Source organism: Pseudomonas sp. AM4(2022) (assembly GCF_036346515.1).
GTDB classification, from domain to species: domain Bacteria; phylum Pseudomonadota; class Gammaproteobacteria; order Pseudomonadales; family Pseudomonadaceae; genus Aquipseudomonas; species Aquipseudomonas paracarnis.
In genome coordinates this window covers 1-222625 of the sequence record NZ_JAOTNW010000007.1, presented here as the reverse complement: position 1 = coordinate 222625, position 222625 = coordinate 1, and the positions used below count along the sequence as shown (strand labels likewise).

Genomic DNA, 222625 nt, shown 5'->3' with positions numbered 1-222625 from the left:
TTTGTGCCGGCCAGCGCGTTGCAGGACGTGGGCATGAAACTGCCGGGTGAGCCCGTCGGCAGTGTGGCCCTGGACCAAGTACCGGGCCTGCACAGCGACTACGACAGCAACGGCCAGCGCCTGCTGCTGGATGTGCCGCCCTCCTGGCTGCAGGAACAGTTCATCGGCAACCGCAATACCTATCCGCGTACCCAGGCCATGAGCAGCTTCGGCGCCTTGCTCAACTATGACGTGTATTTCAATGACACCGACGACGGCGGCAGTTACCTCGCGGCCTGGAACGAAGTGCGGCTGTTCGACACCTGGGGCACCTTGTCCAACACGGGGCAACTGCGCCAGACCCTGTCCGATGGCATCAGCGGCGGCACCCTCAACAATGGTTACCGACGTTACGACACCACTTGGCGTTTTTCCGATGATGAACGCCTGCTGACCTACGAGGCTGGCGACGTGATCAGCGGCTCGCTGCCTTGGAGCAGTTCGGTGCGCCTGGGCGGGGTGCAACTGTCCCGGGATTTTGCCGTGCGCCCCGACCTGGTCACGTACCCCTTGCCGCAGTTTGCCGGTGAGGCGGCGGTGCCCTCGTCGGTGGACCTGTTTATCAACGGCTACAAATCCGACAGCGCGCGACTGCAACCCGGCCCCTACACCCTGACCAACATCCCGTTCATCAACGGTGCCGGCGAGGCCGTGGTGGTCACCACCGATGCCCTGGGCCGCCAAGTGTCGACCACCGTACCGTTCTACGTCACCAGCACCTTGCTGCAACAAGGCTTGACGGATTTTTCGCTGGCCGCCGGTACCTTGCGCCGTGACTACACCCTGCGGGATTTCGGCTACGGGCCGGGCGTGGCCAGTGGCACGTTCCGCTATGGCTATTCCGATCACCTGACCTTGGAAAGCCACGCCGAAGCCTCCAGCGACCTGACCCTCGGCGGGCTCGGCGGCAACCTGCGCCTAGGCAACTTCGGTGTGCTCAATACCGCCCTCAGCCAGAGCCAGTTCGACAGCCGCACCGGCCAGCAACTGAGCCTCGGTTACCAGTACAACAGCACGCGCTACAGCTTTATGTACCAACGGGTGGAACGTCGCGACGACTATGCCGACCTGACCCTGGTCGACACCCCTTACGCCAGCCTCAGCAAGCGCAGCGAGCAGGTGACCCTGAGCCTTAACCTCCAGCGTTTCGGCAGCCTGGGCCTGGGTTATTTCGACGTGCAGGCGGCAGACGACTCGCGCACGCGCCTGCTCAACCTGAGCTGGAGCAAGCCGTTGTGGCGCAACACCAGTTTCTATCTGTCGGCCAACCGCGAAATCGGCGACAGCAACTGGGCCATGCAGGCGCAACTGGTCATCCCGTTTGACCTCAACGGCAGCCTGGCCTTGAGCGCCGAGCGCAGCAAGGACGGCGCCAGTCGCCAGCGCATCAACTACAGCCGTGCGGTGCCCAGCGAAGGCGGGGTGGGCTACAACCTCGGCTATGCCCAGGGCGATGCCCCCAGCTATCGCCAGGCCGACCTGACTTGGCGCTTGCAGTCGGTGCAGTTGCAGGCCGGCGTGTACGGCAGCAGCGAGGCCCTGACGCGCTGGGCCGATGCCAGCGGCTCGCTGGTGTGGATGGGCGGTGAAACCTTTGCCGCCAACCGCATCAATGACGCCTTTGTGGTAGTGAGCACCCAGGGTTTTGCCGGGATTCCGGTGCGCTACGAAAACCAGCTGGTGGGTCAGACCGATCGCAATGGCCATTTACTGGTGCCGTGGAGCAGTGCGTATTACCGCGGCAAATATGAGATCGACCCCTTGAACCTGCCGGCGAATGTGCAAAGCCCCAATGTGGAGCAGCGCGTGTCGGTACGCCGGGGCAGCGGTTACCTGCTGGAATTCCCCCTGCGCCGGGTGCTCGCCGCAAGCATCACGTTGGTGGACCGCCAGCACCAGGAATTGCCACTGGGCAGCCTGGTGGTGCATGAGCAAAGCAGCACCCAGGCGGTGGTCGGCTGGGATGGCCTGGTGTATCTGGAAAACCTCAGCGCCCACAACACCTTGCAGGTCACCCTGGGTGAAGGCCGCACCTGCCAGGCGACATTCGATATTGATGCGCAGCAACAGGACGTGCCCTTGATCGGGCCATTAGTCTGCCAATGAGGGCTTGAACAGGGAGTGTTCAGATGAGGGGCAGCGTAGGGTTATGTGGCGTAGGGTTGTTGTTTTGCGGGCAGGCCATGGCGGCGTGTTCGGTGGCGTCCACCGTGCCGGCCAGTTTTGGTTCGATCAGTTCGATGACGCTGCGCACCGCCGCGCAAACCAGCTCCACAACCAATTCAGGGTTGAGTTGCACTTCGGCGTTGATATCGCTGCTGGTGTCCACCGACCACTTTTACGCCACGATCACCTCGTCGCAAAGTGGCATGGTCGGGCCGACCGGTGATGTGATCAGCTACACGATTTATGGCAACAACAGCACCAGCTATCCCATCACCCGTGGCAGCCAATTCGATTTTGGCGGCGCTGGCGGCATCGCCCAGAGCATTGGCCTGATCGCAGGGCCCGGCGCCAAAACCGTGCCGTTGTACCTGAGCAGCATTACCGGCAGCAACGTCGCCGCTGGGGTGTACACCGAGACATTGAGCATCGCCTGGCAGTGGAATTATTGCTCGGGGATCGGCCTTGGCGGCATTTGCCTGGGACGTGACACCGGCAGTGGCACGGCGTCGCTGACCGTCAGCATGACCGTGACCAACGACTGCCAGATCACTGCCCCGAATATCAGCTTTGGCAGCGCGCCGGTGGTCAGTGGGTTTACTGCGGTGACCGGGCAGACCATCAACATCGCCTGCACCAAGGGCAGCGCCTATACCGTGGGCTTGAGCGATGGCCAGAACCCGGTGAGCGTCGGCGGCCGGCGGCGTATGGTTTCCGGCGGCAATTACCTGGCCTATGACATTTTCCAAAGCGCTGGCACCACGCGCTGGGGCAGTGTCGGCGCGGCGCGGCGGGCCAGTTCCACGGCCGAGGTCAACCCTGGCAACGGCTTGGGCGTCGGCAGCCAGGTGTACAACTACAACGCCAAGGTTTACACCGACCAGCCCACGCCACCGGCCGGCACCTACCTGGACAATGTGGTGCTGGACGTCGGTTTCTAGAATGGCGTCTGCAGCGCGGTGGCCTGGTCCACCGGGCTGACCATCGCATAGTTGTAGCCGCCGCCCGACCAGTAGTCGGCCTGCAAGCCATCGGCACTGCGGCTGCCGCGAGGCAGGAAACCGTTGTTCGGGCCCGGCGGGCGGATGTAGAAGCTGATGCGCCGGCCTTGCGCGTCCTGGTACAGCACCATGGCCGCCGCGCCTTGGTCGGTGGTGAGCAGGCGCCCGCTGACCGGCTTGAAACCGGCTTGGCTCAGGTCGGGCAGGCGATGGGCCTGGTTGAAATAACGGTCGAGCCAGGCCTGCATGGTGCCGCGGTCCTGGGCGTTGTAGTCGGCGGGCATGATGCCGTCCTGGGCAAACAGGCGGTAGGCCTGCATGGCGTCGGTCATCGGCAGCAGCGGGGGCTGGGTGGCTTCGCGGGCGTGCCAACCGCCAAACCCGCCGAGGCTCACGGCGATCAGCAGCAACGCCGCTGTGGCCAGGTGCCGACGGGACTGTTTCTTGATGCGCTGGCGAATCAGCGCCGGGTCCAATGCCGGGTTGTGCGGTTGTTGCAGGGCGCCGCTCAACGACGCACGCAGCAACTGTGCATCCTGTTGCCAGGCCTGTACTTGGGCCGCCACTTCGGGGTGGCTGGCCAGCCAGGTTTCAAGCACACGGCGATCAGTGTCCGGCAATTGGTGATCGACGTAGGCATGTAAATCGCGTTCGCTGGGGGGCAGGCTGATCATTTGAGTCTCCGCAGGGCAGGGCCGGTCACTTCGCCATCGCTGAGTTGACGCAGCGCTTGGCGTGCGCGAGACAGGCGTGACATCACGGTGCCGATGGGCACCTTGAGGATCTCGGCCACTTCCTTGTAGCTCAAGCCTTCGACAGACACCCACAGCAGCAGGGCGCGCTGTTCGGTGTTCAGCTGGTCGAAGGCTTGCAGGGTGGATTGGGCCAGCACCGTGCGTTCCACCGAAGGTTGCACGTCATCGCGGCCGATGAAGAATTCGAGCATGCGCGCATAGCGGCGGTTGCGGCGGTGGGCGTCGAGGAACTGCCGGTAGAGGATCGAAAACAGCCAGGCGCGCAGGTCGCCCTCGATACGTTTATCGGCCCAAGCGACTATCGCGCGCTCCAGGGTCGATTGCACCAGGTCATCGGCGCTGCTGCTGTTGCGCGTCAGGGACACGGCAAAACGCCGCAACCTGGGGATGAGTTCACGTAACTGTTCGTCGAGTTCATGCATGGGATGAGTCTACTCACTTGTGTTGAGGTAGACGTCGATCTGTGTAGCTTATTCCATGCACTGTGCAAAGAAACTTCCCCGGGTATGAGTGGGAAGCTTCTGCATAGCTTGAGAGTCTGTAATCTCGTGCGCAGCCCTCTATCCACCCTTGTATCTGTCGGTATTCAGCCGGCAGGCCAATAGTGAGAGGGTGCTCATGACGTATTCGCCGAGCGTTAAACAGTTTTTTTCCAACGCCTCGCTGGCTCATTTGCCTGCCGCGCAGCGAGTTCTATTTGAGCAATGGGGATGCGGGCCTTCAGCGCTGGCCGCCTACGCCAACGTACACCACGCCATCGAGGCACAAGCAAAGTCGGCGCCCCACGCCACAGCGGCCGTGTGCGCGGGCCAACGTATCAGCTATGAACAGCTCAACCGACAAGCCAACCGTTTGGCTGTGCACCTGCTTGCAAAGGGTGTGAAGCCGGGTGACACGGTGGGGTTGTTCGTCGAACGTTCGATCCCCATGCTGGTCGGGCTTCTGGCGGTGTTGAAGGTTGGTGCCGCGTATGTCCCCCAGGACGCCAGAATCGTGCCTACCCTGCAGTTGGGTATGGTTCTGGAGTCGTTGTCCAGTCCGGTCATTCTGACCTTGTCGAGCCTGTTGGAGCACATTCCGGCAGACGCGGCCTCCCGCTGCCTGTGTCTGGACACGTTCATTGCGCAAACCCCTTGGGTGGCTGAGAACAATGATGGCGTGTCCGCCGAGGTCAGTCCCGATGGCCTGTGCTTTGTGCTGTTTACTTCCGGAACCACTGGGCGTCCCAACGGCGTGTGTGTCAGCCACCGTAACGTGTGCAACATTCTGTTGACCCAACCTGGGCAGATGGGAATGGCGCCGGGTCGCACTGTTGGGCAGATTCTCAATATCGGCTTTGATATGGCTGCCTGGGAAATACTCGGTTGCCTGGCGCATGGCGCGACCTTGCTGATTCGCGGCAAAGATATCGCGCAGACAGCGGCCCAGTGCAACGTGTTGATCGCAACGCCATCGATACTGGCTACCCTTGACCCTTTGCAATGTCCCGACCTCAAGTACGTTGCGGTGGCCGGAGAGGCCTGCTCCCAGGCGCTTGCAGACCGTTGGGCCGGACACTGTATGTTCTACAACGGGTGCGGGCCCACCGAAACCACCATCGTGAACACGTTGCACCTGCACGTACCAGGAACACCATTGACTATCGGCAGGCCAACACCGAATAACACCGTCTATGTGCTCGATTACCAGGGGCGTGCCTGCGCAATAGGCGAGATGGGCGAGATGTGGGCCGGTGGTACGGGGGTAACGGCGGGCTATCTGAACAACAAGGCATTGACCTTGGACCGGTACCGCCCGGATCCCTTTCGCGGCGGCGATGCGGTGATGTTCCGTACGCGAGACCTTGGGCGCTGGGTAGCTGACGGCCGACTCGAACATTTAGGTCGCGTGGATGACCAGGTGAAGGTTCGCGGTTTCCGCGTAGAGCTGGACGCGGTGTCGGCAGCTTTGGAGGCCGGTGCGAACTGCATGCGCGCGGTCACGTTGAAGCTGGACAATCGTACGTTGGTGGCCTTTGTCTCCCCAGCCAACGCTGACATAGAGGCTTGCCGGTTGGCATGTCAACAGCGCTTGGCCTACTACTGCGTGCCGCAGTCCATCTACGCGGTGGAGGATTTTCCCCTGACCGCCAGGGGCAAGATCGACAAGGCACTGTTACTGCAAGTGGCCCGGGAGTCGCAGGTGGCGGCGCAAGCGGTTTTGACCCAGGGGCCTGGTCATGATTGATGCGCTGACCCGTACTGTTGTGCCGCCCAAGCCAGCGCTTTGGCGACGCTGGGCTTCACTGCCGATGTTTTCTTATTACAACCGCCTGGCTTCAGGGGTTTTGATTGGCAACGCTGTTTTTGTGCTGTTGGCTGTGGACCTGCAAGCCATTGCAGTGCAGACGCTGTCGGACATGGTGCTGATTAACCTGTCGATCGCCATCCTGATTCGCCAGCAATACCTGATCAATGGCCTGTTTTGGCTGGCGACGCGGATACCGCGTACATGGCCGCTCGGTGTGCGGCGAAGCGCAGCCAAGGTGTATCACTTCGGCGGGCTGCACAGCGGCGCAGCCTTGGCGGCCACGGGATGGTTTGCGGGCCTGGTCGGTGTGCAGGTCACGCATTATCTGCGGCAACCGGACAGTGTTTCGGCAGGCTCGTTGGGGATCAGCGTTTTGCTGCTCAGCGTGTTGCTGTTCATGGTGGTTATGGCTCAACCACGTATCCGAAGCCGCTTTCACAACGGGTTTGAACGGGTTCATCGGTTTGCCGGTTGGAGCGCGTTGCTATTGTTCTGGTGGCAAACGTTATCGACCACATCGAACCTGTCGCACAGCCTTTCGTTCTGGATGCTGGTCCTGCTGACCCTGAGCATCCTGCTGCCCTGGTTGCGGCTGCGCAAGGTTGCCGTTGAACACACGCGGCCTTCCACGCATGCCGTGATTACACGCTTGAGCCACACCTCACCATTCGCCGGTTCATCCAGCGCAATCAGCCGTAGCCCGCTGTTGGAATGGCACTCCTTTGCCAATATTTGCGCGCCAGGCGAGGCGGGTTTTCGCCTGATCATTTCCCGCGCAGGCGATTGGACCGGGGAGTTTATCGAGGACTTGCCCCGCTATGTATGGGTCAAGGGCATTACCACCGCCGGTGTTGCCAATGTAGAAACCCTGTTCAGGTCTGTGGTGTACATCGCCACAGGCAGCGGGATTGGGCCTGTCATGCCGCATTTGCTCGCAGCTAAGGTCCCTATTCAATTGATCTGGTCCACGCGTAGCCCGAGGAAGACCTACGGCGATGAACTGGTGGAGGAGATTCTGCGGGCCCAGCCACATGCAGTGATCTGGGACACCGATGAGCGCGGTAAGCCCGACCTGGTGCAGTTGGCCTATGGCGCGGTGCAAGCCTGCGGCGCCGAAGCGGTGATTTGTATTGCCAACCAGGCGTTGACTCAACGCGTGGTGCAAGAGTTGGAAGCGCGCGGGATACCCGCCCAGGGTGCCATCTGGGATTCCTGAGACAGCCTGAAGTGAGAGCGATATCAATCAAATCGTTGGAGATGCCGATGAATGTTTTAATGGAACGTCATGACCGCGTGGTCCTGATCAAGCTCAACCGCCCTGAAGCCAAGAATGCGCTGAGTTCGGCGATGATGAAGGAATTGATCGGCCATTTGGCTGCAGTGGACCAAGACCTTGGGGTCGGGTGTGTTGTGATTACGGGAACCCGCGAGTTTTTTGCGGCAGGGGCCGATATCAAAGAAATGAGCGGCAAATCCTATCTGGACATGCTCAACGAAGACTACTTCGCCGGCTGGGAAGGTTTTACCCGTTTGCGCACCCCCACGATTGCCGCAGTGACAGGCTATGCGTATGGCGGCGGCTGCGAACTGGCGATGATGTGCGACATGATTTTCGCCGCTGATACCGCCACTTTTGCCCAACCAGAAATCAAGCTGGGGGTTATTCCGGGGATGGGGGCGACCCAACGTTTGACAGGGTTGATTGGCAAGGCCAAGACGATGGATCTGGTATTGACGGGGCGGCCAATGACCGCCCAGGAAGCCGAGCAGGCGGGGTTGGTGTCTCGCGTTTACCCGGCCGCGAACTTACTGGATGAAGTACTGGCAGTGGCGGCACAAATTGCGTCCTTTTCTCGAACGGCCACCCGCGCAGCACGACAGGCGGTGGAACAATCCCTGGAGGTCGGCTTGCACGAAGGTGTGCGTCAGGAGCGTAGGTTGTTTCATGGCCTGTTCGCCACGCCTGATCAGCAAGAAGGCATGCAGGCGTTTCTTCGCAAACGACAGCCATTGTTTAACCAGCGCTAGAACGGAGTGGATCTACCAGCGCGTCTAGTACAAAAAAACTACAGTGAACGGGGAATAAGCCTACGTGAGATTCGTCTCATAACACTTTTCCCCTGCGGCCACTGGCCCTGGAGTTTTTTATGGTTGATCACTCTTTACCGCCGCGTCCGCCTCTTAGTACCGCCAGCCTGCTGGTCAGGCTGGCGTGTATTGGGGGCGTAGTGGCGGTGGTGGTAGGGGCATTTGCCTACGTCAATGGCACGCTCGACCCACAACGTCTGCGGCCAAAGACCTTAGTCAATGCCCTGGAAACCAATAACGGCGTGCATCCGGGCTTTCGCCGTAACCATGCCAAGGGCGTATGCGTGGCGGGGTATTTCGAGAGCAGTACCGAGGCCCGTGCCTATTCCAGTGCCCAGGTGTTCAGCGAGGCCAAGACCCCGATCATCGGCCGGTTTGCCTTGCCCAGCGGCAACCCCTACGCGCCGGACAGCAGTGTGCCGATTCGCAGTTTCGCCGTGCAGTTCAGCCAGGCCAACGGCCAGCAATGGCGTACGGGGATGAACAGCATGCCGGTGTTCCCGGTGGGCACGCCCGAGGCGTTCTACCAGTTGCTCAAGGCCGGCGCGCCAGACCCGGCCACCGGCAAGCCGAACCCGTCGAGCATGCCGGCGTTTTTTGCCGCACACCCCGAGACCGCGCCGTTCCTGGCCTGGGTCAAAACCGCCAAGCCATCGGCCAGTTACGCGACTGAAACCTATAACGGCATCAACGCGTTTTACCTGGTGGCTGCCGATGGCAAGCGCCAGGCCGTGCGTTGGGAGGTGGTGCCCCAGAGCCAGGACGCGGTGGGTGATACCGCACCTGCGGGCAGTGACTTCCTGGAGCAGGATTTGGTGCGACGTCTGGCTGTCGGGCCGTTGCGTTGGCAGTTGAACATGACCCTGGCCAACCCCGGCGACCCGCTGGACGATGCAAGCAAGACCTGGAGCGGCGCACACAAGGTGCTCAACGCTGGCACGCTTGTGCTGCAAAGCAGCCAGCCCCAGGCAGACGGCGATTGCCGCGATATCAACTTTGACCCGCTGATTCTGCCCAGTGGTATCCAAGCCTCCAATGACCCCTTGCTGGCCGCACGTTCGGCCGCCTATGCCAGCTCGTACCTGCGCCGGGCCGGTGAAGTCAGCCCGTTGCACAGCGCCCCTCAGGAGTCGAAGCCATGAATGCTCAACCACGGTTCTTTGCGCCCCTGGCGCGCGTGCTGCACTGGCTGATGGCGCTGATGATCATCGCCATGCTGTTTATCGGCGCGGGTTTGGCGGCGTCGGTGTCGGAGCGCCATGAGTGGCTGATCCACCTGCACAAGCCGCTGGGCATTGCGATTCTGGCACTGGTGATCGTGCGCCTGGCGGTACGTTTTTCCACGCGTCAACCGCCGTTGCCAGCGGATTTGCCGGTGTGGCAAAGGCTCGCAGCCAAGGCTTCCCATGTGCTGTTGTATGCCTTGATGCTGGTGTTGCCGCTGCTGGGCTGGGCGATGATTTCAGCGGCCGGTGACCCGGTGATGCTCAGCAGTAACCTGCAATTGCCCGCGCTGGTGGGGGCGAATGCGCCGTTGTTCGCGTTGCTGCGCAAGGCTCACGGCTATTTGGCCTATCTGCTGTTTCTCACCGTGCTGGTGCATCTGGCGGCCGCGTTGTTCCACGGTTTGATCCGCCGCGATGGTGTCTTGCAAAGCATGACCGGCAGCAAGGATTGACCGCTTCTGGTGGCGAGCGAGCTTGCTCGCGCTGGGCTGCGCAGCAGCCCCAAAACAGCCTGCTCGGTGTGTCAGGTGATCCGGCAGTGATCTTCATGGGGCCGCTACGCGGCCCAGCGCGAGCAAGCTCGCTCGCCACAAAGAGCTTGTCACAGGGCGTTAGCGCAAACGCCCGACGATATCTGCGACGCTGCTCAACACGTCCTTGCCCAACTGTTTCGAACGATCGCCTGACCAGCCAGTTCGCAGGTTGGGCGCGTCGTCGTTGTCCTTGAAGGGCATTTCCAGGGTCAGGGACAGGCAGTCGTATTTTTCTCCTACCGCGTTGCAGGCCAGGGTCATGTTGGCTTGGCCGGGCAGGTCGCGGGTGTAGCCGTGGGTGGTCTGGAAGTCTCGGGTCAGGTGGCTCAAATGGCTGCGAAAGTGTTTTTCCAGGGCTTCGATGCGCGGCGTGTAGCCGGGGTTGCCTTCGCAGCCGGCGGTGAACACGTAGGGGATTTCTTCATCGCCGTGGATGTCGAGGAACATATCCACGCCGTATTTTTCCATCTGTTGCTGGACGAACAGGACTTCCGGGCTGAGTTCCTGGCTGGCGCTTTGCCAGGCGCGGTTGAGGTCCTGGCCCATGGCGTTGGTGCGCAGGTGGCCATGGAAGGCGCCATCCGGGTTCATGTTCGGAACCAGGTACAGATCGGCGACGGCCAGCAGTTTTTTCAGTTCGTCGTCGCCGTCTTTTTGCAGGCGCTCAATCACGCCCTCCATAAACCATTCGGCCATGTGTTCGCCGGGGTGCTGCTGGGCGATGATCCACACCTTGCGCCGGCCTTCGATCCCTTTGCCTCGGCGCAGCAGTTGGATATCGCGGCCTTCTGCGCTCTTGCCGGTGGCCAGCAGGGTGATCCCGGCGTACTTCAGGGCTTGCTCGATCAGCCAATCATGGCGTTCACGGCTGTAGGGTTCGAAATAGGCAAACCAGACGTGCTTTTGCCGGGTCTGGAGGGTGATGTGCAGGATCTCGCCATCAAAGCGCGTCGGTACCCGGAACCAGTTGATATGGTCGTAGGATGCCACGGCGTTGTAGCCGCTCCAGGCATGTTTGTAGGACGAGCGCCCCGCGTTGCTCAGGCGAAAGGTATGGGTGTGCCCCACGTGCATGCCTTCGGCTTTGAAGTGGAACCATTGGTAGTGATCGCTGCGGGTGTCGGGTTTGATTGCCAGCAACAACTGATAAGCGTCGCTGGCATCCAGAACCTGGATGTTGCCGCTGTCGAAGTCGGTGCTGATCTTGATGGAGGTCAAGGCCACGGTCATAGTCTGGTTGCCTGAATATGAGTGATGTGGCGGCTATCTTACACAGGCGTTCGGTAAAACCTGGATGCAAAAATTGTTGCAGGGGGAGGGGGCGTCATCCGTGACGCCGCCGCAGCTTAGAGTCTATGAGATTGATTCTCAAGCGCTAATTCGCAGAGATACGCGCTAGAGCACTCGGGCGACTTTCTTTGGGCGATAGTCTTTTGCTACCATGCGTGCCTCAAGCAACACACAGTCTTCATTAGCCTGAAGCCACGCCAGGGAAACTGGCAAAAAAAAGACCCGGCCAAAGAGCCGGGTCAAAAACCGTGATTAGCCTGATGAGGAGATATTCCAAGAGTCCGACCTAAGGTCTCTTGGTCTATCGACTGATCTCGCGACCAGCTGAGTCCAATAATAATCATTATCATTTGCAAGTCAAATGTTTTTATCCGTGGGATAGAAATATTTTTCTTTCATGCCTGCTACGCGTTTGCCGCCGCTCTTGGCGCTTGCAACGACCGCTCCACCATCGCCTTCGCCATATCGATCAAATACACCACAGAAAATGCCAGGTCGCGCTGGTTGCCCTGATGGCTGCACGCCGACTCGTAGGCGGTAGCCGCTGCACTGCGCAACAGGTCCGAGGCATGTATCAGGGCTTCCTCCTGGCTGACTTCGGGTTTGATCGCGAACATGGTCCCGTCCGAATTCGGCGTCGACCGATTTTCTTTCAAGTAGTAGTCCAGTGCGCGCTGGGCCGCGCCACTGTTGCACATGTCGTTTACTTCAGTCAGTTCGGGTGTTTCGGGCGTTGGGTGCGTGCGGGTCGTCATAAGCGGCAGTACTCCGGTGGGTGTCGAAATCCTTGGGCTTGATGATAGTACGTATCGTATTCCTGTCGTTTTAAGGATTACTACAAACTGTTTATTGCCCGGAAAAATAAGCGCCGTATTGTGATGCGCCATGGATAACTGGATAGCGTTGGTTAAAGCCAACATGAAAGACCGCAAGGTCACGCAGGATGAATTGGCGCAGCGCCTGGGCATGTCCCAGGGCGGCATCGGCCATTGGCTCAACAAACGCCGCGTGCCGAGCCTGGCGGACATGAACCGCGTGCTGGCCGAACTGGGGTTGGGGTATTTGGAGGTGGCGCTGGAGATTCGTGAACGGGCCGCGCAAGTGCCTGAACGGGAAGCGCACTACAACCCGTATTTCCGCTACCCGGTCAGCGACTGGAAGCAGGCCTGCGAGCTGCGTGAAGAGCGTGCGCCTTATAGCACCGAGCGCTACGAATTGACCGATTACCGCGCCCGAGGCGAGGCATTCTGGCTGCCGGTGACGGGAGACGCCATGACCGCCCCCACGGGCATGAGCATTGCGGCTGGCATGATGATCCTGGTTGACCCGGCGATCGCGCCCGAGCCCGGTAAATTGGTGCTGGCCCAATGGGCTGGCAACCCCCAGGCCACCTTTCGCCAATTGCAGGAAGAAAGCGGCCAGCACTACCTGGTGCCGCTCAACCCTACTTACCCCAAGGTGCTGCTCACCGACGGCTGCCGCCTCCTGGGTGTGGTGGTGCAAGCCACGGCGAGGTTCTAGCCGGCCGATTCAAGCTCCACCAGCGCGCTGCCTTCGGCCACCATTTCACCTTCCTGGCAGAACAGCGCCTTGACCACCCCGGCGTGGGGCGCACGGATACTGTGCTCCATCTTCATGGCTTCGAGCACCACCAGCTGAGCGCCGGCTTCAACGGTTTGGCCCACCTCTACGAGCACTCGCACGATGCTGCCGTTCATCGGTGCGGTGAGGCCGCCCTGGTGAGATTGACTGGCCTCGACCGCCGCAATCGGGTCGAACAGGCTGACGGCATGCATCTCGCCGTCCCAGCGCAGGTACAGGCTGCCTTCACTGCGCACCGCCAGATGAGCACGGCGCACGCCCTGATGTTCAGTCAGCAACTGTTCGCCGCATAACTGTGCGGTGTGCCCCGCCAGCGTCACCAGCCGATCCTGCCCATTGCAACTCAGGTGCAGCGACACTTCGGCAGGCAGGCCCGCGCGAAAGCCCTGGTGACTTGCCCAAGGCCCGTCACCCACCGGCAAGCTCTGCATAAACGCCAAGCCCGCCGCCTGCCAGAACTCATCGCTCAAGGCCCCCGGCGTCGGCAACAGCTCATCCTGATAGCGCGGGATAAACCCGGTGTCCAACTCGGCCGCGGCAAACGCAGGGTGCCCGATGATGCGCCGCAAAAAGCCCAGGTTGGTCTTGAGCCCGCCGACGGCAAACTCATCCAGCATGCTCAATAAGCGCAGGCGCGCCTGTTCGCGGTCTTCGCCCCAGGCGATCAACTTGCCGAGCATCGGGTCGTAGAAGGGCGACACGCTGTCCCCTTGCTCGACGCCACTGTCCACGCGGCGCCCAGGGCCCGGGCTGGACTCGCGGTACAGCGCCAAGTGCCCGGTAGCGGGCAGGAAGTCATTGGCCGGGTCTTCGGCATACAGCCGCACTTCAATCGCATGACCGTTCAACGCGACCTGCTCTTGCGTGATTGGCAGCGCCTCGCCCTGGGCAACCCGGATCTGCCAGGCCACCAGGTCGAGGCCGGTAATCGCTTCGGTCACCGGATGCTCCACTTGCAACCGCGTGTTCATCTCCATAAAGAAAAACTCGCCACGGGCGTCCAGCAAAAACTCCACCGTACCTGCGCCCACATACCCGATGGCCTGGGCAGCGCGCACGGCTGCTTCGCCCATGGCCCGGCGTTGCTCAACACTCAGGCCCGGCGCCGGTGCTTCTTCGACAACTTTTTGATGGCGGCGCTGGATCGAGCAGTCGCGCTCATTGAGGTATAAGCAATGACCCTGTTGGTCGGCAAACACCTGGATCTCGACATGCCGCGGCTTGAGCAGGTATTTCTCCACCAGCATCTGCCCGTTGCCGAAAGACGACAGCGCTTCACGCTGGGCGGAAGCCAGGGCTTCGGCCAGTTGGCTGACGTCTTCAACCACCTTCATACCCTTGCCACCGCCCCCCGCCGTGGCCTTGAGCAGCACCGGGTAGCCGATACGTTCACAAGCGGCGCGAAAGGTCTCCAAGTCTTGGGCCTCACCGTGATAACCCGGCACCAGCGGTACGCCAGCCTTCTCCATCAGGGCCTTGGCCGCGGATTTACTGCCCATGGCGTCGATGGCCGAGGCCGGCGGGCCGAGGAAGATCAAGCCTGCCGCCTCGATGGCTCGGGCGAAGCCGGCATTCTCCGAGAGGAAGCCGTAGCCGGGGTGAATCGCCTGGGCGCCGCTGGCGTGGGCGGCGGCAATCAGCTTGTCGATTTGCAGGTAACTGTCGGTGGCTTTGCTGCCGCCCAGGTCGACGCGGATATCGGCTTCACGGCTATGGCGGGCATCGCGGTCGATGGCGCTGTGCACAGCCACGGTGGTCAATCCCATGGCCTTGGCGGTGCGCATGACCCGGCAGGCGATCTCGCCACGGTTGGCTACCAGAACGGTGGTGAGCGTGCTCATGAACGCGGCTCCTGGGTTTGCCAACTTGGCGCACGTTTTTGCAGAAACGCGCGCAAACCTTCCTGGCCCTCGGCGCTCACCCGAATACGCGCGATGGCATTTTCGCAATAGCGTCGCAAGGCGGGGGTGAGGGCACCGTTGCCCACTTCGCGCAGCAAATCCTTACTGGCACGCATGGCCGCCGGGCTGTTTTGCAACAGGTTGGTGACCCACTGATCGACCTGTTGATCCAGGCTCTGGGCCGGATAACTTTCCGCCAGCAAGCCGATCTCCCGTGCGCGCTGGCCGCCGAACCGCTCGGCTGTGAGTGCATAACGACGGGCAGCGCGTTCGCCGATGGCCTGCACCACGAACGGGCTGATCACCGCCGGCGCCAGGCCGATACGCACTTCCGACAGGCAGAACTGCGCGTCGTCGGCGCCGATGGCCATGTCACAGCAACTGATCAGGCCCAGCGCGCCCCCGTAGGCCGCGCCTTGCACCACCGCCAGCGTGGGGATTTTCAGCTTGGACAGGTTGTACATCAGCTCCGCCAGTTCCCGGGCGTCGTCCAAGTTGGTGTGGTAGTCCAGCTCGGCCGACTGTTGCATCCAGGCCAGGTCGGCGCCGGCACTGAAGTGCTTGCCGCGCCCGCGCAGCACCAGAAAGCGCAGGGACGGGTCGCCTTGTACGCGGTCAAGGGCCAGGATCAGTTCGCGGATCATCTCGGCGTTGAACGCGTTGTTCTTGGCTTCACGGCTGAGCCACAACGTGGCAAAACCACGGCGGTCGGTGATCAGTTCGAGGGTGTTGAAGTCGCTCATGCAAGGAGCTCCATGATAATGAGAGGCCTCCTGTAGGAGCGCGCCTGTTGTGGCGAGCAAGCTTGCTTGCGCTGGGGTGCGCAGCGCCCCCAAAAAAGCCGGGACTGCTGCGCAGTCAGCGGGAGCAAGCTCCCTCGCCACAACAGGCACGCTCCTACAGGTTACATGCGGAACACGCCGAAGCGGCTCGGCTCGATGGGGGCGTTAAGTGCGGCAGACAAGGCCAGGGCCAGCACGTCGCGGGTCTGCAGCGGGTCGATAACGCCGTCATCCCACAAGCGTGCGCTGGAGTAGTAGGGGTGGCCCTGGGTTTCATACTGGTCGAGAATCGGCTGTTTGATCGCGGCTTCCTCCTCGGCACTGAAACCGTTGCCGGCGCGCTCAGCCTGTTCGCGTTTGACCTGCACCAGTACCCCGGCGGCTTGTTCGGCCCCCATCACGCCAATGCGTGCGTTGGGCCACATCCACAAAAAGCGCGGGTCGTAGGCGCGGCCACACATCCCATAGTTACCCGCACCAAAGCTGCCACCGATGATCACGGTGAATTTCGGCACCTTGGCGCACGCCACGGCGGTGACCAGCTTGGCGCCGTGCTTGGCAATGCCGCCGGCTTCGTATTTCTGGCCGACCATAAAGCCGGTGATGTTTTGCAGGAACAACAGGGGGATCCCGCGCTGGCAGGCCAGTTCGATAAAGTGCGCGCCTTTCTGCGCGGCTTCGGCGAACAGGATGCCGTTGTTGGCCAGGATCGCAATCGGGTAGCCATGCAAGTGCGCGAAGCCGCACACCAGGGTCGTGCCGAACAAGGCCTTGAACTCATCGAACACCGAGCCGTCCACCAGCCGCGCGATGACTTCGCGCACATCAAAGGGTTGCTTGGCATCCGCCGGGATCACGCCATACAACTCTTCGCCGCTGTACAGCGGCGCCACCGGCGGGCGTTGCAGCAGCTCACCTTGCTTGCGCCAATTGAGGTTGGCCACGCTGCGCCGCGCCAGCGCCAGGGCGTGCTCATCGCTGTCGGCATAGTGGTCGGCCACGCCCGAGACCTTGCAGTGCACATCGGCACCGCCCAGGTCTTCGGCGCTCACCACTTCACCGGTGGCGGCCTTCACCAGCGGCGGGCCGGCGAGGAAGATGGTGGCTTGCTGGCGCACCATGATCGCTTCGTCGGCCATGGCCGGCACGTAGGCGCCGCCTGCGGTGCACGAGCCCATCACCACGGCAATCTGGGGAATGCCCTGGGCGCTCATATTGGCTTGGTTGAAGAAGATCCGCCCGAAGTGCTCGCGGTCGGGGAACACCTCGTCCTGGCGCGGCAAGTTGGCGCCGCCGGAGTCCACCAGGTAGATACACGGCAGGCGGTTCTGCTCGGCGATGGTCTGGGCGCGCAGGTGTTTTTTAACGGTCAGCGGGTAATAGGAGCCGCCTTTGACCGTGGCATCGTTGGCCACGATCATGCATTCGACGCCTTCCACCCGACCGATGCCGGCAATCACCCCGGCTGCCGGGACGTCTTCGCCATACACCTGGTGGGCGGCCAGTTGGCTCAGCTCGAGAAACGGCGAGCCCGGGTCGAGCAGACGGTTGATACGCTCGCGGGGCAACAGTTTGCCGCGTGAGGTGTGGCGCTGCTGGGCCTTGGCGCCGCCACCTTGGTGGACGTGGGCGAGCAGGCTGTGCAGGGCGTCGACCTGTTCAAGCATCGCCGCGCGGTTGGCGGAAAATTCCGCCGAGCGCGGGTTGAGCTGGGTGTGCAGGGTGGCCATGGGGCGCTCCTTCAGCGGGTTTCGTTGAACAGTTCGCGACCGATCAGCATCCGCCGAATCTCACTGGTGCCCGCACCAATTTCGTAGAGCTTGGCGTCACGCAGCAGGCGCCCGGCGGGGAATTCGTTGATATAGCCATTGCCGCCCAGAATCTGGATCGCATCCAGGGCCATTTGCGTGGCGCGCTCAGCGCTGTAGAGGATCACGCCCGCAGCGTCCTTGCGCGTGGTCTCGCCGCGCTCGCACGCCTGGGCCACCGCGTAGAGGTAGGCGCGGCTGGCGTTGAGTTGGGTGTACATGTCGGCGACCTTGCCCTGGATCAACTGGAATTCGCCGATGCTCTGGCCGAACTGCTTGCGGTCGTGGATGTAGGGCACGATCAGGTCCATGCATGCCTGCATGATCCCGGTAGGGCCACCAGAGAGCACCACACGTTCGTAGTCCAGGCCGCTCATCAACACTTTCACGCCGCCATTGAGCACGCCGAGGATGTTTTCTTCGGGCACCTCGACGTCGTCGAAAAACAGCTCGCAGGTGTTGGAGCCGCGCATGCCCAGCTTGTCGAATTTATTGCTGCGGCTGAAGCCTTTCCAGTCGCGTTCGACGATGAAGGCGGTGATGCCGTGGGGGCCTTTTTCCAGGTCGGTCTTGGCGTAGATCACATAGGTATTGGCGTCCGGGCCGTTGGTGATCCAGGTCTTGCTGCCATTGAGTACGTAATGGTCGCCGCGCTTGTCGGCGCGCAGTTTCATCGACACCACGTCAGAACCGGCATTCGGCTCGCTCATGGCCAGGGCGCCGATATGTTCGCCGCTGATCAGCTTGGGCAAGTACTTGAGTTTTTGCGCGTGGTTGCCGTTGCGGTTGATCTGGTTGACGCACAGGTTGGAGTGCGCCCCGTAGGACAACGCCACCGAAGCCGAGCCACGGCTGATTTCTTCCATGCTCACCACATGGGCCAGGTAACCCAGGCCGGCACCGCCGTACTCCTCGGGCACGGTGATGCCCAGCAGGCCCATGTCCCCAAACTTGCGCCACAGGTCGGCGGGGAACAGGTTGTCGATGTCGATCTGGGCCGCGCGCGGTGCGATCTCCTTGGCCACGAAGGACTGCACCTGGTCGCGCAGCATGTCGATGGTCTCGCCGAGGGCGAAGTTCAGGGACGGGTAACTCATGGACAGGCACCTTAATGTGAGCTTTGTTGTTGTGTGGGCGGGGCGCGGGAGGAGGGCGCTCACCTTTACGTTAACGTAAGCTTGCGTTACGGCGCTGTCAATCGTAGTTTACGTATACGTCAACCTACAAAAAAGATAACAGGGGTCGTTATGGATCAACCGCACCCGAGCTACAGCCGTGGCTCCCAAGACAAGACCTTGCTGGCCATGACCATTGGCCAGGCATTCGATCATACCGTTGCGCAGTATCCAGATGGCGAAGCCTTGGTGGTGCGCCACCAGCAACGGCGCTACACCTGGCGGCAGCTGGCCGAGACGGTTGAGCTGCACGCCCGCGCGTTCCTCGCCCTGGGCATGCAAACCGGTGACCGCCTGGGTATCTGGGCGCCTAACTGTGCCGAGTGGCTGATCTGCCAGGTGGCGAGCGCCAAGCTCGGGGTGATCCTGGTCAATATCAACCCGGCCTATCGCAGCAGTGAATTGGACTACGTGCTCAAGCAGTCCGGCTGCCAATGGCTGGTATGCGCCGGTTCGTTCAAGAGCTCCGATTACCACGCCATGCTCCACGCGCTGAAGCCCGAGCTGCGCGGCCTTATCAGCCTCGACCCCAGCCCGCCGCCTGAATTCATGCCCTGGTCGCACTTGGCAGCCCTTGGCGCAGGCGTGTCGCCCGAGCAACTGCACAGCCGCCAGGCCAGTCTGCATTTCGATCAACCTGTGAATATCCAATACACCTCCGGCACCACCGGCTTCCCCAAGGGCGCCACCCTCAGTCACCACAACATCCTCAACAACGGTTACATGGTCGGTGAAAGCCTGGGCCTGACGGCAGGGGACCGCCTGGTGATCCCGGTGCCGCTGTACCACTGCTTCGGCATGGTCATGGGCAACCTCGGTTGTATCACCCACGGCACCACCATGATCTACCCCAATGACGGCTTCGACCCGATGCTGACGTTGAGCGCCGTCGCCGAAGAAAAAGCCACCGGCTTATATGGCGTGCCGACCATGTTTATCGCGCTGCTCGATCACCCACGCCGAGCCGAGTTCGACGTGTCCAGCCTGCGCACCGGGATCATGGCCGGGGCGACATGCCCGATCGAGGTGATGCGTCGGGTCATCCATGAGCTGCACATGGGAGAGGTGCAGATTGCCTATGGCATGACCGAAACCAGCCCGGTGTCGCTGCAGACCGGCGCAGACGATGACATAGAGCGGCGTGTCACCACCGTGGGTCGCACCCAACCGCAACTGGAAACCAAGATTGTCGACGAGGCCGGTAACACCGTGGCGCGTGGTGTGATCGGTGAGCTGTGCACCCGAGGCTATAGCGTGATGCTCGGTTACTGGAATAACCCTGAAGGCACCCGTGAGGCCATCGACGATGCTGGCTGGATGCACACCGGCGACTTGGCGACCATGGATGATCAGGGGTACGTGTGCATTGCCGGGCGTAACAAAGACATGATCATTCGTGGGGGTGAAAACGTTTACCCGCGGGAGCTGGAAGAGTTTTTCTTTACCCATCCGGCCGTGGCGGACGTGCAGATCGTTGGCATCCCGGATGAGCGTTATGGCGAAGAGATTGTTGCCTGGATCAAGTTCCATCCCGGTCAGGTGGCCAACGAGCTGGAGTTGTTGAGCTGGTGCAAGGACCGCATCGCCCATTTCAAGACGCCCAGGTATTTCAAATTCGTGGATGAGTTTCCGATGACGGTAACGGGCAAGATCCAGAAATTTCGCATGCGCGAAATCTCGATCGAAGAGCTGCAGATGCAATCTTGATAGCGAAGCAGAACCATTGTGGGAGCGGGCTTGCTCGCGAATGCGGTGGTTCAGTCAATGATGTGTCGACGGTCACTCTGCGTTCGCGAGCAAGCCCGCTCCCACATTTTTGACCTGTGGCAGCTTTGCGAAAAGCACAAAGGGGACCCGAAGGTCCCCTTTAATTTGTCGTTGCCTGCTCTTTTCTTATTATTGAGGGGCGGCCTGTTGTTGTTTTTGGTAGCCGTGGCCCGTACCGCTTTTTTTGCGACCCCCATCCGGGGTCAAGAGCAAACGTATTTTTTTGAACGCTGACCTGCTTCTTCGTAAACGATCCAACCAGTGGGTAGCTACCTGAGGTAGTTTTATTTTTCTCTAGCCGGTTGCGGGTTGCGGCATGCCGTACCCTGGGAAGCACATCTTCTCCAAAAAAATCTGTTAGCTGCGTCTCTGCCGTGTTGTTTTTGTTATGTCAGAGTCGTTTCGTCTTATTTTTATTAGGTTTGGCGCTTTTTATTCTTGTTATGCCATAGAGATAGCAGAAGGCGTGCCAACTTTTTAAAACCCTTTAAAATCAATTGGTTGGGTTTTTTGTCATTATTTTTTTCCAGTCGGTGCGGCGGATTTTGTTCCCGCGTTACCCGTTATGGCGGTGTGCGGTAACACATTGTCACAGCTGTGCTACTCACCCGGCGTTACGCACCTTCGCCACACGGGAACCCGTAGGCCGCCCCAGCACCTGGCTGATCTGTTGGCCGGCGCCAATCAAGCGTTCCAGGTCGATGCCCGTGTCGATGCCCAGGCCGTTGAGCAGGTACAGCACGTCCTCGGTGGCCACGTTACCGCTGGCGCCTTTGGCGTAAGGGCAGCCGCCCAGGCCTGCGATAGAGCTGTCGAACACCGTGATGCCTTCCAGCAGGCTGGCGTAGATGTTAGCGATGGCCTGCCCGTAGGTGTCATGGAAATGCCCGGCCAGCTTGTCCCGTGGCACTTGCGCGCCGACCACCTCGAACAGGCGCCGGGTAGCGCCCGCCGTGCCGGTACCGATGGTGTCTCCCAAGGACACTTCATAGCAGCCCATGGCATACAGCTCGCGGGCGACGGCCGCCACTTGCTCCGGGGCGATATCGCCTTCATAGGGGCAACCCAGTACACAGGACACATAGCCGCGCACGCTGATGCCGTGCTGCTTGGCGGCGGCCAGGATCGGTGCGAAGCGCTCCAGGCTTTCGCTGATGGAACAATTGATATTGCGCTGGGAGAACGCCTCGGACGCCGCCGCAAACACCGCGACTTCCTTGACCCCGGCCGCCAGCGCATCCTCGAACCCGCGCAGGTTCGGTGCCAGTGCGCCATAGGTTACGCCGGGCTTGCGTTGGATCTGCGCAAACACTTCGGCGGAGCCGGCCATTTGCGGCACCCACTTGGGCGAGACAAAACTGCCGACTTCGATATAGCTCAAGCCGGCGGCGCTCAAGGCGTCTACCAATCGGACTTTATCCGCCACGCTGATGGGCTGGGCTTCGTTCTGCAAACCGTCGCGCGGGCCGACTTCAACCAGGCGTACGTGGGAGGGGAGGGACATGGCAGTTACCTTCTGGTCAATGGCCGGCTTGGCTGATGGTCTGCGCCAGGGCCTGGGTGCAACGCTCTTCAGCGGTGTCCAGTTCCAGCTTCATCTGTTCGATATCCAGCAGTTGCTGTTCCAGCTGTTCACGGCGTTCGGCGATCTTGGCCAGCATGCTGTTGAGTTGGATCTGGTTGCCGCCGGTGGGGTCGTAGAGTTCGATCAGTTCGCGGCATTCGGCCAGGGAGAAACCGATGCGCTTGCCGCGCAGGATCAGCTTGAGGCTGACCTTGTCCCGCGCCGAGTAAATGCGCTCCTGGCCCCGACGTTCGGGGGCCAGCAGGCCTTGTTCTTCATAGAAACGAATGGCGCGGGTGGTGATATCAAGCTCGCGGGCGAGGTCGGAGATGCTGTAGGTGGTGCTCATGGCGGTGCTCAAGGAAGTCTTGGCGCTAAGCTAATTGCAGGTTGACGTAAACGTCAAGGCTGCAGGACTTTCTTTTCCTGGGCCGTCACCTGCTGGCACAACTCGATCATCTGTTCACGCATCCAGCGGTTCGCCGGGTCCTGGTCGGTGCTTTCGTGCCAGTACAAATGGGTTTCCACCGGCGGCACACTGTTGACAGGCAGTTGGAACCAGTGCAGTTCATGACGACGGGCGAAACGCTCGGGCACGGTCATCACCATGTCGGTCTGTTGCAGCACCTGGGAGGCCATCAGGTAATGCTGGGAACGCAGGGCGATCTTGCGCTGAATGCCCATCTTGCCCAAGGCCAGGTCCACATAGCCCAAACCGTTGCGGCGGCTGGAAATATGGATATGGGTCAGCGACAGGTAATCATCCAGCGTGAATTTATCCTTGCCCGCCATCGGGTGGCCCTTGCGCATGGCACACACGTAGCGGTCTTCCATCAGCTTGACGTGACGCACCTGCGGGTCGGTGTTGAGCGGTGCATCCACGGCAAAATCCAGGCGCCCGGCCGCGAGTTCCTTGGTGGTTTCGCGGCGTTTGGACAGGAAACTCTCGATCACCACGGTCGGCGCCAGGCGACGCAAGCGCTGGAACAGCAGTGGCAGGATCACGGCCTCGGTCAGGTCGGTCATGCTGATGCGGTAGGTCTTGGCCGCCTGCTGCGGGTTGAAGATGCGGCTTTCCTGCACCGACACGCGCAGCAATGACAACGCATTGCGCACCGGGCCGATGATGTTCTGCGCCATGGGCGTGGGCACCATGCCTTGGGCGGTGCGCACGAACAGCGGGTCGTTGAAGGTCTCGCGCAACCGTGCCAGGGCGTTGGACACCGCCGGCTGGGTGATGCCGACGATCTGCCCGGCGCGGGTCAGGTTGGCTTCGGTGTAGATCGCATCAAAGACGATGAAGAGGTTGAGATCGACCTTGCTCAGATTCATTTCGTTGCGCTCTTATTGTTAGGTGCTCATACGCCGATCATATATCGTTGATGAATGTTAATACACGCCGAGAATAGGCTAGGTAAATTATCAACGCTGTTCTAGCATCGAATGCATGACCTAAACAACCTCTCAGAGAAGGGAGCTGCCCATGGATTTCGCCTATTCGCTCAAGGTTCAGGAACTGCGTGAACGCGTCACTGCGTTCATGGACGCTTATGTCTACCCGGCCGAACCAGTGTTTGAACGCCAGGTCAGCGAAGGTGATCGCTGGCAGCCCACGGCGATCATGGAAGAACTCAAAGCCAAGGCGAAGGCCGAGGGCTTGTGGAACCTGTTCCTGCCGGAATCCGAACTGGGCGCCGGCCTGACCAACCTGGAATACGCACCCTTGGCGGAAATCATGGGCCGCTCGTTGCTGGGCCCGGAGCCATTCAACTGCTCCGCTCCCGACACCGGCAATATGGAAGTGCTGGTGCGCTACGCCAACGAAGAACAGAAGCAGCGCTGGCTCGAACCCTTGCTGCGCGGCGAGATTCGTTCCGCCTTTGCCATGACCGAACCGGATGTGGCGTCCTCGGACGCCACCAACATGGCCGCCCGTGCCGAACGCCAGGGCGACGAGTGGGTGATCAACGGCAAAAAATGGTGGACCTCCGGCGCCTGCGACCCGCGCTGCAAGATCCTGATCTTCATGGGCCTGAGCAACCCCGATGCACCGCGTCACCAGCAGCACTCGATGATCCTGGTGCCGGTCGATACCCCAGGCGTGAAAATCCTGCGGCCGCTTCCGGTATTCGGCTACGACGATGCGCCCCACGGGCATGCCGAAGTGCTGTTCGACAATGTGCGCGTGCCCTATGAAAACGTGTTGCTAGGCGAAGGCCGTGGCTTCGAGATCGCCCAGGGCCGCCTTGGCCCAGGCCGTATCCACCACTGCATGCGTTCGATCGGCATGGCCGAACGTGCGTTGGAATTGATGTGTAAACGCTCGGTCAGCCGCACCGCCTTCGGCAAGCCCTTGGCGCGGTTGGGCGGCAATATCGACAAGATCGCCGACTCACGCATGGAAATTGACATGGCACGCCTGCTGACCTTGAAAGCGGCGTACATGATGGACACCGTAGGCAACAAAGTGGCGAAAAGCGAAATCGCCCAGATCAAGGTGGTGGCCCCGAACGTGGCCTTGAAGGTCATCGATCGCGCGATCCAGCTGCACGGCGGCGCCGGGGTGTCCAACGACTTCCCGCTGGCCTATATGTACGCCATGCAACGCACCCTGCGCCTGGCCGACGGCCCGGACGAAGTGCACCGCGCGGCGATTGGCAAGTTTGAGATTGGCAAATATGTGCCACGGGAATTGATGCGCGGCGGGCAGTAGCACTGATGATCGTTCCCACGCTCTGCGATCGTTCCCACGCGGAGCGTGGGAACGATCCTCAGTACACCCACACCTCCACCCGCCGATTCTTGATCCGCCCCTCATCCGCAGTATTGGCCGCCACCGGCATCTGCGCACCAAACCCGCGAATATCCTTGAGCACCACACCGCTCTTGACCAGCTCCCGGCGCACCGCCATCGCCCGCAATTTCGACAATAAGGCCGCACGTTGCGGGTCGTTCTTGGTATCGCCAAACCCTACCAGCGTCACCTGTTTATTAAGCTTGCCGTGGCTTCTGATATAGGCCACCACTCTCTGCACGTCCTGGCGCGCCTTGTTGTCGAGGCTGGCGCTGCCCTCGTCGAAGCGAAAATTTACCGTCAGGCGCTGAGCGTCACGGGCGATGGCCTGGTAATCGTCAGGCATCGACGGGCGCGGCGTCACGCCAATCGCCTGCACCTGCTGGGCGATAAAGCCATTGGCAGCCACAATCGCCTGGCCTTTGCTGCCTTGGGTAAACTCCACCAACGCCTTCGCCCACGGGTTGGGGGAGGAGGGTGGCAAGTAGAAGAACAGCCGGCGTGACAGCGGGTAATCTTCGGTGGCGATCAGGCTGGTCAGCGGCAACATGGGGTGCGAGTCACCGTCGACAATCGCCACCGCCTTGGCCTGGCGCACAGAGGGCAGGCCGATAAAACCGATGCCCTGGGGGTCTTGGCTCACCGCATCGGACAGCTGTTCGCTGGATTCAAAGCGCTTGGCCGACGGCGCGAGCGGTTGGCCGCGGCGGCTCAGCACCAGTTCCCTGAAAGTGTCGAAGGTGCCGGACTGATCATCCCTGGCATATAAATGGATGGTCCCGCCTGTACCTCCCAGTGCCTCCCAGGTGCTGACCTCGCCGTTGAAGATCTGCGCCAATTGCTCGGTGTTGAGGCTATTGAGCGGGTTGCGCGGGTTAACGATGATTGCCAGGCCATCAATGGCGATCACATGCTCGGCGCCTGGGCTTTTCAAGTCACCCAGGGGATCGAGGTCCACCAGCTCGCTGTCTTTGATCGGGCGGGACGCTGCGGCGAGGTCGGCGCGGTTGTTCTTCAGCGCCGCAAAGCCGGTGCTGGAACCGTGGGCCGCGACCTCGATGGTGACCGTCTTGCCTTGGCGCGTCGTGCCGACCACGCGCTGTTCATTCGCCCCGGCACCTGCTTCAGCGTGTACGTCCTGCAAGCCCTGATGCTCCATCAAACCCTTGACCAGCGCCGGGCCGAGGGCCGCGCCGATGGTGTTGGAGCCCTGGATGCGCAGGGCCGGGCCTTGGTCGGGAATGGACAGAGGGGCCGCCACGGCGGGGAGTGCGATTGCAAAACACAGGAACAGAACGCGCAGCATCATGCCGGCACCTTCTCAAGCCAAGGGAGTGCCGGGAGATTAAGTCAGTTGGATTGCAGTCATATGACCGACACGGGCGCTGGCAAACCCTGATGCCCTGTAGGAGCGAGCTTGCTCGCGAAAAGCGTCAACGATAACGCAGCGAATCTGTTTTAACGCGGCGCTTTCAAGTTCTTCGCGAGCAAGCTCGCTCCTACAATCCATTTTTGAGGTCAGCTCAGTTCCAGCCAGATCGGCGCATGGTCCGACGGTTTTTCCAACCCGCGCAGGTCGTAATCCACCCCTGCATCCTTGACCCGTGGCACCAAACCGGTGGATGCCATGATCACATCAATACGCAGCCCACGCTTGGGCTCGTCCTCAAACCCACGGCTACGGTAATCGAACCAGCTGAAGCGGTCGGTCACGTCCGGGTTGAGGTGGCGGAAGCTGTCCACCAGGCCCCAGTTCTTCAAACGTGCCATCCACTCGCGTTCTTCCGGCAGGAAGCTGCACTTGCCGGTTTTCAGCCAGCGCTTGGCGTTGTCGGCGCCGATGCCGATATCGCAGTCCTCTGGGGAAATGTTCACGTCGCCCATCACCACCAGTGCCTGGTCATTGCTGAACTGGCTTTCCAGCAATTGTTGCAAGTCTTCATAGAAGCGCTGCTTGGCCGGGAACTTGGTTGGGTGGTCGCGGCTTTCGCCCTGAGGGAAATAGCCGTTCATGATGGTCACCGGCTGGCCGTTTTCATCGGCGAAGGTGCCCCAGATAAACCGGCGTTGGGCGTCTTCTTCATCGCTGGCAAAACCTTTGTGCATGCTCAAGGCCGCCTGGCGCGAGAGCAGCGCCACGCCGTAATGGCCTTTCTGCCCGTGGTAGTACACGTGATAACCCAGGGCCTGCACTTCGGCCAACGGGAACTGATCATCGTGGACCTTGGTTTCCTGCAAGCCGATCACGTCCGGTTGATGCTTTTCAATCAGCGCCGCCAACTGATGAGGGCGAGCACGCAGCCCGTTGATATTGAAGGAGACGATTTTCATGGTCGGCAGTCCAGTCTGGCAAAAGGGCGATGCTAGCCGACAAGTCGGATGGGGGCCAGCGTGGCGGTAGGGTGAATGCGCTGCTAATGTCTGGGAACGACTGGAGCTGTGCAGGTTCGTACCCATAAGAACGCCATGTTTGAGTGGCGCCCAGGGAGATTGACTGTTATGCCAGACACTTCGACGGCCACTGCCGAAATCCGCCTGCTCAATAGCGGTTATTCCCGCGAGGCGCGTTCCCTGCTGTACCAGGCGTATCGCCATGAACCGACCTTCGCCTATATTTTCGAAGCCGAGCGAGCGGGCTATGAGCAGCGAGTACGTGCCACCGTGCGCGAACTGGTCAAGCAGCACTTCTTTCAGAAACTCCCTGCCATCGGCCTGTTCGTCAACGATCGGCTGATCGGCATCGCCCTGATTGCACCGCCGCAACGGCGCCTGGGCATCACCGAAAGCTGGGCCTGGCAAATCCGCATGTGGCTGAGCACGGGCGTGCGCGGTACGCGGCGTTACCTGGAATACCATCATGCCGTCATGGCGTGCCTGCCCAACGAGTCTGTGCATGTGCTGCCGTTGCTGGGCATTCACCCGCAGTTTCAGGGCAAGCACCATGGTGAGCAGTTGCTGGAAGCGGTACACAATTGGTGTGCCGACGACCCGCATTCATCCGGCGTGGTGCTCGACACCGGCAACTCCCGTTACCTGGATTTCTACAAGCGCCAGGGCTATGAGGAAATCGGCGAAGTCGCGGTGGGGCCGGTGCGCGAGCATGTGTTTTTCCATCCCAATCCCAAGGCGTTACATCCTGCAACGGCTTAGAACAGAATTATTCAGACTAATCTGAGTTCAAAGTTCCTCCCTCGCTCGTGTAGCATCCGCGCCTATGAAGTTTCCAGGAAGATTTACCAGCGGCTTGATTCTGCTGTTCACAAGCTGCGGCGCATTGGCGCAAAGCGAACTGGACGTGCGGATCAAACCCTCAAACGACGCGCTGAAAGCCAACATCGAAGGCTACATCGGCGGGGTCGGCGATCGTGATGAAGAAGCCTTGCTGCGGTTCAGCCGTGGCGCCGAGGAGCAGGCGCGCAAAGCCGCGCAGGCCTTGGGCTACTATCAGCCACAGATCGCCAGCGAGGTGAAGGGCGGCAAGAACCCGCGCCTGACCCTCACCATCGACCCCGGCGAACCGGTGCATTTGCGCGACGTGACCATAAGGGTCGATGGCCAGGCCGCGAGCCTCAAGGCTTTTCGCGTGCCCGCCAGCGACGACCTCAAGTCCGGCGCCGTGCTCAACCATGGCCATTACGAAGACGCCAAGCGCCTGATTCAGAACCAGGCCTCGCGCTATGGGTTTTTCAGTGGGCGCTTTACCAGCCAGAAACTTGCCGTAGACCCTCAAGCGGGCGTGGCCGACATCGAACTCATTTACGACAGCGGCACGCGCTACAGCATGGGCAAGGTCAGCTTTACCGGCGACACGCCCTTTGATGAAGAGCTGTTGCAGCGCATGGTGCCGTTCAAGCCCGGCACGCCCTATGACTCCGAACTGGTCGCCGAACTCAACCAGAACCTGCAAGCCAGTGGCTTCTTCGAAGGCGTACGCGTGGATGCCAGCCCTACCGCCGCCACCGATGACGTGATCCCGGTCGCGGTGCAACTGGACACCCGCAAACCGCGCACCATGGGCCTGGGCCTGGGTTATTCCACCGACGTCGGCCCACGGGGCAAAGCTAACTGGACGCGCCATTGGGTCAACCCCCAGGGCCACAGTTATGGCTGGGAAGCCGAACTGTCGGCGCCGCGGCAGAACGTCGGCCTGTGGTACGACATTCCCCTCGACCCGCCGCTCACCGACAAATTGCGCTTCGCCGGCGGCTACCAGAATGAAGAGATCGCCAACACCGACACCCTGAGCAAGTTGCTCACCATCGGCCCCGAATGGCACAGCAAGTTGCCCAGTGGCTGGACGCGGGTGATCTCTCTCAAGTACCAACGCGAAGAATACCGCCTGGGTAATGACTCAGGCCTGAGTAACCTGCTGATGCCGGGCGTGAGTTATTCCTACCTGCGCAGTGACAACCGCATCGACCCGCACCATGGCTACCGCCTGATGTTCGACACCAAGGTCGCCAAAGAGGGCCTGGGGTCCGACACCAACCTGCTTTACGGCACGGCCACCGTCAAAGGCCTGACCACCTTGTGGGACAATCACCGCTTTCTGGGCCGCGCGCAATTTGGCGGCAGTGCCACCAATGGCTACAAATCCGTGCCTCCTTCCTTGCGCTTCTTTGCCGGTGGCGACCAGAGCGTGCGCGGCTACGAGTACCAGACGCTGTCGCCCGAGAACGATCGCGGCGACCGCATCGGTGGCCGCTACATGGTGGCCTTGAGCGCGGAGTATCAATATTCCATCACCGATAAATGGCGTATCGCGACCTTCATCGACCAGGGCAACTCGTTCAACAACCTCGACTTGCCGAGCCTGAAAACCGGCGTGGGCGTCGGCGTGCGCTGGGTGTCTCCGGTGGGACCGATTCGCCTCGACCTGGCCCATGCCCTCGAAGATCCGGGCGGCATTCGCTTGCACTTTTCCATGGGGCCTGAGCTGTGATGCGTGGTTTGAAAATAGCGGGGCTGGTGCTGGTTGCCATCCTCGCCTTGCTGTTATTGGCGCTGTGGTCAGTGCTTGGCACCCAGGCGGGCAGTCGTTGGGCCTTGGGCCAGGTGCCAGGTTTGAGCGTGGAAAATTTCCAAGGCCGCCTGGGCGGGCAGTGGCGCGCCGATCATCTGCTATGGCAGCAGGATGGCAGCCGCGTCGAGTTGAATGCGCCGACGTTTGACTGGTCGCCCGGCTGCCTGCTGCGCATGACCCTGTGCATCAACCGACTGGATGTGGAGCAGGTCAGCCTGGAATTCGCCCCCAGTGCCGAAGAGAGCGACAGCGGGCCGATTCAACTGCCCGACCTGAAGCTGCCGGTTGCCCTGCAGTTGGGCGATGTGCGCATTGGCAGCCTGCTGTTCAACGGCAATGAAGAACTCAAGGGCCTGCAACTGGCGGCGCACTGGACTACCGCCGGCCTGCAGATCGACTCGGTGCATCTGCAGCGCGACGATCTGGTACTGGACCTCGCCGGCCTGCTGCAACCTACCGGCGACTGGCCGCTGAATGCTACCGGCAACCTGAGCTTGCCCTACGCCCCAGGCGGTGCCCCCTGGACGGTCGCGCTCAAGATCGACGGCGACCTGCTCAAAACCCTCAAGCTCGACGCCGACAGCAGCGGCTACCTGCCGGCCAAGCTCACTGGCGAGCTGCAGCCCCTGGTGGAAAACCTGCCGGCGCAGTTGCACATCACCTCCGAGTCGTTCAAACCCAGCGCAGACCTGCCCGATACCCTGCAACTCAACCAACTGGACTTGAGCGCCAAAGGCGATCTGAGCAATGGCTACCAGTTGCTGGGCAAGGCCGTGCTCCCGGCCGAAAAAGGCCCGGTGGATTTACTGCTCAAGGGCAAGGTTGACGCCAAGGGCGCGCAGATCGCCGGCCTGGACCTGACGGCCGGCGACAAGCAAAGCCTCAAGCTCAGTGCCAACCTAGACTGGCAGCAAGGCTTCAGTGCGGACGCCAAGATCGACTGGCTGGATTTTCCCTGGCACCGCCTCTATCCGGTCATCGACGAACCGCAAGTGGCCTTGCGCACCTTCAACGGTGAAATCTCCTATAAAGACGGCAACTACCTGGGCAATCTCAAGGCCGACCTCGACGGCCCGGCGGGCAAGTTCAATGTGGTCACCCCCTTCAGTGGCGACCTCAAGCAGGTCTTCCTGCCTGAGCTGAAACTGAGTGCCGGCCAAGGCAAGGCCGAAGGCCACCTGAACCTGCAATTTGCCGACGGCATTGCCTGGGACACCGCCCTGGATCTGTCGGCGCTGAACCCGGCCTACTGGGTCGCAGAGTTGCCCGGCACTCTGGCCGGGCCGCTGCGCAGCAAAGGCGAGTTCAAAAATGAACAGCTCAAGCTCAACGCCGACCTGGACCTCAAGGGTCGCCTGCGCGGCCAAACCGCCGTGCTCGCGGCCAAGGCCGAAGGCGCCGGCGAACAATGGACTCTCGCCAACCTGGACATCCGCCTGGGCGACAACCGCATCAACGGCAGCGGCAGCCTGCAACAGCGTCTGGCCGGGCAGATCGACATCAAGCTGGCGCGCCTGGCCCAGCTCTGGCCGCAACTGCGTGGGCAAGTCAACGGGCGTGTCGAAGTGGCCGGCACCTTGAAAGCCCCGCAAGGCAAACTCGACCTCAAGGGGCAGCAACTGGCCTTTGCCGACAACCGTCTGCAAAGCTTCAACCTGGACGCCAACCTCGATAGTGCCCAGCGCGCCAAGCTCGACCTCAAGGCCAGCGGTATTCAAAGCGGCGAGACGCAAGTCGGCAACCTCGCTGCCAGCGCCCAGGGCGATATCAAGAACCAGAAAGTCCAACTGGCTCTGACTGGCCCGCTGGTCAAACTAGCCCTGGCCCTGGACGGCAACCTCGACAAAGACAACTGGCGCGGGCGCCTCGCCAGTGGCGACGTGCAAGCCGGTGGCCAAGACTGGCGGCTGCAAGCCCCGGCGAAGATCGAACGCCTGGCCGATGGCAAGCTGACCTTCGGCGCACACTGCTGGGTCTCCGGCGGCGCCAGCCTGTGTGGTGAAGACCAGCGCCTGATGCCGGAGCCGAAGCTGCGTTACCACCTCAAGCAATTCCCCCTCGACAGCCTCGCGGCGTTTTTGCCCAAAGACTTCGCCTGGCAGGGCAAGCTCAACGCCGATGTGCAACTCGACCTGCCCCAGAGCGGCCCAAAGGGTGTGGTCGCGGTGGACGCCAGTGGCGGCACCTTGCGCGTGCGTGACAAGGGCCAGTGGTTGGATTTCCCCTACGACACCCTGAAGCTGGAAACCACCCTCAACCCCAAGCGCATCGACGCCCAACTGAATTTCCATGGTGGCAAGCTTGGCGAGTTGTTGCTACAGGCGCAGATTAACCCGCTGCCGAACAACAAGCCGATCACTGGCACGTTCAGCCTCACCGGCCTGGACCTCGCCGTCGCGCGGCCCTTTGTGCCGATGGTGGAAAAACTCAACGGCAAACTCAACGGCAATGGCCGTATCTCCGGCGGCTTGCTCGCGCCCCTGGTCAACGGCAACGTGAACCTAGTGGACGGCGAAGTCTCCGGGCCGGAACTGCCCATCAGCCTCGAGGGCTTGAACCTGCAGGCGCAGATCGCCGGCGAAAGTGTGCAGCTCAACGGCGGCTGGCACAGCGGCAAGGCCGGGCAGGGCAGCCTCAAGGGCCAGATCGACTGGGGCCGCGCCCTGGTGGTCGACCTCAGCCTCAAAGGCTCGCAACTGCCAGTCACCGTGGAGCCCTACGCCAAGCTGGAAGTGGCGCCAGACCTGAAGATCAGCCTCAAGGACGACAAACTGGCGATTGCCGGCAAAGTCCACATCCCCCGTGGCGATATCACCGTGCGCGAACTGCCGCCTTCGACGGTCAAGGTTTCCGACGATACCGTGATCATCGGCAGCCAGACCGAAGAGGGTAAACCGCCGATGGCCATGGCCATGGATATCGACGTAGAGGTGGGTGAAGACCAGCTTAACTTCGCCGGCTTCGGCCTCACCGCCAAGGTCCAGGGCCATGTGCATATCGGCGACAACATGGACACCCGCGGCGAGCTGTGGCTCAACGACGGCCGCTACCGCGCCTACGGCCAACGCCTCAACGTGCGTCGTGCACGGCTGTTGTTTGCCGGGCCGCTGGACCAACCGTTCCTGGATATCGAAGCCGTGCGCGTGGTGGTCGAATCGTCGCGCACCGTGACCGCCGGTATTCGCCTGAGCGGCAGCGCTGAACAACCGACCACTCAGATCTTCTCCGAGCCGGCCATGGCCCAGGAAGATGCGCTGTCGTACCTGGTGCTGGGCCGTTCGCGCACCAACACCGGCGAAGACAACAACATGCTCGCCGAAGCCGCCCTGGGCCTGGGCTTGATGGGCAGTGCCGGTGTGACCTCGGATATCGCCAACAAGCTGGGTATCCAGGACTTTGATCTCGACACCCAGGGTACGGGTAACAGCACCGCAGTGGTGGCCAGCGGCAAGATCAACGAGAAGCTCAGCCTGCGTTACGGGGTAGGGGTGTTCGAACCGGCCAATACCATTGCCTTGCGCTACCTGCTGAGCAAGAAGGTGTACCTGGAAGTGGCCACGGGTGTGGCCAGTTCGTTGGATATTTTCTATAAGCGGGATTTCTAAGCCTTGCTCGATCAAAAAATGTAGGAGCGAGCTTGCTCGCGAAAGACGTCAACGATAACGCGTGCATTCTGAACGAACGCGGCGGCTGTGAGTTTTTCGCGAGCAAGCTCGCTCCTACAAAAAGCCTTAACTGGGCTCTCCCTGATTTGATTGCTGTCCAAGGCTTTAAGTTACTCAACTACCAAGCAACCTAATTATTCCATTTGACATTCGCTGCCTAAGCAGTAACATCTCGTCACACATTCACTGCCTAGGCAGTAATAAGGTGACTTTCGATGCCTCACTTCACCCCTGACAACTTCCACAACTGCCACCTCGGCCTGTTGCTGGGCCGCGCCGCGATCCTCAAGGACCGCATCATCGACACCCACATGGAACCCCACGGCATCACCGCCGCGCAGTTCAAGGTGTTGATCATCATGGCCCAGTTCGGCGTCGATACTCCGGCGGAGCTGTGCCGCAACCTGTCCCTCGATAGCGGTTCGATGACGCGGATGCTCGACCGGCTGGAGCAAAAAGACTTGCTCAGCCGCAAGCGCTCCGAGCTGGATCGCCGCCAGGTGCAGTTGGTGCTGACCGCCGAGGGCCAGCGCCTGGCGGACATGCTCCCGCACATCGGCGCCACGGCCCTGAACCAGTTGGCCGGCGTGCTTGAGCCGGGCGAGTTGGAAACCCTGGAGCGGATCCTGAAGAAAATGCTGATCGCTGCGGGTGACCCCATCACGATCCAGCGGGTAGGTAGATCATGAACACACGCGCACTCAGCCTGGTGCTGGCGGCGATGACGTTGGCCGGTTGCGCCAATTACAGCGGCCTCGACACCCAGGGCCAGCGCCTCGACGCCAACACTCTGCAAACCGGCAAATCCCTCAGCGGCGTAACGCTGTCGAGTGCCGCCTGGCCGGCCGCCGACTGGTGGAAAAGCCTCGGCGACCCACAGCTTGACGGCCTGATCCAGGAAGCCCTGCAAAACAGCCCCGACATGCAAGTCGCCGACGCCCGCGCCCACCAAGCTGAAGCGGCGGCCTATGCCGCAAACGCGGCGCGCATGCCGACCCTGGATGCCAGCGCCGGTGTGAGCCGCTCGCGCCTGGCCAAGGACCAGGACCCCCGCGGGCAGGGCGATGCCTATTCGACGGTGCGCAACATCGGCGCCAGCTTCAACTACAACTTCGACCTCTGGGGCGGCCAGCGCGCCGCCTGGGAAGCCGCCTTGGGCCAGGCCCGCGCCGCCGAAGTCGACCAGCAGGCCGCGCGCCTGACTCTGGCCGCGAACGTGGCCAAGGCCTATAGCGACCTCGGCCAGGCCCATATCGTGCGTGACCTGGCCGTCGATGACCTCAAGCGTACCCGTCAGATGCTCGACCTGAGCAAGCGCCGCCTGAGTTCTGGTATCGACAGCGAATACCAGTACCAGCAGACCGAGAGCCTGGAAGCCAGCTCCCAGTCGCAACTGATTGACGCGGAAAAACAGCTTCAAAGCGCCAAGATCGCGTTGGCTGTGTTGCTCGGCAAAGGCCCGGACCGCGGTGACGAGTTGGCTCGCCCAGCGGTGCTCAAACCCAGCGCCGTGGCCGTGCCGGCCGTGCTGCCTGCCGAGCTGCTCGGTCGTCGCCCGGACCTGGTCGCCGCACGCTGGCGCGTAGAGGCCGCGAGCAAGAACATCGACGCCAGCAAAACCCGCTTCTACCCCAACCTCAACCTGAGCGCGAGTGCCGGTGCCGAGTCGTTGCTGGGCGATGCGATGTTCGGTTCGGCCAGCCGCTTCTTCAATATCGCACCGACGATTTCGCTGCCGATTTTTGATGGCGGCCGCCTGCGCGCCGACCTCGATGCCCGCGACGCCGACTACGACCTGGCCGTGGCCCAGTACAACAAAACCCTGGTTCAAGCCTTGGGGGATATCGGCAACAGCCTTTCGCAATTGCGTGATACGGGCAGGCAGATCCAGGCCCAGCAACACGCGGCCGACATCGCGCAGCAGTCCTACGACACCGGGGTGCAACGCTACAGCTCAGGCATCGGTAACTACCTGGATGTGCTCAGCATCGAGCAGCAACTGCTACAGGCCCAGCGTCAGTTAGCGACCTTGAATGCGGCGCAGATCGACCTGTCGATTCAATTGATGCAGGCCCTGGGTGGCGGGTATCACGCCAACAGCGTGGCCGCGACCACCCCCGCAACACGCACGGAATAATTTGAGGTATTTGTCATGGCCACTGCCGAAAGCACCAACACAACCGAACAACCCAAAGACACCAACCCCCGCAAACGCAAAGTGATGCTGATCGGCCTGGCGCTGATCGTCATTCTGAGTGTGGTCGGCGTGTGGGCCTGGTATGAATTCTACGGGCGCTTTAATGAGAGCACCGACGACGCCTATGTGAACGGCAACGTGGTGGAAATCACCCCGCTGGTCACCGGCACCGTGGTCAGCATTGGCGCCGACGATGGCGACCTGGTGCATGAAGGCCAGGTGCTGATCAACTTCGACCCCAACGACGCCGCCGTCGGCCTGCAAAGTGCCCAGGCCAATCTGGCCCGCACCGTACGCCAAGTGCGCGGTTTGTACAGCAACGTCGATGGTATGAAAGCCCAGGTCAATGCGCAGAAAGCCGATGTGCAAACCGCCCAGGACAACTACAACCGCCGTAAGACCTTGGCCCAGGGCGGCGCGATCTCCCAGGAAGAACTGTCCCACGCCCGCGACAGCCTGACCGCCGCCAAGAACGCCTTGACCAACCTTGAGCAACAACTGAAAACCACCAATGCCCTGGTGGATGACACGGTGATTTCGTCCCACCCCGACGTGCAAGCCGCCGCTGCACAACTGCGTCAGGCCTACCTGACCAATGCGCGCAGCACCTTGATCGCGCCGGTTACCGGCTATGTGGCCAAGCGCACCGTGCAACTGGGCCAACGTGTGCAGCCTGGCACCGCGCTGATGGCGGTGATCCCGCTGGACCAGCTGTGGATCGATGCCAACTTCAAGGAAACCCAACTGCGGGATATGCGCATCGGCCAGCCGGTGGATATCGAGTCGGACATCTACGGCAGCGACGTGAAGTACAGCGGCACCGTCGACAGCCTTGGCGCGGGCACCGGCAGCGCGTTCGCCTTGCTGCCTGCACAGAACGCCACCGGCAACTGGATCAAGATCGTGCAGCGGGTACCGGTGCGCATCCATATCAACGCCGAAGAGCTGGCCAAACACCCGCTGCGCGTGGGCTTGAGCACGGTGGTCAATGTCGACCTGCACGACCAGAGCGGCCCGGTGCTGGCGCAACAAGCGCCGCAAAAAGCCTCGTTCACCACCAACGTGTATGACCGCCAACTGGCCGAAGCCGATGCCATGATCAACCAGTTGATCCATGACAACAGCGTCGCCGCTCCCAAGGCTGCGCAACGCTGATGAGCAATAACGCCTCGTTCACGCCGCCCAGCCTGTTGATGGCCACTATTGGCCTGTCGCTGGCGACCTTTATGCAGGTGCTCGACACCACCATCGCCAACGTGGCGTTGCCGACTATCTCCGGCAACCTGGGGGTGAGTTCGGAGCAGGGCACCTGGGTGATCACCTCGTTTGCGGTGAGCAACGCCATCGCCTTGCCGCTCACCGGTTGGTTGAGCCGGCGCTTTGGCGAGGTGAAGCTGTTTTTGTGGGCGACCCTGCTGTTTGTGCTGGCGTCGTTCCTGTGCGGTATCTCCACCTCGATGCCCGAGCTGATCGGCTTTCGGGTGCTGCAAGGCTTGGTCGCCGGGCCGTTGTACCCGATGACGCAGACGCTGTTGATTGCGGTCTACCCGCCGGCCAAGCGCGGCATGGCCCTGGCGTTATTGGCGATGGTCACGGTGGTGGCGCCGATTGCAGGTCCCATCCTCGGAGGCTGGATCACCGACAGCTACAGTTGGCCGTGGATCTTTTTCATCAACGTGCCCATCGGTATCTTCGCGGTGATGGTGGTGCGTGCGCAGCTGAAAAAGCGCCCGGTGGTCACCAGCTACCAGCCGATGGACTACGTTGGGCTGCTGAGCCTGATCGTCGGGGTGGGAGCCTTGCAGATCATCCTCGACAAGGGCAATGACCTGGACTGGTTCGAGTCCAACTTCATCATCATCGGTGCGGCCATTTCGGTGATTGCCCTGGCGGTGTTCGTGATCTGGGAAATGACCGACAAGCACCCGGTGGTCAACCTGCGGTTGTTCGCGCACCGTAACTTCCGTATCGGCACCATTGTGTTGATCCTCGGTTATGCGGGCTTTTTCGGCATCAACCTGATCCTGCCCCAGTGGCTGCAAACCCAGATGGGCTATACCGCCACCTGGGCCGGGCTGGCGGTGGCGCCGATCGGCATTCTACCGGTGCTGATGTCGCCGTTCGTGGGCAAGTACGCGCACAAGTTCGACCTGCGCCTGCTGGCGGGCCTGGCGTTCCTGGCGATTGGCTTGAGCTGCTTCATGCGCGCCGGTTTCACCAACGAAGTGGACTTCACCCACATCGCCATGGTGCAGCTGTTCATGGGCATCGGCGTGGCGCTGTTCTTCATGCCGACCTTGAGCATCCTGATGTCCGACCTGCCACCGCACCAGATTGCCGATGGTGCTGGGCTGGCGACCTTCCTACGCACCTTGGGCGGCAGCTTTGCGGCTTCGCTGACCACCTGGATCTGGATCCGCCGGGCCGACCAGCACCATGCCTACATGAGCGAGAACATGACCGTCTACGACTCGTCCACCCGCGATGCCTTGCAGGCGCTGGGTGGGGCAGGGCAGAAGGCCTATACCCAGCTGGACCAGATTCTCACCAGCCAGGCGTACATGATGTCCACCGTGGATTACTTCACGTTGCTGGGGTGGATGTTCATGGGCTTGATGTTGCTGGTGTGGCTGGCCAAGCCGCCGTTTACCGCAAAGGCCGGGCCTGCGGCGTCGGGGCACTGATCATAAGGTCAGCGCGGTTCCTGTGGGAGCTGGCTTGCCTGCGATAGCATCACCTCGGTGCATCTGATACACCGAGGTGTCTGCATCGCAGGCAAGCCAGCTCCCACAGGTTGATCGGTGTCGTGTCGCAGGGTTATGCGCCTGGCAATGCCAACTGCGGATTGACGAAGTCAAACGCCGCCAGTTGAAAGCCTTGCTCATCCACTTGCAACGCCCACCCTTGCTTGTCCCAGTCCCCCAGCACAATGCGCTTGGCCGCCTGGTCGCCGATCTGCAACTTATGGATGGCGGGGCGGTGGGTATGGCCGTGGACCAGGGTGCGCACGCCGAAGTGCTGCATCACCCGTGGCACTTCTTCAGGGGTGACATCGACAATGTCGTTGGCCTTCATGCGCACTTGAGCACTGCTCTCACTGCGCAGCTTGCGCGCCAGTTTGTGGCGGGTGCCCAAGGGCAGGTGGCGCAGGATAAACAGCACAATCGGGTTACGCAGGATGCGCCGCAGCTTCATATAGCCGAGGTCGCGGGTGCAGAGGCTGTCGCCGTGCATCAACAGCACAGGCTCGCCATACAACTGCACGACCGTCGGGTCCTTGAGCAAGGTGGCGCCTGCCGCTTTGCAGAACGCCTTGCCGATCAGGAAATCGCGGTTGCCGTGCATGATGAAAATCGGGGTGCCGCTGTCGCTCAGCTCACGCAGAGCCTCACAGATGGAACGTTGGAAGGGGGTCATGCCATCGTCGCCAATCCAGGCTTCAAAGAAGTCGCCCAGAATGTACAACGCCTGGGCGCCACGGGCGCGGCCGTGGAGCAGATCCAGAAACGCCCGGGTAATGTCCGGGCGCTCCTCTTCCAGATGCAAATCTGAAATCAGTAATATCACCCAACGATCTCGGCTTTCTCGACGATCACGTCTTCGGCTGGAACGTCCTGGTGACCGGCCTTGGAGGTGGTGGACACGCCTTTGATCTTGTCGACAACGTCGGTGCCTTCGGTGACTTTACCGAACACCGCGTAGCCCCAACCCTGCACGTTCTTGCCGCTGTGGTTGAGGAAGGCGTTGTCGGCGACGTTGATGAAGAACTGCGCGGAGGCCGAATGCGGCTCCATGGTACGGGCCATGGCGACGGTGTACTTGTCGTTGGAAAGGCCGTTGTCCGCTTCGTTCTGGATGCTTGGACGCTTGTCTTTCTTCTCTTTCATGCCTGGCTCGAAACCGCCGCCCTGGATCATGAAGTTGCCGATGACACGGTGGAAAACGGTGTTTTCGTAGTGGCCGGCTTTCACGTATTCGATGAAGTTGGCGACGGTGATCGGCGCTTTCTCGGCGTTCAGCTCGATGACGATGTCACCGTGGTTGGTGGTCAGTTTGACTTGAGTCATGTTCACTACTCTTTTCAGGGAATTCGTGGGTGTGGGCGCCTGGGCACCTTACCTGTCTGGCTAAACGTTGGCCAAGGCGCGCAGTTTAGCGTGCCCGGCAGGAATTTCGAGGTGGTTTTTTACCAGTGGTGCGTTAAATGCACCTGAGCCCTGTCAGCGCCTTGACAGCATCAGCTATGATAAGCCCTTTGTTTTGTCTGGCCCCAACCGGCCATGAACCTGTCTGTTCAAGGATCCTATGAGCAAGCCCACTGTCGACCCTACCTCGAATACCAAGGCCGGACCTGCCGTCCCGGTCAATTTCCTGCGCCCGATCATCCAGGCGGACCTGGATTCGGGCAAGCACACGCAGATCGTCACCCGTTTCCCGCCAGAGCCCAACGGCTACCTGCACATCGGCCACGCCAAGTCGATCTGTGTGAACTTCGGCCTGGCCCAGGAGTTCGGTGGCGTCACGCACCTGCGTTTCGACGACACCAACCCGGCCAAGGAAGACCAGGAATACATCGACGCCATCGAAAGCGACATCAAGTGGCTGGGCTTCGAATGGTCCGGTGAAGTGCGCTATGCCTCCAAGTATTTCGACCAGTTGTTCGACTGGGCTGTCGAGCTGATCAAGGCCGGCAAGGCCTATGTGGACGACCTGACCCCTGAGCAGGCCAAGGAGTACCGTGGCACGCTGACCGAGCCGGGCAAGAACAGCCCGTTCCGCGACCGTTCGGTGGAAGAGAACCTGGACTGGTTCAACCGTATGCGCGCCGGTGAGTTCCCGGACGGCGCCCGCGTGCTGCGCGCCAAGATCGACATGGCCTCGCCGAACATGAACCTGCGCGACCCGATCATGTACCGCATCCGCCATGCCCACCACCACCAGACCGGTGACAAGTGGTGCATCTACCCCAACTACGACTTCACCCACGGCCAGTCGGACGCCATCGAAGGTATCACCCACTCCATCTGCACCCTGGAGTTCGAAAGCCATCGCCCGCTGTACGAGTGGTTCCTGGACAGCCTGCCGGTCCCGGCGCACCCGCGTCAGTACGAGTTCAGCCGGCTGAACCTGAACTACACCATCACCAGCAAGCGCAAGCTCAAGCAACTGGTGGATGAAAAGCACGTACATGGCTGGGATGACCCGCGCATGTCCACGCTGTCGGGCTTCCGTCGCCGTGGCTACACCCCGGCGTCGATCCGCAACTTCTGCGACATGGTCGGCACCAACCGCTCCGACGGCGTGGTCGATTTCGGCATGCTCGAATTCAGCATCCGTCAGGACCTGGATGCCAATGCACCGCGCGCCATGTGCGTGCTGCGGCCGTTGAAGGTGGTGATCACCAACTACCCGGAAGGCCAGGTCGAGAACCTCGAACTGCCGCGTCATCCGCAGAAGGAAGAGCTGGGCGTGCGCAAATTGCCATTCGCCCGCGAAATCTACATCGACCGCGACGACTTCATGGAAGAGCCGCCCAAGGGCTACAAGCGCCTGGAGCCGAACGGCGAAGTGCGCCTGCGCGGCAGCTACGTGATCCGTGCGGACGAAGCGATCAAGGACGCCGACGGCAACATCGTCGAGCTGCGTTGCTCGTACGATCCGGACACCCTGGGCAAGAACCCTGAAGGCCGCAAGGTCAAGGGTGTGGTCCACTGGGTGCCGGCCGCTGCCAGCATCGAGTGCGAAGTGCGCCTGTACGATCGTCTGTTCCGCTCGCCAAACCCTGAGAAGGCTGAAGACAGCGCGAGTTTCCTCGACAACATCAACCCTGACTCACTGCAAGTGCTCACAGGTTGTCGTGCCGAGCCATCGCTTGGCGACGCACAGCCGGAAGACCGTTTCCAGTTCGAGCGCGAAGGTTACTTCTGCGCAGATATCAAGGACTCGAAACCAGGTGCTCCGGTATTCAACCGTACCGTGACCTTGCGAGATTCGTGGGGCCAGTGATTCTGTTTAAGGAACTGTCGTGCTAACGATCTACAACACACTCAGCAAGACCAAAGAAGTCTTCAAACCGCTGGATGGCAACAAGGTGCGCATGTACGTGTGCGGCATGACCGTGTACGACTACTGCCACATCGGCCACGGCCGCAGCATGGTTGCCTTCGACCTGGTGACCCGCTGGTTGCGTTTCAGCGGCTATGACTTGACCTATGTGCGCAACATCACCGACATCGACGACAAGATCATCAACCGCGCCAACGAAAACGGCGAGGCGTTCGATGCGCTGACCGAGCGCATGATCGCCGCCATGCACGAGGACGAGGCGCGCCTCAACATCCTCAAGCCGGACATGGAACCGCGTGCCACGGACCACATCCCTGGCATGCACGCGATGATCCAGACCCTGATCGACAAGGGCTACGCCTACGCCCCAGGCAACGGCGACGTGTACTACCGCGTCGCCAAGTTCATGGGCTACGGCAAGCTGTCGCGCAAAAAGATCGAAGACCTGCGCATCGGCGCGCGCATCGAAGTCGACGAAGCCAAGCAGGACCCGCTCGACTTCGTGCTCTGGAAGGGTACCAAGCCCGGCGAGCCAAGCTGGGAATCGCCGTGGGGCCCAGGGCGTCCGGGCTGGCACATCGAATGCTCGGTGATGTCCACCTGCTGCCTGGGCGAGACCTTCGACATTCATGGCGGCGGCAGCGACTTGGAGTTCCCGCACCACGAAAACGAAATCGCCCAGAGCGAAGCCGCCACCGGCAAGACCTACGCCAACGCCTGGATGCACTGCGGCATGATCCGCATCAATGGCGAGAAGATGTCCAAGTCCTTGAACAACTTCTTCACCATCCGCGACGTGCTGGAAAAGTACCACCCGGAAGTGGTGCGTTACCTGCTGGTGTCCAGCCACTACCGCAGCGCCATCAACTACTCCGAAGACAACCTCAAGGACGCCAAGGGCGCCCTGGAACGTTTCTACCACGCGTTGAAAGGCTTGCCATCGGTTGCGCCTGCTGGTGGCGAAACGTTCGTGGCACGCTTTACCGAAGTCATGAACGACGACTTCGGCACCCCGGAAGCCTGCGCGGTACTGTTCGAGATGGTGCGCGAGATCAACCGCCTGCGTGAGAGCGATCTCGACGCGGCGGCAGGTTTGGCGGCGCGCCTGAAAGAACTGGCAAGCGTGCTTGGCGTGTTGCAGATGGAAGCCGATGACTTCCTGCAAGCCGGCGCTGAAGGGCGTGTGGATGCGGCGCAGGTGGAGGCGTTGATTCAGGCGCGTCTGGCTGCTCGGGCTAACAAGGACTGGGCGGAATCCGACCGTATCCGTGACCAACTGACCGCGATGGGTGTGGTGTTGGAAGACGGCAAGGGTGGGACGACGTGGCGGTTGGCTGATCAGGCCTGATCCAGATGTGGGAGGGGGCTTGCTCCCGATGGCGGTAGGTCAGTCAGCTCGTCTGCAACTGGCCCACTGCCATCGGGAGCAAGCCCCCTCCCACTTTTGACCGTGCTCACTTTGCTCGGTCTTCGGATCAGATCTATCCGTGAATTGGTTTGTCTTTGAGTTTTAGCGTTTTATCCACCATCAGCTGAATCCCTTCCAGCATCCGGCAAATTCCCAGAGCTACGCTACGCGGGGTGCCTTCGATCTCAAAAGCCAAATGGCTTGCCAGCGCTTGAACCGACGCAAGATCCTCCGACGCGTTGACCAGCAGCGTCTCGACGTCTAATCCTTCACGTACGGTAAACAAACCATGATCCTCAGCAGATGGCTCTGATTTTCAGACGGGTCCAGGTAGTGATTTACCGCTCGATGAGCGGCAGTGTGAAATGCGGTTGAATCTGACGGTGGATTCGGACTGTCTTTAATCATGGCGTAGCTCCTAGAGTATTGGAGTCACCACCCATCGCTGCGAAACGATATTTGGGTGGCAGCCGTACGCAGGTTCGCAGACCGGGACTCTAGCACCCGGCATACCCGAAGGTATCCCGCGCACAACCGCCATAACATCAGGCATTAAAAAGCGCCCGCTATCTGAGGTGGACGCTGTGCGTCTAGAGTTTAACCGAGCTGCGAAACCCGGTCGCTGAATTTGCAGCGACCGCCAAAGATTAGGCGGCCATTTTCTGAGCGGCAACCCTAAAGAGCTATAGGGCGTTTCCTTGCAATGGGCTCCGAAGTGCTGCTGAGTTCATATGCACTACCAGTCGTGTAGTTATGAACAGTCGCGTGGTGTTCACCGTTCTTGAAATGCAGGGCAACGCCGTCATCCAGCGCGTAGGCGGGGTGTATGTTTTCAAGTCGAACCCGTTCAACAAACGAAGATTCTCTCCCCACCTCTGAACTGAAGTGCGGGCACAGCGCGCCAGGGAGAAAACCCAGTCCGTCGACCAGCGCATATACGCCCCCTGAGTCGGAATGCCCGTGGTCGAACCAGCAGATGGCGCCGGCACTGACGCCGCAAAGCACTTTGCCGTGTTCCTGGGCTTGCTTCAAAAGGCCGGTCACGCCAAATTCACGCCAGATGGCCAGCAAGGCTCGGGTGTTGCCGCCGGCCACATAGATGATGTCAGCCTGTTCAAACAGCGCGGCAACATGACCCGGGGCTGGAAAAGGCGGAATGAAAAACGTCAATGGCACAACGGTGCAGCCGGCGCTTTGGTATTTGAGCGTGAAGTCGGCAATCTTCGCACGGTCATCGCCATTGGCGGTGGAGATATAGAGCACCGTGGGCTGGGCTTTGCCCGACGAAGCGACGATATATTCGTCGATGCGGGTCATGCGCGTCATGTCTTCGCTGGACTCGCCGCCGATGACAATGATGTGTTTATCCATGGTGAACTCCTGTCTCAGCAAGGCGGGCATACCCAGGTCTTAGGACATTTCCCAAAATTCCCGTAGGGTTTGACGCTCATTCCATCCTGGCTTTAGATGATTATCACGACCAAACCCAAGACGAAACTGGCGGTGATTCAAATGGATTGTATTTTCTGCAGCATTGTTCGCAAAACTTCCCCGGCCCATATCCTGTGGGAGGATGGCCAACATATGGCGTTCCTGTCGATCTTCCCCAACACACCGGGTTTCAGCGTGGTGATTCCCAAGCAGCATTACGGTAGTTATGCGTTTGCACAGTCGGATGAAGTGTTGGCAGGGCTCGCGGTCGCCGCAAAGAAAACCGCACAACAGATCGATCGCGCATTCCCCGATGTGGCGCGTACGGGGATGATCCTGGAAGGGTATGGGGTGGATCACCTGCACGCGAAGTTGTTTCCCATGCATGGGACCGGGCAGGACAGCACGTTCAAGCCGTTGAGCTCGAAGGTGGATAAGTTTTTTGCGGCTTATGAGGGCTATATCTCTTCCCACGATCATGTGCGGGCGGATGATGCCGAACTGGCTGAGCTGGCAGAGCGAATCCGGTCTTTCGCCTAGTGCGGTTAAAACTGTGGGAGGGAGCAAGCCCCCTCCCACATTTGGATTATGTTGTCTTCAGCGCTCAGTGGCGGCTGCTGACTTCGGCGGGTACGTCATCACCGGCCATGCGCTTGCGGAACAACGCCGTGCGCGCCAGCAGCAGGGTGGTCACCGGTACGGTGATGGACAGCAAAATCGGAATCAACCACCCGTGCAACACCGGCCCGGATTTGAGCACCGAAAAATAGATAATCGACGCCAACGCCACGCACCATGCGCCCAATGTCGAGGCGAGTGCCGGCGGGTGCATGCGCTGGAAAAATTCCTTCATCCGCAGCAAGCCTATCGCGCCAATCAAGGCAAATACGCTGCTGAGCACCAGCAGCACCCCCACTATCACTTCAACCCATAACGGCATCATTCAATCACCTCCCCACGCAGCAGGAATTTGGCCAGGGCAAACGAGCCGACGAAGCCGAACAGCGCGATCAACAGGGCCGCTTCAAAGTAGGTATCACTGGCATAGCGAATGCCCAGCACCAGCATCATCAGCATCGCCAGGATGTACAGGTAGTCCAGCGCCAGGACTCGGTCCTGGGCGGAAGGGCCTTTGAACAGGCGGATCAGGGTCAACACCATCGCCAGCGAGAACAGGAACAGGCTGGCCAGGATCGCATTGGAGAGCAGGGCGCTCATTCGAAGATCTCCATCAGGGGCCGCTCGTAGGTGGCTTTGAAGTGCTGGATAAACAGGGCTTCATCGTCGAGGTCAAACACGTGCAGCAGCAAGATGCTACGGTCCAGCGCCAGTTCCGACCAAATGGTGCCGGGGATCACCGTGGTGATCATCGACAGCGCGGCAAGGCCGTTGGGGCTGTGCAGGTCCAAGGGGATCTTGATGAAGCGCGAGCGCGGCGGGCGTGTGCCGCAGGTCAGTACACCCCACGCCACTTGCAGGTTGGAGACGATCACGTCGCGGCCCACCAACAGGAACAGGCGCAGGATCACGCCAGGGCGACGCAGGCTGATCGGCTGCGGGCGCAGCGGCGCCATCAGCAAAGGCGCGAGAAAGCCCAGCAGCGCGCCCAGCAGCAGGTTGCCGGGGCTGATCGACAGGTTCAGCAGCAGCCACAACACCCACAGGGCCAGCGACAACCAGGGTGCAGGAAACAGGCGCTTCATGGTTGCACCTCCAGCGCGGCGGCCTTGGCTTCAGGGCTTGGCACCGGACGTGTGGCCATCACCGCCATCACATAGCTTTCCGGGTTGTTCAGGCTCTTGGCGGTGGCCAGGGTGTAGCGCATCAAGGGTTCGGCCTTGAACGTTAACGCGATGCTCAAACCCAGCAGCACGAAGATCGGCACGCATTCGTAGCGACGCAGCAACGGGGAGGGGCGCTCTTCCGGGGTCCAGAAGCGCTGGATGCCCAGGCGGGCGAAGGCGATCAGCGAAGCCAGGCCAGACAAAATCAGTAACGCCACCAGGCCCCAGGCTGCAGGACGGATCGATTCGTCCACGGCGTTGCCCAGGCCCAGTGGGTTGATCAGCGCACTCAACAGGCTGAGCTTGCCGATGAACCCGGACAACGGCGGCATGCCGATAATCAGCAGTGCGCAGGCGATAAAGCTCAGGCCGAGGAAAGCCATGGTCCAGGGGATGACCTGGCCGATCACTGCTTTTTGCTCATCGTCCAGGTTCACGCCCGGGCGCGGGTGCAGCGATTCCATGGCTTTGGGCAGCGCATCAATCTCCTCATCCAGCGGCAAGTCGTTGGCCGAACGCGAACGCTCGATCAGCTCCGCCAGCAAAAACAGCGCGCTAAGTGCCAGGGTTGAACTGACCAGATAGAACAGCGCCCCAGCGGTCAGGCTCGGCTGGGCAAACCCTACCGCTGACAGCAGGATCCCGGCCGACACCAGGATACTCAGGCTGGCCATGCGCTCCAGGCGCTGCGCCGCCACCATCGCCAGTGCCGCGCAGACGATGGTCGCCATGCCGCCATACACCAGCCAATCGCCGCCGAACAGCGCCGAGGCACCGGCCTGGCCGGAAAACAGCAGGGTCCACAGGCGCAGCACGGTGTACACGCCAACCTTGGTCATGATCGCAAACATCGCCGCCACTGGCGCGCTGGCCGAGGAGTAGGCAGGGGCCAGCCAGAAGTTCAGCGGCCACATGCCGGCCTTGGCCAGGAACGCGGTCGCCAGGATCGCTGCGCCAGCGTGCAGCAGGCCGCGATCAGCCTCCGGCACCAGCGGGATTTTCAACGCCAGGTCAGCGAAATTCAGTGTGCCTGTAACGCCGTAGATCATCGCCGCGCCAATCAGGAACAGCGACGACGCCAGCAGGTTGATCGCAATGTAATGCAGGCCGGACGACACCCGAGCACGACCCGAACCATGCAGCATCAGGCCGTAGGACGCCGCCAGCAGCACCTCGAAGAACACGAACAGGTTGAACAGATCCGCGGTGAGGAATGCGCCGTACAGACCCATCAGCTGGATCTGGAACAGCGCGTGGAAGCTAGTGCCCGCACGGTCCCAGCGGGCCATGGCGAACAGCAATGCGCTTACGCCGATAACCCCGGTGAGCACCAGCATCAGCGCCGAGAGCTGGTCCACCACCAACACGATGCCGAACGGTACTTGCCAGTTACCCGGCAGGTACACGCCGATCGAGCCGGGCCCGCCTTTTTGTGTCCAGTACAGCAACAGGACGGCCACGCCCAGGCCGATCATGCTGGACACCAGGTTGATTTTGGCCTTCAGCGGCCGGCGTTTCTCGCCGAGCATCAGCATCAGCGCCGCCGTGAGCAACGGCAGCAGAATCGGCGCAACGATCAGTTGATTGACCCAATTCATTCCTTCGGCTCCCGGCCATCCACATGGTCAGTGCCGGTCAGGCCCCGGGATGCCAGCAGCACCACCAGGAACAACGCGGTCATGGCGAAGCTGATCACGATGGCCGTGAGCACCAGGGCCTGGGGCAGTGGGTCGGTGTAGTTGAGCAGGTCTTGGGGCACGCCGTCCTTGATGATCGGCTCCTTGCCGATAAACAGGCTGCCCATGCTGAAAATGAACAGATTGACCCCGTACGACAACAGGCACAGGCCCATCACCACCTGGAATGTCCGTGGCCGTAGCACCAGCCAGACGCCGGAGGCCGCCAGGACCCCAATGGCAATTGCGATGACTTCTTCCATCAGGCGGCTCCTTCGGTTGCAGCAACGACTTTGGGCTGGTTGCTCGGTTTATGTGCTCGCACAGATTGGTGGCCGAGGGCGGTCAGCATCAGCAGCGTGGAGCCCACGACCATGGCGTACACGCCAATGTCGAAGAACAACGCACTGGCGATATGGATATCGCCCAGCAGTGGCACGTGGAAATGCCAGGTATGGGTGGTCAGGAACGGGTACCCGGCGAACAGCGCGCCAAGGCCGGTCAAGGTTGCCGACAGCAGGCCGAAGCCCATCCAGCGCATGGGCCGCAGGCTCATCTGCGCCTCGACCCACTGGGTGCCGGCCACCATGTATTGCAGGATAAACGCCACCGACATCACCAGCCCGGCGACAAACCCGCCGCCCGGCTGGTTGTGGCCGCGCAGAAACAGGTAGAACGACACCACCAGCGCAATCGGCAACAGCAGGCGCACCAGCACCGCCGGCACCATCATAAAGCCCAGGGCGGTGTCACTGGCCTGGCGCGGGTTGACCAGGTCGGTGGCTACATCCGGTGCCAATTGGCGCTGTTGCGCCGGCAACTGCATGCTTTCCTTGGACGGACGGAAGCGTCGCAGCAAGGCATATACGGTCAAGGCCACGGCGCCCAGTACGGTGATTTCGCCCAGGGTGTCGAAGCCACGGAAGTCCACGAGCATCACGTTCACCACATTGCTGCCGCCGCCTTCGGGCAGGGCACGGCTCAAGTAGAACGAGGAGATATCGTTGGGTGTCTGGCGGGTCAGCATCGCGTAGGACAACAGCGCCATGCCGCCGCCCACCACGGTGGACAGCAACAAGTCGCGCACCCGGCGAATGCGCGCCTTGCGCAAGGTGTTGGGCAATGGCCAAACCTCCTCGATACGCCGTGGCAGCCAGCGCAGGCCAAGCAGGATCAACACGGTAGTGACCACTTCCACCACCAATTGGGTGAGGGCCAGGTCCGGCGCCGAGAACCACACGAAGGTGACGCAGGTCATCAGGCCGCACACGCTGACCATGGTCAGGGCCGCCAGCCGGTGGTACTTGGCTTGCCAGGCGGCGCCAAGGGCGCAGGCAATCGCCAGCAACCACAGGGTGACGAAGACGATGGAGCCCGGGATTTTCGGGCGGTCGCCCCAGCTGAGGCCACTGTTGAGCATCGGGATCATCGCGCCGATTACTGCCAGCAGCACCAACAGGAACAACTGGGTTTGCAGGCGCTTGGTGCTGATGCGTTTCTCGATGCGGCGCACACCGCGCATCATCACCACCAGGCAGCGCTCGAAACCGCGCTTGCCGTTGAAGTAGCCGATCAGCGGCGGGTATTCGAAGCGGCCACGCTTGAGTTGCTTGCGCAGCAGCAGGTACAGCACCACGCCGCCGGTCATCGCCACCAGGCTCATGATCATCGGTGCGTTCCAGCCGTGCCAGATCGCCAGGCTATATTCCGGTAGCGTACCGCCCACCACCGGCAGGGCGGCAGCAGCGAGGATCGAGCCGACCACCTGGGCTGGGAAAATCCCCACCAGCAGGCAGGTGAACACCAACAGCTCGACCGGTGCACGCATCCAGCGCGGCGGCTCGTGGGGCGTGTGCGGCAAGTCCGTGGCGGGCGGGCCGAAGAACACATCCACGGTAAAACGCAAGGCATAGGCCACGCTGAACGTACCGGCGATGGTCGCGATCAGCGGCAGGGCGATTTCCACCCACTGGGTCGACGAGATAAACACGGTTTCGGCAAAGAACATCTCTTTGGACAGGAAGCCATTGAGCAACGGCACCCCCGCCATGGACGCACTGGCGACCATCGCCAGGGTCGCGGTAAACGGGATGAGGCGCACCAGCCCACTGAGCTTGCGGATATCCCGCGTGCCGCTTTCGTGGTCGATGATGCCCGCGGCCATGAACAGCGAAGCTTTGAAGGTGGCGTGGTTAAGAATGTGGAATACAGCGGCAACTGCGGCCAGTGGGCTGTTGAGGCCCAGCAGCAGGGTGATCAGCCCGAGGTGGCTGATGGTGGAATAGGCCAGCAGGCCCTTGAGATCGTTTTGAAACATGGCGCAGTAAGCGCCGAGGAGGAGAGTGAGGGCGCCGGCACCGCCGACGATCCAGAACCATTCTTCGCTGCCGGACAGCGACGGCCACAGGCGGGCCAGCAGGAACACGCCGGCCTTCACCATCGTCGCCGAGTGCAGGTAGGCCGAAACCGGAGTGGGCGCCGCCATGGCGTGGGGCAGCCAGAAATGGAAGGGGAACTGCGCGCTTTTGCTCAAGGCGCCGATCAGCACCAGGGCGAGCATGACCGGGTACAGCGAATGCGCGCGAATCTGATCGCCCGCCGCCAGCACCTGGTCCAGGTCATAGCTGCCGACGATATGCCCCAGCAGCATCACCCCCGCCAACAGGCACAGGCCGCCTGCGCCGGTGACCATCAGCGCCATATACGCCCCGCGTCGCGCATCGGCACGGTGGTGCCAATAGCCGATCAGCAGGAACGAGAACAGGCTGGTCAGTTCCCAGAAGAATACGATCTGGATCAGGTTGCCGGAGATCACCAGGCCAAGCATAGCGCCCATGAACGCCAGGAAAAACGCAAAGAAACGCGGCACCGGGTCGTCCGGCGACATGTAGTAGCGCGCATACAGCGATACCAACGTGCCGATGCCCAGCACCAGCATCGAGAACAGCCAGGCAAACCCATCCATGCGCAACACGAAGTTCAGCCCCAGGCTGGGCAACCACATGAATTCTTCGCGTATCACGCCACCGTGGGCGATCTGGGGGTAGAGCAGGGCGACTTGAATAGTACCGACCAGTGCCACAAGGCCGGCCAACAGGGATTCGGTGTTACGTGCGTTATGCGGCAGCAAGGCCGCCAGACAGCTGCCGATAAAAGGCAGAAGCAGTAGAACTATCAGGGACATAGGCTTCTAATCTGCGGGAGTTTGGGATGCATCATACGTGCCGCTTTCACGATCACCAAACGGCAAGATGTGGCAGGATCCTACAAGGTAGGCTGAAACCTCCCATTTGGCACTGTTTCAACCTCCCTCTGAACTGAAAAGCCGACCCTGTGGGAGCCGGGCTTGCCCTCGCCTACTGTAGGAGCGAGCTTGCTCGCGAAAAACGTCAACGATAACGTGGGTTTGCTGAATGAACGCGGCGCCTGTAAGTTTTTCGCGAGCAAGAACTAGGCGTCCCCCTCGCTCCTACAAAGAGCCTTAACTGACTGGTATTCGGGCTTGCCCGCGATGACGATAGACCTGGCACCACAGTGTTCCCAGGTTAGCCCTGACGTTCCTGTTCCAAGGCATCTGCCTGCTCAACGGCCTTCTGCCCCTTCGTCTTCAACTCACTCACAATCACCGCCACCACAATCAACACCGCGCCCAGCATCGCAATCGGCGGGAACCGCTCCCCGGCGATCCGCCCCACAACGCCTGCCCACACCGGCTCACCGGCATAAATCAACGTCGCCCGCGTTGGCGAAACACTTTGCTGCGCCCAGTTCATTGCCACCTGGATCACCGCACTGGTCAAGCCCAGGCCTACGGCACTGAACAGCAGCAACCACGAAAAGCCCGGCAACGCCTCGCCCATCGGCACCACCATCATGAACGACAGCACTGAAGCCGTGGCCAGTTGCACCACGGTCACCCGGCGAATATCCACTTGGCCGGCAAATGCGCTGATCAAAATGATCTCGGCCGCTATGGCCACTGCACCGATCAAGGTGGCGATTTCACCCGCGCTGAAATTCAGCGAGGCCCCCGCCGGGCCGGTCAACAGCATCAACCCGGCAAACGCCAGCATGATGCCGATGCTGGGCATCAAGCTGGGGCGACGGCCCAGCACCAGCCACTGCAACAGCGGCACAAACGGTACATACAACGCGGTGATAAACGCCGACTGGCTGCTCAAGATGGTTTGCAGGCCGATGGTCTGCAAACCGTAGCCGAACATGATCGCCACCCCAATAAACACCCCGGCCTTCAATTCGAACAGGGTCAGGTCGCGCAGGGTGCGCAAGGAAAAGAGCCCCACCACAATCGTCGCCGCCGCGAAGCGCAGGCCGACAAAGAACATCGGCCCGCTGACAGTCATGGCGTGCTGCACCAGCAAAAAGGTGCCGCCCCAGATCATGGTGATCACCACCAGGATGCATTCGGCTTTGCTGAAACGGTTGAAACGCGAAGGGGAGTTCGGGGCGGTCATGGCGGCTCGGTCTTGCAAGGGGAAAGCACGGACCGCACAATGCGCCGCACGCTGGGCAGTATACTGCGCACACCCACCTATTGAGCAATATAGTGCACAAAGAAAATCCGCAACGGGCTTCGGTCCTGCAGCACGTCAGCCAGAACGTTCGTCGCCTGCGCCATGCCGCCGACCTGAGCCAGACCGCGCTCTCGGAAAAATCCGGGGTCAGCCGGCGCATGCTGGTGGCGATAGAAGCAGGGGAGAAGAACGTCAGCCTGTCGACCCTGGACCGTGTCGCCGAAGCGTTGGACGTGGCGTTCAGTGATCTGATTCAGGCGCCGGATGTGCGCGACCACAGCCGTATCAATGAGCTGGCCTGGGCGGGCGAGATTGTCGGCAGTAAGGCGGTGTTGCTGGCCAAGGCTACGGCACGGCGTGAGGTCGAATTATGGGAGTGGCGGCTTGAGCCTGGTGATCGTTATTGCCCGGACCCTGACTTGGAAGGGTGGAGCGAACAACTGTTTGTGTTCGAGGGCCGCCTGACGCTGGTGATAGGTAATCAGGAAAATGTCATCGAGGCTGGAGAGTTCTTTATGTTCGCCAGCCACCAGCCCCATGCTTATCGCAATGATGGGGACGCGGCGGTACGGTTTGTTCGAAATGTGGTGATTTGAGCAACAATAAGGGCGAACTGGCATGAGTGAATCCACCCGCGTTGCAGATGTACTGATCATCGGTGGTGGCCTGAGCGGCACGATGCTGGCCGTGCAACTGCTGCGCCTGCCGGGCACGCGGCGCATCCTGATAGTCGAACCCCGTGCTGAGCTGGGGCGAGGCGAAGCCTACAGCGCGGTCGAATTGGGCCATACGCTAAACGGCAATGCGGCGCGCATGAGCGTTGACCCGGACAACGCCGACGACCTGACCCAATGGCTCACCGACTACATCAGCGCCGGCGGATGGCCCGAGTCGTACCAACAGCATGTGCCTATCAGCGAACTGTTCCCGCCACGGGGGATTTTTGGCCTGTACGCCCAACAGCGCTTGGCTGAAGCCAGGGCGCGGACTACATCGACCGTCGAGCACATCCGTGCCGAAGCGGTGGACCTGCAAGTCGACGCAATCTCGGTATTGTTGACCCTCGATAATGGCGAGCAATTGCAGGGTACCTTCGCGGTAGTGGCCACCGGCATGTTCCCGGCGGCGCGCACCCCGCAAACCGCATCCACAGGTTTGAACGCTGCTGCACTGGATCCTTGGGATGTATGCGCGATGACGCGGCTCGACTCCCAATCGACGGTGCTGATCATCGGCTCCGGCCTGACCATGGTCGATGCCGTGGTCTCCCTGGAACAGGCCGGACATCGCGGGCCTATCGAGGTTTTTTCGCGGCACGGCTTGTTGCCCCATGTACGCCGGCAACCGCCCACCTGGGACGACTTCCTCGCCGCCGACCACAGCCTGAGCAGCCCCCGACAATTGCTGCGTGAGGTGCGACGCCAATGCCAGCTGGCGTTGGGGCAAGGCACAGACTGGCAGGCGCCGCTGGACACGGTTCGCGGGCATATCGCGCGGCTGTGGAGCCAGGCCAGTGAGGCTCACAAGCGCCAGTTCGTGCGGCATGTACGGCCTTGGTGGGAAAGCCATCACCACCGTTCGCCGCCCTTGAGTGCGCAGTTGGTAGCGCGGTTGCAGGAGCAAGGGCGGTTGCGGATCCGTGCGGCGTCGTTCAAGGGCTTGGTGCCGTCGCAAGAGGGAGTTGCCATTGCGGTGCGCTACCGTGGCGAGGATGTGATCACCCAGGTGTGGGGCGCTGCGCTGATCAATTCCAGCGGCATCGAATACGACTGGCGCCGGGTGGCGCGGCCTTTACCGCGGCAACTGCTCAAGCGTGGGTTGGTCCAGCCTGGGCCGCTGGCGCTGGGGATTGCGGCGGATGCGACGGGGGCAGTGCTGGATGCTCGCGGCCAGATCAGCCCGCGACTGTTCGCCATGGGGCCACCGTTGCGGGGCATGTGGTGGGAGAGCACGGCGGTGACCGATGTGGCGCTGCAAGCCAAGGCGCTGGCCGCCAGGCTTACGACAGCTATCTAACGGATGCCCCAGGGCCAAATGTAGGAGCTGGCTTGCCTGCGAAGAGCCTGAGGGCACCGCGTTTGTTCAGGAAGCACGCGTTATCGTTGACGTTTTTCGCGAGCAAGCTCGCTCCTACAGTTAAGGCATACCCGGGATCGAGTGTCAGTGACTGACTTCCTCGACCCTCACAAACCCGGATTTCAGCCCAAACACCTCAACCCCCTGCGGCGTCGATTGCCCAGTGGTCACTTTCACCCGCTGCACCGGTTTATCCATCGCCGCCCGATACTCCACCGTCATGTCCGCCTGGATCGCCTGGCTGGGAATCACGATTGCCTGGTCATTGTTATAAGTGACAATCGTCAAGCGCGCACTCATGCCCAGGCGCACCCGCTGCAACTGCTGGGGCGTCAGCGTGGGGATCGACAAGGTCACCGGAAACTGCGCGCTGCCCTGGCTGTCGCTGGCGATGGCCAGGCCGCTGACCACACTGACTGAACCCGTCAGCCGCTCTCCATCAAAGCCATCGCCCATCACTTCAACGGCCTGACCCTGACGCAACTGGTTGATATCCAGCTCTGAGACCTTGGCCACGATTTTCAAGCGTTCGATATTGGCCAGCCCGAACAGCACCTGGCCCTGGCTGACCTTGCTGCCGGCCTGCACCGGCGCGTTGTTATTGCCGCCACCTTGAGCGGTATTGGTGCTGCCGGGCGCCGGTACTACGATGCCAGAGAAGGGCGCCTTGACCTCCTTGCCTTCGAGCAGTGTTTGCAAGGCTTGGTACTTCACCGTGGCATTGGTCAGCTCCATTTCGGCGATCTGCAGATATTCGCCCTGGCCTTGATCCAGGGCTTGTTGCAGCTCACTGCGCGCCGCCGTCAAGTCCAATTGCTGTTGCTGGGTTTGCTGCTTGAGGTCGTCCAGTTCGTTGCGCGGGATGATGCCGCGCTTGAACAGGTTTTCGCTCTCGGTGAGTTTGCGTTGGGTGTTGCCTGCGGTCATTTCAGCGGTGCGTAAACTGCGACGGGCGCGGCTGACCGTGGGGCTGCTGCCCCAGTCCTGCATTTCCTGCACGGTGCGCCGGGCCTTGAGTTGCGCGGAGAGCGCATCGCGCAGTTGTACTTCAAGCGTCGCTGGGTCCATGCGCAACAGGACCTGGCCGGCCTCGACGCGCTGGCCTTGTTCGACCAGGTTGGCCAGCACATTGCCGTCGAACGGCGCCGTCAGGACGACGGTGGTGTCCGGCTCGATCTTGCCCACCAGGCCGATTTGGTGCACCAGTGGGTCGGGCTTTACGGCCAGCCACTGTTCGCCTGTACCCGCCTGCTCAGCCCCGCTGCGTTGACTGAGCAGGCCGGCGGCCGCGCCGGCCAACAGCAGGATCAAGGCTACGGCCAGCAGCGATTTTTTATTAATAGTCATTGAGGGCAATTTCCCAACTTTCCAGCGTCATGCCCAGGGTCAGATCGAGCTGGGTCTGGGCGTTCAAATAAGCGATCAGCGCATTGAGCTGGGCATTTTCGGCGTTGCGCAGGTCGGTCTCGAAGCTCAGCACCTGGAAGTTGGTGGAGCGCCCGGCGCTGAGCTTTTCCCGCTCGATCTCGATCTTGCGCCGTGACAACTCCACGGCGCGCTTGGAGATTTCATATTGGCGCCAGCGGGTGCCGAGGTCACGCACCACATTGTTTACGTTGCGCTCCAGTTCCTGGCGGGCGTCGGTAATGCGGATTTCCTGGTCCTCCACATTCACCCGCGCACGCACTTCGGCCTGGCGCGTGCTGATATCGCCAATAGGGATTTGCACTTGCACCCCGGCGTAACTGTCCCAGGTGCGGTTATTGTTATGGCCGTCGTCGTTGTCGGTGGCGGCGCGTATCTGGTTGGCCCCGGCGACCAAGTCCACCTGCCAGCGCCCCGAATCCTTGGCGATCACCAGGTTGAGGTCGGCCTGCTGGCTGCCGAGCAGGGCGGCGAGGTATTCCGGTTGCTGGTTTTGCGCGAGGTTGAAGGCCTGGCGTTTGTCGATCTCCATGGGGCTGGCTTCCAGGGCTTCGGTGGCGCGCACCGGTGTCGACAGGTCCAGCGCCAGCAGGCGCAGCAACGCCAGGCGGCTGGTGTCGAGTTGGTTGCGGGCTTCTTCCACGCCCAATTGCTGGGTGGCGATATCGGCTTCGGTCTGGACGATCTCGAACTCGGCCATGCGCCCGGCGCTGATCAGTGCCTTGTTCACCTCCAGCAAGGTCGTGGAGCGCTTGAGGGCTTCCTGGACGATCACCAACTGTTCCTGAGCGCGCAGCAATTCGCGGTAGGTGGCGATGATCTGGCTGATGGTCTGCGCCACGGTGGCCTTGAGGTTCAGGCGGTTGGCCTGCTCGGCCAGGCGCGACAGGCGCAGCGGTGCGGTGGTGGCATCCCAACCGGCCCCGCGCATCAGCGGTTGGATGATCGCCAGGTCCAGGCCGTCGCTGCGGTAGCGGCCGGCGCGGTTGGCATTGTTCAACTGCTGGGTCCAGGCCATGCTCAAGCGCGTGCCGTATTCGCCGAGCAGGCTGCTGGTGGGCGCGACGTTGGCGTTGCGCGCATTGTCTTGGGAGCCGCGAGTGCTGCGGTAATAGCTGTTGAGGGTGAGCTTGGGGTTGAACACGTCTTCGGCCACGCGCAGGTCGAACTTCTGCGCCACCCGTTGCAGGTAGGCGCTACGAATCGCCGGGTTATTACGCAGGCCCAGGTACACCGCGTCCCCCAGGGTCATGGTAGTAGCTTGGGCGTTCAGCGAGACGCTACGCTCGTAGCCGCTGCGGGTGGTGCTGGGTGCCTGAGGGGTGATCACCACGTCGGCGGCCATGCCCGGCAGGCTGGTCAGCATGAGCACTAGCAGGTACTTATTCATCGCGCAGGGCCTCAACCGGTTGCAACCGTGAAGCCGACACCGCCGGGTAAATGCCAAAGAACAACCCCACCAGCAACGTGCTGCCCACGCCCAGGGGCAGGGCAGCTACTGCCAAGGCAAAGGCCCAGCCCGACAGCCACGCATACATCCAGGCGGCAGTCATGCCCAGGACTGCGCCGCACAGTGCCCCCACGGCGGTGAGGGTGACCGCTTCGAGCAAAAACAGATTACGGATGTCCCGCTGGCGTGCGCCCAAGGCCATGCGGATGCCGATCTCACGGCGGCGTTCCGAGACGTTCATCAGCATCACGTTCATCACCCCGACACCGCCGCCCACCAGGGAGATTGCGCCGAGGGCCAGCAGCAGATAGGCGAAGGTGCGGCTTTGGCGGGTCATGCCATCGATCATTTGCTGAGGTACTGTGATGTCGACGCTATGGTCGGTGAGCTGGGGTTGCAGCGCGGCGGCGGCATCCCTGGCGATACGTTCTATGTCCTGTCCCGGCGCTGCGCGAATGATCAGGTTGTTGATCTGCGGGTTGGCGTAGATGCGGCGCATGCCCTCGGCGGGAATAAACAACGATTCGTTGGCTTGCACCGGCATCAGCATGGCCCTGGGCTGGTTGTGCAGGATGCCCACCACCAGAAACAGGTAATCGTTGATACGCACACGGTCACCCAATTGCAGCGGGTCGCCCGGCGCACCGAGGGCCTGGGCGAGCTGGTCGCCGATGACCCCGTAGGTTTCGTTGGCATCGAAGGGTGACAGGAAGCGTCCCTCACGCAGCGCCAGGCGCATGGCGTCCTGGATACCCGCAGTACTGCCGACAAAACTGGCATTGGTGGTTCGCCCATGAAACACGATGGGCCCGCTGAACAGGCTGAGCGCGCCGATATGGGCAATGCCTGGCACTGCCTGGCGCACCGCGTCGAGGTCGAGCTGAGTGCGCATCGGCACGTTGCTGCTGCCCTTGGGTGGGAACTGGGCGATGAGGGTGTCGGTACCCATGTCCTTGAAAATCATCGCCGCATCCACTGCTGCGTTGTGGCCGATATTGATCAGCGCCACCACCGAGGAACTGCCGATGACGATCCCCAGGAGCGCCAGGATCGAGCGCTTGCCCAGGGTACGCAGGCTGATAAAGGCTTCGTGCAGCAACTGGCTGAGGCTCTGCTCGACCCGCAGGCTCATGGGCGACCGGCCTCATGCACCACGCCGTTGCGCACCAGGATCTTGCGCTCCAGGCGCTCGGCAATGTGGGGGTCGTGGGTGACGATGATCAGCGTCACCTGTTGTTCGCGGTTGAGGTTCAACAGCAGGTCCATGATCTCTTGGGCGGTGGTGCTGTCGAGGTTGCCGGTGGGTTCGTCGGCCAAAATCACCGAGGGGTTGCCTACCAGGGCGCGAGCAATGGCCACACGTTGGCGCTGGCCGCCGGAGAGGTCGGCGGGGCGGTGGTGGGCGCGGTCGGCGAGGCCGACTTGTGCGAGCATGCGCTGGGCCTGTTCCACCGATTCATGCCGCGACACGCCGCGATAACTCAAGGGCAGTGCGACATTGTCCAGGGCGCTGAGGCGGGGCAGCAGGTTGAAGCTCTGGAACACGAAGCCGATCTGCTGGTTGCGGATCGCCGCCAGCTCATCGGGGGTGGCGTTGAAAATATCGTGGCCGGCAAAGTGGTATTGGCCGCAGTTGGGCAGGTCCAGCAGGCCGAGGATATTGAGCAGGGTGCTTTTGCCGGAGCCGGAGGCACCGAGGATGCCGCAGCTGTCCCCGCTGGCGATGGACAGGCACACATCATTGAGAATGCTCAACTCTTGCCCGGCGAGCTGATAGCGCTTGCCGATGCCTTGCAGGGAGATCAAACCTGGGTGCGCGGGGGTCTGTGTCATCATGACTACGCCTGCAGTCTCGACGGTGCCGCCTTGCTCCCGGAAAACCCTTGTAACAAGTTCGGAAGCTGGCTGTACGCGTCACGGACTGGTTTTATTTCTTGTTTTTAAAATATTGTTTGAATAGTAACTGCCTTCCTGGCGCTTCGCCAGCCGTTGGGGTAGAGCGGTTTTACCGTTTGAAGCGATTTTCTCGCCGTGTATCAGAGGCGCGTGAAAATCCCTCGACTTGCCTCAAAAGCCCGGCGATAAAGGCTTTGCAAGATATGGCGGAGTGTCACTACTTGCTTTCGACGGGCCGCCCCGGTATAAAAAATCAAATTATTTTTTAAAACAATATTTCCGCCGTGGAACCCATATGGTCGCGAAGAAACTCAGCGCTCCAAACGTTACCAAGACTCGACTGCTGGATGCGACAGAGGCTCTTTTCATCAAGTACGGCTACGACGCTGTGTTGCTACGGCAGATAACCGAACGCGCCCAGGTCAATCTGGCGGCGGTGAACTACCACTTCGGGGACAAGGACTCCCTGATGAAAACCCTGCTGATGCAGCGCCTGGAGCCGCTCAACGAGCAGCGCCTGGAACTGTTGGCGCGCTGTGAAGCCGAATCCGATGGCCCACTGGACTGCGACACGCTGCTGGGCGTGCTGTTTGCCCCGGCCATGGGCCTGGAGCGCAGCGACCCGGCCAGCGGGGAAGGGCGCTCGTTCATCCGCTTCCTGGGCCGGGTCTACAGCGACACGTCGCCGTTCATTCAGGAATACCTCAAGGTGCATTACCAGCCGGTGTTCCAGCGTTTCTTCGAGGCCTTCGCCCTGGCCTTGCCGGATTTGCCGCGTAATGAGCTGGGGGTGCGCCTGCAATTTGCCCTCAAGGCCATTTCCGGGGTCATGGCTGGCACCGAACTGCGCCTGCTGATGAACTCCATGAGCCTGGGCCGCCCGGCCACGGATGCCGAGGTGATGGCCAAGCTGATCACGCTGGTGTCGGCGGCGATTCGGGTGCCGCAGCAGAGTGCAGAGGCCGAAACGGCGTTGGCGAAGGTGCTGGATACCCAGCGCGCCATTCGCGAACAAGCCACACGCTGAAGCCAATCCCCAAACCCCTGTAGGAGCGAGCTTGCTCGCGAAAAACGTCAACGATAACGCGGGCATTCTGGTTAACCGCGCCGTCATTACGTTCTTCGCGAGCAAGCTCGCTCCTACAAAAGCGGGGCGTTTTCCAGCGCCAAAAAGCAGGCAAAAAAAAGCCCGCTGGGGCGGCGGGCTTGATATGCAACGTTTGTAACGGATGAGGCTTCACACTACGTTCCGGCTTGTGAATAAATCGTGAAAAATATGTAAGAAGAAGTGTGAATGTACGGACATTGTATTAACGGCACTTTTGAGTGATTCACCGCCACTCGTCGCCACTGTCAATTCTCACAGCTAGACACCCCTGACTCGTAGCGATTTGATTTCCTGGCCGACACGCACCACTCCGCGTACGTGTCCTCCTACCAGGAGTGTTCTTATGTCTGACTATCCTCTTGATCCCGGCAGTGCTCGCGACCCGTCTATCACCGACGACGCTTCGTTCCCGGTCGCCTGTCTGCCCCACCAGAGAGAGTCTATTGTCGCCGGCCCACAGCGCGTGGAAGACCTGGACCATCCTTATTCCGCATATCCCGCTATACCTCTTCGGCATGTGCCCGGCGAAGTTGCGGTTTATGGTCTGGGCATCCGCCATGTGCGCCCTTATGCGCTTTATTCACTGGAGAGGTGGACCAGTCAGAGTCCTAATGACTACTTCGCCATTTACTTTGACGACCTGAATAATGCGGCCGCTGACGATCTTGTTGAGGATACCTCTCTGATTCGCCAGAACCTGGCGATTCCCGAGGAGCGTATGCCGGAGGGTGAGGTGGTGACCTATGGTCGAGTACTGCGGGCAGGCAGCGGGACCGAAAGCACCTCACCCCAGCAGATTATTCTGATCAAGACCACCCGACCGGGTGGCACCGATACCGACCCTGGCAGCCCTTGGCATACCGGGTTGGTCATGGAAGTCGAAGGGTTCCCCGAAGGAGCGACCCTTCGCCTGGAGCACGTTGGCCTCGGCGTGTATTGCCTGATTGAAATGTACGAAAACCCCCGCAAGAACGATGTGATCGAAATGTCCTGGGATGGCATTTTTGTACTGCATACCGTCACTTCCGATGAAGCGGGCGGAGCGGGGCCGATCCGTGTATTTGTAGATAAGTCGATCATTGCGCAGGGCGGACAACGGGGCACATTGACCCTGCGTTTTCGGGTGCGGGATGTGGTGGAGAACTTCTCCGGCGAAAAATATCAGTATTCCAAACCCTATTTCCTCAACGCAGAACTGGACCCCAACCTGTTGGACGCGCCGATTTTTCTGGTGGATGACCAAGAGCTTGAATCCCGACAGATCGACTTCGACACCCAGAGCGGCTCGACCTTCGAACTCGTCGTCCTGACAGACCGGCAGTTTCCAGCGCCCAACCCCAGGTATGAGATCACCGTTACCTTGCTCTGCACGCGGGACGACGGCACCAGCGAAACTATCCTGTTGGGGCCTGTGCCTGATTTGAACCGGGGGTTTACCTATATTCCCATCGATAACGACATCATTGCGCAAGTCGTCGGTGGCTCACTTCGGGCGTCATTTTCCTGGCAAACCGATGCGCCGCTACCGCGCAAGTCCGGCAGCATCACGATTACCGTGGTCGGCACCAAGGTTTCAATGCCCGCACCCAGCGTCAGCCCTATCGAACTGGGGTTGATTCCGGCAGGTGAGGACATCACCGTCACCATCCCTGCCTACGAGCCGCACGACCCCGGCTGGCTGGAAATGCTGTACATCACCCATGTACCGCCGGGTGGAGGTAGCGCGATTATTCTTAGTAAAAAACAGTACGCCGGTTCGCAAGGCGGCACCTACCCGGTCACTGCAGCCGAGCTGGAGCAATTCAATGGGCGGGGTGAAATCCACATTTATTACACCACCAATGATGGCGCCGCCCATGTTTTGGGGGGCGGTGCATTGGCGACTCGTCAATCTGCGATGCTCGGGGCGCAAATCGGTGAGCGCATTGCAGACATGCCGGCGCCACGCTTGCAGGGCACTATTGGTAACAACGTGGACCCGGCTGACGTGCCTGGCAGTGACGTGCTGGTCACCTTTACCTACCTGGGCACTCAGGACCGCGACCAGATCCACTGGTCTTGCATTGGCTCGGGCCTTGGCGGCTCCGCCAGTGGCACCTTCATCATCAACCCGGCAACCGCTGGCAGGGAGCTAAACTATCCAGTCACCCGCGACATTCTCGATAAAAACATCAACGGCAGCTTGCGCATCTCCTACAGCCTGGAGCGCGCGGGGCCGCCGAAAATAGTGTTGCGTTCAGAAGTACTGATGCTCACCGTGGGCAAAAGTGTGGAGTTGGACCGGCCGATCATCGAGGGCGCCTCGATCTCTCCCGATGAACTCAACCCGTTGGCGGCAGTGCATGGCACACGGGTGATCGTGAAAGTTCGGCCGATGCTGGACACTGACCGTTTTACCGTGAATTGGATCACTGCTGATCATCACGGCAGCTTCGCAGATAATGTCGATGGCAATTCCACTACCCATGAAGTCAGCGTGTGGGTCGATGCTCGCACCATCGCCCGCGGGATCCGTGAGGGCGGCAATACTATCAATGTGCAATATCACTTCCATCGGGGCACGTTCCTTTATGAATCCCTGATAGTCCCCCTGCGGCTGCTACCGCTGACCGGGCTGCCGACGCCGACTATCGAAGGCATCAGCGGGCCGATTCTGGACTTGTCACAACTGAGCCCCACCGCGCGGACCTACATCCCGGTGTGGAGCTTCATCGATGCTGATCAATTAATGTGGATGACGTTTGAAAGCGAAGGCGCTGTCATCGAAGACACCTACACCGCCAATGAAGTAACGCCCGATGGTGTGCGCAATGGGATCAACCCGCCCACCCCCGTTGACAAGATCAAGCTGCTGGAAGACGGCGTGGATTTGACGATCAAGTTCTGGGTCAGCCTGGCGGAACACCCAGACAAGAACACCGCCGTGCTGTTCGGTGTTCGCCATTACACCATCCAGGCACTGCCGGGTGTATTGCCCCACCCGTTCATCAATGGCACCACCGACACCGGGCCGAACGTGACGGTGGACCCGCTGCCGATTGAGCACAATACGACGCTCACTGTTCGCTACACCGGTATGAGTGGCCAAGATTTCATCACGATTTGCTGGTTTTTTGCCGACGGCACCTTTTATTCAACCAGCCAGAATGGGCTGGATGGAGGCACGGTGGTATTCAACCTGACCTCGGCCAAGGTCTTGCACCGCAGTGTGAACAGTACGGTGTGCTTGAAGTATTCGGTGAAGCGCCCGGGTGTGGCGGACCCGATTCCGTCAGAAGTGCAGACGGTAAAGGTCAATACCATTCCTGCTGTCAGTTTGCCGCAACCACGGATCAATAATATTGCACCCGGTGGCGTTCTGAACTTGAACAGCTTCACAGGCAGTGCCTTGGCATCAGTCGTCAAGTGGCCTTTGAGCTCAGTGCCAAATCGTGCGTGGCTCACCTGCAGCAGTTCGGGAGTGTCACCGCTTCATGTACTCACGGCTAACGGCGCGTTGATCACCTCAACAGAGGCTGCCAATGGCCTCGCGAACAAAGCCGTATTACGCAGTTGGCTGGAGGCATTACCCAACAACAGGCAGATAACGATAACCTGTGAAGTGGAGTTTGGCGGTAATACGAATAAAGCGCGTGCTGTCGTATTTCCTACCACGTCATACACTGCTGCCTATCCAGCCTTGTCTATTAATACAGCCACGATGACGTTGAATGGAGTTGCGTATATCGTGACGGGTTGGCCAAAGAGAGCCGAGTACGCCGGGAATACGCAAACCCGAGTGGCAACAGGTGGTCGGCCTCCTTATACCTACACCTCCCAGAACTCGTCCGTGGCGACGGTCACATCAACAGGGTTTGTGTCTGGGATGCGTAACGGCAGTACGAACATTGTTGTCACTGACAGGGCGGGTAACCAAGTGTCCTATGCCGTCAGCGTCAGTAACGTATGGCAAGTACGTGAAGACCGTCGCGGAATGGACTGGGGCGGTGCGGTCAATTGGCGAAAGTCCCTGCCTGGTGCTGTCGGCTTTTCCGGCGAGGCTATACGCTTCATGGGCAACGCTTATGGTTGGCCACTGCCGGTGCCTTATGACTCTTGGTATTGGGTATGTACGGAGCCTCAGTGCGACGCCTTTACCGGAGTACTCTGGGACTCCATCGACCCAGAAGTCGTTTGGTGTAATCGAAAGCAGGCGGTTGGATGGGCTTGGTGCTTGCAACCTTGAATAGCAGCGTTTTGTAGAAAAACGTGAAGCAGGTTCATGGGGTTTTAGGACCTGCTTCTCTTGGGTACAACTAAATTTTCCAATGTAATGAGCTTTTCAAAAGCTGCTCGCGCATTCCGTCCACAGTGGCGGTCAGTTGCAGCGTCAATAGTCGATAGCCGTCCAAGCCATTGTGCACTTGGCCCTCCAGCAGTACGGCATTCGGCGCGACATTGCCTGGGCGCTCCAACCGCTCCGTCACCCCCGACTTCAACGCCCGCGCCATCCCCACCAGTTGCACCCGAATCTGCCGATGCTCGGCCTTCAACATCACCCGCATCCGCGCCGTTGCTTGCTCATCGCGCGGGTCTGGCCGGGTATTGCCCAGAATCTCCAGGGTGCTGATGCACAGGCGCAGGTGCCGCTGGATCGCATCCAGTTCAGTCATGGAAATCCGCACTTCCTTGGACACCGACGGCATCAACGAACGCAGTTGCACCATCGCCCCGTTCAAGCGGTTGAGCAGCTTGAGGTGTTCATCGTCGGTGACCGATTGGCCATTGATGATCCGGCTATAAATCTGCGCGCAGTCACGCAGGGCGCTGGCCAGGTTGTAGCGCCACGAATACACGGCGTACAACGGCAAGGCAAAGGAAAACGCCAGGGCCAGCACAATGCCGATCAGGATATCGACCGTGCGCCACAGGCCATCGGAGATCGGGTTGTCGCCGTGGCCGGCAACGATAAACACCGTGATCGCTGACAGCAGCGCGATATAACCGCCCTTGCCGATGGCATGATAGGAAAAGAACCCGCACACCACCGACATCAGCAGGTAGGTGAGCAACGGCAGGCCGAAGTACGCCTGTTGCACCACCAGCAGCAAGCCGACGCTGGCGCCGATCAAGGTGCCGTAGGCGCGCTCGACGGCTTTCTTGCCGATATTGCCATGGTGCTGCAACCCGCCGATGACGATCAGCATGGTCACCGACGCCCATTCGCCGTGGGGCAGGTTGAGGCCGGTGGTCAGCAGAATGGTTGCCAGCAAACCCACCGATACGCGCGCGGCGTGGATCAGCTTGGCATGGCGAAAGCGGCGGTAAGGGTCGAGCAAGGGGCGCAGCAGGCGCCGGGCAAAGAAGGGCAGGTTCATCAGTCTTAAAGTGGCCTCAAATGTATGAATGTGCTCGATCCAATGTGGGAGCTGGCTTGCCTGCGATAGCATCACCGCGACCTGACTGAAAGACCGAGGTGTCGGCATCGCAGGCAAGCCAGCTCCCACACGGTTGGTTTCAGAAGATGTAGTCGGTAGTCAGGAAGCTCGAATCGCGATTACGCAAAATATCGCTGACCAACGCCTTGTTACTCTCCTGGAACTTGGTCGCCACCAAGGTACGGATCGAGAACACGCGCAAGGCGTCATGTACCGAAAGCGTGCCCTCGGCCGAGTTCTTGCGCCCGTTGAACGGGAAAGTGTCCGGCCCACGCTGGCATTGGGCGTTGATATTGATGCGGCCCACCTGGTTGGCGAAGGTGTCCACCAGGCGTCCGACTTCCACGGGGTTGGTACCGAAAATGCTCAATTGCTGGCCGAAATCCGAGTCCAGCACGTAGTCGATCACGGTTTCCAGGTCGCGGTAGGGCACGATCGGCACCACCGGGCCGAATTGCTCTTCGTGGTAGACGCGCATCTGCGGGGTCACCGGATATAGCACCGCCGGGTAGAAGAACGAACCACGGCTGCTGCCGCCCTCGGCATTCATCACCTTGGCCCCATGCCGTGCGGCGTCGGCCACCAGCTCGTTGAGGTAATCCACCTTGCCCACTTCCGGCAGTGGCGTCAGCGCCACGCCGTCTTCCCAGGGCATGCCTGGCTTGAGCGTCGCGAGTTTGGCGTTGAATTTCTCGATAAAGCTATCGACGACATCTTCATGCACGAACAGGATCTTCAACGCCGTGCAACGCTGGCCGTTGAACGACAGCGAACCGGTGACGGCTTCACTCACTGCGTTGTCCAGCTCCACTTCGGGCAGCACGATGCCAGGGTTTTTCGCATCCAGGCCCAGCGCAGCGCGCAAACGGTGCGGCTTGGGGTGCAGTTTTTTCAAATCACTGGCGGCCTTGTTGGTGCCGATAAACGCAAAGATGTCGATCTTGCCGCTGGCCATCAGCGCGCTCACGGTCTCGCGGCCGCTGCCGTAGATCACATTGATCACCCCGGCCGGGAAGCTGTCGCGGAAGGCTTCCAGCAAGGGGCGAATCAACAGCACACCCAGCTTGGCCGGCTTGAACACCACGGTATTGCCCATGATCAAGGCCGGGATCAGCGTGGTGAAAGTCTCGTTCAGCGGGTAGTTGTAAGGCCCCATGCACAACGCCACGCCCAGGGGGACGCGGCGGATCTGGCCGAGGGTATCCTGCTCCAGTTCAAAGCGGCTGCTGCGGCGGTCGAGTTCCTTGAGGGCATTGATGGTGTCGGTGATGTAGTCGCAGGTGCGGTCGAATTCTTTCTGCGAGTCTTTGAGGTTCTTGCCGATCTCCCACATCAGCAGCTTGACCACCGCATCGCGCTGTTCGCGCATGCGCCGCAAAAACGCCTCAACATGCTGGATCCGCTCGACCACCCGCATCGTCGGCCATGCACCCTGGCCACGGTCGTAGGCGCGCACGGCCGCATCCAGGGCGGTGAGGGCAGTCTCGGCATCCAGCAACGGCGTGCTGCCGATGTGTACACGCTCATCACCCAGTTGCACCGGGCTTTGCACGCGGGCGAGCGGGCCGTTCCACAGCTGCAACTGGCCATCGACCAGGTATTCACGTTGCTCAATGGGCGCCGCCAGGCGGAACTGTTCAGGAATTTGCGCGGTGGAGGTGGGAAACAGCTGGGCGAGCAGGTTGCTGGTGGTCATGTCGCTACCCCTGGAATAGTTGCAAAACATGACTAGAGAGTCACCCAACACGCGGCTCTAACGCAAGGCTTGCGCGCATTCTTGTTCGCAGTGCGGTGTACGCCGGGTAAACTGCGCGGCTTTTCAGAAGGAGTTCACATGAGTCAGTACCAGCCGGGCATTCTTGCCGCACCGGTGCCTTTGCAGGCCCGCCATCTGTTTTTCGCCCTCGATTCGTTGCAAGCCGTGCCCGCTGCGCTGGACGCGCTGGTGCAGTTGACCGATGCGGCGGCCGTGGTGGGGTTCGGTGAGCCGCTGGTCAAGGCGCTGGGTGCCCAGATCCCAGGGCTGCGCTCATTCCCGGCCGTCAGCGGCCCTGGCGCTCACAACCCGTCGACTCAACAGGCGCTGTGGGTATGGTTGCATGGGGTGGATCGCGGTGAGTTGTTGCTGCGCAGCCGGTCCGTCGAAAAAGCGCTGGCTCCGGCGTTTCGTCTGGTGCAATCGACTGAAGGTTTCCGCTACAAGACCGGCTTTGACCTGACCGACTATGAAGACGGCACCGAAAACCCCCACGACGATGCCGCCGTGGAAGCCGCGCTGACCGACAGCGGCGCCAGCTTCGCTGCTATCCAGCAATGGCAGCACGACCTTGACGGTTTCGCCGCGTTGCCTGCCCAGGAGCGTGACCACATCATTGGCCGCCGCCATGGCGATAACGAAGAACTCGACGACGCCCCCGAGTCGGCCCATACCAAGCGCACTGCCCAGGAAAGCTTCACGCCGGAAGCCTTCGTAGTGCGCCGTTCCATGCCCTGGGCCGAAAATGGCCAGGCGGGGCTGATGTTTCTCGCATTTGGTCATTCTTTCGATGCGTTCGAAGCGCAGTTGCGACGCATGAGTGGGTTGGAAGATGGGATTGTCGATGGCCTGTATCGCATCAGCACGCCGTTGACGGGAGGCTATTACTGGTGCCCGCCGCTGAAGGACGGGCGCCTGGACCTGGGCTTGGTTTTTGAAGCGCCGCTTGCTTTAAACGATCATTAACTCTATGTAGGAGCGAGCGTGCCCGCGAAAAACGTCAACGATAACGCGCGCCGCCTGAATCAACGCGGCGCCTTCGCGTTTTTCGCGAGCAAGCTCGCTCCTACAGAAAGCTTAACCGAGCACTTTCACCTTGCCGCTGTGCAGCTTGTACACGCCGCCGACGATCAACAGTTTTCCCGCCGCGACCGCATCGGCCAGCAGGCTTGATTCAGTCATGAGTCGCGCCATGGTGTCGGTGACATTTTGTGCAATGGCGTTTTCCAGCAGATCGCCGGGCGCTTTCAATACCTTGTTCACCGAGGGTTTGAAGGTGTCGGCCAAGCCCTGGATCTTGCCGGGGAACCGGGCGTTATCCTTGACGGCCTTGACCCCTGCCGCGACGGCGCCACACATGTCGTGCCCCAATACCATGATCACGGGCGTGCCCAATACCGCTACGGCATATTCGAGGCTGGCGAGCCCGCTATCGGTGACGAAATTGCCCGCCACGCGTACTGCGAAGAGGTCGCCGAGGGCGGTGTCGAAGGCGTACTCGGGAGCGATCCGCGAATCGGCGCAACTCAATACCGCGACAAACGGATTTTGCCCGCCCACCAACGCTTCGCGTTCGCTCATAAAATCGTGACGCTTGGTCACTCCGTCGGCGTAACGCTGGTTGCCTTCCATCAGTCGCTGCAAGGCAAGCTGTGGGCTGAGGTCGTTGGTGGGCTTGGGCAAACTCGCGGGGGGCGGGGCTGCGTGCGCCAGGGAGGGCATTGCGCCGACAAGCAGGGTTGCGCCTGCACTGACGGCAGCCAGCCGCAGGAAGTTTCGTCGGTCTTTTATAGAGGGGGGGCGATCGCACATAGGCAAAGTTCTCAGGCGCGTTTAGAGAGGGAGGTGCCTAGAGTGGGAATGACCGCCTTGAAATGATGTAAGAATTTTCTAGTTTTTCAGTATGTTACTTGTAAACCAAGACGTCGCCCGGACTTATGCGCTTTTCAGACTGTCCAGCCAGGCCGGGTCCAACCGGGGTTGCGCGATATCGATACCCAGCGCCTGCATCTTTGCCTGGTGGGCTTGGATCTCGCCCACCAGTTGCGCCTGGGCGCTGGAGTTGGCGTCCAGCTCGTGCATCTGCGTCAGCCCCAGGTGATAAAAGCGCAACAGCTTGATGGCTGCCGGGTCGTTGGCCTGCACCCGCTCGCTGACCTTGTGCATGACATTGGTCACGCTCATCAGGCTGCGCTTGAGTTGCCAGCCATACACCGCTGGCGCCAACCAGGGCTGGCTCCAGAACGGGCCACGCACCAGTGCGACCGTGATCAACACCCCGGCGAATACGCCGCCGACATTGAAGCGAAAATTGTCACCGCCAGGCTCACCGAACAGCATCACCGCCAGGCTCGACAGCAGCATGGCCAAGGCCAGGAACAGCACCGCCACGATCAACGTGCTACGGCGGGTCTGTTGGCGATAGGCAGCGGGGTCGCAGGGTTTGAGCTCGAACATCCGGGGCAGGTCTCCAAAAAGGGCGGTCATCTTCTCACGCTTGGCGCAATGAAGTTGAACGATGGCGCAGGGCGGTTTCTCTAAAACGGTGAACCCCCCATGAGGTCAGCCATCATGCCCGACTACAAGCAGCCACCGCCTGGTACACCCGACCCGCACCGCACCCCCGGTGAAGAGGAGCGCGACAACGATGCGTTGCGCCCCAATGACCCGAAAGAGCGGGGCCCGGACGATGATGTGCAGCACGTCGAAGAAGACCTGGAAAACCTCCACGACAGAGCCCGTCCGCTTTAGCAGGAGAATATGATGAACAAATCTACCGATGGTCCCTCTTCCAACGAACACGCCAGTGGCAAGGATGAACTTGGCTTCGACCCGGACTCGCCGGATGTAGCCGACCCACAGGTCGATCCCATCGGCCCGGCTATTGCGCCGTTGGACAAAAAGGACGACGAGACAGCGAAAAAAAAGCCGCCCTACGATCCGTTGGGCGACTTGAAGCAATGAACCGAGCCCCGCCTGTGTGCGGGGCTTTTTTTACCTGGGCGGGGACCAGCTGACGTCGCTGATACCGTACTTTTCCGCCCAGGGCCGGGTGGTTTTTTTCACCTGCTCGTGACCCACGCGACCGATGCGGCTGACATGGGCAATGTCGGCATCAACGGCCGCCCAATGCCAGGCCTCGGCATTGTTCATCACTTCGGCGCGCACCACGAAAGACTTGGGTTTACCGTGTAGCTGATAGTGGACGGTGTAGATTTTTGCGGTACTCATGTTGCCTCCCTGTCTTGTTATAGATGGATAGGCCAGCGTTCTAAAAGGTTCATTCAAAATGACAACGTACGCAGTGGCGCGGCATAGTGACGCTCTTGCCCTGCGCCCGAGGATCGCGCCATGCACACACTCGCCAATAGCCGCCTGTACCTGCAACGCCTGGGCTATGCCTCGCCACCGCCGCCCACCCTGCAAACCCTGCGGGACTTGCAACTGCGCCATGTGTGCAGCTTTGCCTTTGAAAGCCTGTCGACCTTGATGCATGCACCGGTGCCGATCGACCTTCCCAGCGTCGAGCGCAAGGTGCTGCACGAGGGGCGCGGCGGCTATTGCTACGAGTTGAACCAGCTGTTCCTTGCCCTGTTGCTGGAGCTGGGCTTTGACGCCCGTGGCATCACCGGGCGTGTGGTGATCGGCGGCCCACCGGACGCCCACACCGGGCGCACCCATCGCTTGAGCCTGGTGACCCTTGACGGCGTGCGCTATATCACCGATGTCGGTTTTGGCGGCATGGTGCCCAGCAGCCCGTTGCAACTGGACAACGACGCCCCCCAGGCCACCGCTCATGAGCCTTATCGCCTGACGCTCAATCACGGCAGCTACACGCTCTGGGCGCAGGTGGGTGAGGAGTGGCGCGGCCTGTACGTGTTCGATCTGCAAACCCAGGCAGACATCGACTATGAAATCGGCAACTGGTACGTCTCCACGCACCCTGGTTCACCGTTCTTGGGGCAGTTGAAAGCCGCGCTGCTTGCGCCCGGTAAGCGTCATACCTTGGCCAACGCCCGCTATGCACTTCATTATCTGGATCGACCCAGCGAAAAGCGCACACTGAAGAGTGCCGATGAGTTGCTGGGGCTGTTGCGCGACACCTTCGGCATTCGGCTGCCGGATCAGCCTCAACTTCGTGAAGCCGTTGAACACCTGATCCGTATGAATCCTGAAGAGTCTTGAGATAGAGCCTTCGCTGAACCGTTTTTTCTCCATTTTGGTGCAAATCAGTTCGAACTTTTTGCAAACGCCAGGGTTCGAACCGATTCCTGAATACTTTGCCCACCTTAAAATGGAGATGTAAAGCGATGTCCAAACTATTCGGAAAAATCCTCAAGAACACCTCGTTGCTGGCCCTGGTGGCTGCGCCTGGCGTGGTGTTCGCAGCACCTTCCACCGACCCGATTTCCACGTTCGGGATCATGGGCAGCTACAACGACTTCAAACTTGAAGGCGGCAGCGAAAGCGACAAGGACCACATGCCCGAAGCGGGCCTGTTCTACAACTTCGGCAACAAGCTCACCGCCGAATCGGGCTTTATCTACCAGGCCGGTATCGAAGCCAAGTACGGCGAAAAAAGCGATAACAAACTCAAGGAAGGCCAGGCCGACCTCGACCTCGGCTGGCGTGCCGCGCTGGATGCGCGCAACTTCGTCGACGTGATCGTGGGCGGTGGCTACACCTGGACCCGCTACGAGCCGGACACCAATGGCTACGACATGAAACTCACCAACAAGTCGCCGTTCGCCAAGGCTGCTTTGGGCTACAACCACCAGTTCGATGACATGACTCTACGCGTAGAAGCCGGCGCCCGTCACACCATCGACGGTCGCGCCAAGCTCAAGGTGGACGGCGTTGGCAGCGACAGCGTGGACCTCAAGGACCGCACCAACCCTTACGCCGAAGTCAGCCTGCTGATGAACCAAAAGGGTGACCTGCCAGTGATGGCGGGCCTGTACTACACTCGCACCGAGTACAAGCTCGATAACGACTCCTATGTGGCCGACAACACCAAGCTCAAGCGTGATGAGTATGGTTTCAAGGTGGGTATCGCGTTCTGACGCTGTTTACGCTGTAAAAACGCCCCGAATGCTCGGGGCGTTTTTTTTGCGGCTATTGCCGGTCAGCCCAATGCGGCAAGTTGCGCCACGGTTTCCGGAAAGCGCGCCACCAGTCGTATCAACGTGACAGCCTGCGCATTCGGCTTGGCCCGGCCTTGCTCCCAGTTCTCCAAGGTGCGGGTGTTGGTGCGCAGGTACATGGCGAATACCGAGCGGGACAGATTGAGTTGCTGGCGTACGGCGATTACCTCGTCAGCGCTCAGTGGCGCCAGCTTGTTGAGGTGGGCTTTGTGGTTGCGCAGGGTGATTTTACCTTGGCGCTCATCGGCCAGGGCGTCGAAGCCTTCGACCAGTTCGGAAAAGATGTCACGTTTCATGATGTGTTCTCGCTTTGATTTCCCTGTCCAGCATGTGTTTAAGAGCTTTCTTGTGGTGGGGTGTCAGGTCGCTCTGTTCGTGTTTGCCGTACAAGGTGAACAACCAGAATTGCGTGCCGCCTGACCACCAGTAGTAAATGACTCGCAGGCCACCGCGCTTGCCTTTGTTTCGTCGTTCATCGATGAAGCGAACCTTCCTCAACCCGCCCGTCCCTTCGATCACGTCTCCTGCTTCGGGGTTTTTCATTAACTCCTGTTGAAAACCCTGGAAAAGCTCGTCACTCAGATAGTCTTTGCGATACCGCTCGAATGCCGGCAGTTCGATAAATAGAGCATCCATGTTCTGTACGTTGCCTGCGTAGAGTTTGGTGGCCCACCCGCGTTGGGTCAAGTGACCTTGCTGTGGGAACTTTCTTAAAACGCAAACACCATACGGCTGGCTTTTGCGGGTGGATGCCAGATGAAGAGGCAGATCGAGGAGGAAAATTCAGCGAGCAGGGGAGGGGAAAAACAGATCCCGGGAAACGCAAAACGGCGCCCTAAGGCGCCGTTCTGTTTACTGCATCAATAAGCGATCAAACGCCCAGCACCGCGTGCTGCACCAGGGTGAGCAACGGTTGTGGGTACACGCCCAGGAAGAACGCGAGCAGGGCGATGGCCAGCAGCATGACGCCACCGGCTTTCTGTTCCCAATGCAGCTCGGCATCCACACGGCGCAGGTTTGGCTCGATCAGGTACAGGGTGACCATCACGCGCAGGTAGTAGAACACGCCGATGGCGCTGCCCAGTACCAGCGAGGCAACCAGCCACCATTCGTGGGCTTCGACACCGGTAGCGACGATGTAGAACTTGCCGATAAAGCCCGCCGTCAGCGGAATGCCGGCCAGGGACAGCATCATCACGGTGAGCACGGCGGTCAGGTACGGCCGGCGCCAGAACAGGCCGCGGTATTCGTACAGGGCGTCAGCGTCACGGCCTTTGTACGGCGACGACATCAAGGTGATGACGCCGAACGCACCCAGGCTGGTGATCACGTAGGTGACCAGGTACACGCCAATGGCTTCCACGGCCAGGCCTTTGCTCGCCACCAGGGCGATCAGCAGGTAGCCGAAGTGGGCGATGGACGAATAACCCAGCAGACGCTTGAGGTTGTTCTGGGTCAGGGCCAGCAGGTTACCGAACAGGATCGACGCAATGGCGATCACGGTCAGCACGTTGCTCAGCACGCCGGTGTTGGCGGCAGGCGAGATCTGGAACAGACGCACCATCACCGCAAACACCGCCACTTTCGACGCAGTGGCCAGGAACGCGGCCACCGGCGCCGGGGCGCCTTCGTACACGTCCGGGGTCCACAAGTGGAACGGCACCAGCGACAGCTTGAACGCCAGGCCGATCAGCATCATCGCCAGGCCCAACTGGGCAATCGGCGCCGGGCTGTTGGTGGCGGCCAGGGCGTGGCCGATACCGGTGAAGCTCAGGCTGCCGGCTTCTGCGTAGAGCAGGGCCATACCGAACAACAGGAACGCGGAACCGGCGGCCGACAGCACCATGTACTTGATGCCGGCTTCCAGGGAGCGCTTGTTGAAGAAGGCGTAGGCCACCAGGCCGTAGGTCGGGATCGACAGCAGTTCCAGGCCGATGAACAGGCCCGCCAGGTGCTGCGCGCTGACCAGCACGATACCGCCGGCGGCAGCCAGCAGGATCAGCAGGTACAGCTCTTCGCGGTTGCCCGGGTAGCCGGTGCCGCCTTCGCCGAGGTAAGCGTGGGCGAGGGTGACGCAGGCCAGGGTCGCCACCAGAATCAGGGCGATGTACAGCAGCGCGAAGTCATCGACCATCATCAATGGCGTGACCGCCAGTGGCGCGACCTTGAGGGCCGGGATGATCGACAGCAGGGCCAGGTTCAACCCGGCGCAGGACAGCAGGAACGTTTGCGAGTGATTGCGGCGCCAGGCGATCGCCAGCATCACCACCACGATGGTGAGGCTGGTGATCAGCAGCGGCGCAAGCGCGATAAAGTGTTGGATCGTGAATTCCATAGCGCTCTTACCGGGCCGAAGCGAGTTGGGAGAAGGCGGTGCCGAACCACTGCTGCACGCCATGCATCGTTGCGGCAGAAGTGTCCAGGAACGGTTGCGGGTACACGCCGATGAAGATCAGCAGTACCGCAAGGCCGAGCACCATGATCAGTTCGCGCGCATCCATCCCTTGCAGGACGGTGTCGGACTTGGCCGGGCCGAAGTAGGCGCGGTGGATCATGATCAGCGAGTAGACCGAACCGAACACCAGGCCGGACGTGGCGATGGCGCTGATCCACGGTGTCTGCACGAAGGCGCCCATCAGGATCAGGAACTCGCCGATGAAGTTACCGGTACCCGGCAAGCCCAGGGACGCGGCCGCGAAGAACAGGCTGATTGCCGGCAGGTACGCGATGCGCGACCACACGCCACCCATTTCACGCATGTCACGGGTGTGCAGGCGCTCGTACAGCTGGCCACTGAGGATAAACAGGGCAGCGGCCGAAACACCGTGGGCCAGCATCTGGATCACTGCGCCCTGCAGCGCCAGTTGGCTGCCGGAGTAGATGCCGATCAGTACGAAACCCATGTGGGAAACGGACGAGAAGGCAATCAGACGCTTGATGTCGGTTTGGGCGAAGGCCAGGAACGCACCATAGAAGATCCCGATCAGACCCAGGGTCATGGCAATCGGCGCGAACTCGGCCGAAGCATTCGGGAACAGCGGCAGGGCGAAACGCAGCAGACCGTAGGCCGCCGTCTTCAGCAGGATACCGGCCAGGTCCACGGAACCGGCAGTCGGCGCCTGGGCGTGGGCGTCAGGCAACCAGGAGTGGAACGGCACCACCGGCAGCTTCACCGCAAAGGCGATGAAGAAGCCGAGCATCAGGATGTACTCGGTGGTCAGCGACATCTTGGTCTTCAACAGGTCGGCGTAGTTGAATGTAATCACGCCGGTGCTGTTGAAGTTGACCAGGACCAGGCCCAGGATCGCCACCAACATGATCAGGCCGGAAGCCTGGGTGAAGATGAAGAACTTGGTCGCCGCGTAGATCCGGGTTTTCTTGCCGTCCGAAGAGCTGTGACCCCAGAGCGCGATGAGGAAGTACATCGGCACCAGCATCATTTCCCAGAAGAAGAAGAACATGAACAGGTCCAGCGCCAGGAACACGCCGACCACGCCGCCCAAAATCCACATCAGGTTCAGGTGGAAGAAGCCCACGTGACGCTGGATCTCTTTCCAGGAGCAGAGTACCGAGAGGATACCCAGCAGGCCGGTCAGCAGGATCATCAACAGCGACAGGCCGTCGAGGGCCAGGTGCACGTTGATGCCGAAGCGCTGGATCCACACGTGCTTGAATTCAAGCGCGAAGGTGGGATCGACACCCGGTGCCGGAGCGAATGAATAGTCACCATGGGCCCACAGCCAGAGGCCGAGTGCGAGTTCCAGGGACATGGTCAGCAACGCAATCCAGCGGGGGAGGGTGGCGCCGAAGCGTTCACCCATCCAGCAGAGCAGGCCGCCGATAAAGGGGATCAGGATTAGCCAGGGCAGAATCATGACGGGCTCGTTTCCTTTCGCAAGTTTGCAAAGTACGCAGTGCACTTAAACATAGTCAGACCGCTACCACGACGATGGCGCCGATCACCAGCACGGCACCGGCCGCCATGGACGCTGCATACCAACGCAGTTGGCCAGTCTCGCTGCGGCTCAGGGCTGTGTGACCGGCCTTGGCGGCACGCGGGATCAAACCGATGGTCTGGTCGAGCGGGTCTTTGCGCAGTACATGGCTGATGGCGAGGTATGGCTTGACGAACAGTTTGTCGTAGAGCCAATCGAAGCCCCAGGCAGCGAACCACCAGGCCGACAGGAAGCGCCCGATGCCACTGTTGGCCACGGCGGTCACGAAACGACGCTTGCCGAGGAACAGCAGGGCGGCCAGCAGGATACCGGCGATGGCGATGGCGCCCGAGGCGATTTCCAGGCTGTGCTGGGCTTCGCCGCCGGCATGGCCGACGCTTTGTGGCAACACACCGTGCAGCGGCGGGGTGATCATCGCGCCGACGAACGTCGACAGTACGATCAGCACCGACAGTGGCAACCAGTGGGAGATGCCGTGGCCTGCGTGCGCTTCGGTCTTGGCTTCACCGTGGAAGGTGATGAAGATCAGGCGGAAGGTGTACAGCGAGGTCATGAACGCACCCACCAGGCCTGCGTACAGCAGGTTCTGGTTACCGCTGGCGAAAGCTTCCCAGAGGATTTCGTCCTTGGAGTAGAAACCGGCGGTCACCAACGGCAGGGCAGCCAGGGCGGCACCACCGACGATGAAGCTGGCGTAGGCCAACGGCAGCTTCTTCCACAGGCCGCCCATCTTGAAGATGTTCTGTTCGTGGTGGCAGGCCACGATCACCGCACCGGAGGCGAGGAACAGCAGGGCCTTGAAGAACGCGTGGGTCATCAGGTGGAAGATCGCCGCGTCCCAGGCGCCAACGCCCAGGGCCAGGAACATGTAGCCGATCTGGCTCATGGTCGAATAGGCGAGGATACGCTTGATGTCGGTCTGCACCAGCGCGGCGAAGCCGGCCAGTACCAGGGTCACGCCGCCGACGATGCCTACAAGGTGCAGGATGTCCGGCGCCAGGGTGAACAGACCGTGGGTACGGGCGATCAGGTAGACACCGGCGGTTACCATGGTGGCGGCGTGGATCAGTGCCGACACCGGGGTAGGGCCGGCCATCGCATCCGCCAGCCAGGTTTGCAGCGGCAGTTGCGCGGATTTACCCACGGCGCCGCCCAGCAGCATCAGGGTGGCCAGGGTGATCCAGAAGTCGCCGACCTGGAATTTTTGCGGCGCCAGCACCAGCAGTTCCTGGATATTCAGCGTGCCCACCTGTTGGAACAGGATGAACAGGCCGATGGCCATGAACACATCGCCGATGCGCGTGACGATAAACGCCTTGAGTGCTGCGTTACCGTTGTTGCGGTTGCTGTAGTAGAAACCGATCAACAGGTACGAGCACAGGCCCACGCCTTCCCAGCCGAAGTACAGGAACAACAGGTTATCGCCCAGCACCAGGAACAGCATGCTGGCGATAAACAGGTTGGTGTACGAGAAGAAGCGCGAGTAGCCCGCTTCACCGCGCATGTACCAGGATGCGAACAAGTGGATCAGGAAACCCACACCCACCACCACGCCGAGCATGGTGATCGACAGGCCGTCGATGTAGAGGGCGAAGTTGGGTTTGAAGCCCTCAACCGCCATCCACTGCCACAGCACCAGGGTGTAGTGACCGCCTTCGGGCGGTGCCACGTTGAATTGCCAGATGACGTAGGCGGCCACGATGGCCGACAGGCCAATGGAGCCCACGCCGATCAGGGCCGAGACGTTTTCCGACCAGCGCCCGCGCGAGAACGACAGCAGCAGGAAACCGATCAGGGGGAATACGAAAGTCAGAAAGATCATGTTCATCCGCGCATCTCACTGGCAGCGTCGATATCAAGCGTGTGGAAGCGACGATACAGCTGCAGCAGGATCGCCAGGCCAATACTGGCTTCGGCGGCTGCCAGGCTGATCACCAGGATGAACATCACTTGCCCATCCGGCTGGCCCCAACGTGCGCCTGCCACGATGAACGCCAGTGCCGCGGCGTTCATCATGATTTCCAGGCTCATCAACACGAACAGAATGTTACGGCGAACCATCAGGCCGACCAGGCCAAGGCAGAACAGGATGCCGGCGACCGCCAGACCATGCTCCAAAGGGATAGCAGGCATCGTCATTGCTCCTTGGCTTCGTTGCGGCCCAAGTGGAAGGCAGTGATGGCTGCGGCGAGCAGCAGCATCGAAGCCAGTTCGACCACCAGCAGGTACGGGCCGAACAGGCTGATGCCTACGGCTTTCGCGTCTACGGTGGTGTGGCCGATGGCCTGGCCGCTCTGGTGAGCGAACAGCACATACAGCAGTTCACCCAGCAGCAAGGCTGCGAGGACAACCGGGCCGAGCCAGATGCCGGGCTTGAGCCAGACGCGCTCCTGGGCGACCGAAGCCGGCCCCAGGTTGAGCATCATCACCACAAACACGAACAGCACCATGATGGCGCCGGCGTAGGCGATCACTTCCAGCACACCGGCGAACGGTGCGCCGAGGCTGAAAAAGGTCATGGCCACGGCGATCAGCGAAATGATCAGGTAGAGCAGGGCGTGCACGGGGTTAGTGTTGGTGATCACGCGAAGCGTGGACACCACTGCAATACCCGATGCGAAATAGAAAGCGAATTCCATCTTTCTTCCTTAAGGCAGCAAGCTCTTCACGTTGATCGGTTCGGCTTCGTTTTGTGCGGCGCCTTTTGGCTTACCGGCAACGGCCATACCTGCAACACGATAGAAGTTGTAATCAGGGTTTTTACCGGGACCAGAGATCAAAAGATCTTCTTTCTCGTACACCAGGTCCTGACGTTTGAACTCGGCCATCTCGAAATCCGGTGTGAGCTGGATCGCGGTGGTCGGGCAAGCTTCCTCGCAGAGGCCGCAGAAAATGCAGCGCGAGAAGTTGATGCGGAAGAAGTCCGGGTACCAGCGACCGTCTTCGGTTTCAGCTTTCTGCAGGGAAATGCAACCCACCGGGCACGCCACGGCGCACAGGTTGCAGGCCACGCAACGCTCTTCGCCGTCGGGGTCGCGGGTCAGTACGATGCGGCCGCGATAGCGCGGCGGCAGGTACACCGCTTCTTCGGGGTATTGCAGGGTGTCGCGCTTGCGAAAGCCGTGACCGAACACCATCACCAGGCTTCGCAACTGGGTACCGGTACCCTTAACGATGTCGCCAATATATTTGAACATGGGTCAAATCCTCACTGAACCGCGGCAGCGGGCGTGTTCAACAACACGACGGCAGCCGTCACCAGCAAATTGATCAGGGTCAGCGGCAGGCAGAATCTCCAGCTGAAATCCATCACCTGGTCATAGCGCGGGCGCGGAATCGAGGCGCGCAGCAGGATGAACAGCATGATGAAGAACGCGGTCTTCAAGAAGAACCAGAAGAAGGCCAACTGCGGCAGGATGCCAAACGGACCGTGCCAGCCGCCGAAGAACAGCGTGACCAGCAGGGCCGAGATCAAGATGATGCCGATGTACTCACCAACGAAGAACATGCCCCATTTCATACCGGCATATTCAATGTGGTAACCGTCGGCCAGTTCCTGTTCCGCTTCCGGCTGGTCGAACGGGTGACGGTGAGTCACGGCGACGCCAGCGATGAAGAAAGTACAGAAGCCGAAGAACTGCGGAATGATGAACCACAGGTTCTGTGCCTGGTACTCGACGATGTCGCGCATGTTGAACGAGCCAACCTGCACCACGATGCCCATCAGGGCCAGGCCCATGAACACTTCGTAGGACACGGTCTGGGCCGAGGCCCGCAAGCTGCCCAGCAGGGCGAACTTGTTGTTGCTCGACCAACCGGCGAACAGCACCGCATAGACCGACAAACCGGCCATGGCGAAGAAGAACAGCAAGCCGATGTTCAGGTCCGCCACGCCCCAGGTCGGGGTGATCGGGATGATCGCGAAGGCGATCAGCAAGGCGCTCATGGCTACCACCGGTGCCAGGGTGAAGATCACCTTGTCGGCGAACGGAGGGGTCCAGTCTTCCTTGAAGAACATTTTCAGCATGTCGGCCGCGATCTGGAACATGCCGAATGGGCCAACGCGGTTCGGACCGTAACGGTCCTGCCACCAGCCCAGCAGGCGACGTTCGACGAAGCTGAGCAGCGCGCCCGCGACGACCACGGCCAACAGGATCACGATGGCCTTGACCACCGAGATGATCACGTCAATTACTTCCGGCGTGAACCAAGTCATTGCGCTGCCTCCTGCAGACCGTCAACGGTTTTGCCGAAAATGGCAGGCGGAATACCGGCGATGCCTTTAGGCAGTGCAACCAGGCCGGCACCCAGCTCGTCATTGATACGCAGCGGCAGGCGCAGGGTCTGGCCGGCCACGTTGAGGCTGAGCAGGGCACCGTCGTTGACGCCCAGGCGGTCGGCTTCGGATTTGGAAACAGACACGTAGGCAGCAGGAATGCGCTCTTGAACCGGCGCGGCCTTGGAAGAGGTTTCTTCGCTGCCGAACAGGTGGAAGAACGGCACGACTTGCCAGGTGCCCGGCGCCGGGTTGAACGGACGCGGTACCGCAGCGAACCAGTTCAGCGAGTCACCGCTGGTTTCGATCAGGCGGGTGCCCGGGTCACCAGCGCGGATATGACCACCGACTTCGTCCTGGAACTTGTTCCAGGCCTGCGGCGAGTTCCAGCCCGGCGACCAGGCAAACGGCACCTGCTGACGCGGCTCGGCCGAACCCGAGTAACCTTCCATGGAGAAGGCGAACGCAGTGTCGATGTCTTGCGGGGTACGCGGTTCGTGCACGCTGATGTCGGCGCGCATGGCGGTACGACCGGAGTAGCGCAGCGGCTCGCGAGCCAGTTTCAGGCCCTTGATGCGGAACGCGGCGGACGGCGCGGCATCGACGATGCGAGCCAGTTGCGGCGCGCTGGCGGCGGTGGCAGCGGTCACGTGGTCGAGCTGGGTCCAGTCGATCGGCTGGTTCAGCAGGGTCGCACGCAGGGCGTGCAGCCAGCGCCAGCCTTCGTGTACCAGGATGCTGGCATCCATGTACTTCGGATCGAACACCTGGAAGAAGCGCTGGGCGCGGCCTTCCTGGCTGACCAGGGTACCGTCGCCTTCGGCGAAGGTGGCGGCTGGCAGCACCAGGTCGGCACGCTCGCTGGTGGCGGTCTTCTGGTGGTCGGCCACGATCAGGACTTTGGCAGCGTCCAGTGCAGCGTCAACCTTGGCGGCAGCGGTGCGGGTGTACAGGTCGTTTTCCAATACCACAATGGCGTCGGCGCTGCCGTCGGTCACTGCTTGCAGGGCAGCATCCAGGGACTCGCCACCGAGCATGGCCAGGCCCAGGCTGTTGGCTTCCGGCACCACCAGGCTGATGGAGCCGTTCTTGTCGCGCAGCTTCAGGGCCTTGGCGATGTTGGCAGCGGCTTCGATCAGCGCCTTGGAACCCAGGGAGGTGCCGGCGATGATCAATGGGCGCTTGGCCGCCAGCAGTGCGTCGGCGATGCGCTGGGCCAGTTCGACCGCTTCGGTGTCCAGGCCATCGACGGCAGGCGCGCTGGCGTCGAGGGCGTGGGCCACGGCGAAACCGAGGCGGGCCAGGTCGTCCGGTGCGGCGTGTACGCATTCTTCGGCGATGTCGTCGAGCTTGGTTTCAGCCAGGGACGCGATAAACAGCGGGTTCAGCGCGTGCTGACCGATGTTCTTCACGGCGGCGTCAAGCCACGGCTGCACGCGCATGGCGTCGGCCATTTCCTCGGCCTTGCCTTTGACCGACTGGCGCAGCGACAGGGCAATGCGCGCAGCGGTCTGGGTCAGGTCTTCACCAAGCACGAAGATCGCATCGTGGTCTTCGATGTCGCGCATGTTCGGTACTGGCAGCGGGCTGTCGTTCAGCACTTGCAGGACCAGGCGGATGCGCTCCAGCTCGCCGGCTTCGATACCGCAGTAGAAGTGCTCGGCGCCGACCAGCTCGCGCAACGCGAAGTTGCTTTCGAGGCTGGCACGCGGCGAACCGATACCGACGATATTGCGCCCGCGCAGCAGGTCGGCGGCTTTATCCAGCGCAGCGTCCAGGCTCAGCTTGGCGCCATCGGCCAGCAGCGGCTGGCGTGGACGGTCTTCGCGGTTGACGTAGCCATAGCCGAAACGGCCACGGTCGCACAGGAAGTACTGGTTGACCGAACCGTTGAAGCGGTTTTCGATGCGACGCAGTTCGCCGTAGCGCTCGCCCGGGGAGATGTTGCAACCGCTGGAGCAGCCATGGCAGATGCTCGGCGCAAATTGCATGTCCCACTTACGGTTGTAGCGCTCGGAGTGAGTCTTGTCGGTAAACACACCGGTCGGGCAGACCTCGGTGAGGTTGCCGGAAAACTCGCTCTCAAGCACGCCGTCTTCAACGCGACCGAAGTACACGTTGTCGTGGGCGCCGAAGACGCCCAGGTCGGTGCCGCCGGCGTAGTCTTTATAGAAGCGCACGCAGCGGTAGCAGGCGATGCAGCGGTTCATTTCGTGGGAAATGAACGGGCCGAGGTCCTGGTTCTGGTGGGTACGCTTGGTGAAGCGATAACGACGCTCGTTGTGGCCAGTCATCACCGTCATGTCTTGCAGGTGGCAGTGACCGCCTTCCTCACAGACCGGGCAGTCGTGGGGGTGGTTGGTCATCAGCCATTCGACAACGCTGGCGCGGAACGCCTTGGATTCTTCATCGTCGATGGAGATCCAGGTGTTGTCGGTGGCTGGGGTCATGCAAGACATGACGATACGACCACGGGTGTCGTTCTCGTCGGTGTATTGCTTGACCGCACACTGGCGACAGGCACCGACGCTACCAAGCGCGGGGTGCCAGCAGAAATACGGGATGTCGAGGCCGAGTGACAGACATGCCTGTAACAGGTTGTCTGCCCCATCGACTTCGAGCGCTTTGCCGTCTACGTGGATAGTGGCCATGGTTCAAAGTTCTTCGTTGGCCCGTTGTCAGCGGGCGTGGCTAATGGAATCTTGTTATTCATGTGCATCTACACAGCCTTGAAGGCGTCAGCACATGAGCAGGCGAAGGGCACGGACCCTTCGCCTGTTTAAGCGTTACGCGCCGACTACGATCGGCTTCGCCAGAGGCGGGACGGCGGCGCTGGTGGGCGCGATGCCGGCTTCGAACTCCGAGCGGAAGTATTTGATTGCGCTGCCCAATGGCTCCACGGCGCCCGGTGCGTGAGCGCAGAAGGTCTTGCCTGGGCCGAGGAAACCGACCAGGCCCAGCAGGGTTTCGATGTCACCCTCGCGGCCTTCGCCATTTTCCAGGGCCATCAGCAGCTTGACGCTCCACGGCAAACCGTCGCGGCACGGGGTGCAGAAACCGCAGGACTCGCGGGCAAAGAACTGCTCCATGTTGCGCAGCAACGAGACCATGTTCACCGTGTTGTCCACCGCCATCGCCAGGCCGGTACCCATCCGGGTGCCGACCTTGCCGATGCCGCCGGCATACATCTGTGCGTCCAGGTGCTCAGGGAGCAGGAAGCCGGTACCGGCACCGCCTGGCTGCCAGGCTTTCAAGGTGTAGCCGTCGCGCATGCCGCCGGCGTAGTCCTCGAACAGCTCGCGAGCGGTCACGCCGAACGGCAGCTCCCACAGGCCCGGGTTCTTGACCTTGCCGGAGAAGCCCATGAGCTTGGTGCCCATGTCTTCGCTGCCTTCACGGGCCAAGGATTTGTACCAGTCCACGCCGTCGGCGATGATCGCCGGCACGTTGCACAGGGTCTCGACGTTGTTCACGCAGGTCGGCTTGCCCCACACGCCCACGGCGGCGGGGAAGGGCGGCTTGGAACGCGGATTGGCGCGGCGGCCTTCGAGGGAGTTGATCAGTGCGGTTTCTTCACCGCAGATATAACGCCCGGCGCCGGTGTGTACGAACAGTTCGAAGTCGAAACCGGAACCGAGGATGTTCTTGCCCAGCAGGCCGGCGGCCTTGGCTTCTTCCACGGCACGGTTCAGGTGCTTGGCGGCGGTGGTGTACTCGCCACGCAGGAAGATGTAGCCGCGGTAGGTTTTCAGCGCACGGGCACTGATCAACATGCCTTCGATCAGCAGATGGGGCAGTTGCTCCATCAGCATGCGGTCTTTCCAGGTGTTGGGCTCCATTTCATCCGCGTTGCACAGCAGGTAACGGATGTTGATGGATTCGTCTTTGGGCATCAGGCCCCACTTCACGCCGGTGGGGAAGCCCGCACCGCCGCGACCCTTGAGGCCGGCGTCCTTCACGGTCTGGACGATATCGTCCTGGGCCATGTCGGCGAAGGCTTTGCGCGCAGCCGCGTAGCCGTTCTTGGCCTGGTACTCGTCGAGCCATACCGGCTCGCCGTCGTCACGCAGGCGCCAGGTGAGGGGGTGAGTCTCGGCCGAACGCTTGATCAGGTTGGCCGGGCCGAAGGAAGTCAGGGTCATGGGTAGCCCTCGAGCAATTGGGTGACGCCAGCGGGCTGTACGTCACCGAATGTGTCGTCGTCGATCATCAACGCCGGCGCCTTGTCGCAGTTGCCCAGGCAGCACACCGGCAGCAGCGTGAAGCGGCCGTCCGGGGTGGTCTGGCCGAGGCCGATGCCCAGCTTGGCCTGGATCTCGCTGACCACGGACTCATGGCCGCCGATGTAGCAGACCATGCTGTCGCACACACGAATGATGTGGCGGCCAACTGGCTGACGGAAGATCTGGCTGTAGAACGTCGCCACGCCTTCAACGTCGCTGGCGGGAATGCCGAGGATCTCGCCGATGGCGTAAAGGGCGCCGTCGGGCACCCAGCCACGTTCCTTCTGGACGATCTTCAAGGCTTCGATCGACGCCGCGCGCGGGTCTTCGTAGTGATGCAGCTCGTGCTCGATGGCCGAGCGCTCGGTTTCACTCAAGGTGAAACGGTCTGTCTGGATAAGCGTGCTGTTCATGCTTAGCGGTCCACGTCGGCCATAACGAAATCGATACTACCCAGGTACGCAATCAAGTCCGCGACCATCTCGCCTTTGATCACCGAAGGGATCTGCTGCAAGTGGGCGAAGCTTGGGGTACGAATCCGGGTGCGGTAGCTCATGGTGCCGCCATCGCTCGTCAGGTAATAACTGTTGATACCCTTGGTCGCTTCGATCATCTGGAAGGATTCGTTGGCCGGCATCACCGGGCCCCACGAAACCTGCAGGAAGTGCGTGATCAGGGTTTCGATGTGTTGCAGCGTGCGCTCTTTGGGCGGCGGCGTGGTCAGCGGGTGATCCGCCTTGTACGGGCCTGCCGGCATGTTGCGCATGCACTGCTCGATGATCTTCAGGCTCTGGCGCATTTCTTCGACGCGCACGATGCAACGGTCGTAGGCATCGCCATTGGCCGCCAGCGGTACTTCGAACTCGAAGTTCTCGTAGCCGGAGTACGGGCGCGCTTTACGCAGGTCGAAGTCGCAACCGGTGGAACGCAGGCCGGCACCGGTGACGCCCCATTCCAGGGCTTCTTTGGTGTTGTACTGCGCGACGCCGATGGTGCGGCCTTTGAGGATGCTGTTGTCGAGGGCGGCTTTCTGGTACTCGTCCAGACGCTTGGGCATCCAGTCGATGAATTCCTTGACCAGGCGCTCCCAACCGTTCGGCAGGTCGTGGGCCACGCCGCCGATGCGGTACCAGGCCGGGTGCAGACGGAAGCCGGTGATGGCTTCGATGACCTTGTACGCGCGCTGACGGTCGGTGAAGGTGAAGAACACCGGGGTCATGGCGCCGACGTCCTGGATATAGGTACCCAGGAACAGCAGGTGGCTGGTGATCCGGAAGAACTCGGCCATCATGATGCGGATGGTGTCGACGCGGTCCGGCACCTTGATACCGGCCAGCTTCTCGACCGAGAGCACGTACGGCAGGTTGTTCATCACGCCGCCGAGGTAGTCGATACGGTCGGTGTACGGGATGAAGCTGTGCCAGGACTGACGCTCGGCCATCTTCTCGGCGCCACGGTGGTGGTAGCCGATGTCCGGGACGCAGTCGACGATTTCTTCGCCGTCCAGTTGCAGGATGATACGGAAAGCACCGTGGGCCGAAGGGTGGTTCGGGCCCAGGTTGAGGAACATGTAGTCCTCATTGGTGCCGGAACGCTTCATGCCCCAGTCTTCGGGGCGGAAACGCGCGGCCTCTTCTTCCAGCTGCTGCTTGGCCAGGTTGAGGCTGTACGGGTCGAATTCGGTGGCGCGGGCAGGGAAGTCCTTGCGCAGCGGGTGACCTTCCCAGGTCGGCGGCATCATGATGCGCGTCAGGTGCGGGTGGCCGGGGAAGTCGATGCCGAACATGTCCCAGACTTCACGCTCGTACCAGCTCGCATTCGGCCAGATACCGGTGACGGTCGGGATGCTCAGGTCGTTCTCGCTCAGGGCGACCTTGATCATCACGTCGCTGTTACGTTCCAGCGACATCAGGTGGTAGAACACAGTGAAATCGGCGCCGCTCGGCAGCCCCTGGCGCTTGGTGCGCAGACGCTCGTCCACGCCATGCAAGTCATAGAGCATGACGTACGGCTTGGGCAGGTTGCGCAGGAAGGTCAGGACTTCGACGAGCCTGGCACGCGCCACCCACAGCACCGGCATACCGGTGCGTGTGGCCTGGGCGGTGAAGGCGTCAGGGCCAAAACGGTTATTGAGTTCGACAACCACATCCTGGTCGTCTGCCTTATAAGGCGGGATGTACAGAGCACTGCCTGTAGTCATGGTTTTTTATCGCTTTCGGTCAACGTAAAGAATGAAGCCAGGTTTTCGTTCTATAAAAGAAGCGGGCTGGATCAGACTTCGTCGGGGCTGCGCAGGTTGGTGACTGCGATTCGCTGTTCGCGGCGCTGTTCCTTTTGAGACGGCATCTCGGCGCGATAAACGCCTTGATCACCGACCACCCAGGACAGTGGGCGACGCTCCTTGCCAATCGATTCCTGCAACAGCATCAAGCCTTGCAAGAACGCTTCGGGACGGGGCGGGCAGCCAGGCACGTAGACGTCCACGGGCAGGAACTTGTCCACCCCTTGAACGACCGAGTAGATGTCGTACATGCCACCGGAGTTGGCGCACGAACCCATGGAGATAACCCATTTAGGCTCGAGCATTTGCTCATAGAGACGCTGGATGATCGGCGCCATCTTGATGAAGCAGGTACCGGCGATAACCATGAAATCCGCCTGGCGCGGCGAGGCCCGGATCACTTCGGCGCCAAAGCGCGCGATGTCATGGGGCGCCGTGAAGGCGGTGGTCATTTCCACGTAGCAGCACGAAAGGCCGAAGTTGTACGGCCACAGGGAGTTTTTACGCCCCCAGTTGACCGCGCCACTCAGCACGTCTTCCAGCTTGCCCATGTAGATGTTTTTGTGGACTTGGTCTTCTAACGGGTCGGAAACGGTTTCCCGTTCACCGATGGGGTACTGCTCGTTAGGAGCATCCGGGTCGATCCTGGTGAGATTGTATTGCATTGCCAAAGCCTCATTGTTTCAGCTTCGCCTGCCGCTTGCGACGAGCTTCCGGAGCCCAGTCAAGGGCGCCCACTCGGAACAGGTAGACAAGACCTGCCAACAGAATTGCTATGAAAACGAGAGCTTCGACGAATCCGGTCCAGCCGCTTTCGCGGACGGACACAGACCATGCAAAGAGAAAGAGGGCTTCGATATCGAAGATCACGAAGAGCATCGCGACCAGATAGAATTTGGCTGAGAGCCGCAAGCGGGCGCCACCTGTAGGCAGCATGCCGGATTCGAACGGTTCGTTTTTGCTGCGGCCCCAGGCTTTTGACCCGAGGAGGCTGGACACGCCGAGCATGAAGGCGCAAAGGCCTACAACACCGAGGAGGAAAATGGCAAAGCCCCAGTTGTGGGCCATGAGTCCTGTCGCGTCGGTCATGCTGGAAATCCTTAACAGAGAGCAAAGGTCTCTGAGCTCGAAAAAGTAACGATGCAGTGACGATATGTCGCACTGCAATCAATCGCGGTGATTTTATGGCTAAACACCGGGCAAGTAAAATTCCCATGGCGAAATTATTCGGTGGAATAAGCACATAGTGCACCTTCTTGGGGCTGTAGCCCTTGTGGTGTGGGCATTAGCGGGCTTTTCATCAAATATGTTTTGTTTAAGCTGTAACGAAGTTTTCAGGCGCCAAATGATAATGAATATTGTTTGCGCGGGGTTTAAGCGAGTGTTTCTCATGTGGCGCGGGAAGTTGCCGTTACTTGCTTGAGTGTCGCTTAGTTGTCGCAACGGTTCTTTTAACCGATCGGATGTGCGCGGATACCGCTCTGGATCAATGTTTTGCGCAAAATTCCAGCCTATAGGCACGCTCTCTGTAGGAGCGAGCTTGCTCGCGAAAAACTCACAGGTGACGCATTCATTCTGAATTCCCGCGTCATCGTTCACCTCCTTCGCGAGCAAGCTCGCTCCTACAGGTGGCTATGAGCATTTTTTGAGGCAAAAAAACGCCCCGAACCAGTCGGGGCGTGATTGTTGCGCGGCACTGCGGTTAGGTCTTCCGTGGGGCCGCAGTGGCCGTGTACGCGGTACTTAGTGGAACTGCTCTTCTTCGGTCGAACCGGTCAGCGCGGTCACGGACGAGGTTCCGCCCTGGATCACGGTGGTCATGTCGTCGAAGTAGCCGGTACCCACTTCCTGCTGGTGCGCCACGAAGGTGTAGCCTTTGGCGGCGTCAGCGAATTCCTGCTCCTGCAGCTTCACGTAGGCGGTCATGTCGTTGCGAGCGTAGTCATGCGCCAGGTTGAACATGCTGTGCCACATGTTGTGAATGCCGGCTAGGGTAATGAACTGGTGCTTGTAGCCCATGGCCGACAGTTCGCGCTGGAACTTGGCGATGGTCGCGTCGTCCAGGTTCTTCTTCCAGTTGAAGGAAGGCGAGCAGTTGTAGGACAGCAGTTGGTCCGGGTATTCCTTTTTGATCGCTTCGGCAAAGCGGCGCGCTTCGTCCAGGTCTGGCTTGGCGGTTTCGCACCAGATCAGGTCGGCGTACGGCGCGTAGGCCAGGCCACGGGCGATTGCCTGGTCAAGGCCGGCGCGTACTTTATAGAAGCCTTCCTGGGTCCGCTCGCCGGTGACGAATGGCTGGTCGTACGGGTCGCAGTCCGAGGTCAGCAGGTCTGCTGCGTTGGCGTCGGTACGGGCCAGGATGATGGTCGGCGTACCGGCCACGTCAGCGGCCAGGCGAGCAGCGGTCAGCTTCTGTACGGCTTCCTGGGTCGGTACCAGTACCTTGCCGCCCATGTGGCCGCATTTTTTCACCGAAGCCAGCTGGTCTTCGAAGTGCACGCCGGCAGCGCCTGCCTCGATCATGCTCTTCATCAGCTCGTAGGCGTTGAGTACGCCACCGAAACCGGCTTCGGCGTCTGCCACGATTGGCGCGAAGTAGTCGATGTAGCCTTCATCGCCAGGATTCTTGCCGGCTTTCCACTGGATCTGGTCGGCACGACGGAACGAGTTATTGATGCGCTTGACCACGGTTGGCACCGAGTCCACCGGGTACAGCGATTGGTCGGGGTACATGGATTCAGCGGAGTTGTTGTCCGCTGCCACTTGCCAGCCGGACAGGTAGATCGCCTGGATACCGGCTTTTACCTGCTGGACTGCCTGGCCGCCAGTGAGGGCGCCCATGCAGTTGACGAAATCTTTGTCGGGACGGAAAGAAGGCTTGGCACCTTGGGTGACCAGGTTCCACAGCTTCTCGGCGCCGAGTTTTGCAAAGGTGTGCTCAGGTTGGACCGAGCCACGCAGGCGGACGACGTCAGCAGCGGAATAAGCGCGGGTCACGCCTTTCCAGCGTGGGTTTTCAGCCCAGTCTTTTTCAAGGGCTGCAATTTGCTGTTCGCGTGTCAGTGCCATGGGGAAAAACCTCGTCGCGTCTTGTTTGAAGTATCCGTTTGCCAGCCCGGCATTCGTTGCCTGGGTAGGGTTGCTCGCTGACCAGAAGCTTTGGTGTTCAAGTCAAATCTGACGGAGGTAGGCGACGGGATGAACGATGGGGCTCAAGGGGGAATTGAGCAGGTAAGGGCAAACTGCGAACGGTCTTCGGGCGTCGTGGGCCTTGGTACGATCCATCAGTGTGTAGCCGGGTTACCTGGTTAGCTTCCGTCCCTCGGGACAACTTCGTTCCAGTCGCAACCAACGTCAAACACACCTTGTGGGCGGTACAGACACGAATCGGCTCAGGTGGGTAGCTTAGAGCGGCGATCCGAAGGCCCTTGCCAGGGCCTCTGATTAGCGGGAGCGAGGCCATCATGCCCATGCTTTTTTGGCTCGTCAAATGTTTTGTAGTGCTTTTTTTTGAGCACTACATCTTTAGTCTAATGCGACTTGCCAGTCAGTTTTCGGTGCTTCAGTTCAGGGTGTCGACCTTGACCCGTAAAGTCAGGTCATCACGGCCCTGAGTAGAGTAACTGCGGGTTGTAGAGGATTTGTCCGCCAGGGTTTCACGATTGATGCCCGCCAGGGGAATCCATTCGCCCAGGCGGCCGCTGACGGTTGTGTCGGTGCTTTGCACGTTCACTACATCGGGACGTTCCTGGCTCATGCGGTCACGGTTGGTACTGATGGCCAGGTGTACGGTCTCGCCGGTGACGCTGGCGGTCACGTAAAAACCCTGGGTGACGTTGCGATACTGGGTCTGGTTTTGCAGGCGGCCATAGCTGTCCTGTTGCGTGGTGGTCAGCGGTACGCTCTGGCCGACCTGGATCAGCGCGGGCACGCCTTCGCTGGCCTGGATCTGCTGCACGCCACCGTCGCGGCTGGCAGTGCCGTAGCTGATGATGCGGGTCTGGCTGTCGCCGCTGTTCTGCTGGTTGTTCTCGTTGGTATCGACGGTGATCAGTAAGCGTTTGGCCGGTGTATCCAATTGGCCGAGCAGTGCGCGCAAGCCCTCGATCTTGGCGGGCTCAGCGTTAACGATAAGTTGGTTGCCGTAGGCGCTGACGGTGCCGTCCTTGCCGATGAAGTTCTGCGCCACGGGCAGCAGGTCGGCGCTGGTGCGGTTGTTCAGGTTGACGACTTCAGTGGCGGCCATGGCGCAAGCGCTGACGGTCATCAGGAGGGCGGTGAGCAGGGTGCGTAGGGGCATGTCCGTTATCTCTGCAAGTCATTTGCTTGATAGTGCCAGTTTGTCGGCCTGGTGGGTCGCAAGTTGAATCGTAGACGGCAAAATGCCCTGGCAGGCAGGGCATTTTGTGGTGTTGCTGATAGGGCTATCGCAGGCAAGCCAGCTCCCACAATTGACCGAGTACATTCTTTGGAATGCGGTCAAATGTGGGAGCGGGCTTGCTCGCGAACGAGACAGCTCAGCCCTCGCGCACCATATCCACATGCGGAATCCCGACCTCAAGAAACTCATCGCTGACGATCTTGAAACCCAGTCGCTCATAGAACGGTGCTGCATACACCTGCGCACTCAGGAATTGCCTGGTTTGGCCGCGTTTCACCGCCTCGCCAATCACCGCTTCCATCAGCTTGTCGCCGACTTTCAGTCCGCGCCAGTCCTTGAGCACCGATACCCGACCGATCTCGCCGCTGGGCAGCAATCGAGCGGTGCCAATCGGGAAGTCGCCTTCGTATGCAAGAAAATGCATGGCGCCGGCATCGTCCGCGTCCCACTCCAATTCAGGCGGGACCGATTGTTCAGCGATGAATACCGCTTCACGAATGCGCCGAATCTCGTCGATATCCTTTCGCCAGTCCGCGACACTTACGTGAATTCTATTCATCCGCGAACCCCAGACTGCCTTGCTTGACCAGCTCGCACAGCAGGTCGCGGCCATCTTCGTCGGCCAGCCATTCGCTGAGGTTTTCGCTGTGCAGTGCATCGGCCGAGCACACCAGCTTCAACAGTTCACGCAGTTTGCCCGGCAGGTAACGGCTCTGGCCGCTGGCGAACAGCAGCACGTCGTCGTCCACTTCGGACCAGGCCAGGCGCGCGCTCGGGTTGCGCACCAGGATCGCGCCGTCTTGCAGGCTGTTGACGAAGTCTTCTTCGCCCAACTCTTCGCCGGCCACCAGTTCCGGGTAGCGTGGCTCGGTCATGAACTGGCCGAACCAGGTCAGCAGCATGCGCTCATCGCTCATGTGCTCGGCGAGCAGGCCCTTGAGGCGGTCCAGTGCGTCGCCCTGGATCTGGTGCGGGTCGCTGACGGGTTGGGCGTCGGCGTCGGTGTAGCGCTCTTCGTCGGTCAGGTACTGGCTGAGGAAGTCGGTGAAGTGGGTCAGCACTTCAGCGGCGCTCGGTGCACGGAAACCCACGGAATAGGTCATGCAGTCGTCTTCAGCAATACCGAAATGGGCCAGGCGCGGTGGCAGGTAGAGCATGTCGCCCGGTTCCAGCACCCATTCGGCGCTTTCTTCGAATTCGGCGAGGATGCGCAGGTCGGCGTGTTGCAGCAACGGGCTTTCGGAATTGCACATCTGGCCGATCTTCCAGTTGCGCTTGCCCTGGGCTTGCAGCAGGAACACATCGTAGTTATCGAAATGCGGACCGACGCTGCCACCCGGCGCGGCGAAGCTGATCATCACATCATCGATACGCCAGCTCGGCAGAAAGCGGAAGTGCTCCAGCAGTTCAGCCACTTCCGGCACGAACTGGTCGACCGCCTGCACCAGCAGGGTCCACTCACGCTCGGGCAGGGTGCTGAAAGCGTCTTCGGCGAACGGGCCGCGGCGCAGTTCCCACGGGCGCTCGCCGTGTTCGATCACCAGGCGCGACTCGACTTCTTCTTCCAGGGCCAGGCCTGCCAGTTCGTCGGCATCGATCGGGCTTTCGAAGTCAGGGAGGGCCTGGCGGATCAGCAGCGGTTTTTTCTGCCAGTAGTCGCGCAGGAATTCCCGTGCCGTGATGCCGCCCAGAAGTTGAAGAGGGATATCAGGATTCATGTGTAACCTATTGAAAAAAAGCACTTTTAAGACAGGAATAAAAACGCCCGGCGCGGCCGGGCGTCTCAAAGGAGCTTGCTTGGATCAGATGCGCTTGGCTTGCTCTACAGCGTTGCCGATGTAGTTGGCCGGGGTGAGCAGTTTCAGCTCGGCCTTGGCCGCGGCTGGCATGTCCAGGCCGTCGATGAAAGTTTGCAGCGCTTCGGGGCTGATGCCCTTGCCGCGCGTCAATTCTTTCAGCTTCTCGTAGGGGTTTTCGATGTTGTAGCGGCGCATCACGGTCTGGATCGGCTCGGCCAGTACTTCCCAGCACGCGTCCAGGTCAGCGGCAATCTTCTGCTCGTTGAGCTCCAGCTTGCTGATGCCTTTGAGGCTGGCTTCGTATGCGATCACGCTGTGGGCAAAGCCGACACCGAGGTTGCGCAGTACGGTGGAGTCGGTCAGGTCGCGCTGCCAGCGAGAGATCGGCAACTTGCTGGCCAGGTGCTGGAACAGGGCGTTGGCAATACCCAGGTTGCCTTCGGAGTTTTCGAAGTCGATCGGGTTGACCTTGTGCGGCATGGTCGAAGAACCGATTTCGCCGGCAATGGTGCGCTGCTTGAAGTAGCCCAGGGAGATGTAGCCCCAGATATCGCGATCGAAATCGATCAGGATGGTGTTGAAGCGCGCAATCGCGTCGAACAGCTCGGCGATGTAGTCGTGCGGTTCGATCTGCGTGGTGTAGGGGTTGAAGCCCAGGCCCAATTCGTCTTCGATGAAGGCGCGGGCGTTGGCTTCCCAGTCGATCTCAGGGTAGGCCGACAGGTGGGCGTTGTAGTTGCCTACGGCGCCGTTGATCTTGCCCAGCAATGGCACGGCGGCCACTTGAGCGATCTGGCGCTCCAGGCGGTACACCACGTTGGCCAGCTCTTTGCCCAGGGTGGTCGGCGAAGCCGGCTGGCCGTGGGTGCGCGACAGCATCGGCACATCAGCGAAACGGATCGCCAGTTCACGGATAGCGTTGGCGGTCTGGCGCATCAGCGGCAGCATCACGTCATCACGGCCTTCGCGCAGCATCAGGGCGTGGGACAGGTTGTTGATGTCCTCGCTGGTGCAGGCAAAGTGGATGAATTCGCTGACTTGGGCCAGTTCCGGCAGCTTGGCCGCTTGCTCTTTGAGCAGGTACTCGATGGCTTTGACGTCGTGGTTGGTGGTGCGCTCGATCTCTTTCACACGCTCGGCGTGCTCCAGGGAGAAGTTTTCCGCCAGGGTGTTCAATACAGCGTTGGCCTCGGCGGAAAACGCCGGCACTTCGCCAATGGCAGGGTGAGCGGCCAGGCGCTGGAGCCAGCGCACTTCAACCAGTACACGCGCACGGATCAAACCGTATTCGCTGAAAATAGGGCGCAGGGCCTGGGTTTTGCCGGCGTAGCGGCCGTCAACAGGGGAAACCGCAGTGAGCGAAGAGAGCTGCATGGGGTGTTCTCGGACAGTCGGGCAACGAAATGGGGCGCGTATCATACATGAAAAAATCCGCCGGTCCGTTGCCAACTGACCGGCGTATTACGCGTAACGGCTTGAAAATGGCCTGCTGATGCGACTTATTCGTTGCGCATCAACGGGTAAAGCTCTTTGAGCAATTTGCGCCGGCTGATCACCAGCTGCCAGCGATGACCGCCCAGTTGGCGCCACAAGCGTGCCGAACGAATACCGGCCAGGAGCAGGGCGCGGATTTTCGACGCGTTGTTGGGTTGTTGCAGGTTGCGCATGTCGCCGTGCACCTGGATACGCTGGCGCAGGGTACTCAAGGTGTCCTGGTACAGCGCACCACAGGCGGCGATCACGTTTTCGTGGGCCGGGCCGAAGTGTTCTACCTGGGACTGGATCTGCGGCAGGCGCTTGCCGATGGTGTCCAGCAGGTCGTCACGCTTGGCCAATTGGCGCTCAAGGCCAAGCATCGACAGGGCATAGCGCAACGGTTCGCGCTGCAAGGTGCTGGGGTCGCGCTCCAGGGCGCCGACCAGGGCGCGATAGCCTTCACGCAGGGCCAGGTCGTCGCCGCCGTAAACCTCAAGGGTGTCCTTCGGGTCACGGATCAGCAGGCTGCCGAGCATGCAGGTCAGGCCGGCTTCAGTGACCTGGCCGGTCTTGGCGATCTTGTCCACCAGTACCGCAGCGAGAAAGACACCGCCAAGCGCCGTCAATTGCTCCTGGGTCGGGCTCATGCCGGGTTGCTCCAGGCTTGCGCGACTTCAATCACGCCGCCGCCCAGGCAGATTTCGCCGTCATAGAACACCACGGACTGGCCAGGGGTGACCGCGCGTTGCGGGTCATCGAAGGTGGCGCGGTAACCGGTGGCGGTCTTTTCCAGGGTGCAGGGCTGGTCGCTCTGGCGATAACGCACTTTGGCGGTCAGGCGGCGCGGGGTGCTCAGGTCGATCGGGTTGACCCAATAGATTTCGGAAGCGAGCAGGGCGCCGGAGAACAGCAGCGGGTGCTCATTGCCTTGGCCGACCACCAGCACGTTGTTTTCCAGGTCCTTGACCAGCACGTACCACGGCTCCTCACTTGCGTCTTTCAAGCCGCCGATGCCCAGGCCCTGGCGCTGGCCGATGGTGTGGTACATCAGGCCGTGGTGGCGGCCGATCACTTCACCCTCGGTGGTTTTGATCTCGCCCGGTTGCGCCGGCAGGTATTGCTTGAGGAAATCGCTGAAGCGCCGCTCGCCGATAAAGCAGATACCGGTGGAGTCTTTCTTCTTGGCGGTGGCCAGGCCGTGTTTCTCGGCAATCTTGCGCACTTCGGGCTTTTCCAGCTCGCCGACCGGGAACAGGGTCTTGGCGATCTGTTCACCACCGACGGCGTGCAGGAAGTAACTCTGGTCCTTGTTCGGGTCCAGGCCTTTAAGCAGTTCGGTGCGGTTGTCGACGTCGCGACGGCGTACGTAGTGGCCAGTGGCAATCAGGTCGGCGCCGAGCATCATGGCGTAGTCGAGGAAGGCCTTGAACTTGATTTCGCGGTTACACAGGATGTCCGGGTTCGGCGTGCGGCCGGCCTTGTATTCGGCCAGGAAGTGCTCGAACACGTTGTCCCAGTACTCGGCGGCGAAGTTGGCGGTGTGCAGCTTGATGCCGATCTTGTCGCACACGGCCTGGGCGTCCGCCAGGTCGTCCATGGCGGTGCAGTATTCCGTTCCATCGTCTTCTTCCCAGTTCTTCATGAACAGGCCTTCCACCTCATAACCCTGCTCCATGAGCAGAACGGCGGAAACGGAAGAGTCCACGCCGCCGGACATGCCGACGATGACGCGCTTCTTTTGTGTGTCAGAAGGGGCTGGATCACGCATAGGGTTTCAACGGGTGTCTTGAAAAAGGACGCGATTCTAGCAGGCCTGGGCCCGCAAGGCTAAAGAGAAGGGCGGATCAATTCGAGACTGTGGCGCTGGCCGGCCAGATAATCATCGATGCAGCGGATAATCAGCTCGCTGCGCCAGTCGTCGCGCACGGCCATCAGCTCGTCACGGGTCAACCAGCGGGCGCGCAGGATGCCTTCGTCGAGTTGATAATCCGGGTGGTGTTTCAACGCCGTGGCGATAAAGCAGACCCGTTGGTAGGTCACGCCATTGCTCGGTGCGGTGTACAGGTAGATGCCGACGATGCCGGTGGCTTGCACGTCCCAACCGGTTTCTTCCAGCGTCTCGCGCACGGCGGCTTCGGTCAGGGTTTCGTTCGGGTCCAGATGGCCGGCGGGCTGGTTGAGCACGGCGCGGCCGCCCTTGAGTTCTTCGACCATCAGGAACTTGCCGTTGTCTTCGACGATGGTGGCGACGGTGATGTGGGGGAGCCAGGTCATTGCAAACCTCGGTATCTGGAAGGTGGCACGTTCAATGTGGGAGCTGGCTTGCCTTAATGCCAGTCAATTAAGGCTTTTTTGTAGGAGCGAGCTTGCTCGCGAAAAACGTCAACGATAACGCGTGCTTGCTGAATGAACGCGGCGCCTTTGAGTTTTTCGCGAGCAAGCTCGCTCCTACAGACTGCAATCGCAGGCAAGCCAGCTCCCACATTTGATTGGGTTTCTTCAACGAAGTCCCGACAAACAGAAACCCCGGCACTTGGCCGGGGCTTCTTTGCATCCTTACAACCTTACTTCAACTTGGCAATCGCCGCATTGAGGGTGTTGCTTGGGCGCATGGCCTTGCTGGTCAGCTCTGGGTTCGGCGCGTAGTAGCCGCCGATGTCCACTGGCTTGCCCTGTACGGCGTTGAGTTCGGCAACGATGGTTGCTTCGTTCTCGGCCAGGGTTTTGGCCAATTCGCCAAACTGCGCTTGCAGTGCAGTGTCTTCAGTCTGGGCGGCCAGGGCTTGTGCCCAGTACAGCGCCAGGTAGAAGTGGCTGCCGCGGTTGTCGATGTTGCCGACTTTGCGCGATGGCGACTTGTTGTTGTCCAGGAACTGGCCGGTGGCCTGGTCCAGGGTCTTGGACAGTACCAGGGCTTTCGGGTTGTTGTACGTCACACCCAAATGCTCGAGGGACGCGGCCAGGGCCAGGAACTCGCCCAGGGAATCCCAGCGCAGGAAGTTTTCTTCCAGCAGTTGCTGCACGTGCTTTGGAGCCGAGCCGCCAGCGCCGGTTTCGAACAGGCCGCCACCGTTCATCAGCGGCACGATCGACAGCATCTTGGCGCTGGTGCCCAGTTCCATGATCGGGAACAGGTCGGTCAGGTAGTCGCGCAACACGTTACCGGTCACCGAGATGGTGTCCAGGCCCTTGCGGGTGCGCTCCAGGGTGAACTTCATCGCATCGACCGGGGCCATGATGCGGATGTCCAGGCCTTCGGTGTTGTGGTCTTTCAGGTAAGCCTGAACTTTCTCGACGACTACACCATCGTGGGCACGCTTAGGGTCCAGCCAGAAGATGGCCGGGGTGTTGCTGGCGCGGGCACGGTTGACGGCGAGCTTGACCCAGTCCTGAATCGGTGCGTCTTTGGTCTGGCACATACGGAAGATGTCGCCAGCTTCGACGTTCTGTTCCATCAGCAGGTTGCCCTGGCTGTCGGTGACGCGGACAACGCCGTCAGCCTTGATCTGGAAGGTCTTGTCGTGGGAGCCGTACTCTTCGGCTTTCTTCGCCATCAGGCCAACGTTTGGCACGCTGCCCATGGTGGTGGGGTCGAAGGCGCCATTGGCCTTGCAGTCTTCGATGACCGCCTGGTAGATGGTGGCGTAGCAGCGATCCGGGATCACAGCCTTGGTGTCGTGCAGCTGGCCGTCGGTGCCCCACATCTTGCCGGAGTCACGGATCATCGCTGGCATCGAGGCGTCGACGATGACGTCGCTCGGCACGTGCAGGTTGGTGATGCCTTTGTCGGAGTTGACCATCGCCAGGGCAGGGCGAACGGCGTAGACCGCCTGGATGTCGGCTTCGATCTGCGCTTGCTGGTCGGCCGGCAGGGCCTTGATGCGGGCGTACAGGTCGCCGATGCCGTTGTTCAGGTTGAAGCCGATCTGCTCCAGCACGGTCGCGTGCTTGGCCAATGCATCTTTATAGAACTCGGCAACAATCTGGCCGAACATGATCGGGTCGGAGACCTTCATCATGGTGGCTTTCAAGTGAACCGACAGCAGCACGCCTTGCTTCTTGGCGTCTTCGATTTCAGCGGCGATGAAGCTGCGCAGCGCTTTCTTGCTCAGCACGGCGGTGTCGATGATTTCGCCGGCCTGAACGCTGGTCTTTTCCTTCAGGACGGTGGTGGTGCCGTCCTTTGCAACCAGCGCAATTTTGACAGCGTCAGCGGTTTCGATCTGCACGGCTTTTTCGCTGCCGTAGAAGTCGCCGTTGTTCATGTGGGCAATGTGCGACTTGGAGTCGGCCGCCCAGGCGCCCATTTTGTGCGGGTGCTTGCGTGCGTAGTTCTTGACCGACAGCGGTGCGCGACGGTCGGAGTTGCCTTCGCGCAGTACCGGGTTCACGGCGCTGCCCTTGACCTTGTCGTAACGTGCACGGGTTTCTTTTTCCGCGTCGGTGGTTACGGTTTCAGGGTAGTCCGGCAGGGCGTAGCCCTGGGCCTGCAGCTCCTTGATCGCGGCTTGCAGCTGCGGGGTCGAGGCGCTGATGTTGGGAAGCTTGATGATGTTGGCTTCAGGCGTAACGGCCAGGTCGCCCAGTTCGGCGAGGTGGTCCGGGATGGCCTTGGTGCCCAGTTGCTCGGGGAAGCTTGCGAGGATGCGCCCGGCGAGGGAAATGTCGCGGGTTTCCACGGCAATATCAGCGGAAGCGGTGAAGGCCTCTACGATAGGCAGCAGTGAATAGGTGGCGAGGGCTGGGGCTTCGTCGGTGAAGGTGTAGATGATCTTCGAGCGGGTGGGCATATTCGGATTAACTCTCTTCTTTGCTGAAAGCGTGCGCAGAAACTCGAGATGCGCCGGGTAGAGCGCGTTCGTTCAAAGTCATCCATGAGCGAAATGTCGAGGTTTCTTCGCGGTGATGTTGGTTTGCATCAGTCGAGCGTCAAGCGGGTGGGCTATGGTAATAGTCCGGCTTTCTGGCGAAAGGCTACGTTCTAGAGCGGTCCGCCGTCGTGACTCTTTGGTCAGCGGCGGCATTATACATAGGTCGCTATGCTTACGCTGAGCCTTCATGAAAAAGGAGGCTCGTCCATTGGTCTAAAGGTCGCAGGTGCGCAGGGCGGTGGGATGTGCTCAAGATTGGCGCTTTTCCCTTTGCTTTCAGGCTTGTAGGCCACCAAATGTGCTGTTTTCGATGCAAATGAGCATGGCGTGAGGTTTCAGTCGCCATTTATCTGGAGTAGGCTCGAACGCAGCCAGATGTTCAATCCATAGATGGAGTTCAGCATGGGATACAAGAAGATTCAGGTTCCGGCAGTCGGCGACAAAATCACCGTCAATGCAGACCATTCTCTCAATGTTCCTGACCAACCGATCATCCCCTACATTGAAGGTGACGGTATTGGCGTCGACATCAGCCCGGTGATGATCAAGGTGGTCGACGCCGCTGTTGAAAAGGCTTACGGCGGCAAGCGCAAAATCTCCTGGATGGAGGTGTACGCTGGCGAAAAGGCCACTCAAGTCTACGACCAAGACACCTGGCTGCCTCAGGAAACCCTGGATGCGGTCAAGGATTACGTGGTGTCCATCAAGGGCCCGCTGACAACGCCGGTGGGTGGCGGTATCCGTTCGTTGAACGTAGCGCTGCGTCAGCAGCTCGACCTGTATGTGTGCCTGCGCCCGGTGCGCTGGTTCGAAGGCGTGCCCAGCCCGGTGAAAAAGCCTGGCGACGTGGACATGACCATCTTCCGTGAGAACTCCGAGGATATTTACGCGGGCATCGAGTGGAAGGCTGGTTCGCCGGAAGCGATCAAGGTGATCAAGTTCCTCAAGGAAGAAATGGGCGTTACCAAGATCCGTTTCGACCAGGATTGCGGGATTGGCGTCAAGCCGGTCTCCAAAGAGGGCACCAAGCGCCTGGCGCGCAAGGCTCTGCAGTATGTGGTGGATAATGATCGCGACTCGCTGACCATCGTGCACAAAGGCAACATCATGAAGTTCACCGAGGGTGCCTTCAAGGAGTGGGCCTATGAGGTGGCGGCTGAAGAGTTCGGTGCGACCTTGCTCGATGGCGGGCCGTGGATGCAGTTCAAGAACCCCAAGACCGGCAAGAATGTAGTGGTCAAGGATGCCATTGCCGACGCCATGCTCCAGCAGATCCTGCTGCGCCCGGCTGAATATGACGTGATCGCGACCCTCAACCTTAATGGCGACTACCTGTCTGATGCCTTGGCGGCGGAGGTCGGTGGTATTGGTATCGCGCCGGGGGCCAACCTGTCGGACACTGTGGCGATGTTCGAAGCCACTCACGGTACTGCGCCCAAGTATGCGGGCAAGGATCAGGTCAACCCGGGTTCATTGATTCTTTCGGCGGAAATGATGCTGCGGCATATGGGCTGGGTCGAGGCGGCGGATCTGATCATCAAGGGCACCAACGGCGCGATTTCGGCCAAGACCGTGACCTATGACTTCGAGCGTCTGATGGATGGCGCTACGCTGGTGTCGTCGTCGGGCTTTGGTGATGCGTTGATCAAACATATGTAAACAGGCAAATAAAACCGGCTGCCCTGATGATTCGGGGCAGCCGATCTGCTTTCAATGCTGTGCTCGGTGGCTGGTCAGGCCTGTTGCTTTTCTTGTCTTGATTTTTGACCGGGCGCCGCAACCTTTTCTGTGGCAGGCGTAGTGGCGATTACTTCGATCTTCTCCGCATGCAAGCCCTTTGGGCCTTGGGTAATCTCAAAGGATACCGGTTGACCCGCCTTCAGCGTTTTGTACCCATCCACCTGGATCGCTGAGTAATGCGCAAAAAGGTCTTCTTTTTTGCCGTCTTCATTAATGAAGCCGTAACCCTTGGCATTGTTGAACCATTTGACCGTACCACTAGCCATTCCCTTATCCCTCTGCACCAGACTCCATCACTGGAGTATCATCCTGTCTATCCGTCCTAACCCGAATAAATAAGGTTGACTGCGCGGACCTTTTTTACCCACTGTGGGCTCTATTGGTTGTAACACCGATTTGCCGATAGTCAAGGCGACCAGTCGGTCAGAGTTGAAATTCTGACAGCTCGCCCCCACCACTGTAATTGAACCACTGACGAACCTTTCTTTCCCATGCATGCAAACAGCCAGATTCGACTAACATTCAATCAGGATCGCCCGGATCAGGAACATGACGACGACGGTTCTGCAGGCATTGCTGTTCAGGAGGCGAAGCCTGCTTTACAGGCGCCGCCGATGTACAAGGTGGTTTTGTTTAATGATGACTACACACCGATGGATTTCGTCGTCGAAGTGCTCGAGGTGTTTTTCAACCTGAACCGCGAGTTGGCGACCAAGGTAATGCTGGCCGTTCACACAGAAGGACGGGCAGTATGTGGAGTGTTTACCCGCGACATCGCCGAGACAAAGGCCATGCAGGTCAACCAGTACGCCAGGGAAAGCCAGCATCCGCTACTCTGTGAAATCGAGAAGGACGGTTAACGCCGACCACTTGGGTATGAGGTGAAGCTATGTTAAACCGCGAGCTCGAAGTCACCCTCAATCTTGCCTTCAAGGAGGCTCGTTCGAAGCGTCATGAATTCATGACCGTCGAACACCTTTTGCTGGCACTTTTGGATAACGAAGCTGCCGCCACCGTTCTACGTGCGTGCGGCGCCAACCTCGACAAGCTCAAGCATGACCTGCAGGAGTTTATCGACTCCACCACGCCACTGATCCCCGTGCATGACGAGGACCGCGAAACCCAGCCAACCCTGGGCTTCCAGCGGGTATTGCAGCGTGCTGTGTTCCACGTACAGAGCTCCGGTAAGCGTGAGGTCACAGGCGCGAACGTGCTTGTGGCAATTTTCAGCGAACAGGAAAGCCAGGCCGTGTTCCTGCTCAAGCAGCAGAGCGTTGCCCGTATTGATGTGGTCAATTACATCGCCCACGGTATCTCCAAGGTGCCTGGGCATGGCGATCATTCCGAGGGTGAGCAGGATATGCAGGACGAGGAGGGTGGTGAGTCGTCTTCTTCCAGCAACCCGCTGGATGCCTATGCCAGCAACCTCAATGAAATGGCGCGCCAGGGGCGGATCGATCCGCTGGTCGGGCGTGAGAGCGAGGTCGAGCGCGTAGCGCAGATTCTTGCGCGTCGTCGCAAGAACAATCCGTTGCTGGTGGGCGAGGCGGGCGTGGGTAAAACCGCGATTGCCGAAGGCCTGGCCAAGCGCATTGTCGACAACCAGGTGCCAGACCTGCTGGCCAGCAGTGTCGTCTACTCCCTTGACCTGGGCGCATTGCTCGCCGGGACCAAGTACCGTGGTGATTTCGAGAAGCGCTTCAAGGCGTTGCTCGGCGAGCTGAAAAAACGTCCGCAGGCCATCCTGTTCATCGACGAGATCCACACCATCATTGGTGCCGGTGCGGCTTCCGGTGGGGTGATGGACGCTTCCAACCTGCTCAAGCCACTGCTTTCCTCGGGTGATATCCGCTGCATCGGTTCGACCACGTTCCAGGAATTTCGCGGCATCTTCGAAAAAGACCGTGCCCTGGCGCGTCGCTTCCAGAAAGTCGACGTGTCCGAGCCGTCGGTTGAAGACACCATTGGTATCCTGCGCGGGCTCAAGGGGCGTTTTGAAGCGCACCATGGCATCGAGTACACCGATGAGGCCTTGCGTGCGGCGGCTGAGCTGGCGTCGCGCTACATCAATGATCGGCATATGCCCGACAAGGCCATCGACGTGGTCGACGAAGCGGGTGCCTACCAGCGCCTGCAGCCGGTCGAGAAGCGTGTGAAGCGCATCGACGTGCCTCAGGTCGAGGACATCGTGGCCAAAATCGCGCGGATTCCGCCAAAACACGTCACCAGTTCCGACAAGGAGCTGCTGCGTAACCTGGAGCGCGACCTCAAACTCACCGTGTTTGGTCAGGATGCGGCTATCGACTCGCTGTCCACTGCGATCAAGTTGTCCCGTGCTGGCCTCAAGTCGCCGGACAAGCCAGTCGGTTCGTTCCTGTTCGCAGGCCCGACCGGCGTCGGCAAGACCGAGGCAGCTCGCCAGTTGGCCAAGGCCATGGGTATCGAACTGGTCCGTTTCGACATGTCCGAGTACATGGAGCGCCACACTGTGTCGCGCTTGATCGGTGCGCCTCCGGGCTATGTCGGCTTCGACCAGGGCGGCCTGTTGACCGAGGCGATCACCAAGCAGCCACATTGCGTATTGTTGCTCGATGAAATCGAAAAGGCTCATCCGGAAGTCTTCAACCTGCTGTTGCAGGTCATGGATCACGGGACCCTGACCGACAACAACGGGCGCAAGGCGGACTTCCGCAACGTGATCGTGATCATGACCACCAACGCCGGTGCTGAAACCGCGGCGCGGGCTTCGATCGGCTTTACGCATCAGGATCACTCCTCCGATGCCATGGAAGTGATCAAGAAGAGCTTCACGCCGGAGTTCCGTAACCGCCTGGACACCATTATCCAGTTTGGTCGCCTCAGTCATGAGGTTATCAAAAGCGTGGTGGACAAGTTCCTCACCGAGCTTCAAGCGCAGTTGGAAGACAAGCGCGTGCAGCTGGATGTGACGGAAGCGGCCCGCAGTTGGATCGCAGAGGGCGGCTACGATGCGGCAATGGGTGCTCGCCCAATGGCGCGTCTGATCCAGGACAAGATCAAGCGGCCGCTGGCCGAAGAGATCCTGTTCGGCGAACTCTCCGACCATGGTGGGGTGGTGCACATCGACCTGAAGGACGGCGAGCTGACCTTCGAGTTCGAAACCACGGCTGAAATGGCCTGATAGCGGTAAACCTGTAGGAGCGAGCTTGCTCGCGAAGATCGTCAACGATAACGCATGCTGTCTGATTCACTGCGTTGTCCTTGAGTTCTTCGCGAGCAAGCTCGCTCCTACAGTTGTTTTGCAGCCTCTATAAATTCTGCGCACACAAAAACGCCCGGCATAACCGGGCGTTTTGTATTGACTTGCTTAGCGAGCGCGGTAAGTGATGCGCCCTTTGCTCAAGTCATAGGGCGTCAGCTCGACGCGCACTTTGTCACCGGTAAGAATACGAATGTAGTTCTTGCGCATCTTGCCGGAGATATGCGCGGTTACGACGTGCCCATTTTCCAACTCCACACGAAACATGGTGTTGGGCAGGGTGTCGACGACAGTGCCTTCCATTTCGAAGCTGTCTTCTTTCGACATGCAGTAAAGCCCTCGGTATCCAGTGAATGGCCCGGTGCAACTGCGCCAGGCAAAAGCGGCGTGCATTGTGCCCGAAAAAGGGTGTTCAAGCCAAGGGGTTCTAGTTAAGCGTGACCCATCTTTGATTAATCAGCAGCTCAATGGGCCGATATTGGGTCTTGTAGTTCATCTTTTTGCAGTTCTTGATCCAGTATCCGAGGTACACGGCTTCCAGCTCAAGGCGCAGCGCTTCGCCTATTTGCCAGAGGATGGCGAAGCGCCCGAGGCTGCGGCGTTCTTCGGTCGGTTCATAGAAGGTGTACACCGCCGAGAGGCCGTTGGGCAGTAGGTCAGTCACCGCCACGGCCAGCAGGCGGCCGTCGAGGCGGAACTCGTAGAAGCGCGAAAAGGGCAGGTCACGCACCAGGAACGTGGAAAACTGGTCGCGGCTGGGCGGATACATATCGCCGTCGGCATGACGCTGCTCGATATAGCGTTGGTAGAGATCGAAATATTCTTCGCTGTATTGGGGGTTGGTGGCGTGCACGGTCAGGTCGGCGTTGCGCTTGAGAATGCGTTTCTGGTTACGGTCAGGCGAAAACTGCGCAACCGGGATGCGCGCAGGCACGCAGGCATTGCAGTTCTGGCAATGGGGGCGGTACAGGTGATCGCCGCTGCGTCGAAAGCCCATCTCGGACAGGTCGGCATACACATGCACGTCCATGGGCTGGCTGGGATCGAGGAACAGCGTGGTGGCCTGCTCGTCGGGCAGATAGCTGCAAGAGTGGGCTTGAGTGGCATAGAACTTCAAGCGCGCCAGCTCGGTCATGATCAACCCTCGGGATAAGCTTTGAAATAAGTGTAAGCCACGTGCGCGAAAGTCGCCTAGGAAACCCACGGCCCGGCGTTGGGTTGGTCCAGATGTTTATGCAAGAAGTCAGCGAAGACGCTGCGCGGTATGCCGCGGGCACCCAGGCTGTGCAGGTGATCGTTGGGCATCTGGCAATCGATCAGCACAAATCCCCAGGCTTGCAGTTGCCGAGTCAACGTGGCGAAGCCGAATTTGGAGGCATTGTCGGCGCGGCTGAACATGGACTCGCCAAAAAACAACTGGCCCATCGCCAGGCCATACAGGCCGCCCACCAGTTCGCCCTGGTCCCAGACCTCGACGGAATGCGCGTAGCCGCGCTGGTGCAGCTCCAGGTAGGCCTTCTGGATACCTTCGGTGATCCAGGTGCCATCGGCGTAGGCACGGGGCGCGGCGCAGGCTTGTATGACGGCGGCGAAATCCTGGTCGAAGGTCACGGTATAGCGCTGCTGGCGCAATAACTTGCCCAGGCTGCGGGAAACATGCAACTCGTCGGGGAATATCACTGTGCGAGGGTCGGGTGACCACCAGAGGATAGGCTGGCCTTCGGAGAACCAGGGGAAGCAGCCATGGCGGTAGGCCTGGATCAGTCGTTCGGCCGACAGGTCGCCACCGGCGGCGAGCAGGCCGTTGGGTTCGCGCATGGCCTTGGCCAAAGGTGGGAACGTCAGGGTGTCGCGTTGTAACCAGGTCAGCATGGCATCCAGGCTTACGGAAGGGGAGGGGAGTGGCAGGTCAGCACCTGCACCGCAAGCGTTGATTATTGACGACCCGGCGCCACGGGGCCAGCCCGAATAGGCTATTAACGAGGATTAGCATGAGCGGGTGTTTCTGCAACTCTGCACACAGGGTGTGGTCGTAATCGGGTCTGGCGCATGCCGGCCATTTGCCAAGCTTGCCTGGATTGCTAAATACAGCTCATAAGCCTTTGTCAGCAAAGGCAATGCATGCTCAAATTGTCCGTGCAGTCAGGTGAAGGGCAAGTGTGTGGCATCGCGCACGCAAACCCGTACAATGCGGCCATTGTGGCGTTATCGCCATTTCACCTATCCGTCACCGGGTGTTAAAAGTAGATTCAGCAACATTCGTTCATTTTTCAACTGTTCCGGATAGAGCAGTCGTGTGTAGTCATTCAACAGATGGACGCGCTAAAGGCGCAGGAATAGACCCGTTTTGAAGAAATCCGCCGCAGCACCTAAAGCAGCAGTCGTACCGGCCTGGCGCCAGCACCTGCATTACCGACTCAAGGAAGGCGCACTGATTGCCATCGGTGCGCTGTGCCTGTTCCTGATGATGGCCTTGCTCACCTATGGCAAGGACGATCCGGGCTGGAGCCATAACAGCAAGATCGATGACGTGCAGAATTTCGGCGGCCCTGTAGGTTCCTACAGCGCCGATATCCTCTTCATGATCCTGGGTTACTTCGCCTACATTTTCCCGCTGTTGCTGGCGATCAAGACCTGGCAGATCTTCCGCCAGCGTCACGAGCCGTGGCAGTGGAGCGGCTGGCTGTTCTCCTGGCGCCTGATCGGCCTGGTGTTCCTGGTGCTGTCGGGCGCGGCGCTGGCGCATATCCACTTCCATGCACCGACCGGCTTGCCGGCGGGCGCGGGCGGGGCCCTGGGCGAAAGCCTTGGCGACCTGGCGCGCAGGACCCTGAATATCCAGGGCAGCACCCTGATGTTCATCGCGCTGTTCCTGTTCGGCCTCACGGTATTCACCGACCTGTCATGGTTCAAGGTGATGGACGTGACCGGCAAGATCACCCTCGACCTGTTCGAATTGTTCCAGGGCGCCGCCAACCGCTGGTGGGCCGCCCGTGTCGAGCGCAAGCAAATGGTTGCGCAGCTGCGTGAGGTCGACACCCGTGTCAACGAGGTGGTGGCCCCCAGCACGCCGGACCGGCGCGAGCAAGCCAAGGTCAAGGAGCGCTTGATTGAGCGCGAGCAGGCCCTGAGCAAGCACATGTCGGACCGTGAAAAGCAGGTGCCGCCCGTGATTGCCCCGGCACCGCCCAAGGCGCCAGAGCCCAGCCATCGCGTGCAAAAAGAGAAGCAGGCACCGCTGTTTATCGACAGCGCCGTCGAAGGCACCTTGCCGCCGATCTCGATTCTGGACCCGGCCGAAAAGAAACAACTCAACTATTCCCCCGAATCCCTGGCGGCTGTCGGCCACCTGCTGGAAATCAAGCTCAAGGAATTCGGCGTCGAAGTGTCGGTGGACTCGATCCATCCGGGCCCGGTGATTACCCGTTACGAAATCCAACCGGCCGCCGGGGTAAAAGTCAGCCGCATTTCCAACCTGGCCAAAGATTTGGCGCGTTCCCTGGCGGTGACCAGCGTGCGCGTGGTGGAAGTGATCCCGGGCAAGACCACCGTGGGTATCGAGATCCCCAACGAAGACCGGCAGATCGTGCGGTTCTCCGAAGTGCTGTCGACGCCGGAATACGACAACTTCAAATCGCCGGTCACCTTGGCGCTCGGCCATGACATCGGCGGCAAGCCGGTGATTACCGACCTGGCGAAAATGCCGCACCTGCTGGTAGCCGGTACCACCGGTTCCGGTAAGTCGGTGGGTGTGAACGCCATGATCCTGTCGATCCTGTTCAAGTCCGGGCCGGATGACGCCAAGCTCATCATGATCGACCCGAAGATGCTGGAACTGTCGATCTACGAAGGCATCCCGCACTTGCTGTGCCCGGTGGTCACCGACATGAAGGACGCCGCCAACGCCCTGCGCTGGAGCGTTGCCGAGATGGAGCGCCGCTACAAGCTGATGGCGAAGATGGGCGTGCGTAACCTGTCGGGCTTCAACGCCAAGGTCAAGGAAGCCCAGGACGCCGGCACACCGTTGACCGACCCGCTGTACAAGCGCGAAAGCATTCACGATGAAGCACCACTGCTGACCAAGCTGCCGACTATCGTGGTGGTGGTCGATGAATTTGCCGACATGATGATGATCGTCGGCAAGAAGGTTGAAGAGCTGATCGCCCGTATCGCCCAGAAGGCGCGGGCGGCGGGTATCCACTTGATCCTTGCGACCCAGCGGCCGTCGGTGGACGTGATCACCGGCCTGATCAAGGCCAACATCCCGACGCGCATGGCGTTCCAGGTCTCCAGCAAGATCGACTCGCGCACCATCATCGACCAGGGTGGCGCCGAGCAACTGCTGGGCCACGGTGACATGCTGTACATGCCGCCGGGGACCAGCCTGCCGATTCGCGTTCACGGCGCCTTTGTTTCCGATGACGAAGTCCACCGTGTGGTCGAAGCCTGGAAACTGCGCGGCGCGCCGGAATATAACGACGACATTCTCGCTGGCGTGGAAGAGGCCGGCAGCGGCTTCGACGGTGGCAGCAGCGGTGGCGACGATGATGCTGAAACCGACGCGCTCTACGACGAAGCCGTGGCTTTCGTACTGGAAAGCCGCCGCGCCTCGATTTCGGCAGTGCAGCGCAAGCTGAAAATCGGCTACAACCGCGCCGCCCGCATGATCGAAGCCATGGAAATGGCTGGCGTCGTGACCGCAATGAACACCAATGGCTCGCGTGAAGTCATCGCCCCCGGGCAGATGCGCGACTGATTCCGCGCCGCGTGGCAACACGCGGCGTGCCCTGACTACTCAATGAGGACTCCCATGCGCTTTATCCGCATGCTGTTGTTGCCGGCCCTGGCCCTGACCGCTGTTTCGGCTCACGCTGACCCGGCTTCCGTCGCCAGCCTGAAGAACCTGTTGGACAAATCCCAGACCCTCACTGCGCGCTTCTCCCAGCTGACCCTGGATGCCGGCGGCACCCAGTTGCAGGAAACCGCTGGTGAAATGGCGGTGCAGCGTCCTGGGTTGTTCTACTGGCATACCGAAGGCAAGGCAGAGCAGACCATCGTTTCCGACGGCCAGAAAGTCACGCTGTGGGACCCGGACCTGGAGCAGGCCACCATCAAGAAGCTCGATCCTCGCCTGAACCAGACCCCGGCGCTGCTGCTGTCGGGGGATGTGTCGAAAATCAACGACAGCTTCGACATCACCTCCAAGCAGACCAGCAACGTCATCGAGTTCACCCTCAAGCCAAAATCCAAGGACACGCTGTTTGACACGCTGTCCCTGTCGTTCGGCAACGGCGTGATCAACAACATGCGCCTGGTCGACAGCGTCGGCCAGCGCACCGATATCCTGTTCTCCGGGGTCAAGGCCAACCAGCCGGTGCCCGCGTCCAAGTTCAAGTTCGACATCCCCAAGGGTGCCGACGTGATCCAGGAATAAACTGCCCAGAGGTTTCAAACGCTGCCCATGGATCTGTTTCGAAGTGACCCGATTGCCCAGCCACTGGCCGCGCGCTTGCGTTCGACCAACCTGGATGAGTACGTCGGTCAGGAACACCTGCTCGCTCGCGGCAAGCCCTTGCGCGAAGCCCTAGAGCAGGGTGCGCTGCATTCGATGATTTTCTGGGGGCCGCCGGGCGTGGGCAAGACCACCCTGGCGCGGCTGCTGGCGAAAGTCTCGGACGCGCACTTTGAAACGGTCTCGGCGGTGCTCGCCGGGGTCAAGGAGATCCGCCAGGCGGTGGAAGTCGCCAAGCAGCAGGCCGGGCAATACGGCAAGCGCACGATCCTGTTCGTCGACGAAGTGCATCGCTTCAACAAGTCGCAGCAGGATGCGTTCCTGCCTTATGTCGAGGACGGTACGCTGATCTTTATCGGCGCCACCACTGAAAACCCTTCCTTTGAATTGAACAACGCCTTGTTGTCACGGGCGCGGGTCTATGTGCTCAAGAGCCTGGATGAAGCGGCGATGCAAAAGCTGCTGCACCGTGCCTTGAGCGAAGACAAGGGCCTGGGCAAGCGTCAGCTGAGCCTCAGCGATGAAGGCTTTAAGATTTTGCTGACCGCCGCCGATGGTGACGGGCGCCGCTTTCTCAACCTGCTGGAGAACGCCTCCGACCTGGCCGAAGACGGCGGCGAGATTGGCGTCGACCTGTTGCAAAGCCTGCTGGGTGACACACGCCGGCGTTTCGACAAGGGCGGCGAAGCCTTTTACGACCAGATTTCCGCGCTGCACAAATCCGTACGCGGTTCTAACCCTGACGGCGCGCTGTACTGGTTTGCGCGCATGATCGACGGCGGGTGCGACCCACTGTACCTGGCGCGCCGTGTGGTGCGCATGGCCAGCGAAGACATCGGCAATGCCGACCCGCGCGCCCTGAGCCTGTGCCTGGCCGCCTGGGAGGTGCAGGAGCGCCTCGGCAGCCCGGAAGGCGAGCTGGCGGTGGCCCAGGCCATCACTTACCTGGCCTGCGCGCCAAAAAGCAACGCGGTGTACATGGGCTTCAAGTCGGCCCTGCGTGCGGCCGCCGAGCACGGCTCCCTCGAAGTGCCGTTGCACCTGCGCAACGCACCGACCAAGCTGATGAAGCAACTGGGGTATGGCGACGAATACCGTTATGCCCACGATGAGCCGGACGCCTACGCGGCCGGCGAAGACTACTTCCCCGATGAGCTGGAGCCGCAGCCGTTCTACCAGCCGGTGCCCCGTGGCCTGGAGCTGAAGATCGGTGAGAAGCTCAACCACCTGGCCACCCTCGACCGTCTGAGCCCCCGGCAGCGGAGAAAATCATGATTCCTTTGCTGGTCGCCGTCTCGGTGGGGGGGATTGCCGGGACGGTGTTGCGCTTCGCCACCGGCAATTGGATCAACGCCAATTGGCCGAAACACTTCTATACGGCGACGCTCGCCGTTAATATCGTGGGCTGCCTGTTGATCGGCGTGTTATACGGCCTGTTTTTGTTACGCCCGGAAGTGCCTGTCGAGGTACGTGCCGGCCTGATGGTTGGCTTTCTTGGCGGCCTGACGACTTTTTCATCCTTTTCACTGGATACCGTGCGCCTGCTGGAAAGCGGGCAAGTGCCGCTGGCGATTGGCTATGCGGCCATCAGCGTATTCGGCGGGCTGCTCGCCACCTGGGCTGGCCTGTCCTTGACCAAACTTTGATAACGAGAGACCGACATGCTCGATTCCAAACTGTTACGTAGCAACCTTCAGGACGTAGCGGACCGCCTGGCATCCCGTGGCTTTGCCTTGGATGTTGCGCGCATCGAAGCGCTGGAAGAACAGCGCAAGACCGTCCAGACCCGCACCGAAGCACTGCAGGCTGAACGTAATGCGCGCTCCAAGTCCATCGGCCAGGCCAAGCAGCGCGGTGAAGACATCGCGCCGTTGATGGCGGATGTCGAGCGCATGGGCACAGAGCTGTCCGACGGCAAAGTCGAGTTGGAAGGCATTCAGACCCAATTGGATTCGATCCTGCTGGGCATTCCGAACCTGCCCCACGAATCCGTACCGGTCGGCGAAGATGAAGACGGCAACGTCGAAGTGCGCCGCTGGGGCACGCCCAAAGCCTTCGATTTCGAGATCAAGGACCACGTCGCCCTGGGCGAATTGACCGGTGGCCTGGATTTTGAAACCGCGGCAAAAATGTCCGGCGCACGCTTTGCCTTGCTACGCGGCCCGATTGCGCGCATGCACCGTGCACTGGCGCAGTTCATGATCAACCTGCACACCGGCGAACACGGTTACGAAGAAGCCTACACCCCGTACCTGGTTCAAGCGCCGGCGTTGATGGGCACCAGCCAACTGCCGAAATTCGAAGAAGACCTGTTCAAGATCAGCCGCGACGGCGAAGCCGACCTGTACCTGATCCCGACGGCCGAAGTGTCGCTGACCAATATCGTCGCCGGCGAAATCCTCGACGCCAAGCAACTGCCGTTGAAGCTGGTTGCCCACAGCCCGTGCTTCCGTAGCGAAGCCGGTGCGTCGGGTCGCGATACCCGCGGCATGATCCGCCAGCATCAGTTCGACAAGGTCGAGATGGTCCAGGTGGTAGAGCCGTCGACTTCCATGGAAGCCCTGGAAGGTCTGACTGCCAACGCCGAGCGCGTGCTGCAGCTGCTGGAGCTGCCGTACCGCGTACTGGCCCTGTGCACAGGTGACATGGGCTTCAGCGCCGTGAAGACCTACGACCTGGAAGTGTGGGTGCCGAGCCAGGACAAATACCGCGAGATTTCGTCGTGCTCCAACTGCGGTGACTTCCAGGCCCGTCGCATGCAGGCGCGTTTCCGCAACCCGGAAACCGGCAAGCCGGAGCTGGTGCACACCCTCAACGGTTCGGGCCTGGCCGTAGGCCGTACCCTGGTGGCCGTGCTGGAAAACTATCAGCAGGCGGACGGTTCGATCCGTGTACCTGAGGTGCTCAAGCCGTACATGGCGGGCGTTGAGGTCATCCGCTAAATGGAATTTCTGCCGCTGTTTCATAACCTGCGCGGCAGTCGTGTGTTGGTCGTCGGTGGTGGGGAGATTGCCTTGCGCAAATCCCGGCTGCTGGCCGACGCCGGCGCGGTGTTGCGGGTGGTTGCTCCCCAGATCGAAAGCCAGCTGCGTGAGCTGGTGCTGGGCAGTGGCGGGGAACTGATGTTGCGCGGTTATCAGGAGGCCGACCTGGATGGTTGCACCCTGATTATCGCGGCCACCGACGATGAGCCACTGAATGCGCAAGTGTCCAGTGATGCCAAGCGTCGTTGCGTGCCGGTCAATGTGGTGGACGCGCCAGCCTTGTGCAGCGTGATCTTCCCGGCGATTGTCGACCGTTCACCCTTGGTGATTGCCGTCTCCAGCGGCGGTGACGCGCCGGTACTGGCGCGTCTGATTCGTGCGAAGCTGGAAACCTGGGTTCCCTCGACCTACGGTCAATTGGCTGGGCTGGCAGCGCGTTTTCGGGCTCAGGTCAAAGGTCTGTACCCGGATGTGCAGCAACGCCGGGCGTTCTGGGAAGAAGTGTTCCAGGGCCCGATTGCCGACCGCCAGTTGGCCGGGCAGGGCGAGGAGGCCGAGCGCCTGTTGATCGAAAAGGTCAATGGCGCCCCGCCTTATGCGCCAGGTGAGGTGTATTTGGTGGGGGCGGGCCCAGGCGACCCGGATTTGCTGACCTTCCGCGCATTGCGCCTGATGCAGCAAGCCGACGTGGTGCTGTACGACCGTTTGGTGGCGCCGGCGATCCTGGAGCTGTGCCGTCGGGATGCCGAGCGCGTGTACGTCGGCAAGCGTCGCGCCGATCACGCGGTGCCCCAGGACCAGATCAACCAGCAACTGGTCGACCTGGCCAAGCAAGGCAAGCGCGTGCTGCGTCTTAAAGGTGGTGACCCGTTCATCTTTGGCCGTGGTGGCGAAGAGATCGAAGAATTGGCGGCCCACGGCATCCCGTTCCAGGTGGTGCCGGGTATTACGGCAGCCAGTGGTTGCGCGGCTTATGCCGGGATTCCGCTGACGCATCGCGACTATGCCCAATCGGTACGTTTTATTACCGGGCACTTGAAGAACGGTACCTCGGACTTGCCTTGGCAAGACCTGGTCGGGCCCTCACAGACCCTGGTGTTCTACATGGGCTTGATTGGCTTGCCGATCATTTGCGAGCAGTTGATCAAGCACGGGCGCGCCGCGGATACCCCGGCGGCGCTGATCCAGCAGGGCACCACGTCCAACCAGCGCGTGTTCACCGGCACCCTGGCAGACCTGCCGCGCATGGTGGCGGAGCATGAAGTGCATGCGCCGACATTGGTGATCGTGGGTGAGGTGGTGGTGTTGCGTGAGAAGCTCAAGTGGTTCGAGGGCGCTCAGTCCCAAGTCTGAACGCCACACTGAGCCACTGTAGGAGCGAGCTTGCTCGCGAAGCACTCAAGGACGCCCAGGGCTGCCTGATAGCGCTGCGTTATCGTTGGCGTTCTTCGCGAGCAAGCTCGCTCCTACAGGCGGTTCATGTCAGCTCCACACACCTTTGCCGGGCAATGTATGGCGATCATGCTCGATATCAAACCCCTGCAACGGCCCCTTCGGCACAATCCCCGTCGGGTTGATCGTGCGATGGCTGGCATAGTAATGCCCCTTGATATGCTCGAAATCCACTGTCTCGGCCACGCCTGGCCACTGATACATCTCCCGCAGCCAGTTCGACAAATTCGCGTAATCGGCAATCCGCCGCAGGTTGCATTTGAAGTGGCTGTAGTACACCGCATCAAAACGAATCAGCGTGGTGAACAGCCGCACATCGGCTTCGGTCAGGTACTCGCCGGCCAGATAACGATGGCTGCCCAAGTGCTGTTCCAAATGATCCAGCTCGGTAAACACATCATCAAACGCGCTTTCATACGCCTGTTGTGAGGTGGCGAAGCCTGCGCGGTACACACCGTTGTTCACAGCGGGGTAGATGCGTTCGTTGAGGCTGTCGATGGTCGAATGCAGGGTTTGGGGGTAGAAATCCAGGGTATTGCCGGTCAGCTCATTGAACGCGCTGTTGAACATGCGGATGATCTCCGCCGATTCATTGCTGACGATGCGCTTGAGCTTTTTGTCCCACAACACCGGCACCGTCACGCGCCCGGTGTAGTCGGCGGTATCGGCGGTGTAGCGTTGGTGCATGAAGTTGAAACCGTCCAGTTTGTCGCCGCTGGAGCCGTGGGCCTTGTCGAAGGTCCAGCCGTTTTCCAGCATCAGCCAGCTGACCACCGAGACGTCGATCAGGCTTTCCAGGCCTTTGAGCTTGCGCAGGATCAAGGTGCGGTGCGCCCACGGGCAGGCGAGAGAGACATAGAGGTGATAGCGACCGGCCTCGGCCTTGAAGCCGCCGTCACCACTCGGGCCCGGCGCGCCATCGGCGGTCACCCAGTTACGGCGTTGTGCCTGTTCCCGTTGGAAAGCGCCATCGGCGCTACTTTCGTACCACTGGTCCTTCCACTGTCCGTCGATCAATAAACCCATGACTGGCTCCTTGGCTGATAAGCGTTGGAGCCCAGTCTAAAGGGATGAGTTCGAACTAAAAGCGCAAAGAACCGGCGTAAATGATCGATTAAATCGATTTGTCCCGTGCGTCCCAATACTGCTGGGCCAATTCGAACGCCTGTTGCCGTGGGTGGCCAAGGCCGCGCAGGGCCAACGCCATGGTGGCGATCAACGCCAGTTGCGGGTAGCTGTCCTCAACGTCGCCGCGCCATAGCCCTTTGAGGTGCTCGGGCTCAAGCGTTGCTGGTTTTACGTGACGCTGGGCGGAGAGGGCGGGCCACTCTTCGTCCCAGCTCTGGCCGCCGGTGGTGCCATACAGATGACTGAGCGTGTCGGGGTTGATCTCGATCTCGCCGCCGTCGCCCTTGACCACAATCACGTTATCACCCAGCAAGCCACTGGCATCGCGATGCACGCCCTGGTAACCGGGGTGGAAAATGCTTTGCAGGCCACAGCGCGCATTCAGCGGGTTGAGCAGGCGCGCCAGGGAGTGGATAGGCGAGCGCAGGCCCAGGGTGTTGCGCAGGTCGATCATGCGTTGCAGCTGTGGCGCCCAGTCACCCAGCGGGATAAACGCCAGGTTGCTGTGGGCAAAGGCGCTTTCGACCTGTTGCCAATCGCGGCACAGTGGGATCTGCAAGCTGTCCAGCAATTGCTCGGTGTACAAGCGCCCCGCGGTGTGGGCGCCGCCGCCGTGTATCAGGATGCGCACGCCGTTCTGCGCCAGGCATTTGGCTGCCAGCAGAAACCACGGCAGGTGGCGCTTTTTGCCGGCGTAGGTTGGCCAGTCGATGTCCACGTTCAACGCTGGCGCGTGCAGGCGCTCACGTACGGCTTCGGTGAAACCGGCGAGTTCTTCCGGGCTTTCTTCCTTGTGGCGCAGCAGCATCAGGAAGGCGCCGAGCTGGGTGTCCTCGACTTTTTCGTCGAGCAGCATGCCCATGGCTTCCCGCGCTTCCTCACGGGTGAGGTTGCGCGCGCCGCGCTTGCCTTTGCCGAGGATGCGCACGAACTGCGCAAAGGGATGCTCTTGGGGCGTTACGAGAGTCAGGGGGGCAAAGTCGGTCATAAGCAATTCGTCGGCCTGGGCAGGCCCGCCAGCTTGGCGGCGAGTTTGGCGGGAGTGCCGTTGAACAGTTTGTTGAGGTGCAGGCTGTTGCCCTTCTCCGGGCCCAGTTTCAAGGCGGTGTACTTGATCAGCGGGCGCGTGGCGGGGGACAGCTGGAAGTCGGTGTAGAACTGGCGCAGCAGGGTGAGGATTTCCCAGTGTGCCGGGGTCAGCTCCAAGGCTTCGGCAGCGGCCAGGGCATGCGCCACTTCATCGGACCAGTCGTTGAGGTCGACGAGGTAGCCGTCCTTATCCAGTTCCAGGGTGCGTGCGCCTACGGTCAGGGTGTTCATAGCCAGGTGTTGACCTTGTCGTAGTCGATCGACAGCTGCACGAAGCCTGGGTAATCGACGCTGTCGGCCCAGTCGGGCAGCGGCAGGTTGCGCGCCTGCATGTCTTCGGCCAGCACAAACACCTTCACGCCTTTGGTTTGCAGGGCGGGCGTGTGCAGGCCGTAGGCACCGTCACCACATAGGAGGATGGCGTCCTCGGCGCCACAGATGCGCAGGCAGCTGTCGAGGCGGCTGTCGGTAAACGGGGAATGAGACACCACATGTAGAGTCGACATCAGAGGGTAATCACCTGGTCGTAACGGTCAATCAGCTGGGAAATGGCTTGGCTGTCGAGCGCCTGGGCATTAGCAGGCGACAGCAACCCGCGTGCGGACAGGCTATGGCTGCACGCGAACACGTCGTCAATGCCGAACAGGCCCAGGGCTTGCAGGTTGGCACCCAGGTCTTTCTGTTGCACGGCCTTGGCGGCTTGGTTCGGCGCCAGTTGGAACACCCCGTCATCCAGAAACAGCAGGCCAATGGGCAGATCGAACGCGCCACCGGCCAGCACGATATCCAGCGCTTCCCGCGCACTCGGCCCGGACCACGGGGCCTGGCGGCTGATCACCAATAAGGATTTGGACATGTCACGGCCCTCCAAAACAGATCAGGCGGTCGGCGTCCTGAATCGCGTCATGCAATTGCCCCAGACCCGACAACGCCCAGGGTGCTTCCAGGTTGACCGCGCTGCGTTGATAGCGCGCAGCTTCCTCGGCATCAAGCACACCCCGGCGCAGCGCGGCGGCGATGCACACCACGCCGTCGAGTTGGTGCTGGCTGACAAACTCGCGCCATTGGCGCGCAATGTCTTGCTCATCCTGGGGCGCGACGATGTTAGTGGACGCGCTGTACACGCCGTCCTGGTAGAAAAACAGCCGCACAATCTCATGCCCGCCGGCCAGCGCCGCCTGTGCGAACAACAGGGCGCGGCGCGAGGAGGGCGCGTGGGCGGCGCTATACAGTGCAATCGCGAACTTCATGGAAGACTCTGCCAACAAACGTCGGCCAATGATAAAGCCGCCGCCGCGAAAAAGCCCGCCGTGATCAAAACGGTCACTGTGGTTGATCGTTCTGACGATTGCCGGCAGGCGCCCGGCTGCCTAGTCTGTGGGTATTCGCAACCCAACTGGAGTCCCTATGTCAGGTCCCTTGGCGTCCCTTAAAGTGTTGGATTTTTCCACCTTGCTGCCCGGCCCGTTTGCCTCCTTGATGCTGGCGGACATGGGCGCCGAGGTGCTGCGTATTGAATCGCCCACGCGGATGGACCTGTTGCGTGTGTTGCCGCCCCATGATCGTGGCACGTCGGCCAGCCACGCCTACCTCAACCGCAACAAGCGCAGCCTGGCCCTGGACCTCAAGCAGGCCGAAGCGCTGGAGATTGTGCGTGAGTTGGTCAAGGGCTATGACATCCTGCTTGAGCAGTTCCGCCCCGGTGTCATGGAGCGCCTGGGCCTGGGCTATGAGGCGCTGAAGGCGATCAACCCACGGCTGATCTATGTGTCGATCACCGGCTACGGCCAGACCGGCCCCTATAAGGACCGCGCCGGGCACGATATCAACTACCTGGCGCTGGCCGGCGTGGCCAGCCATACCGGGCGCCAGGACACCGGCCCGTTGCCCCTGGGCGTACAACTGGCGGATGTGGCGGGCGGTTCACTGCATGCCGTGGTGGGCTTGCTGGCGGCGGTGATTGCCAGACAGCAAAGCGGGGTGGGGCAGTACCTGGATGTGAGCATGACCGACTGTTCGTTCAGCCTGAACGCCATGGCTGGGGCCGGTTACCTGGCTTGCGGGGTCGAGCCTGGGTGGGAGAGCCATGTGCTCAATGGCGGGAGTTTCTATGACTACTACCGCACACGCGATGGGCGCTGGATGTCGGTGGGCAGTTTGGAGCCGGGGTTTATGCAGCAGCTGTGCGCGGCCTTGGGGCGCCCGGAACTGGCGGCACACAGTGTGACGCCCGAACGCCAGGGCGTGCTCAAGCAGGCGTTGCAGGTGGAGTTCGAGAAGCGCAGTTTTGACGAGTTGTGTGAGTTGTTTGCCGGGGTGGATGCCTGTGTGGAGCCGGTGTTGAGTCTGAGTGAGGCGGTGGAGCATCCGCAGTTGAAGGCGCGGGAGCTGGTCAGCCAGGTGCCCAGGGGTGATGGCTCGACACAAGCGCAATTGGCCTGCCCGCTGAAATTCTCTGAGGGGTTGCCGGCGCCCAGGCATATTGGGGTGGCGGTGGGGGCGCACAGTGATGAGGTGTTGGTGGAGCTGGGGTTCGGTGTTGAGCGGATAGAGGCATTGCGCCAGGCCAAGGTTGTGGGTTGACTGAACGGGCGCTTTCGCAGGCAAGCCAGCTCCCACATTTGCATCTGTGAACGCAATCAAAATGTGGGAGCTGGCTTGCCTGCGAAGAGGCCCTCATTCCACCCGAGTTTCCCCAGTGAACACCAGAGTCTGCCGACATCGCCGACACAAATACCGCCGCCCCTGGTTCACCAGCCCATGGCGCTGCGGTGAAAACGGAAAATCACTGTCCGCACACGGGCAGCGATAGATATAACGAGTCACCTGCCGGCGCTTGACCTCGTAGGTGTGGCAACGGTCGGGCGGCAGTTCGTAAACCCCGCGCATGATCAGCTGCCATTCCTCGCCATGGGGCTGGATACGCTCGCCAAACAATTGGTGGGCAATCAGGTGCGCCACTTCGTGGGCCACGGTTTGCTTGAGAAAGTGTTGGCTGTTTTCACGGTACAACTGAGGGTTGAAACGCAGCAGGTTCTCGTGCAAATGCGCGACACCGGCCTTCTGGCCCCGCAGCTTGAGGCTGACCTGGGGGCGTTTGAAGCTTCGTTTGAAAAAGGATTCGGCTTGCAGGAAACAATCTTCGACGCGGGTATTGAGTTGCTCGGGCATGCTGTACATATCTCCAGAGACGCCCAGTATGCCGCAAAGCTGGGTGTTTCCGAATCTGTCAGGCGCCGAATGGTCATGCATGACGCACAAAGCCACCTTGCGGTGGCCTTGCCTACGGTTTTTTTCGGTCAACTGGTGTAGATCGGCCCAACGCCCAGGCCCCAGACGATCACGGTAAAGGCCATGATCGCCACCAGCACCACCAGGCCCACGGCCAATACCGAACTGGAAAACAGGAAGCCTTCATCCGGGTCGATACTCATGAAGGTCGGCAGCCCCACATACAGCAGGTACACCGTGTAGCAAATCGCTGCCGTGCCCACGACCATGCCCAGCCACATATGTGGATAGAGCGCCGCCAGCCCGCCGATAAACAAGGGGGTAGCGGTGTACGTGGCAAACGCCACGCAGCGGGCCATGCTTGGGCTGGCGTCGTAGGTGCGGGCCATCCAGTGAATGAACGCGCCCATCACGGCCACGCCGCACAGCATGGCCGCGTAGGACATGAGGGTCATCCACAGCGCGCTTTCCTGGGTCAGCATCACCGGGGCGCGGTTGCCGATGACCCAGCCGACCTGAGTGGTGCCAATAAAGGCGGAAATGGCGGGGATCGCCGCGAGAATCAGGGTATGAGTGAGGTACATGTGGCCGATGCTTTCTTCTTTATCGCCACGGATTTCCCGCCATTCCTGGTCGGGATGGGTAAACAGCCCCACGACGTGATGGATCATGCCAGTCACTCCTGTCGTTATTACCATCGCCCCCCATCGGAGCGCCCACGGGCCAAATGGCCTGAAAGGTCTGGATAGATGTGCGACCTCAAGTCGCAGTATAGAAAGGTATGACCGGAATAACCGTAGGGCCTTTAGAGCAAATTGCGCTGTAAAAGCAGGCGCTAATCGCGGTGTGGTCTGTCTGGACTCATGCCCTCGAGCTCCCACATTGGAACTCGGCCAGTCTTGCCGGTAAAATGCTGCGCTTTTCGTCACACACCTTTTGCGGATCCAAGCGCCATGGGCACTCTTACAGTCAACCAGAACAAACTGCAAAAACGCCTGCGTCGCCTGGCCGGTGAAGCGGTCGCCGATTTCAACATGATCGAGGACGGCGACAAGGTCATGGTCTGCCTCTCCGGCGGCAAAGACAGCTACACCATGCTCGACGTGTTGCTGCACCTGCAAAAGGTTGCGCCGATCAAGTTCGAGATCGTGGCCGTCAACATGGACCAGAAGCAACCCGGTTTCCCCGAGCATGTGCTGCCGGCCTACCTGAAAGAACTGGGCGTCGAGTACCACATCGTCGAGAAAGACACTTACTCGGTGGTCAAGGAACTGATCCCGGAAGGCAAGACCACCTGCTCGCTGTGCTCGCGCCTGCGCCGTGGCACGCTCTATACCTTTGCCGATGAGATCGGCGCGACCAAGATGGCCCTGGGTCATCACCGCGATGACATCGTCGAAACCTTCTTCCTCAATATGTTCTTCAACGGCTCGCTCAAGGCCATGCCGCCCAAGCTGCGTGCCGATGATGGGCGCAATGTAGTGATCCGCCCGCTGGCGTATTGCAACGAGAAGGACATCCAGGCTTACTCCGATTTCAAACAATTCCCGATCATCCCGTGCAACCTGTGCGGCTCCCAGGAAAACCTGCAGCGCCAGGTGGTCAAGGAAATGCTGGTGGACTGGGAGCGCAAGACCCCGGGGCGTACCGAAAGTATCTTCCGCAGCCTGCAAAACGTGATCCCGTCGCAATTGGCCGACCGCAATCTGTTCGACTTCACCAGCCTGAAAATCGACGAGACCGCCGCATCGCGTTTCGTCAATGTAGTGAACCTCTGAGCCTTCCCAAGGCTCTAGTACACGGCGCTTGCGGGCGCCGTTTTCAATTCGACTGACAGGAGAGGGCATGCGCGATTACAAGTGGCTGCACGAATATTGTCTGAACCGCTTCGGTTCGGCGGCCAAGCTGGAAGCCCATCTGCCGGTGCCCAAGACCCCGGCGCAATTGCGCAAGATCACGGATGACCGTTACCTGTCGACCTTGGCGCTGCGAGTGTTCCGCGCCGGTTTGAAGCACAGCGTGGTCGATGCCAAATGGCCGGCGTTCGAGCAGGTATTCTTCGGCTTCGACCCGGAAAAAGTCGTGCTGATGGGCGCCGAGCACCTGGAACGGCTGATGCAGGACACCCGCATCATCCGCCACCTGGGCAAGCTCAAGAGTGTGCCGCGCAACGCGCAGATGATCCTGGATATCGAGCAGGAAAAAGGCAGTTTCGGCGCGTTTATCGCTGATTGGCCGGTGACTGATATCGTCGGGCTCTGGAAATACCTGAGCAAGCACGGTCATCAGTTGGGCGGGCTGTCGGCGCCGCGCTTCCTGCGCATGGTCGGCAAGGACACTTTTGTACCGAGCGATGACGTGGTGGCGGCGCTGAATGCGCAAAAGATCGTCGACAAGGCCCCGACCAGCCTGCGGGATCTAGCGACGGTGCAGGGTGCTTTCAACCAATGGCATGCCGAGAGTGGGCGGCCAATGTGTCAGCTGTCGATGATGTTGGCTTACACCGTCAACCATTGATCACTGTAGGAGCGAGCTTGCTCGCGAAAAACCTGAGGGCAACGCGTTAAACCAGCATAAGCGCGTTATCGTTAACGATCTTCGCGAGCAAGCTCGCTCCTACAAAAGGCAAGTCAATCGGCCTGTCGGCGGTTCAACTGATGCCGCCAACGCACATATAACAGCGCCGTGCAAAACACCGCCAGGCTCGCGAGCATTTCCAGCACACCGAACCACTGGCGGTTCGGGTCATACGCCGCCAGCGCGCCCTTGATGAAATACAGGTTCACCACAAAGCACATCCACGAATGCCCGCGTGCGCTGCCCATCAGCATGCCTGGCGCAAGTATCAGCAGCGGCACCAGTTCGATCAGCAGGATGACCCACGGGCGCGCGCCATGCAGGTCGGCGACCAACAGGTAGTACACGCACAACAAGCCCACCAGGCCCAAAAACGCCAGCAGGCTCAGCGCGCGTGCCACCTTGACCCGTGGCTCCAGCCATTCCCGCGTTGGCAGGACCTTAGGCTTCTTGGCCACGGCCGTTCTCCAACAGCGTGGCGGTCTTGGCCAGGCGCAGGCCCAGGGCCCGGCACAAGGTGATTTCATGTTGGTCGAGCATGCGCTTACCGTCTGGCCCGGAATGGTGGCTGGCGCCATACGGTGTGCCGCCGCCCTGGGTGTCGAGCAGCGCCTGTTCGCTGTAGGGCAGGCCGGTGATCAGCATGCCGTGGTGCAACAGCGGCAGCAGCATCGACATCAGCGTGGTTTCCTGGCCGCCATGCAGGCTGGCGGTGGAGGTGAACACGCCGGCCGGCTTGCCGACCAAAGCGCCGGTGAGCCACAGGTTGCTGGTGCCATCGAGGAAGTACTTGAGCGGCGCAGCCATGTTGCCGAACCGGGTCGGGCTGCCCAGGGCCAGGCCCGAGCAGTGCTTCAGGTCGTCCAGGCTGGCATACAGCGCGCCTTCGTCGGGAATGCTCGGCGCCACCGCTTCGCACTCGGTGGAAATCGCCGGCACGGTGCGCAACCGCGCTTCCATGCCGCCTTGCTCAATGCCCCGGGCAATCTGCCGGGCCATCTCGCTCACCGAGCCGTTACGGCTGTAATACAACACCAGCACATAGGGCGTAGTCACGGCAGGATCTCCAGCACGTTCTCGGGTGGGCGGCCAATGATGGCTTTGTCGGCGGTTTCCAGGATCGGGCGTTCCATCAGCTTGGGATGGGCAGCGATGGCGGCGATCAGTTGAGTGTCGCTGAGGCTGGCGTCGGCCAGGTTCAGGGTTTTGTATTCGTCTTCGCCGGTGCGCAGCAGTTGGCGTGCGCTGATCCCCAGTTTTTCCAGCAGGGCCTTGATTTGCGCGGCATCCAGCGGGGTTTCCAGGTAGCGCACGACGGTCGGGGTGAGGCCGCGGGCTTCCAGCAGTTCCAGCGCACCGCGGGATTTCGAGCAGCGCGGGTTGTGATAAAGCGTCAGATCGGTCATGTGCGGGTCGCATCTTGCGTAAGGTGGCGGGTATTCTACCTGCGCTGGCGCCTGTCCTTAAACCGTAAGAGGCGATAGGCCGCAGCCAACGTTCATTTTTGCGAAGGAATACCCCATGACAAGGCGACTGATCGGTGCATTGGCGATCATCACAACCCTGCTGCTCAGCGGCTGCGGTAACGATTACGGCGTTGACCAATATGGCCAGAAAGTGGCGGCCGAACGCCTGGATAAACAGTGGCTGGTGGTCAACTACTGGGCCGAATGGTGTGGCCCGTGCCGCACGGAAATCCCCGAGCTCAATGCCCTGGCAGAACAGTTGAAAGGCCAGAATGTCGGGGTGTTCGGCGTCAACTTCGACAATGTGCAGGGTGAAGAACTGAAGGCCGCCAGCGACAAGCTGGGGATCAAGTTCACGGTACTGGCCCAGAACCCGGACGGGATCTTCGAGATTCCGCGCAGCGAGGCATTGCCGGTGACCTACATCATCGACGACAAGGGCAAGGTGCGTGAGCAGTTGATGGGTGAGCAGACAGCGCAAGGGGTGTTGGCCAAGCTCAAGGCCCTGAAAGGCTAAAACTGTGGGAGCTGGCTTGCCTGCGATGGCATCGCTGCGGTGTACCTGATACACCGCATCGTCCGCATCGCAGGCAAGCCAGCTCCCACAGAACCAGAGGACACCGCGTTAAATCTGAAGGGACGCGTTATGGTTGTCGTTTTTCGCGAGCAAGCTCGCTCCTACAATAGAGCGCGCCTAGGTCAGCCTTCTTCGAGCCACAAGCGGATCGGCTTGCCCTCGGCCGGCCAGAACCGCGTCTGCTCGATCGGCGAGATGTCCCAGCGCTGCACGCCTTGCAGGGCCTGGAAGAAGCGATGCTCTTGCTCCATCAGGGCCTCGGCACACATTTTTCGGGTGCTGCCGACCGGGCCGAAGCTGAGCTTGTCGCCTTCGACCGTGTACGGTGCAAACCAGTGGTTACAGCCGCCATTGCCATAGGCCCGGCCATCGGCGCCCAGGGTGACGGTGAGGTGCGCGTAGTCCATCAACGGCCGCTCACCGATCCATTCCACTACGTAGCTGTGGTCGCGCTCGAGCTTGGCGCCATCGGCGGCGCAGCCTGCCAGGCCCATGCCGATTGCGGCGAGCAGCAGCCGGCCTTTCATTGCGCGGCCTGCTGGCATTTCGGGCAGCGGTGCTTATCGCCTTCACTGGCCCAGCCCAGTTCTTTGATACGCGCGTTGGCGGCCGGTTGCAGCGGTGCCTTGGTCAGCTTGGTTTCTACCGCGAATTCAAACTCCAGCACGGCGTCGCAGCTGTCGCAATTGACCTTCCAGGTGTGAATCTCCAGTTCGCCGAACTTCGGCCCTTGGGCCATGGCGACCCACTGGCCCGCCGGGCGGATGGAGTAGCGTGCGTCACCTTCGACGGTCAGTCGCATCGACAGGGTTTTACTGCCGCGCAGGCTGACGATCAGGACGTCGCCATGTTTGATCGAGCCACCGTTGCCGGTGACCTGATAACGGCCCGGCACCAGGGCACGGCATTCGATCAGGGTGTGTTGCGGGCTCAGCAAGCTGAAGCGGAAATCGTGTTCGGCCATGGATCCTCCAAATAGGCGCGGCATCCTATCACGGGTGCCGGCCTATCATGAGCCTGGTATGTGACCGCTGATCATCCCTCGACCAGGTTCTGCGCCCGGCCATCGGCCCACGCGGCAATGTTGGCCAGCGTGGTGCCGGCGATCGCCGCCAGGGCCTCGCGGGTGAGGAAGGCCTGGTGCGCGGTGATGATCACGTTGGGGAAGGTCAGCAGACGGGCGAGTACGTCATCCTGCAGGGGCAAGTCCGAGCGGTCTTCGAAAAACAACTGGGCTTCTTCTTCATAAACGTCCAGCCCCAGGTAGCCCAACTGGCCAATCTTGAGCGCTTCGATCAGTGCTGGCGTGTCGACCAGCCCACCGCGCCCGGTGTTGATCAGCATCGCGCCGGGTTGCATCTGCTCCAGTGAGCGGGCATTGATCAGGTGTTTGCTGTCGGCGGTCAGCGGGCAGTGCAGGCTGATGATCTGCGCCTCGGCCAACAGGTCAGGCAGGCTTACGTAGCGGGCGCCAAGGTCCTGCACCTGTGGGTTGGGGAAGGGGTCGTGGGCCAGCAAGTGGCAGCCGAAGCCGGCCATGATCTTGGCGAAGGTCGCGCCGATCTGACCGGTGCCGACCACGCCGACCGTTTTGCCGACCAGATCGAAACCGGTCAGCCCGTGCAGGCTGAAATCACCATCGCGGGTGCGGTTGTAGGCACGGTGCAGGCGACGGTTGAGGGCCAGAACCAGGGCGACGGCATGCTCGGCCACTGCGTGGGGCGAATAGGCGGGCACGCGCACGATAGTCAGGCCCAGGCGCTGGGCGGCGGGTAAGTCGACATGGTTGTAGCCCGCCGAGCGCAGGGCAATCAGGCGTGTGCCGCCCTTGGCCAGTTGCTCCAGCACGGGGGCGCTGAGGTCGTCGTTGATAAAGGCGCAGACCACCTCGTGATGTTCGGCCAGGGCCACGGTATCAAGGTTGAGGCGGGCGGGTTGGAATTGCAGTTCCAGGCCAGCCGGCAGCGGTTCGCCAAGGAAACTCTCGCGGTCGTAGGTTTGGCTGCTGAAGAGAATGACGCGCATTAAAAAGGCTCCCTGCAATGACAGAATAGATACGTACCTGTAGGAGCGAGCTTGCTCGCGAAAAACGTCAACGATAACGCGTTGATTCTGGTTAAACGCGGTGTCCTCTGGTTCTTCGCGAGCAAGCTCGCTCCTACAGGCGGACGGTCAGGCACTCACTCTGGCTTCACTGGCCAGCCGCGCAATCGCCATGTCCAGTTCGTCCAGCGCGGCCATGGCCTTGGCGTCATCCTGCTTGAGCAGGGTTTCGGCGCGTTGGCAGGCCGCCCGCAATTGCGGCACGCCACAGTAGCGGGTAGCGCCGTGCAGGCGGTGCACGCGTTCGATCAAGGCGTGGTTGTCATTGGCTTCGCGGGCGACGGTAATCGCCAGGCGGTCGGCTTCCAGGGACGCCAGCAGCATCGCGAGCATATCGGCGGCGAGGTCGGCCTTGTTGGCGGCCAGGCGCAGGCCTTCTTCGTGGTCCAGTACCAAGAGTTGCACGCCCTGGGCCGCACCTTCGTGGGTGCGCTCCGGGCCTTGATTGCGCAGCGCCAGGCCGGTCCATTTCAATACCACCTGGGCCAACTGCCGCTCGCTGATGGGTTTGGTCAAGTAATCGTCCATGCCGCTTTGCAGCAGGGCGCGTTTTTCGTTGGCCATGGCGTGGGCCGTGAGAGCCACCACCGGCAGTGGCGTGCCGTGACGTTCGCTTTCCCACTGGCGGATCGCCTCGGTGCTCTGGCGGCCATCCATGCCGGGCATTTGCACGTCCATCAACACCAGGTCGAAGGTTTCCTGCTTCACGGCGTCGACGGCCGCGTAACCGCTTTCCACCGCCTGCACCTTGGCGCCCATGTCTTCCAACAGGGTTTGCACCAGCAACAGGTTGGCCGGGTTATCGTCCACGCACAGCACCCGTGGGGCACGGCTGGACAACGGCTCACCGGGTTCGCTGCGTGAAGGGCGAGGGCTGATCAGGTCAGCGAGGGAGCGGCGCAGCTTGCGCGTACAGGCAGGCTTGGCCTGCAATTGGCTGTTGGGGTTGGGCACCGATTGGTTGAACAGCATCTGTTCGGTGGTCGGGCACAGCACCAGCACCTTGCAGCCCAGGTGTTCAAGGTCCCACAAGTGCTGGTTGAGACGCTCGGGCGGAATGTCGTTGGCGGTGACACCGAGCACCGCCAGGCTGATGGCCTGTTCGGTCTGGTGGGCGCTGGTGATGCCGTTGGTCAGGCTTTCCAGGGTGTTGAAGGGTGTGACTTCCAGGCCGCAGTCTTCCAGTTGGTGCTGCAGGGCCTGGCGCGCCAGCTCGTGGTTTTCCAGTACGGCCACACGCCGCCCCAGCAGCGGCGGGGCGGGCAGGTCTTCGACGTCGTCGCGGGTCTTGGGCAGGTTCAGGCTGATCCAGAATTCGGAGCCTTCACCTGGCGTGCTGTCGACGCCGATTTCACCGCCCATCTGCTCGATCAAACGCTTGGAAATCACCAGGCCCAAGCCGGTGCCACCGGGCTGGCGCGACAGCGAGTTGTCGGCCTGGCTGAATGCCTGGAACAGGGCGCGCACATCCTGGTTGGACAAGCCGATACCGGTATCCTGCACACTGATGCGCAATTGCACGCTGTCTTCCTGCTCGTCCTCGATCATTGCCCGGGCCACAATGGTGCCTTCGCGGGTGAACTTGATCGCATTACTGATCAGGTTGGTCAGGATCTGCTTGAGCCGCAGCGGGTCGCCCACCAACGCCAGGGGCGTGTCGCGGTACACCAGGCTCACCAGTTCGAGCTGCTTGGCATGGGCGGCGGGAGCGAGGATGGTCAAGGTGTCTTGCAGCAAGTCGCGCAGATTGAAAGGCACACTGTCGAGCACCAGTTTGCCGGCTTCAATCTTCGAGAAATCGAGAATTTCGTTAATGATGCCCAGCAAGTTATCCGCAGATTTTTCGATAGTGCCCAGATAGTCCAACTGGCGCGGCGACAGCTCGCTTTTTTGCAACAGATGAGTAAAGCCGAGGATGCCGTTGAGCGGCGTGCGGATCTCATGGCTCATGTTGGCCAGGAACTCCGACTTGATGCGGCTGGCTTCCAGGGCTTCCTTACGTGCCAGGTCCAGCTCGATGTTCTGGATCTCGATGGTTTCCAGGTTTTGGCGCACGTCTTCGGTGGCCTGGTCGATGCTGTGTTGCAGCTCTTCCTGGGCATTTTGCAGGGTCTCGGCCATGCGGTTGATGCCCGACGCGAGTTGGTCCAGTTCCTGGCTGCCCAAGGGTGGCAGGCGTGTCTCCAGGTTGCCGTCCTTGAGCTGGGCCACCGCTTGCTTGATCTGGCCAATCGGCGAATTGATGGTGCGGCTGATACGCAGGGCGAGGGCGGCGGTGCACATCAGGCCGATGGCGATCAGCAGCAGGCTGGCGAACAGGCTGCGATAGCCGCGCAGCAACATGCCATTGTGGGACAGTTCCACTTCGACCCAACCCAGCAGACGGTCGGCCTCATCCGGAATCAACTCGCCCGCCAGGTTGCGATGGCGGCCAAACACCGGCAGTAAATAGCGGGTGGCGTCGTTGCCGGTGCGCTTTAACAGCTGCGAGCTGTTGCCGGTGGGCGGCGGGTTGAGCATGGTCGGTCCGGCGTGGGCCAGGGACGAGCGGTCTGGCGCCAGGAACGACACGGCGCGCACATCCGGCTGCTCCAGGGACTGGGTCGCGATGCGCTCCAGCAGGTCGGTGTTCTTTTGGCCCAGCGCAGGTGCCACCAAGGGTGCCAATTGCTCGGCGATCATTTCGCCGCGTTGCAGCAGCTGGGTCTGCAACTCCGAGAGCTGCATCCAGGTGAAATAGCCGCCCAACAACAGCGCCATCAGGCTGGTCGGTAATAAGGTCAGCAACAGTACGCGGCCTTTTATCCCCATTCTTCTAAGCACGCCACTCTCCTGCTACCACGTTGTTATCAATTATCCACGCCGGCATCCGGCCCGCGCCACCTGCGCAGTGTAGCCATTTGCACGGCCTGGAATCTTGCAAATTAATGACATGCGGCAATCTTCGGGCCATTCGGCGCCGGGTGGCGATTGCCTGTGAACGTTTAATCTTGAATAATCAGTGATTGAGAATGACTTGCAGACGCTAATGACTCCCGCAGCAGTTGGCCTACCCAGTATCCTGACCATCGAAGATGACCCTGTGTTGGGCGCCTACGTGCACGAGCAACTGGGCCGCAGTGGTTTCCAGGTGACCTGGTGCCAGAACGGCCAGCAGGGCCTGCAACTGGCCCGCGCCCAGGCCTTCGACCTGGTGCTGATGGACATTCTGCTGCCGGGGCTGGACGGTTTGTCGATCCTCACCCATTTGCGCCAGAGCCACGCCATGCCCGTGATCCTGATGTCGGCCCTGGGCGCCGAAGCCGATCGTATCAGTGGCTTTCGCCTGGGTGCGGACGACTATCTGCCCAAGCCGTTCAGCATGGTTGAACTGTGCGTGCGAATTGAAGCGATCCTGCGCCGCGTTGCCCTGGATCGCCGGCCCGAGCCGCCGCGCGTCCCGGCACCCGAAGATGCCCGGGTGCTGCACTTTGATGATGAACGCTGCGATGTGTTCTGCCAGGACCAGTGGGCCGGGCTCACGCGCAGCGAATACCGTCTGCTGGAAACCCTGCACCGCAATGCCGAAGAAGTCCTCAGCAAAGCCTTCCTGTATCAGCAGGTGCTGCAGCGCGGGTATGCGCCCCATGACCGCAGCCTCGACATGCACGTCAGCCAGATCCGCCGCAAGCTCAAGGCCATCGGTTACATCGAGCGTGAAGTGCGCACCGTGTGGGGCAAGGGCTACGTGCTGAGCGGTCACGATGAAGGGCTTTGAGCGATTGCCCGGCAGGCACTCGTTGTTCTGGAAGCTGGCCTGTCTGTTGATCGCTTTCTGTTTGCTGATGATCTGGCTCAGTTGGTCCTGGGGCCGCTACATGGAGCAGCAGAGCGCGTACCTGTCTGACAAGTCGCGGGAGATCCTCAATGGTTATGCCGCGGGTGCCGAGCTGGCGTGGAGCACTCAAGGCAGCGCTGGCGTGGACGCCTGGCTGCAGCGGATGGCCGAGCGCGAAAGCACTTGGGTGGGGGTGATCGGTAACGACCTGCAGTCCCTGGGCAGCACGCCCTTGAGTGACAAGGAAAGCCAGCGCCTGACGTTCTTGCGCGGATTGGATTGGCCGGTCAGCCGGCATGTCATCGGCCTGCCGTGGATGAAGGTGCCGTTTCCGGTCGACCCTGGCGCCGGGTCGCTGGTGATCGAGCTGCCGCAGCGCTTTATGCCAGGGCGCTATCAACTGTTCTGGCGGGTGGTCACCAATGGTGTGATTCCCGGCCTGTTTACCCTGTTGCTGTGCATCGGCCTCTACCGACTGTTGATCATGCCCCTCAATCAATTGCGCGAGCAGGCCAATGCCTGGCGTGCGGACCAACTCAATACGCGGATGTCCCTTGATGCTACCAGCCGCCAGGATGAACTGGGCGAGCTGGGCCGCGCCTTTGACCATATGTCCGAACGCTTGCAGGGCACCGTGCGTTTGCAGCAGCAGTTGCTGCGCGATATGTCCCATGAACTGCGCACCCCCTTGAGCCGCCTGCGGGTGGCCTGCGACAGCGAGCAAGACCTGGCCAAGCTGCGCGAGCGCCTGGGTCGGGAAATCGACGCCATGCAGCGCCTGGTGGAAGACAGCCTGCAACTGGCCTGGCTCGACAGCGAAACAACGCCGCTGCCCCAGGAAGACATTCAGCTCCAGGCGTTATGGGACATATTGCGCGAGAATGCGTGTTTTGAAAGCGGTTGGCCCGCATCGCGCTTGCCGTGCCTGTTACCGGCGGACAGTTGGTTGCGCGGCAACCTCAATGCACTGGCCCAGGCCCTGGAAAATATCCTGCGCAACGCCATACGCCACTCGCCCGAGGGCGGCTGCGTGCAACTGGACGGCTGTCGGGAGGGGGATTATTGGCATATCTGGTTGCAGGATCAGGGCGCAGGGATCGCCGAGAGTGACTTGGAGCGCATCTTCGCACCCTTTACCCGCCTGGACGGTTCACGGCCCGGCGATGGCGGTTTCGGCCTGGGCCTGAGCATTGCCCGCAACGCCGTGCAGCGCCAGGGCGGTCGCTTATGGGCGGAAAATACAGGGCAGGGCCTGCGGGTGCATTTGCACTTGCTGGCCCGTTAGCGCTCAGCGCCTACGCAGTTTGCGTTTTTTCCACTGGTGCGCCACCCACCAGCGCCAGTACGCCATGGTCAGGCAGTAGGCCAAGGCGCCCAATACCACCCCCAATACCACCGAACCCAGCAGGAACGGCTGCCAGAGTGTGCTCAACTGGCCGCTGATCCATTCCCACGTAAGGTTATCGGGCAAGCTTCGTGGTGGCACATTCATCAACCAGGCGCCGGTCATATAGGTGCAGATGAACACCACCGGCATGGTGACGGGGTTGGTCAACCACACCAGGCTGATGGCGATAGGCATATTGCCGCGCACCGAGATCGCCAGGACCGCGGCGAGCAACATCTGCAACGGAATCGGGATAAACGCCGCAAATAAACCCACCGCCATGGCGCGCGCCACTGAGTGCCGGTTCAGGTGCCAGAGGTTCGGGTCATGCAGCAGCGTGCCAAGAAACTGTAATGACTTGTGTTCCCTGATACTGCTGGGGTCGGGCATGTACCGTTTGAATAAGCGCCGGGGCATAAGGGGTCCAGGTCAATTCGAGGGGCAAGTATGCCCGGATTCTATAAACAGAAAATTCAGACTTTGTGACAAAACATCATAGGCGCTGTCGTTCAGCCGGCTAAGACTGAGTGGATCACTGCAAAAGGATGATCCATGAAGACAGGGATGTTGGCGTTGGCGCTGGGGTTGCTGGCGTTGCGTTGGTTGCCGGCGCTGCCGCCTGGCACCGGGTTATTAGCCATGCTGGTGCTGGCCTTGATGCTGCTGCCTTTTCGGTCTTATCCCGTGGCGTTCTTTTTGGTGGGCTTGAGTTGGGCCTGTCTCAGCGCGCAGCGGGCGCTGGATGATCGACTGCAGCCGGCCTTGGACGGGCAGACTCGTTGGGTGGAGGGGCGTGTCATCGGCTTGCCCCAGCAGACTGGTACGGGCGTGCGCTTTGAACTGGCCGACGGCCGGTCGCGCAAGGTTCGGCTGCCCAGACGTATCCGCGTGTCTTGGCACGGCGGGCCAGTGGTGAACAGTGGCGAACGCTGGCGCCTGGCGTTGACACTCAAGCGGCCTGCGGGCCTGCTCAATTTTCATGGGGTTGACCACGAAGCCTGGCTGCTGGCCCAGCGTATCGGTGCCACTGCAACGGTAAAAGACGGAGAGCGTCTCGCACCGGCCCGCAATGCCTGGCGCGATGCTGTTCGCCAGCGCCTGATGGCGGTGGATGCCCAAGGCCGTGAGGCGGGCTTGGCGGCGTTGGTATTGGGCGACGGTTCCGGCCTGGCGCCTGAGGATTGGCAAGTGTTGCAGGACACGGGCACGGTGCATCTGCTGGTGATTTCCGGGCAGCACATCGGCTTGCTGGCGGGGTTGATCTACGGCTTGGTCGCGATGCTGGCGCGCTATGGTTGCTGGCCCCGAACCTGGCCGTGGCTGCCGTGGGCGTGCGGTCTGGCATTTGGCGCGGCGTTGGGTTATGGGCTGCTGGCAGGGTTTGGCGTGCCGGTGCAGCGGGCTTGTGTGATGGTCGGCCTGGTGTTGCTGTGGCGTCTGCGTTTCCGCCATTTGGGGCTGTGGTGGCCGTTGCTGTTGGCGCTGAACGGCGTGCTGGTGCTGGAGCCCTTGGCCAGCCTGCAGGTAGGGTTCTGGTTGTCGTTTGCGGCGGTCGCGGTGTTGTTGCTGGCGTTCGGCGGGCGCCTGGGGCCGTGGAGCGTCTGGCAGGCGTGGACCCGGCCCCAGTGGTTGATTGCCATCGGCTTGTTTCCGGTGTTGCTGGTGTTGGGGTTGCCCATCAGTCTCAGCGCACCGGTGGCCAATCTATTTGCCGTGCCGTGGATCAGCCTGGTGGTGCTGCCCTTGGCGCTGCTAGGCACGGCGTTGTTGTGGGTTCCGCTGGCGGGTGAGGGTGTGCTGTGGCTGGCCGGCGGCGCGCTGGACGGATTGTTCAAGGGCCTGGCGCTGCTGGCTGGGCAATTGCCGGCCTGGGTGCCGGCCGAAGTGCGGTTGGGGTATTGGCTGGTCAGCCTGACAGGCGCGGTGATGTTGCTGCTGCCCAACGGGCTGCCGTTCCGGGTGTTGGGCTGGCCCATGCTGTTGATGGCCGTTTTTGCGCCCAAGGAGTGGGTGCCCCACGGACAGGTCGAGGTGCTGCAACTGGATGTCGGCCAGGGGCAGGCACTGATCCTGCGCACCCGTCATCACACATTGCTCTACGATGCCGGGCCGCGGTCGGGGCCTGTCGACCTCGGCGCGCGCGTCGTGTTGCCGTCGTTGAAAAAACTCGGGGTAGGGCAGTTGGACATGATGCTGCTCAGCCATGCCGACGCCGATCACGCCGGTGGTGCGGCGGCGGTGGCTCGGGGGCTGCCCGTCAAACGCGTGGTGGGCGGCGAAACCGAGGGCTTGCCCGCCTTTCTCGCCACCCGGCCCTGTACCAGCGGCGAGCGATGGGAATGGGACGGCGTGTCGTTTGAACTGTGGCAGTGGGTGGGTGGGCTTGAGGGCAATCCGAGGTCGTGCGTGCTGCAAGTCCAGGCCAATGGCGAGCGCCTGCTGCTCACCGGCGACATAGATCGCGCCGCCGAACAGGCGTTTCTGGCTTCCCCGCTGGCGGTTCCGACCCACTGGCTGCAAGCCCCGCACCATGGCAGTCGCAGTTCGTCGTCCTGGCCTTTCGTGCAGCGGTTGGCGCCCACCTCGGTGTTGATTTCCCGCGGGCGCAGCAATGCGTTCGGCCATCCTCATCCGCAGGTCCTGGAACGCTACCAAGCGCTGGGCAGCCGGGTGTACGACAGTGCCGAACAGGGGGCCGTGCGCCTGCGCCTGGGGGCGTTTCAGCCTCCGATCGTTGCGCGCAGTCAACGTCGTTTCTGGCGCGAACCATTACCGTAATCACACGTTACCAAGGACTCGAACCGCGACAGGCGGGCCTGTAGCCGGTGAACCCCGCTGCCGAACCTATATGGTAAAGTGGCGCACTTTTTCGAGGGGACATTCACTGTGTGGGAATTGGTCAAATCCGGCGGCTGGATGATGTTGCCGATCATTCTGAGCTCCATCGTCGCACTCGGCATCGTCGCCGAGCGCCTGTGGACCCTGCGCGCCAGTCGCGTCACCCCCGAGCACTTGCTGGGGCAAGTCTGGGGCTGGATCAAGAACAAGCAGCTCGACAAGCAGAAGCTCAAGGAGCTGCGTGCCAATTCGCCACTGGGTGAAATCCTCGCCGCCGGCCTGGCCAATTCCAAGCATGGTCGCGAGATCATGAAGGAGTGCATCGAAGAGGCGGCCGCCCGGGTTATCCATGAACTGGAACGCTACATCAACGCCCTTGGCACCATCGCCGCCATGGCGCCGTTGCTGGGTTTGCTCGGCACGGTATTGGGCATGATCGATATCTTCAGCGCGTTCACGGGCTCGGGCATGACCACCAACGCGTCGGTACTGGCGGGGGGCATTTCCAAGGCGTTGATCACCACCGCCGCGGGCTTGATGGTGGGTATCCCTTCGGTGTTCTTCCACCGTTTCCTGCAGCGGCGCATTGATGAACTGGTGGTCGGCATGGAACAGGAAGCCATCAAGCTGGTAGAGGTGGTGCAGGGCGACCGTGATGTAGACCTGGTCGAGGGCAAAGCGTGAAATTTCGCCGCAAGCAACGGGAAAATGTCGATATCAACCTCGCGTCGTTGATCGACGTGGTGTTTATCCTGCTGCTGTTCTTTGTCGTGACCACCACCTTCACCCGCGAAACCCAGCTGCGTGTCGACTTGCCTGAAGCGGTAAGCGGCTCGCCTGCCGAAGACCAGCAGGTCAAGCAACTGGACATCGCCATCAGCGCCGAAGGGGTGTTTTCGGTGAATAACCAGTTGCTGGAGAAAAACGACCTTGCCAGCCTGATGGAGGCCTTGCAGAAGGAGTCCGGCGGCGACACCCAGTTGCCGCTGTCCATCAGCGCCGATGGCAAAACCCCGCATCAAGCTGTGATCACCGCCATGGACGCTGCCGGCAAGCTCGGTTTCAGCCATTTGCGCATGACCACCGTCGAGGCGGCGAGCCCGCCCTGATGGCCATGTCCGATCGTTTACTCAAGGCCTGGTACGAGGGCCACCCGGCACTGGTGGTGCTGCGGCCGCTGGAATCGCTGTATCGGTGCGTGGTGCAACGTAAGCGTGCGCGCTTCGTGGCGGGCGAGGGCGAGATTTATCAAGCGCCGGTGCCAGTGGTCGTGGTGGGCAATATCACTGTGGGAGGCACCGGCAAAACGCCGTTGATCCTTTGGTTGATCGAGCACTGCCGCCGCAGCGGTTTGCGCCTGGGCGTGGTCAGCCGAGGCTACGGTGCCAAGCCGCCGCAGTTGCCGTGGCGGGTCGAGGCCGGCCACAGTGCCGAGTGGGCCGGTGATGAACCCTTGCTGATCGTGCAGCGCAGCGGCGTCCCTTTGATGATCGACCCCGATCGCAGTCGCGCGGTAAAGGCCCTGCTGGCTAGTGAGCCCCTGGACCTGATCCTCTCCGATGACGGCCTGCAGCACTACCGCCTGGCCCGCGATCTTGAACTGGTGCTGATCGATGCCGCCCGCGGCCTCGGCAACCGCCGCTGCCTGCCAGCCGGGCCGTTGCGCGAACCGGTGGAGCGCCTGCACAGTGTGGACGCGGTACTCTATAACGGTGCCGTTTCGGACCGTGAAGAGGGTTTTGCCTTCCGCCTGCAGCCCACAGCGCTGGTCAACCTGCACAGCGGCGAGCGCCAGCCGGTGACCTATTTTCCGCAGGGCCAGCAGGTGCATGCGGTGGCCGGCATAGGTAACCCGCAACGTTTCTTCAATACCCTTGAAACGCTACACTGGCAGCCGCTACCCCATGCTTTTGCCGACCACGCGCCCTACAGCGCCGAGGTCTTGAATTTTACCCCGTCATTGCCGCTGGTCATGACCGAAAAGGACGCGGTGAAGTGCCGCGCCTTTGCCCAGCCCGACTGGTGGTACCTTGCGGTGGATGCGGTACCGTCGCCGGCGTTCGTCGCCTGGTTCGACACGCAGCTGATGCGTCTGCTGCCCAACCGTCTCTTGCCTTAAAACGCTTCTTTCCAGGAAACACTCATGGACACCAAACTGCTCGATATCCTTGCTTGCCCGATCTGCAAAGGCCCGCTCAAGCTCAGCGCTGACAAAACCGAGCTGATCAGCAAAGGTGCCGGCCTGGCTTACCCTATCCGTGACGGCATCCCGGTCATGCTCGAAAGCGAAGCCCGTACTCTGACCACCGATGAGCGCCTGGATAAATGACCACCGCCTTTACCGTTGTCATTCCCTCGCGCTATGCCTCGACCCGCCTGCCGGGCAAGCCGTTGCAAATGATCGGCGACAAGCCGATGGTCCAGCTGGTGTGGGAGCAAGCCTGCAAAAGCAGCGCGGAGCGCGTGGTGGTAGCCACCGATGACGCGCGTATTGTCGAGGCGTGCAAAGGCTTTGGGGCCGAAGCGGTACTGACCTGCGAAGACCATAATTCCGGCACTGACCGCCTGGCCGAAGTGGCGACCAAGCTTGGCCTGGCCCCCGACGCTATCGTGGTGAACGTGCAGGGTGACGAGCCGTTGATCCCGCCAAGCATCATTGACCAGGTCGCAGCCAACCTGGCCGCCGATGCGCAAGCGCGCATGGCGACCCTGGCCGAGCCGATCAAAGACCTTGAAACCCTGTTCAACCCGAACGTGGTGAAGGTGGTCAGCGATATCAACGGACTGGCCTTGACGTTCAGCCGTTCGGTGTTGCCCTGGGCGCGGGATGCCTTCGCCAAGCGCCCTGACGTGTTGCCGGAAGGTGTGCCGTATCGCCGCCATATCGGCATTTATGCCTACCGCGCCGGTTTCCTGCACGACTTCGTCAGTTGGGGCCCGTGCTGGCTGGAGAACACCGAATCTCTGGAGCAACTGCGTGCCCTTTGGCATGGCGTGCGTATCCACGTGGGCGATGCGTTGGAAGCGCCGCCAGCCGGCGTCGACACCCAGGAAGACCTCGAACGCGTCCGTCGCCTGCTGGGCGCCTGATGGAAGTTCTGTTTGTTTGCCTGGGCAATATCTGCCGCTCGCCAACCGCTGAAGGCATCTTGCGTCATAAGTTGCGCGAAGCCGGCTTGGCTGGCCAGGTTGAGGTGGCGTCTGCCGGTACCGGGGAATGGCATGTCGGCAACCCGCCGGACCAGCGCAGTCAACGTGCGGCGCTGGTGCGAGGTTATGATTTGTCGAGCCAGCGTGCCCAGCAGGTTTCCCGCGCGGACTTTGCCCGCTATGACCTGATCCTGGCTATGGACCACAGCAACCTGCGCAACCTCAAAGCCATGCAGCCAGGGCAGGGTAAGGCGGAGCTGGATTTGTTCCTGCGTCGCTTTGATGGCGAAGTGGACGAGGTGCCAGACCCTTACTATGAAGGTGAGCAAGGTTTCGAACGGGTCCTCGACCTGATCGAACGCGCCTGTGATTTATTGGTGATCGAATTGAAGGGGCGGTTATGACCTTGCAAGTGCGTGCGCAGGTATCGCTCAAGCCATTCAACAGCTTTGGCATTGATGTGAGTGCGCGATTATTTGCCGAGGCCCACAGTGATGCTGACGTGCGCGAGGCCATCGCCTATGCCGTCGCACAAACGGTGCCGTTGCTGGTGATCGGTGGCGGCAGCAATTTGCTGTTGACCCAGGATATTCCGGCGTTGGTGTTGCGTATGGCGACCCAAGGCATTCGCGTGCTGAGCGACGATGGCACGCGGGTGGTGGTCGAAGCCGAAGCGGGCGAAGCCTGGCATCCGTTTGTGCTGTGGACGCTTGAGCACGGCTTCTGCGGCCTGGAAAACCTCAGCCTGATCCCCGGCACTGTCGGAGCCGCGCCGATGCAGAACATCGGTGCCTATGGCGTAGAGATCAAGGATGTTTTCGCCGGCCTCACCGCCCTGGATCGCCAGACGGGCGAACTGCGGGACTTCAGCCTGGACGAATGCAACTTTGCTTACCGTGACAGCCTGTTCAAGCACGAAGTCGGGCGCTGGCTGATCCTGCGGGTACGCTTTGCCCTTAGCCGCGCCACCCATCTGAAACTCGACTACGGCCCGGTGCAACAGCGCCTGGTCGCGCAGGGAATCACCGAGGCCACGCCAAGCGATGTGAGCCGCGCGATCTGCAGCATTCGCCGCGAGAAACTGCCAGACCCGGCAGAGCTGGGCAATGCCGGCAGCTTCTTCAAGAATCCGCTGGTACCCCAAGCCTTGGCTGTTGAGCTGCAAAGCCAGTATCCGGACCTGGTGGCCTACCCCCAGGCCGACGGCCAGATGAAACTCGCCGCCGGCTGGCTGATCGACAAGGCTGGTTGGAAGGGCTTCCGGGAGGGCGATGCAGGCGTGCACAAGCTGCAAGCGCTGGTGCTGGTCAACTACGGCACGGCCACCGGGCAGGAGATTGCCCAGCTGGCGCTACGCATCCAGCAAGATATCTTCAAGCGCTTCAAGGTCGAGCTGGAAATGGAACCCAATCAGTACTGAGCTTTATCGGGCCTGGAAATGAAAATGCCCCGTATCTCGCGATACGGGGCATTTTTTATTGCTGCGATTGATCAGTCATCGCGGCTCATGATGCCGAAGATCTGCAACAGGCTGATGAACAGGTTGTAGATCGACACATACAGGCTGATGGTCGCCATGATGTAGTTACGCTCACCGCCGTGGATGATGGCGCTGGTCTGGAACAGGATGCACACCGAGGAAAACAGCACAAAACCCGCGCTGATCGCCAGTTGCAGGCCGCTGATCTGGAAGAACATGCTGGCCACCACGGCCGCCAGCAACACGAAGAAGCCTGCGGTGATGAAGCCACCCAGGAAGCTCATGTCCTTACGGCTGATCAGCACGTAGGCCGACAGACCACCAAACACCAGGGCCGTCATGGCAAACGCCGAGCTGACCACTTCCGCACCGCCGGCCATGCCCAGGTAACGGTTGAGGATCGGGCCGAGGATAAAGCCCATGAAACCGGTCAAGGCAAACGCCGACACCAGGCCCCAGGCCGAGTCGCGCAGCTTGTTGGTCAGGAAGAACAGACCATAGAAGCCGATCAATACGACAAAGATATTCGGGTAACCGACGCGCATCTGCTGGGCCACGTACGCCATCACGCCGCTGAATGCGAGGGTAAGGGCGAGCAAGCCGTAGGTGTTGCGCAACACGCGGCTGACTTCAAGCTGCTCAGCCTGCGCGTTGCCATTCACTGCGTAATTCTGTTCGCGCATGGCGACACTCCTTCAGTTTTGAAACGTTCAGTCGCAAAGATCATAACAGACGCTCTGTAACAAGCGATGCAGAGAGTTTGACAGTGTGTTTCATTCGGGTATTATGGCGCCCGCTGACATGGGATGAGCTACTATAATCCTGTGATGCACAAGGGAAATTGGCAGAGTGGTTGAATGCACCGGTCTTGAAAACCGGCGGACGTTAATAGCGTCTCCAGGGTTCGAATCCCTGGTTTCCCGCCAAGATTTACACGAAAGCCTCGCGAAAGCGGGGCTTTTGCGTTTCTGGGGTTAGTCTCAGAAAAATCTCTACAGCCTGATCGTTTCCGCATCATTTCCGGCAGTTTCCGCAACCTAGTGCTGACCGCGGTCAGCGCGTCGGCTTCACAATCTCCCCAACACGACGGTAAACCGTCTCGGTTATCCGCTTGTCCGTATGCCCCAACAGGCGGCTGGCATCGCCCAGGTCCAGAATCTCACTGGCAGCTTTCGGGCGGATGTCACGGAACTGAAACTGCCGAATACTAGATGCAAGAACACCATCGCCTGCCTCTCTGGCGATGGCGATTGCTTTGTCGCGAGCATCGTCAAAGCGTAGCCGGAGCATGTGCTTAGTCACCTGCCTGCCGTCTTCTGTGATTATCAGGTAAGGGTTTCGTACGCCCCGGGAGCGTCTTTGCTCTATCAGCCTTGCAACCAAGGCGCCCAGATCATTGAGTGCGCCGGCAGCGGTTAGGCGAATGCGTAGTTTCTTCGATGTCTTTCCCTGGGACACCTGCAGGAATTCGTTCACGGCGTCCGCCTCCCGCATGGACAGCGTATCCGCCGGGCGCTGAGCAGTCAGGTAGGCCAGGTCCATAGCGTCACGTAGTTCCGAGGCTGCGACTGCATACACGGCGCCCCAAATTTCCTCGGTGGCGTAGAAGTCGCGCGGCACCTCTTTGTTCTTGCGCACGCCGGCGGCGGGGTTGTTTTCGGTGAGTCCCCACTCCCGCGCAATGTTGTAGATGTGGGATAGCAGGGATATCTCCCTATTGGCTCGAACCTTGGCGGTCCGGCTGTCCCGGTACTGCGCGATGATCTGTGGCGAAACCGCATCAATGGGAGCGTCGTTGAAAGCCTTGCGAAGCTGTTTAAGGCTCAGCAGGTTGTCGCTTTGCGTCTTGGGCTTCTTGCCTGGGATGATCTCCCGCTCGTAACGATCAAACACCTGGGTCAGTAGGGCGTTCTTCTTCGGTACCGGCTTGCAATCAAGCTTTGCCCATTCAGCCTTGGCGATATCCAAATCACCCCCGAGCGGGATTTCCACCCGCTTCCCGTCTTCATTCCTTCCGTCGTAGTAGTAGCCCACCCATTCTTTACCGCCTTTCAGCGTGCGTACGCGCCGAATCATTCGCGGCGGCAGGTCCCTGTTTGCCGCCTTTTTCGCTCGCATCGTTTTATCCTACCCGTGACAAGTCCAACGACCAGGCTTCGGCCGCAACGTTTTCTGCTGAAGGTTTTACGCCTGCCAGCTTCATCCGGGCGTATACCCGGCCCACTACCGGCCGGCGCGCCCGGGTCAGCACGTACTTCCATCCATTCAGGTTGAGCCACGCAATTTGGCGTGACGGGATCATATATCCAGTGATTGCCGCGATTTCTTCTTCGGCAAGGGTTTCGCTTTGCATTTCCATGGCGTGCACCTCTATGCCTCTGGTTTGTCGAGAAAGCTCGCGGGACGTGCCGTCTTGATGATTTGAATTGCCAGGCCGAAGCTGATCAGCAGCCAGGCGCATGTGCCGGTGAAGGCGTAGAGCAGTGCCTCAGTGGTGCCGGTTTCCAGCAGGTCGAGCCCGAGCCAGCCGAACCATCCGATGGTTCCTACCAGGTACAGAAAAGCGCCCAGCAGTATCAGGGTGAGTTTCATAGCGAACATGGGGTGTTCTTGCCGCGCTGGGCGGCAGAAGGTGGGTTATGGTTAAGCCGCCTTGCGGGCGTCTGATGCGGCCATACGCCGCCGAGTGATTTGCAGCTGCAACCGGTACGCCTTGAATCGCCGACCGTCACCAGGAGGAATCTCTGGTGCCGTGTACGACAAGTCCTCTTCCAACTGACCGAAGTAGTAGAGGTGTTCACCATCTCCCATCCACTCAGGCTGAACTGTCGCCCAATTGCGAGCAGACAAACAGGATGGGCAGGTCTTGAAGGTGGACATGTCGCCATCCCAGCGCCCAGTGATGAGCTGGTACTGCTGGCCGGGCTGGATCGGGCTGTAGCATTCACAGCATTTGTGCTGCTTGCGTGCTACGGGCATGGTTTCCGTTTGAAAGTCGGACATACGAATGCCTCGCCCGCCGCTCACCGGCAGGCTGTTAGGTTGGTTTGGGTCAAGGAATGGTGCAGAATCAGATAGCCATCATGATTGGCGCGCGTTCATCACGGAGAACAGAGCATGTCGTTACAGCAAGCAAAAAAATTGGCTGAAGTGCGGGAGCAAGTGGACGCTGCTGCTAAAAAGGTTGGAGAATTGCACGAAGCTTTTCGAAATCAAATCAATGAAGAAGTGCTGAGTAACTTTCGGAGCTACTTAGAGGTTAATGATTTCATAGTTACCAAAACATCCGCCGGTGCAGAGGGTCAATACAAAGACTTAAAAATAGCACTTGTCTTGCCTGGGCCTGAAGAGCGCTATATGGGCGTCTATCATGGGTTTGACGTATTGATTGACAGCAAGAAAAACGATGTTCGAATTCTTCCACGTTTCACTGGTATGCCCGAAAGGCCTTTAGTGCGCAGCGGTGATGCGACTCGGCTCTTAGAAGAAGATCTTCGCCTCCTAAATGAAGAGGCGAAAAACGCGAAATTAGCGAGTTATAAGTTTGAATGCACCCAAAAAGGCTCTGGACCTAATAAGTCGGTTTTGACAAAAGAAACAGTTGCCGAAGTAATTGACTACTTTTCCGCGTAACAAAAGTATTCAAAGGCAATCAACAAATCACGCCGCAAGGAATTTAAATCCTTGCGGCGTTTTTATGTCACGTCTTATGCAATCTCCGTCGATACCAGGTCTTGGGCATTCACAACCGTCATGCCGAGGCGTTCGGCGATCAGGACTTCCAGGCGGGCACCCTTTGAATGCTCCCAGCCGGGCAGGGTGGCCACGGTGTCGCAGTCCATCAGGGCGGCAATGTCACGGCGCATGCAGTCGTTCCAGGTGCCGCCGTCTGGGTTGATCTCGGCGGGGTTGGTGACGGTGTGGCCGTTGGCGCGCAGGCTGGCGGTCATGCTGTGAAAGGTGGGGAAGTTCAGGCCTGGCAAGCCGCTCATGGGCCCGCTGAGGTAGATGCGTTTCATGCGGCCTCCTTTTGCTCTTCCGGCTTGCGGATCAAGCCCAGGCGCACGCCTTCGTCCCGAACAATCAAGATGTCGTCGCCATAGCCCCATGGATTCTCGAAGCCGTTATCCATCAGTGGCTGGAAATACCCGTAGCGCATCATCTTCCCGCTGAGTACGAACGAACCGATAGACCCGACCAGGCTCTTCAGTGTGCCGCCGTGCGAGAAGCCATCCCACGGGCCTTCCCTCGTAACATTGATGCGCGCCCCGGTGTAGTCATCGAACAGCCAGACGATATTGCGGCGGCCATTGAGAGCGAGATATGCATCGTGCCCGGCGCCCTTGTTACGAAAGAAGCAGCGGCCGCAGTTGGCGATCACCCTGAGGTATTCGTTTGCAGCGATGATCCGATCCAGGCGCTGCTGGCCGATGGTTTTGTTTTCTGTAGGCATGGAGAGTCCTTGCCGGGCCATGCCCGGGCGGTGTGGTGCTACGATGGCCCCTTCCTCTAAATGGGCAGGACCATGACCAAGCACGATATTTACGATGAGATCGAAGGCTTTCAGGTTTGGAACTACATGGAGTGCGAAGGACGAGGAAGGCCGGGAGACCTGGCGAATCAACGTCGAGGTGAAGCGCGGTGGCGAGGCGGTGGTGCCGGTTGTTGCCGGTGACCGAACCTATGTTGACCGTGGCCTGGCACAGGTTGCTGGGCGTGAGGTCTGGGCCCGGTTGATTGCTGGGGCAGGCCTATAGGTTTTCTGCAGGCATGGTGAGTTCCGGTCTGGCCATCCCCTGGCGGTGGAGTGGGACGCATGATTTGTTTTTATTGAGGATGAGCCGTGAGCTATTGAATTACACGGATTTCACTTTGCGAAGCAGGTATTGCCTTTTTGTCATCGACCACCGAAAGGTGCAGGTATGGATAAACAGAGAAGCCTGTGCTCAAATTGTCAATTTCCAGTGGAGTCAGTGATTAATATGTTCTCAGTTAGTTGTATCGGATCTCCGACGGGTAAAAAGCTTGTGTCTCATGGAGTAATCCTTGGCCTGGAGGGCTCATCTGTACAGTTTGAAATAAACGTTCCAGATATCCCGATGCCTTTAGTGGTTGATTTTATGCTCTTGGATGATTCTTCTAAGCCGCCTCTAACAGTCGAGGTGAACGAAATTGTTAATAATTCCGTAGCTGTGAGTTTTTTTAATAGCATTCGCAGCGGAAGAAGTGGTATTCCAGAGCCAGTAAGTATTGTTGGCGTAAATAATATTGAGCTTCAAATGGTATTTCATCTTGAACGCCACCCGCAGGCACCCAGCTATTTACTTTTCTATTCGTTCTATGAAGCTCCTGCTGGGTGGGGTTTTTAGAATGAAAGACTGGAATACATATGCTCAGTCTCGTAAAACAACTTCTTCTGGGAGTGGCGCCGAGGCTACCGTGAAGGAGTATCTATCGATTAAGTTGGCAGATAATTGGATAGCTGTTGTTGTCGTGATTGTTATGGTGGTGTTTGCGGTCGCTGGTGTGGTGTGTCTAATACCTGATAAGGGGGCGGTGAATGCTTCAAGCGTGTGGTTTTTTGATGCGGCTAAGTTATGCCTGGGTGTTTTTCTTGGTCTTCTAACCGCAGGGAAAAAGTAATCAAATTTCATCCGATTTTAATCGGTAGAGAATACTTGCATACATCACTAAATTAGGCTGCTTGTGAGTCCTGCTTCGGCGGCCATTCCGAAAACCCAACGCGGGGAGCCTTCGTCTTCGGGTTGATGATCGGCTTTCCTTTGGCGTCCACCAGCACCGCCTTGGCCCTGATCTGCATGTCTCGGCATCTCAGCGTCTTGCGTGCCAACTCAATGAACTGCTCGGCGTACTGCGGGGCATCGAAGAGCGGTGAGAGCTGGCGGACCGTACCCCCCCCATGATCTTCTCGGTGCGCTTGGCGACCAGCTCCAGCCACTCGGCTTCCGGTATCGGCTCGACGCCGCCAGGAGCCTTGGCGTTCTTCCTGGTGCCAGCCGTCTTCTTGCGGGCCTCTGTCTTGGCGACATCGAGGGGCATTCCAAACACTGCAAAGGTGCTCATGGCTTATCTCCAAGCGTGCGCCTGCCTCGCCGGCTGGCGTGATTCGTTGATATGGGGTATTACGGGTGACCGGCATGGAGCCGGATCAGGAGTGGAAATGGCATTCGATAAACGAACCCAACGATTTATCAATGTTCTCGATTCAGCAAAGTCACAAGCTGCTGCCGATGGCATAGAGCTGACTTCAGACGAAGCTGCGAAGGCTGCGATGAAAAAAGCTCTAGGTGCCAAGAGAGGGAGGACTCGAAAGAAAAAGAAGGGCCGCGGCGGATCCCCGTTTCTGCCAGGTAGCTTCGAAAGCTCTTCCAGGTAAGCGCCGCCGCGAGCGATATCAGGCTGATGCGCGCTTGAGCTGCTCGGTGAGTTGAGTAGGCAGGCCCCGGAGCGTAAGCGTGCCTCCTTCTTCGTCAAACTTGATCTTGTCGCCGAGCAGGTACGCCTCGAAGCTGATCGACATCCCCTCGGCCCGGCCGGTGAATCGCCGGAATTTGTTGAGCGTCTTTTTATCCGGCGGCAGGGTTTCAGAAAGTCCGTAGTCCTTCGCCTTGATGAAGTCGTAGAAACTTCGCGGCTGGTTTTCGTCTATCAGACCCGACAGCTCATCAAGGGCGATTGGCTCGCCCATCTTGGCCTGTGCCATGGAGTAGCTCACCAGCGTGTGCGTCTTCTCGCGTGCCGACTCTTCTGGCAGATCCTCGCTTTCAACAAAGTCGCTGAACGCCTTCAGCAGCGTCCGGGTTTCTCCCGGGCCGTCTACGCCTTCCTGGCAACCGATGAAGTCGCGGAAATAATCGTTTAGCTTCCGGCCTTGCTTGCCCTTCAGGTACGAGATGTACTGTTTCGACTGGCGGTTGGTCTGCCATTCGCTGATGTTGATGCGAGCGGCCAGGCGTACGTGGTCCAGGTCCAGGCGCTTCACCGTCATCAGGGCCAGCTCTTCGGTCATGGTCACCGCTTCGGTTTCCTGCAACAGGGCGATGACCAGGTAATCGTTCAGGCCTTGCTGGTAGTGACAGAAGAGGGCGTGCCCGCCCGTGGCCAGGTTCGACTCCTCCATGAGCTTGACCAGGTGCTCGACGGCGATGGTGCTGAACTTGAAAAAGTCACTGACTCCTGCCAGGTACTTACCGAGCCAGCCGCTTAGTGGGAAGGCACCTGATTCGGCATGGAAGAAGCCCCAGCCCTTGCCGGTAGCGCCGTTGTAGCTTTCGTTGAACTGGTGCATCAGATCGTCACGGGCTTGGCTCTCTACTTGCTCGGCGCCGCTGAGGAACAGAACGGCCGGGGTGCCGTCTGGCTTTTTGTCGATCTTGTGGATTGCGCTGTGAAGTACGGGCATTGCTTTTGCCTCAGGTAGGCGCCGCCCTCCGCTGTCCGGTGGTGGCAATTTGGTTTTGGTGGTCTATAACCTTAGAGCTGGCATCGGGCTAGCACGAATGCGCGAGGTGTCTATGCGAGTGAGGATTTGGATAGGTTTTTTCGTCGCACTGATTTTGTCTGGCCCAGCATTTGCGGATCCTGTCGTAACGGTCAGATACAATGAACGCTGCGGTTTCGCCTCAGCCGGCCAAATTGCACATCTGATAAACAGCGATGCCAAACGGGCATATAAGGTCGTCGTAAAAGAGATCTTCAACCCATGGGGCGGGGGAAAGCCAACAGAAACCTTTAAACACTTCACTCTTCAACCCACAGAAGATCGTTCCTTGCAGTGCAGCTACGGCGACGACCACTATCCATACAAAATGAGATGGGTAGTCGTAAGCGAAACCCCGAGCTGAGTATCGTGTTTTTTCAGGTAAGCATCACTCTTTACCGCAACGGTAATGCGGTGATGGCTGGAGTATTACGGATGACCGGCATGGAGCCGGATCAAGGAGGAACGCGATGTTTATCAAAGAGTGCTGTGAAGAGGTAATGCACAAGATTGACGACGGGTCCAATGCCAACGGCTTTTATAAAACGGGAGAGCGAAGCATGATCGGCAAGGATATTTCGTTCTACACCTGCGAGACATGTTCCTGCCAATGGCGCAGGACCCAGGAGACATTTTCTCCTTTTGAGTCCGTCTGGGCGGAAGATCGCTAGCTTAGACTTTCCGGGCCATTGCAATTTATGAAGCTGGATCAGACTGATTCATGCTCAGCGATGAAGTAGTCCCAGGCTGCTTTATCGCCTTGGGCTACGTACCACTTCAGTTCCTCGCCTTCTTCCGTGTCAGTGACCGAGCCGCCGTACTGGGCTCCGGGGAAAGTGAATAGCCCTTTGTTGCCGCACCATGGATAACCACCGGTGAACTCGGTGAAAGTGACACCTGGGCGCTCCGCTGCTACCCGAATCTTGAATTCTTCAAATCTGGCATTGCGGGCCGTGACCTCGGCTTCGTGCCCGGTCTTGCAGTCCGCAGAGCAGTAGACCACTCGACCATCGAACACCAGGTTCAGTGCAATATCGGCTTCGCTCTCTTCATCCCAATAGCTGGTATCACTGTCGCACCTGGCGCCGCAATGATTACAGCCGAACCACCAGCCGGCGTCGATGTAAGCCTTCGCCGGGATAATGCGCTGGCCCGCATACTGGTCGGCCCAATGCGCTCGTCGGCATGATACTGCGCCGAAGTCAGTGCCAATCTCGTCCGCACCCTGACGTCGAGCTGCCGCGTTCGAGGTGGCGAACTGGATGTTGGATTCTTCGGGGTCGTTGGTCTCTACGGAGTAGGCCAGCACCTTGCGTGATGCCGGATCGAGTTTTGGCTTGCTCATGGATTATCTCCAGTCAGATTTCGCCCTCAGTGAGTCGGCGGGCGGTAGGTTGCTTTGCTCGAAAATGCGATGATGTAAAAAAATGGAGAGCGCGCATGTTAAAAGAAGAGGCTTTAATCCCGTTAGTAGGCGCCGTGGTGGTTGCTGTAATCGCTGGTGCAATTTCACTGTCTGTAGCTATTTTGACTAAAGATCAGAAGACATCGGAGTTCCGTCAGTCATGGATCGACTCGCTACGAAATGATGTTTCAAAGCTAGCAGGGATTATGTATGCAATGCTCAGCTTTGCTGATTCCGTTAAAGCGAAGGGCGAAAGTCATGCTTATGAATTTCTAGTGTCCAGTAAAGATAGCTTTGTTGACATGGTGAACCTGATAACGAGGATTAGACTGCGGCTTAATGTTAAAGAACACGCTCGTCTCCTCGCGGTTTTAGATACTATGAGCCAAGGGGAAGGTCTCAGCAAAAAGCAAACTGAATCCCTGATTGAGGGGGTAGTCGCAGAAACTCAATTGGTTTTGAAAACTGAGTGGCAGCGCGTGAAAAGAGGGGAAAAGTCCTTCCAGATTCTGAAGTGGTCCTCTGCATTTGTATTGCTGGCAGGTGTGATTGGTGTAACTTGGTATTTCTACCCGTCTTGATTTTTAGCACTCCAAACTGGCTGTGTGCCTTTTGGTTACATGCAGCGAAATGTTAGAGTTTTCAGTCGTTGTCGCCTTCGTCTTCTGCATTCATTTTGAGCGATTCGGCAAAGCCTGCTTGCCGTAATTTGTGCGCCACGTTTTCGGATACATCTAAAACGTGGCGCTTAATTTTGAAGTAGCTTGCGGATTCATCGGCGCCGAGCGAGTGGGCGTGTGCGATCAGTCGCCAGATGGTAGCCCGGTCTTTCGACTCGCCCAGTTCGGCGGTGAGCGATGACAACCGGTCACGCATTCCCGGGCGGAAGTAGTGACGGATGATATCGGACGTCCCTTTGACCTTCGGTGGCGCCGGTGGCAGATCCTCGGCTCGGCCATTCAGCACCAGTAGCTGCATCGCCTCGCTGACTTCCTCGATCTCATGCCAGCGCATCAACTCGTCGAGCATCTGCCGGGTGCCGTACGGTACCGTGTGCCGCAATTCCTGCTCGCCCAGTTCCTGCCGCTTTTCGGCAAGCTTGGCCGTGCGTTCCTTCTGTTCGGCTGCCATGGCCTACCTCTTCTATTCCGCTGGCCGGCAGTGCGAGCCAGGTTTGACGTTTACGTTGCTGGGGGCGGGCTATGCGGCGCATGAATCGACCTTCACCTGATTCCAGGCTCCAACCGCTTCGAAGATCCGCGCGGCGTGCTCCTCGTCCAGCGACAGGGTGTCGGGGATAGCGATCCAGCCGGAAGCCACCATCTGGCTTTGATTGGCCTCTTCGCGCAGCTTCTTGTAGCAATGTTCGATCACGTCCTCCAGATGGTCAGAAATCCACCATGAACCTTGAATTGATTAACTCCATCGCTTGCGGCCTGATCGCCTTCTGGGCGACCTGGTGCGTACTGAGCGGGAAGGTGAGAGACGGTATCCTGGGCAAGCTGGTTTATTCGGCGATCGCCATAAGCGGGTTCGTTGTCATGGCTCGCAGCCAGAGCATCTTCTTCGGCCCGACTACTGCTGGCCTGACGCTGCATATCGCCCTGGCTATGGCCGGTGCCCGCCATATCTTCATGGTCACCTACTGGCAGACGGTAAAGGCCTGGCTGTGCAAGACGCTGAACTGCGAGCAGTGCATGACGTGCACCGATGAGCGCAGGCGAAAAACCGATTAAACCAAAGGCGCCCGGTACTGCCGGCGCCAATCTATTGAGGGTGGCCCGAATGGATTACGTCCTCGGCGACCATGCCTACTCAGTCAGCTACCAAGAGCTACGCGAAGAGCACGCCCGATACGTCCAGATGACTGACAAGCGCTTCCTGAAAGAATTACCAGGGGCTATGCACTTCGCCGTGTTCGTGTGCTGGTTCAAGGAGCTGCCGACAAGCCAGGTGCTTTCGGATGAGGGGATCGTCCACCAGCTGGCCCACCTTATCCATTTGAAGGGTGAACCGGTTGTGATGCGACGTCTTGGAGAGATTCGGGAGCTGTTCGACCAACAACTGCGGCTTGCACCGTAATCCGCGCCACGTTTTCGAATGCGCCAAATCGTGGCGCGACACGCGGTAGTCACAGACCCAAAAAGCGAGTGTATGGTGGTTAGGACAGCCCGAGATTATCTCTAGAAAAGGAGGTGATTATGAGTGTTCCTATCCTGACCAAGATGCATATCAATGGTTACGACGTCCTAAGCGTAAACCACGGTCCTTGGAGGGTCTGTACGAATGCTGATCGGTTCGGCTCGTTCCGCACGCGTGAAGAGGCATTTGCTTTTGCAGCGACGCTGCCTGTGAGGGTGGTGCGAACCAAGCGTCATACAAGCGCGTAGTAGACGAAGCAACTCTCGAATTGGCCTCGGCAACCGCCGGGGCTTTTTTATGGGTGCGCCAGGCATGGCGCGTTGCGCGTCAGCGCAACCAGCTTGGCTGTGGTGGCCACGCTGGTGACTTGGAGGTGAAAGTCCTCTACACACCCGGCAAGGGGAAGTGTTAGCCAGAGGCAAGGGTGTCGCGGGTGACTGCGAATCTGAAGGAAGCCCGAGGCAAAATGCTGGCCTGACGAACAGGAAGCGGATAGAGGCGGCACAGCGGGGTAAGGCGGCCCAAACCGTCAAAGCCCGATACTTGCACGGAACGCTGTGACGTAAATCCGACAGGCATAAGCAGGAAGGTCGCGCGAATTACCCTGGGAGATCTGTAGGTTTGCCACTGTGCTACCGAGCGTCGAGAGGCGACGGGATGAACCTACAGAAGTCAGCCGAGGCCGTAGTAAGTGGCAAGTAACCATGCTACCAAGGGCCGAACAGGTTATGCCGCCAGTAGGCGTCAGAGTCTCGTCGAATGTCGGAAAGCAGAAATCTCTCCACAAGAGGGCTGTAACCCCCCAAGTCCCGGACGGAATCCGGGGTTTGCGGCTGGCAGTGCGCAGACATCGGCGGCGTCTGTGACGTGGACGAACGCGGAGCCGGACACGCTGATGGCGCGGGTGCTAGCACCGGCCAACCTCAGGCGTGCGTATCAACGCGTGGTCAGCAACAAGGGCGCGCCGGGTGCCGATGGCATGATGGTCGACGACTTGGCGGGCTACGTGAAACAGTGTTGGCCGATCCTCAAGACTCGGTTGCTGGCCGGCGAATATCACCCCCAAGGTGTACGCGCCGTCGACATCCCCAAGCCCAAAGGCGGCACAAGGCAGCTGGGTATCCCCAGCGTCGTGGATCGCCTGATCCAACAGGCACTGTTGCAACAGCTCACGCCGATCTTCGACCCACTGTTCTCGGACTACAGCTACGGTTTTCGTCCGGGCAGAAGCGCTCATCAAGCCATCGAAACCGCCCGTGACCATGTAGCGGCGGGACACCGCTGGTGCGTGGAACTTGATCTCGAGAAGTTCTTTGATCGGGTCAATCACGATGTCCTGATGGCCCATGTTGCGTGTCAAATCGAAGACAAACGCGTCCTTACGCTGATCCGTCGTTATCTCGAAGCGGGGACGATGTCAGGCGGACTCGTCAGCCGACGGCAGGAAGGGACGCCGCAAGGCGGCCCGCTCTCGCCGTTGCTGTCGAACATCCTGCTCAACGAACTCGACCGCGAACTGGAACGGCGGGGCCATCGCTTCGTGCGCTATGCCGACGATGCGAACATTTATGTGCGCAGTCATCGTGCAGGCGAACGGGTCATGGCCAGTGTTGAGCGCTTCCTGACTCAGCGTCTGAAACTGACACTGAATCGGGAAAAGAGCCGTGTGGCACGGCCTTGGGCCTGTGATTACTTAGGTTATGGGATGAGCTGGCATAAGCAGCCGAAGCTGAGAGTAGCGAGCATAAGCCTGCACTGCCTGCGCGACCGACTCAGGGAACTCTTGCGTCGGGTACGGGCCCGCTCAATGAGATATATCGTTGAGCAAATGACTCCCGTGCTGCGTGGTTGGGCTGGCTACTTCAAGCTGAGTCAGAGCAAGCGGCCACTTGAGGAGCTTGATGGTTGGGTGCGTCACAAACTTCGTTGCGTCATATGGCGTCAATGGAAGCGGCCCTCTACGAGGGCGCGCAACCTGATACGTTTGGGAATCAACGAGGCGCGGGCGTGGAAATCGGCGGTCAATGGCCGAGGCCCATGGTGGAACTCGGGAGCGTCACATATGAATCAGGCGCTACCGAAGAAGCTCTGGGATCGACTCGGGCTGGTCTCAATACTGGATACGATAAACCGGCTTAATCGCATAACCTGAACCGCCGTATACGGAACCGTACGTACGGTGGTGTGAGAGGACGGCGGATGTAAATCCGCCTCCTACTCGATCAGGGTAATTTTATGAGTAATGTCACCCGTCTGCACCACGCGCTACCGATAAGCCAGGACATCAACAAGGCCCTGACCGATTTGGACAGCGCCATTGCCAAAGCAATCGACGCGGCCAAGGCTGCCGGCCTGCCTCAGGGCTTCGTCGTATCTCTCCTGCATGGGTACGCCCAGCAGCAGACCAGCATAATGGTAGAGCGATAGCGGTAAAGAGAGAGTGCTAGTGGCCAATCAGTAATTTGGTTTCGCATAAGCTGAAGTCATATTCGAGTAGCGCCTCCTCTTTGCTACCCCAGTAATTTGTCAATAGTTTGGCCGCTCGTTCGGAGACTAGGAACGGTATGGTCTGAAATCCTTCTACAGCTAATGCAAGGGTGCGGTGCCTGCCAGACATGAAGTCCGGTTCAGTTGTGTAGATCAATGAGCCGATTTCAAACGGGGGAGACTCCGTTGAACGAATGAAATCGATTGCGCCTTGAACCCGCTGGTTGTGATCAACCGCCGGGACACGCTTCAAGCCCTCTCTGGCGAGGTTTACTGCGAAACCTGATTTAAGAATGACGATGGCGGGAATATCACCAATTCGGTATCCAGTTCCCAGAACAGGCAATGGAAGGTAAGGACGGTCGGAGCAAGCCAGTTTCGTTTTGGTCAAGAGCATCTCGGTCTCATTTTCAATATCGATCCTCGGCGAGTTTGCCTTTTTCGATAGTTTCACTATTCAACGGTCCCAAGAACGACGAACTTTAGCGGTTTGAATATTTTTTTTGAGCCACCAATAATGACAACCAAGCAACCCGACTGCGAGGCAATCGAACGCGCCTACCGGGCCGGGTTGCATTGTGGTTAGGGTTTAAATATTTGCCATAGGGTGACGCCTCCTAGCACAAATATCAGCACTGTTTTCGGTGTGAGTCGCCCCATTAGGTAAAGTCCAATCAAGATGACAAGAAGCGCCTTCGATATTGTCTCTGTGTAGCTCATGCGTATCGCCTGTAATGAATGAGCTACCTATCCTCCACGCCTAATTCACTCCTGAGTGCTGTATTCGTACCATTTTCCGGTCTGAATTAAACGTGCTGTCGCTACAAAGATCAGGTGATCAATGAACAGACCGATGCCTCCCGCATCACTGATTGAGCTGTCGGAGCTATCCGACGTCGGTATTCGGCTGACTCCAGCCACAGAGGTTTGGGAATGGCTACAAACCAAGATCCTTGCCGACACCGGCACCATTCACAACGAAGACCATGCCCACCTACTGGATGCAGACATCCGGGTCATGTGGGCGTGATCAAGCTTCTATCAAAACAACGCATAGCTAAACTTAGTGCGAGGGATGCGTGCCGTAGCCGTCCTTGTTTCGTGATAAGGCTGCCCGACACCATAGAGCTTGTCCTCAATCATAGCTCTCACGTCAATCGCCGGGTCGTAAGGGAAAATGCCCAACGCCCAGATTGATCGTAGATCTAGCTGCGACTTTCGAATCTTGGCCACCTTGGCGAGGTCGGCGACCATATTCGTAAGGCAGTTCCCTAGCTGAATATGTTGCTTTATCTCGAGCGCAACATAGCGATCTTTAGGCCAGTGTTTCTTTCTGATAATGAAGTCTGGCTTGAAAAAATATCCCAACTTTTCTCTGCGATAATCAAATTCAACTGCGTATTCGCGCTCCCAGTCAGGTTCGGAAATATGCTCTGACAGGAAGCGTGCGAATTCGACCTGAAACCAAATTTCCCATCCGGTTATCTGCTGCTCCTGGATGACTCGTAGGGCTGACCGAATATTGGGCATTTTAAAGAAGCCGTTGAGAAGGTCGTGCATGTATTCAAAGTCAGCTTGTGGCTTTTTCATCTTCATTCCTAGATTTTCGTCCGGCACCGCCTCCCGCGGCGCGTACTGATACTGGCATCCAGCCATCATTTCAAGTCCTACCCAAGCGAGGCATCAAAGTCTCAAGGAACCCCTATGGCGCTGACAGCAAAACAGCAGCGCTTCGTCGATGAGTACCTGATAGACCTGAATGCCACGCAAGCAGCTATCCGCGCGGGGTACAGCAAGAAGACGGCGCGGCAGATAGCAGATCAGAACTTGTCAAAACTTGACATCAAGGCAGCGCTCGAAAAGCGCATGCAGTCAAGGTCGGCCCGCACCGAGATCACCCAAGATATGGTGCTTCGCGAACTGGCGAAGATCGGCTTCAGCGACATCCGTAAGGTCATCCGCTGGGGAGAGACGCAGGTCCGCATGGTCGACAGGGAGGATGACGCCCCTGAGGACATGGTTCCGTACCACGGCTTGGCACTGATCGACTCAACCGAGGTGGACGACTCAACAGCAGCAGCTATTGCTGAGGTATCTCAAGGCCGTGATGGGCTGAAGGTCAAGCTGCACGACAAGAAGGGCGCGCTGGTAGATATTGGCCGACACCTCGGTATGTTCACTGCGCCGGGGCATGCCGAGCTTGATGCTGAGCTGAAGCGTCTTGAGGTCGAGAAGCGACGTGCTGAGCTCAAGCTCATCGAGAAAGGCGGCGGCAACTCCAACGCCCAGCTACTGGCCGATCTGATCGCGAGGCTGCCGTCATGAAGGCCAACACCGGCAACCTGTTGTTTGATCGCCAACTGTCGCGATGGTATCGGTCAGGACGTACTGGTCCCGATCACCAGCGCAGAAGCTGTCGCTGACAACATCCCCGGCGTAACCGCTCCAGATACTGGCGATACCGCCGTTGACAACGTGGCCGTGGCCATCACCAAGAGCAAGCACGTTCCGGTTCGTTGGAACGGTGAGCAGACCAAGGGCCTGCAAAACGCGGGCACCTTCTCGTCCATTCAGGCTGATCGCTTCTACCAAGCGATGCGCACTCTGGTGAACGAGATCGAGAAGGATCTATGGGTTGAGGCCTACCGCAACGCATCCCGCGCCGTCGGCACCGCCGGCACTACGCCATTCGGTACCGCAGCAGATCTGTCCGACTTCGCTGGCGTCCTGGGCGTACTGGAGCAGAATGGTGCGCCTACCAACGATCTGCAGCTGGTTCTGGGGCATTCCGCCATCGGCAACATGCGCGGCAAGCAGTCTGGCCTGTTTAAAGTCAACGAGGCGGGCTCCAGCGACATGCTGCGCAACGGCATGACCGACCGCATCATGAACATGGCGATTCGTCATTCCCACCAGGTGGGCCGCCACGTCAAAGGTAGGCGCCACCGGCATGCTGGACCTTGTCGACCCAACTGGCTCTGCTGCCAAAGCCATTGGCAAGGGCGTTCTTGAGCATTACCAGATCGGCGTCGGGAAAATCTGGATCATGAACAATCTCCCATACGGCCCACGGCTTGAGTACGAAGGCTGGTCCAACCAGGCCCCGGCCGGAATGGTGCAGATCACCGTGACGGAATTTCAGATGTTCATAAATAAAGCCGTCTCGGAGCTTTCAGCATGAGCGATCGAATCATCCGAAGTCTGTTCGAGGCACGCCTGAAGGCCTGGGCTGACGCACGTACGCCAAAGCTGGTGATCGCGTATGAAGGCGTGACATTCACACCGCCAGCCGGAGGGGCTACCTACCTGAGGGCGTACCTGATGCCAGGGAATACCGACAGCGAGGACTTGGCCGGCAAGCACGTCTCCTATCGAGGTGTATTTCAGGTCAGCGTGGTCACAGCGTCAGGTTCGGGCACTGGCGCCGCCGGCGCGATTGCCGAAGAGATCGCACAGTTGTACCCGAACAACCTGCCACTGACGAAAGCGGACTTCACGGTTTACGTCCGCTCGCCCATGGCCACGGCCGCATCCATCCAGGGCGAGACTACGAGTACCTTGCCTCTGTCGTTTCAGTATCGAGCCGACACGTTCTAATCCGCCCGTTGGGCAAACCCCGAAACCCACCTATGTGCGGGTTTTGTCATTTCTGAAAAGAGGAAACACCAATGGCCGGCATCCAAATGCCCAACGGCGCAACACTTGAAATTGCATCGACTTACGGCGATGCAATCCCGTTCACCGCGCTGACCAATGCCAATCCTGCAATTGCGACCGCAGCAGCACATGGTCTTGCCGAAGGTGATGTGATCGCAGTTAACTCCGGCTGGACTCGCCTCGACGGTCGCGGTGTCCGTGTGGGGGTAATTGCCAGCGGAACCTTCGCCCTGGAAAGTGTGAACACTACCAACGTTCAGCAGTACCCAGCGGGCTCCGGTATCGGCACTGTCCGCGAGGTGACGGCCTTCACCGAGATCTCGCAGGTCACCGAAATGAACTCGGCCTGTGGCGATCAGCAGTTCCTTACCTTTGGTTTTGTGGCCGACGACAACGACCGCCAGATGCCGACCACCAAGAATCCAATCACGCTGACTTACACTGTCGCTGACGATCCGTCGAAGCCCTATGTGGCTGTTTGCGAGGCGGCAGACGACGACAAACAGCCTCGTTTGCTACGCCTGAACCTCCCGGGCGGTAGCAGCATTATCTACAACGGCTGCGTGTCGATCACTGCGACGCCGACCATGTCACGCAACAACCTGATGACCCGTGTTATCAGCGTTGACCTGACTGGCCTTCCAACTCGCTATGCAGCCGTGGTGTAACCCATGGCTAAGTTCAAATTGATCCAGAAGCCGACCTTCAAAGCGCCGGTGATGATCCAGCGGGCCGGGTACAACGCTGAAAAGGTGGAGTTCGAGTTCAAGTACCTGGACCGAACCGCGCTGGCCGAGCTGTATACCGGCTGGAACGAGCGGCACGACGAATTGAGTAAGCAGCTCGGCGACATGGACCTCAAGGCTTTCACTGCCGCCCAGATCGCCCTGCAAGCAGACCAACTGCTGGATGTGGTCGTCGGTTGGGATATTGAAGAAAAGTTCACGCCTGAAAACGTGCGCACCCTCGTCAACTCCATCAACTCAGCACCTAAGGCAGTGCTGAACGCGTACGCCGAAGCCTTCAGCGAAGCTCGCCTGGGAAACTCCTAAGCGCCTCCCGCGCGCTGTATGAACCAGGGCCGTCAGATGCAGACCTGATGGCCTTCGGCTTGTCCCGCCAGGATATACCCGACAAGGAAGTCGGCATCTGGCCCGACAACTGGGACGCCTTCAAGGTCTTCGAAGCCATGAGCACCCAGTGGCGCACAGGCGCGTGCGGCGCAACAGGCATGGACTACAGCGTTCTCTCCGGTGTGATTCGGATGTGTGGCGTGCCGATCAGCCAGCGACAAACTATTTTCAGCGACTTCCGGCGAATGGAGGCCGAAGCCCTTCAGGTGATGGCGGAGCAGCGGGAGAGTGCGCGAGGCTCCTGATCCTCAGGCACAAGCACGTAAAATGAGCAATAAGTCAAATGGCCAATACGTTCATTGGAAGCGCAATACACATTTAGAACATTGTTATTGTTCTGTTGAAGTTTATTGTCTGACCTGCAGGTCTCAATGTCATCATATTCTTGAGCGCCAAAATGTGCTTTGCTGGTATTACATATCCGAGATTTATCATGTGATCTACCTGTGCAAAGTCGTCGGCATTGCTCGGAATGTTTCTAATTACAATTTTGCCCTTGCTAGTGTGTATAGGTCCGGCATATAAAATCCCGATTAATTTGTTGGGGCGGCGCTTGAAGATTAAATTGCCTTGGTCTTCATGAATGGACTGAGTTTCTTTCAAAACAACTGGGCTTCCACTTGATCCAGGAAAGCATGCACAATCAATTACGAAATGCCGACGCCCATTAAAGTCAATTTTCGGGTCACTAGCCAGTGTTCCCTGCCGTATAATTGGTAGGTTGTGTTTTTCGTCAGAGAGCCCGGTTGGATAGCCAACCATGACAACGGTTTCGGCTAAGCCTAGCGTACTTAGGATCTCTTTTTCCGCGATATCATTCTCAGAGAACATGTTTCCATGGCCTGAGTATCCTGAGTCCGTTAAGTTTTGCAACAAGGCGGCAATGTTTATGGCCGCGAGATCTATATCGCTGTCAGGGTGTTCGAAAACTATACTGTTCAGTCCTTCCTGTAGTATGTATTCCGCAATACCTATTTTTTGCGTATGGTCAGATAGGGAAGAAAGGGAGAACTTTATTGATAGTTTTTTTGCGTCTTTCAGTACGTGCTTGTTTGTGATGAGTAGCGGCGCTATATCATTTTCACCCATGTTTATCGCGAACATAAATCCAGTCCCGCGTGACGCCCCTCCTGCTTCGGTGGTTTCGATAAGGGCGGTTGTTGTATCTAAAATATTTTTGGTTTTGGTGATTCCATTCATTTCTGACAAGTTCCTTGGAGGTTTTTATGGTTGAAGTGCTTCGGGTAAATAGCTTTAGTAGGTGTAAATCTTATGATCGGCGTGGAAGAGCATTCCTTGACGGGAATTTTGTTGATTTCGAAACAGAATTAGAAACCTTCTTGGTATTGGCCGCGAAATACTTACAGGGAAATATCAAAGAGATTCCTCTGTCAGATGCTGAGCACCCACGGTTCACGCTGGATACACCTCCATACGAAGAAGCGGCGGGGGTCAATGGCTGGCCTCAAAAAAACGCTCTGTTGCCGGCTCGCGACGGCGTGTGTTGGCACAACGCTACTACGTAGAAGCGCGCACCCGCTACTGGCATTCCATCCATGCTGGATGGGTGGACAGGGTGGCATCCTAGCTAACGGCATGGCAGGCTCCGCGGCCTCTTCAAACAGGAAGGAGTGCCGTCAGTGATCAGCGAGGACGAAAAGCGGGTTCAGTGCGTCAAAAGTATGGGTGGGGAGCTTGGTGTTTTGTATTGCGACCTCAACGATCAGCTAGTGGAAGTTCTGATTTTGTGGGAGCAATTCGAGCAGTTGTTCGGTGTGAATGAAGAAACCGTGCAGGTTTTGAATAGCTCAGCACCTTCCTTCTTCGGCATTGTGCAGGTGCAGTTTTTGGATGCTGTGATGCTTGGGGTATCAAGGCTTACCGATTCGCCTGAGAACAAATCTCAGAAAAACCTTTCCATTCGAGCGATCCCGCCGCTTGTCAGTGATTTGAACGTTCGGAGACAGGTGAACGATGCGCTCAAGGATGCGCTGGATGCGACGAAATTTGCACGCGATCACCGCAACAAACGTATTGCTCACAGTGATCTGCTGCATGTCCAAAGGGGTTCTGCTAAACCGCTGCCGCCTGCCAGCCGTACAAAGATCAAAGCGGCCCTGGATTCAATCTGTGCGGTTCTTGAGACACTTAACGGCCACTACCGGCAGTCAGAATTCGCTTACGACACTCTCATTTACGGTGGAGGCGCCGAGCGTGTCGTCGCTCTTTTGAGAGATGGCTTGAAGCATCAAGACAGCGAGTTGGAATATTGATCAATGAATCTAGCTCCGCGCTGGGCTTTTTGCGTCTGTACCATCGCCCGTAGTACTAATAATTCGCCCACTCAAGCGTTTTAAGGATTTTCGCGCGTTCAGTATGATCTGCGATCATGTCGCAAATCTGCCCCAGCAAGTCAAAATCCCCAATAGAGGATGGCGCAGTGAGGGGTAAGGTCCTGTTGATGGCGTTGAATAGTTCTGGGTCTTCGGTTGTATACCTAGAAATGACGACCTTCAGATCTTGAAGCCCCTTTATGGTTTGGCAGGCTGCAGGAATCGCATTACGAATGTTTTGCGCGTGCTTTGCTGGTGACAACGGTGGGTCTGATTTTTCCGGAGTTTTTCTAAAGAGGTTGTAGATCCATCCGCAGCATGACATTCAACGCTCCTTGTTTTGATCGAAAACAGCCCGCGGGCCGAGCTAGTCTTTGATTTCTTCAGGCAACTGCTGATCGAACATCTCGCTCAGAATTCTCGCGTGCTTGCGCTGCGTGACGGAGTAGAACAATTTTCGGCCGAGCAGAATGCTCTTCATGCTATGAGCTGAAATGAGCTTCTTCGTCGGTACTGAGATCTCTACGGTCGTGCCATCGCGGGTGTCGGTCACTTCCAGCTGGTAGGACTCAATCAAGTCGCCACGCTTGGGTGTGGTCGAGGCATTTGAAGGTACCGCTCAGGCGCTCACCAGCCTCGACACAAAAGTCACCAACCTAGACGGGAAGATCCCTGAGCACGAGTGCTACGTTGAAGTGTTCGCCGGCGGCGCAGCGCTTTACTTCAAGCGCGAAGAGCCTGCAAAGGTGGAGGTGCTTAACGATATCAACGGCGACCTGGTGAACCTGTACCGCGTTGTTCAGCACCACCTCGAGGAGTTTGTGCGCCAGTTCAAGTGGGCGCTTAGCTCTCGGCAGATTTTCGAATGGCAGAAGATGGCGGTGCCCGAAACGCTGACGGACATCCAGAGGGCGGCGAGGTTCTTCTACCTCCAGCACCACGCATTTGGAGCTAACGCCACGGGCCAGACGTTCGGCACTGCCACAACCGGGCGGCCAATCAACCTGCTGCGAATCGAAGAAAATCTATCGCAAGCTTGGCAGCGTCTTTCCGGCACCTACGTCGAGAATCTGCCTTGGCTGAAGTGTGCCAAGAAGTACGACCGACCGCACACCTTCCACTACACGGACCCGCCATATTGGCAGACGGCAGGCTACGGGGTCGGATTTGGCTTTGAGGAATACGAGCGAATGGCCGACTTCATGCGGACCTGCCAGGGCAAGATGATGGTAAGCATCAACGATCATCCAGATATCCGGCGGGCGTTTGAGCGTTTTCGTATGGAATCGATGGATATCCGCTACAGCACCGCGAACCCGAGGCAGGGGAAAGTCGCCGTGACTGGAGAGCTGGCCATTATGAATTGGTAATCGGCCGAGCCGCTCAGGAGGAGACTAGGCTATTGGGCAGTTCCTGCCCTTTGTTCCACATTGTCCGCGGCCTTGTCGACCCTGAATCACTAGAGGGCCACGGCCACCCCTGGCTTGCGCCCTGTTATTTTTGGCCGAGGCTTGGGATGCTGCTGGTCACGGTTCCCTTAGTAGTAATCGTCATACATTTACGCTCCAAAAGAATCTGCAAAGAGGGGGCGGGCATTGAAAATTGAAAGCTCCAACTCCAGTTCAATTCCAATCAGAAGCTAGCCCTAGTTCAAATTGATATAAAGTAAGCTTCCCTCTGCTACTAATATATGGTGATGAAAAATAGAGGTTCGCATCATGCGATTAATAGCTGGGATATTTTTGTTATTTGCATGCGTCCCTGTAATGGCCAACTGCGTAAACTCAATAACCCCAAGCTGTGACGTTTATGATTCCTGCTTCAATAAGTACTGCAATTGCACTGGCAGCGATGAGGAGTATCTGATGTCTTTTGGCAAGCAATACTGTGACGCTTTCCTAAATGAGCACTCGTTTACCTCAAACGGAAATCAATGGCGCGATAATACATTGCGCTGTTTGCAGGAGGCTATTGTACCGTCGATACCATTCACGGATACAAAATCGTGCAATTGCCAAGAGGTAAAGAAAATTGCTTACACGAGCCACGTCAGCTGCTACACACAGCCAAACTCCTCAGTCTGTGATCTGCCATCAGCAGACATAAAACTGATTGCGACAACAATAATTTTTAACAGCAAATTCATTTCTGCCATGAAGGACTACTCATTGGGGATCGAGCAGGTTAGAGATACATTCACCAAATGTTCAAGCACCGCTAAGGAGGAAGGAAACAGAAAGCAATGGACCTTCTATAGCAAACTTTTACATGGAAAACTAAAGTAGGTGAAAAATGAATATCACAAAAAAATCGGCATACATTTTGATTGTATCCATGCTTTTTTGCGCAGTAGCGACTGCAGAAGAAGTTGAGGTTCAGCCTACCGATGAAGAGCTGGGCTACATGGAGCGCCTTGACACATATATGGGGGAAACTGCCGGTGGCAATGACAGTGTATCAGCAAGAGTTATTGAGACTGAAACAGGTGAGAGAAAAATTCAAATGGACTACTCCGAAAGCACGGGCTCCGAAATCACTGGGACCAGGGCAGAAACACCTGAATAGCTGGAGGAGGATAGTTGACGGTAGACTTCACAAAAAGCCTACCGCCGATTTTCTCAGGATCGATCCTGACAGAGAGCTTGTCCTATAAATCCTCGTGGTGCTGCATCCCTTCATTCTGTTCAAGTCAAGCGCCTGCCCCGTGGCATCCATCACAGGCCGTATGACTGAACGTGACGTGCTGCTGTTGAGACCCACACTGCCAGCCAGGCGAGTACACCGATGATCTATTCGCGGCGTCGCAGCAAGCGGAAGCATCCAGGTTGATGGCGGTGCTGGATTAGATCAATGGACGATGGGGAGGGGGAGCTCTGCGATCGGGCAGCGTGCAGACGAACCATGAATGGGGCGTGCGGCGGGAGATGATGAGTCAGAGCTATACGACGAGGCTTGATCAGCTTTGGTCGGTGGCATGCAAATAGGTGTTTTTGTTCGGTCGGCAGGACGCCGGGGAAGGGGAAATCGTTTCCGCAACTCGATGCGCGCCCCTTGATCTGCGCGGCTTACAGGTCAGCTAAAAATGGCTACATGCGGAAACTATCAGTAGCTAATGTGTTGATTTGTATAGTTAACTCGGCAGTCTTGAAAACCGGCGGACGTTAATAGCGTCTCCAGGGTTCGAATCCCTGGTTTCCCGCCAAGATTTACACGAAAGCCTCGCGAAAGCGGGGCTTTTGCGTTTCTGGGGTTGGGTTATGCCGGGCTATTCATGCCATAGGCCTGACTCGAAAGGCCAGAAACACCGGCCCGAATGGGAAGGTACTGACTTCCAGCTCATCCAGTGGATTGAGCGTGTGCGTGCGGTTTCCAGCGTTGCTGTAGATCACATGGCTGCTGGATACGGCGATGTTGACCTTGCCGGCCGCCGCCTGGATTAAATTCACCTTGAACCCTTCAATCACATCCTCACCGATTGTCAGCGTGACATCTGTATCGCTGATGACGAGGATCGACTTGCCTGAATCCGACATGGTCAAGGGCCTGCTGCCGGTAATAGAGACATTGGTGTGCACATGTCCGCCAGCGTGGTAGCTGACCATCCTCGGATCAGCGAAGACCCGAGCGAAGGAGCCGACATAATTCACACTGGCGCGCATGTCGTCGAATTGCTCGACCACATAAGTACCGATGCTGCCGGAGACTTCCCCGTTGGGATCCAAAACCCATTTGCGTCCTACCATCAACCCGATCTGGGTATTGGCACGTACACCGGCACGCATTTCTTCCAGAAAGAGTTGGCTGATCTGGCCACCGCCTTTGCCCTGGACATAGGTAAATCGTGCAATGGAATGGCTGTCGCCAGTGGGGCTGCCCTGGGCAGTATCGACTTTGTAGTCGACAAAGTCTGCCGAGACGATGGTGGTCGTGGTGTTGGCGTTTGGCGCCCAGGTAAAATCCAGGACTCTGCCGGTTTTGACCTGCTCTAGAGAGGTAGTGGCTTGTGATGTAGTAGTAGAGCCTGACTGCTTCAAATCGTCATTCATGATACTCATCCGTAAGTGGGGTGTGGGTCGAAAGTACAGCAAGCAAATGACCGTCGTCATCACACCACGTTTTCTACAAGACTATGCTGTCTTACTGGATCCGTATGGAGCAGTCATCGTGCAGGTGCCCTCGCACTGCGTATTCATCACTAAGCACAGTACGGAGCTTTTAGCTTGACTGATTTACTCATCTCCACGGCAGCCATGGCCTACCTCATGATTTCAGGCTTGTTTGTTAGGTGAAGGTCGAAACTTCCAAAACAGTGTCCTGTCCGAGTCTTCATACCAGCGTTTAAGTGCAACCTGTGAAAAGCGGCTGAGAAGTCAGCGAGAGGGAGTCATTCGAATGAAAATATTGAGCCTTTTAATGCTGGCGGGTGCCTCCATGATGCTAGCGTCTGAAGGCGTTTGGGCTGAACAATATCTGCCCGAGATTGCCAGCAAAGCGCCTTACAAAAAAGCCTACGCAGAGATGCTCAGTTATCCGGACTGGGTCAGTAAAGCTCAGGGCACAGCGTCGCCAGTCGAGACGGTTTCGGCCGATGGTAAGCGCTTTGCGGTAGGCCACATGTGCAAGCCACATGATTGTGCAGACAATCAGCTAATCGTGGTCTTTAACGCAGATGGAACAAAGTCCTGGGGGCTACTCGCGACTCGTCCAGCCGATGGAGATGCATTCAGTAAGCAATTACTGGGTGATCCCGACAGTGTCGTTCAGGGCTTACTGAATAAGTCGTTTGCTGACAACAATCCCGAAGATTGATGACCGGTGTCGCTCTGCTGCGGCAAGCGGTGGGTGGGTAGAACGGCCATCAGATAAGATGTAGCGACCAGCCAGCTTGTTACGGTTATCGTGGATGTTAAAGTCGCACAAAATTTTTCGAGGGAACGATATGCGAGGCTTAATCGGAGCATCACTGCTTGTTGCTATTGGTGGGTGCTCCACATCGCCTATATCTGCCGACATCGCAGACCCTGTGCCATCCACAAGAATGTATGCCTTTACGCAGAAGAACGCGGCTCAGTTGGTGGTGACTAGAGACTCGGGCATCTACGGAGCTGAAGTCCGTTTTATTTTGCATATTGATGGAAAACCGGCTGCCGAGTTTCACCCTGGGGAGGTTGCCAGGTTTGGGCTGGCCCCTGGCAAGCATATTCTTGGTGTCTCGAAATACATGCTTTTCGGCACCTCAAGAATCATCGAATCAGAAATTGATATGAAGCCGGGAGACGTTGTTCGCCGCAGAATTTCTCAGCACGGCAGCAGTTTTTCTTTCACGCCGACTGCCTACTAAACGCCATTCGTCTAACGCCCCGCACTCTCAATCCCGTTGCAGCCTCTCAATCCTAAGCGCGGATATCCCGAGCCTATAAACGGAGTGCCAGCATGGAAATCAACGAGAAAGCCCCAGGCAACATTTCCCAGCAAGCGGTTACCCGGGGCACCGATAACGAGACGGGGCATGACCCGCGGCGTGACGAGGACAATATCCCGCTGCCGCCGGACGACGACGCGCCTCTTGAAGAAGATATGTCGGATGTAGATGCGGCCGATTCAGTAGCTACTGAGCATCCCAAGACCTGAAGGCGTTCAGGCCAACGAGCCCGGCCCTGTGCCGTAATGCCGTTGTAGGAGCGAGTTTGCTCGCGAAAAACGTCAGTGATAACGCGTGTTTTCTGATTGAACGCGGCGCCTGTGATTTTTTCGCGAGCAAGCTCGCTCCTACAACAAACCTTCTGAGCGGCATTACGGCCCTGTGCCGGGCTTCGTCTGCTGGTCACCCTGGTCTCGTTCACCTCCTTGTGGCTGTAAGCCGATGCTGATCCGACCCGCACCGCTGCACTTTTTTCCATTTTGCTGATCTACCCCTGTCCCGGCCACCCGACTCCCGCAGGTGGCCCACAGAATCAGACCCGGTGCCGATGGATCGAACGTCAACTGTTTTTACCTCCCGATGGCCGCTGCTGCTTGCTGCGGTTTTCGCGCTCTGCGCAACAGGTTGCAGTCAACAACAGGGTCGCGATATCGCCAGGCAGTTCAGCGATGGCAAGCCCGATGAATTCTTCCAGACCAGCGTCGACCGCATGGCCACCTTGGGGATGCGTGACAACCTGCAAAGCCTCTACTTGCTGATGAGCAAGCTCTACCTGCGCAACCCCAACCAGTGGCGTCAATCGGGGTATCCGGATGCGGTGACCGCCGCCCGGCAAATCCGCCAGGCCATCGAAAATCGCCAACCCTTGCCCGCACTGGGTGACCGGCGTGACTTGGCAGCCCTGAGCTATTCCTTGAGCCCTGACTTTCGCGGCGACCGCGTCGGCGCGTTCATCTATGCGATTGGCAGCATGCTCGTGACCGCCCACGGTGGGCGTACGCAGTTTTATGTGACCGACTCGATCAACCCGCAGTTTGTCAGCAATGCCGCGCGCAATATCGAAAAGGCCACCTGGCTGCTCAGCCAGCGTCAGGATGCCAACGGCGTGCTGCTGTTGTTTTCCAACGAGATATCGGAGGAGGGCAGTAACCTCAGTTTTGCCGTTGAGTTCGGCAAGATCGTCGCGCGTTTGGACCTGCTTACCCAAATCCTTGATGAGCGTTACCGGCGCATTGGCCTCAATTACGCACAAAGCCTGTTGCTGATGAATTTCCTGCCGGTGCAGTGAGGCCCATCGCATCGACCAATCGGTGCGGTGTTTCCCTTTCCGCTGTAGGAAGCGGCCTATCTTGCCTCCGGCGGCTTGAAACGCCTGCCTGCGGGCAATAGCCTCGGATTTTTCTTAAACACGAGGCCCTCCCTTGGGTAAACGAAAAACGGTTTGGCCCACGGATCGCGAAATACGCTTGCGGTTTATCCTCTATGCGGTGATCGACGCCGCGACGGCCCAGGGCGTGTCTGCCGAGTTATTGCTGCCGGCGCATAAGTTATTGCGTGACTCGCCCACGGAGGTCCAGTTGCGCGACACCTTGGTGGAGATTCTCTCCACTGACGAAATGTATGGCTTTCGCTTTCCGCCGGGGTCGGATGCCGATGACCTGATGCGGGCATTGGCAAGGCCTGACGGCCAAACCTGATTCATCCTGTTTTTAAAACGCCCCTGTCCGTCATTAAGGAGTGACCTGACGGGCATGCCTGCCTTCCCATCACTGTTCGCGTGGTGGGTTTGGCCCGGCACGTTCCCGGATTCCAAGGACCTGCCCCAATGCTGCTGCGCCACCCTCCGTTTATTTTTGCCGCCTTGACCCTCAGCTCGCTGGTACAGGCTGAAGGCCTGCAATTGGCGCCGGTTGAAGTCACAACGGCTGAGGCCAGCGCCGCAGAAATCGCCCAGGCACAACTCAAAAGCGTGCCCGGCGGTACTAATTACATCGATATGGACAGCGTGCAACAAGGACGGGTCAGCACCAACGAGGATGTCTTCAAGTACCAGGCCGGTGTGTACGCCAAGGCGGCCAATAACGAAGGGGTGAAGGTGTCCATTCGTGGCTCGGGCCTGAACCGCGCCCCCGGTGCCCATGCCTCCGGCCTGTATGAAATGTTCGACGGCCTGCCGCTTACCGGCCCAGGCGGCACGCCCTATGAGCTCAAGGACCCGCTGTGGCAAAGCAGGGTAGAGGTGCTGCGTGGCGCCAACGGGTTCGATCAGGGTGCATTGGCCTTGGGCGGTGCGGTCAATTACGTCACCCGCACCGGCTTGGACGCACCCAAGTTACAAGTGCGCTATGAGGTCGGCAGTCGCGGCTATGCCCAGCGCGAAGTCAGTTCGGGGCAAGTGCTGGGGGACGCCGACTATTACATCAGCCTCACCGATTCGGAGTCCGACGGTTATCAGCACCAAAGCGCTGGTACCGGCAAGGGCATCGCTGCCAACTTTGGCTACCGCTTTAACCCGGACCTGGAAACGCGCTTCTATTTGCGTTACCGCGAAACCACCAACGATTCTCCCGGCAGGCTCACGCGTGACCAGATCAGCCATGATCCGCGTGCCGCCAACAGCCTCAATGCCGCCCGCGATTCAAAGCGCCTGCAACCGGGCTCCACCTGGATCGCCAACAAGACCACCTTGCGGTTGGACGATAACGCACGGGTCGAGGTCGGGCTGGCCTATCACGACTACCCCATGGACCTGCGCGAAGGCACGAACCGCCTCAAAGTTGCCTACACCGATATCAGCGGCACCCTGAATTACATCCGCCAGGACAGCCTGTTCGGCCACGCGAGTACTACCACTCTCGGCCTGCGTACCACCCAGGCGATGCCGAATAATGGTGCGTCGGAATACGTCCGCATCCCTGCGGGCAATACCGCCATTTATGCCCCCGGTACCAAAACCCGCGACTACAGCTACCTGGGCTCCGACACCGTGCTGCATGTAGGCAACGAACTGGAACTGGTTGAGGATCTATGGCTGACCACCGGCCTTGCCGCGATCTATACGCGCCGCGAAACCCAAGTCACTTACCCCGACGGCCAGGCGCCGCTCAGTCAGCATGATTGGGATTACGCGCCGCGCATTGGCCTGCGTTACGACTTCAACCCGCAGTTGCAGGTTTACGGCAACCTGAGCCGCTCGGTAGAACCACCGCACGCGTGGTCGATGATTTGGGGCTCGAACAAATACTTTGGCCCGGGCAGTGGGGCAGCCACGGGGTTGCAACGTGAAGGCGTGAAGCTGCGCAATCAGACCGCCACCACCCTGGAAATCGGCGGGCGCGGTGAAGCCTGGCTCGGCCAATGGGACCTGGCGTTTTATCGCTCGGAAGTTCGTCACGAGCTGCTCTCCGTGGAGACTCAGGCTCAGACTGCCACCAGCAACGCCATCATCGCCGAATCCAACGCCAGCCCCACCGTGCACCAGGGTGTGGAACTGAGCCTGCTCAGCCCGCTGTGGGACGGCGGCCGCAGCGGTAAGCTCGACCTGCGCCAGGCCTACACCTTCAGCGACTTCCACTACCGCGACGACGACCGTTTCGGCGACAACACCTTGCCCGGCATTCCCAAGCACTATTACCAGGCGCAACTGCGCTACAGCCACCCGACGGGTTTCTACACCAGCCTCAACACCGAGCATGCCTCACGGGTAGCGGTGGACTACGCCAATTCCTACTACGCGGCGGCCTACACCACCCTTGGCGCCACCTTCGGCTACGACGCGCCCAAGCAGGACTGGCAAGCCTGGGTCGACCTGCGCAACCTCACCAACCGCCGTTACGCCAACACCGTCACGCCGGGCTACGACGATAAAGGCATGGACGCTGCACGCTCCACCCCCGCTGATGGGCGTGGTATCTACACCGGCGTTTCCTGGAGTTGGCGTTAAATCAGCCTTCGTGCTGGCGCAGGCGCTTGTACAGGGTGTTGCGGCTCACCCCCAGCTCCCGCGCCAGGTGGGAAATATTCCCGCCCACCGCTTCCAGGCGCTGGCTCAGGTCAAGGCGTTCATCCAGGTGCTCAGGTTTGGACTGCGGTACCGTTGCCTGCAAATCCACAAAAAAATCATCGGGCAGGTGCTCTGCACGGATCGGCTGCTCCTCGGCCATTGCCAACGCCACCTGCAACACGCTGCTCACCTGGCGTAAATTCCCTGGCCATGGGTGTTGCTCGAACAACTCCAGCACCTCGGTGCTCAGCCCGGCCCATTGCGTCGGCTCGCGGTGTTGCTGCCACAGTTGCTGGAACAGCGCCCGCTTGTCGGTACGCTCGCGCAACGGCGGCAGCTCCAGGGTCAGGCCGCCGATGCGGTAGTACAAGTCCTCGCGAAAGCGTCCGGCCTGCACCAGTTCGCGCAAGGCGCGGTTGGTCGCCGAGATGATGCGCAAGTCCACCGGGAACACCTCGCTGCTGCCCACCGGCTGCACACAGCGTTCTTGCAGCACCCGTAACAGACGGGCTTGGGTGGGCAGCGGCATATCGCCGATCTCGTCGAGAAACAACGTGCCCTTGTCCGCCTTGCGGATCAGGCCGATGCTGCCTTTTTGGTTAGCGCCGGTGAAGGCGCCTTTTTCGTAGCCGAACAGTTCCGATTCCACCAGCTCTGCGGGAATCGCCGCACAGTTCACCGCGATCAACGCCTGTCGGCTGCGGGAACTGGCCTGGTGCAGAGCTTTGACGAACACCTCTTTGCCTACGCCGGTCTCGCCGTGGATCAACAGCGGAATGTCCTTTTCCAACAGGCGCTCGGCCTGGCGCACGGCTTTTTCCACGCGCACATCGCCAAAATGCAGGGTCTGGAGGTTGATCGCGGTCGGTGCGGGCGGCGGCGGTTGGCTGAACACCCGGGCCTGCACCGGCATCTGCTTGGGGCGCTTCAACAGGCACTGGAAGCGGTTACGCCCAGCCGCCTGCAACGCAAACGGCAACCCTTCGGGCTGGTTGAGCAACTCCAGCAGCGACACCTTGAACAGACTGTCGATCATCACCCGCGAGAGGCTGATGCCCAGCAGGTTATCCGCACGCCGATTGGCCGACAGGACCTGGCCGCTTTCATCAAAGATCAGCAGGCCGGCCCATTGGCTGTCGAGGTTGCTCAAGCCGGTGTTAAAGGTCAGTTGGAAGTGTTCGCCGCGAAACAGGTTGAGGATCAGCCGGTTTTCCACGGTCTGGCTCATCATCTTGACCATACCCAGGGTGTGGGAGGGCGGCAGGTAACTGTCGCTGGACACATCCAGCACGGCGATGATTTCGCGCTGGGCGTCGAAAATCGGCGCCGCGGAGCCGGTCATGAAGCGGTTGGCCTTCAAGAAGTGTTCATCGTGTTCAATATGCACGGCCTGGGCGCAGGCCAGTGCGGTGCCGATGGCGTTGGTGCCGCTGGCGCGCTCCATCCAGCTGGCGCCGGGGCTGAAGCCACGGGCTAGCGTGGGTTCGATAAACCGCTGGGTGCCCCAAGAGGTCAGCACCTGGCCCTGATTGTCGGCCAGCATGATCAGGCAGTTGGAATTACTGAGGATGTTCTCGTAGTAGGGCAACACTTCCTGGTGGGTGGTCTGTACCAGGGAATGCTGGCTTTCCAGGAGATGGCGAATGCCCTCGGCGGGCAGTTGGTCAAAGCTGGGGGTGCTCTGGTGGTCCAGGCCGTAGGCGCGGCAACGGCGCCAGGATTCCTGGATAAGGGTGTCGTGGGTCAAGGGTTCGGCCATCGTGCGACCTTCTTTATTATTGTTGTCGGGTCTTGCGCCATCTAACGTCAGACATCGAATAATGTGGGAGCGGGCTTGCCCGCGATGGCAGAGGGTCAGGCACAGCATCTACAAACTGATGCACCGCCATCGCGGGCAAGCCCGCTCCCACATTTGATCCTCGTCGCGCATAAAGTGTTGTTCACAACTGTTCATTGTCAACCCCGGCAGTGTTCAGTTGTTCAGCCGGATTGTTCACTCCTGAACATCATGATTCGCCCATTTCCTTACACATCAAGCGCTTGCGGTTTTGGCACGAAACTCGCTCTGACAACGGACCAGATTCATTCCAATAATAAAAAAGGTCGTGTCATGTCATTGACCCTGGAACATGTCTCCCGCGTTGTCGACGGCCAAACCTGGATCGACGACGCCAACCTGCGGTTCGAAGCCGGTTCTTTCAACGTCCTGCTCGGTCGTACCCTGTCGGGCAAGACCAGCCTGATGCGCCTGATGGCCGGCCTGGACAAGCCCGACAGCGGCCGCATCCTGATGAACGGCGTGGATGTCACGCAAAAGCCGGTGCGCCTGCGCAATGTGTCGATGGTCTACCAGCAGTTCATCAACTACCCGACCATGACCGTATTCGAGAACATCGCCTCGCCGTTGCGTCAGGCCGGTGTGTCCCAAGAGGTGATCCAGAGCAAGGTGCTGGAAACCGCCAAGATGCTGCGCATCGAGAAATTCCTGCAGCGCCACCCTCTGGAATTGTCCGGTGGCCAGCAACAACGCACCGCCATGGCCCGCGCCCTGGTCAAAGACGCCGAATTGATTCTGTTCGATGAGCCGCTGGTCAACCTGGACTACAAACTGCGCGAAGAGCTGCGCCAGGAAATGCGCGAACTGTTCAAGGCGCGCCACACCATCGCCATTTATGCCACCACTGAGCCCAACGAGGCCTTGGCCTTGGGTGGCACCACCACCATTCTTCACGAGGGGCGGGTGATCCAAAGCGGCAAGGCCGCCGAGGTCTACCACCAGCCGCAAACCGTCCTCGCCGCTGAGCTGTTCTCCGAGCCGCCGATCAACCTGATGCCAGGGCGCATCAGCGGTAACGAAGTGAGTTTCGCCAACTTCGTGCATTTCCCACTCAATGTTGACCTGCGTCCTATCGGCGAAGGCGAATTCCGCTTTGGCGTGCGCCCCAGCCATATCAGCCTGGTACCCAGTAACGATGATGACCTGGAGCTGGCGGTGACCGTGGAAGTCGCCGAAATCAGCGGCTCGGAAACCTTCCTGCATGTGCGCAGTGAGCACTTCCTGTTGGTGCTGCACCTGCCGGGGGTGCATGAGTACGACGTGGACGCGCCGATCCGCGTGTATATCCCCACCCATAAACTGTTTGTGTTCGATGGTCAGGGCCGCTTGGTCCAGGCCCCCGGGCGCCGTGTTGCGAGGGTTGCCTGATGGCCGAGATTCATTTGCGCAACCTGGCCCATAGCTACAGCCCTACGCCTACAGGGCCAGAAGACTACGCCATTCGGGAAATGAACCATGTGTGGGAGCAGGGCGGTGCCTACGCCCTGCTCGGGCCGTCAGGCTGCGGAAAGTCCACGCTGCTCAATATCATTTCCGGCCTGCTCAGCCCGTCCGAAGGCCAGGTACTGTTCGATACCCAAGTGGTCAACGACTTGACCCCGGAAAAGCGCAATATTGCCCAGGTATTCCAGTTCCCGGTGGTGTACGACACCATGACGGTGTTCGACAACCTGGCGTTCCCGCTGCGCAACCAGGGTATGGCCGAAGCGAAAATCCATAGCAAGGTGCAGGAGATCGCCGAAGTCCTCGACCTGCAAAACCTGCTGAGCAAAAAAGCCCGCAACCTCACCGCCGATGAAAAACAGAAAGTCTCCATGGGCCGTGGCCTGGTGCGCGATGACGTGTCGGCCATTCTGTTCGATGAGCCGCTGACGGTGATCGACCCGCACCTGAAGTGGAAACTGCGGCGCAAGCTCAAGCAGATCCATGAGCAGTTCAATATCACCATGGTCTACGTCACCCACGATCAGCTGGAAGCCTCCACATTCGCCGACAAAATCGCGGTGATGTACGGCGGGCAGATCGTGCAGTTCGGTACGCCGCGTGAATTGTTCGAGCGGCCCAGCCACACCTTTGTCGGTTACTTCATCGGTAGCCCTGGGATGAATCTGATTGAGGTGCAGGTCAACGCTGGCGGTGTAGGGTTCGCCAATACCCTGTTGCCGCTGTCCGAAGCGATGCAGCAACGTCTCAACACCACCGACTACAAAAAGCTCCAGGTCGGCATTCGTCCGGAATTTATCCACGTGTGGGACGAGTACAACCCTGACGCCCTGCAAGCCGACGTCGCCCATGTGGAAGATCTTGGCACCTACAAGATCATGACCCTCAACCTCGATGGCGCCACCCTCAAGGTGCGCCTGGCCGAGGATAAGCCGGTGCCGGAAGGGAAGGCCTCCATCAGCTTCCCGGCGCAATGGCTGATGCTCTACGCCGACGATTACCTGCTGGAGGTGGCGCCATGAACAAGGTGCAGAACAACAAGGCCTGGTGGCTGGTGTTGCCGGTGTTCCTGCTGGTAGCGTTCAGTGCGGTGATCCCGATGATGACGGTGGTCAACTATTCGGTGCAGGACATTTTCGACCAATCCAGCCGCTATTTCGTCGGGGCCGACTGGTACAAGCAGGTGCTGCTCGACCCGCGCCTGCACGACTCGCTGCTGCGTCAGTTCATCTACTCGGCCTGCGTGCTGTTGATCGAGATCCCGCTGGGCATCGCCATCGCCCTGACCATGCCCACCAAGGGCCGCTGGTCCTCGTTGGTGCTGATCATCCTCGCCATTCCCTTGCTGATTCCGTGGAACGTGGTCGGCACTATCTGGCAGATTTTTGGCCGTGCCGACATCGGCCTGCTGGGCTCGACCCTCAACGCCTTGGGCATCAGCTACAACTATGCTGCCAACACCATGGATGCCTGGGTCACCGTGCTGGTGATGGATGTATGGCACTGGACCTCACTGGTGGCGCTGCTGTGCTACTCAGGTCTACGGGCCATTCCGGACGTGTACTACCAGGCCGCGCGGATTGATCGTGCATCGGCCTGGGCGGTGTTCCGACATATCCAGTTGCCGAAGATGAAAAGCGTACTGCTGATCGCGGTGATGCTGCGCTTCATGGACAGCTTCATGATCTACACCGAACCCTTCGTGCTCACCGGCGGCGGGCCGGGTAATGCCACCACCTTCCTGAGTCAGACGCTTACCCAGATGGCCGTCGGCCAATTCGACCTGGGCCCGGCGGCGGCGTTTTCCCTGGTGTACTTCCTGATCATCCTGTTGGTGTCCTGGCTGTTCTACACCGCCATGACCCATTCCGACGCCAACCGCTGAGGCCGCCAACATGAGCAAACGCAAAGTTATTCCGCTACTGGTTTACATCCTGTTCCTGCTGGTGCCGATCTACTGGCTGCTGAACATGTCCTTCAAGAGCAACACAGAAATCCTCGGCGGCCTGACCCTGTTTCCCCAGGACTTCACCCTGGCCAACTACAAGGTGATCTTCACCGACCCGAGCTGGTACACCGGCTACCTCAACTCGCTGTACTACGTGAGCCTGAACACGGTGATCTCCCTGAGCGTGGCGCTACCGGCGGCGTATGCGTTCTCGCGCTACCGCTTCCTGGGTGACAAGCACTTGTTCTTCTGGCTGCTGACCAACCGCATGGCGCCGCCGGCGGTGTTTCTGCTGCCATTCTTCCAGCTGTATTCCTCCATCGGGTTGTTCGACACGCACATTGCCGTTGCCCTGGCCCATTGCCTGTTCAACGTGCCGTTGGCGGTATGGATCCTGGAAGGCTTCATGTCTGGTGTGCCCAAGGAAATCGACGAAACCGCCTACATTGACGGCTATAGTTTTCCCAAGTTCTTCGTGAAGATTTTTATCCCGCTGATCGGCTCCGGTATCGGCGTGACGGCGTTTTTCTGTTTCATGTTTTCCTGGGTAGAACTGCTGCTGGCGCGCACGCTCACCTCGGTCAACGCCAAGCCCATCGCAGCGGTGATGACTCGTACGGTGTCGGCCTCCGGCATTGATTGGGGTGTGCTGGCAGCGGCGGGGGTGTTGACCATCCTGCCGGGCATGCTGGTGATCTGGTTTGTTCGCAACCACGTGGCCAAGGGCTTTGCCCTGGGCCGGGTCTAGAGGAGTCGATGATGGAATGGATGGCCTGGACCACTCCCACTGCGTTGTTCTTTGGCGGCATCGCCCTGATTCTGGCGGGCATGACGACCTGGGAATTGCGTTCGCCAAGCATCCCGCGGCGCGGTTTGCTGCCGATCAGCACCACCCGTGGCGATCGCTTGTTTATCGGTCTTCTCGGCAGCGCCTACCTGCATTTGCTGGTGATCGGCGTTACCGACTGGAGCATCTGGGTGGCGTCCGCGCTCTCCCTGGTATGGCTGTTGAGTGTGATGCGTTGGGGCTAGGTGTGCACGGGCTTGTGTGGCGAGGGAGCTTGCTCCCGCTGGGCTGCGAAGCGGCCCCCAAATGGATATCCGAGTCGGTTATCGGTTTGGGAGTGCTGCGCACTCCAGCGGGAGCAAGCTCCCTCGCCACAGCAAGCTCGCTCCTACAAGCCCCGTTTGAAATTAACCTGGAGGTCTCTATGTTGAATAAAAACAATAAGCTGCGACATAGCATTTCATTGGCCGCCGTACTGGCCCTCAGTGGTTTGAGCGCTTCGGCCTGGGCCGATGCGTATGAAGATGCCGCGAAAAAATGGATCGGCAGCGAATTCAAACCCTCGACCCTTACCGAAGCCCAGCAGCTGGAGGAGTTGAAGTGGTTTATCAAGGCGTCGGAGCCGTTCCGTGGGATGAAGATCAACGTGGTGTCGGAAACCCTCACCACCCACGAGTACGAATCCAAGGTGCTGGCCAAGGCCTTCAGTGAAATCACCGGCATCAAGCTGACCCACGACCTGCTGCAGGAAGGCGACGTGGTGGAGAAACTGCAAACCCAGATGCAATCCGACAAGAACATCTATGACGGCTGGGTCAACGATTCCGACTTGATCGGTACGCACTTTCGCTATGGCAAGACCGAATCCATCACCGACTTGATGGCCAACGAAGGCAAGGACTTCACCTCGCCCACCTTGGACCTCAAAGACTTTATAGGCCTGTCTTTCACCACCGCGCCGGACGGCAAGATCTACCAGTTGCCCGACCAGCAGTTTGCCAACCTCTATTGGTTCCGCGCCGACTGGTTCGAGCGGCCGGAACTGAAGGCCAAGTTCAAAGAGAAATACGGCTACGACCTGGGCGTGCCGGTGAACTGGTCGGCTTATGAAGACATCGCCAAGTTCTTCAGCGAAGACGTCAAGGAAATCGACGGCAAGCGCATTTATGGGCACATGGACTACGGCAAGAAAGACCCGTCCCTGGGCTGGCGTTTCACCGATGCCTGGTTCTCCATGGCCGGCGGCGGCGACAAAGGCTTGCCCAACGGTTTGCCGGTGGACGAGTGGGGCATCCGTGTAGAGGACTGCCACCCGGTGGGCTCCAGCGTCACCCGCGGCGGCGACACCAACGGCCCGGCGGCGGTATTCGCCACGCAGAAATACGTGGACTGGATGAAAGCCTACGCGCCACCGGAAGCGGCGGGCATGACCTTCTCCGAATCCGGCCCAGTGCCGTCCCAGGGCAATATCGCCCAGCAGATCTTCTGGTACACCGCGTTTACCGCCGACATGGTCAAGCCGGGCCTGCCGGTGGTGAATGCCGACGGTACGCCAAAGTGGCGCATGGCACCGTCGCCGGTTGGCCCGTATTGGGAAAAGGGCATGAAGAAGGGCTATCAGGACGTAGGCTCCTGGACCTTCCTCAAGTCCACCCCCGAGAAGCAGAAACTCGCGGCCTGGCTCTACGCGCAATTCGTGACCTCAAAAACCGTGTCGCTGAAGAAAACCATCGTTGGCCTGACGCCGATTCGTGAGTCCGATATCAACTCCCAGGCCATGACCGACATGGCGCCCAAACTCGGGGGGCTGGTGGAGTTCTACCGCAGCCCGGCCCGCACCGAGTGGTCCCCGACGGGCACCAACGTGCCGGACTACCCGCGCCTGGCGCAACTGTGGTGGAGCAACATCGCCGCAGCGGCCAGCGGCGAGAAAACCCCGCAACAGGCGCTGGACAACCTGGCCAAGGAGCAGGATGCGATCATGACGCGCCTGGAACGCTCCAAGGTGCAACCGGTGTGCGGCCCGAAAATGAACCCCGAGCGTGACGCGCAATACTGGTTCGACCAACCGGGTGCGCCGAAGCCGAAACTGGCCAACGAGAAGCCCAAGGGCGAAACCGTGAACTACAACGACCTGCTCAAGCAGTGGGAGGCTGCACGTAAGTAACAGCGCCACCTGAACCCCTGTAGGCGCGAGCTTGCTCGCGAAAAACGTCAACGATACCGCGTGCTTCCTGAATAAACGCGGCGTCTGTGAGTTTTTTGCGAGCAAGCTCGCTCCTACAGGCATTTTGGTTTTGTGAGCCTGACAAACGACCGCTTATCCCTCCCACCCCAACCCCGTTTGAATTTTCTGCACACCCCGAGGCTCTGCATTTTAGAAGCGCGCGATAGTGAGCGCTCTTGCGGGGCCACCTTGTGGGAGGCCCGTTGTAACGGACCTTGCGGAAACTGCCATCATGACACTCCTTACAGCGCTGTCAGGCCAGCCGGCCTCTCTCACCGATTCGGCCCAGGGCCGCCATCAACAGGTGTACCAACAGCTGCATGGCGAAACCCGAGACGCCGCCGAACTGGCGCGTGAATACCTGCAGGATCAGTTGGCCCTGGTAGAGGCAACCGACTGCGACTTGCCAGAAGCGCCTGAACAGCTGCTGGCCTGGGTCGAGCAGCGCTGCGCCGAGGTGGCCCAGGCCTATGCCGACTATCTTGAGCAGCGCCGGCAAGGTGGGCCACGGCGGTATTTTCAGAACAAGGCCCATGCGTTGTACTTCCTGCAGTGCGTGGCGCCGACCAAACAGGTCGACGGCGCCTGGCTATACGGCTTGCTGCGCTATTGGCAAGACCAGCGCTTTGACGGCCTGCTCACCACTTACCTGGAAGAATTGGGCGACGGTGAAGCCGCGCAGAACCATGTGGTGATCTACCGCAAGTTGCTCAGCGAGCACGATGCCGACAGCGAAGCCGGCCTTGAGGATGACCATTACCTGCAAGGCGCCCTGCAACTGGCGCTTGGCGTGTGCGCCGACGAGTTCCTGCCGGAGGTCATTGGCTTCAACCTGGGTTACGAGCAACTGCCGCTGCACCTGTTGATCACCGCCTATGAACTCAGTGAGCTGGGTATCGACCCTTATTACTTCACGCTGCATGTCACCATCGACAACGCCAGCAGTGGCCACGCGTGCAAGGCCGCACAATCGGTGCTGAACCTGTTGCCGCTGGGCGACGGCAGGGCAGATTTCTATCGCCGGGTGGCCGCAGGCTACCGCCTGAATGATCTAGGGGCGGGTACCACGTCTGTGATCAAACAATTCAACTTGCAGGACCAGGTGGTGGCGATGCTCGAACGCAAGCGCGCCTTCGGCCAGCATATGCATTCGGACTATTGCCGCTTCGAAGGCCAGACCGTCAACCAATGGCTGGCCAAGCCGAGGCAGATCGGCGCGTTCCTCAAGGCCCTGGAAGACAAAGGCTGGATCAAGCACAACCAGGACCCCGCCAACAGCCGCTTCTGGCAATTAATCGAGGGCGCTGGCGCCGCGATGTTCGGGGTGTTCAGCGGTTATGAAAAACAGCTGATCCATGATTGGATCGCCGGTGAATGGGTTGCCAGCGAACGCGTGCCGCCCGTGCGGCCGGGACGCGGCAGCCGGTTTGCCCGCGAGCAGCATCGTCCAGCGGACCCGGATACCCAGGCCCTGGCGGAGTCGTTGTGCAACTTGCCCGATGTGCAACAGCTCAATGCGCTGATCCCGTGGCTGTCGGCGCGTCGCCATTGCACGCCTGCCGGGCTGTATGCCACCCGCCGCTTTATCCAACTGCGTGCGCGACTGCGCTAAGGAATCTGCCTATGTCTGCGCAACAACTGGCTGACCGTGCCTTGTTGAATTTGGGCCGGGGGTTGAAGGAGGGCGGTTATCGCTTTATCACGCCGACGCCCTTGACCCACGCGCGTGTTTACCGGCGGCTGGCGACGCCTCTGGCAATGACGCTGCGCGATGTGTTCGGGTGGTCGATGCCGTTCGATCAAGGCCTGTTGCCCGAGGCCCTGCGTGAAGAGTTGCAACAAGCGGATGTGATCGAAAAACACGGCGCGCTATGGCGCAGCGCGGTGCGTTGGTCGAGCCTCGATGAGCTGTTGTTCGCGCATTCGCCTTATCCCACCGACCAGGCGGACGCGGTGTTTTTCGGCCCCGACAGCTACCGCTTTGCCCAGGTAATCGAAGCCTACCTGCAACAGCGTTTCGAGCCGCTCAAGCGCGCCGTGGACATCGGCTGTGGCGCCGGTGTCGGCGCGCTGGTGATTGCTAAAGCCAGGCATGACGCCCAGGTGCTAGCAGTGGACATCAACCCCCGCGCGCTGCGCATGACGGCGGTGAATGCCGAGCTGGCCGGGCTGAATAACGTCAGCGTTTATCACAGTGATGTGCTAGCCAGTGTGGAGGGCGAATTCGACCTGATCGTCGCCAACCCGCCGTACATGAAAGATGACCGCCAGCGCGCTTATCGTCATGGTGGTGGCGCACTGGGGGAGCAGTTGTCACTGCGCATCGTCAGTGAGTCCTTAGGGCGCCTGGCCCTGGGCGGTAGCTTGCTGCTGTATACCGGAGTCGCGATGGTGGCCGGCAGCGACCCTTTTCTGGAGGCGGTCAAGCCACTGCTGGGCAGCGACGCCTACGGCTGGACCTACCGCGAACTGGACCCGGACGTTTTCGGTGAAGAACTGGAAAAACCAGGCTATGAGCAGGTGGAGCGCATTGCCGTGGTCGCGCTGACCGTCACCCGACTGCGCTGAATACCCGATGCTCACCTTTGGCATTGAAGAGGAATACTTCATCACCGACCTGCACAGCCGCCAGATGGTCGGCGAGCCCTCGGCGGCGGTGCTGGCGGCCTGCCGCGAAGCGATTGGCGCAGGCTTCTCGTTTGAGATGTTCCAGGGCCAGATCGAGGCGGCCTCTCCGGTGTTCACCTCCAGCGCCGAAGCGGCGGATTACTTGCGGGCAGTACGCGGCAACCTGGCGCAATCCCTGGCTGAGTTCGGCCTCGGTGTGGTGTGCGCCGGCAGCCACCCCCTGGCCGATTGGCGTGGGCAACGGCCGACCGATCAGGCGCATTTCCGGCAACTGTTCGACGATATTCAATATGTAGCGCGGCGCAGTGTGTTGTGCGGGCTGCATGTGCATGTACAGGTGCCGCAAACGCTGGACCGCATCGCGGTGATGAACCAGGTGTCGCCGTGGCTGCCGTTGTTGTTGCTGCTCAGTTGCTCATCGCCTTTCTGGGACGGCGCGCCCAGCGGCTTCATGAGCTACCGCCAGGCCGCGTGCGACGAGTGGCCCCGCATGGGCGTGCCGGAACACTTCAGCGATTGGGCCGAGTACCAGCGCTACCTGGTCATGTTGCAGCGCATCGGCGCGATCAAGGCCGATGGCAATGGCTGGTGGGGCATTCGCCCGGCGGCGCGTTACCCCACCCTGGAACTGCGCATGACCGACGCCTGCCCACGGCTGGCGGACGCCTTGGCCCTCGCCACGCTGTTTCGGGTGATGGTTACCCATGCCTGCGCGATGCAGCGCCCTGGCGCTGGGTTCAGTGCCGAGGCGCGCTGGCTGCTCAAGGAAAATCGCTGGCAGGCCAAGCGTTATGGGGTCGCTGGCACCTTCGCGTTGGACGACGCAGGCACCCTGGGCAGCGCTGAGCAATGGTTGCAATGCGCCCGGCAGACCTTTGCTGCCACCGCAGAGGCCATGGGCGAGCCGCTGCTGTTCGATACCCTGCAGGCGCTGCTGCGACGCGGCAACAGCGCGGCCGAGCAGTTGCGCTGGCAGGCCCAGGCCCAGGCGAGCGGCGCCGATACGCGTGCCAGCTTGCGCCGGGTAGTCGACCTGCTGTTGGCCCAGACTCGCGGCGACCATTGATCGGGTCTTGATCGAGGTTGATGGAACACTGAGGGGGCTGCTCTGCCCTTAATGAGTAACCCCTCAACGGCAGGAGCGCAGAGCATGCGAGCGATGACTTACCAGGGCGCACACAAGGTGCAGGTGGAAACCGTGCCCGATCCGATCATTGAACAACCCGACGACATCATTTTGCGGGTCACCGCCACCGCAATCTGTGGCTCGGACCTGCACCTGTACCGGGGCAAGATCCCGACGGTGGAGCACGGCGATATCTTCGGCCATGAGTTCATGGGGATCGTCGAAGAAACCGGCCCGGCCGTCACCGCCGTGCAGCCCGGCGACCGTGTGGTGATTCCGTTCGTGATTGCCTGTGGCGATTGCTTCTTCTGTCAGCTCCAGCAATTCGCCGCCTGCGAAACCACCAACGATGGGCGCGGCGCGATCCTGAATAAAAAAGCCATCCCACCGGGTGCCGCGCTGTTTGGTTACAGCCGCCTGTATGGTGGTATTCCCGGCGGTCAGGCGGAGTGGGTGCGGGTGCCCAAGGCCAATACCGGGCCGTTCAAGGTGCCCGGCACCCTGGCGGATGAGAAGGTGCTGTTCCTCTCCGATATTCTGCCCACCGCCTGGCAGGCGGTGACCAACGCTGGCATCGGCAAAGGCTCCAGCGTGGCCATCTATGGCGCCGGGCCCGTGGGTCTTCTCAGTGCGGCATGCGCGCAGATGCTGGGCGCCGAACAGATCTTCATGGTCGACGACCACCCGTATCGTTTGGCCTACGCGCAGAAAACCTACGGCGTGATTCCGATCAATTTCGAAGAAGACGATGACCCGGCTGACACCATCATCCGCCAAACTGCCGGCATGCGCGGCGTCGATGGCGTGGTGGACGCGGTGGGTTTCGAGGCCAAGGGCAGCACTACAGAAACCCTGCTCACCGCCCTCAAGATCGAAGGTAGCAGCGGCAAGGCCCTGCGCCAGTGCATCGCCGCCGTGCGTCGCGGTGGCGTGGTCAGTGTCGCCGGGGTGTATGCCGGGTTTATCCATGGCTTCATGTTCGGCGATGCCTTCGACAAGGGCCTGACCTTCAAGATGGGCCAGACCCATGTGCAGCGGTTCTTACCGGAGTTGTTGGAGCATATCGAGCTGGGGCATCTGCACCCGGAGGCGATCATCACTCACAGGCTGCCTCTGGAACAGGCGGCGCGGGGGTATGAGCTGTTTGATAAAGCCGAGGAGGAATGCCGCAAGGTGATCCTGCTGCCGGGTGGGAGCGACCGGCCGCTGACCGAGCCGCTGGACGAACTGACCCCTGAGTTGCGCGTACAAGGCGTTCCCGGTTTCTAAATCAATACCCGGAAAAATGTGGGAGCTGGCTTGCCTGCGATGGCGGTGCGACAGTCACTGCATCGGTGACTGCACTACCGCTTTCGCAGGCAAGCCAGCTCCCACATGGATCTTCTTTGCTTCGACAGTGGTGTTTCCCACATTAGCCGGTGTCAGGCTGCGGCTTGCGGCTGGATGCGCAATTGGCCGTCGACATCCTTGACCAACCCACTGGCGACAAACAGCGGCGCCAGGCGTTTGTGCAACTGTGGCTCGACAAACTCCTTCACCGTATCCAGCGCCAACACACCACTGAGCGGCAGCTCGGCCTTGGTGTACGACAACCATGCCTTCTTCAACGCCATCAACACATCACTGCCCGCCGTCGAAGCGAAGCGACGGTGCAGGGGCTTGGCGTCGAAGGTGAAGGTGTGTTGGAACTCATAGCCGCTTTCATCACCACCGTTGGCCGTGCAGCGCACGCAGGTGCAAGGGCCGTCGCCGAAGGCGCTGCGCAGGTAGGCGTTGAAGTCCACCACGGGCTTGAGTGACAGGCGCTTATCAACCTCGAACAGGTCCCCGGTCATTTTTTCGTCAGTGTTCAACGTCCATTTCCTCGCAGTCGGTTGCTGTGTTTCAAAGCGCGGCACAATACCAGCCGAGCGTCGGTTTGGGGATTATTTGCGTCGTGAGGGAGGGTCAGCGGAAGAATTCACCGGGGGTGGAATCGAACTGCTGACGAAACGCATTGATAAAGGCTGAGGTCGATTCATAGCCACACCCCAATGCCACATCCGTCACCCGCTCGCCTTGTTCCAGGGCGGGCAGGGCGCTCAACAGGCGCAGGCGCTGGCGCCATGCGCGAAACGTCAGCCCGGTGTCACTCAGGAACACCCGACTCAGGGTCTTTTCACTCACCTCCAGCTTGCGGCTCCACTCGCCCAACGTCGTCTGCTGCTCGGGATGCAGGTTGAGGCTGCGGTAGATCTGTCGCAGCCGTGGGTCGTGAGGCAGTGGCAACATCAAATCCACCTGGGGTGCGGCGGCGAGCTGATCGAGCAGTACCTGGGCCAGGCGCCCGTCCGGCCCGTCCTCGGTATATTCCACCGGCAATTGGCTGAAGTTGCGGATCAGCTCGCGTAGCAAACTGCTCACCTCCAGCACCTGGCAACGCTCGGCGGCCCAGGCGGTGACGCTGCAATCAAGGTACAAGCTGCGCATTTCCGTATGGGGCGAACTGAACACCCGATGGGGCATGCCGGCCGGAATCCACACAGCGCGCTGCGGTGGTGCGACGAAACGGCCAACGCTGGTCTGGATCTCCAGCACTCCGGAAATTGCGTAGGACAGCTGCACCCACGGGTGGCTGTGGCGTCGCGTCAGCGCACGGTTGGGCAAGGATTCAGTACGCCCGTACACCGGCCTCGGCAGGCTGGAAAGCCCAGGTACACTGCGGCGCACGGCTTTTTCATGTCCTTTAGGCGGCATTTACTGGCTCATTGGCGTTAGTCGGTAACAGGCGGTTACGTTAGAGTCCTCGTGACGCTCTTGGCAACCCCTGGAAGAATTGCTCATGACCCGGCCCCGGTTTCTCCCCGACAACTTCACCCTCACCCTGATCGCCACCGTGATCCTCGCCTCACTGCTGCCCGCCAGCGGCCAGACCGCCGCGGCGTTCGGCTGGGTCACCAACCTGGCCATCGCGCTGCTGTTTTTCCTGCACGGCGCCAAGTTGTCGCGCAAGGCTATCGTCGCCGGTGCCGGCCACTGGCGTTTGCATTTGCTGGTGTTCAGCCTGACCTTCGTACTGTTTCCGTTGCTGGGCCTGGCGCTCAAGCCAGTGCTGTCGCCGTTGATCGGCAACGAGCTTTACATGGGCATGCTCTACCTCTGCGCCTTGCCGGCCACCGTGCAATCGGCGATTGCCTTTACTTCCCTGGCGCGCGGCAATATTCCGGCGGCCATCTGCAGCGCGGCGGCGTCCAGCCTGTTCGGTATCTTCCTGACGCCGCTGCTGGTAGCGCTGCTGCTCAACGTGCATGGGGATGGCGGCTCCACAGTCGATGCGATTGTCAAAATCAGCGTGCAGTTGTTGCTGCCGTTCATTGCCGGGCAAGTCGCCAGCCGCTGGATCGGTGGCTGGGTCGGGCGTAACAAAGCCTGGCTGAAATTCGTCGATCAGGGCTCGATTCTGTTGGTGGTCTACGGCGCCTTCAGCGAGGCGGTCAATGAGGGCATCTGGCACCAGATCCCGCTGTGGGAATTGGGCGGGTTGGTGGTGGCCTGCTGCGTATTGCTGGCCCTGGTGTTGGTGGCGTCGACGCTGCTGGGCAAGGCGTTTGGCTTTAACCAGGAAGACCGCATCACCATCCTGTTCTGCGGCTCGAAGAAAAGCCTGGCGACCGGCGTACCGATGGCGCAGGTGTTGTTTGCCGGGGCGAGCATGGGGGTGTTGATTTTGCCGTTGATGCTGTTTCACCAGATCCAGTTGATGGTGTGCGCTGCGTTGGCCCAACGCTACGCCCAGCGGCCGGAGAGCATTCCTGAATTGATGGGGCAGGTGGATCCGTGATGCACCTCTCATTCGCGGGTAAATAAGCTCAAGTTAACCGGCGTGACGACGACTTACTTCTTAACTAACCCAAGAAGGAGTGTCGGCATGAACGTTCGTCGTGTAGCGGTAATGACTGGCCTCTTGGGCCTGTGTGCAAGTACCTGCGGCGCCGCACAGACCGTGGGGCAGGGCACCATCAGGTTCAGCGGCGCGATTGTCGAGTCAGGGTGTGCGACAAATGCGCGCAGCGGCTCGGTAATGGAACTGCGCGGCTGTGCCCAATCCAGTCGTGGCAGCCGAATCGAGGTGCGCAGTGTCGCGCCGGTTGTCAGCGTCGACGCACCCCATGTGCGGCTGGTGGCGGACACCGGCGAGGGGCGCTATTACGATCAGCGTTACGTGCTGGTAGACAGCGCTGGCAAGCTGATTCAGTCGGGCAATTATGTGATTACCATGACCTCGCCATAAACCCTGGGGCGACGATCCGCAGCAACAGCGGTGCGAGAAACCTATAGAATGCTCGGCGGCGGCGCTTGTCCTGGGTGGCCGCTTGATCATCGTCAGAGTACCGCGCCGTCAATGAGCCTTTCAGCCGCAACCCCCCAAGCCAACTGGCAACCGGTCATCGCCCTCGCGCTGGCCGCGTTTGTGTTCAATACCACCGAATTTGTCCCCGTCGGGCTGCTCAGCGCCATTGGTGCCAGCTTCGACATGCCCGTGGCCAGCGTCGGCCTGATGCTCACCATTTACGCGTGGATCGTGTCGCTGACCTCGCTGCCGGTGATGCTGCTGACCCGCAACGTCGAACGGCGCAAGCTGCTGATCGTATTGTTCGGTCTGTTTATCGCCAGCCATATTCTCTCCAGCGTGGCCACCAGCTTCGGCTTGCTGATGGTCAGTCGGGTCGGCATTGCCCTGGCCCATGCGTTGTTCTGGTCGATCACGGCTTCACTGGCCGTACGCCTGGCGCCAGAAGGCAAGCAGGTGCAGGCCCTTGGTTTGCTGGCCACCGGCACGTCGCTGGCGATGGTGCTGGGCATTCCCTTGGGCCGTCTGTTGGGCGAGGCCATGGGCTGGCGTACCACCTTCCTGGTGATCGCCGCGTTCGCCGCTGCCCTGGTGTTCTGGCTGGCGCGCACCTTGCCGCTGCTGCCCAGCCAGAACTCCGGTTCCCTGCGCAGCCTGCCGCTGCTGTTCAAGCGTCCTGCGCTGGTGGCGCTCTATGTGCTGACCGCAATGACCGTCACCGCGCAATTCACCGCCTACAGCTACATCGAACCCTTCGTCGAAGGCGTCGCCGGCCTGGGCGGCAGTGCCGTGACCCTGATCCTGCTGGTGTTCGGTGGTGCTGGCATCATCGGCTCGTTGTTGTTCAGCCTGGTGCATCGCCTCAACCCACACCTGTTCGTGATCGGCGCAGTGTCTATCCTCGCCGCGTGCCTGGCGCTGATGCTGCCGTTGAGCGGCGCCGAGTCTTACCTGGTGGGGCTGAGTATTTTCTGGGGCATGGCGATCATGGGCTTTGGCCTGGCCATGCAGTCCAAGGTGCTGGTGCTGGCACCGGACGCCACGGATGTGGCCATGGCGATGTTTTCCGGGATCTACAACATCGGTATCGGCGGCGGCGCGTTGATGGGCAGTTGGGTGGGCAGCCACTTCGGCTTCGCCTGGATCGGCGCGGCGGGCGGTTTGCTGGCGGGCCTGGCGTTGGTGGGGTATTGCCTGGCGATTCGGCGGTTTGGGCCGGGTGGTGCCCCGATGCCAAGCTGATCGCCCCGTATCCACCGGATAAATGCAGACTCAATGTGGGAGCTGGCTTGCCTGCGATGGCGGTGTGTCAGTCATTGCATCTGTTTCTGCACTATCGCTTTCGCAGGCAAGCCAGCTCCCACATTTGATCTTCACTGCCTTGAGCATTGCGTTCGCTGACTTTCCTACGCCACCGGAATCAACGGATCCGCCGCTGCCAGCGCCACCGCTCTATCCGCCGCCGGTGGGTAGATCCACACGCTATTGATCTGCTGTTTGAGTTCCTTGGCTTCCTGGCCCACCAGCTTGAGCTGACGGTCCCAGCCTTCGGTGTACACCGCGCCCCAGGCGCCGAGGTCGAGGCAGGTGACGTATTTGGGTTGGCTGTAGGCCATGGGGGCCACACCGATCAGATCGGCGGCGACGTTGTTGCCGGCGTAGCGGCCCAGGGCAATGGCGTGCTGGCAGGACATGGCAGCGAAGTTGCCCAGCGCGTCTGTGGCGGCGTAGGCCACGTCGCCAGCGGCGAAGATGGCGGCCTGGCCCTTGACCTTGAGGTTGGCGTCCACGTGCAGGCGGCCCTGGGGATCGCGGGTGCCCTCAACCTGTTCGGTCAGCGGGTTGGCGCGAAAGCCGATGGTCCAGATCACGGTGCTCGATTCAATCCGTTGCCCATCCGCCAGGGTCACGCCGCCGGCATCCACCGAGGCGACCGAGGTGTTCAGTACCCATTCAAGCCCCAGTGCCTGGCTGGCGTCGATGATCGAGGGGCGTATGCCGTCGCCCATCGACGCGGCAATCTGCGGCCCGCGGTCGACCACGATCACACGGATGTTGGCCGTCTCACCCAGCGCCGCACGCAGGCGCGCTGGCATTTCAGTGGCGGTCTCGATACCGGTAAAGCCGCCGCCGGCCACCACCACGGTATTGCGGGCCGGGCTGTCTGGCAGGTTTTTGAGGGCCTTGATATGGGCCTCAAGGCGCGCGGCGTCTTCGATTTGATCCACATCGAACACGTGCGCGATGCCGTCCATGTCTGGGCGGTTCAAGCGGCTGCCGGCGGCCACTACCAGGCGGTCGTAGTTGAGGGTGGCCGCGATGCCGCCCGCGTTGCGGTAGGTCACTTGCTTATTAGTGGCGTCGATGCTGTCGGCGGCGCCTTGCACAAAGGTCACGCCCACGGCGTCGAACAGCGCATCAAGCGGGGCCAGCATGGTATGCACATCGGGCTCGTAGAACCGTGGGCGAATACGCAGTTGCGCTTGGGGGGCGAGCAGGCTGATGCGCACATCGTTGCGGTCGTGCTTGTCTAGCAGCCGAGCCGCGCTCAAGGCGCTCCACACGCCACCGAACCCGGCGCCGATGATCAGAATGTGTTGTTTCATGGGTTGCTCCAGAGACCAGGTAAGCCGCAAGGCATTGCCGGATCACTGTAAAAGCAGCAGGGTCTGTCCGAAAGGACATATAACCCTGGATGACTGCCAGCTCAGTTGGCCTAGCGGGAAAAGCGCTCGCGGTAGTCGCGGGGTGAGATGGCCAACTGGCGGTGGAAGGTGCAGCGCATGCGTTCTTCGTCGCCAAACCCGCACAGCCCGGCGATCTGCTCGATGCTGCGCTGGGAGTCTTCAAGCATGCGGCGCGCCGCTTCCATGCGAAACAGTTCGATGGCCTTGGCCGGGGTGCGACCGGTTTTTTGCTTATAGACCCGGGCAAAATTGCGTGGGCTCATATGGCTTTGCGCGGCCAGGCGCTCGACGCTGAGGTCGCTGTCGCGCAGGTTGTCGCTGATCCAGGCATGCAGCGCATCAAAGCCGGCGCTGTCGGCGGTTTGCGCTTGCAGTACTTGGCTGAACTGCGCCTGGCCACCGGGGCGCTTGAGGAACACCACCAATTCGCGTGCCACTTGCAACGCTACCTCGCGCCCGCAATCGGCCTCTACCAGCGCGAGCGCCAGGTCGATCCCGGCGCTGACGCCCGCCGACGTCCACACCTGGCCTTGCTGTACGAAGATCGCGTCCACGTCCACCTCGATGCTAGGGAAGCGTTGCTTGAGCAGCTCGCACATGGCCCAATGCGTCGCCGCGCGGCGCCCCTCCAGCAAGCCGGCCAGCGCCAGCAAAAACGTGCCGCTGCACACCGAAGCGGTACGTCGCGCCTGACCGGAGGCGTTGCGCAACCAGTCCACCAGGGCAGTGTTGTCCAGCATGGCTTGTTCAATGGCGGGCGCGCCGGGTACCACCAGGGTGTCGATGGTGGCTGGGTCCAACTGCGCCAAAGCCACGGTGTCGACGCTCAAGCCTTCGGCGGTTGGCATCAACCCGCCCGCCAGACTGGCGTTATGCAACACATAACCTTGCAAACCGCGCTCGGCCATGGCCTTGGTGGCAGCCCAGAACACCGTCTGCGCGCCGGTCAGGTCGAGCAAACCCATCTGCGGATACGTCAGGAACACCAAGGTGCGCGGTTGGGCCAATGGGGAGAGTAGGGTCATACGCTGGCCAGTTGCTCGATCTGGCTCAAGGTGCGCAAGTTTGCACCCATGCCCCTGGTAAATGGCTTGAGTTGTTCAAGTTTGGACGTCATGGCGGTGGTCTCCGGTAAAGGGGCAGGGCGCTGTTTTACCATGCCCCCCAGACAGTTTAAGCAGTCGCACAGCGTTTGGTCTTGGTTGAACAGTGTTTTGGCAAGGCGCTTGTGCGAATGTCGGTCAGGATTCACCTTGCTGATCGGCTCTGTTTGTTACTATCGCCATCCCGTCACCCGGAGTCGCCGCCCTATGCAACACCAGTGGGATGAAATGCACCGCACTCGCAAGCCCACGTTCGTCCTGTGTGGCGAGCCCCAGGGGGATGTGCTCAATCTCTATGTCCACGGTTACTCGGCGTTCTTCAACCGCCAGCAACTGGGCAATTTCAAGCAGCAGTTGGCGGGTATCGAAGGCTCGACCAACTTGATGCTGTTCTGGCCGGCGGGGCATTTTCTTGAAAACCTGTTTGCACCGTTCAAGGACGTGCTCGCCTCGCTGCTCGGCGGTGGCGGCCTGGGCGCGGCGACGGTGGGCGTGGGCAAGGCCATTGCCTATTTTCTCGACCATTACAAAAGCGTCGAGGCACGGGTGGATGAAGTCGCCAAGACCTTGTTGCCCGAACTGGCCGGCTACCTGCACAACCAGTCTTTGCCGGTGCGGCGCATCAACCTGATCGGCCATTCCCTGGGCGCACGCATTCTGGTCAAGAGCCTGCTGGCCAGCCCCGAGATCGCTCGCGAATTGCCGTTGAATAACTTGTTGTTGATGGGCGGCGCGATCTGTACTTCGAGCCCGTGGGACGAAGTGTCGGCGCCGCTCAAGGGGCGGCTCATCAACTGCCATTCCAGCAAGGACTGGGCGCTGGCCATGAAACCCGATACCGAGCGTTGCATCGGCCGCTATGCGATTGACGTAACGCCGGCCCTCAAGGCCAAGGTCACCAATGTGCACCTGGCCAGCTTCGATCATGCCGCCTATTGGCCGCAGTTGAAGACGGTGGTGCAGTACACCGATTTGTTGCAGGAGCGACGCGGCATGATCCGTGTGGACTCGCGCAGCAGTGAAGTGCGTTTTGCCGAAGCGGACGTGGACCTGTACCCGGCATTGGTGCAAGCGCGGCCGGAGGAGCTGAAGTTTCTTGCCGAACTGATGGCGCAAAAGCGCAGTGCCGCGATTGATGCCAGTGTGCGTGAGCCGTTGAAACTGGCCATTGAATTGCAGCGCATGGGCGGTGATAGCTTTATGAACTTGGCCCGTGGCCATGGCGTGGGCTATCGCCAGATTGCCGAGGATGTGGCGCAACGCCTGGGTATCAAATTCGATCAACCACTTGAGCACGTGGCGCTTGCCGAGATCGAAGGGCAGGTCGCAGAAACACTGATCGAGCAGTACAAGGACAAACTCAGTCGCGCTGATCGCCAAGCGTTCGAGGCCGAGCTCAAGGCGGCGGCACAAAAAGAGCAGGGGCTGTTCAACCGGTTCGATCTGGGCCGTTCGGCCACCACCGCCCTGAGCGGCACGGCGTTGGCCGGGCTGACCGGGTTTATCCTGCGACGCGGTGCGGCCACGGCGATTCCGGTGGTGGGCCAGGCGCTGGCTGCGGCGATGCTGCTGTTCAGCGGGGTGCGAGCGTTTTCCGGCCCGGCGTATTCGATCACCACCTTGGCGGTACTGGTGGTCGGCGTGATTCGCCAGCGCATGGAGCGCGAGGCGCTTAACCAGGAACTGGGCCTGGTGGTGCAAGTGGTGGAGGCGTTTGACCTGCCGCGAGACACGGTGATGCGCACGGTCGCCACCGACTGATAAGCTGCTGCCCAAGTCTTGTGTTTACCTGGAATACTGCGTGAAATTCAGCCTGCCGAAAATCGCTACCGCCCCGTTCTGCCCGCCGGAAGTGGCCGGCTCTGTCGCTGTTGATCCCAAGGCCTCGTTTTTTAAACGGGTGCTGATGTTTGCTGGCCCCGGCCTGTTGATCTCCATCGGCTACATGGACCCCGGCAACTGGGCAACGGCCATTGAAGCCGGTTCACGCTACGGCTACAGCCTATTGTTTGTGGTGCTGCTGGCCAGCCTGGCGGGGATGGCGGTGCAGTGCCTGTGTTCACGGCTGGGCATCGCCACCGGCAAGGACCTGGCACAACTGTGCCGTGAGCGCTACAGCAAGCGCTCTTCTCGCACCCAGTGGGTATTGGCGGAAATCTCCATCATCGCCACAGACCTTGCCGAAGTGCTCGGCTGCGCCCTGGCGTTTCACCTGTTGCTGGGGGTGTCGTTGACCACCGGCATTGTCATTACTGCCTTCGACACGCTGTTGATCCTGGCCCTGCAAAATCGTGGGTTTCGCCGCCTGGAAGCGATCATGCTGGCGCTGGTCGCCACCATCGGCGTGTGCTTTTTCATCGAACTGGTGCTGATCAAACCCTACTGGCCCGACGTGCTCAGCGGTTTCACCCCGTCACTGTCGGCCATCAGCGATGCGGCGCCGTTGTACCTGGCCATCGGCATCCTCGGCGCCACGGTCATGCCCCATAACCTCTACCTGCACACCTCTATCGTGCAGACCCGCCTGATCGGCAAGGACCTGGCGAGCAAGCAGGATGCAGTCAAGCTGGCGCGTATCGACACCATTGGCTCCCTGGCCTTGGCGCTGTTGGTCAACGCCGCGATCCTGGTGCTGGCCGCGGCGGCCTTCTACAAAACCGGCCATACCGATGTGGTGGAAATCCAGGACGCCTATCACCTGCTCGACCCCTTGGTCGGCGGTGCTTTCGCCAGCATCCTGTTCGGTATCGCCTTGCTGGCTTCTGGCCAGAGTTCGACCTTTACCGGCACCATTGCCGGGCAAGTGATCATGGAGGGGTACCTGAACCTGCGCATACCCTGCTGGCAGCGCCGGCTGATTACTCGTGGGCTGGCGCTGATCCCGGCGTTTCTCGGGGTATGGCTGATGGGTGACGATGCTATCGGCAAGCTGCTGATTCTTAGCCAGGTGGTGCTGAGCCTGCAATTGCCCTTTGCGTTGTACCCGTTGATCCGCATGACCGGCGACAAGCAATTGATGGGGCCTTTCGTCAACCGGTTGCCCACGCGGCTGCTGGCGTGGTTTCTGTTCGCGGTGATCAGTGGGGCGAATGCGTGGTTGATTGGGCAGTGGGTGTTCTGAGCCAGGGTTGAGTCAGTGCTCTTTTTCTCAACCCGGCCTTCGAACAGTTTGCGCTCCGTCAGGGGGCGGTCACACTCACCGATCCCAATACGGCACCGTCCCAAAACACTCCACGAAATAGTCGATCACCGTGCGCACCTTCAGCGAGAGCCTGCGGCTGCCCGGCCACAACGCGGCGATCTGTTGGGGCTCCAGGGTTGTCGCAACGTCGTATTCGCCGAGCACAGCCTGCAAGGTACCGGCGCGCAGGCTTTCGCCAATCAGCCAGGACGGAAACACCACCAGGCCCAGGCCTTGTTCGGCGGCGTGGGTGAGTGTGTCGGCGTGGTTGCCGGTGATGGGGCCGCTGACGCTGTAGGCTGTCCAGTCGCCTTGGCCGCGGCGGAAGAACCAGCGCTGCTGACCGGTGATGCCTTTGTAGGCCAGGCAGTGGTGGTGGGCCAGTTCATCGGGGTGGCGCGGCGTGCCATGCTGGGCCAGGTAGGCGGGGCTGGCCGCGATGCGAAAGCGTTGCGGCGCGAAGATGCGCGCCTGCATGCCCGAGTCATTGAGCACGCCGATACGAAACAGCAGGTCGGTGCCGTCTTGCAGCGGGTCGACGAAGGTGTCGGTTTGCTGGATATCCAGTTGCAACTTCGGGTAGCGCCGGCACAGCGTTCCCAACCAGGGTGAAAGGTGGCGCTGGCCGAACACCATGGGCGCGTTGATGCGCACCAGGCCGCTGGGTTCGTTGTCTTGCTCTTGCAGGGCCTGGTTCGCCGTCTCCAACTGCTCGAGTAGCAAGCGTGCGTGGCGGCCCAGCAGGCGGCCGGCTTCGGTGGGGCTGACGGCACGCGTATGGCGGTAGAGCAATTGCTGGCCGACGGCCTGTTCCATCAGTTGAATCTGCCGCGAGATGGAGGAGGGCGCCAGGCTTTCACGGCGGGCTACTTCGGAAAAGCTGCCCTGGTCCAGCACGGCCACAAACAGGCGTAGCGCCTTGAAACTCAGTTCATTCAAGCCCTGCATCATGTCTCCATTCTGTGCGTTTTGCGCAAAGGTGTTGTCTGCATACTCCCATTTATCGCACAGCACGGCCACCGGATAATGCGCGTCATGTTTTTCCTTTCTTGATACGCGGGTGATGTATGCAGGCACGTTCTACCGAGGGCCTGGCGCAGGCCAGGCCGAGTAACAACCTTCTACGGCTGCTGCTGTTGCCGTTGGTGATTCTGGCGGGCATGGGCCTGTCGGTGGAGGCCGGTTTGCTCGGGCCATTGGGCGCGCAGGTCGGGCATTTGTGGGCAACGTTGAGCATCTTTGGTGTTGGTACGGCGATCCTGTTTTTACTGCTGCTGTTCAGCGGCCCGCAAAAGGGCCCGGCATTCACGCAACTGCCGCGCTGGCAGTTGATCGGCGGGTTTCTGGGGCCGATGTATGTAGTGGTGTTGACCCTGGCCACACCGCACATCGGCATCGCGATGACCATGATTGCGATCCTCTCGGGCCAGGTGGGCAAGAGTGTGTTGATCGACCATTTCGGCTGGTTCGGCACGGCGCGCAAACGGGTCAATGGCGAGCGCTGGATCGCGTTGGCGTTGATTGTGGCGGCACTGGTTCTGATTGCACGAGGCTAAGGCAATGAATGTGTTTATGTTGTTGGTGGTGGTGATTGCAGCGGGGGCGGTGCTGAGTGTGCAGGCCGCTATCAATGGGCGTCTGGGCCAGACTGTGGGGGTATTGCGCAGCAGTCTGTTGACCTTCGCGGTGGGCGCGCTGACCACGGCGCTGTTGATATTTTTCTTCGAGCCGGCCCAGGCCGTCAGCCTGCTGGAGGTGCCAAAGTGGCAATTGACCGGTGCCCTGTTTGGCGTGGTGTACATGATGGTGATGGTCGGCGCGGTGCCGGTGGTCGGCACGGCAGTCGCTACGGTGGCGGTGATTGTCGGGCAACTGGGCATGGGCATGTTGATCGACAACTTTGGCTGGCTGGGCAACCCGGCGATCGAGCTGTCGGGCAGTCGTATCCTCGCGATGCTGTTGCTCGCCCTGGCGTTGGTGTTCATGTACCGCAGTAATAGCCGCCGGGCCGACTGACGGCGCTGAACCATGCTTGCTTGCCCAGGGTCACTGCTTAAGGTGCGGCGCTCGCCGCATCGGACGACCATGAAAAAGGAGTCTGACCATGCCAGATCAAACCTGTGCTTGCCCTCACTGCAAATGTGTACTGGGCGTTGACGCAATAATGAAAGACGGCAAGGGCTATTGCTGCCAGGGCTGTGCCGAGCACCATGCTCACGGTGAGCCATGCGCCGCAGCGACGGGCTGCGAATGCGCCAAGTCGGCCCACGGTTGACAGGGTTGACCTGCAGGCCCGGGCACCCGGTGCCTGCAGGATAAGTAAAAACAGTTCGCTTGCCGGCGACCAGTCTTTACCATGCTCGCCTGTCCCCGATTGATGTGTACCCGCCATGGCCCTGGCCGCGCCCCCCGACCTCAGTGATCACGCCGTTCCCGTGCAGCCGTTGGCGCGTACCTACCCGCGTGGGTTGTACGTAGAGCCGCACAGTCACGATTGGGGCCAACTGCTCTATGCCATGAGCGGTGTGATGTGGGTCGAGACGCCCCGCGAAGCCCTCGTGGTGCCGCCCCAGCGCGCGGTGTGGTTGCCGCCGGGGGTGGAGCACGGGATCCGCGTGGTCTCCGATTTGCAGATGCGCAATATCTACCTGCGCCCGGCGTTGGCGGCGACCCTGGACAGCCAGGTGCAGGTCATCGAAGTGGGCCGCTTGTTGCGGGAGTTGATCGTGACATTAGTGGAGCAGGGCGATCACGGCGATGCGGCCTACTATGAGGCTGTGGTGGGCCTGGCCCTGCTGGAGTTGCAACGCGCACGTCGCTCGCCTATTCGCATTGCCATGCCGGTGGCCGCTGATCGTCGGCTGATCAATGCGTGCCAGGCGGTCATGGCGTCGCCCTCCCTGGACATCCCGTTCGAGCAGCACGCCGAGGCGGCGGGCGCCAGCGTGCGCACCCTGGCGCGGTTGTTCCAGCAGCACCTGGGCATGGGGTTTGCCCAGTGGCGCCGTCAGGTGCAGTTGGCCACGGCGGCGGCGGAGTTGATCCAGGGCCAGTCGGTGAGCGGCATAGCGCGCACCCTTGGCTATTCGCCCAGCAGCTTCAGCGACATGTTCCGACGTGAACTGGGAGTGTCGCCGTCGCAGTACAGGGGTTGGCCGAAATCCTGAAGCACTTGGCCGATACCCACGGTAGACGCGCCCTAGACTGAGCCCATCAATCAATCGGGCGCAGTTTTCATGAGCTATTTGATTTCCTTGGCCATCGGCCTGTTTGTCGGCGTGATCTACGGCGCGCTGGACTTCCGCTCGCCTGCACCGCCCGCTATCGCACTGGTCGGCCTGATGGGCATGCTGCTCGGCGAAAAGCTCTGGCCCATGGCGCGGCAGTTGGTCAGTGGTTGGTTGTCCTGATCCCTTTTCCCTTCGACGGATGCCCTCGATGAACGCACTTCAATTTACCGCCACCGGCGACCTCGCCAACCTGCGCCTGGTGGAGGTGCCCATGCCGGTACCGTCTGCCGGTGAGGTGCTGGTTCAGATTAAAGCTGCGGGCCTGAACCCCAGCGACGTCAAAAACGTGCTCGGCCGTTTCCCCTACACCACACTGCCACGCATCCCTGGGCGTGACTTTGCTGGCGTGGTGGTAGAGGGCCCGCAGGCACTGCTCGGCCAGGCAGTCTGGGGCACCGGTCGGGGCTTGGGTTTTTTCGCTGACGGTTCCCATGCCCAATACCTGCGCGTATCAGCCAAAGGCGTGGCGCACAAACCCACGCATTTGAGCTTCGCCCAGGCGGCCAGCCTCGGCGTGCCCTATACCACCGCCTGGGATGCCCTGGAGCGCAGCGGCGTTGGCAAGGGCACGCGTTTGCTGGTGATCGGCGCCAACGGCGCGGTCGGCAGTGCGGCGTTGGCGCTGGCGAAGATACGCGGTGCGCAGGTGCTGGCGGCGGTGCGCAAGGCCGATCAGCTCGAGTTGTTGCAGGCTCAAGGTCTGGAGGCGATTGCTTTGGGCAAGCCGGAGGAACTGGGCGCGCAAGTGCAGGCGGTGTTCAAGGGCGGCGCCGAGGTGATCTTTGACACCACCGGCTTCTGGCTGCCTGCCGCGGTGGCGGGGTTGGCGCCGTTCGGCCGCATCGCCATCATCGCCGCCCCGGTTGACGGCCATGTACAGTTGCCGGCCCTGGCGCTGTACCGCAAGGGTGGTTCGGTAGTGGGGATCAACTCGTTGTTGTATAGCTGCGAACAATGCGCGGTGATGCTGGAGGCGTTTGGGCGCTTCTTTGATGAAGGCCTGTTGCCGCTGCCTACGGGGTTGCGTGAAGTGGCGTTAGTGGAGGGTGTTCAGTGCTATGCAGAAGTGAACAACGGCAGCCCAGACAAAATCATTTTCCTGCCCTGATGGATAGAAATGTGGGAGCGGGCTTGCTGTGGCGAGGGAGCTTGCTCCCGCTCGACAGCGCAGCTGGAGCCGGCTTTTTTGGGGGCGCTACGCACCCCAGCGCAAGCAAGCTTGCTCGCCACAGCAAGCCCGCTCCCACAGTGTTGATCTTTATTCGGTTTCGGGAACGCCTTTTTCCCACGCCGACCAGTTCTTCACAATCGCCTGGACCAACGGGTTGCCCGTGCGGTACAGGTTTTCCAGCGCCGGTACAAACCCACCCTGGTCCGCATACTTGAGCAGGTTGTCCACTTCGCTGTAGCCAGGGTAAGGCCGGTCAAAGTCGGAACCTGCGCGCACCACGGCCAGGCGCTGGATATCCACCAAGCCTTCGCGGCTGGCGCGCAGCAGCGCTTCGTAGGTGGAGTTGTCTTCCTGTTGGGTGGTGCAGTATTCGCCTTTGTTGTCGGTGAGCAACTGGGTCCAGACTTCGGCACGTTCGCTCAACCGGGTACCGGAAAACCAGGTGTTGCCCGCCAGGGTGTCGCAGCGGGTGACTTGCGGCGGTTGGTTGGCCGGGGCGGCGGGGTAGTGTTTGCGCCAGGCGGCGGATTCTGTGCTTTCTGTCAGCTCCACCTTGTGCGACAAGGCAAACGCCTTGGCTTGCAGCTTGGGGTTGAGCTCAAACACTTCGGTCTTGTAGTCCAGCGGTGGTTTTTCGTTGGGCCCCTTGGTGTTGATCCCGATATAGCCTGTCGGCCAGTCCTTGGGCGCGTCCCGTGAATCCAGCTCCCACTGCGTGCCGAACTCCACCAGGTAATGGGCCCATGCCGCGGTACCGATGGTGCCGTGCTTGGGGTTGATGCCGGCGATCCCGGCGACCAGGAAGTAGCTCTGGCGCAGGTCGAACTTGGGCGACAAGGCCAGGGCCAGGGTAGACGCGGCAGCGTTGGTTTGGCCCATGCCGGTTACCAGCAGGCACACGTCCTGGGCGTTGCAGCGAATCACCGGGTACTCGGCGGACAAGCCCGGTACGCGTACTTCTTGCTTGAGGGCCAGACGGTCGATCCAGGTTTGCGCCTCTGGGGCGAACATGGTGATCAGCATCACCTTGGGTTTGATCGGCGCCGGGCTATCCGCCAGCACCACGTGGGGCAATAGGGCCAGGCCGACGGCCAGCGAGACACGAGTCAATGCGTTCATCTACAGCTCCTTGATCAGAATTGGTAGCCCACGCCGGCGTAGTAACCCCAGCCGTCTGAGCGTGCGCGGAAGTTGCCTTCGCCGAAATTCAACTCGCTGCCGTCCTCCCAGTTGCCGCCGTTGTGAAAGTAACGGCCGACCAGGGTAAAGCGCAGGTGGGTAAACGAGTACAGCAACACGTTGGTGGCCACCAGGGAATTGGCGGTACGTGCAGGGTTGTCCTTGTGCAGGTCCGAGCCGAAATCGTAGTTGGTAAAACCGATGTAGGTCAGCGAGGCGCCGTTGTCGAACTTGCCGATGGGCACGATGTACTTCATCTGCGCCCGGTAGCCGTCCCAGGAATACTCATTGCTGGCGCCGTAGTTTTCCCACTGGTAGCGCCCGTAGAAGTTGGCCGACAGGTTGACCCGCGAGTGGGTGTCGATATCGGTGCCCAGGCCGCTGTACAAGGTGTTGGCGCGGTTTTCCTTGCGGCTGCCGTGGTCGTAGATCCAGTCAAAGGCCACATACCATTCCTTGAATGGGCCAATTGCCAGGCTGCGTCCTGCGAGGTAGTCGATGGAGATCCGCGGTTCATGCTCCATGAACACCGGCGAGCCATGGTCCCACACGCCTTTGTCATTACTGTTGCCGATGGTGAGAATCTTCGGCACATCGATATAGCCGTACAACTCAAAGGGGCCCTTGCGTCCGAAGTACTCGTATTCCAGGTAGACGTCATCTTGAGGCTTGGGGCCGAAACTGATGTCTTTGCTGCCAATCAGCGTGAGGTCCTGGTTAAACCACTCGGACAGATAGACGCCTTTTTTCGCCGGGGGGTTGGCTTCAGGGCTGAGGGTTTCGCCCTGTGCTGAGTCATCGATGGGCTTTTCCTGCGCCAAAATGGGTGCACTGAGTACTCCCGTAACGGCGGCCAGTAGCAACGAAACGCCAAGACCAGCACGAGGCTTTGAGGTGGGGTGCATTGAAAGTCCTTATTCTTAGGCGGTTTAAACCCGATTCGACGGGGAGGAGTGAACTTGGCGGTCAAGTTCGTTCCGCAAACGTTTGCACAGGCTGTACCAACTTGGGTCAATGGCTTGAACTGTTTAGAAAAAAGAGCAATTAGCCGACGATTTGGTCAGGAAAATAGGGGGATTTCTGTCATCCTCAGACGCCAACGATCTGGAGGAACCTGATGTTCGAACACTACCTGCGTGCCTGGAGCCTAAGTGTCGATGGAGAGCCTATCGTCACACCTGGCAGCCACCTCTTGCCGGTGCGCTGGAAAGGCGTGCCGGCGATGCTGAAAATTGCCCATACGCCTGAGGAAAAGCTCGGCGGCCGCCTGCTGAGCTGGTGGGCAGGCGACGGCGCGGCACGGGTGTTCGCCCATGACCACACCGCAGTGTTGATGGAACGCGCCATGGGGCCAGGTTCCTTGATGCGCATGGCCCTCAATGGCCAGGACGACGAAGCCAGCCAGATAGCCTGCGCCACCCTGGCCCGGCTGCATTCGCCTCGTGCGTCGCCGCCCGAAGGGTTGGTGGGGCTGGACGAGTGGTTCAGTTCCTTGTGGCACGCCGCCGAGCAGGAGGGTGGCGCCTTACGCGACTGCGCGGTAATGGCCCGCACATTGCTGGCTGCGCAACAGGAGGTGGTGGTACTGCATGGTGATTGCCATCACGACAATATCCTCGACTTTGGCTCTCGGGGCTGGCTGGCGATTGATCCAAAGCGGGTGATGGGCGAGCGCGGTTACGATTACGCTAATTTGATCTGCAACCCGGATTTGCCGACCAGTAGCGACCCGCTGCGTTTCAGCCGCCAGGTCGGGGTTATCGCCTTGGCGGCAGGTCTCTCGCGTCCACGCTTGTTGCAATGGGTGGTGGCTCATGCCGGGTTGTCTGCCGCCTGGTTTCTGGAAGACCAGGAGCGCGAGCGTGCCGTGATTGAGTTGCAGGTTGCCCGTCTGGCACAGCAGGCACTGGCTCAAGGGGCGGGCGAGTAAGGCGGCGGGTGACGGGTAACCGGGGTGAATAATTGAAGTGCGGCCTGCCGCCGGTATTCACTCGGCGTCTGGTGCATTTCGATACGAAAGTGGCGGTTGAAATTCGACAGGTTGGCGTAGCCCACCTCAAAGCAGATGTCCGCCACTGACATCTGGCTGTGCAACAGCAAGCGGCAGGCACGCTGCACCCGGAACTTGCGCATCAGGTCGATAAAGCCGTGGCCGGTGTTGCGCTTAAAAAACCGCGAAAAGCCCGGTTCGCTCATGTCCAGTTGCCGGGCGATATCCGATAGGCGCACATCGCCCGTCAGCTCGCGCATCAGGTAGTCAAACGCCTTGTTGATACGTTCGGCGCTGCGCGCATCCAGGGTCGGTGCGTAGCACGGGCTGGCCAGGGTATTGGCCTGTGCAGGCGGTGCGTTCTTCAGGGTGTCGAGCAGTTGCAGGAACAGGGTCAGGCGTTGCAACCCATGGGCGCTGCCGATGGCCTCCATCAGCCCTGCCGCGCTCGTTGCGGTCTCGCCGGTGAATTCTATGCCCCGTCGCGCCCGCGCAAACAGTGACTGTAAATCACCGAGCTCAGGCAGGGTGGTGCGCAGGGCGAGCAGGGCTGCGCCGTCGAATTGCAGCACCACATCGCGTCCGTGCTGGTATTCGCCGGGGGCCAGGTCACCGATCCAGTCGTGGGGCAGGCCAGGGCCGATCAGTGCGACATGCCCGGCGCTGAACGCACCGATATAGTCGCCCGCCACCAGCTTGCCGCTGCCTTGGCGGATCAGGTGGATTTCGAACTCAGGGTGATGGTTCCAGCGCGCCAGTTCATAAGGATAGTCATGTTCTAGCCAGCGAAAACCATGTTCCGGTTCGGGCAGGATCACCTCAAGCTCCGCAGGGCGATGCTCAAACAGGGTGGCGGGGCTGACGGGCATGGTGCTGCCTCTTGTGGTGGTGCTTCCCAAAATACCCGCACTGGCAATCGGTGCGCTAGCCCCGGTTCCGCCTGAGACTGATACTTTTTTGATCCTGTGCCTCAGGTTAAAAAAGTATCAGCCTCGCATTCGCCAGCCGTTTGTGAGGCGGCAGGCCAAGCTGCTGTAATCGAGGCTCAACAACAAGGGGCGGCAAGCTGTTCTCGGCGACGCTCACCGGCTACCGGCAATAACCTTTTCAGGACACCCTATGAAACGACTCGAAGGTAAAAGCGCGCTGATCACCGGATCGGCGCGTGGCATTGGCCGTGCGTTTGCCCAGGCCTACATCGCTGAAGGCGCCACGGTAGCCATTGCCGACATCAACCTGCAACAGGCCCAAGCCACCGCTGCCGAACTGGGGCCGCAGGCTTACGCCGTGGCGATGGATGTCACCGACCAAGCCTCCATCGACGCGGCCATCGCCACGGTGGTGAGCCATGCGGGCAAGCTCGATATCCTGATCAACAACGCCGCCCTGTTCGACCTGGCCCCCATCGTCGACATCACCCGCGACAGCTTTGAACGGCTGTTCTCGATCAACGTCGCTGGCACCCTGTTCACCCTGCAGGCCGCAGCCCGGCAGATGATCAGCCAAGGGCATGGCGGCAAGATCATCAACATGGCCAGCCAGGCCGGGCGGCGCGGCGAGCCGTTGGTAGCGGTCTATTGCGCGACCAAGGCGGCAGTGATCAGCCTGACGCAATCGGCGGGGTTGAACCTGATCAAGCAAGGCATCAATGTGAATGCCATCGCCCCCGGTGTGGTGGACGGTGAGCATTGGGATGGGGTGGATGCGCTGTTCGCCAGGCATGAAGGGCTGGCGCCTGGCGAGAAGAAAAAGCGCGTAGGGGATGAGGTGCCGTTTGGGCGGATGGGCACGGCTGAAGACCTGACCGGCATGGCGATCTTCCTGGCGTCGAAGGACGCCGATTATGTGGTGGCCCAGACCTATAACGTTGATGGCGGCAATTGGATGAACTAGTGTTTGACGCTGACCCAACTGTGGGAGCTGGCTTGCCTGCGATAGCGCTGGTGGATTCACTCCAATCATCGCAGGCAAGTTGAGCTCCCACCTTTGAACTTCAGCGTTCTTGAGAATAGGTGAGTCAGCAAAGCATCCATCCCCGCAGTAAACTGTCCCATACTTCAAGATTTCTACGCTCGCCCGGAGGCGGTCGTACGTGCAGACCACCCGAGAACGACCATGAGCCTTTCGAAAGCCGCCATCGCTTCATTCGACGTCGACGCCCAGAAGAGCTTCACGCCTTTGTGCCCCAACGAATTGCCGGTAGCCGGTGGCGACCATATAGGCGCCGAACTCAACTACATGGCCAGTCTCGCCGGCCACCGCATCGGCAGCAAGGACGCCCACACCCCCCACGCACCCTGGGTGGTTGCGCAGCACAGCGAGATGCTGCAACCCACTGGCCTGGCCCATGCCGATGTGACCTGGGTCAGCCACTGCGTGCCGGGTACCGAAGGGTTCACGCTGCTCGATGAGTTGCCCACCCCCTATGACTACCACTACTTCATCTGGAAAGGTGTCGAGCCCGACCTGCACCCCTACGGCGCCTGTTACCACGACCTGCACGACAAACTGTCCACCGGCGTCATCGAGTACCTCAAGGCCCACGGCGTGTCCCGCGTGATCGTCGGAGGCCTGGCGCTGGACTATTGCGTCAAGACCACCGCACTGCAATTGCTCAATGCCGGCCTGCAAGTGATCCTGCATTTGCCGGCGTGCCGCAGCATCAGCGAGGAGGGTGGTGTAGAGGCCATCAATGCGTTGCTCAAGGCCGGTGCACACGTCAGCCACACCCGTGAAGAATTGGCCCTGATTGCGCAGGGCTGAGCCTCAACGCTCAATCGACCGACTCCACCGCGCATTCCACTGCGGCCGTGCCTGGTTGACCTGGTCCCAATCAATCGAAATGGCCGTTTGCAGATAACCCTGCATGGCCTCCACCCGCGCCCGGGTTTTGTCGGTGGTGGGTGTGGTCGGGTTCGACGGGATCTGGTCGCCTTCTTCCAACGCCGGCGCCTGGGCCTCGGCGGTCAGCAAAAACGCTGCGAGCTTCTGCGCCAGTTCCGGCTGGTCATTGCGGGCTATCACGCATTCGGCCACGTTGAGCACTACCGCACCTTCTTTGGGCTGCGCGTACTCCATCGGTATGCCGAGCAGCTTTTGCGTGGCGACCTGGGTCGGGGTCAGGGGGAAGATCGCGGCCTCATCGGTCTGCACCATCTCGGAGATCTTCGCGGAGCTGGCAATGTATTCCAGCACGTTGGGGCCCACGGTTGTAGGCCAGGCCTTGAAGCCCGGTTCCACATTGGTTTCGTCGCCACCCTGGATGCGGTTGAACATCAGGAAACCATGCAGGCCGAAGGTGGAGGAGGCCAGGGACTGGAACACTACTTTGTCCTTGAAGCGCGGGTCGGCCAGGTCCATCCATGAGGTGGGCGCGGCCCAGCCTTTGTCCTTGAACATCTTGGCGTTGTAGCCAAGGCCAGTGACGCCCAGGGTCACGGCCACGGCTTCGTCCTTGATTCGGGCCTTGGCGGGGATCTGTTCCAGTGGCGGGCTCGGCGCGAGCTTGTCGCACAGGCCCATGGAGATGGCGCGGTACATGATGCCGTCGTCGAGGAACATCACATGCATCTGCGGGTTGGCCTGGTTGGCCTGGACCTTGGCAAGGATGTCCGAGGAGGTGCCGGGTACGATCACGACCTTGACGTTATTGGCCTTTTCGAAGGCGGGCAGCACCTTGTCGGCGTACACCCGTTCCATGGTGCCGCCGTTCATGCCCAGGTACAGCGTGGGGGTGGCATGGGCCGTGCCGGTGAGCAAGGCGAGGGACAAGCAGGACAACGCGAGACGTGATTGCATGGGGTTTTTCCTCTCAGGCTTGGAAACGACGGATGGAAAACGCTTCGATGGGTTGGCGGCTGGCGCCGTCGCAGACGATCTCAGCCAGGGCTTCACCGACGGCGGGGCCGAGCTGGAACCCGGCGCCGGCAAAGCCGAAGCCGTGGAGCAAGCCAGGTTGGGTACTGCTGGGGCCGATCACCGGTTCGTGGTCGGGCAGGTAACCTTCGGTGCCACTCCAGGTGCGAATGGCCTGGGCACCCTGAAGAAACGGGTAGAGTTCGCTGGCATTGCGCAGGATCTCCAGCACCGCCGCCTGCCCCGGCCTGGCCTGCTGTGGGCCGAGGGCAAAGCCGCGCCCGCCGCCGAGGATGCAATTGCCACGGGCGACTTGCCGGGCATAGATGCCGCCGCCCTCGACGCCGGTGCTGACGGTCATCACTCCTGGCAGTGGCTCGGTGACCAGCATCGCCGGGTGCGCCGAGATGATCGGCACCGGCTCACCCAATTGCGCGGCGACCTTGCCAGCCCAGGCGCCGGCGCAGTTGAGCAGCCAGGGCGCTTGCAAGTGCAGGCCGTTGGCGCAGTGCACCTGGAACAGTCGGCTGTCGTGCTCGATGCGGATCACCTCGGCTTGCTCGTACACCGCAGCGCCGTGGCGTTGGGCGGCACGGGCAAAGGCTGGAGACACCAGTCGCGGGTTGGCATGCCCGTCGTCCGGGCACAACGAGGCGCCCACTGCCACGTCGCCCACCCAGGGAAAACGCCTGCGCAACTCGCTGCGGTCCAACAGCTGCAAGCCCAGGCCGAAGCCAAGGGTCTGCTCGGCGTAGGCTTGCAGTGCGGCAAAGTCCGCAGGGCTGCGCGCCAGCTTCAAATGCCCGCAGCGCACGTATTCACCCTCGATACCAATCAGTCCGGGCAGGTCGGCCCACAGTTGGTGGGCGCGCTGGGACAGCGGTAACTGATGCAAGGGTCGCCCCTGGCGCCGCACGCCGCCGTAATTGACGCCGCTTGAGTGCGAGCCACAAAAATCCCGTTCTACCAGTGCCACCCGCTGGCCTTTTTGCGCGAGCATCAAGGCCGCCGAAGCCCCGACGATGCCACCCCCCAAGACGATGACGTCGATCATGGCTGCACCTGCACGCCAAACGGCAGCGGCTTGATCGGCGCCTGGCCACGCAAACGTCCGATCTGTGGGAGGTCGCGGCCGCTGCGCTCTGCCACGATTTCCGCCGCCGCCAACCCGCACATCCGTCCCTGGCAGCGGCCCATGCCGACGCGGCAATGGGCTTTGACCCGGTTGATTTCCCAGTGGCCTTCATCCACCACGGCGCGCACCTCGCCGACGCTCACCTCTTCGCAGCGGCACAGGACCAGTTCGTCCGGCGCCTGCGCGGCCCAGTGCTCGGGGAAGGGGAACGCGGTTTCCAGGCCCTGGCGAAAGCGCTGGATATGCGCCAACTGCCGCTCCAGTGTGGCCCGGCGGTGCGGGTCGACCGCGACGCCGGTATCTTCCAGCAATGCCAGCGCGGCACATTCGCCGGCCATTTGCGCGGCATCGGCGCCCATGATCCCGGCGCCGTCGCCCGCCAGATACACCGTGTCGACACTGCTGCGGCCGGCGCTGTCGCGTTGCGGCAACCAAGCGCGGTTGAGGCGGCTCCAGGCAAACTCACAGCCGAGCAGATCGGCCAATTGCGTTTCGCTGCGCAGGGCGTGGGCGAAGGCCACCGCATCGCATGGCAGGGTCTGTTCGCCCCAGCGAATACCACGCACCCGTTGGTCGCCGTCGATCTGCTTGAGCATTGCGCCCTGATGCACGGCAATCCCGTGGGCGGTCAGCCAGGCGCGGTAATACATGCCCTTGGCCAGGGTCGCCGGTTGCCTGAGCAGCGCCGGCAAGGCCCGGCATTGGGCGCTCAGCGGCGCACTGTCGAGCACCGCCAGCACCTTGGCACCGGCCTTTGCGTATTGGTAAGCGACTAAATAGAGCAACGGCCCGGAGCCACAAAACACCACGCGTTCGCCAATCGCGCAACCTTGGTACTTCAAGGCGATTTGCGCCGCGCCCAGGCTGTAGACACCGGGCAATGTCCAGCCCGGCACAGGCAGTATGCGGTCGGTGGCGCCGGTGGCGACTATCACCTGCGCGTATTCGAGGCTGTCAGCGCGCCCGTTATTGAGCATGTCCAGGCGACCGTCCTCGGCGTTCCACACCAAGGTATCGGGCCGATAGTCGATCAAGGCTGCCAGTTCATCCATGGTGCGGTGCACGGCTTGGGCCTTGCGCGCTTCAAACCCGTAGACCTGCCTGGCGGTGCGTTGAAACCCTGGGGGTTGGCGCCGATAAATCTGCCCGCCACCGCGCGGGCTCTCATCCACCAGGCAAGGTGTGATGCCATGGTCGAGCAACGTGCGCGCCGCGCTGATCCCCGCCGGGCCTGCACCCACAATCACCACCGGCTTCATGGCTGGCGCCCCGGGTCACGGCTGATCGCCTGGCCGTCTTCAAGCAGGGTCGAACAGGCGCGCACCCGCCGCCCATCGGCCAGCCGCACCCAGCAATCCTGGCACGCGCCCATCAGGCAAAACCCGGCGCGGCGCTCGGCACTGAAATCGCTGCCGCGCAGGTGCTCGGCACAGGTCAGCATGGCGGTCAGCAGGGTGTCACCGAGCAACCCCGTGGCGGGTTGGCCGTCGAGGGTAAAGGCCAGGGCAGGGCGTTGGGTTTCGCTCAGTCGCTTGAACAAGGCCATCAGTGTTTCCCCACCAGCACGCGGTCCAGGCCGTATACCCGGTCGAGCACAATCATGGTCGCTGCCGTCAGTGCGATGACCAGCGCCGAAACGGCCGCCATCATCGGGTCGATGGACTCGGTGGCGTACACGTACATGCGCACCGGCAGGGTTTGCGTGGCCGGCGAGCTGACGAAAATCGACAGAGTCACTTCATCGAAACTGTTGATGAATGCCAGCAACCACCCACCGGCCACGCCAGGCAAAATCATTGGCAGAGTGATCTGCCGGAACAGCGTAAAGCGCCCGGCGCCGAGTGATTCGGCGGCCTGCTCGGCACTGCGATCAATGCCGATGGCCGCCGCCAATACCAGGCGCAACACGTAGGGGGTGATGATCACCACGTGCGCGAGCATCAGCCAGGTAAAGCTGCCGTTTACGCCCATCAGCGCAAACAGGCGCAGCATGGCCACCCCCAGCACCAGGTGCGGAATGATGATGGGCGACAGGAACAGCGCGCTGAAGAAATTGCGCCCCGGGAACGCATAGCGACTGATCGCCAGGGCCGCCGGCACCGCAATCAGGGTCGCCAGCGTGGCGGCGGTGAAGGCCAGGATCAGGCTGTTGTACAACGCCTGGATAAAGTCAGCGCGTTCGAACACTGCGCGAAACCAGCGCAGGGAGAAGCCCGACGTGGGCAGGCTCAAGGTGTTCTCTGGCGTGAATGCCACCAAGCACACCACCACCAGCGGCGCCATCATGAACAGCACCACCGCTGCATGGAAACCGAGGGCCAACGGACCGTTTCTGGACATGCGCTCAAACCCCCAGTGACTTTTTGTAGCGGCCTTCGACCATACGGTTCCAGCTCAGCATGATCAGCAGATTGACCAACAGCAGCGCCACCGCGAGGGTCGCGCCCATGGGCCAGTTGAATTCCGAGAGATACTGGTCGTACATCACGGTGGCGACCATCTTCAGGCGTCGCCCGCCCAGCAGGCCGGGGATCGCAAAGGAGCTGGCAGCCAAACCGAATACGATCAGGGTGCCGGACAGCACACCGGGCATCACTTGGGGCAATACGATCTTGCGCATCACCGTGGCCTGGCTGGCGCCCAGGGACAACGCCGCCTGTTCGGCCGACGGGTCGAGCTTTTGCAGGGAGGTCCACACCGGGATGATCATGAACGGCAGCATCACGTGCACCAAGGCAATGATCACGGCGAACGGCGTATACAGAAGCTTCATCGGGCGCCCGCCGAGGGCCTGGATCACCTGGTTGACCAGGCCGTCGGCGCCGAGCAGCAGGCTCCAGCCGAACGCGCGTACCACCACTGAAATCAGCAGCGGCGTGAGGATCACTATCAGGAAAATCGAGCGCCACGGCGTGCCCATGCGGCTGAGGATGTAAGCCTCCGGCACGCCGATTACCACGCACAGTAGTGTCACCAGGGCACTGATCCAGAACGTGCGCCAGAAAATCTCGTAGAAGTAGGCGTCGCTCAACAGCGCCCAGTAATGCGCCAGGGTCCACTCATCGGCCTTTACGCCTACTTGGTAGTCGAACACATTGAACGACAGCACCAGGGTCAAGCCCAGCGGCATGATCAGCAGCCCGGCAAACAGCACCAGCGCTGGTAGCGAGAGCAGGTAACCGCGACTCATGGATGCACCTCATCGGCGGCCAGTACCCGCAGCAAATCGGCCTGCCATTGCAGGCCCACTGCCGCGCCGCCAGCCAAAGGTGCGCTGCCGTCGTTACTGCGCACCACGGTGATTTCGCCCAGGGCGGTGTGGACGCGGTACAGCCATTGGCTGCCGAAAAAGTAGCGGTCCAGTACTGTGCCTTGCATGCGCCCGGTACCAGGGTCCACCAGTTGGATTTTTTCCGGGCGTAGGCTCAGGGTCAGTTCGCCTGCGCCGCCGTCGTGGCGCACTTGGGGTGCGCCGAGCGCATCGTAGTCGCCGGCCAGCAGATTGGCCTTGCCGACGAAGTCCGAGATAAACCGCGTGCGCGGGTGCTCATAGAGCTTGTACGGCGCGTCGATCTGGGTCACACGCCCGGCCTGCATCACCACCACACGGTCGCTGATGGACAGGGCTTCGGCCTGGTCATGGGTGACCATCAGGGTGGTAATGCCCACCGCGCACTGGATACGTCGGATTTCAAATTGCATCTCTTCGCGCAGGTTGGCGTCGAGGTTGGACAGCGGCTCATCGAGCAACAACACCGGCGGTTCGATCACTAGCGCACGGGCCAGGGCCACGCGCTGGCGCTGGCCGCCGGACAGCTCACGAGGGTAGCGCTGCGCATGCTGGGCCAGGCGCACCAGCTCCAGCACGGTATTGACGCGGGTGGCGATGTCGGCCGCCGGCACCTTGCGCATCTTCAGGCCGAAGGCCACGTTGTCGCGCACGCTCATATGCGGGAACAGCGCGTAGCTCTGGAACACCACACCCAGGCCGCGGCTGGCGGGTTTGGCGTGGGTAATGTCACGACCGTCGAGCAGGATCTGGCCACCGCTGACGTCGACGAAACCGGCGATCATTTGCAGGGTGGTGGTCTTGCCACAGCCTGAAGGGCCGAGCAGGGAAACGAACTCGCCTTGTTCCACCGCCAGATCAGTTGCGACCACCGCATCGACGGCGCCATAGCGTTTGCTCAAGGCTTTGAGTTGGAGAAATGCCATGTTTGCGTTCCACCTTTATTCAGTCGCGTATAAACGCGCTTTCTTGTTTTGGGCAGATGCGAAAAGTGCGGTGCCGGTGCGTTGGCGCTCGATCTCAAGTCGGCTGCCGGTTGTTGTTCAATTCGCCCCTGTGGACGCAGATTAGGACGAAGACTAGGATGGGCGGAAGGTCGAATTTCACTCAATGGACTACTATTTTACGATTTATTCATTGATCAGAATTATTAACGAGATTAGGTGTTATGGATTCCACTGAGCGAAATGATGGCGGCAAGGAAGTCGGTGCGGGCAGCGTCTCCCGGTTGTTTGCTGTGCTGCGAGCCCTGGGGGAGGTACCCGAGGGCGGCGAGCGGGTCACCCAGCTCGCCCAACAGGTGGGCTTGTCCCAACCCACCACCCATCGCTTGCTGCGCAGCCTGATGGACGAAGGCATGGTTGAGCAGGATGCACGCAGCAAACGCTATCGCTTGAGTCTGGAGTTCTTCGCGTTGGCGGCCAACGCGGGCAAGACCGGCAACCTGCGCGACCTGGTACGCCCCAGCCTGTTGCGCCTTAGCGCGTCGCTGGGGGACTCGCTGTTCCTGCTGGCGCGCAGCGGCTTCGACGCCATTTGCCTGGACCGCAGCGAGGGTCCGTACCCGATTCGTACCTTCACCGGCGATATCGGTGGGCGCGTAGCCTTGGGTGTGGGGCAGGGTAGCCTGGCGATCCTGGCGTTTCTGCCGGAAGAAGAGCGCGAGACGGTGATCCGCTACAACCTGCCACGGCTCAAGGACTTCCACCTGTACGACGAAGTGCTGCTGCGCTCCGAAGTGGAGAACGTGCGCAAACTGGGTTATGCGGCACGCAACACCGGTGTGCTGGAAGGCATGGCGGGGCTGGCGGTGCCCATCCTCAACCGCGACGGGCATGCGGTCGCGGCGTTGAGCGTGGCGACCATCAGCGACCGCCTGGGGCCGAGCCGCTTGCCGATGGTGGTGGAGTTGTTGAAGCGCGAGGCGGCGGCCATCGGGCCGCGGCTCAATCCGTTTGACCCGACGCTGCGCAGGCCGTCGCAGGCCTTTGGGGGTTAACCCGGGCCTTCACAACAGCATATTGGATCCAGTTACGGTATAACCCTGAGACGCTTTCGTGATTCGAGGCCCCGTTTTTCATGCAAAACCCTTTGCAACGTCCGCTGTGGCAGATCTACCTGATGTTCCTGGCACCGATGGTGCTGTCCAATTTCCTGCAGAGCTTTTCCGGCACCCTCAACGGCATTTACGTCGGCCAGATGCTGGGCACCCAGGCCTTGGCCGCGGTGTCGGGGATGTTTCCCATCGTGTTTTTCTTTATCGCCCTGGTGATCGGCCTGGGGGCGGGCGCCTCGGTGTTGATCGGCCAGGCATGGGGCGCCCAGGAGACCGGGCTGGTCAAGGCGATTACCGGTGCCACCCTGACTCTGGGCGCGTTGGTGGGCCTGGTGGCCGCCGTGCTGGGCAGCCTGTTTGCGCGCCCGGCATTGCAGGCGTTGGGCACGCCGGTGGATGTGCTTGACGATGCGGTGGGCTACGCCCAGATGATGATGTTGATCATGCCGTTGCTGCTGGTGTTCATCCTCTATACCCAACTGTTGCGTGGCGTCAGCGACACGATTTCGCCGTTGCTGGCATTGATGGTCTCGACCCTGGTGGGCTTGCTGCTGACGCCTGCGCTGATTCGCGGCTGGATCGGCCTGCCGCCCATGGGCATCCAGAGTGCGGTGTATGCCGGGCTGGTGGGCAACGCCTTGGCAATGCTGTTTTTGGTCCTGCGCCTGCGCCACAAAAACCACGTGATGGCGCCAGACCGCGAGCTGCTTGCGGCCTTGCGCCTGGACCGCGTCATCCTCGGCAAAGTCCTGCGTATCGGCCTGCCGACGGGCTTGCAGATGGTGGTCTTGTCGCTGTCTGAACTGGTCATCCTGGCCTTGGTCAACGGCCACGGCTCCCAGGCCACGGCGGCCTATGGCGCGGTGACGCAGATCGTCAATTATGTGCAGTTCCCGGCGCTGTCGATTGCCATCACCGCCTCGATCCTCGGCGCCCAGGCGATTGGCGCCGGGCGCCTGGAGCGCATCGGGCCGATCCTGCGCACTGGGCTTGTGATCAACCTGTGCCTCACCGGTGGCTTGATCGTGCTCGGCTACGGCTTGTCCCACTGGTTACTGGGCCTGTTCATCACCGACGACAGCGCACGGGTGCGGGCCGAACACCTGCTGCACATCATGCTCTGGAGCATTCTCGTATTTGGCTTCCAGGCGGTGATCGGCGGCATCATGCGCGCCAGCGGCGTGGTGCTGATGCCGGTGGCGATCTCGATCTTCTGTGTGCTCTGCGTGGAACTGCCAATGGCCTATCTGTTCAACGCCCACTTCGGATTGGAAGGGGTGTGGATGGCATTTCCGGTGACCTACCTGGCGATGCTGGTGTTGCAGATCGCCTATTACCGCCTGGTGTGGCGGCATAAGCAGATCAAGCGGTTGGTGTGAGGCTCAACCCCTGCAAGAGCAGCTCCAGGCCTTGCAAGCCTTCCTCCAGCCGTGTGCTCGGGTGTTCATCGCGGGCAATCCACAATGCGGTATTGACCAGGCTGCCGTTGATCAACTGCGCCAGTGCGTGGCTGGGGGCCGTAGGCATCAGGCCCGCTTGCATCAGGGCCTCCAGCAATTGGCGCAAGGACTCCACGCAGTGTTGTTGGGAGCCGGTGTCGCCCAGTACCGCGGGGGCATCCTGCAATACAATGCGCTGGATTTCCGGGTCCTGGGCCATGCGCAGATAGGCGCGGCAGCGCTCGCAAAAACCACTCCAAGGCTCTACGGCCTGCTCCGAGATGCGTTGCAAGCGCGCGTCCATCTCGCTGTCGAGTTGGGCGACCACCGCTGCCAGCAGCCCTTTTTTGTCACCAAAGTGATGATACAGCGCACCGCGCGTCAGCCCGGCGCTAGCAGTGAAGTCATCCATCGAGGTATTGGCATAGCCTTGGGTGGCGAAGGCCCGGCGCGCGCTCGCTATCAGGCGGGCGCGGGTGTCTTCGATCATTTCAGCTCGGGCTCGGCTCATGGGCGTCTCTTGGCTAAGTGATTGACATACGCTGCGTATGCGAAGCATGATCTGCCACATACGCACCGTATGTATTCTGCCCTGATGGTTTCAGATAGCAAGCCCAGGGCGTCGAGCAAGAGGTCAAGCAGGATGGCAAACCCCTACGCTGAATTATTCCAGGTCCCCGGTGCCAGGGCCTTTGTACTCGCCGGCATGCTGGCACGCATGCCGATATCCATGACCGGCATCGGCCTGATCACCATGCTGTCCCAAGTACATGGAGGCTATGGCCTGGCCGGTTCGGTGGCGGCGGTGTTTGCCCTGGCCACGGCGATTTGCGCACCGCAAGTGTCACGTTGGGTGGACCGCTACGGCCAGGGCAGGGTGCTGCCGATTGCCGCGCTGATCGGCGGCGGGGCGCTATTGATGTTGCTGCTGTGTACGCGGTTGCAGGCGCCGAATTGGACGCTGTTTCTGTTCGCCGCGCTGGCGGGCTGCATGCCCAATATGTCGGCCATGGTGCGGGCGCGCTGGACCGAGTTGTACCGTGGCCAGCCCAGGCTGCAAACCGCGTTTGCCCTGGAGTCGGTGCTCGATGAGGTGTGCTTCATCATCGGCCCGCCCATTTCGGTGGGGTTGAGCGTGGCGGTGTTCCCAGAAGCCGGGCCCTTGGTGGCGGGGCTGTTGCTGGCGGTGGGCGTCACCACCTTTGTGCTGCAACGGCAAACCGAGCCACCGATACACGCGCATCAGGGGGCGCACGGTCGCTGGCTGATTGCGTCGCCGTCGGTATTGATCCTGATGATTTTGCTGCTGGCCATGGGCGTGATCGTCGGCGTGGTGGATGTGGTCAGCGTGGCCTTCGCCCAGCATCAGGGCCAGCCGGCGGCGGCGAGTATCGTGCTGTCGGTGTATGCCATTGGTTCGTGCCTGGCCGGGTTGGCCTTCGGTGCCCTCAAACTCAAGGCGCCGTTGCCACGCCAGTTCCTGTACTGCGGCGTAGCCACGGCGTTGACCACCTTGCCCTTGCTGCTGGTGAGCAATATTCCCGGGTTGGCCGCTGCAATCTTTATCTCCGGGCTGTTCTTCGCGCCCACCTTGATTGTGTCGATGGCCATGGTGGAGCAGATCGTCCCGGCCAGCCGCCTTACCGAAGGCATGACCTGGCTGATCACCGGCCTGAGCATCGGCGTGGCCATTGGCGCCGCCAGTTCGGGGTGGATGATCGACCACTTTGGCGCCACCAGCGGGTTTTGGGTGGCGCTGGCGGCGGGGGGTATCGTCATGGGCTCAGCCGTGTTGGGGTATCGACGTTTGAGCTGAATGTCGGGTCGGCTCACACATGATAACGAGCGCTGTGCCGGTGCCATTCGTAATTGCCTGCCAGCCAGGCTTTTACCCCACCGAGAAACCGCTGGAGCGAAGGCGAGGCGCGTTCCAGTGCTCGTCTTTCCTTGGTTTCGTACCGACACATGAGTGCGTTGTGAATGTCTGCACTAAGCGCCAGTGCATCCTGAAACGAGTGGCCCTGTTCGTGTACGAGCAACGAGGGCAGGTCGAAATCGCCGAGGTCAGGCTGCTTCTCTTTGGCGGCGGAGAACAGATCATTGACGATCATGGTTGTACTGGCGGCCAGCGCGACCACTTCACGCACAGGCGCAGAGAAATAGATATCGGCCTCAAGCTCATAGCCGCCAACGATATCAATGAGGGCCATGCAGGGGATAAAGCTGTTGACTTGACGATGTGCCAGATACTCCCAGATTCGGGGCAGACTGTGTTCCATCCGCCACGACGCTTCTGCACCCATGCTGACGAACATGGCGATGGTCTCGTGTCGTACGCGCGCCTTTTGAGACACCGTGCCGTAGCGGTCCAGATGGCTCATATAGCCTTTCAGGCCACGCAGCACCGGGTCACTCTCAAGCGCGTGTTTCAGTGCGCGATCGTGGGGTGGATTCAGGTAGGCCTTGTCCATTGTGGCCAGAGCACGTGATAAGCGCGCGCCCAATAACTTGGGGTTGGCGCCCCGTCGTTCGTCATCACAATAGTGGTCGTCCACCGCGAACAATGCGGCCATGCATTTTGCAGCCAACAACAAGCGTTGTACGTCGTCGGTGTCGGGGTGGCACAGCATCACGAAGCGTCCGAAATTCGAGGCCCTTACGTGTTTCACTTGACCCTTGAAAATACCGGTTCGCCGCACCCATCCCACTAACAGCTCATTGATGTGGTCGCCCAGCGCCTCATCGACCCGCAGTGGTATCGGGCATTCAAGGGCAGGAAGCCGGAGGTGGGTTGTGGTTTTGGGCGGGGCTGAGTGCGGGGGGATGTCGTTCATAGCAAGACTCCGAGTGTCTATGCCATTGGACGTTACTGCGGACCAAGGGTCGGGAAAGGAGGGCGTTTTTTTGAATCTAGAAGCCCGGACGAAAAATACAATTTAATCTGTTAGTTCTGTTTGGAATCAATTTGGTTGAAAAAAGGGATAAGGGGGCACCATGACCTACCTCCTGGCGCCCGTCCCTAGCCTCGAAAGACGCCAGGGACGCCGGCGCCTGGCCTGCACGCTCGCGTTCAAACGGCGGCAAGCCCCTCTGCGCCATGTTGCTGCAGGAACTCGTTGAGCGCCTGGCGCGTGAGGTCGTTCAACGTCACTTTTTTTCGAGTCGCCGCCAGGGCCGCAGCCAGGTGCAGGTCGTGGCCGACACGCACGTTGAATGAGCCCTTGCAGGGTTTTTCGGGTGTCTGTCCCAGGGCCTGGCACGTTGCGAGGTAATCCTCCACGGCCTCTTTGAATGCGGCGTTCAACTCTGCGACGGTCTTGCCTTCGTAGCTCACCAGCGCCTTGATGAAGAGGATCTTGCCGAACAGGCAGTTGTCTTCGAGGCTGGCTTCGATGGAGCCGATGTAGCCTTTGTGTTTCAGTTGGTTGTTCACTGAATCAGTTCTCCTGATTTCAATTGTTCGATGATCTGGCGCCGAATGTAGTGTTTCAGTTCGTTGCCGGGGTGAGGCTTGTGCAGGGTGATCATTGCACTGGGATCGCCAATGTCGAACTTGACCCGGCTTCCAGCCCCTTCAATCTGTGTGTATCCCAATCGGCGTAATAACGTGACGAGCTCAGACCAGGTAAATGCCATGTGCTCATTGAGCAGTTTGGCGAGCAGCTTTTCATTTTTGGACACGGCGTTCCCTGCGTGTAACTAAATGTAGTTGCAAAAAGTGGTGTTCGTCAATCCTAGCTCAGGTTCGCGTCCCCTCCCGGGGATTGATGTAACCCCTGATGACAGCTCACTCGGCGCCACCCATCCCCTCGCTAATTTTTCCCCGCCCGGTTCGTTTTATAGGGACGACGTGCCTTTGTGCTTCCCGCCTATTGCCCCGGATTCCAAGAAATGAATGCTGAAGACTCCTTGAAACTTGCTCGCCGGTTTATCGGGCTGCCCCTGGAAAAACGCCAACTGTTCCTGCAAGCCTTGCAGAAAGAAGGCGTGGATTTTTCAAGGTTTCCGATTCCGGCAGGGGTGGAGGTGGAGGACCGCCAGGCGCTGTCCTACGCACAGCAGCGCATGTGGTTTCTATGGCAGTTGGACCCAGCCAGCGGCGCCTACAATTTGCCTGGCGCAGTGCGCTTGAGGGGGGCGCTGAACCTGCCAGCGCTGGAGCAAGCGTTCGCCAGCCTGGTGGCGCGTCACGAAACCCTGCGCACGGTGTTCCAGCGTCAGGCTGATGAGCGGCTGGCGCAGGTGGCGGTGGCACCGTCGGTGACAGTCGAGCACCTGGACTTCACGGCCTTGGCCTTTGATGCACAGGAGCAGGCCGTCAATGCCGCCGCAACCCGTCAATCGTTGTTGCCGTTCGACCTGGAACACGGGCCGCTGCTGCGCGTGCAACTGCTCAAGCTTGCCGAGCAGGAGCACGTGCTGCTGCTGACCCTGCACCACATCGTCTCCGACGGTTGGTCGATGAACGTGCTGATCGACGAATTCATCCGTTGCTATGACGCCCATGAGCGCAACGAAGCGCCCCAACTGCCGGCGCTGCCCATCCAGTACAGCGACTACGCCCTGTGGCAGCGCCGCTGGCTGGAGGCGGGCGAGCAAGCACGCCAGCTGGAATATTGGCAGGCTCGCCTGGGCGATGAACATCCGGTTCTGGAGCTGCCCACCGACCACCCGCGCCCGGCCATGCCCAGCTACCAAGGCACACGGCATAACTTCGCGATTGAGCCGGCACTGGCCGCGCAACTGCGCAGTTGCGCGCAAAAACATAACGTCACCCTGTTCATGCTGCTGCTCGGTGCCTTTAATGTGCTACTGCACCGCTATACCGGCCAGGGCGACATCCGCGTCGGTGTGCCGATTGCCAATCGCAATCGCACCGAAGTCGAGGGCCTGATCGGTTTCTTCGTCAACACCCAGGTGTTGCGCACCGAACTGACCGGGCAAACCCGGGTTGCCGAGTTGCTGCAAGGTATCAAGGAACATGCCTTGGGCGCCCAGGCCCATCAGGAATTACCCTTCGAGCGGCTGGTGGAAGCGCTGAAAATCGAGCGCAGCCTGAGCCACACGCCGCTGTTCCAGGTGATGTATAACCATCAGCCGGTAGTCGCCGACATCGCCTCGGTCAGCACCGCATCGGGGCTGGAATTGGCCCTGGTGGAATGGCAAGGCCGCACCACCCAGTTCGACCTGACCCTGGACACCTATGAAAAGTCCGGCACCCTGCATGCCGCGCTGACCTACGCCAATGACTTGTTCGATACGCCCACCATCGAGCGCATGGCCCGGCACTGGACCCGCCTGCTGCAAGCTATGGTGCTCGATGGCGAACAGCGCATTGGCGAATTGCCCATGCTTGACGCGGCTGAACAGCAACGGTTGCTCCACACCTGGAACCAGACCGCCGAGGCGTACCCGATCGAGCGCGGCATTCATCACCTGATCGAAGACCAGGCACGGCGCAGCCCCGATGCTCCGGCACTGGTGTTCGGTACCACCACCTTGACCTACGCCCAACTGGATGCGCGCGCCAACCAATTGGCCCATGCCCTGGGCGAGCAGGGCGTAGGGCCCGACGTATTGGTGGGTATCTGCATCGAGCGCTCCATCGAAATGGTGGTTGGCCTGCTGGCGATTCTCAAGGCCGGTGGCGCCTACGTGCCCCTCGACCCTGAGTACCCCCAGGAACGCCTGGCCTACATGATCGAAGACAGTGGCATTCAGTTGTTACTCAGCCAGCAGAGCCTGCTGGCGTCGCTGCCCGTCGTCGGTATCCAGGTGATTGCCCTGGACCAGCCGGCGCTATGGCTCGACGGCTACAGCAGCGAATCGCCGAACGTGGCCTTGCATGCCCTGAACCTGGCCTACGTGATCTACACCTCGGGCTCCACCGGCAAGCCCAAAGGCGCTGGCAATAGCCATCGGGCCTTGGTCAACCGCTTGAGCTGGATGCAGCAGGCGTATGGCCTGGGTGCCAATGACGCGGTCTTGCAGAAAACCCCGTTCAGCTTCGACGTGTCGGTGTGGGAGTTCTTCTGGCCGCTGATGACCGGCGCCCGCCTGGTGGTCGCGGCGCCTGGGGAACACCGTGAACCGGCGCGCCTGATCGACACCATTGGTCGGCACGCCATCACCACCTTGCACTTCGTGCCGTCGATGTTGCAGGCGTTTATCCATGAGCCGTGCGTACAGGCGTGCGCAAGCCTCACGCGCATTGTGTGCAGCGGCGAAGCCTTGCCCCTGGATGCGCAACAGCAAGTGTTCGCCAAGTTGCCCACCGCGGCGCTGTACAACCTCTATGGCCCGACCGAAGCGGCCATCGACGTCACGCACTGGACCTGCATCGACGAAGGTGCCGACAGCGTGCCCATCGGCCGCCCCATCGCCAACCTCGGCGCCTACGTGCTGGACGCGCAACTCAACCCGGTGCCGGCCGGCGTCAGTGGCGAACTCTACCTGGGCGGCGTCGGCCTGGCGCGCAGTTACCACCGGCGCCCAGCGCTGACCGCCGAACGTTTTGTGCCCAGCCCGTTCGTGACGGGCGAACGCCTGTATCGCACCGGAGACCGCGTACGCCAGCGCGCCGATGGGGTGATCGAATACCTCGGCCGTCTCGATCATCAGGTCAAGTTGCGCGGCTTGCGTATCGAGCTGGGCGAAATCGAAGCACGCCTGATGCAGCATCCACACGTGCGCGAAGCCGTGGTACTGGTACATGGCGGCAAGCAGTTGGTCGCCTATCTGGTGCACCCAGGCGAGGCGCCAACGGACCTCAAGGCCTGGTTGCTCAGCGGCTTGCCGGAATACATGGTGCCGACGCATTTCATTGCGCTGCCCAAGCTGCCGGTGACCGCCAATGGCAAGCTCGATCGCAAGGCGTTGCCAGTGCCAGACGCGGCGCTGCAACAGGCGTTTGTCGCCCCCCAAGGCGACCTGCAAACAGCCCTGGCTGCCATCTGGAGCGACGTACTGGGCGTTGAGCAGGTCGGCCAGGACGATAACTTCTTCGAGCTGGGCGGCGATTCGATCATCTCTATCCAGGTGGTCAGCCGCGCCCGTCAGGCCGGCATTCGCCTGAGCCCGCGTGACCTGTTCCAGTACCAGAGCATCCGCAGCCTGGCCCTGGTGGCGCGTTTAGAGCAGGTCAGCCTGATCGACCAGGGCCCGGTCAGCGGCGAGGTCATGCTGACGCCCGTGCAACACAGCTTTTTCGACCAGCCGATCCCGGCGCGGCATCACTGGAATCAATCCTTGTTGCTGGCGCCCGGCGAGGTGCTTGAGCCTGCACGGTTGGAGGCAGCGCTGGCGCGGTTGATCCAGCATCACGACGCCTTGCGCCTGCGCTTTGTACAGCAGGCTGACGGCTGGCAGCAGCGCCATGCCGCCTATGTCAGCGAACCGCTGTTGTGGCAATGCCAGGCCAGCACCGACGCCGAACTGGCGGCGCTGTGTGATGAAGCCCAGCGCAGCCTTGACCTTGCCCAAGGCCCGCTGCTGCGCGCCGCGTTGGTGAATTTGGCCGATGGCAGCCAACGTCTGCTGCTGGTGATCCACCACCTGGTGGTGGACGGCGTGTCCTGGCGCATCCTGCTTGAAGACCTGCAACAGGCCTACCGCGAACAGGCGCTGCCGGCGAAAACCAGTGCCTACCAGCGCTGGGCGCAACAGTTGCACAGCCATGCGCAGTCCCTCGATCAGCAACTGCCGTACTGGCAAGCCCAAACCATGGACGCCGAACTGCCGTGTGATCACCCCGAAGGCGGCCTGCAAAACCGCCTGGGCGCCAAGCTGGAAACGCGCCTCGACGCCGAACACACCCGCCGACTGCTGCAAGACGCGCCAGCGGCCTATCGCACCCAGGTCAACGACCTGCTGTTGACCGCCTTGGCGCGGGTGATCAGCCGCTGGAGCGAGCAACCTGCTGCGCTTATCCAATTGGAAGGTCACGGTCGGGAAGACCTGTTTGACGACATCGACCTGAGCCGCACCGTCGGCTGGTTCACCAGCCTGTATCCGGTGCGCCTGCACGCCGAAGGCGAGTTGCCCGAGGCGATCAAGGCGGTCAAGGAACAACTGCGCGGCGTGCCCGACAAAGGCCTGGGCTACGGCCTGCTGCGCTATGTGGGCACGCCACACGCACGTGAAAGCCTGGCGAACCTCACCGCGCCGCGCATCACCTTCAACTACCTGGGCCAGTTCGACCGTCAGTTCAATGAGTCGGCACTGTTCGTGCCGGCCAGCCAGGGCAGTGGCCAGGCCCAGGATCCAGAGGCGCCGCTGGCCAACTGGCTGACGCTGGAAGGGCAGGTGTATGGCGGCGAGCTGTCGTTGCAATGGGGGTTCAGTCGGGAGATGTTCGAGGCGGCGACTGTCCAGCGGTTGGCAGATGAGTACGCAGCCGAACTCAACGCGCTGATCGAGCATTGCTGTGCCACGCCGGCAGGCCAGGTGAGCCCGTCGGATTTCCCGCTGGCACGCCTCACCCAGCAGCAACTGGATGCCTTGCCCGTGGCCGGGCCGGCGATTGCCAACCTTTATCCGCTGTCGCCGATGCAGCAAGGCATGCTGTTCCACAGCTTGTACCAGCAGGGCGTTGACGATATTTATGTCAGCCAGTTGCGCGCCGACATCCACGGTCTTGATGTGCCTCGGTTCCGGCGCGCCTGGGAGCAGGTGCTGGGGCGGCATGACATGCTGCGCACCGGGTTTGTCTGGCAACAGGACCAGACGCAGCCGTTGCAAGCGGTGTATCGCGTAGCGGGCCTGCCGTTTGCCGAATACGACTGGCAGGCCTTGCCGGATCAGCACGCCGCGCTGGATGCGTTGAGCGAGTCGACGCGGGCACAAGGCTTTTTGCTGGAGCAGGCGCCGCTGCTGAGCCTGAAACTGGTACGCACCGGTGTCGACCGATTCCATCTGATCTACACCAATCATCACATTCTCCTGGATGGTTGGAGCCGTGCGCAGTTGTTCGGCGAGGTCCTGAAGTGTTACGCCGGCTGGCCGTTACCGACGCTGCAAGGGCACTACCGTGACTATATCGGTTGGTTGCAAGCTCAGGAATCGGCTGCCAGCGAAGCCTTCTGGAAGGACCAATTGGCCGCGATGCAGGAGCCAACGCGCCTGGCGCACGGCGCCGGGTCGGATCCTTCGTCCGCCAAAGGCAGCTACGCACTGGTCCTGAGCATCGCACAGACTGACCAACTCAAGGGGTTTGCCCAGACCCAAAAAATCACCCTGAACACCCTTGTGCAAGCCGCCTGGCTGTTGTTGCTGCAACGCCAGACCGGCCAGGACACCGTGGTGTTTGGCGCCACGGTATCCGGTCGACCAGCAGGGTTGCCGGGTGTGGAGCAGCAGGTCGGTCTGTTTATCAACACCTTGCCTGTTATCGCCACCCCGAGTCCGATGTTGTGGGTGGGGGAATGGTTGCAGCAGGTGCAGACACTGAACCTCAGCCTGCGTGAACACGAACATACGCCGTTGTTCGATATCCAGCGCTGGGCGGGTGCGAGCGGCGCAGCATTGTTCGACACGCTGCTGGTGTTTGAAAACTACCCGGTGTCCACAGCGCTGGCCGAAGGCGCACCGGCCGGGCTGACCTTCAGTAATGTGCAGAATTTTGAGCAGACCCATTATCCGTTGACGGTGCTGCTTGGCGCCGGGGCGGCTCTGGAGTTCGAGTTCAGCTTTGACGTGCATTCGTTCGGCAACGATGAGATTCGGCAGTTGGCCGAGTCTTTCCAGCACCTGCTTCACGGCTTGACCAGTGCCACACCGCGGCGTGTGGGCGAGTTGCCGTCGCTGACGGACGCGGTGCGCCAGCAGGTGGTGGAGGGGTGGAACGCCACCGAGCGCGACTACCCGCAAGGGCAGTGGGTGCATCATCTGTTCGAGGCTCAGGCGCAGGCACAGCCGGATGCGCCGGCGTTACGCTTCAACGAGCTGTCCCTGAGCTATGCCGAACTGAACCGCCGC

General features: G+C 60.4%; 222 protein-coding genes, 1 tRNA gene and 4 pseudogenes (1 of these 227 cut by a window edge). 112 read left to right on the top strand and 115 right to left on the bottom strand.

All coding sequences use genetic code 11. The annotated features are described in order from the left end of the window. Both ODQ19_RS12290 and ODQ19_RS12285 read left to right on the top strand, forming a co-directional pair. A protein-coding gene (locus ODQ19_RS12290) for a fimbria/pilus outer membrane usher protein (RefSeq protein WP_330210192.1) crosses the window boundary here: on the top strand, positions 1–2145 show its 3' portion. 204 nt of this gene lie to the left of the window's left edge; the window shows 2145 of its 2349 coding nt (coding positions 205–2349); its start codon lies beyond the left edge, outside the window; its stop codon occupies positions 2143–2145. Positions 2146–2168: 23 nt separating this feature from the next. Then, a complete protein-coding gene (locus ODQ19_RS12285) occupies positions 2169–3143 on the top strand; it encodes a Csu type fimbrial protein (protein ID WP_178088092.1) in 975 nt (324 codons plus the stop codon). Here ODQ19_RS12285 and ODQ19_RS12280 read toward each other — a convergent pair. Together ODQ19_RS12280 and ODQ19_RS12275 are read right to left on the bottom strand one after the other, a co-directional pair. Next, positions 3140–3877 (bottom strand): anti-sigma factor family protein, encoded by a 738-nt coding sequence (locus ODQ19_RS12280; protein WP_330210157.1) that lies wholly within the window; start codon positions 3875–3877, stop codon positions 3140–3142. The genes ODQ19_RS12285 and ODQ19_RS12280 overlap by 4 nt on opposite strands. Then, positions 3874–4380, bottom strand: a complete 507-nt coding sequence (locus ODQ19_RS12275; protein ID WP_330210156.1) for a sigma-70 family RNA polymerase sigma factor — start codon at positions 4378–4380, stop codon at positions 3874–3876. Before ODQ19_RS12275 ends, ODQ19_RS12280 begins: the two co-directional genes overlap by 4 nt. A 196-nt stretch (positions 4381–4576) precedes the next feature. On the opposite strand from ODQ19_RS12275, the gene ODQ19_RS12270 reads away from it, so the two are divergent. The 5 genes from ODQ19_RS12270 (at position 4577) to ODQ19_RS12250 (ending at position 10013) form a co-directional block, all read left to right on the top strand. Then, on the top strand, positions 4577–6184 hold the full coding sequence (locus tag ODQ19_RS12270; RefSeq protein WP_330210155.1) for an amino acid adenylation domain-containing protein: 1608 nt from the start codon (positions 4577–4579) through the stop codon (positions 6182–6184). Further along, positions 6177–7463: a hypothetical protein gene (locus tag ODQ19_RS12265; protein ID WP_330210154.1), complete on the top strand. Its 1287-nt coding sequence runs from the start codon at positions 6177–6179 to the stop codon at positions 7461–7463. Before ODQ19_RS12270 ends, ODQ19_RS12265 begins: the two co-directional genes overlap by 8 nt. Before the next feature lie 47 nt (positions 7464–7510). After that, positions 7511–8275 carry an enoyl-CoA hydratase-related protein gene (locus ODQ19_RS12260; protein ID WP_032896566.1) on the top strand — a complete coding sequence of 255 codons (765 nt, stop codon included), beginning with the start codon at positions 7511–7513 and terminating at the stop codon, positions 8273–8275. A gap of 119 nt (positions 8276–8394) precedes the next feature. Continuing rightward, positions 8395–9477: a catalase family peroxidase gene (locus tag ODQ19_RS12255; protein ID WP_330210153.1), complete on the top strand. Its 1083-nt coding sequence runs from the start codon at positions 8395–8397 to the stop codon at positions 9475–9477. After that, a complete protein-coding gene (locus tag ODQ19_RS12250) occupies positions 9474–10013 on the top strand; it encodes a cytochrome b (RefSeq protein ID WP_032896571.1) in 540 nt (179 codons plus the stop codon). Before ODQ19_RS12255 ends, ODQ19_RS12250 begins: the two co-directional genes overlap by 4 nt. Positions 10014–10172: 159 nt before the next feature. On the opposite strand, the gene ODQ19_RS12245 is transcribed toward ODQ19_RS12250, so the two are convergent. Further along, the gene (locus ODQ19_RS12245) at positions 10173–11324 is read right to left on the bottom strand and encodes a M14 family metallopeptidase (RefSeq protein WP_330210152.1); all 1152 of its coding nucleotides are present in this window, start codon (positions 11322–11324) and stop codon (positions 10173–10175) included. Positions 11325–11788: 464 nt separating this feature from the next. After that, positions 11789–12082: a DUF6124 family protein gene (locus tag ODQ19_RS12240; protein ID WP_330210191.1), complete on the bottom strand. Its 294-nt coding sequence runs from the start codon at positions 12080–12082 to the stop codon at positions 11789–11791. A gap of 187 nt (positions 12083–12269) precedes the next feature. On the opposite strand from ODQ19_RS12240, the gene ODQ19_RS12235 reads away from it, so the two are divergent. Continuing rightward, entirely contained in the window at positions 12270–12905 is a 636-nt protein-coding gene (locus ODQ19_RS12235; RefSeq protein ID WP_116665180.1) for a LexA family protein, read from the top strand. Here the strand turns inward: ODQ19_RS12235 and ODQ19_RS12230 are convergent. The 4 genes from ODQ19_RS12230 to ODQ19_RS12215 all read right to left on the bottom strand — a co-directional run bounded on the left by ODQ19_RS12230 (position 12902) and on the right by ODQ19_RS12215 (position 18574). Continuing rightward, on the bottom strand, positions 12902–14827 hold the full coding sequence (locus ODQ19_RS12230; RefSeq protein ID WP_330210151.1) for an acetyl/propionyl/methylcrotonyl-CoA carboxylase subunit alpha: 1926 nt from the start codon (positions 14825–14827) through the stop codon (positions 12902–12904). The two genes, ODQ19_RS12235 and ODQ19_RS12230, sit on opposite strands and share 4 nt — an antisense overlap. Next, the gene (locus ODQ19_RS12225; RefSeq protein ID WP_330210150.1) at positions 14824–15630 is read right to left on the bottom strand and encodes a gamma-carboxygeranoyl-CoA hydratase; all 807 of its coding nucleotides are present in this window, start codon (positions 15628–15630) and stop codon (positions 14824–14826) included. The genes ODQ19_RS12230 and ODQ19_RS12225 overlap by 4 nt, the downstream gene beginning before the upstream one ends. A gap of 161 nt (positions 15631–15791) precedes the next feature. Continuing rightward, complete coding sequence (locus ODQ19_RS12220; RefSeq protein WP_330210149.1) at positions 15792–17399, bottom strand: carboxyl transferase domain-containing protein; 1608 nt, start codon at positions 17397–17399, stop codon at positions 15792–15794. Positions 17400–17410: 11 nt separating this feature from the next. Continuing rightward, positions 17411–18574: an isovaleryl-CoA dehydrogenase gene (locus ODQ19_RS12215; RefSeq protein ID WP_032896578.1), complete on the bottom strand. Its 1164-nt coding sequence runs from the start codon at positions 18572–18574 to the stop codon at positions 17411–17413. A gap of 150 nt (positions 18575–18724) precedes the next feature. Between ODQ19_RS12215 and ODQ19_RS12210 the strand changes: the two genes are divergently transcribed. After that, the gene (locus ODQ19_RS12210; protein WP_330210148.1) at positions 18725–20359 is read left to right on the top strand and encodes an AMP-binding protein; all 1635 of its coding nucleotides are present in this window, start codon (positions 18725–18727) and stop codon (positions 20357–20359) included. Between the two features lie 664 nt (positions 20360–21023). Here ODQ19_RS12210 and ODQ19_RS12205 read toward each other — a convergent pair. Genes ODQ19_RS12205 through ODQ19_RS12195 form a run of 3 tightly spaced genes read right to left on the bottom strand, consistent with a single transcriptional unit; the run spans position 21024 to position 23315 of the window. Then, complete coding sequence (locus ODQ19_RS12205; RefSeq protein ID WP_330210147.1) at positions 21024–21923, bottom strand: hydroxymethylglutaryl-CoA lyase; 900 nt, start codon at positions 21921–21923, stop codon at positions 21024–21026. A 16-nt stretch (positions 21924–21939) separates the two neighbouring features. After that, positions 21940–22332: a MerR family transcriptional regulator gene (locus tag ODQ19_RS12200; RefSeq protein WP_003192195.1), complete on the bottom strand. Its 393-nt coding sequence runs from the start codon at positions 22330–22332 to the stop codon at positions 21940–21942. A 53-nt stretch (positions 22333–22385) separates the two neighbouring features. Continuing rightward, positions 22386–23315 carry a LysR family transcriptional regulator gene (locus tag ODQ19_RS12195; RefSeq protein ID WP_116665187.1) on the bottom strand — a complete coding sequence of 310 codons (930 nt, stop codon included), beginning with the start codon at positions 23313–23315 and terminating at the stop codon, positions 22386–22388. Between the two features lie 151 nt (positions 23316–23466). Between ODQ19_RS12195 and ODQ19_RS12190 the strand changes: the two genes are divergently transcribed. After that, the gene (locus ODQ19_RS12190; protein WP_330210146.1) at positions 23467–24696 is read left to right on the top strand and encodes an acyl-CoA dehydrogenase; all 1230 of its coding nucleotides are present in this window, start codon (positions 23467–23469) and stop codon (positions 24694–24696) included. Positions 24697–24754: 58 nt separating this feature from the next. On the opposite strand, the gene ODQ19_RS12185 is transcribed toward ODQ19_RS12190, so the two are convergent. After that, positions 24755–26086, bottom strand: a complete 1332-nt coding sequence (locus ODQ19_RS12185; RefSeq protein WP_330210145.1) for a phosphate ABC transporter substrate-binding/OmpA family protein — start codon at positions 26084–26086, stop codon at positions 24755–24757. Between the two features lie 209 nt (positions 26087–26295). Continuing rightward, positions 26296–27108 carry an exodeoxyribonuclease III gene (gene xthA, locus ODQ19_RS12180; protein ID WP_330210144.1) on the bottom strand — a complete coding sequence of 271 codons (813 nt, stop codon included), beginning with the start codon at positions 27106–27108 and terminating at the stop codon, positions 26296–26298. Positions 27109–27276: 168 nt separating this feature from the next. Here xthA and ODQ19_RS12175 point away from each other — a divergent pair, with 168 nt between their 5' ends. From ODQ19_RS12175 to ODQ19_RS12145, 7 genes are all read left to right on the top strand, one after another. After that, positions 27277–27927, top strand: coding sequence for a GNAT family N-acetyltransferase (locus ODQ19_RS12175; protein WP_330210143.1), 651 nt, complete (start codon positions 27277–27279; stop codon positions 27925–27927). Between the two features lie 64 nt (positions 27928–27991). Beyond that, positions 27992–29719, top strand: a complete 1728-nt coding sequence (locus tag ODQ19_RS12170; RefSeq protein WP_330210142.1) for an autotransporter assembly complex protein TamA — start codon at positions 27992–27994, stop codon at positions 29717–29719. Continuing rightward, a complete protein-coding gene (locus tag ODQ19_RS12165) occupies positions 29719–33405 on the top strand; it encodes a translocation/assembly module TamB domain-containing protein (protein ID WP_330210141.1) in 3687 nt (1228 codons plus the stop codon). The genes ODQ19_RS12170 and ODQ19_RS12165 overlap by 1 nt, the downstream gene beginning before the upstream one ends. Before the next feature lie 275 nt (positions 33406–33680). Next, a complete protein-coding gene (locus ODQ19_RS12160) occupies positions 33681–34154 on the top strand; it encodes a MarR family winged helix-turn-helix transcriptional regulator (RefSeq protein WP_330210140.1) in 474 nt (157 codons plus the stop codon). After that, complete coding sequence (locus tag ODQ19_RS12155) at positions 34151–35602, top strand: efflux transporter outer membrane subunit (protein WP_330210139.1); 1452 nt, start codon at positions 34151–34153, stop codon at positions 35600–35602. Before ODQ19_RS12160 ends, ODQ19_RS12155 begins: the two co-directional genes overlap by 4 nt. A 15-nt stretch (positions 35603–35617) precedes the next feature. Next, on the top strand, positions 35618–36817 hold the full coding sequence (locus ODQ19_RS12150; protein WP_330210138.1) for an HlyD family secretion protein: 1200 nt from the start codon (positions 35618–35620) through the stop codon (positions 36815–36817). Further along, positions 36817–38346 (top strand): DHA2 family efflux MFS transporter permease subunit, encoded by a 1530-nt coding sequence (locus tag ODQ19_RS12145; protein ID WP_330210137.1) that lies wholly within the window; start codon positions 36817–36819, stop codon positions 38344–38346. The genes ODQ19_RS12150 and ODQ19_RS12145 overlap by 1 nt, the downstream gene beginning before the upstream one ends. 133 nt (positions 38347–38479) lie before the next feature. Here ODQ19_RS12145 and lpxH read toward each other — a convergent pair whose 3' ends face one another. Both lpxH and ODQ19_RS12135 read right to left on the bottom strand, forming a co-directional pair. Then, complete coding sequence (lpxH, locus tag ODQ19_RS12140) at positions 38480–39229, bottom strand: UDP-2,3-diacylglucosamine diphosphatase (protein WP_116665196.1); 750 nt, start codon at positions 39227–39229, stop codon at positions 38480–38482. Then, a complete protein-coding gene (locus ODQ19_RS12135) occupies positions 39226–39729 on the bottom strand; it encodes a peptidylprolyl isomerase (protein ID WP_003174772.1) in 504 nt (167 codons plus the stop codon). Before ODQ19_RS12135 ends, lpxH begins: the two co-directional genes overlap by 4 nt. A gap of 238 nt (positions 39730–39967) precedes the next feature. Between ODQ19_RS12135 and ODQ19_RS12130 the strand changes: the two genes are divergently transcribed. Continuing rightward, positions 39968–41668, top strand: a complete 1701-nt coding sequence (locus ODQ19_RS12130) for a glutamine--tRNA ligase/YqeY domain fusion protein (RefSeq protein WP_003192174.1) — start codon at positions 39968–39970, stop codon at positions 41666–41668. Between the two features lie 19 nt (positions 41669–41687). Then, positions 41688–43076 (top strand): cysteine--tRNA ligase, encoded by a 1389-nt coding sequence (gene cysS, locus ODQ19_RS12125; RefSeq protein WP_330210136.1) that lies wholly within the window; start codon positions 41688–41690, stop codon positions 43074–43076. A gap of 133 nt (positions 43077–43209) precedes the next feature. Here the strand turns inward: cysS and ODQ19_RS28175 are convergent, their stop codons facing one another. Next, on the bottom strand, positions 43210–43422 hold the full coding sequence (locus ODQ19_RS28175) for a DUF6124 family protein (protein ID WP_442962738.1): 213 nt from the start codon (positions 43420–43422) through the stop codon (positions 43210–43212). A 389-nt stretch (positions 43423–43811) separates the two neighbouring features. Further along, the gene (locus tag ODQ19_RS12115) at positions 43812–44507 is read right to left on the bottom strand and encodes a peptidase E (RefSeq protein ID WP_330210135.1); all 696 of its coding nucleotides are present in this window, start codon (positions 44505–44507) and stop codon (positions 43812–43814) included. A gap of 141 nt (positions 44508–44648) precedes the next feature. Here ODQ19_RS12115 and ODQ19_RS12110 point away from each other — a divergent pair, with 141 nt between their 5' ends. Continuing rightward, positions 44649–45107, top strand: a complete 459-nt coding sequence (locus ODQ19_RS12110) for an HIT family protein (protein WP_330210190.1) — start codon at positions 44649–44651, stop codon at positions 45105–45107. Positions 45108–45171: 64 nt separating this feature from the next. Here the strand turns inward: ODQ19_RS12110 and ODQ19_RS12105 are convergent, their stop codons facing one another. The 7 genes from ODQ19_RS12105 to ODQ19_RS12075 all read right to left on the bottom strand — a co-directional run bounded on the left by ODQ19_RS12105 (position 45172) and on the right by ODQ19_RS12075 (position 52502). Next, the gene (locus ODQ19_RS12105) at positions 45172–45510 is read right to left on the bottom strand and encodes a Na+/H+ antiporter subunit G (protein ID WP_330210134.1); all 339 of its coding nucleotides are present in this window, start codon (positions 45508–45510) and stop codon (positions 45172–45174) included. Next, the gene (locus ODQ19_RS12100; RefSeq protein ID WP_032880591.1) at positions 45507–45785 is read right to left on the bottom strand and encodes a K+/H+ antiporter subunit F; all 279 of its coding nucleotides are present in this window, start codon (positions 45783–45785) and stop codon (positions 45507–45509) included. Before ODQ19_RS12100 ends, ODQ19_RS12105 begins: the two co-directional genes overlap by 4 nt. Next, the gene (locus ODQ19_RS12095) at positions 45782–46270 is read right to left on the bottom strand and encodes a Na+/H+ antiporter subunit E (RefSeq protein WP_194438605.1); all 489 of its coding nucleotides are present in this window, start codon (positions 46268–46270) and stop codon (positions 45782–45784) included. The genes ODQ19_RS12100 and ODQ19_RS12095 overlap by 4 nt, the downstream gene beginning before the upstream one ends. Further along, positions 46267–47949 carry a monovalent cation/H+ antiporter subunit D gene (locus ODQ19_RS12090; RefSeq protein ID WP_330210133.1) on the bottom strand — a complete coding sequence of 561 codons (1683 nt, stop codon included), beginning with the start codon at positions 47947–47949 and terminating at the stop codon, positions 46267–46269. The genes ODQ19_RS12095 and ODQ19_RS12090 overlap by 4 nt, the downstream gene beginning before the upstream one ends. Continuing rightward, the gene (locus ODQ19_RS12085; protein WP_005789164.1) at positions 47946–48290 is read right to left on the bottom strand and encodes a Na+/H+ antiporter subunit C; all 345 of its coding nucleotides are present in this window, start codon (positions 48288–48290) and stop codon (positions 47946–47948) included. Before ODQ19_RS12085 ends, ODQ19_RS12090 begins: the two co-directional genes overlap by 4 nt. Next, positions 48290–51211, bottom strand: coding sequence for a monovalent cation/H+ antiporter subunit A (locus ODQ19_RS12080; RefSeq protein ID WP_330210132.1), 2922 nt, complete (start codon positions 51209–51211; stop codon positions 48290–48292). Before ODQ19_RS12080 ends, ODQ19_RS12085 begins: the two co-directional genes overlap by 1 nt. Before the next feature lie 361 nt (positions 51212–51572). After that, positions 51573–52502: a DMT family transporter gene (locus tag ODQ19_RS12075; RefSeq protein ID WP_330210131.1), complete on the bottom strand. Its 930-nt coding sequence runs from the start codon at positions 52500–52502 to the stop codon at positions 51573–51575. A gap of 92 nt (positions 52503–52594) precedes the next feature. On the opposite strand from ODQ19_RS12075, the gene ODQ19_RS12070 reads away from it, so the two are divergent. Beyond that, positions 52595–53158, top strand: coding sequence for a helix-turn-helix domain-containing protein (locus ODQ19_RS12070; RefSeq protein WP_330210130.1), 564 nt, complete (start codon positions 52595–52597; stop codon positions 53156–53158). A 22-nt stretch (positions 53159–53180) separates the two neighbouring features. Beyond that, positions 53181–54578, top strand: a complete 1398-nt coding sequence (locus ODQ19_RS12065; RefSeq protein ID WP_330210129.1) for an FAD/NAD(P)-binding protein — start codon at positions 53181–53183, stop codon at positions 54576–54578. 144 nt (positions 54579–54722) lie between these two features. Here the strand turns inward: ODQ19_RS12065 and ODQ19_RS12060 are convergent, their stop codons facing one another. From ODQ19_RS12060 to ODQ19_RS12045, 4 genes are read right to left on the bottom strand one after another with little or no spacing between them, the layout of a single operon-like run. After that, the gene (locus ODQ19_RS12060) at positions 54723–55985 is read right to left on the bottom strand and encodes an efflux RND transporter periplasmic adaptor subunit (RefSeq protein ID WP_330210128.1); all 1263 of its coding nucleotides are present in this window, start codon (positions 55983–55985) and stop codon (positions 54723–54725) included. Next, on the bottom strand, positions 55975–57453 hold the full coding sequence (locus ODQ19_RS12055) for a TolC family protein (protein WP_330210127.1): 1479 nt from the start codon (positions 57451–57453) through the stop codon (positions 55975–55977). The genes ODQ19_RS12060 and ODQ19_RS12055 overlap by 11 nt, the downstream gene beginning before the upstream one ends. Next, positions 57446–58645 (bottom strand): ABC transporter permease, encoded by a 1200-nt coding sequence (locus tag ODQ19_RS12050; RefSeq protein ID WP_330210126.1) that lies wholly within the window; start codon positions 58643–58645, stop codon positions 57446–57448. The genes ODQ19_RS12055 and ODQ19_RS12050 overlap by 8 nt, the downstream gene beginning before the upstream one ends. Beyond that, a complete protein-coding gene (locus ODQ19_RS12045; RefSeq protein WP_330210125.1) occupies positions 58642–59349 on the bottom strand; it encodes an ABC transporter ATP-binding protein in 708 nt (235 codons plus the stop codon). The genes ODQ19_RS12050 and ODQ19_RS12045 overlap by 4 nt, the downstream gene beginning before the upstream one ends. A gap of 355 nt (positions 59350–59704) precedes the next feature. Between ODQ19_RS12045 and ODQ19_RS12040 the strand changes: the two genes are divergently transcribed. The 3 genes from ODQ19_RS12040 (at position 59705) to ODQ19_RS12030 (ending at position 64742) form a co-directional block, all read left to right on the top strand. After that, positions 59705–60436 (top strand): TetR/AcrR family transcriptional regulator, encoded by a 732-nt coding sequence (locus tag ODQ19_RS12040; protein WP_014718925.1) that lies wholly within the window; start codon positions 59705–59707, stop codon positions 60434–60436. A gap of 31 nt (positions 60437–60467) precedes the next feature. Further along, positions 60468–60635, top strand: a complete 168-nt coding sequence (locus ODQ19_RS12035) for a hypothetical protein (protein ID WP_330210124.1) — start codon at positions 60468–60470, stop codon at positions 60633–60635. Positions 60636–60860: 225 nt separating this feature from the next. Then, positions 60861–64742, top strand: coding sequence for an Ig-like domain-containing protein (locus ODQ19_RS12030; protein WP_330210123.1), 3882 nt, complete (start codon positions 60861–60863; stop codon positions 64740–64742). 70 nt (positions 64743–64812) lie between these two features. Here ODQ19_RS12030 and ODQ19_RS12025 read toward each other — a convergent pair whose 3' ends face one another. Both ODQ19_RS12025 and ODQ19_RS12020 read right to left on the bottom strand, forming a co-directional pair. After that, positions 64813–65874 carry an FUSC family protein gene (locus ODQ19_RS12025; protein WP_116665210.1) on the bottom strand — a complete coding sequence of 354 codons (1062 nt, stop codon included), beginning with the start codon at positions 65872–65874 and terminating at the stop codon, positions 64813–64815. Between the two features lie 139 nt (positions 65875–66013). Continuing rightward, on the bottom strand, positions 66014–67630 hold the full coding sequence (locus tag ODQ19_RS12020; RefSeq protein ID WP_330210122.1) for an NADP-dependent glyceraldehyde-3-phosphate dehydrogenase: 1617 nt from the start codon (positions 67628–67630) through the stop codon (positions 66014–66016). A gap of 138 nt (positions 67631–67768) precedes the next feature. Here ODQ19_RS12020 and ODQ19_RS12015 point away from each other — a divergent pair, with 138 nt between their 5' ends. Next, on the top strand, positions 67769–68656 hold the full coding sequence (locus ODQ19_RS12015) for a Dyp-type peroxidase (protein ID WP_116665212.1): 888 nt from the start codon (positions 67769–67771) through the stop codon (positions 68654–68656). A 111-nt stretch (positions 68657–68767) separates the two neighbouring features. On the opposite strand, the gene ODQ19_RS12010 is transcribed toward ODQ19_RS12015, so the two are convergent. Further along, entirely contained in the window at positions 68768–69502 is a 735-nt protein-coding gene (locus tag ODQ19_RS12010; protein WP_330210121.1) for a carbonic anhydrase, read from the bottom strand. Between the two features lie 123 nt (positions 69503–69625). Beyond that, the gene (locus tag ODQ19_RS12005; protein WP_330210189.1) at positions 69626–70147 is read right to left on the bottom strand and encodes a DUF3087 family protein; all 522 of its coding nucleotides are present in this window, start codon (positions 70145–70147) and stop codon (positions 69626–69628) included. Positions 70148–70261: 114 nt separating this feature from the next. Here ODQ19_RS12005 and ODQ19_RS12000 point away from each other — a divergent pair, with 114 nt between their 5' ends. Together ODQ19_RS12000 and ODQ19_RS11995 are read left to right on the top strand one after the other, a co-directional pair. After that, entirely contained in the window at positions 70262–70441 is a 180-nt protein-coding gene (locus ODQ19_RS12000; RefSeq protein WP_116665215.1) for a hypothetical protein, read from the top strand. Positions 70442–70453: 12 nt separating this feature from the next. Continuing rightward, a complete protein-coding gene (locus ODQ19_RS11995; protein ID WP_116665216.1) occupies positions 70454–70654 on the top strand; it encodes a DUF6021 family protein in 201 nt (66 codons plus the stop codon). 30 nt (positions 70655–70684) lie between these two features. On the opposite strand, the gene ODQ19_RS11990 is transcribed toward ODQ19_RS11995, so the two are convergent. Beyond that, on the bottom strand, positions 70685–70921 hold the full coding sequence (locus ODQ19_RS11990) for a DUF6555 family protein (RefSeq protein WP_003192128.1): 237 nt from the start codon (positions 70919–70921) through the stop codon (positions 70685–70687). Positions 70922–71041: 120 nt separating this feature from the next. Here ODQ19_RS11990 and ODQ19_RS11985 point away from each other — a divergent pair, with 120 nt between their 5' ends. Both ODQ19_RS11985 and ODQ19_RS11980 read left to right on the top strand, forming a co-directional pair. Further along, complete coding sequence (locus ODQ19_RS11985) at positions 71042–71875, top strand: arylamine N-acetyltransferase family protein (RefSeq protein ID WP_116665217.1); 834 nt, start codon at positions 71042–71044, stop codon at positions 71873–71875. 125 nt (positions 71876–72000) lie between these two features. Then, positions 72001–72753 carry an outer membrane beta-barrel protein gene (locus ODQ19_RS11980; RefSeq protein WP_330210120.1) on the top strand — a complete coding sequence of 251 codons (753 nt, stop codon included), beginning with the start codon at positions 72001–72003 and terminating at the stop codon, positions 72751–72753. Between the two features lie 62 nt (positions 72754–72815). On the opposite strand, the gene ODQ19_RS11975 is transcribed toward ODQ19_RS11980, so the two are convergent. From ODQ19_RS11975 to ODQ19_RS11860, 24 genes are all read right to left on the bottom strand, one after another. Beyond that, complete coding sequence (locus ODQ19_RS11975; RefSeq protein WP_281911785.1) at positions 72816–73130, bottom strand: helix-turn-helix domain-containing protein; 315 nt, start codon at positions 73128–73130, stop codon at positions 72816–72818. Next, positions 73120–73470: a toxin gene (locus ODQ19_RS11970; protein ID WP_116665220.1), complete on the bottom strand. Its 351-nt coding sequence runs from the start codon at positions 73468–73470 to the stop codon at positions 73120–73122. The genes ODQ19_RS11975 and ODQ19_RS11970 overlap by 11 nt, the downstream gene beginning before the upstream one ends. 235 nt (positions 73471–73705) lie before the next feature. After that, positions 73706–75169: an NADH-quinone oxidoreductase subunit NuoN gene (nuoN, locus tag ODQ19_RS11965; protein WP_003174731.1), complete on the bottom strand. Its 1464-nt coding sequence runs from the start codon at positions 75167–75169 to the stop codon at positions 73706–73708. A gap of 7 nt (positions 75170–75176) precedes the next feature. Then, entirely contained in the window at positions 75177–76709 is a 1533-nt protein-coding gene (gene nuoM / locus ODQ19_RS11960; protein ID WP_103734497.1) for an NADH-quinone oxidoreductase subunit M, read from the bottom strand. Between the two features lie 55 nt (positions 76710–76764). After that, positions 76765–78618 (bottom strand): NADH-quinone oxidoreductase subunit L, encoded by a 1854-nt coding sequence (gene nuoL, locus ODQ19_RS11955; RefSeq protein ID WP_330210119.1) that lies wholly within the window; start codon positions 78616–78618, stop codon positions 76765–76767. After that, positions 78615–78923, bottom strand: a complete 309-nt coding sequence (gene nuoK / locus ODQ19_RS11950) for an NADH-quinone oxidoreductase subunit NuoK (protein WP_003174727.1) — start codon at positions 78921–78923, stop codon at positions 78615–78617. The genes nuoL and nuoK overlap by 4 nt, the downstream gene beginning before the upstream one ends. A 2-nt stretch (positions 78924–78925) precedes the next feature. Further along, complete coding sequence (gene nuoJ, locus ODQ19_RS11945; RefSeq protein ID WP_003174726.1) at positions 78926–79429, bottom strand: NADH-quinone oxidoreductase subunit J; 504 nt, start codon at positions 79427–79429, stop codon at positions 78926–78928. 9 nt (positions 79430–79438) lie between these two features. Further along, positions 79439–79987: an NADH-quinone oxidoreductase subunit NuoI gene (gene nuoI / locus ODQ19_RS11940; RefSeq protein WP_003174725.1), complete on the bottom strand. Its 549-nt coding sequence runs from the start codon at positions 79985–79987 to the stop codon at positions 79439–79441. Between the two features lie 11 nt (positions 79988–79998). Further along, on the bottom strand, positions 79999–81006 hold the full coding sequence (gene nuoH, locus ODQ19_RS11935; RefSeq protein ID WP_003174724.1) for an NADH-quinone oxidoreductase subunit NuoH: 1008 nt from the start codon (positions 81004–81006) through the stop codon (positions 79999–80001). Beyond that, positions 81003–83717: an NADH-quinone oxidoreductase subunit NuoG gene (gene nuoG / locus ODQ19_RS11930; RefSeq protein WP_330210118.1), complete on the bottom strand. Its 2715-nt coding sequence runs from the start codon at positions 83715–83717 to the stop codon at positions 81003–81005. Before nuoG ends, nuoH begins: the two co-directional genes overlap by 4 nt. A 135-nt stretch (positions 83718–83852) precedes the next feature. Further along, positions 83853–85208 carry an NADH-quinone oxidoreductase subunit NuoF gene (nuoF, locus tag ODQ19_RS11925; protein ID WP_032896666.1) on the bottom strand — a complete coding sequence of 452 codons (1356 nt, stop codon included), beginning with the start codon at positions 85206–85208 and terminating at the stop codon, positions 83853–83855. Further along, positions 85205–85702, bottom strand: coding sequence for an NADH-quinone oxidoreductase subunit NuoE (gene nuoE, locus ODQ19_RS11920; RefSeq protein ID WP_010566874.1), 498 nt, complete (start codon positions 85700–85702; stop codon positions 85205–85207). The genes nuoF and nuoE overlap by 4 nt, the downstream gene beginning before the upstream one ends. 2 nt (positions 85703–85704) lie before the next feature. Continuing rightward, on the bottom strand, positions 85705–87489 hold the full coding sequence (nuoC, locus tag ODQ19_RS11915; protein WP_330210117.1) for an NADH-quinone oxidoreductase subunit C/D: 1785 nt from the start codon (positions 87487–87489) through the stop codon (positions 85705–85707). Between the two features lie 71 nt (positions 87490–87560). Then, on the bottom strand, positions 87561–88235 hold the full coding sequence (locus ODQ19_RS11910) for a NuoB/complex I 20 kDa subunit family protein (protein WP_003174719.1): 675 nt from the start codon (positions 88233–88235) through the stop codon (positions 87561–87563). A 10-nt stretch (positions 88236–88245) separates the two neighbouring features. Next, positions 88246–88659: an NADH-quinone oxidoreductase subunit A gene (locus tag ODQ19_RS11905; RefSeq protein ID WP_003192109.1), complete on the bottom strand. Its 414-nt coding sequence runs from the start codon at positions 88657–88659 to the stop codon at positions 88246–88248. A gap of 654 nt (positions 88660–89313) precedes the next feature. Continuing rightward, on the bottom strand, positions 89314–90639 hold the full coding sequence (gene aceA / locus ODQ19_RS11900; RefSeq protein WP_003174717.1) for an isocitrate lyase: 1326 nt from the start codon (positions 90637–90639) through the stop codon (positions 89314–89316). A gap of 493 nt (positions 90640–91132) precedes the next feature. Next, complete coding sequence (locus tag ODQ19_RS11895) at positions 91133–91870, bottom strand: secretin N-terminal domain-containing protein (protein ID WP_330210116.1); 738 nt, start codon at positions 91868–91870, stop codon at positions 91133–91135. A 217-nt stretch (positions 91871–92087) separates the two neighbouring features. Then, the gene (locus ODQ19_RS11890; protein ID WP_057710354.1) at positions 92088–92510 is read right to left on the bottom strand and encodes a GNAT family N-acetyltransferase; all 423 of its coding nucleotides are present in this window, start codon (positions 92508–92510) and stop codon (positions 92088–92090) included. Further along, positions 92503–93669 carry a ribosomal protein uL16 3-hydroxylase gene (locus ODQ19_RS11885; protein WP_330210115.1) on the bottom strand — a complete coding sequence of 389 codons (1167 nt, stop codon included), beginning with the start codon at positions 93667–93669 and terminating at the stop codon, positions 92503–92505. Before ODQ19_RS11885 ends, ODQ19_RS11890 begins: the two co-directional genes overlap by 8 nt. Positions 93670–93753: 84 nt before the next feature. Further along, positions 93754–95124, bottom strand: a complete 1371-nt coding sequence (gene purB / locus ODQ19_RS11880) for an adenylosuccinate lyase (protein ID WP_116665226.1) — start codon at positions 95122–95124, stop codon at positions 93754–93756. Between the two features lie 125 nt (positions 95125–95249). After that, entirely contained in the window at positions 95250–95873 is a 624-nt protein-coding gene (gene hflD / locus ODQ19_RS11875) for a high frequency lysogenization protein HflD (RefSeq protein WP_116665227.1), read from the bottom strand. Then, positions 95870–96994 (bottom strand): tRNA 2-thiouridine(34) synthase MnmA, encoded by a 1125-nt coding sequence (gene mnmA, locus ODQ19_RS11870; RefSeq protein ID WP_330210114.1) that lies wholly within the window; start codon positions 96992–96994, stop codon positions 95870–95872. Before mnmA ends, hflD begins: the two co-directional genes overlap by 4 nt. Before the next feature lie 59 nt (positions 96995–97053). Then, the gene (locus ODQ19_RS11865; protein ID WP_116665228.1) at positions 97054–97500 is read right to left on the bottom strand and encodes an NUDIX hydrolase; all 447 of its coding nucleotides are present in this window, start codon (positions 97498–97500) and stop codon (positions 97054–97056) included. 290 nt (positions 97501–97790) lie between these two features. Next, positions 97791–100016: an NADP-dependent isocitrate dehydrogenase gene (locus ODQ19_RS11860; protein ID WP_116665229.1), complete on the bottom strand. Its 2226-nt coding sequence runs from the start codon at positions 100014–100016 to the stop codon at positions 97791–97793. A 483-nt stretch (positions 100017–100499) separates the two neighbouring features. Between ODQ19_RS11860 and icd the strand changes: the two genes are divergently transcribed. Next, positions 100500–101756: an NADP-dependent isocitrate dehydrogenase gene (gene icd / locus ODQ19_RS11855; protein ID WP_005789095.1), complete on the top strand. Its 1257-nt coding sequence runs from the start codon at positions 100500–100502 to the stop codon at positions 101754–101756. Positions 101757–101830: 74 nt separating this feature from the next. Here the strand turns inward: icd and cspD are convergent, their stop codons facing one another. Continuing rightward, entirely contained in the window at positions 101831–102103 is a 273-nt protein-coding gene (gene cspD / locus ODQ19_RS11850) for a cold shock domain-containing protein CspD (protein ID WP_116665230.1), read from the bottom strand. Between the two features lie 225 nt (positions 102104–102328). Between cspD and clpS the strand changes: the two genes are divergently transcribed. Continuing rightward, positions 102329–102697, top strand: coding sequence for an ATP-dependent Clp protease adapter ClpS (gene clpS / locus ODQ19_RS11845; protein ID WP_005789091.1), 369 nt, complete (start codon positions 102329–102331; stop codon positions 102695–102697). Positions 102698–102726: 29 nt separating this feature from the next. Next, positions 102727–104997 carry an ATP-dependent Clp protease ATP-binding subunit ClpA gene (gene clpA, locus ODQ19_RS11840; RefSeq protein ID WP_330210113.1) on the top strand — a complete coding sequence of 757 codons (2271 nt, stop codon included), beginning with the start codon at positions 102727–102729 and terminating at the stop codon, positions 104995–104997. 186 nt (positions 104998–105183) lie between these two features. On the opposite strand, the gene infA is transcribed toward clpA, so the two are convergent. The 3 genes from infA to aat form a co-directional block, all read right to left on the bottom strand. Next, a complete protein-coding gene (infA, locus tag ODQ19_RS11835) occupies positions 105184–105402 on the bottom strand; it encodes a translation initiation factor IF-1 (RefSeq protein WP_002553999.1) in 219 nt (72 codons plus the stop codon). Between the two features lie 100 nt (positions 105403–105502). Continuing rightward, positions 105503–106210 carry an arginyltransferase gene (locus ODQ19_RS11830; RefSeq protein WP_056783685.1) on the bottom strand — a complete coding sequence of 236 codons (708 nt, stop codon included), beginning with the start codon at positions 106208–106210 and terminating at the stop codon, positions 105503–105505. Between the two features lie 56 nt (positions 106211–106266). Next, entirely contained in the window at positions 106267–106947 is a 681-nt protein-coding gene (gene aat / locus ODQ19_RS11825; RefSeq protein WP_034127879.1) for a leucyl/phenylalanyl-tRNA--protein transferase, read from the bottom strand. 475 nt (positions 106948–107422) lie between these two features. Here aat and ftsK point away from each other — a divergent pair, with 475 nt between their 5' ends. From ftsK to cysG, 6 genes are read left to right on the top strand one after another with little or no spacing between them, the layout of a single operon-like run. Then, the gene (ftsK, locus tag ODQ19_RS11820; RefSeq protein WP_003192084.1) at positions 107423–109831 is read left to right on the top strand and encodes a DNA translocase FtsK; all 2409 of its coding nucleotides are present in this window, start codon (positions 107423–107425) and stop codon (positions 109829–109831) included. A 54-nt stretch (positions 109832–109885) separates the two neighbouring features. Beyond that, positions 109886–110509, top strand: a complete 624-nt coding sequence (lolA, locus tag ODQ19_RS11815; protein ID WP_003174700.1) for an outer membrane lipoprotein chaperone LolA — start codon at positions 109886–109888, stop codon at positions 110507–110509. Positions 110510–110536: 27 nt separating this feature from the next. Next, positions 110537–111862: a replication-associated recombination protein A gene (locus ODQ19_RS11810; RefSeq protein ID WP_014718899.1), complete on the top strand. Its 1326-nt coding sequence runs from the start codon at positions 110537–110539 to the stop codon at positions 111860–111862. Then, the gene (crcB, locus tag ODQ19_RS11805) at positions 111859–112233 is read left to right on the top strand and encodes a fluoride efflux transporter CrcB (protein WP_330210112.1); all 375 of its coding nucleotides are present in this window, start codon (positions 111859–111861) and stop codon (positions 112231–112233) included. The genes ODQ19_RS11810 and crcB overlap by 4 nt, the downstream gene beginning before the upstream one ends. A 15-nt stretch (positions 112234–112248) precedes the next feature. After that, positions 112249–113529, top strand: coding sequence for a serine--tRNA ligase (gene serS, locus ODQ19_RS11800; RefSeq protein WP_186607985.1), 1281 nt, complete (start codon positions 112249–112251; stop codon positions 113527–113529). Further along, complete coding sequence (gene cysG / locus ODQ19_RS11795) at positions 113530–114924, top strand: siroheme synthase CysG (RefSeq protein WP_330210111.1); 1395 nt, start codon at positions 113530–113532, stop codon at positions 114922–114924. It abuts the gene before it with no gap. 129 nt (positions 114925–115053) lie between these two features. Here the strand turns inward: cysG and ODQ19_RS11790 are convergent, their stop codons facing one another. The 6 genes from ODQ19_RS11790 to tusD all read right to left on the bottom strand — a co-directional run bounded on the left by ODQ19_RS11790 (position 115054) and on the right by tusD (position 118490). Then, positions 115054–116049 (bottom strand): glutathione S-transferase family protein, encoded by a 996-nt coding sequence (locus ODQ19_RS11790; RefSeq protein WP_330210110.1) that lies wholly within the window; start codon positions 116047–116049, stop codon positions 115054–115056. Between the two features lie 88 nt (positions 116050–116137). After that, a complete protein-coding gene (locus ODQ19_RS11785) occupies positions 116138–117139 on the bottom strand; it encodes a glycosyl transferase family protein (protein WP_330210109.1) in 1002 nt (333 codons plus the stop codon). Further along, positions 117136–117471: a TusE/DsrC/DsvC family sulfur relay protein gene (locus ODQ19_RS11780; RefSeq protein ID WP_330210108.1), complete on the bottom strand. Its 336-nt coding sequence runs from the start codon at positions 117469–117471 to the stop codon at positions 117136–117138. The genes ODQ19_RS11785 and ODQ19_RS11780 overlap by 4 nt, the downstream gene beginning before the upstream one ends. After that, positions 117468–117746, bottom strand: a complete 279-nt coding sequence (tusB, locus tag ODQ19_RS11775) for a sulfurtransferase complex subunit TusB (protein ID WP_054898293.1) — start codon at positions 117744–117746, stop codon at positions 117468–117470. Before tusB ends, ODQ19_RS11780 begins: the two co-directional genes overlap by 4 nt. Further along, positions 117746–118096, bottom strand: a complete 351-nt coding sequence (gene tusC / locus ODQ19_RS11770; protein ID WP_116665238.1) for a sulfurtransferase complex subunit TusC — start codon at positions 118094–118096, stop codon at positions 117746–117748. Before tusC ends, tusB begins: the two co-directional genes overlap by 1 nt. 1 nt (position 118097) lies before the next feature. Further along, the gene (tusD, locus tag ODQ19_RS11765; protein ID WP_116665239.1) at positions 118098–118490 is read right to left on the bottom strand and encodes a sulfurtransferase complex subunit TusD; all 393 of its coding nucleotides are present in this window, start codon (positions 118488–118490) and stop codon (positions 118098–118100) included. A 157-nt stretch (positions 118491–118647) separates the two neighbouring features. On the opposite strand from tusD, the gene ODQ19_RS11760 reads away from it, so the two are divergent. Continuing rightward, positions 118648–119823, top strand: coding sequence for a CaiB/BaiF CoA transferase family protein (locus tag ODQ19_RS11760; protein ID WP_116665240.1), 1176 nt, complete (start codon positions 118648–118650; stop codon positions 119821–119823). 93 nt (positions 119824–119916) lie between these two features. Here ODQ19_RS11760 and ODQ19_RS11755 read toward each other — a convergent pair whose 3' ends face one another. After that, positions 119917–120411, bottom strand: a complete 495-nt coding sequence (locus ODQ19_RS11755; RefSeq protein ID WP_003192067.1) for a SprT family zinc-dependent metalloprotease — start codon at positions 120409–120411, stop codon at positions 119917–119919. A gap of 128 nt (positions 120412–120539) precedes the next feature. Then, entirely contained in the window at positions 120540–121142 is a 603-nt protein-coding gene (locus ODQ19_RS11750; protein WP_003192065.1) for a Yip1 family protein, read from the bottom strand. Positions 121143–121424: 282 nt separating this feature from the next. Here ODQ19_RS11750 and ttcA point away from each other — a divergent pair, with 282 nt between their 5' ends. Beyond that, on the top strand, positions 121425–122249 hold the full coding sequence (ttcA, locus tag ODQ19_RS11745; protein WP_014718888.1) for a tRNA 2-thiocytidine(32) synthetase TtcA: 825 nt from the start codon (positions 121425–121427) through the stop codon (positions 122247–122249). 67 nt (positions 122250–122316) lie between these two features. Next, positions 122317–122988, top strand: coding sequence for a DNA-3-methyladenine glycosylase I (locus ODQ19_RS11740; protein ID WP_034127867.1), 672 nt, complete (start codon positions 122317–122319; stop codon positions 122986–122988). Between the two features lie 113 nt (positions 122989–123101). Here ODQ19_RS11740 and ODQ19_RS11735 read toward each other — a convergent pair whose 3' ends face one another. From ODQ19_RS11735 to arsC, 3 genes are read right to left on the bottom strand one after another with little or no spacing between them, the layout of a single operon-like run. Then, positions 123102–123506, bottom strand: a complete 405-nt coding sequence (locus ODQ19_RS11735; RefSeq protein WP_116665242.1) for a DUF2069 domain-containing protein — start codon at positions 123504–123506, stop codon at positions 123102–123104. Then, on the bottom strand, positions 123490–124104 hold the full coding sequence (gene wrbA / locus ODQ19_RS11730) for an NAD(P)H:quinone oxidoreductase (RefSeq protein WP_014718885.1): 615 nt from the start codon (positions 124102–124104) through the stop codon (positions 123490–123492). The genes ODQ19_RS11735 and wrbA overlap by 17 nt, the downstream gene beginning before the upstream one ends. Beyond that, positions 124101–124454, bottom strand: a complete 354-nt coding sequence (gene arsC / locus ODQ19_RS11725; RefSeq protein ID WP_116665243.1) for an arsenate reductase (glutaredoxin) — start codon at positions 124452–124454, stop codon at positions 124101–124103. Before arsC ends, wrbA begins: the two co-directional genes overlap by 4 nt. 115 nt (positions 124455–124569) lie before the next feature. Here arsC and ODQ19_RS11720 point away from each other — a divergent pair, with 115 nt between their 5' ends. Next, positions 124570–125031 carry a TlpA disulfide reductase family protein gene (locus tag ODQ19_RS11720; protein ID WP_116665244.1) on the top strand — a complete coding sequence of 154 codons (462 nt, stop codon included), beginning with the start codon at positions 124570–124572 and terminating at the stop codon, positions 125029–125031. 182 nt (positions 125032–125213) lie between these two features. Here the strand turns inward: ODQ19_RS11720 and ODQ19_RS11715 are convergent, their stop codons facing one another. The 4 genes from ODQ19_RS11715 to ODQ19_RS11700 all read right to left on the bottom strand — a co-directional run bounded on the left by ODQ19_RS11715 (position 125214) and on the right by ODQ19_RS11700 (position 130017). After that, the gene (locus ODQ19_RS11715) at positions 125214–125618 is read right to left on the bottom strand and encodes an META domain-containing protein (RefSeq protein ID WP_116665245.1); all 405 of its coding nucleotides are present in this window, start codon (positions 125616–125618) and stop codon (positions 125214–125216) included. Beyond that, positions 125615–126055 (bottom strand): hypothetical protein, encoded by a 441-nt coding sequence (locus ODQ19_RS11710; protein WP_003192054.1) that lies wholly within the window; start codon positions 126053–126055, stop codon positions 125615–125617. The genes ODQ19_RS11715 and ODQ19_RS11710 overlap by 4 nt, the downstream gene beginning before the upstream one ends. Before the next feature lie 71 nt (positions 126056–126126). Then, on the bottom strand, positions 126127–127116 hold the full coding sequence (locus ODQ19_RS11705) for a 2-hydroxyacid dehydrogenase (protein WP_330210107.1): 990 nt from the start codon (positions 127114–127116) through the stop codon (positions 126127–126129). A 147-nt stretch (positions 127117–127263) separates the two neighbouring features. Further along, entirely contained in the window at positions 127264–130017 is a 2754-nt protein-coding gene (locus tag ODQ19_RS11700; RefSeq protein ID WP_330210106.1) for a response regulator, read from the bottom strand. A gap of 205 nt (positions 130018–130222) precedes the next feature. Here ODQ19_RS11700 and ODQ19_RS11695 point away from each other — a divergent pair, with 205 nt between their 5' ends. Next, positions 130223–130951 carry a response regulator transcription factor gene (locus ODQ19_RS11695; RefSeq protein ID WP_330210105.1) on the top strand — a complete coding sequence of 243 codons (729 nt, stop codon included), beginning with the start codon at positions 130223–130225 and terminating at the stop codon, positions 130949–130951. Beyond that, entirely contained in the window at positions 130938–132296 is a 1359-nt protein-coding gene (locus tag ODQ19_RS11690) for a sensor histidine kinase (RefSeq protein ID WP_330210104.1), read from the top strand. Before ODQ19_RS11695 ends, ODQ19_RS11690 begins: the two co-directional genes overlap by 14 nt. Positions 132297–132299: 3 nt before the next feature. Here the strand turns inward: ODQ19_RS11690 and ODQ19_RS11685 are convergent, their stop codons facing one another. Continuing rightward, positions 132300–132815 carry a DUF2062 domain-containing protein gene (locus tag ODQ19_RS11685; protein WP_116665250.1) on the bottom strand — a complete coding sequence of 172 codons (516 nt, stop codon included), beginning with the start codon at positions 132813–132815 and terminating at the stop codon, positions 132300–132302. 135 nt (positions 132816–132950) lie between these two features. Between ODQ19_RS11685 and ODQ19_RS11680 the strand changes: the two genes are divergently transcribed. The 8 genes from ODQ19_RS11680 to murB all read left to right on the top strand — a co-directional run bounded on the left by ODQ19_RS11680 (position 132951) and on the right by murB (position 139806). After that, complete coding sequence (locus tag ODQ19_RS11680; protein ID WP_330210103.1) at positions 132951–135176, top strand: DNA internalization-related competence protein ComEC/Rec2; 2226 nt, start codon at positions 132951–132953, stop codon at positions 135174–135176. A 108-nt stretch (positions 135177–135284) separates the two neighbouring features. Further along, positions 135285–135920 carry a MotA/TolQ/ExbB proton channel family protein gene (locus ODQ19_RS11675; protein WP_003192043.1) on the top strand — a complete coding sequence of 212 codons (636 nt, stop codon included), beginning with the start codon at positions 135285–135287 and terminating at the stop codon, positions 135918–135920. Beyond that, positions 135917–136345 (top strand): ExbD/TolR family protein, encoded by a 429-nt coding sequence (locus ODQ19_RS11670; protein WP_014718877.1) that lies wholly within the window; start codon positions 135917–135919, stop codon positions 136343–136345. Before ODQ19_RS11675 ends, ODQ19_RS11670 begins: the two co-directional genes overlap by 4 nt. After that, entirely contained in the window at positions 136345–137355 is a 1011-nt protein-coding gene (gene lpxK, locus ODQ19_RS11665; protein WP_330210102.1) for a tetraacyldisaccharide 4'-kinase, read from the top strand. The genes ODQ19_RS11670 and lpxK overlap by 1 nt, the downstream gene beginning before the upstream one ends. Positions 137356–137379: 24 nt before the next feature. After that, a complete protein-coding gene (locus ODQ19_RS11660) occupies positions 137380–137565 on the top strand; it encodes a Trm112 family protein (RefSeq protein WP_003174668.1) in 186 nt (61 codons plus the stop codon). After that, positions 137562–138326: a 3-deoxy-manno-octulosonate cytidylyltransferase gene (gene kdsB, locus ODQ19_RS11655; protein ID WP_330210101.1), complete on the top strand. Its 765-nt coding sequence runs from the start codon at positions 137562–137564 to the stop codon at positions 138324–138326. The genes ODQ19_RS11660 and kdsB overlap by 4 nt, the downstream gene beginning before the upstream one ends. After that, a complete protein-coding gene (locus tag ODQ19_RS11650; protein ID WP_330210100.1) occupies positions 138326–138790 on the top strand; it encodes a low molecular weight protein-tyrosine-phosphatase in 465 nt (154 codons plus the stop codon). Before kdsB ends, ODQ19_RS11650 begins: the two co-directional genes overlap by 1 nt. Next, positions 138787–139806 carry a UDP-N-acetylmuramate dehydrogenase gene (gene murB / locus ODQ19_RS11645; RefSeq protein ID WP_330210099.1) on the top strand — a complete coding sequence of 340 codons (1020 nt, stop codon included), beginning with the start codon at positions 138787–138789 and terminating at the stop codon, positions 139804–139806. The genes ODQ19_RS11650 and murB overlap by 4 nt, the downstream gene beginning before the upstream one ends. 71 nt (positions 139807–139877) lie before the next feature. Here murB and ODQ19_RS11640 read toward each other — a convergent pair whose 3' ends face one another. Then, positions 139878–140549: a Bax inhibitor-1/YccA family protein gene (locus ODQ19_RS11640; RefSeq protein ID WP_003192030.1), complete on the bottom strand. Its 672-nt coding sequence runs from the start codon at positions 140547–140549 to the stop codon at positions 139878–139880. 152 nt (positions 140550–140701) lie between these two features. Between ODQ19_RS11640 and ODQ19_RS11635 the strand changes: the two genes are divergently transcribed. Continuing rightward, a tRNA-Ser gene (locus ODQ19_RS11635) sits at positions 140702–140792 on the top strand. 127 nt (positions 140793–140919) lie between these two features. Here the strand turns inward: ODQ19_RS11635 and ODQ19_RS11630 are convergent. The 4 genes from ODQ19_RS11630 to ODQ19_RS11615 are packed head-to-tail and all read right to left on the bottom strand — an operon-like array spanning position 140920 to position 142869. Then, the gene (locus ODQ19_RS11630; protein WP_116665256.1) at positions 140920–141984 is read right to left on the bottom strand and encodes a tyrosine-type recombinase/integrase; all 1065 of its coding nucleotides are present in this window, start codon (positions 141982–141984) and stop codon (positions 140920–140922) included. A gap of 4 nt (positions 141985–141988) precedes the next feature. After that, entirely contained in the window at positions 141989–142225 is a 237-nt protein-coding gene (locus tag ODQ19_RS11625) for a DUF4224 domain-containing protein (RefSeq protein WP_032872120.1), read from the bottom strand. A gap of 11 nt (positions 142226–142236) precedes the next feature. Continuing rightward, complete coding sequence (locus ODQ19_RS11620; protein ID WP_116665257.1) at positions 142237–142467, bottom strand: hypothetical protein; 231 nt, start codon at positions 142465–142467, stop codon at positions 142237–142239. Between the two features lie 42 nt (positions 142468–142509). After that, positions 142510–142869: a hypothetical protein gene (locus tag ODQ19_RS11615; RefSeq protein ID WP_116665258.1), complete on the bottom strand. Its 360-nt coding sequence runs from the start codon at positions 142867–142869 to the stop codon at positions 142510–142512. A gap of 114 nt (positions 142870–142983) precedes the next feature. On the opposite strand from ODQ19_RS11615, the gene ODQ19_RS11610 reads away from it, so the two are divergent. After that, positions 142984–143499, top strand: a complete 516-nt coding sequence (locus ODQ19_RS11610; protein WP_116665259.1) for a hypothetical protein — start codon at positions 142984–142986, stop codon at positions 143497–143499. Positions 143500–143573: 74 nt separating this feature from the next. On the opposite strand, the gene ODQ19_RS11605 is transcribed toward ODQ19_RS11610, so the two are convergent. Both ODQ19_RS11605 and ODQ19_RS11600 read right to left on the bottom strand, forming a co-directional pair. Beyond that, positions 143574–143885 (bottom strand): DUF4406 domain-containing protein, encoded by a 312-nt coding sequence (locus tag ODQ19_RS11605; protein ID WP_330210098.1) that lies wholly within the window; start codon positions 143883–143885, stop codon positions 143574–143576. After that, positions 143882–144319: a hypothetical protein gene (locus ODQ19_RS11600; protein WP_116665261.1), complete on the bottom strand. Its 438-nt coding sequence runs from the start codon at positions 144317–144319 to the stop codon at positions 143882–143884. The genes ODQ19_RS11605 and ODQ19_RS11600 overlap by 4 nt, the downstream gene beginning before the upstream one ends. A 469-nt stretch (positions 144320–144788) precedes the next feature. Between ODQ19_RS11600 and ODQ19_RS11595 the strand changes: the two genes are divergently transcribed. Both ODQ19_RS11595 and ODQ19_RS11590 read left to right on the top strand, forming a co-directional pair. Further along, positions 144789–145235 carry a DUF6864 domain-containing function gene (locus ODQ19_RS11595; RefSeq protein WP_330210097.1) on the top strand — a complete coding sequence of 149 codons (447 nt, stop codon included), beginning with the start codon at positions 144789–144791 and terminating at the stop codon, positions 145233–145235. Position 145236: 1 nt separating this feature from the next. Next, a complete protein-coding gene (locus tag ODQ19_RS11590) occupies positions 145237–145509 on the top strand; it encodes a hypothetical protein (protein ID WP_133298296.1) in 273 nt (90 codons plus the stop codon). 189 nt (positions 145510–145698) lie between these two features. Here ODQ19_RS11590 and ODQ19_RS11585 read toward each other — a convergent pair whose 3' ends face one another. Further along, entirely contained in the window at positions 145699–145950 is a 252-nt protein-coding gene (locus tag ODQ19_RS11585) for a hypothetical protein (protein ID WP_330210096.1), read from the bottom strand. 97 nt (positions 145951–146047) lie between these two features. Here ODQ19_RS11585 and ODQ19_RS11580 point away from each other — a divergent pair, with 97 nt between their 5' ends. Beyond that, positions 146048–146263, top strand: a complete 216-nt coding sequence (locus ODQ19_RS11580) for a hypothetical protein (RefSeq protein ID WP_116665265.1) — start codon at positions 146048–146050, stop codon at positions 146261–146263. An 18-nt stretch (positions 146264–146281) separates the two neighbouring features. On the opposite strand, the gene yejK is transcribed toward ODQ19_RS11580, so the two are convergent. After that, a complete protein-coding gene (gene yejK, locus ODQ19_RS11575; protein WP_116665266.1) occupies positions 146282–147289 on the bottom strand; it encodes a nucleoid-associated protein YejK in 1008 nt (335 codons plus the stop codon). Positions 147290–147837: 548 nt separating this feature from the next. Between yejK and ODQ19_RS11570 the strand changes: the two genes are divergently transcribed. Continuing rightward, entirely contained in the window at positions 147838–148038 is a 201-nt protein-coding gene (locus ODQ19_RS11570; RefSeq protein ID WP_330210095.1) for a hypothetical protein, read from the top strand. Between the two features lie 38 nt (positions 148039–148076). On the opposite strand, the gene ODQ19_RS11565 is transcribed toward ODQ19_RS11570, so the two are convergent. Next, positions 148077–148712, bottom strand: coding sequence for a hypothetical protein (locus ODQ19_RS11565; protein WP_116665268.1), 636 nt, complete (start codon positions 148710–148712; stop codon positions 148077–148079). Between the two features lie 95 nt (positions 148713–148807). On the opposite strand from ODQ19_RS11565, the gene ODQ19_RS11560 reads away from it, so the two are divergent. Beyond that, a complete protein-coding gene (locus ODQ19_RS11560; protein ID WP_330210094.1) occupies positions 148808–149353 on the top strand; it encodes a hypothetical protein in 546 nt (181 codons plus the stop codon). Between the two features lie 61 nt (positions 149354–149414). On the opposite strand, the gene ODQ19_RS11555 is transcribed toward ODQ19_RS11560, so the two are convergent. Further along, positions 149415–149903, bottom strand: coding sequence for a hypothetical protein (locus ODQ19_RS11555; protein ID WP_116665270.1), 489 nt, complete (start codon positions 149901–149903; stop codon positions 149415–149417). 69 nt (positions 149904–149972) lie between these two features. Next, a pseudogene (locus tag ODQ19_RS11550) lies at positions 149973–150170 on the bottom strand (hypothetical protein); the annotation flags it as partial. 2 nt (positions 150171–150172) lie between these two features. On the opposite strand from ODQ19_RS11550, the gene ODQ19_RS11545 reads away from it, so the two are divergent. The 5 genes from ODQ19_RS11545 to ODQ19_RS11525 all read left to right on the top strand — a co-directional run bounded on the left by ODQ19_RS11545 (position 150173) and on the right by ODQ19_RS11525 (position 153341). Then, on the top strand, positions 150173–150508 hold the full coding sequence (locus tag ODQ19_RS11545) for a hypothetical protein (RefSeq protein WP_116665271.1): 336 nt from the start codon (positions 150173–150175) through the stop codon (positions 150506–150508). A gap of 49 nt (positions 150509–150557) precedes the next feature. Next, positions 150558–150854, top strand: coding sequence for a hypothetical protein (locus tag ODQ19_RS11540; protein WP_116665272.1), 297 nt, complete (start codon positions 150558–150560; stop codon positions 150852–150854). A 119-nt stretch (positions 150855–150973) separates the two neighbouring features. Next, on the top strand, positions 150974–151162 hold the full coding sequence (locus tag ODQ19_RS11535) for a DUF2188 domain-containing protein (protein ID WP_116665273.1): 189 nt from the start codon (positions 150974–150976) through the stop codon (positions 151160–151162). A 614-nt stretch (positions 151163–151776) separates the two neighbouring features. Beyond that, positions 151777–153066: a group II intron reverse transcriptase/maturase gene (gene ltrA, locus ODQ19_RS11530; protein WP_116665275.1), complete on the top strand. Its 1290-nt coding sequence runs from the start codon at positions 151777–151779 to the stop codon at positions 153064–153066. Between the two features lie 83 nt (positions 153067–153149). Further along, on the top strand, positions 153150–153341 hold the full coding sequence (locus ODQ19_RS11525; protein WP_116665276.1) for a hypothetical protein: 192 nt from the start codon (positions 153150–153152) through the stop codon (positions 153339–153341). Positions 153342–153357: 16 nt separating this feature from the next. Here the strand turns inward: ODQ19_RS11525 and ODQ19_RS11520 are convergent, their stop codons facing one another. After that, on the bottom strand, positions 153358–153798 hold the full coding sequence (locus ODQ19_RS11520) for a hypothetical protein (protein WP_116665277.1): 441 nt from the start codon (positions 153796–153798) through the stop codon (positions 153358–153360). Positions 153799–154242: 444 nt separating this feature from the next. On the opposite strand from ODQ19_RS11520, the pseudogene ODQ19_RS11515 reads away from it, so the two are divergent. Beyond that, positions 154243–154428: pseudogene (locus ODQ19_RS11515) on the top strand (putative metallopeptidase); the annotation flags it as partial. A 14-nt stretch (positions 154429–154442) separates the two neighbouring features. Here the strand turns inward: ODQ19_RS11515 and ODQ19_RS11510 are convergent. Next, positions 154443–155060: a hypothetical protein gene (locus ODQ19_RS11510; RefSeq protein WP_330210093.1), complete on the bottom strand. Its 618-nt coding sequence runs from the start codon at positions 155058–155060 to the stop codon at positions 154443–154445. 45 nt (positions 155061–155105) lie between these two features. Here ODQ19_RS11510 and ODQ19_RS11505 point away from each other — a divergent pair, with 45 nt between their 5' ends. From ODQ19_RS11505 to ODQ19_RS11475, 7 genes are all read left to right on the top strand, one after another. After that, a complete protein-coding gene (locus ODQ19_RS11505; protein ID WP_116665279.1) occupies positions 155106–155726 on the top strand; it encodes a terminase small subunit in 621 nt (206 codons plus the stop codon). A gap of 24 nt (positions 155727–155750) precedes the next feature. Further along, positions 155751–156413 (top strand): P22 phage major capsid protein family protein, encoded by a 663-nt coding sequence (locus ODQ19_RS11500; RefSeq protein WP_330210092.1) that lies wholly within the window; start codon positions 155751–155753, stop codon positions 156411–156413. 34 nt (positions 156414–156447) lie between these two features. After that, positions 156448–156582 (top strand): hypothetical protein, encoded by a 135-nt coding sequence (locus tag ODQ19_RS11495; protein WP_330210091.1) that lies wholly within the window; start codon positions 156448–156450, stop codon positions 156580–156582. Then, entirely contained in the window at positions 156579–156998 is a 420-nt protein-coding gene (locus ODQ19_RS11490) for a phage tail terminator-like protein (protein ID WP_116665280.1), read from the top strand. The genes ODQ19_RS11495 and ODQ19_RS11490 overlap by 4 nt, the downstream gene beginning before the upstream one ends. 71 nt (positions 156999–157069) lie before the next feature. Then, a complete protein-coding gene (locus ODQ19_RS11485) occupies positions 157070–157726 on the top strand; it encodes a phage tail protein (protein WP_330210090.1) in 657 nt (218 codons plus the stop codon). A gap of 3 nt (positions 157727–157729) precedes the next feature. Further along, positions 157730–158110 (top strand): phage tail assembly chaperone, encoded by a 381-nt coding sequence (locus ODQ19_RS11480; RefSeq protein ID WP_116665282.1) that lies wholly within the window; start codon positions 157730–157732, stop codon positions 158108–158110. Positions 158111–158157: 47 nt separating this feature from the next. Next, positions 158158–158436 (top strand): DUF1799 domain-containing protein, encoded by a 279-nt coding sequence (locus ODQ19_RS11475; RefSeq protein ID WP_116665283.1) that lies wholly within the window; start codon positions 158158–158160, stop codon positions 158434–158436. 73 nt (positions 158437–158509) lie between these two features. Here the strand turns inward: ODQ19_RS11475 and ODQ19_RS11470 are convergent, their stop codons facing one another. Further along, positions 158510–159391, bottom strand: a complete 882-nt coding sequence (locus ODQ19_RS11470) for a S1 family peptidase (protein ID WP_116665284.1) — start codon at positions 159389–159391, stop codon at positions 158510–158512. A gap of 26 nt (positions 159392–159417) precedes the next feature. On the opposite strand from ODQ19_RS11470, the gene ODQ19_RS11465 reads away from it, so the two are divergent. Together ODQ19_RS11465 and ODQ19_RS11460 are read left to right on the top strand one after the other, a co-directional pair. Then, positions 159418–159717, top strand: a complete 300-nt coding sequence (locus ODQ19_RS11465) for a hypothetical protein (protein ID WP_133298298.1) — start codon at positions 159418–159420, stop codon at positions 159715–159717. 114 nt (positions 159718–159831) lie between these two features. Next, positions 159832–160464: an AbiU2 domain-containing protein gene (locus ODQ19_RS11460; RefSeq protein WP_256660359.1), complete on the top strand. Its 633-nt coding sequence runs from the start codon at positions 159832–159834 to the stop codon at positions 160462–160464. Positions 160465–160519: 55 nt separating this feature from the next. Here the strand turns inward: ODQ19_RS11460 and ODQ19_RS11455 are convergent, their stop codons facing one another. Continuing rightward, positions 160520–160849 (bottom strand): hypothetical protein, encoded by a 330-nt coding sequence (locus ODQ19_RS11455; protein WP_116665286.1) that lies wholly within the window; start codon positions 160847–160849, stop codon positions 160520–160522. Between the two features lie 42 nt (positions 160850–160891). Next, positions 160892–161101, bottom strand: coding sequence for a hypothetical protein (locus ODQ19_RS11450; protein ID WP_116665287.1), 210 nt, complete (start codon positions 161099–161101; stop codon positions 160892–160894). Positions 161102–161195: 94 nt separating this feature from the next. On the opposite strand from ODQ19_RS11450, the pseudogene ODQ19_RS11445 reads away from it, so the two are divergent. From ODQ19_RS11445 to ODQ19_RS11435, 3 genes and pseudogenes are all read left to right on the top strand, one after another. Next, positions 161196–161894 (top strand): annotated as a pseudogene (locus tag ODQ19_RS11445) (DNA adenine methylase); the annotation flags it as partial. Positions 161895–162816: 922 nt separating this feature from the next. After that, positions 162817–163089 (top strand): hypothetical protein, encoded by a 273-nt coding sequence (locus tag ODQ19_RS11440; protein WP_330210089.1) that lies wholly within the window; start codon positions 162817–162819, stop codon positions 163087–163089. 197 nt (positions 163090–163286) lie between these two features. Then, positions 163287–163508 (top strand): annotated as a pseudogene (locus tag ODQ19_RS11435) (DUF4113 domain-containing protein); the annotation flags it as partial. Between the two features lie 285 nt (positions 163509–163793). On the opposite strand, the gene ODQ19_RS11430 reads toward ODQ19_RS11435, so the two are convergent. Further along, positions 163794–164570 carry a hypothetical protein gene (locus ODQ19_RS11430; RefSeq protein WP_330210088.1) on the bottom strand — a complete coding sequence of 259 codons (777 nt, stop codon included), beginning with the start codon at positions 164568–164570 and terminating at the stop codon, positions 163794–163796. Between the two features lie 346 nt (positions 164571–164916). On the opposite strand from ODQ19_RS11430, the gene ODQ19_RS11425 reads away from it, so the two are divergent. The 6 genes from ODQ19_RS11425 to ODQ19_RS11400 all read left to right on the top strand — a co-directional run bounded on the left by ODQ19_RS11425 (position 164917) and on the right by ODQ19_RS11400 (position 169889). Beyond that, complete coding sequence (locus tag ODQ19_RS11425) at positions 164917–165333, top strand: Ivy family c-type lysozyme inhibitor (protein ID WP_330210087.1); 417 nt, start codon at positions 164917–164919, stop codon at positions 165331–165333. Positions 165334–165427: 94 nt separating this feature from the next. Beyond that, positions 165428–165865: a hypothetical protein gene (locus ODQ19_RS11420; protein ID WP_330210086.1), complete on the top strand. Its 438-nt coding sequence runs from the start codon at positions 165428–165430 to the stop codon at positions 165863–165865. Between the two features lie 92 nt (positions 165866–165957). Continuing rightward, positions 165958–166155 carry a hypothetical protein gene (locus ODQ19_RS11415; protein WP_116665292.1) on the top strand — a complete coding sequence of 66 codons (198 nt, stop codon included), beginning with the start codon at positions 165958–165960 and terminating at the stop codon, positions 166153–166155. 338 nt (positions 166156–166493) lie between these two features. Then, positions 166494–167234 (top strand): hypothetical protein, encoded by a 741-nt coding sequence (locus ODQ19_RS11410; protein ID WP_003192025.1) that lies wholly within the window; start codon positions 166494–166496, stop codon positions 167232–167234. Positions 167235–167367: 133 nt separating this feature from the next. Next, positions 167368–167643: a hypothetical protein gene (locus ODQ19_RS11405; RefSeq protein ID WP_330210085.1), complete on the top strand. Its 276-nt coding sequence runs from the start codon at positions 167368–167370 to the stop codon at positions 167641–167643. A gap of 128 nt (positions 167644–167771) precedes the next feature. After that, the gene (locus tag ODQ19_RS11400) at positions 167772–169889 is read left to right on the top strand and encodes a TonB-dependent receptor family protein (RefSeq protein WP_330210084.1); all 2118 of its coding nucleotides are present in this window, start codon (positions 167772–167774) and stop codon (positions 169887–169889) included. Position 169890: 1 nt separating this feature from the next. Here the strand turns inward: ODQ19_RS11400 and ODQ19_RS11395 are convergent, their stop codons facing one another. After that, positions 169891–171708 carry a sigma-54-dependent Fis family transcriptional regulator gene (locus ODQ19_RS11395; protein WP_330210083.1) on the bottom strand — a complete coding sequence of 606 codons (1818 nt, stop codon included), beginning with the start codon at positions 171706–171708 and terminating at the stop codon, positions 169891–169893. Positions 171709–172059: 351 nt separating this feature from the next. Here ODQ19_RS11395 and ODQ19_RS11390 point away from each other — a divergent pair, with 351 nt between their 5' ends. The 10 genes from ODQ19_RS11390 to ODQ19_RS11345 all read left to right on the top strand — a co-directional run bounded on the left by ODQ19_RS11390 (position 172060) and on the right by ODQ19_RS11345 (position 183214). Then, positions 172060–173154, top strand: a complete 1095-nt coding sequence (locus tag ODQ19_RS11390) for an ABC transporter ATP-binding protein (RefSeq protein ID WP_014718865.1) — start codon at positions 172060–172062, stop codon at positions 173152–173154. Beyond that, positions 173154–174251: an ABC transporter ATP-binding protein gene (locus ODQ19_RS11385; RefSeq protein WP_116665297.1), complete on the top strand. Its 1098-nt coding sequence runs from the start codon at positions 173154–173156 to the stop codon at positions 174249–174251. The genes ODQ19_RS11390 and ODQ19_RS11385 overlap by 1 nt, the downstream gene beginning before the upstream one ends. Further along, complete coding sequence (locus ODQ19_RS11380; RefSeq protein ID WP_003192014.1) at positions 174248–175114, top strand: carbohydrate ABC transporter permease; 867 nt, start codon at positions 174248–174250, stop codon at positions 175112–175114. The genes ODQ19_RS11385 and ODQ19_RS11380 overlap by 4 nt, the downstream gene beginning before the upstream one ends. 10 nt (positions 175115–175124) lie before the next feature. Continuing rightward, positions 175125–175925 carry a carbohydrate ABC transporter permease gene (locus ODQ19_RS11375; RefSeq protein WP_065885011.1) on the top strand — a complete coding sequence of 267 codons (801 nt, stop codon included), beginning with the start codon at positions 175125–175127 and terminating at the stop codon, positions 175923–175925. 11 nt (positions 175926–175936) lie between these two features. Continuing rightward, the gene (locus ODQ19_RS11370) at positions 175937–176209 is read left to right on the top strand and encodes a DUF2160 domain-containing protein (RefSeq protein ID WP_014718862.1); all 273 of its coding nucleotides are present in this window, start codon (positions 175937–175939) and stop codon (positions 176207–176209) included. 179 nt (positions 176210–176388) lie between these two features. Next, on the top strand, positions 176389–178131 hold the full coding sequence (locus ODQ19_RS11365; RefSeq protein WP_003192009.1) for an ABC transporter substrate-binding protein: 1743 nt from the start codon (positions 176389–176391) through the stop codon (positions 178129–178131). Between the two features lie 292 nt (positions 178132–178423). Then, positions 178424–179803 carry an iron-containing redox enzyme family protein gene (locus ODQ19_RS11360; protein ID WP_330210082.1) on the top strand — a complete coding sequence of 460 codons (1380 nt, stop codon included), beginning with the start codon at positions 178424–178426 and terminating at the stop codon, positions 179801–179803. Positions 179804–179814: 11 nt separating this feature from the next. After that, positions 179815–180759 carry a class I SAM-dependent methyltransferase gene (locus ODQ19_RS11355; RefSeq protein WP_330210081.1) on the top strand — a complete coding sequence of 315 codons (945 nt, stop codon included), beginning with the start codon at positions 179815–179817 and terminating at the stop codon, positions 180757–180759. A 7-nt stretch (positions 180760–180766) separates the two neighbouring features. Beyond that, positions 180767–181885, top strand: coding sequence for a carboxylate-amine ligase (locus ODQ19_RS11350; protein WP_330210080.1), 1119 nt, complete (start codon positions 180767–180769; stop codon positions 181883–181885). A gap of 84 nt (positions 181886–181969) precedes the next feature. Continuing rightward, a complete protein-coding gene (locus ODQ19_RS11345; RefSeq protein WP_330210079.1) occupies positions 181970–183214 on the top strand; it encodes a zinc-dependent alcohol dehydrogenase in 1245 nt (414 codons plus the stop codon). 152 nt (positions 183215–183366) lie between these two features. Here the strand turns inward: ODQ19_RS11345 and ODQ19_RS11340 are convergent, their stop codons facing one another. Then, positions 183367–183798 (bottom strand): hypothetical protein, encoded by a 432-nt coding sequence (locus ODQ19_RS11340; RefSeq protein ID WP_330210078.1) that lies wholly within the window; start codon positions 183796–183798, stop codon positions 183367–183369. Between the two features lie 94 nt (positions 183799–183892). Further along, entirely contained in the window at positions 183893–184681 is a 789-nt protein-coding gene (locus ODQ19_RS11335; protein ID WP_014718855.1) for an AraC family transcriptional regulator, read from the bottom strand. 85 nt (positions 184682–184766) lie between these two features. Between ODQ19_RS11335 and ODQ19_RS11330 the strand changes: the two genes are divergently transcribed. From ODQ19_RS11330 to ODQ19_RS11320, 3 genes are all read left to right on the top strand, one after another. Next, positions 184767–185765 carry a bile acid:sodium symporter family protein gene (locus tag ODQ19_RS11330; RefSeq protein ID WP_330210077.1) on the top strand — a complete coding sequence of 333 codons (999 nt, stop codon included), beginning with the start codon at positions 184767–184769 and terminating at the stop codon, positions 185763–185765. Positions 185766–185852: 87 nt separating this feature from the next. Further along, positions 185853–186215 (top strand): type 1 fimbrial protein, encoded by a 363-nt coding sequence (locus ODQ19_RS11325; protein WP_330210076.1) that lies wholly within the window; start codon positions 185853–185855, stop codon positions 186213–186215. A 111-nt stretch (positions 186216–186326) separates the two neighbouring features. Beyond that, positions 186327–187517, top strand: coding sequence for a sugar transporter (locus ODQ19_RS11320; RefSeq protein ID WP_330210075.1), 1191 nt, complete (start codon positions 186327–186329; stop codon positions 187515–187517). A gap of 164 nt (positions 187518–187681) precedes the next feature. On the opposite strand, the gene ODQ19_RS11315 is transcribed toward ODQ19_RS11320, so the two are convergent. Both ODQ19_RS11315 and ODQ19_RS11310 read right to left on the bottom strand, forming a co-directional pair. Further along, complete coding sequence (locus tag ODQ19_RS11315) at positions 187682–188881, bottom strand: NAD(P)/FAD-dependent oxidoreductase (RefSeq protein WP_330210074.1); 1200 nt, start codon at positions 188879–188881, stop codon at positions 187682–187684. A gap of 110 nt (positions 188882–188991) precedes the next feature. Next, entirely contained in the window at positions 188992–189987 is a 996-nt protein-coding gene (locus ODQ19_RS11310) for a GlxA family transcriptional regulator (protein ID WP_032902879.1), read from the bottom strand. 285 nt (positions 189988–190272) lie between these two features. On the opposite strand from ODQ19_RS11310, the gene ODQ19_RS11305 reads away from it, so the two are divergent. Both ODQ19_RS11305 and ODQ19_RS11300 read left to right on the top strand, forming a co-directional pair. After that, complete coding sequence (locus ODQ19_RS11305; protein ID WP_330210073.1) at positions 190273–191826, top strand: DUF726 domain-containing protein; 1554 nt, start codon at positions 190273–190275, stop codon at positions 191824–191826. Positions 191827–191866: 40 nt separating this feature from the next. Continuing rightward, complete coding sequence (locus ODQ19_RS11300; RefSeq protein ID WP_330210072.1) at positions 191867–193186, top strand: Nramp family divalent metal transporter; 1320 nt, start codon at positions 191867–191869, stop codon at positions 193184–193186. A gap of 75 nt (positions 193187–193261) precedes the next feature. On the opposite strand, the gene ODQ19_RS11295 is transcribed toward ODQ19_RS11300, so the two are convergent. Beyond that, entirely contained in the window at positions 193262–194194 is a 933-nt protein-coding gene (locus ODQ19_RS11295) for a LysR family transcriptional regulator (protein ID WP_330210188.1), read from the bottom strand. A gap of 119 nt (positions 194195–194313) precedes the next feature. Here ODQ19_RS11295 and ODQ19_RS11290 point away from each other — a divergent pair, with 119 nt between their 5' ends. The 6 genes from ODQ19_RS11290 to ODQ19_RS11265 all read left to right on the top strand — a co-directional run bounded on the left by ODQ19_RS11290 (position 194314) and on the right by ODQ19_RS11265 (position 197644). Then, positions 194314–194802: a DMT family transporter gene (locus ODQ19_RS11290; RefSeq protein WP_014718846.1), complete on the top strand. Its 489-nt coding sequence runs from the start codon at positions 194314–194316 to the stop codon at positions 194800–194802. 4 nt (positions 194803–194806) lie between these two features. Beyond that, positions 194807–195262 (top strand): DMT family transporter, encoded by a 456-nt coding sequence (locus tag ODQ19_RS11285; protein WP_330210071.1) that lies wholly within the window; start codon positions 194807–194809, stop codon positions 195260–195262. Positions 195263–195350: 88 nt separating this feature from the next. Continuing rightward, entirely contained in the window at positions 195351–195521 is a 171-nt protein-coding gene (locus tag ODQ19_RS11280; protein WP_081089507.1) for a metallothionein, read from the top strand. A gap of 115 nt (positions 195522–195636) precedes the next feature. After that, complete coding sequence (locus ODQ19_RS11275; protein WP_116665448.1) at positions 195637–196413, top strand: AraC family transcriptional regulator; 777 nt, start codon at positions 195637–195639, stop codon at positions 196411–196413. Between the two features lie 69 nt (positions 196414–196482). Further along, positions 196483–196656, top strand: coding sequence for a DUF1427 family protein (locus ODQ19_RS11270; RefSeq protein ID WP_014718843.1), 174 nt, complete (start codon positions 196483–196485; stop codon positions 196654–196656). A 28-nt stretch (positions 196657–196684) separates the two neighbouring features. Next, positions 196685–197644: a quinone oxidoreductase family protein gene (locus ODQ19_RS11265; RefSeq protein WP_330210070.1), complete on the top strand. Its 960-nt coding sequence runs from the start codon at positions 196685–196687 to the stop codon at positions 197642–197644. 150 nt (positions 197645–197794) lie between these two features. On the opposite strand, the gene ODQ19_RS11260 is transcribed toward ODQ19_RS11265, so the two are convergent. Both ODQ19_RS11260 and ODQ19_RS11255 read right to left on the bottom strand, forming a co-directional pair. Further along, positions 197795–198826 (bottom strand): purine-nucleoside phosphorylase, encoded by a 1032-nt coding sequence (locus tag ODQ19_RS11260; RefSeq protein ID WP_116665445.1) that lies wholly within the window; start codon positions 198824–198826, stop codon positions 197795–197797. 14 nt (positions 198827–198840) lie between these two features. Then, positions 198841–199791, bottom strand: a complete 951-nt coding sequence (locus tag ODQ19_RS11255) for a nucleoside-specific channel-forming protein Tsx (RefSeq protein ID WP_116665444.1) — start codon at positions 199789–199791, stop codon at positions 198841–198843. 212 nt (positions 199792–200003) lie between these two features. Here ODQ19_RS11255 and ODQ19_RS11250 point away from each other — a divergent pair, with 212 nt between their 5' ends. Next, positions 200004–200816, top strand: a complete 813-nt coding sequence (locus tag ODQ19_RS11250; RefSeq protein ID WP_116665443.1) for an aminoglycoside phosphotransferase family protein — start codon at positions 200004–200006, stop codon at positions 200814–200816. Here ODQ19_RS11250 and ODQ19_RS11245 read toward each other — a convergent pair. Further along, entirely contained in the window at positions 200798–201745 is a 948-nt protein-coding gene (locus tag ODQ19_RS11245) for an AraC family transcriptional regulator (protein ID WP_330210069.1), read from the bottom strand. The genes ODQ19_RS11250 and ODQ19_RS11245 overlap by 19 nt on opposite strands. A gap of 250 nt (positions 201746–201995) precedes the next feature. Between ODQ19_RS11245 and ODQ19_RS11240 the strand changes: the two genes are divergently transcribed. Beyond that, entirely contained in the window at positions 201996–202769 is a 774-nt protein-coding gene (locus ODQ19_RS11240; RefSeq protein ID WP_330210068.1) for an L-iditol 2-dehydrogenase, read from the top strand. Positions 202770–202991: 222 nt separating this feature from the next. Further along, entirely contained in the window at positions 202992–203639 is a 648-nt protein-coding gene (locus tag ODQ19_RS11235; RefSeq protein ID WP_330210067.1) for an isochorismatase family protein, read from the top strand. 3 nt (positions 203640–203642) lie between these two features. On the opposite strand, the gene ODQ19_RS11230 is transcribed toward ODQ19_RS11235, so the two are convergent. Genes ODQ19_RS11230 through ODQ19_RS11200 form a run of 7 tightly spaced genes read right to left on the bottom strand, consistent with a single transcriptional unit; the run spans position 203643 to position 210081 of the window. Then, entirely contained in the window at positions 203643–204674 is a 1032-nt protein-coding gene (locus ODQ19_RS11230) for an ABC transporter substrate-binding protein (RefSeq protein WP_330210066.1), read from the bottom strand. 13 nt (positions 204675–204687) lie between these two features. Beyond that, on the bottom strand, positions 204688–205785 hold the full coding sequence (locus ODQ19_RS11225) for an NAD(P)/FAD-dependent oxidoreductase (protein WP_330210065.1): 1098 nt from the start codon (positions 205783–205785) through the stop codon (positions 204688–204690). Further along, positions 205782–207125: an FAD-dependent oxidoreductase gene (locus ODQ19_RS11220; RefSeq protein WP_330210064.1), complete on the bottom strand. Its 1344-nt coding sequence runs from the start codon at positions 207123–207125 to the stop codon at positions 205782–205784. The genes ODQ19_RS11225 and ODQ19_RS11220 overlap by 4 nt, the downstream gene beginning before the upstream one ends. After that, positions 207122–207412: a (2Fe-2S)-binding protein gene (locus ODQ19_RS11215; RefSeq protein WP_014718832.1), complete on the bottom strand. Its 291-nt coding sequence runs from the start codon at positions 207410–207412 to the stop codon at positions 207122–207124. The genes ODQ19_RS11220 and ODQ19_RS11215 overlap by 4 nt, the downstream gene beginning before the upstream one ends. Beyond that, positions 207412–208206 carry an ABC transporter permease gene (locus tag ODQ19_RS11210; protein ID WP_330210063.1) on the bottom strand — a complete coding sequence of 265 codons (795 nt, stop codon included), beginning with the start codon at positions 208204–208206 and terminating at the stop codon, positions 207412–207414. The genes ODQ19_RS11215 and ODQ19_RS11210 overlap by 1 nt, the downstream gene beginning before the upstream one ends. A gap of 4 nt (positions 208207–208210) precedes the next feature. Further along, entirely contained in the window at positions 208211–209056 is an 846-nt protein-coding gene (locus tag ODQ19_RS11205) for an ABC transporter permease (RefSeq protein WP_330210062.1), read from the bottom strand. Next, complete coding sequence (locus ODQ19_RS11200; RefSeq protein WP_330210061.1) at positions 209053–210081, bottom strand: ABC transporter ATP-binding protein; 1029 nt, start codon at positions 210079–210081, stop codon at positions 209053–209055. The genes ODQ19_RS11205 and ODQ19_RS11200 overlap by 4 nt, the downstream gene beginning before the upstream one ends. 242 nt (positions 210082–210323) lie before the next feature. Between ODQ19_RS11200 and ODQ19_RS11195 the strand changes: the two genes are divergently transcribed. Next, positions 210324–211154: an IclR family transcriptional regulator gene (locus ODQ19_RS11195; RefSeq protein ID WP_330210060.1), complete on the top strand. Its 831-nt coding sequence runs from the start codon at positions 210324–210326 to the stop codon at positions 211152–211154. A gap of 80 nt (positions 211155–211234) precedes the next feature. Beyond that, complete coding sequence (locus ODQ19_RS11190) at positions 211235–212590, top strand: MATE family efflux transporter (RefSeq protein WP_330210059.1); 1356 nt, start codon at positions 211235–211237, stop codon at positions 212588–212590. Here ODQ19_RS11190 and ODQ19_RS11185 read toward each other — a convergent pair. Then, positions 212574–213161 carry a TetR/AcrR family transcriptional regulator gene (locus ODQ19_RS11185; RefSeq protein WP_330210058.1) on the bottom strand — a complete coding sequence of 196 codons (588 nt, stop codon included), beginning with the start codon at positions 213159–213161 and terminating at the stop codon, positions 212574–212576. The two genes, ODQ19_RS11190 and ODQ19_RS11185, sit on opposite strands and share 17 nt — an antisense overlap. A gap of 132 nt (positions 213162–213293) precedes the next feature. Between ODQ19_RS11185 and ODQ19_RS11180 the strand changes: the two genes are divergently transcribed. Then, entirely contained in the window at positions 213294–214466 is a 1173-nt protein-coding gene (locus ODQ19_RS11180; protein WP_116665436.1) for an MFS transporter, read from the top strand. Between the two features lie 13 nt (positions 214467–214479). Here ODQ19_RS11180 and ODQ19_RS11175 read toward each other — a convergent pair whose 3' ends face one another. The 3 genes from ODQ19_RS11175 to ODQ19_RS11165 all read right to left on the bottom strand — a co-directional run bounded on the left by ODQ19_RS11175 (position 214480) and on the right by ODQ19_RS11165 (position 216331). Then, positions 214480–215484, bottom strand: coding sequence for a terpene synthase family protein (locus ODQ19_RS11175; protein ID WP_330210057.1), 1005 nt, complete (start codon positions 215482–215484; stop codon positions 214480–214482). 236 nt (positions 215485–215720) lie between these two features. Continuing rightward, entirely contained in the window at positions 215721–216083 is a 363-nt protein-coding gene (locus ODQ19_RS11170; protein ID WP_116665434.1) for a type II toxin-antitoxin system HicB family antitoxin, read from the bottom strand. After that, positions 216080–216331, bottom strand: coding sequence for a type II toxin-antitoxin system HicA family toxin (locus tag ODQ19_RS11165; protein WP_116665433.1), 252 nt, complete (start codon positions 216329–216331; stop codon positions 216080–216082). Before ODQ19_RS11165 ends, ODQ19_RS11170 begins: the two co-directional genes overlap by 4 nt. A gap of 210 nt (positions 216332–216541) precedes the next feature. Here ODQ19_RS11165 and ODQ19_RS11160 point away from each other — a divergent pair. Continuing rightward, positions 216542–222625, top strand: a 6084-nt coding sequence (locus tag ODQ19_RS11160) for an amino acid adenylation domain-containing protein (protein WP_330210056.1), incomplete at its 3' end; no start/stop codon positions are given.

Excerpts from the sequence above, each read along its gene's own strand:
- ODQ19_RS12285 (WP_178088092.1), top strand. The coding sequence starts at position 2,169 with ATGAGGGGCAGCGTAGGGTTATGTGGCGTAGGGTTGTTGTTTTGCGGG.
- ODQ19_RS12280 (WP_330210157.1), bottom strand. The coding sequence starts at position 3,877 with ATGATCAGCCTGCCCCCCAGCGAACGCGATTTACATGCCTACGTCGAT.
- ODQ19_RS12275 (WP_330210156.1), bottom strand. The coding sequence starts at position 4,380 with ATGCATGAACTCGACGAACAGTTACGTGAACTCATCCCCAGGTTGCGG.
- ODQ19_RS12270 (WP_330210155.1), top strand. The coding sequence starts at position 4,577 with ATGACGTATTCGCCGAGCGTTAAACAGTTTTTTTCCAACGCCTCGCTG.
- ODQ19_RS12265 (WP_330210154.1), top strand. The coding sequence starts at position 6,177 with ATGATTGATGCGCTGACCCGTACTGTTGTGCCGCCCAAGCCAGCGCTT.
- ODQ19_RS12260 (WP_032896566.1), top strand. The coding sequence starts at position 7,511 with ATGAATGTTTTAATGGAACGTCATGACCGCGTGGTCCTGATCAAGCTC.
- ODQ19_RS12255 (WP_330210153.1), top strand. The coding sequence starts at position 8,395 with ATGGTTGATCACTCTTTACCGCCGCGTCCGCCTCTTAGTACCGCCAGC.
- ODQ19_RS12250 (WP_032896571.1), top strand. The coding sequence starts at position 9,474 with ATGAATGCTCAACCACGGTTCTTTGCGCCCCTGGCGCGCGTGCTGCAC.
- ODQ19_RS12245 (WP_330210152.1), bottom strand. The coding sequence starts at position 11,324 with ATGACCGTGGCCTTGACCTCCATCAAGATCAGCACCGACTTCGACAGC.
- ODQ19_RS12240 (WP_330210191.1), bottom strand. The coding sequence starts at position 12,082 with ATGTGCAACAGTGGCGCGGCCCAGCGCGCACTGGACTACTACTTGAAA.
- ODQ19_RS12235 (WP_116665180.1), top strand. The coding sequence starts at position 12,270 with ATGGATAACTGGATAGCGTTGGTTAAAGCCAACATGAAAGACCGCAAG.
- ODQ19_RS12230 (WP_330210151.1), bottom strand. The coding sequence starts at position 14,827 with ATGAGCACGCTCACCACCGTTCTGGTAGCCAACCGTGGCGAGATCGCC.
- ODQ19_RS12225 (WP_330210150.1), bottom strand. The coding sequence starts at position 15,630 with ATGAGCGACTTCAACACCCTCGAACTGATCACCGACCGCCGTGGTTTT.
- ODQ19_RS12220 (WP_330210149.1), bottom strand. The coding sequence starts at position 17,399 with ATGGCCACCCTGCACACCCAGCTCAACCCGCGCTCGGCGGAATTTTCC.
- ODQ19_RS12215 (WP_032896578.1), bottom strand. The coding sequence starts at position 18,574 with ATGAGTTACCCGTCCCTGAACTTCGCCCTCGGCGAGACCATCGACATG.
- ODQ19_RS12210 (WP_330210148.1), top strand. The coding sequence starts at position 18,725 with ATGGATCAACCGCACCCGAGCTACAGCCGTGGCTCCCAAGACAAGACC.
- ODQ19_RS12205 (WP_330210147.1), bottom strand. The coding sequence starts at position 21,923 with ATGTCCCTCCCCTCCCACGTACGCCTGGTTGAAGTCGGCCCGCGCGAC.
- ODQ19_RS12200 (WP_003192195.1), bottom strand. The coding sequence starts at position 22,332 with ATGAGCACCACCTACAGCATCTCCGACCTCGCCCGCGAGCTTGATATC.
- ODQ19_RS12195 (WP_116665187.1), bottom strand. The coding sequence starts at position 23,315 with ATGAATCTGAGCAAGGTCGATCTCAACCTCTTCATCGTCTTTGATGCG.
- ODQ19_RS12190 (WP_330210146.1), top strand. The coding sequence starts at position 23,467 with ATGGATTTCGCCTATTCGCTCAAGGTTCAGGAACTGCGTGAACGCGTC.
- ODQ19_RS12185 (WP_330210145.1), bottom strand. The coding sequence starts at position 26,086 with ATGATGCTGCGCGTTCTGTTCCTGTGTTTTGCAATCGCACTCCCCGCC.
- xthA (WP_330210144.1), bottom strand. The coding sequence starts at position 27,108 with ATGAAAATCGTCTCCTTCAATATCAACGGGCTGCGTGCTCGCCCTCAT.
- ODQ19_RS12175 (WP_330210143.1), top strand. The coding sequence starts at position 27,277 with ATGCCAGACACTTCGACGGCCACTGCCGAAATCCGCCTGCTCAATAGC.
- ODQ19_RS12170 (WP_330210142.1), top strand. The coding sequence starts at position 27,992 with ATGAAGTTTCCAGGAAGATTTACCAGCGGCTTGATTCTGCTGTTCACA.
- ODQ19_RS12165 (WP_330210141.1), top strand. The coding sequence starts at position 29,719 with ATGCGTGGTTTGAAAATAGCGGGGCTGGTGCTGGTTGCCATCCTCGCC.
- ODQ19_RS12160 (WP_330210140.1), top strand. The coding sequence starts at position 33,681 with ATGCCTCACTTCACCCCTGACAACTTCCACAACTGCCACCTCGGCCTG.
- ODQ19_RS12155 (WP_330210139.1), top strand. The coding sequence starts at position 34,151 with ATGAACACACGCGCACTCAGCCTGGTGCTGGCGGCGATGACGTTGGCC.
- ODQ19_RS12150 (WP_330210138.1), top strand. The coding sequence starts at position 35,618 with ATGGCCACTGCCGAAAGCACCAACACAACCGAACAACCCAAAGACACC.
- ODQ19_RS12145 (WP_330210137.1), top strand. The coding sequence starts at position 36,817 with ATGAGCAATAACGCCTCGTTCACGCCGCCCAGCCTGTTGATGGCCACT.
- ODQ19_RS12135 (WP_003174772.1), bottom strand. The coding sequence starts at position 39,729 with ATGACTCAAGTCAAACTGACCACCAACCACGGTGACATCGTCATCGAG.
- ODQ19_RS12130 (WP_003192174.1), top strand. The coding sequence starts at position 39,968 with ATGAGCAAGCCCACTGTCGACCCTACCTCGAATACCAAGGCCGGACCT.
- ODQ19_RS12115 (WP_330210135.1), bottom strand. The coding sequence starts at position 44,507 with ATGGATAAACACATCATTGTCATCGGCGGCGAGTCCAGCGAAGACATG.
- ODQ19_RS12110 (WP_330210190.1), top strand. The coding sequence starts at position 44,649 with ATGGATTGTATTTTCTGCAGCATTGTTCGCAAAACTTCCCCGGCCCAT.
- ODQ19_RS12105 (WP_330210134.1), bottom strand. The coding sequence starts at position 45,510 with ATGATGCCGTTATGGGTTGAAGTGATAGTGGGGGTGCTGCTGGTGCTC.
- ODQ19_RS12100 (WP_032880591.1), bottom strand. The coding sequence starts at position 45,785 with ATGAGCGCCCTGCTCTCCAATGCGATCCTGGCCAGCCTGTTCCTGTTC.
- ODQ19_RS12095 (WP_194438605.1), bottom strand. The coding sequence starts at position 46,270 with ATGAAGCGCCTGTTTCCTGCACCCTGGTTGTCGCTGGCCCTGTGGGTG.
- ODQ19_RS12090 (WP_330210133.1), bottom strand. The coding sequence starts at position 47,949 with ATGAATTGGGTCAATCAACTGATCGTTGCGCCGATTCTGCTGCCGTTG.
- ODQ19_RS12085 (WP_005789164.1), bottom strand. The coding sequence starts at position 48,290 with ATGGAAGAAGTCATCGCAATTGCCATTGGGGTCCTGGCGGCCTCCGGC.
- ODQ19_RS12080 (WP_330210132.1), bottom strand. The coding sequence starts at position 51,211 with ATGTCCCTGATAGTTCTACTGCTTCTGCCTTTTATCGGCAGCTGTCTG.
- ODQ19_RS12075 (WP_330210131.1), bottom strand. The coding sequence starts at position 52,502 with ATGACCGCCCCGAACTCCCCTTCGCGTTTCAACCGTTTCAGCAAAGCC.
- ODQ19_RS12065 (WP_330210129.1), top strand. The coding sequence starts at position 53,181 with ATGAGTGAATCCACCCGCGTTGCAGATGTACTGATCATCGGTGGTGGC.
- ODQ19_RS12060 (WP_330210128.1), bottom strand. The coding sequence starts at position 55,985 with ATGACTATTAATAAAAAATCGCTGCTGGCCGTAGCCTTGATCCTGCTG.
- ODQ19_RS12055 (WP_330210127.1), bottom strand. The coding sequence starts at position 57,453 with ATGAATAAGTACCTGCTAGTGCTCATGCTGACCAGCCTGCCGGGCATG.
- ODQ19_RS12050 (WP_330210126.1), bottom strand. The coding sequence starts at position 58,645 with ATGAGCCTGCGGGTCGAGCAGAGCCTCAGCCAGTTGCTGCACGAAGCC.
- ODQ19_RS12045 (WP_330210125.1), bottom strand. The coding sequence starts at position 59,349 with ATGATGACACAGACCCCCGCGCACCCAGGTTTGATCTCCCTGCAAGGC.
- ODQ19_RS12040 (WP_014718925.1), top strand. The coding sequence starts at position 59,705 with ATGGTCGCGAAGAAACTCAGCGCTCCAAACGTTACCAAGACTCGACTG.
- ODQ19_RS12030 (WP_330210123.1), top strand. The coding sequence starts at position 60,861 with ATGTCTGACTATCCTCTTGATCCCGGCAGTGCTCGCGACCCGTCTATC.
- ODQ19_RS12025 (WP_116665210.1), bottom strand. The coding sequence starts at position 65,874 with ATGAACCTGCCCTTCTTTGCCCGGCGCCTGCTGCGCCCCTTGCTCGAC.
- ODQ19_RS12020 (WP_330210122.1), bottom strand. The coding sequence starts at position 67,630 with ATGACCACCAGCAACCTGCTCGCCCAGCTGTTTCCCACCTCCACCGCG.
- ODQ19_RS12015 (WP_116665212.1), top strand. The coding sequence starts at position 67,769 with ATGAGTCAGTACCAGCCGGGCATTCTTGCCGCACCGGTGCCTTTGCAG.
- ODQ19_RS12010 (WP_330210121.1), bottom strand. The coding sequence starts at position 69,502 with ATGTGCGATCGCCCCCCCTCTATAAAAGACCGACGAAACTTCCTGCGG.
- ODQ19_RS12005 (WP_330210189.1), bottom strand. The coding sequence starts at position 70,147 with ATGTTCGAGCTCAAACCCTGCGACCCCGCTGCCTATCGCCAACAGACC.
- ODQ19_RS12000 (WP_116665215.1), top strand. The coding sequence starts at position 70,262 with ATGCCCGACTACAAGCAGCCACCGCCTGGTACACCCGACCCGCACCGC.
- ODQ19_RS11995 (WP_116665216.1), top strand. The coding sequence starts at position 70,454 with ATGAACAAATCTACCGATGGTCCCTCTTCCAACGAACACGCCAGTGGC.
- ODQ19_RS11990 (WP_003192128.1), bottom strand. The coding sequence starts at position 70,921 with ATGAGTACCGCAAAAATCTACACCGTCCACTATCAGCTACACGGTAAA.
- ODQ19_RS11985 (WP_116665217.1), top strand. The coding sequence starts at position 71,042 with ATGCACACACTCGCCAATAGCCGCCTGTACCTGCAACGCCTGGGCTAT.
- ODQ19_RS11980 (WP_330210120.1), top strand. The coding sequence starts at position 72,001 with ATGTCCAAACTATTCGGAAAAATCCTCAAGAACACCTCGTTGCTGGCC.
- ODQ19_RS11975 (WP_281911785.1), bottom strand. The coding sequence starts at position 73,130 with ATGAAACGTGACATCTTTTCCGAACTGGTCGAAGGCTTCGACGCCCTG.
- ODQ19_RS11970 (WP_116665220.1), bottom strand. The coding sequence starts at position 73,470 with ATGGATGCTCTATTTATCGAACTGCCGGCATTCGAGCGGTATCGCAAA.
- nuoN (WP_003174731.1), bottom strand. The coding sequence starts at position 75,169 with ATGGAATTCACGATCCAACACTTTATCGCGCTTGCGCCGCTGCTGATC.
- nuoM (WP_103734497.1), bottom strand. The coding sequence starts at position 76,709 with ATGATTCTGCCCTGGCTAATCCTGATCCCCTTTATCGGCGGCCTGCTC.
- nuoL (WP_330210119.1), bottom strand. The coding sequence starts at position 78,618 with ATGAACATGATCTTTCTGACTTTCGTATTCCCCCTGATCGGTTTCCTG.
- nuoK (WP_003174727.1), bottom strand. The coding sequence starts at position 78,923 with ATGCCTGCTATCCCTTTGGAGCATGGTCTGGCGGTCGCCGGCATCCTG.
- nuoJ (WP_003174726.1), bottom strand. The coding sequence starts at position 79,429 with ATGGAATTCGCTTTCTATTTCGCATCGGGTATTGCAGTGGTGTCCACG.
- nuoI (WP_003174725.1), bottom strand. The coding sequence starts at position 79,987 with ATGTTCAAATATATTGGCGACATCGTTAAGGGTACCGGTACCCAGTTG.
- nuoH (WP_003174724.1), bottom strand. The coding sequence starts at position 81,006 with ATGACTTGGTTCACGCCGGAAGTAATTGACGTGATCATCTCGGTGGTC.
- nuoG (WP_330210118.1), bottom strand. The coding sequence starts at position 83,717 with ATGGCCACTATCCACGTAGACGGCAAAGCGCTCGAAGTCGATGGGGCA.
- nuoF (WP_032896666.1), bottom strand. The coding sequence starts at position 85,208 with ATGACCCTGACTTCCTTCGGCCCGGCCAACCTGATCAAGCGTTCGGCC.
- nuoE (WP_010566874.1), bottom strand. The coding sequence starts at position 85,702 with ATGAACAGCACGCTTATCCAGACAGACCGTTTCACCTTGAGTGAAACC.
- nuoC (WP_330210117.1), bottom strand. The coding sequence starts at position 87,489 with ATGACTACAGGCAGTGCTCTGTACATCCCGCCTTATAAGGCAGACGAC.
- ODQ19_RS11910 (WP_003174719.1), bottom strand. The coding sequence starts at position 88,235 with ATGCAATACAATCTCACCAGGATCGACCCGGATGCTCCTAACGAGCAG.
- ODQ19_RS11905 (WP_003192109.1), bottom strand. The coding sequence starts at position 88,659 with ATGACCGACGCGACAGGACTCATGGCCCACAACTGGGGCTTTGCCATT.
- aceA (WP_003174717.1), bottom strand. The coding sequence starts at position 90,639 with ATGGCACTGACACGCGAACAGCAAATTGCAGCCCTTGAAAAAGACTGG.
- ODQ19_RS11895 (WP_330210116.1), bottom strand. The coding sequence starts at position 91,870 with ATGCCCCTACGCACCCTGCTCACCGCCCTCCTGATGACCGTCAGCGCT.
- ODQ19_RS11890 (WP_057710354.1), bottom strand. The coding sequence starts at position 92,510 with ATGAATAGAATTCACGTAAGTGTCGCGGACTGGCGAAAGGATATCGAC.
- ODQ19_RS11885 (WP_330210115.1), bottom strand. The coding sequence starts at position 93,669 with ATGAATCCTGATATCCCTCTTCAACTTCTGGGCGGCATCACGGCACGG.
- purB (WP_116665226.1), bottom strand. The coding sequence starts at position 95,124 with ATGCAGCTCTCTTCGCTCACTGCGGTTTCCCCTGTTGACGGCCGCTAC.
- hflD (WP_116665227.1), bottom strand. The coding sequence starts at position 95,873 with ATGAGCCCGACCCAGGAGCAATTGACGGCGCTTGGCGGTGTCTTTCTC.
- mnmA (WP_330210114.1), bottom strand. The coding sequence starts at position 96,994 with ATGCGTGATCCAGCCCCTTCTGACACACAAAAGAAGCGCGTCATCGTC.
- ODQ19_RS11865 (WP_116665228.1), bottom strand. The coding sequence starts at position 97,500 with ATGACCTGGCTCCCCCACATCACCGTCGCCACCATCGTCGAAGACAAC.
- ODQ19_RS11860 (WP_116665229.1), bottom strand. The coding sequence starts at position 100,016 with ATGCCCACCCGCTCGAAGATCATCTACACCTTCACCGACGAAGCCCCA.
- icd (WP_005789095.1), top strand. The coding sequence starts at position 100,500 with ATGGGATACAAGAAGATTCAGGTTCCGGCAGTCGGCGACAAAATCACC.
- cspD (WP_116665230.1), bottom strand. The coding sequence starts at position 102,103 with ATGGCTAGTGGTACGGTCAAATGGTTCAACAATGCCAAGGGTTACGGC.
- clpS (WP_005789091.1), top strand. The coding sequence starts at position 102,329 with ATGCATGCAAACAGCCAGATTCGACTAACATTCAATCAGGATCGCCCG.
- clpA (WP_330210113.1), top strand. The coding sequence starts at position 102,727 with ATGTTAAACCGCGAGCTCGAAGTCACCCTCAATCTTGCCTTCAAGGAG.
- infA (WP_002553999.1), bottom strand. The coding sequence starts at position 105,402 with ATGTCGAAAGAAGACAGCTTCGAAATGGAAGGCACTGTCGTCGACACC.
- ODQ19_RS11830 (WP_056783685.1), bottom strand. The coding sequence starts at position 106,210 with ATGACCGAGCTGGCGCGCTTGAAGTTCTATGCCACTCAAGCCCACTCT.
- aat (WP_034127879.1), bottom strand. The coding sequence starts at position 106,947 with ATGCTGACCTGGTTACAACGCGACACCCTGACGTTCCCACCTTTGGCC.
- lolA (WP_003174700.1), top strand. The coding sequence starts at position 109,886 with ATGCGCTTTATCCGCATGCTGTTGTTGCCGGCCCTGGCCCTGACCGCT.
- ODQ19_RS11810 (WP_014718899.1), top strand. The coding sequence starts at position 110,537 with ATGGATCTGTTTCGAAGTGACCCGATTGCCCAGCCACTGGCCGCGCGC.
- crcB (WP_330210112.1), top strand. The coding sequence starts at position 111,859 with ATGATTCCTTTGCTGGTCGCCGTCTCGGTGGGGGGGATTGCCGGGACG.
- serS (WP_186607985.1), top strand. The coding sequence starts at position 112,249 with ATGCTCGATTCCAAACTGTTACGTAGCAACCTTCAGGACGTAGCGGAC.
- cysG (WP_330210111.1), top strand. The coding sequence starts at position 113,530 with ATGGAATTTCTGCCGCTGTTTCATAACCTGCGCGGCAGTCGTGTGTTG.
- ODQ19_RS11790 (WP_330210110.1), bottom strand. The coding sequence starts at position 116,049 with ATGGGTTTATTGATCGACGGACAGTGGAAGGACCAGTGGTACGAAAGT.
- ODQ19_RS11785 (WP_330210109.1), bottom strand. The coding sequence starts at position 117,139 with ATGACCGACTTTGCCCCCCTGACTCTCGTAACGCCCCAAGAGCATCCC.
- ODQ19_RS11780 (WP_330210108.1), bottom strand. The coding sequence starts at position 117,471 with ATGAACACCCTGACCGTAGGCGCACGCACCCTGGAACTGGATAAGGAC.
- tusB (WP_054898293.1), bottom strand. The coding sequence starts at position 117,746 with ATGTCGACTCTACATGTGGTGTCTCATTCCCCGTTTACCGACAGCCGC.
- tusC (WP_116665238.1), bottom strand. The coding sequence starts at position 118,096 with ATGTCCAAATCCTTATTGGTGATCAGCCGCCAGGCCCCGTGGTCCGGG.
- tusD (WP_116665239.1), bottom strand. The coding sequence starts at position 118,490 with ATGAAGTTCGCGATTGCACTGTATAGCGCCGCCCACGCGCCCTCCTCG.
- ODQ19_RS11760 (WP_116665240.1), top strand. The coding sequence starts at position 118,648 with ATGTCAGGTCCCTTGGCGTCCCTTAAAGTGTTGGATTTTTCCACCTTG.
- ODQ19_RS11755 (WP_003192067.1), bottom strand. The coding sequence starts at position 120,411 with ATGCCCGAGCAACTCAATACCCGCGTCGAAGATTGTTTCCTGCAAGCC.
- ODQ19_RS11750 (WP_003192065.1), bottom strand. The coding sequence starts at position 121,142 with ATGATCCATCACGTCGTGGGGCTGTTTACCCATCCCGACCAGGAATGG.
- ttcA (WP_014718888.1), top strand. The coding sequence starts at position 121,425 with ATGGGCACTCTTACAGTCAACCAGAACAAACTGCAAAAACGCCTGCGT.
- ODQ19_RS11740 (WP_034127867.1), top strand. The coding sequence starts at position 122,317 with ATGCGCGATTACAAGTGGCTGCACGAATATTGTCTGAACCGCTTCGGT.
- arsC (WP_116665243.1), bottom strand. The coding sequence starts at position 124,454 with ATGACCGATCTGACGCTTTATCACAACCCGCGCTGCTCGAAATCCCGC.
- ODQ19_RS11720 (WP_116665244.1), top strand. The coding sequence starts at position 124,570 with ATGACAAGGCGACTGATCGGTGCATTGGCGATCATCACAACCCTGCTG.
- ODQ19_RS11715 (WP_116665245.1), bottom strand. The coding sequence starts at position 125,618 with ATGAAAGGCCGGCTGCTGCTCGCCGCAATCGGCATGGGCCTGGCAGGC.
- ODQ19_RS11710 (WP_003192054.1), bottom strand. The coding sequence starts at position 126,055 with ATGGCCGAACACGATTTCCGCTTCAGCTTGCTGAGCCCGCAACACACC.
- ODQ19_RS11705 (WP_330210107.1), bottom strand. The coding sequence starts at position 127,116 with ATGCGCGTCATTCTCTTCAGCAGCCAAACCTACGACCGCGAGAGTTTC.
- ODQ19_RS11695 (WP_330210105.1), top strand. The coding sequence starts at position 130,223 with ATGACTCCCGCAGCAGTTGGCCTACCCAGTATCCTGACCATCGAAGAT.
- ODQ19_RS11690 (WP_330210104.1), top strand. The coding sequence starts at position 130,938 with ATGAAGGGCTTTGAGCGATTGCCCGGCAGGCACTCGTTGTTCTGGAAG.
- ODQ19_RS11685 (WP_116665250.1), bottom strand. The coding sequence starts at position 132,815 with ATGCCCCGGCGCTTATTCAAACGGTACATGCCCGACCCCAGCAGTATC.
- ODQ19_RS11680 (WP_330210103.1), top strand. The coding sequence starts at position 132,951 with ATGAAGACAGGGATGTTGGCGTTGGCGCTGGGGTTGCTGGCGTTGCGT.
- lpxK (WP_330210102.1), top strand. The coding sequence starts at position 136,345 with ATGGCCATGTCCGATCGTTTACTCAAGGCCTGGTACGAGGGCCACCCG.
- ODQ19_RS11660 (WP_003174668.1), top strand. The coding sequence starts at position 137,380 with ATGGACACCAAACTGCTCGATATCCTTGCTTGCCCGATCTGCAAAGGC.
- kdsB (WP_330210101.1), top strand. The coding sequence starts at position 137,562 with ATGACCACCGCCTTTACCGTTGTCATTCCCTCGCGCTATGCCTCGACC.
- ODQ19_RS11650 (WP_330210100.1), top strand. The coding sequence starts at position 138,326 with ATGGAAGTTCTGTTTGTTTGCCTGGGCAATATCTGCCGCTCGCCAACC.
- murB (WP_330210099.1), top strand. The coding sequence starts at position 138,787 with ATGACCTTGCAAGTGCGTGCGCAGGTATCGCTCAAGCCATTCAACAGC.
- ODQ19_RS11640 (WP_003192030.1), bottom strand. The coding sequence starts at position 140,549 with ATGCGCGAACAGAATTACGCAGTGAATGGCAACGCGCAGGCTGAGCAG.
- ODQ19_RS11630 (WP_116665256.1), bottom strand. The coding sequence starts at position 141,984 with ATGCGAGCGAAAAAGGCGGCAAACAGGGACCTGCCGCCGCGAATGATT.
- ODQ19_RS11625 (WP_032872120.1), bottom strand. The coding sequence starts at position 142,225 with ATGGAAATGCAAAGCGAAACCCTTGCCGAAGAAGAAATCGCGGCAATC.
- ODQ19_RS11620 (WP_116665257.1), bottom strand. The coding sequence starts at position 142,467 with ATGTTCGCTATGAAACTCACCCTGATACTGCTGGGCGCTTTTCTGTAC.
- ODQ19_RS11615 (WP_116665258.1), bottom strand. The coding sequence starts at position 142,869 with ATGTCCGACTTTCAAACGGAAACCATGCCCGTAGCACGCAAGCAGCAC.
- ODQ19_RS11610 (WP_116665259.1), top strand. The coding sequence starts at position 142,984 with ATGTCGTTACAGCAAGCAAAAAAATTGGCTGAAGTGCGGGAGCAAGTG.
- ODQ19_RS11605 (WP_330210098.1), bottom strand. The coding sequence starts at position 143,885 with ATGAAACGCATCTACCTCAGCGGGCCCATGAGCGGCTTGCCAGGCCTG.
- ODQ19_RS11600 (WP_116665261.1), bottom strand. The coding sequence starts at position 144,319 with ATGCCTACAGAAAACAAAACCATCGGCCAGCAGCGCCTGGATCGGATC.
- ODQ19_RS11595 (WP_330210097.1), top strand. The coding sequence starts at position 144,789 with ATGGATAAACAGAGAAGCCTGTGCTCAAATTGTCAATTTCCAGTGGAG.
- ODQ19_RS11590 (WP_133298296.1), top strand. The coding sequence starts at position 145,237 with ATGAAAGACTGGAATACATATGCTCAGTCTCGTAAAACAACTTCTTCT.
- ODQ19_RS11585 (WP_330210096.1), bottom strand. The coding sequence starts at position 145,950 with ATGAGCACCTTTGCAGTGTTTGGAATGCCCCTCGATGTCGCCAAGACA.
- ODQ19_RS11580 (WP_116665265.1), top strand. The coding sequence starts at position 146,048 with ATGGCATTCGATAAACGAACCCAACGATTTATCAATGTTCTCGATTCA.
- yejK (WP_116665266.1), bottom strand. The coding sequence starts at position 147,289 with ATGCCCGTACTTCACAGCGCAATCCACAAGATCGACAAAAAGCCAGAC.
- ODQ19_RS11570 (WP_330210095.1), top strand. The coding sequence starts at position 147,838 with ATGTTTATCAAAGAGTGCTGTGAAGAGGTAATGCACAAGATTGACGAC.
- ODQ19_RS11565 (WP_116665268.1), bottom strand. The coding sequence starts at position 148,712 with ATGAGCAAGCCAAAACTCGATCCGGCATCACGCAAGGTGCTGGCCTAC.
- ODQ19_RS11560 (WP_330210094.1), top strand. The coding sequence starts at position 148,808 with ATGTTAAAAGAAGAGGCTTTAATCCCGTTAGTAGGCGCCGTGGTGGTT.
- ODQ19_RS11555 (WP_116665270.1), bottom strand. The coding sequence starts at position 149,903 with ATGGCAGCCGAACAGAAGGAACGCACGGCCAAGCTTGCCGAAAAGCGG.
- ODQ19_RS11545 (WP_116665271.1), top strand. The coding sequence starts at position 150,173 with ATGAACCTTGAATTGATTAACTCCATCGCTTGCGGCCTGATCGCCTTC.
- ODQ19_RS11540 (WP_116665272.1), top strand. The coding sequence starts at position 150,558 with ATGGATTACGTCCTCGGCGACCATGCCTACTCAGTCAGCTACCAAGAG.
- ODQ19_RS11535 (WP_116665273.1), top strand. The coding sequence starts at position 150,974 with ATGAGTGTTCCTATCCTGACCAAGATGCATATCAATGGTTACGACGTC.
- ODQ19_RS11525 (WP_116665276.1), top strand. The coding sequence starts at position 153,150 with ATGAGTAATGTCACCCGTCTGCACCACGCGCTACCGATAAGCCAGGAC.
- ODQ19_RS11520 (WP_116665277.1), bottom strand. The coding sequence starts at position 153,798 with ATGCTCTTGACCAAAACGAAACTGGCTTGCTCCGACCGTCCTTACCTT.
- ODQ19_RS11510 (WP_330210093.1), bottom strand. The coding sequence starts at position 155,060 with ATGATGGCTGGATGCCAGTATCAGTACGCGCCGCGGGAGGCGGTGCCG.
- ODQ19_RS11505 (WP_116665279.1), top strand. The coding sequence starts at position 155,106 with ATGGCGCTGACAGCAAAACAGCAGCGCTTCGTCGATGAGTACCTGATA.
- ODQ19_RS11495 (WP_330210091.1), top strand. The coding sequence starts at position 156,448 with ATGAACAATCTCCCATACGGCCCACGGCTTGAGTACGAAGGCTGGTCC.
- ODQ19_RS11490 (WP_116665280.1), top strand. The coding sequence starts at position 156,579 with ATGAGCGATCGAATCATCCGAAGTCTGTTCGAGGCACGCCTGAAGGCC.
- ODQ19_RS11485 (WP_330210090.1), top strand. The coding sequence starts at position 157,070 with ATGGCCGGCATCCAAATGCCCAACGGCGCAACACTTGAAATTGCATCG.
- ODQ19_RS11480 (WP_116665282.1), top strand. The coding sequence starts at position 157,730 with ATGGCTAAGTTCAAATTGATCCAGAAGCCGACCTTCAAAGCGCCGGTG.
- ODQ19_RS11475 (WP_116665283.1), top strand. The coding sequence starts at position 158,158 with ATGGCCTTCGGCTTGTCCCGCCAGGATATACCCGACAAGGAAGTCGGC.
- ODQ19_RS11470 (WP_116665284.1), bottom strand. The coding sequence starts at position 159,391 with ATGAATGGAATCACCAAAACCAAAAATATTTTAGATACAACAACCGCC.
- ODQ19_RS11465 (WP_133298298.1), top strand. The coding sequence starts at position 159,418 with ATGGTTGAAGTGCTTCGGGTAAATAGCTTTAGTAGGTGTAAATCTTAT.
- ODQ19_RS11455 (WP_116665286.1), bottom strand. The coding sequence starts at position 160,849 with ATGTCATGCTGCGGATGGATCTACAACCTCTTTAGAAAAACTCCGGAA.
- ODQ19_RS11440 (WP_330210089.1), top strand. The coding sequence starts at position 162,817 with ATGAATATCACAAAAAAATCGGCATACATTTTGATTGTATCCATGCTT.
- ODQ19_RS11430 (WP_330210088.1), bottom strand. The coding sequence starts at position 164,570 with ATGAATGACGATTTGAAGCAGTCAGGCTCTACTACTACATCACAAGCC.
- ODQ19_RS11425 (WP_330210087.1), top strand. The coding sequence starts at position 164,917 with ATGAAAATATTGAGCCTTTTAATGCTGGCGGGTGCCTCCATGATGCTA.
- ODQ19_RS11420 (WP_330210086.1), top strand. The coding sequence starts at position 165,428 with ATGTTAAAGTCGCACAAAATTTTTCGAGGGAACGATATGCGAGGCTTA.
- ODQ19_RS11415 (WP_116665292.1), top strand. The coding sequence starts at position 165,958 with ATGGAAATCAACGAGAAAGCCCCAGGCAACATTTCCCAGCAAGCGGTT.
- ODQ19_RS11410 (WP_003192025.1), top strand. The coding sequence starts at position 166,494 with ATGGATCGAACGTCAACTGTTTTTACCTCCCGATGGCCGCTGCTGCTT.
- ODQ19_RS11400 (WP_330210084.1), top strand. The coding sequence starts at position 167,772 with ATGCTGCTGCGCCACCCTCCGTTTATTTTTGCCGCCTTGACCCTCAGC.
- ODQ19_RS11395 (WP_330210083.1), bottom strand. The coding sequence starts at position 171,708 with ATGGCCGAACCCTTGACCCACGACACCCTTATCCAGGAATCCTGGCGC.
- ODQ19_RS11390 (WP_014718865.1), top strand. The coding sequence starts at position 172,060 with ATGTCATTGACCCTGGAACATGTCTCCCGCGTTGTCGACGGCCAAACC.
- ODQ19_RS11385 (WP_116665297.1), top strand. The coding sequence starts at position 173,154 with ATGGCCGAGATTCATTTGCGCAACCTGGCCCATAGCTACAGCCCTACG.
- ODQ19_RS11380 (WP_003192014.1), top strand. The coding sequence starts at position 174,248 with ATGAACAAGGTGCAGAACAACAAGGCCTGGTGGCTGGTGTTGCCGGTG.
- ODQ19_RS11375 (WP_065885011.1), top strand. The coding sequence starts at position 175,125 with ATGAGCAAACGCAAAGTTATTCCGCTACTGGTTTACATCCTGTTCCTG.
- ODQ19_RS11370 (WP_014718862.1), top strand. The coding sequence starts at position 175,937 with ATGGAATGGATGGCCTGGACCACTCCCACTGCGTTGTTCTTTGGCGGC.
- ODQ19_RS11365 (WP_003192009.1), top strand. The coding sequence starts at position 176,389 with ATGTTGAATAAAAACAATAAGCTGCGACATAGCATTTCATTGGCCGCC.
- ODQ19_RS11360 (WP_330210082.1), top strand. The coding sequence starts at position 178,424 with ATGACACTCCTTACAGCGCTGTCAGGCCAGCCGGCCTCTCTCACCGAT.
- ODQ19_RS11355 (WP_330210081.1), top strand. The coding sequence starts at position 179,815 with ATGTCTGCGCAACAACTGGCTGACCGTGCCTTGTTGAATTTGGGCCGG.
- ODQ19_RS11350 (WP_330210080.1), top strand. The coding sequence starts at position 180,767 with ATGCTCACCTTTGGCATTGAAGAGGAATACTTCATCACCGACCTGCAC.
- ODQ19_RS11345 (WP_330210079.1), top strand. The coding sequence starts at position 181,970 with ATGCGAGCGATGACTTACCAGGGCGCACACAAGGTGCAGGTGGAAACC.
- ODQ19_RS11335 (WP_014718855.1), bottom strand. The coding sequence starts at position 184,681 with ATGCCGCCTAAAGGACATGAAAAAGCCGTGCGCCGCAGTGTACCTGGG.
- ODQ19_RS11330 (WP_330210077.1), top strand. The coding sequence starts at position 184,767 with ATGACCCGGCCCCGGTTTCTCCCCGACAACTTCACCCTCACCCTGATC.
- ODQ19_RS11325 (WP_330210076.1), top strand. The coding sequence starts at position 185,853 with ATGAACGTTCGTCGTGTAGCGGTAATGACTGGCCTCTTGGGCCTGTGT.
- ODQ19_RS11320 (WP_330210075.1), top strand. The coding sequence starts at position 186,327 with ATGAGCCTTTCAGCCGCAACCCCCCAAGCCAACTGGCAACCGGTCATC.
- ODQ19_RS11315 (WP_330210074.1), bottom strand. The coding sequence starts at position 188,881 with ATGAAACAACACATTCTGATCATCGGCGCCGGGTTCGGTGGCGTGTGG.
- ODQ19_RS11310 (WP_032902879.1), bottom strand. The coding sequence starts at position 189,987 with ATGACCCTACTCTCCCCATTGGCCCAACCGCGCACCTTGGTGTTCCTG.
- ODQ19_RS11305 (WP_330210073.1), top strand. The coding sequence starts at position 190,273 with ATGCAACACCAGTGGGATGAAATGCACCGCACTCGCAAGCCCACGTTC.
- ODQ19_RS11295 (WP_330210188.1), bottom strand. The coding sequence starts at position 194,194 with ATGCAGGGCTTGAATGAACTGAGTTTCAAGGCGCTACGCCTGTTTGTG.
- ODQ19_RS11290 (WP_014718846.1), top strand. The coding sequence starts at position 194,314 with ATGCAGGCACGTTCTACCGAGGGCCTGGCGCAGGCCAGGCCGAGTAAC.
- ODQ19_RS11285 (WP_330210071.1), top strand. The coding sequence starts at position 194,807 with ATGAATGTGTTTATGTTGTTGGTGGTGGTGATTGCAGCGGGGGCGGTG.
- ODQ19_RS11280 (WP_081089507.1), top strand. The coding sequence starts at position 195,351 with ATGCCAGATCAAACCTGTGCTTGCCCTCACTGCAAATGTGTACTGGGC.
- ODQ19_RS11275 (WP_116665448.1), top strand. The coding sequence starts at position 195,637 with ATGGCCCTGGCCGCGCCCCCCGACCTCAGTGATCACGCCGTTCCCGTG.
- ODQ19_RS11270 (WP_014718843.1), top strand. The coding sequence starts at position 196,483 with ATGAGCTATTTGATTTCCTTGGCCATCGGCCTGTTTGTCGGCGTGATC.
- ODQ19_RS11265 (WP_330210070.1), top strand. The coding sequence starts at position 196,685 with ATGAACGCACTTCAATTTACCGCCACCGGCGACCTCGCCAACCTGCGC.
- ODQ19_RS11260 (WP_116665445.1), bottom strand. The coding sequence starts at position 198,826 with ATGAACGCATTGACTCGTGTCTCGCTGGCCGTCGGCCTGGCCCTATTG.
- ODQ19_RS11255 (WP_116665444.1), bottom strand. The coding sequence starts at position 199,791 with ATGCACCCCACCTCAAAGCCTCGTGCTGGTCTTGGCGTTTCGTTGCTA.
- ODQ19_RS11250 (WP_116665443.1), top strand. The coding sequence starts at position 200,004 with ATGTTCGAACACTACCTGCGTGCCTGGAGCCTAAGTGTCGATGGAGAG.
- ODQ19_RS11245 (WP_330210069.1), bottom strand. The coding sequence starts at position 201,745 with ATGCCCGTCAGCCCCGCCACCCTGTTTGAGCATCGCCCTGCGGAGCTT.
- ODQ19_RS11240 (WP_330210068.1), top strand. The coding sequence starts at position 201,996 with ATGAAACGACTCGAAGGTAAAAGCGCGCTGATCACCGGATCGGCGCGT.
- ODQ19_RS11235 (WP_330210067.1), top strand. The coding sequence starts at position 202,992 with ATGAGCCTTTCGAAAGCCGCCATCGCTTCATTCGACGTCGACGCCCAG.
- ODQ19_RS11230 (WP_330210066.1), bottom strand. The coding sequence starts at position 204,674 with ATGCAATCACGTCTCGCGTTGTCCTGCTTGTCCCTCGCCTTGCTCACC.
- ODQ19_RS11225 (WP_330210065.1), bottom strand. The coding sequence starts at position 205,785 with ATGATCGACGTCATCGTCTTGGGGGGTGGCATCGTCGGGGCTTCGGCG.
- ODQ19_RS11220 (WP_330210064.1), bottom strand. The coding sequence starts at position 207,125 with ATGAAGCCGGTGGTGATTGTGGGTGCAGGCCCGGCGGGGATCAGCGCG.
- ODQ19_RS11215 (WP_014718832.1), bottom strand. The coding sequence starts at position 207,412 with ATGGCCTTGTTCAAGCGACTGAGCGAAACCCAACGCCCTGCCCTGGCC.
- ODQ19_RS11210 (WP_330210063.1), bottom strand. The coding sequence starts at position 208,206 with ATGTCCAGAAACGGTCCGTTGGCCCTCGGTTTCCATGCAGCGGTGGTG.
- ODQ19_RS11205 (WP_330210062.1), bottom strand. The coding sequence starts at position 209,056 with ATGAGTCGCGGTTACCTGCTCTCGCTACCAGCGCTGGTGCTGTTTGCC.
- ODQ19_RS11200 (WP_330210061.1), bottom strand. The coding sequence starts at position 210,081 with ATGGCATTTCTCCAACTCAAAGCCTTGAGCAAACGCTATGGCGCCGTC.
- ODQ19_RS11195 (WP_330210060.1), top strand. The coding sequence starts at position 210,324 with ATGGATTCCACTGAGCGAAATGATGGCGGCAAGGAAGTCGGTGCGGGC.
- ODQ19_RS11190 (WP_330210059.1), top strand. The coding sequence starts at position 211,235 with ATGCAAAACCCTTTGCAACGTCCGCTGTGGCAGATCTACCTGATGTTC.
- ODQ19_RS11185 (WP_330210058.1), bottom strand. The coding sequence starts at position 213,161 with ATGAGCCGAGCCCGAGCTGAAATGATCGAAGACACCCGCGCCCGCCTG.
- ODQ19_RS11180 (WP_116665436.1), top strand. The coding sequence starts at position 213,294 with ATGGCAAACCCCTACGCTGAATTATTCCAGGTCCCCGGTGCCAGGGCC.
- ODQ19_RS11175 (WP_330210057.1), bottom strand. The coding sequence starts at position 215,484 with ATGAACGACATCCCCCCGCACTCAGCCCCGCCCAAAACCACAACCCAC.